At 56.2% G+C, this 227,658-nt stretch carries 201 protein-coding genes, 1 pseudogene and 1 riboswitch (1 of these 203 only partly in view); of the genes and pseudogenes, 95 read left to right on the plus strand and 107 right to left on the minus strand.

Annotated features, from left to right (window positions below):
• Positions 1-323 precede the first annotated feature (323 nt).
• The 4 genes from Q3Y58_RS06570 to glsA are packed head-to-tail and all read left to right on the plus strand — an operon-like array spanning position 324 to position 4,763.
• The gene (locus Q3Y58_RS06570; protein WP_274219215.1) at positions 324-827 is read left to right on the plus strand and encodes a DUF1269 domain-containing protein; all 504 of its coding nucleotides are present in this window, start codon (positions 324-326) and stop codon (positions 825-827) included.
• Between the two features lie 55 nt (positions 828-882).
• Positions 883-2,283 (plus strand): glutamate decarboxylase, encoded by a 1,401-nt coding sequence (locus tag Q3Y58_RS06575; RefSeq protein WP_319621577.1) that lies wholly within the window; start codon positions 883-885, stop codon positions 2,281-2,283.
• A 25-nt stretch (positions 2,284-2,308) separates the two neighbouring features.
• The gene (gene gadC, locus Q3Y58_RS06580) at positions 2,309-3,820 is read left to right on the plus strand and encodes a putative glutamine/gamma-aminobutyrate antiporter GadC (protein WP_319621578.1); all 1,512 of its coding nucleotides are present in this window, start codon (positions 2,309-2,311) and stop codon (positions 3,818-3,820) included.
• Between the two features lies 1 nt (position 3,821).
• Positions 3,822-4,763, plus strand: coding sequence for a glutaminase A (glsA, locus tag Q3Y58_RS06585; protein ID WP_319621579.1), 942 nt, complete (start codon positions 3,822-3,824; stop codon positions 4,761-4,763).
• Positions 4,764-4,787: 24 nt separating this feature from the next.
• On the opposite strand, the gene Q3Y58_RS06590 is transcribed toward glsA, so the two are convergent.
• Positions 4,788-5,000 (minus strand): DUF2061 domain-containing protein, encoded by a 213-nt coding sequence (locus Q3Y58_RS06590; RefSeq protein WP_274219211.1) that lies wholly within the window; start codon positions 4,998-5,000, stop codon positions 4,788-4,790.
• Positions 5,001-5,121: 121 nt separating this feature from the next.
• On the opposite strand from Q3Y58_RS06590, the gene Q3Y58_RS06595 reads away from it, so the two are divergent.
• A complete protein-coding gene (locus Q3Y58_RS06595; RefSeq protein ID WP_319621580.1) occupies positions 5,122-5,970 on the plus strand; it encodes a helix-turn-helix domain-containing protein in 849 nt (282 codons plus the stop codon).
• Here the strand turns inward: Q3Y58_RS06595 and Q3Y58_RS06600 are convergent.
• Positions 5,951-7,048 (minus strand): capsular polysaccharide export protein, LipB/KpsS family, encoded by a 1,098-nt coding sequence (locus Q3Y58_RS06600; RefSeq protein WP_319621581.1) that lies wholly within the window; start codon positions 7,046-7,048, stop codon positions 5,951-5,953. The genes Q3Y58_RS06595 and Q3Y58_RS06600 overlap by 20 nt on opposite strands.
• 93 nt (positions 7,049-7,141) lie before the next feature.
• The gene (locus tag Q3Y58_RS06605; protein ID WP_319621583.1) at positions 7,142-8,065 is read right to left on the minus strand and encodes a LysR substrate-binding domain-containing protein; all 924 of its coding nucleotides are present in this window, start codon (positions 8,063-8,065) and stop codon (positions 7,142-7,144) included.
• 116 nt (positions 8,066-8,181) lie between these two features.
• Between Q3Y58_RS06605 and Q3Y58_RS06610 the strand changes: the two genes are divergently transcribed.
• Positions 8,182-9,168: a TDT family transporter gene (locus tag Q3Y58_RS06610; RefSeq protein ID WP_319621584.1), complete on the plus strand. Its 987-nt coding sequence runs from the start codon at positions 8,182-8,184 to the stop codon at positions 9,166-9,168.
• A 4-nt stretch (positions 9,169-9,172) separates the two neighbouring features.
• Here Q3Y58_RS06610 and Q3Y58_RS06615 read toward each other — a convergent pair whose 3' ends face one another.
• Positions 9,173-9,994: a Cof-type HAD-IIB family hydrolase gene (locus Q3Y58_RS06615; protein WP_319621585.1), complete on the minus strand. Its 822-nt coding sequence runs from the start codon at positions 9,992-9,994 to the stop codon at positions 9,173-9,175.
• Positions 9,995-10,094: 100 nt separating this feature from the next.
• Positions 10,095-10,808 (minus strand): SDR family NAD(P)-dependent oxidoreductase, encoded by a 714-nt coding sequence (locus Q3Y58_RS06620; RefSeq protein WP_319621587.1) that lies wholly within the window; start codon positions 10,806-10,808, stop codon positions 10,095-10,097.
• Between the two features lie 180 nt (positions 10,809-10,988).
• On the opposite strand from Q3Y58_RS06620, the gene Q3Y58_RS06625 reads away from it, so the two are divergent.
• Positions 10,989-12,518, plus strand: coding sequence for a cryptochrome/photolyase family protein (locus Q3Y58_RS06625; RefSeq protein ID WP_319621589.1), 1,530 nt, complete (start codon positions 10,989-10,991; stop codon positions 12,516-12,518).
• Between the two features lie 4 nt (positions 12,519-12,522).
• Here Q3Y58_RS06625 and Q3Y58_RS06630 read toward each other — a convergent pair whose 3' ends face one another.
• The 3 genes from Q3Y58_RS06630 to Q3Y58_RS06640 all read right to left on the minus strand — a co-directional run bounded on the left by Q3Y58_RS06630 (position 12,523) and on the right by Q3Y58_RS06640 (position 15,526).
• Positions 12,523-14,046 (minus strand): cryptochrome/deoxyribodipyrimidine photo-lyase family protein, encoded by a 1,524-nt coding sequence (locus Q3Y58_RS06630; protein ID WP_319621590.1) that lies wholly within the window; start codon positions 14,044-14,046, stop codon positions 12,523-12,525.
• 218 nt (positions 14,047-14,264) lie between these two features.
• Positions 14,265-14,924, minus strand: a complete 660-nt coding sequence (locus tag Q3Y58_RS06635; RefSeq protein ID WP_319621591.1) for a ChrR family anti-sigma-E factor — start codon at positions 14,922-14,924, stop codon at positions 14,265-14,267.
• A complete protein-coding gene (locus Q3Y58_RS06640) occupies positions 14,921-15,526 on the minus strand; it encodes a sigma-70 family RNA polymerase sigma factor (protein WP_319621592.1) in 606 nt (201 codons plus the stop codon). The genes Q3Y58_RS06635 and Q3Y58_RS06640 overlap by 4 nt, the downstream gene beginning before the upstream one ends.
• A gap of 143 nt (positions 15,527-15,669) precedes the next feature.
• Here Q3Y58_RS06640 and Q3Y58_RS06645 point away from each other — a divergent pair, with 143 nt between their 5' ends.
• The 4 genes from Q3Y58_RS06645 to Q3Y58_RS06660 are packed head-to-tail and all read left to right on the plus strand — an operon-like array spanning position 15,670 to position 20,417.
• Positions 15,670-17,013, plus strand: coding sequence for an NAD(P)/FAD-dependent oxidoreductase (locus Q3Y58_RS06645; protein WP_319621593.1), 1,344 nt, complete (start codon positions 15,670-15,672; stop codon positions 17,011-17,013).
• Positions 17,014-17,018: 5 nt separating this feature from the next.
• Positions 17,019-17,852 (plus strand): DUF1365 domain-containing protein, encoded by an 834-nt coding sequence (locus Q3Y58_RS06650; RefSeq protein ID WP_319621595.1) that lies wholly within the window; start codon positions 17,019-17,021, stop codon positions 17,850-17,852.
• Entirely contained in the window at positions 17,849-19,096 is a 1,248-nt protein-coding gene (locus tag Q3Y58_RS06655; RefSeq protein ID WP_319621596.1) for a cyclopropane-fatty-acyl-phospholipid synthase family protein, read from the plus strand. Before Q3Y58_RS06650 ends, Q3Y58_RS06655 begins: the two co-directional genes overlap by 4 nt.
• Entirely contained in the window at positions 19,086-20,417 is a 1,332-nt protein-coding gene (locus Q3Y58_RS06660) for an MFS transporter (protein WP_319621597.1), read from the plus strand. The genes Q3Y58_RS06655 and Q3Y58_RS06660 overlap by 11 nt, the downstream gene beginning before the upstream one ends.
• Here the strand turns inward: Q3Y58_RS06660 and Q3Y58_RS06665 are convergent.
• From Q3Y58_RS06665 to Q3Y58_RS06685, 5 genes are all read right to left on the minus strand, one after another.
• On the minus strand, positions 20,414-20,863 hold the full coding sequence (locus Q3Y58_RS06665; RefSeq protein ID WP_274219196.1) for a nuclear transport factor 2 family protein: 450 nt from the start codon (positions 20,861-20,863) through the stop codon (positions 20,414-20,416). The genes Q3Y58_RS06660 and Q3Y58_RS06665 overlap by 4 nt on opposite strands.
• The gene (locus Q3Y58_RS06670; RefSeq protein ID WP_319621599.1) at positions 20,863-21,621 is read right to left on the minus strand and encodes an SDR family NAD(P)-dependent oxidoreductase; all 759 of its coding nucleotides are present in this window, start codon (positions 21,619-21,621) and stop codon (positions 20,863-20,865) included. The genes Q3Y58_RS06665 and Q3Y58_RS06670 overlap by 1 nt, the downstream gene beginning before the upstream one ends.
• Positions 21,622-21,623: 2 nt before the next feature.
• Entirely contained in the window at positions 21,624-22,262 is a 639-nt protein-coding gene (locus Q3Y58_RS06675; RefSeq protein WP_274219194.1) for a DUF6134 family protein, read from the minus strand.
• A gap of 260 nt (positions 22,263-22,522) precedes the next feature.
• On the minus strand, positions 22,523-25,198 hold the full coding sequence (adhE, locus tag Q3Y58_RS06680) for a bifunctional acetaldehyde-CoA/alcohol dehydrogenase (RefSeq protein WP_319621601.1): 2,676 nt from the start codon (positions 25,196-25,198) through the stop codon (positions 22,523-22,525).
• Between the two features lie 412 nt (positions 25,199-25,610).
• Positions 25,611-26,279, minus strand: coding sequence for an RluA family pseudouridine synthase (locus tag Q3Y58_RS06685; protein WP_319621602.1), 669 nt, complete (start codon positions 26,277-26,279; stop codon positions 25,611-25,613).
• Positions 26,280-26,498: 219 nt separating this feature from the next.
• Between Q3Y58_RS06685 and Q3Y58_RS06690 the strand changes: the two genes are divergently transcribed.
• Both Q3Y58_RS06690 and Q3Y58_RS06695 read left to right on the plus strand, forming a co-directional pair.
• Positions 26,499-26,780 (plus strand): SCP2 sterol-binding domain-containing protein, encoded by a 282-nt coding sequence (locus Q3Y58_RS06690; protein ID WP_319621603.1) that lies wholly within the window; start codon positions 26,499-26,501, stop codon positions 26,778-26,780.
• A gap of 2 nt (positions 26,781-26,782) precedes the next feature.
• Positions 26,783-27,223 (plus strand): MerR family transcriptional regulator, encoded by a 441-nt coding sequence (locus Q3Y58_RS06695; RefSeq protein ID WP_274219190.1) that lies wholly within the window; start codon positions 26,783-26,785, stop codon positions 27,221-27,223.
• A 15-nt stretch (positions 27,224-27,238) separates the two neighbouring features.
• Here Q3Y58_RS06695 and Q3Y58_RS06700 read toward each other — a convergent pair whose 3' ends face one another.
• Positions 27,239-27,892: a TetR/AcrR family transcriptional regulator gene (locus Q3Y58_RS06700; RefSeq protein WP_319621604.1), complete on the minus strand. Its 654-nt coding sequence runs from the start codon at positions 27,890-27,892 to the stop codon at positions 27,239-27,241.
• Between the two features lie 98 nt (positions 27,893-27,990).
• Here Q3Y58_RS06700 and Q3Y58_RS06705 point away from each other — a divergent pair, with 98 nt between their 5' ends.
• Entirely contained in the window at positions 27,991-28,794 is an 804-nt protein-coding gene (locus Q3Y58_RS06705) for a response regulator transcription factor (protein WP_319621605.1), read from the plus strand.
• A 72-nt stretch (positions 28,795-28,866) separates the two neighbouring features.
• Here the strand turns inward: Q3Y58_RS06705 and uxuA are convergent, their stop codons facing one another.
• From uxuA to Q3Y58_RS06720, 3 genes are read right to left on the minus strand one after another with little or no spacing between them, the layout of a single operon-like run.
• Entirely contained in the window at positions 28,867-30,048 is a 1,182-nt protein-coding gene (uxuA, locus tag Q3Y58_RS06710; protein ID WP_274219187.1) for a mannonate dehydratase, read from the minus strand.
• A gap of 40 nt (positions 30,049-30,088) precedes the next feature.
• Complete coding sequence (locus tag Q3Y58_RS06715) at positions 30,089-30,844, minus strand: FCD domain-containing protein (RefSeq protein WP_274219186.1); 756 nt, start codon at positions 30,842-30,844, stop codon at positions 30,089-30,091.
• A gap of 13 nt (positions 30,845-30,857) precedes the next feature.
• Positions 30,858-32,657: a glycoside hydrolase family 2 protein gene (locus Q3Y58_RS06720; RefSeq protein ID WP_319621607.1), complete on the minus strand. Its 1,800-nt coding sequence runs from the start codon at positions 32,655-32,657 to the stop codon at positions 30,858-30,860.
• Positions 32,658-33,213: 556 nt separating this feature from the next.
• Between Q3Y58_RS06720 and Q3Y58_RS06725 the strand changes: the two genes are divergently transcribed.
• Positions 33,214-33,729: a TRAP transporter small permease gene (locus Q3Y58_RS06725; RefSeq protein WP_274219184.1), complete on the plus strand. Its 516-nt coding sequence runs from the start codon at positions 33,214-33,216 to the stop codon at positions 33,727-33,729.
• Positions 33,730-33,750: 21 nt separating this feature from the next.
• On the plus strand, positions 33,751-35,058 hold the full coding sequence (locus tag Q3Y58_RS06730) for a TRAP transporter large permease (RefSeq protein ID WP_274218938.1): 1,308 nt from the start codon (positions 33,751-33,753) through the stop codon (positions 35,056-35,058).
• Positions 35,059-35,143: 85 nt separating this feature from the next.
• Here the strand turns inward: Q3Y58_RS06730 and Q3Y58_RS06735 are convergent, their stop codons facing one another.
• Positions 35,144-37,660: a TonB-dependent receptor plug domain-containing protein gene (locus Q3Y58_RS06735; protein WP_319621608.1), complete on the minus strand. Its 2,517-nt coding sequence runs from the start codon at positions 37,658-37,660 to the stop codon at positions 35,144-35,146.
• A gap of 812 nt (positions 37,661-38,472) precedes the next feature.
• Between Q3Y58_RS06735 and Q3Y58_RS06740 the strand changes: the two genes are divergently transcribed.
• The 7 genes from Q3Y58_RS06740 to Q3Y58_RS06770 all read left to right on the plus strand — a co-directional run bounded on the left by Q3Y58_RS06740 (position 38,473) and on the right by Q3Y58_RS06770 (position 47,042).
• On the plus strand, positions 38,473-39,423 hold the full coding sequence (locus Q3Y58_RS06740) for a BMP family protein (RefSeq protein WP_274219234.1): 951 nt from the start codon (positions 38,473-38,475) through the stop codon (positions 39,421-39,423).
• Between the two features lie 110 nt (positions 39,424-39,533).
• The gene (locus Q3Y58_RS06745) at positions 39,534-41,096 is read left to right on the plus strand and encodes an ABC transporter ATP-binding protein (protein ID WP_319621609.1); all 1,563 of its coding nucleotides are present in this window, start codon (positions 39,534-39,536) and stop codon (positions 41,094-41,096) included.
• A complete protein-coding gene (locus Q3Y58_RS06750) occupies positions 41,093-42,184 on the plus strand; it encodes an ABC transporter permease (protein WP_274219181.1) in 1,092 nt (363 codons plus the stop codon). The genes Q3Y58_RS06745 and Q3Y58_RS06750 overlap by 4 nt, the downstream gene beginning before the upstream one ends.
• A 1-nt stretch (position 42,185) precedes the next feature.
• Positions 42,186-43,127, plus strand: a complete 942-nt coding sequence (locus tag Q3Y58_RS06755) for an ABC transporter permease (protein ID WP_319621611.1) — start codon at positions 42,186-42,188, stop codon at positions 43,125-43,127.
• A 52-nt stretch (positions 43,128-43,179) separates the two neighbouring features.
• A complete protein-coding gene (locus Q3Y58_RS06760) occupies positions 43,180-44,472 on the plus strand; it encodes an amidohydrolase family protein (protein ID WP_319621612.1) in 1,293 nt (430 codons plus the stop codon).
• Between the two features lie 152 nt (positions 44,473-44,624).
• Positions 44,625-46,085 carry an SLC13 family permease gene (locus Q3Y58_RS06765; RefSeq protein WP_319621614.1) on the plus strand — a complete coding sequence of 487 codons (1,461 nt, stop codon included), beginning with the start codon at positions 44,625-44,627 and terminating at the stop codon, positions 46,083-46,085.
• A 48-nt stretch (positions 46,086-46,133) separates the two neighbouring features.
• A complete protein-coding gene (locus tag Q3Y58_RS06770) occupies positions 46,134-47,042 on the plus strand; it encodes a LysR family transcriptional regulator (RefSeq protein WP_319621616.1) in 909 nt (302 codons plus the stop codon).
• A gap of 26 nt (positions 47,043-47,068) precedes the next feature.
• On the opposite strand, the gene idi is transcribed toward Q3Y58_RS06770, so the two are convergent.
• The 8 genes from idi to Q3Y58_RS06810 form a co-directional block, all read right to left on the minus strand.
• Positions 47,069-47,629, minus strand: coding sequence for an isopentenyl-diphosphate Delta-isomerase (idi, locus tag Q3Y58_RS06775; protein WP_319621617.1), 561 nt, complete (start codon positions 47,627-47,629; stop codon positions 47,069-47,071).
• Positions 47,630-47,710: 81 nt separating this feature from the next.
• Complete coding sequence (locus Q3Y58_RS06780) at positions 47,711-48,364, minus strand: energy-coupling factor ABC transporter ATP-binding protein (protein WP_319621619.1); 654 nt, start codon at positions 48,362-48,364, stop codon at positions 47,711-47,713.
• On the minus strand, positions 48,348-49,139 hold the full coding sequence (cbiQ, locus tag Q3Y58_RS06785) for a cobalt ECF transporter T component CbiQ (protein WP_319621620.1): 792 nt from the start codon (positions 49,137-49,139) through the stop codon (positions 48,348-48,350). Before cbiQ ends, Q3Y58_RS06780 begins: the two co-directional genes overlap by 17 nt.
• Entirely contained in the window at positions 49,140-49,814 is a 675-nt protein-coding gene (locus Q3Y58_RS06790; protein WP_319621621.1) for a RodZ family helix-turn-helix domain-containing protein, read from the minus strand.
• On the minus strand, positions 49,811-50,431 hold the full coding sequence (gene cbiM / locus Q3Y58_RS06795) for a cobalt transporter CbiM (protein ID WP_319621622.1): 621 nt from the start codon (positions 50,429-50,431) through the stop codon (positions 49,811-49,813). The genes Q3Y58_RS06790 and cbiM overlap by 4 nt, the downstream gene beginning before the upstream one ends.
• A gap of 35 nt (positions 50,432-50,466) precedes the next feature.
• Positions 50,467-51,264, minus strand: coding sequence for a DUF4198 domain-containing protein (locus Q3Y58_RS06800; RefSeq protein WP_319621624.1), 798 nt, complete (start codon positions 51,262-51,264; stop codon positions 50,467-50,469).
• A 153-nt stretch (positions 51,265-51,417) separates the two neighbouring features.
• A riboswitch (cobalamin riboswitch) is annotated at positions 51,418-51,637 on the minus strand.
• A 59-nt stretch (positions 51,638-51,696) separates the two neighbouring features.
• Positions 51,697-53,022: an MFS transporter gene (locus Q3Y58_RS06805; protein WP_319621626.1), complete on the minus strand. Its 1,326-nt coding sequence runs from the start codon at positions 53,020-53,022 to the stop codon at positions 51,697-51,699.
• A gap of 252 nt (positions 53,023-53,274) precedes the next feature.
• Positions 53,275-53,961 (minus strand): MOSC domain-containing protein, encoded by a 687-nt coding sequence (locus Q3Y58_RS06810; protein ID WP_319621628.1) that lies wholly within the window; start codon positions 53,959-53,961, stop codon positions 53,275-53,277.
• A gap of 486 nt (positions 53,962-54,447) precedes the next feature.
• On the opposite strand from Q3Y58_RS06810, the gene Q3Y58_RS06815 reads away from it, so the two are divergent.
• Both Q3Y58_RS06815 and Q3Y58_RS06820 read left to right on the plus strand, forming a co-directional pair.
• Complete coding sequence (locus Q3Y58_RS06815; RefSeq protein WP_319621629.1) at positions 54,448-58,125, plus strand: autotransporter domain-containing protein; 3,678 nt, start codon at positions 54,448-54,450, stop codon at positions 58,123-58,125.
• A 144-nt stretch (positions 58,126-58,269) separates the two neighbouring features.
• On the plus strand, positions 58,270-59,013 hold the full coding sequence (locus Q3Y58_RS06820; RefSeq protein WP_319621630.1) for a glucosamine-6-phosphate deaminase: 744 nt from the start codon (positions 58,270-58,272) through the stop codon (positions 59,011-59,013).
• Between the two features lie 217 nt (positions 59,014-59,230).
• On the opposite strand, the gene Q3Y58_RS06825 is transcribed toward Q3Y58_RS06820, so the two are convergent.
• The gene (locus tag Q3Y58_RS06825) at positions 59,231-59,890 is read right to left on the minus strand and encodes a Crp/Fnr family transcriptional regulator (protein ID WP_319621631.1); all 660 of its coding nucleotides are present in this window, start codon (positions 59,888-59,890) and stop codon (positions 59,231-59,233) included.
• Positions 59,891-59,987: 97 nt separating this feature from the next.
• Here Q3Y58_RS06825 and deoD point away from each other — a divergent pair, with 97 nt between their 5' ends.
• Positions 59,988-60,701, plus strand: a complete 714-nt coding sequence (gene deoD / locus Q3Y58_RS06830; protein ID WP_319621632.1) for a purine-nucleoside phosphorylase — start codon at positions 59,988-59,990, stop codon at positions 60,699-60,701.
• A complete protein-coding gene (locus Q3Y58_RS06835) occupies positions 60,698-60,940 on the plus strand; it encodes a uroporphyrinogen decarboxylase (RefSeq protein WP_319621633.1) in 243 nt (80 codons plus the stop codon). Before deoD ends, Q3Y58_RS06835 begins: the two co-directional genes overlap by 4 nt.
• A 97-nt stretch (positions 60,941-61,037) precedes the next feature.
• Here the strand turns inward: Q3Y58_RS06835 and Q3Y58_RS06840 are convergent, their stop codons facing one another.
• The 8 genes from Q3Y58_RS06840 to Q3Y58_RS06875 form a co-directional block, all read right to left on the minus strand.
• A complete protein-coding gene (locus Q3Y58_RS06840) occupies positions 61,038-61,517 on the minus strand; it encodes a pyridoxamine 5'-phosphate oxidase family protein (protein ID WP_319621634.1) in 480 nt (159 codons plus the stop codon).
• A gap of 13 nt (positions 61,518-61,530) precedes the next feature.
• On the minus strand, positions 61,531-61,884 hold the full coding sequence (locus Q3Y58_RS06845) for a DUF1428 domain-containing protein (protein WP_319621635.1): 354 nt from the start codon (positions 61,882-61,884) through the stop codon (positions 61,531-61,533).
• Between the two features lie 86 nt (positions 61,885-61,970).
• The gene (locus Q3Y58_RS06850; protein WP_319621636.1) at positions 61,971-63,134 is read right to left on the minus strand and encodes a DUF1513 domain-containing protein; all 1,164 of its coding nucleotides are present in this window, start codon (positions 63,132-63,134) and stop codon (positions 61,971-61,973) included.
• Positions 63,115-64,239, minus strand: a complete 1,125-nt coding sequence (locus Q3Y58_RS06855) for an imelysin family protein (protein ID WP_319621637.1) — start codon at positions 64,237-64,239, stop codon at positions 63,115-63,117. The genes Q3Y58_RS06850 and Q3Y58_RS06855 overlap by 20 nt, the downstream gene beginning before the upstream one ends.
• Positions 64,239-65,783 (minus strand): di-heme oxidoreductase family protein, encoded by a 1,545-nt coding sequence (locus Q3Y58_RS06860; RefSeq protein ID WP_319621638.1) that lies wholly within the window; start codon positions 65,781-65,783, stop codon positions 64,239-64,241. The genes Q3Y58_RS06855 and Q3Y58_RS06860 overlap by 1 nt, the downstream gene beginning before the upstream one ends.
• Before the next feature lie 104 nt (positions 65,784-65,887).
• Positions 65,888-67,156 (minus strand): imelysin family protein, encoded by a 1,269-nt coding sequence (locus tag Q3Y58_RS06865; protein ID WP_319621639.1) that lies wholly within the window; start codon positions 67,154-67,156, stop codon positions 65,888-65,890.
• Positions 67,157-68,952: 1,796 nt separating this feature from the next.
• The gene (fghA, locus tag Q3Y58_RS06870; protein WP_319621640.1) at positions 68,953-69,792 is read right to left on the minus strand and encodes an S-formylglutathione hydrolase; all 840 of its coding nucleotides are present in this window, start codon (positions 69,790-69,792) and stop codon (positions 68,953-68,955) included.
• Between the two features lie 77 nt (positions 69,793-69,869).
• Positions 69,870-70,997, minus strand: a complete 1,128-nt coding sequence (locus tag Q3Y58_RS06875; protein ID WP_319621642.1) for an S-(hydroxymethyl)glutathione dehydrogenase/class III alcohol dehydrogenase — start codon at positions 70,995-70,997, stop codon at positions 69,870-69,872.
• A 184-nt stretch (positions 70,998-71,181) separates the two neighbouring features.
• Between Q3Y58_RS06875 and Q3Y58_RS06880 the strand changes: the two genes are divergently transcribed.
• Together Q3Y58_RS06880 and Q3Y58_RS06885 are read left to right on the plus strand one after the other, a co-directional pair.
• Positions 71,182-72,066, plus strand: a complete 885-nt coding sequence (locus Q3Y58_RS06880) for a LysR substrate-binding domain-containing protein (protein ID WP_319621643.1) — start codon at positions 71,182-71,184, stop codon at positions 72,064-72,066.
• A gap of 955 nt (positions 72,067-73,021) precedes the next feature.
• Complete coding sequence (locus Q3Y58_RS06885; protein ID WP_319621644.1) at positions 73,022-73,393, plus strand: thiol-disulfide oxidoreductase DCC family protein; 372 nt, start codon at positions 73,022-73,024, stop codon at positions 73,391-73,393.
• A gap of 96 nt (positions 73,394-73,489) precedes the next feature.
• Here the strand turns inward: Q3Y58_RS06885 and Q3Y58_RS06890 are convergent, their stop codons facing one another.
• A complete protein-coding gene (locus Q3Y58_RS06890; protein WP_319621645.1) occupies positions 73,490-76,159 on the minus strand; it encodes a beta-N-acetylhexosaminidase in 2,670 nt (889 codons plus the stop codon).
• Between the two features lie 421 nt (positions 76,160-76,580).
• Here Q3Y58_RS06890 and Q3Y58_RS06895 point away from each other — a divergent pair, with 421 nt between their 5' ends.
• Positions 76,581-77,438 (plus strand): alpha/beta family hydrolase, encoded by an 858-nt coding sequence (locus Q3Y58_RS06895; protein ID WP_319621646.1) that lies wholly within the window; start codon positions 76,581-76,583, stop codon positions 77,436-77,438.
• On the opposite strand, the gene Q3Y58_RS06900 is transcribed toward Q3Y58_RS06895, so the two are convergent.
• Positions 77,381-77,806 (minus strand): hypothetical protein, encoded by a 426-nt coding sequence (locus tag Q3Y58_RS06900; protein WP_274219151.1) that lies wholly within the window; start codon positions 77,804-77,806, stop codon positions 77,381-77,383. The two genes, Q3Y58_RS06895 and Q3Y58_RS06900, sit on opposite strands and share 58 nt — an antisense overlap.
• A gap of 242 nt (positions 77,807-78,048) precedes the next feature.
• On the opposite strand from Q3Y58_RS06900, the gene Q3Y58_RS06905 reads away from it, so the two are divergent.
• The gene (locus tag Q3Y58_RS06905; RefSeq protein ID WP_274219150.1) at positions 78,049-78,366 is read left to right on the plus strand and encodes a PilZ domain-containing protein; all 318 of its coding nucleotides are present in this window, start codon (positions 78,049-78,051) and stop codon (positions 78,364-78,366) included.
• A 162-nt stretch (positions 78,367-78,528) separates the two neighbouring features.
• Here Q3Y58_RS06905 and Q3Y58_RS06910 read toward each other — a convergent pair whose 3' ends face one another.
• Positions 78,529-79,800 carry an amino acid permease gene (locus tag Q3Y58_RS06910; protein ID WP_319621647.1) on the minus strand — a complete coding sequence of 424 codons (1,272 nt, stop codon included), beginning with the start codon at positions 79,798-79,800 and terminating at the stop codon, positions 78,529-78,531.
• Between the two features lie 223 nt (positions 79,801-80,023).
• A complete protein-coding gene (locus tag Q3Y58_RS06915; protein WP_274219148.1) occupies positions 80,024-81,400 on the minus strand; it encodes a tyrosine phenol-lyase in 1,377 nt (458 codons plus the stop codon).
• Positions 81,401-82,772: 1,372 nt separating this feature from the next.
• Here Q3Y58_RS06915 and Q3Y58_RS06920 point away from each other — a divergent pair.
• Positions 82,773-83,648, plus strand: coding sequence for a DMT family transporter (locus Q3Y58_RS06920; RefSeq protein WP_319621649.1), 876 nt, complete (start codon positions 82,773-82,775; stop codon positions 83,646-83,648).
• Between the two features lie 79 nt (positions 83,649-83,727).
• On the opposite strand, the gene Q3Y58_RS06925 is transcribed toward Q3Y58_RS06920, so the two are convergent.
• Positions 83,728-84,261, minus strand: coding sequence for a hypothetical protein (locus tag Q3Y58_RS06925; RefSeq protein ID WP_319621651.1), 534 nt, complete (start codon positions 84,259-84,261; stop codon positions 83,728-83,730).
• A gap of 162 nt (positions 84,262-84,423) precedes the next feature.
• Entirely contained in the window at positions 84,424-85,419 is a 996-nt protein-coding gene (locus Q3Y58_RS06930) for a zinc-dependent alcohol dehydrogenase family protein (RefSeq protein WP_319621653.1), read from the minus strand.
• A gap of 149 nt (positions 85,420-85,568) precedes the next feature.
• On the opposite strand from Q3Y58_RS06930, the gene Q3Y58_RS06935 reads away from it, so the two are divergent.
• From Q3Y58_RS06935 to Q3Y58_RS06945, 3 genes are all read left to right on the plus strand, one after another.
• Positions 85,569-87,191, plus strand: coding sequence for an MBL fold metallo-hydrolase (locus Q3Y58_RS06935; RefSeq protein WP_319621654.1), 1,623 nt, complete (start codon positions 85,569-85,571; stop codon positions 87,189-87,191).
• A gap of 223 nt (positions 87,192-87,414) precedes the next feature.
• Complete coding sequence (locus tag Q3Y58_RS06940) at positions 87,415-87,786, plus strand: VOC family protein (protein WP_274219143.1); 372 nt, start codon at positions 87,415-87,417, stop codon at positions 87,784-87,786.
• Positions 87,787-88,005: 219 nt separating this feature from the next.
• Entirely contained in the window at positions 88,006-89,619 is a 1,614-nt protein-coding gene (locus Q3Y58_RS06945) for a Na/Pi cotransporter family protein (protein WP_319621655.1), read from the plus strand.
• A 4-nt stretch (positions 89,620-89,623) separates the two neighbouring features.
• Here Q3Y58_RS06945 and Q3Y58_RS06950 read toward each other — a convergent pair whose 3' ends face one another.
• From Q3Y58_RS06950 to Q3Y58_RS07000, 11 genes are all read right to left on the minus strand, one after another.
• Complete coding sequence (locus tag Q3Y58_RS06950; protein ID WP_319621656.1) at positions 89,624-90,853, minus strand: efflux RND transporter periplasmic adaptor subunit; 1,230 nt, start codon at positions 90,851-90,853, stop codon at positions 89,624-89,626.
• A 4-nt stretch (positions 90,854-90,857) separates the two neighbouring features.
• Positions 90,858-93,221, minus strand: coding sequence for an ABC transporter permease (locus Q3Y58_RS06955; protein WP_319621657.1), 2,364 nt, complete (start codon positions 93,219-93,221; stop codon positions 90,858-90,860).
• 4 nt (positions 93,222-93,225) lie between these two features.
• Complete coding sequence (locus Q3Y58_RS06960) at positions 93,226-93,945, minus strand: ABC transporter ATP-binding protein (RefSeq protein ID WP_274219139.1); 720 nt, start codon at positions 93,943-93,945, stop codon at positions 93,226-93,228.
• A gap of 186 nt (positions 93,946-94,131) precedes the next feature.
• Positions 94,132-95,406, minus strand: coding sequence for a lipopolysaccharide biosynthesis protein (locus Q3Y58_RS06965; RefSeq protein ID WP_319621660.1), 1,275 nt, complete (start codon positions 95,404-95,406; stop codon positions 94,132-94,134).
• Positions 95,407-95,409: 3 nt separating this feature from the next.
• The gene (locus Q3Y58_RS06970; protein ID WP_319621661.1) at positions 95,410-96,525 is read right to left on the minus strand and encodes a lipid II:glycine glycyltransferase FemX; all 1,116 of its coding nucleotides are present in this window, start codon (positions 96,523-96,525) and stop codon (positions 95,410-95,412) included.
• Complete coding sequence (locus tag Q3Y58_RS06975; RefSeq protein ID WP_319621662.1) at positions 96,522-97,784, minus strand: ATP-binding protein; 1,263 nt, start codon at positions 97,782-97,784, stop codon at positions 96,522-96,524. The genes Q3Y58_RS06970 and Q3Y58_RS06975 overlap by 4 nt, the downstream gene beginning before the upstream one ends.
• Complete coding sequence (locus Q3Y58_RS06980) at positions 97,781-98,461, minus strand: hypothetical protein (protein WP_319621663.1); 681 nt, start codon at positions 98,459-98,461, stop codon at positions 97,781-97,783. The genes Q3Y58_RS06975 and Q3Y58_RS06980 overlap by 4 nt, the downstream gene beginning before the upstream one ends.
• Entirely contained in the window at positions 98,458-99,696 is a 1,239-nt protein-coding gene (locus Q3Y58_RS06985; protein ID WP_319621664.1) for a GNAT family N-acetyltransferase, read from the minus strand. Before Q3Y58_RS06985 ends, Q3Y58_RS06980 begins: the two co-directional genes overlap by 4 nt.
• A 304-nt stretch (positions 99,697-100,000) precedes the next feature.
• Positions 100,001-100,543, minus strand: coding sequence for a hypothetical protein (locus tag Q3Y58_RS06990; RefSeq protein WP_319621665.1), 543 nt, complete (start codon positions 100,541-100,543; stop codon positions 100,001-100,003).
• 70 nt (positions 100,544-100,613) lie between these two features.
• Positions 100,614-101,102: a hypothetical protein gene (locus Q3Y58_RS06995; protein WP_319621666.1), complete on the minus strand. Its 489-nt coding sequence runs from the start codon at positions 101,100-101,102 to the stop codon at positions 100,614-100,616.
• On the minus strand, positions 101,099-102,241 hold the full coding sequence (locus Q3Y58_RS07000; RefSeq protein WP_319621667.1) for a hypothetical protein: 1,143 nt from the start codon (positions 102,239-102,241) through the stop codon (positions 101,099-101,101). Before Q3Y58_RS07000 ends, Q3Y58_RS06995 begins: the two co-directional genes overlap by 4 nt.
• Here Q3Y58_RS07000 and Q3Y58_RS07005 point away from each other — a divergent pair.
• The gene (locus Q3Y58_RS07005; RefSeq protein WP_319621668.1) at positions 102,235-102,357 is read left to right on the plus strand and encodes a hypothetical protein; all 123 of its coding nucleotides are present in this window, start codon (positions 102,235-102,237) and stop codon (positions 102,355-102,357) included. The two genes, Q3Y58_RS07000 and Q3Y58_RS07005, sit on opposite strands and share 7 nt — an antisense overlap.
• Before the next feature lie 87 nt (positions 102,358-102,444).
• On the opposite strand, the gene Q3Y58_RS07010 is transcribed toward Q3Y58_RS07005, so the two are convergent.
• Positions 102,445-102,813: a helix-turn-helix domain-containing protein gene (locus Q3Y58_RS07010; protein ID WP_319621670.1), complete on the minus strand. Its 369-nt coding sequence runs from the start codon at positions 102,811-102,813 to the stop codon at positions 102,445-102,447.
• Positions 102,814-103,009: 196 nt separating this feature from the next.
• Here Q3Y58_RS07010 and Q3Y58_RS07015 point away from each other — a divergent pair, with 196 nt between their 5' ends.
• The 3 genes from Q3Y58_RS07015 to Q3Y58_RS19505 all read left to right on the plus strand — a co-directional run bounded on the left by Q3Y58_RS07015 (position 103,010) and on the right by Q3Y58_RS19505 (position 105,378).
• Positions 103,010-104,329, plus strand: coding sequence for a ubiquitin-like protein (locus tag Q3Y58_RS07015; protein ID WP_319621672.1), 1,320 nt, complete (start codon positions 103,010-103,012; stop codon positions 104,327-104,329).
• Positions 104,330-104,596: 267 nt separating this feature from the next.
• A complete protein-coding gene (locus Q3Y58_RS07020) occupies positions 104,597-104,947 on the plus strand; it encodes a TM2 domain-containing protein (protein WP_319621674.1) in 351 nt (116 codons plus the stop codon).
• Positions 104,944-105,378, plus strand: a complete 435-nt coding sequence (locus tag Q3Y58_RS19505) for an NINE protein (protein WP_413697795.1) — start codon at positions 104,944-104,946, stop codon at positions 105,376-105,378. Before Q3Y58_RS07020 ends, Q3Y58_RS19505 begins: the two co-directional genes overlap by 4 nt.
• Positions 105,379-105,400: 22 nt before the next feature.
• On the opposite strand, the gene Q3Y58_RS07030 is transcribed toward Q3Y58_RS19505, so the two are convergent.
• On the minus strand, positions 105,401-106,258 hold the full coding sequence (locus Q3Y58_RS07030; protein ID WP_319621677.1) for an AraC family transcriptional regulator: 858 nt from the start codon (positions 106,256-106,258) through the stop codon (positions 105,401-105,403).
• A 166-nt stretch (positions 106,259-106,424) separates the two neighbouring features.
• On the opposite strand from Q3Y58_RS07030, the gene Q3Y58_RS07035 reads away from it, so the two are divergent.
• From Q3Y58_RS07035 to Q3Y58_RS07045, 3 genes are all read left to right on the plus strand, one after another.
• A complete protein-coding gene (locus tag Q3Y58_RS07035) occupies positions 106,425-107,324 on the plus strand; it encodes a DMT family transporter (protein ID WP_319621678.1) in 900 nt (299 codons plus the stop codon).
• Positions 107,325-108,291: 967 nt separating this feature from the next.
• Positions 108,292-109,344 (plus strand): bifunctional transcriptional activator/DNA repair enzyme AdaA, encoded by a 1,053-nt coding sequence (locus Q3Y58_RS07040; RefSeq protein ID WP_319621679.1) that lies wholly within the window; start codon positions 108,292-108,294, stop codon positions 109,342-109,344.
• A gap of 19 nt (positions 109,345-109,363) precedes the next feature.
• Positions 109,364-110,125, plus strand: a complete 762-nt coding sequence (locus Q3Y58_RS07045; protein ID WP_319621680.1) for an isocitrate lyase/PEP mutase family protein — start codon at positions 109,364-109,366, stop codon at positions 110,123-110,125.
• 259 nt (positions 110,126-110,384) lie between these two features.
• Here the strand turns inward: Q3Y58_RS07045 and Q3Y58_RS07050 are convergent, their stop codons facing one another.
• Complete coding sequence (locus Q3Y58_RS07050; RefSeq protein WP_274219122.1) at positions 110,385-110,594, minus strand: cold-shock protein; 210 nt, start codon at positions 110,592-110,594, stop codon at positions 110,385-110,387.
• Positions 110,595-111,089: 495 nt separating this feature from the next.
• On the opposite strand from Q3Y58_RS07050, the gene Q3Y58_RS07055 reads away from it, so the two are divergent.
• Together Q3Y58_RS07055 and Q3Y58_RS07060 are read left to right on the plus strand one after the other, a co-directional pair.
• Positions 111,090-112,979 carry a 2-oxoacid:acceptor oxidoreductase subunit alpha gene (locus Q3Y58_RS07055; RefSeq protein ID WP_319621681.1) on the plus strand — a complete coding sequence of 630 codons (1,890 nt, stop codon included), beginning with the start codon at positions 111,090-111,092 and terminating at the stop codon, positions 112,977-112,979.
• Position 112,980: 1 nt separating this feature from the next.
• Complete coding sequence (locus Q3Y58_RS07060) at positions 112,981-113,994, plus strand: 2-oxoacid:ferredoxin oxidoreductase subunit beta (RefSeq protein WP_319621682.1); 1,014 nt, start codon at positions 112,981-112,983, stop codon at positions 113,992-113,994.
• Positions 113,995-114,231: 237 nt separating this feature from the next.
• Here Q3Y58_RS07060 and Q3Y58_RS07065 read toward each other — a convergent pair whose 3' ends face one another.
• Together Q3Y58_RS07065 and Q3Y58_RS07070 are read right to left on the minus strand one after the other, a co-directional pair.
• The gene (locus Q3Y58_RS07065) at positions 114,232-115,257 is read right to left on the minus strand and encodes a formylglycine-generating enzyme family protein (protein WP_319621684.1); all 1,026 of its coding nucleotides are present in this window, start codon (positions 115,255-115,257) and stop codon (positions 114,232-114,234) included.
• Between the two features lie 3 nt (positions 115,258-115,260).
• Positions 115,261-116,838, minus strand: a complete 1,578-nt coding sequence (locus Q3Y58_RS07070; RefSeq protein WP_274219102.1) for an arylsulfatase — start codon at positions 116,836-116,838, stop codon at positions 115,261-115,263.
• 308 nt (positions 116,839-117,146) lie between these two features.
• Here Q3Y58_RS07070 and Q3Y58_RS07075 point away from each other — a divergent pair, with 308 nt between their 5' ends.
• The 4 genes from Q3Y58_RS07075 to Q3Y58_RS07090 all read left to right on the plus strand — a co-directional run bounded on the left by Q3Y58_RS07075 (position 117,147) and on the right by Q3Y58_RS07090 (position 123,653).
• On the plus strand, positions 117,147-117,782 hold the full coding sequence (locus Q3Y58_RS07075; protein ID WP_319621685.1) for a hypothetical protein: 636 nt from the start codon (positions 117,147-117,149) through the stop codon (positions 117,780-117,782).
• Between the two features lie 569 nt (positions 117,783-118,351).
• Positions 118,352-120,922 carry a phosphoenolpyruvate--protein phosphotransferase gene (gene ptsP / locus Q3Y58_RS07080; RefSeq protein WP_319621686.1) on the plus strand — a complete coding sequence of 857 codons (2,571 nt, stop codon included), beginning with the start codon at positions 118,352-118,354 and terminating at the stop codon, positions 120,920-120,922.
• 103 nt (positions 120,923-121,025) lie between these two features.
• Positions 121,026-122,741 carry a PTS glucose transporter subunit IIBC gene (ptsG, locus tag Q3Y58_RS07085; RefSeq protein ID WP_319621687.1) on the plus strand — a complete coding sequence of 572 codons (1,716 nt, stop codon included), beginning with the start codon at positions 121,026-121,028 and terminating at the stop codon, positions 122,739-122,741.
• A 291-nt stretch (positions 122,742-123,032) separates the two neighbouring features.
• The gene (locus Q3Y58_RS07090) at positions 123,033-123,653 is read left to right on the plus strand and encodes a 2OG-Fe(II) oxygenase (RefSeq protein WP_319621688.1); all 621 of its coding nucleotides are present in this window, start codon (positions 123,033-123,035) and stop codon (positions 123,651-123,653) included.
• Positions 123,654-123,664: 11 nt separating this feature from the next.
• On the opposite strand, the gene Q3Y58_RS07095 is transcribed toward Q3Y58_RS07090, so the two are convergent.
• The 4 genes from Q3Y58_RS07095 to Q3Y58_RS07110 all read right to left on the minus strand — a co-directional run bounded on the left by Q3Y58_RS07095 (position 123,665) and on the right by Q3Y58_RS07110 (position 127,932).
• On the minus strand, positions 123,665-124,777 hold the full coding sequence (locus Q3Y58_RS07095; protein ID WP_319621689.1) for an ABC transporter ATP-binding protein: 1,113 nt from the start codon (positions 124,775-124,777) through the stop codon (positions 123,665-123,667).
• Between the two features lie 17 nt (positions 124,778-124,794).
• Entirely contained in the window at positions 124,795-125,682 is an 888-nt protein-coding gene (locus Q3Y58_RS07100) for a carbohydrate ABC transporter permease (protein WP_274219108.1), read from the minus strand.
• Entirely contained in the window at positions 125,675-126,586 is a 912-nt protein-coding gene (locus Q3Y58_RS07105) for a carbohydrate ABC transporter permease (protein WP_319621690.1), read from the minus strand. The genes Q3Y58_RS07100 and Q3Y58_RS07105 overlap by 8 nt, the downstream gene beginning before the upstream one ends.
• A gap of 74 nt (positions 126,587-126,660) precedes the next feature.
• Positions 126,661-127,932: an ABC transporter substrate-binding protein gene (locus Q3Y58_RS07110; protein ID WP_319621691.1), complete on the minus strand. Its 1,272-nt coding sequence runs from the start codon at positions 127,930-127,932 to the stop codon at positions 126,661-126,663.
• Positions 127,933-128,134: 202 nt separating this feature from the next.
• Between Q3Y58_RS07110 and Q3Y58_RS07115 the strand changes: the two genes are divergently transcribed.
• The 4 genes from Q3Y58_RS07115 to Q3Y58_RS07130 all read left to right on the plus strand — a co-directional run bounded on the left by Q3Y58_RS07115 (position 128,135) and on the right by Q3Y58_RS07130 (position 131,994).
• Entirely contained in the window at positions 128,135-128,857 is a 723-nt protein-coding gene (locus Q3Y58_RS07115; RefSeq protein WP_274219111.1) for a response regulator, read from the plus strand.
• Positions 128,858-128,893: 36 nt separating this feature from the next.
• Complete coding sequence (locus tag Q3Y58_RS07120) at positions 128,894-130,324, plus strand: sensor histidine kinase (RefSeq protein ID WP_319621693.1); 1,431 nt, start codon at positions 128,894-128,896, stop codon at positions 130,322-130,324.
• Positions 130,325-130,876 (plus strand): metallophosphoesterase, encoded by a 552-nt coding sequence (locus Q3Y58_RS07125; protein WP_319621694.1) that lies wholly within the window; start codon positions 130,325-130,327, stop codon positions 130,874-130,876.
• Between the two features lie 224 nt (positions 130,877-131,100).
• Positions 131,101-131,994, plus strand: a complete 894-nt coding sequence (locus Q3Y58_RS07130; protein WP_274219114.1) for a DMT family transporter — start codon at positions 131,101-131,103, stop codon at positions 131,992-131,994.
• 115 nt (positions 131,995-132,109) lie between these two features.
• Here Q3Y58_RS07130 and Q3Y58_RS07135 read toward each other — a convergent pair whose 3' ends face one another.
• The 3 genes from Q3Y58_RS07135 to Q3Y58_RS07145 all read right to left on the minus strand — a co-directional run bounded on the left by Q3Y58_RS07135 (position 132,110) and on the right by Q3Y58_RS07145 (position 136,532).
• A complete protein-coding gene (locus Q3Y58_RS07135; protein ID WP_319621695.1) occupies positions 132,110-133,057 on the minus strand; it encodes a flagellin N-terminal helical domain-containing protein in 948 nt (315 codons plus the stop codon).
• Positions 133,058-133,562: 505 nt separating this feature from the next.
• Positions 133,563-135,227 carry a tetratricopeptide repeat-containing sulfotransferase family protein gene (locus Q3Y58_RS07140; RefSeq protein ID WP_319621696.1) on the minus strand — a complete coding sequence of 555 codons (1,665 nt, stop codon included), beginning with the start codon at positions 135,225-135,227 and terminating at the stop codon, positions 133,563-133,565.
• A gap of 237 nt (positions 135,228-135,464) precedes the next feature.
• On the minus strand, positions 135,465-136,532 hold the full coding sequence (locus Q3Y58_RS07145; protein ID WP_319621697.1) for a flagellin N-terminal helical domain-containing protein: 1,068 nt from the start codon (positions 136,530-136,532) through the stop codon (positions 135,465-135,467).
• Positions 136,533-137,209: 677 nt separating this feature from the next.
• On the opposite strand from Q3Y58_RS07145, the gene Q3Y58_RS07150 reads away from it, so the two are divergent.
• The 3 genes from Q3Y58_RS07150 (at position 137,210) to Q3Y58_RS07160 (ending at position 139,162) form a co-directional block, all read left to right on the plus strand.
• Positions 137,210-138,181 (plus strand): ChaN family lipoprotein, encoded by a 972-nt coding sequence (locus Q3Y58_RS07150; protein WP_319621698.1) that lies wholly within the window; start codon positions 137,210-137,212, stop codon positions 138,179-138,181.
• 106 nt (positions 138,182-138,287) lie between these two features.
• Positions 138,288-138,653 (plus strand): hypothetical protein, encoded by a 366-nt coding sequence (locus Q3Y58_RS07155; protein ID WP_319621699.1) that lies wholly within the window; start codon positions 138,288-138,290, stop codon positions 138,651-138,653.
• A gap of 50 nt (positions 138,654-138,703) precedes the next feature.
• Positions 138,704-139,162, plus strand: coding sequence for a DUF411 domain-containing protein (locus Q3Y58_RS07160; RefSeq protein ID WP_319621700.1), 459 nt, complete (start codon positions 138,704-138,706; stop codon positions 139,160-139,162).
• 632 nt (positions 139,163-139,794) lie between these two features.
• Here Q3Y58_RS07160 and Q3Y58_RS07165 read toward each other — a convergent pair.
• Positions 139,795-140,031, minus strand: a complete 237-nt coding sequence (locus Q3Y58_RS07165; protein ID WP_319621703.1) for a hypothetical protein — start codon at positions 140,029-140,031, stop codon at positions 139,795-139,797.
• Between the two features lie 285 nt (positions 140,032-140,316).
• Here Q3Y58_RS07165 and yghU point away from each other — a divergent pair, with 285 nt between their 5' ends.
• Positions 140,317-141,195, plus strand: a complete 879-nt coding sequence (gene yghU / locus Q3Y58_RS07170) for a glutathione-dependent disulfide-bond oxidoreductase (protein ID WP_319621704.1) — start codon at positions 140,317-140,319, stop codon at positions 141,193-141,195.
• 42 nt (positions 141,196-141,237) lie between these two features.
• Here the strand turns inward: yghU and Q3Y58_RS07175 are convergent, their stop codons facing one another.
• The 7 genes from Q3Y58_RS07175 to Q3Y58_RS07205 form a co-directional block, all read right to left on the minus strand.
• The gene (locus Q3Y58_RS07175; RefSeq protein WP_319621706.1) at positions 141,238-141,972 is read right to left on the minus strand and encodes a DUF1062 domain-containing protein; all 735 of its coding nucleotides are present in this window, start codon (positions 141,970-141,972) and stop codon (positions 141,238-141,240) included.
• A gap of 209 nt (positions 141,973-142,181) precedes the next feature.
• Positions 142,182-143,003, minus strand: coding sequence for a M55 family metallopeptidase (locus tag Q3Y58_RS07180; RefSeq protein WP_319621707.1), 822 nt, complete (start codon positions 143,001-143,003; stop codon positions 142,182-142,184).
• A 164-nt stretch (positions 143,004-143,167) separates the two neighbouring features.
• Positions 143,168-144,922 carry a SulP family inorganic anion transporter gene (locus Q3Y58_RS07185; protein WP_319621708.1) on the minus strand — a complete coding sequence of 585 codons (1,755 nt, stop codon included), beginning with the start codon at positions 144,920-144,922 and terminating at the stop codon, positions 143,168-143,170.
• Positions 144,923-145,018: 96 nt separating this feature from the next.
• The gene (locus Q3Y58_RS07190) at positions 145,019-146,707 is read right to left on the minus strand and encodes a bifunctional protein tyrosine phosphatase family protein/NAD(P)/FAD-dependent oxidoreductase (RefSeq protein WP_274219096.1); all 1,689 of its coding nucleotides are present in this window, start codon (positions 146,705-146,707) and stop codon (positions 145,019-145,021) included.
• Between the two features lie 34 nt (positions 146,708-146,741).
• Entirely contained in the window at positions 146,742-147,623 is an 882-nt protein-coding gene (locus tag Q3Y58_RS07195; protein ID WP_319621709.1) for an MBL fold metallo-hydrolase, read from the minus strand.
• Between the two features lie 38 nt (positions 147,624-147,661).
• Positions 147,662-147,874 carry a YgaP family membrane protein gene (locus Q3Y58_RS07200; RefSeq protein WP_319621710.1) on the minus strand — a complete coding sequence of 71 codons (213 nt, stop codon included), beginning with the start codon at positions 147,872-147,874 and terminating at the stop codon, positions 147,662-147,664.
• A gap of 217 nt (positions 147,875-148,091) precedes the next feature.
• On the minus strand, positions 148,092-148,766 hold the full coding sequence (locus tag Q3Y58_RS07205; RefSeq protein WP_274219093.1) for a Crp/Fnr family transcriptional regulator: 675 nt from the start codon (positions 148,764-148,766) through the stop codon (positions 148,092-148,094).
• A gap of 104 nt (positions 148,767-148,870) precedes the next feature.
• On the opposite strand from Q3Y58_RS07205, the gene Q3Y58_RS07210 reads away from it, so the two are divergent.
• Positions 148,871-150,124: a hypothetical protein gene (locus Q3Y58_RS07210; protein ID WP_319621711.1), complete on the plus strand. Its 1,254-nt coding sequence runs from the start codon at positions 148,871-148,873 to the stop codon at positions 150,122-150,124.
• 46 nt (positions 150,125-150,170) lie between these two features.
• On the opposite strand, the gene Q3Y58_RS07215 is transcribed toward Q3Y58_RS07210, so the two are convergent.
• From Q3Y58_RS07215 to gmd, 3 genes are read right to left on the minus strand one after another with little or no spacing between them, the layout of a single operon-like run.
• The gene (locus tag Q3Y58_RS07215) at positions 150,171-151,334 is read right to left on the minus strand and encodes a DegT/DnrJ/EryC1/StrS family aminotransferase (protein ID WP_319621712.1); all 1,164 of its coding nucleotides are present in this window, start codon (positions 151,332-151,334) and stop codon (positions 150,171-150,173) included.
• Positions 151,331-152,260, minus strand: a complete 930-nt coding sequence (locus Q3Y58_RS07220) for an NAD-dependent epimerase/dehydratase family protein (protein WP_319621713.1) — start codon at positions 152,258-152,260, stop codon at positions 151,331-151,333. The genes Q3Y58_RS07215 and Q3Y58_RS07220 overlap by 4 nt, the downstream gene beginning before the upstream one ends.
• An 8-nt stretch (positions 152,261-152,268) precedes the next feature.
• Positions 152,269-153,411, minus strand: coding sequence for a GDP-mannose 4,6-dehydratase (gene gmd, locus Q3Y58_RS07225; RefSeq protein WP_319621714.1), 1,143 nt, complete (start codon positions 153,409-153,411; stop codon positions 152,269-152,271).
• 147 nt (positions 153,412-153,558) lie between these two features.
• On the opposite strand from gmd, the gene Q3Y58_RS07230 reads away from it, so the two are divergent.
• Complete coding sequence (locus Q3Y58_RS07230) at positions 153,559-154,392, plus strand: aldo/keto reductase (protein WP_319621715.1); 834 nt, start codon at positions 153,559-153,561, stop codon at positions 154,390-154,392.
• 114 nt (positions 154,393-154,506) lie between these two features.
• Entirely contained in the window at positions 154,507-154,974 is a 468-nt protein-coding gene (locus Q3Y58_RS07235; RefSeq protein ID WP_319621717.1) for a YbaK/EbsC family protein, read from the plus strand.
• Positions 154,975-155,071: 97 nt separating this feature from the next.
• On the opposite strand, the gene Q3Y58_RS07240 is transcribed toward Q3Y58_RS07235, so the two are convergent.
• Positions 155,072-155,371 carry a hypothetical protein gene (locus Q3Y58_RS07240; RefSeq protein WP_319621718.1) on the minus strand — a complete coding sequence of 100 codons (300 nt, stop codon included), beginning with the start codon at positions 155,369-155,371 and terminating at the stop codon, positions 155,072-155,074.
• Positions 155,372-155,610: 239 nt separating this feature from the next.
• Here Q3Y58_RS07240 and Q3Y58_RS07245 point away from each other — a divergent pair, with 239 nt between their 5' ends.
• Positions 155,611-156,168, plus strand: coding sequence for a sugar O-acetyltransferase (locus tag Q3Y58_RS07245; protein ID WP_413697796.1), 558 nt, complete (start codon positions 155,611-155,613; stop codon positions 156,166-156,168).
• On the opposite strand, the gene Q3Y58_RS07250 is transcribed toward Q3Y58_RS07245, so the two are convergent.
• A complete protein-coding gene (locus Q3Y58_RS07250) occupies positions 156,122-156,979 on the minus strand; it encodes a LysR family transcriptional regulator (RefSeq protein ID WP_319621720.1) in 858 nt (285 codons plus the stop codon). The genes Q3Y58_RS07245 and Q3Y58_RS07250 overlap by 47 nt on opposite strands.
• Before the next feature lie 163 nt (positions 156,980-157,142).
• Here Q3Y58_RS07250 and Q3Y58_RS07255 point away from each other — a divergent pair, with 163 nt between their 5' ends.
• Positions 157,143-157,982: an SDR family NAD(P)-dependent oxidoreductase gene (locus Q3Y58_RS07255; RefSeq protein ID WP_319621721.1), complete on the plus strand. Its 840-nt coding sequence runs from the start codon at positions 157,143-157,145 to the stop codon at positions 157,980-157,982.
• 102 nt (positions 157,983-158,084) lie between these two features.
• Here the strand turns inward: Q3Y58_RS07255 and Q3Y58_RS07260 are convergent, their stop codons facing one another.
• Together Q3Y58_RS07260 and focA are read right to left on the minus strand one after the other, a co-directional pair.
• Positions 158,085-158,672, minus strand: a complete 588-nt coding sequence (locus Q3Y58_RS07260) for a hypothetical protein (protein ID WP_319621722.1) — start codon at positions 158,670-158,672, stop codon at positions 158,085-158,087.
• A gap of 190 nt (positions 158,673-158,862) precedes the next feature.
• Positions 158,863-160,329 (minus strand): formate transporter FocA, encoded by a 1,467-nt coding sequence (gene focA / locus Q3Y58_RS07265; protein ID WP_319621724.1) that lies wholly within the window; start codon positions 160,327-160,329, stop codon positions 158,863-158,865.
• 254 nt (positions 160,330-160,583) lie between these two features.
• On the opposite strand from focA, the gene Q3Y58_RS07270 reads away from it, so the two are divergent.
• Entirely contained in the window at positions 160,584-161,489 is a 906-nt protein-coding gene (locus Q3Y58_RS07270) for a LysR substrate-binding domain-containing protein (protein WP_274219086.1), read from the plus strand.
• Positions 161,490-162,261: 772 nt separating this feature from the next.
• Here the strand turns inward: Q3Y58_RS07270 and Q3Y58_RS07275 are convergent.
• Complete coding sequence (locus Q3Y58_RS07275; RefSeq protein WP_319621725.1) at positions 162,262-163,266, minus strand: alpha/beta hydrolase family protein; 1,005 nt, start codon at positions 163,264-163,266, stop codon at positions 162,262-162,264.
• Between the two features lie 139 nt (positions 163,267-163,405).
• On the opposite strand from Q3Y58_RS07275, the gene Q3Y58_RS07280 reads away from it, so the two are divergent.
• Positions 163,406-163,672 carry a hypothetical protein gene (locus Q3Y58_RS07280; protein ID WP_319621726.1) on the plus strand — a complete coding sequence of 89 codons (267 nt, stop codon included), beginning with the start codon at positions 163,406-163,408 and terminating at the stop codon, positions 163,670-163,672.
• 153 nt (positions 163,673-163,825) lie between these two features.
• Here the strand turns inward: Q3Y58_RS07280 and Q3Y58_RS07285 are convergent, their stop codons facing one another.
• Positions 163,826-164,038: a hypothetical protein gene (locus Q3Y58_RS07285; RefSeq protein ID WP_274219083.1), complete on the minus strand. Its 213-nt coding sequence runs from the start codon at positions 164,036-164,038 to the stop codon at positions 163,826-163,828.
• A gap of 632 nt (positions 164,039-164,670) precedes the next feature.
• Positions 164,671-165,705, minus strand: coding sequence for an ABC transporter substrate-binding protein (locus Q3Y58_RS07290; RefSeq protein ID WP_274219082.1), 1,035 nt, complete (start codon positions 165,703-165,705; stop codon positions 164,671-164,673).
• A 236-nt stretch (positions 165,706-165,941) separates the two neighbouring features.
• Between Q3Y58_RS07290 and Q3Y58_RS07295 the strand changes: the two genes are divergently transcribed.
• From Q3Y58_RS07295 to Q3Y58_RS07330, 8 genes are all read left to right on the plus strand, one after another.
• Positions 165,942-166,211 carry a hypothetical protein gene (locus Q3Y58_RS07295; RefSeq protein ID WP_319621727.1) on the plus strand — a complete coding sequence of 90 codons (270 nt, stop codon included), beginning with the start codon at positions 165,942-165,944 and terminating at the stop codon, positions 166,209-166,211.
• A gap of 397 nt (positions 166,212-166,608) precedes the next feature.
• Entirely contained in the window at positions 166,609-167,289 is a 681-nt protein-coding gene (locus Q3Y58_RS07300) for a hydrolase (protein ID WP_274219081.1), read from the plus strand.
• A gap of 120 nt (positions 167,290-167,409) precedes the next feature.
• Positions 167,410-169,209 carry an amidohydrolase gene (locus Q3Y58_RS07305; protein ID WP_319621728.1) on the plus strand — a complete coding sequence of 600 codons (1,800 nt, stop codon included), beginning with the start codon at positions 167,410-167,412 and terminating at the stop codon, positions 169,207-169,209.
• Between the two features lie 155 nt (positions 169,210-169,364).
• Positions 169,365-171,230: an amidohydrolase gene (locus Q3Y58_RS07310; RefSeq protein ID WP_319621729.1), complete on the plus strand. Its 1,866-nt coding sequence runs from the start codon at positions 169,365-169,367 to the stop codon at positions 171,228-171,230.
• Between the two features lie 15 nt (positions 171,231-171,245).
• Entirely contained in the window at positions 171,246-171,533 is a 288-nt protein-coding gene (locus Q3Y58_RS07315) for a DUF1427 family protein (RefSeq protein ID WP_319621730.1), read from the plus strand.
• Between the two features lie 62 nt (positions 171,534-171,595).
• Positions 171,596-171,901 (plus strand): GNAT family N-acetyltransferase, encoded by a 306-nt coding sequence (locus Q3Y58_RS07320; protein ID WP_319621731.1) that lies wholly within the window; start codon positions 171,596-171,598, stop codon positions 171,899-171,901.
• Entirely contained in the window at positions 171,885-173,498 is a 1,614-nt protein-coding gene (locus tag Q3Y58_RS07325) for an MFS transporter (RefSeq protein ID WP_319621732.1), read from the plus strand. Before Q3Y58_RS07320 ends, Q3Y58_RS07325 begins: the two co-directional genes overlap by 17 nt.
• 317 nt (positions 173,499-173,815) lie before the next feature.
• Entirely contained in the window at positions 173,816-175,825 is a 2,010-nt protein-coding gene (locus tag Q3Y58_RS07330) for a BCCT family transporter (protein WP_319621733.1), read from the plus strand.
• Positions 175,826-176,252: 427 nt separating this feature from the next.
• Here Q3Y58_RS07330 and Q3Y58_RS07335 read toward each other — a convergent pair whose 3' ends face one another.
• Both Q3Y58_RS07335 and Q3Y58_RS07340 read right to left on the minus strand, forming a co-directional pair.
• Entirely contained in the window at positions 176,253-177,425 is a 1,173-nt protein-coding gene (locus tag Q3Y58_RS07335; RefSeq protein ID WP_319621734.1) for a helix-turn-helix transcriptional regulator, read from the minus strand.
• A 123-nt stretch (positions 177,426-177,548) separates the two neighbouring features.
• Positions 177,549-178,712, minus strand: coding sequence for a helix-turn-helix transcriptional regulator (locus Q3Y58_RS07340; protein WP_319621735.1), 1,164 nt, complete (start codon positions 178,710-178,712; stop codon positions 177,549-177,551).
• 495 nt (positions 178,713-179,207) lie between these two features.
• Here Q3Y58_RS07340 and nrdD point away from each other — a divergent pair, with 495 nt between their 5' ends.
• The 9 genes from nrdD to Q3Y58_RS07385 all read left to right on the plus strand — a co-directional run bounded on the left by nrdD (position 179,208) and on the right by Q3Y58_RS07385 (position 190,273).
• Positions 179,208-181,328, plus strand: a complete 2,121-nt coding sequence (nrdD, locus tag Q3Y58_RS07345; protein WP_319621736.1) for an anaerobic ribonucleoside-triphosphate reductase — start codon at positions 179,208-179,210, stop codon at positions 181,326-181,328.
• Between the two features lie 26 nt (positions 181,329-181,354).
• Entirely contained in the window at positions 181,355-181,912 is a 558-nt protein-coding gene (gene nrdG / locus Q3Y58_RS07350; protein ID WP_274219071.1) for an anaerobic ribonucleoside-triphosphate reductase-activating protein, read from the plus strand.
• A gap of 136 nt (positions 181,913-182,048) precedes the next feature.
• Positions 182,049-184,034: a hypothetical protein gene (locus tag Q3Y58_RS07355; protein ID WP_319621737.1), complete on the plus strand. Its 1,986-nt coding sequence runs from the start codon at positions 182,049-182,051 to the stop codon at positions 184,032-184,034.
• A gap of 122 nt (positions 184,035-184,156) precedes the next feature.
• Positions 184,157-186,148 (plus strand): NHL repeat-containing protein, encoded by a 1,992-nt coding sequence (locus tag Q3Y58_RS07360; protein WP_319621738.1) that lies wholly within the window; start codon positions 184,157-184,159, stop codon positions 186,146-186,148.
• Between the two features lie 238 nt (positions 186,149-186,386).
• Entirely contained in the window at positions 186,387-186,833 is a 447-nt protein-coding gene (locus tag Q3Y58_RS07365) for a hypothetical protein (RefSeq protein WP_319621739.1), read from the plus strand.
• A 350-nt stretch (positions 186,834-187,183) separates the two neighbouring features.
• Positions 187,184-187,927 (plus strand): amino acid ABC transporter substrate-binding protein, encoded by a 744-nt coding sequence (locus Q3Y58_RS07370; protein WP_319621740.1) that lies wholly within the window; start codon positions 187,184-187,186, stop codon positions 187,925-187,927.
• 54 nt (positions 187,928-187,981) lie between these two features.
• Positions 187,982-188,656, plus strand: coding sequence for an amino acid ABC transporter permease (locus Q3Y58_RS07375; protein WP_319621741.1), 675 nt, complete (start codon positions 187,982-187,984; stop codon positions 188,654-188,656).
• Positions 188,653-189,396, plus strand: a complete 744-nt coding sequence (locus Q3Y58_RS07380; RefSeq protein ID WP_274219065.1) for an amino acid ABC transporter ATP-binding protein — start codon at positions 188,653-188,655, stop codon at positions 189,394-189,396. The genes Q3Y58_RS07375 and Q3Y58_RS07380 overlap by 4 nt, the downstream gene beginning before the upstream one ends.
• Positions 189,397-189,502: 106 nt before the next feature.
• Positions 189,503-190,273 carry a hypothetical protein gene (locus Q3Y58_RS07385; protein WP_319621742.1) on the plus strand — a complete coding sequence of 257 codons (771 nt, stop codon included), beginning with the start codon at positions 189,503-189,505 and terminating at the stop codon, positions 190,271-190,273.
• Positions 190,274-190,318: 45 nt separating this feature from the next.
• Here the strand turns inward: Q3Y58_RS07385 and Q3Y58_RS07390 are convergent, their stop codons facing one another.
• Entirely contained in the window at positions 190,319-190,858 is a 540-nt protein-coding gene (locus tag Q3Y58_RS07390) for a cytochrome b (protein WP_319621743.1), read from the minus strand.
• Positions 190,859-190,936: 78 nt separating this feature from the next.
• On the opposite strand from Q3Y58_RS07390, the gene Q3Y58_RS07395 reads away from it, so the two are divergent.
• The 5 genes from Q3Y58_RS07395 (at position 190,937) to Q3Y58_RS07415 (ending at position 194,352) form a co-directional block, all read left to right on the plus strand.
• Entirely contained in the window at positions 190,937-191,377 is a 441-nt protein-coding gene (locus Q3Y58_RS07395) for a MarR family winged helix-turn-helix transcriptional regulator (protein ID WP_319621744.1), read from the plus strand.
• A 165-nt stretch (positions 191,378-191,542) separates the two neighbouring features.
• Entirely contained in the window at positions 191,543-192,112 is a 570-nt protein-coding gene (locus Q3Y58_RS07400; protein ID WP_319621745.1) for a VUT family protein, read from the plus strand.
• 25 nt (positions 192,113-192,137) lie between these two features.
• On the plus strand, positions 192,138-192,599 hold the full coding sequence (queF, locus tag Q3Y58_RS07405; RefSeq protein ID WP_274219060.1) for a preQ(1) synthase: 462 nt from the start codon (positions 192,138-192,140) through the stop codon (positions 192,597-192,599).
• Positions 192,600-192,742: 143 nt separating this feature from the next.
• The gene (locus tag Q3Y58_RS07410) at positions 192,743-194,233 is read left to right on the plus strand and encodes a BCCT family transporter (protein ID WP_319621746.1); all 1,491 of its coding nucleotides are present in this window, start codon (positions 192,743-192,745) and stop codon (positions 194,231-194,233) included.
• A complete protein-coding gene (locus Q3Y58_RS07415; protein ID WP_274219058.1) occupies positions 194,230-194,352 on the plus strand; it encodes a hypothetical protein in 123 nt (40 codons plus the stop codon). The genes Q3Y58_RS07410 and Q3Y58_RS07415 overlap by 4 nt, the downstream gene beginning before the upstream one ends.
• Positions 194,353-194,360: 8 nt before the next feature.
• Here Q3Y58_RS07415 and Q3Y58_RS07420 read toward each other — a convergent pair whose 3' ends face one another.
• Positions 194,361-194,687 carry a hypothetical protein gene (locus tag Q3Y58_RS07420; RefSeq protein WP_274219057.1) on the minus strand — a complete coding sequence of 109 codons (327 nt, stop codon included), beginning with the start codon at positions 194,685-194,687 and terminating at the stop codon, positions 194,361-194,363.
• A 146-nt stretch (positions 194,688-194,833) separates the two neighbouring features.
• Here Q3Y58_RS07420 and Q3Y58_RS07425 point away from each other — a divergent pair, with 146 nt between their 5' ends.
• The 5 genes from Q3Y58_RS07425 to Q3Y58_RS07445 all read left to right on the plus strand — a co-directional run bounded on the left by Q3Y58_RS07425 (position 194,834) and on the right by Q3Y58_RS07445 (position 198,796).
• Positions 194,834-196,006: a benzoate/H(+) symporter BenE family transporter gene (locus Q3Y58_RS07425; protein WP_319621747.1), complete on the plus strand. Its 1,173-nt coding sequence runs from the start codon at positions 194,834-194,836 to the stop codon at positions 196,004-196,006.
• A 133-nt stretch (positions 196,007-196,139) separates the two neighbouring features.
• Complete coding sequence (locus Q3Y58_RS07430; protein ID WP_319621748.1) at positions 196,140-196,574, plus strand: YeeE/YedE family protein; 435 nt, start codon at positions 196,140-196,142, stop codon at positions 196,572-196,574.
• 4 nt (positions 196,575-196,578) lie between these two features.
• A complete protein-coding gene (locus tag Q3Y58_RS07435) occupies positions 196,579-196,983 on the plus strand; it encodes a DUF6691 family protein (RefSeq protein WP_319621749.1) in 405 nt (134 codons plus the stop codon).
• Positions 196,984-197,120: 137 nt separating this feature from the next.
• Entirely contained in the window at positions 197,121-197,465 is a 345-nt protein-coding gene (locus tag Q3Y58_RS07440; protein WP_319621750.1) for a protein tyrosine phosphatase family protein, read from the plus strand.
• A 110-nt stretch (positions 197,466-197,575) separates the two neighbouring features.
• Positions 197,576-198,796: a serine hydrolase gene (locus Q3Y58_RS07445; RefSeq protein ID WP_319621751.1), complete on the plus strand. Its 1,221-nt coding sequence runs from the start codon at positions 197,576-197,578 to the stop codon at positions 198,794-198,796.
• 73 nt (positions 198,797-198,869) lie between these two features.
• On the opposite strand, the gene Q3Y58_RS07450 is transcribed toward Q3Y58_RS07445, so the two are convergent.
• The 11 genes and pseudogenes from Q3Y58_RS07450 to Q3Y58_RS07500 form a co-directional block, all read right to left on the minus strand.
• Positions 198,870-199,679, minus strand: coding sequence for a hypothetical protein (locus Q3Y58_RS07450; RefSeq protein WP_319621752.1), 810 nt, complete (start codon positions 199,677-199,679; stop codon positions 198,870-198,872).
• Between the two features lie 276 nt (positions 199,680-199,955).
• Positions 199,956-200,849 carry a glycosyltransferase family 2 protein gene (locus Q3Y58_RS07455; protein ID WP_319621753.1) on the minus strand — a complete coding sequence of 298 codons (894 nt, stop codon included), beginning with the start codon at positions 200,847-200,849 and terminating at the stop codon, positions 199,956-199,958.
• Positions 200,846-202,267, minus strand: coding sequence for a glycosyltransferase family 2 protein (locus Q3Y58_RS07460; protein ID WP_319621754.1), 1,422 nt, complete (start codon positions 202,265-202,267; stop codon positions 200,846-200,848). The genes Q3Y58_RS07455 and Q3Y58_RS07460 overlap by 4 nt, the downstream gene beginning before the upstream one ends.
• Before the next feature lie 133 nt (positions 202,268-202,400).
• Positions 202,401-203,540 (minus strand): non-hydrolyzing UDP-N-acetylglucosamine 2-epimerase, encoded by a 1,140-nt coding sequence (gene wecB, locus Q3Y58_RS07465; protein ID WP_319621755.1) that lies wholly within the window; start codon positions 203,538-203,540, stop codon positions 202,401-202,403.
• A gap of 54 nt (positions 203,541-203,594) precedes the next feature.
• Positions 203,595-204,356, minus strand: a pseudogene (gene rfbA, locus Q3Y58_RS07470) (glucose-1-phosphate thymidylyltransferase RfbA); the annotation flags it as partial.
• Positions 204,353-205,243 carry a dTDP-4-dehydrorhamnose reductase gene (rfbD, locus tag Q3Y58_RS07475; RefSeq protein WP_319621756.1) on the minus strand — a complete coding sequence of 297 codons (891 nt, stop codon included), beginning with the start codon at positions 205,241-205,243 and terminating at the stop codon, positions 204,353-204,355. The pseudogene rfbA and the gene rfbD, both read right to left, overlap by 4 nt.
• Positions 205,240-206,307 (minus strand): dTDP-glucose 4,6-dehydratase, encoded by a 1,068-nt coding sequence (rfbB, locus tag Q3Y58_RS07480; RefSeq protein ID WP_319621757.1) that lies wholly within the window; start codon positions 206,305-206,307, stop codon positions 205,240-205,242. The genes rfbD and rfbB overlap by 4 nt, the downstream gene beginning before the upstream one ends.
• Before the next feature lie 10 nt (positions 206,308-206,317).
• A complete protein-coding gene (rfbC, locus tag Q3Y58_RS07485) occupies positions 206,318-206,881 on the minus strand; it encodes a dTDP-4-dehydrorhamnose 3,5-epimerase (protein WP_319621758.1) in 564 nt (187 codons plus the stop codon).
• A gap of 2 nt (positions 206,882-206,883) precedes the next feature.
• Positions 206,884-207,714 (minus strand): glycosyltransferase family 2 protein, encoded by an 831-nt coding sequence (locus tag Q3Y58_RS07490; RefSeq protein WP_319621759.1) that lies wholly within the window; start codon positions 207,712-207,714, stop codon positions 206,884-206,886.
• 56 nt (positions 207,715-207,770) lie between these two features.
• Positions 207,771-208,820: a glycosyltransferase gene (locus tag Q3Y58_RS07495; protein WP_319621760.1), complete on the minus strand. Its 1,050-nt coding sequence runs from the start codon at positions 208,818-208,820 to the stop codon at positions 207,771-207,773.
• A gap of 37 nt (positions 208,821-208,857) precedes the next feature.
• A complete protein-coding gene (locus tag Q3Y58_RS07500) occupies positions 208,858-209,625 on the minus strand; it encodes a hypothetical protein (RefSeq protein WP_319621761.1) in 768 nt (255 codons plus the stop codon).
• Positions 209,626-209,720: 95 nt separating this feature from the next.
• Here Q3Y58_RS07500 and Q3Y58_RS07505 point away from each other — a divergent pair, with 95 nt between their 5' ends.
• Positions 209,721-210,581, plus strand: a complete 861-nt coding sequence (locus Q3Y58_RS07505) for a hypothetical protein (protein ID WP_319621762.1) — start codon at positions 209,721-209,723, stop codon at positions 210,579-210,581.
• Between the two features lie 117 nt (positions 210,582-210,698).
• A complete protein-coding gene (locus tag Q3Y58_RS07510; RefSeq protein ID WP_319621763.1) occupies positions 210,699-211,046 on the plus strand; it encodes a RidA family protein in 348 nt (115 codons plus the stop codon).
• Between the two features lie 48 nt (positions 211,047-211,094).
• Here the strand turns inward: Q3Y58_RS07510 and Q3Y58_RS07515 are convergent, their stop codons facing one another.
• From Q3Y58_RS07515 to Q3Y58_RS07530, 4 genes are read right to left on the minus strand one after another with little or no spacing between them, the layout of a single operon-like run.
• Positions 211,095-212,624: an acyl CoA:acetate/3-ketoacid CoA transferase gene (locus tag Q3Y58_RS07515; protein ID WP_319621764.1), complete on the minus strand. Its 1,530-nt coding sequence runs from the start codon at positions 212,622-212,624 to the stop codon at positions 211,095-211,097.
• Between the two features lie 26 nt (positions 212,625-212,650).
• The gene (locus tag Q3Y58_RS07520) at positions 212,651-213,430 is read right to left on the minus strand and encodes an enoyl-CoA hydratase/isomerase family protein (RefSeq protein WP_319621765.1); all 780 of its coding nucleotides are present in this window, start codon (positions 213,428-213,430) and stop codon (positions 212,651-212,653) included.
• A 15-nt stretch (positions 213,431-213,445) separates the two neighbouring features.
• Positions 213,446-214,297 carry a sugar phosphate isomerase/epimerase family protein gene (locus Q3Y58_RS07525; protein WP_319621766.1) on the minus strand — a complete coding sequence of 284 codons (852 nt, stop codon included), beginning with the start codon at positions 214,295-214,297 and terminating at the stop codon, positions 213,446-213,448.
• A gap of 24 nt (positions 214,298-214,321) precedes the next feature.
• Positions 214,322-215,110 carry a 3-ketoacyl-ACP reductase gene (locus Q3Y58_RS07530; RefSeq protein ID WP_319621767.1) on the minus strand — a complete coding sequence of 263 codons (789 nt, stop codon included), beginning with the start codon at positions 215,108-215,110 and terminating at the stop codon, positions 214,322-214,324.
• 263 nt (positions 215,111-215,373) lie between these two features.
• Between Q3Y58_RS07530 and Q3Y58_RS07535 the strand changes: the two genes are divergently transcribed.
• From Q3Y58_RS07535 to Q3Y58_RS07545, 3 genes are all read left to right on the plus strand, one after another.
• Positions 215,374-216,021 carry a TetR/AcrR family transcriptional regulator gene (locus tag Q3Y58_RS07535; RefSeq protein ID WP_319621768.1) on the plus strand — a complete coding sequence of 216 codons (648 nt, stop codon included), beginning with the start codon at positions 215,374-215,376 and terminating at the stop codon, positions 216,019-216,021.
• 76 nt (positions 216,022-216,097) lie between these two features.
• Complete coding sequence (locus Q3Y58_RS07540; RefSeq protein WP_319621769.1) at positions 216,098-217,330, plus strand: glycoside hydrolase family 108 protein; 1,233 nt, start codon at positions 216,098-216,100, stop codon at positions 217,328-217,330.
• A gap of 204 nt (positions 217,331-217,534) precedes the next feature.
• Entirely contained in the window at positions 217,535-218,800 is a 1,266-nt protein-coding gene (locus Q3Y58_RS07545; RefSeq protein ID WP_319621770.1) for an Hsp70 family protein, read from the plus strand.
• Here Q3Y58_RS07545 and Q3Y58_RS07550 read toward each other — a convergent pair.
• From Q3Y58_RS07550 to Q3Y58_RS07575, 6 genes are all read right to left on the minus strand, one after another.
• Positions 218,797-219,534, minus strand: coding sequence for a hypothetical protein (locus Q3Y58_RS07550; RefSeq protein WP_319621771.1), 738 nt, complete (start codon positions 219,532-219,534; stop codon positions 218,797-218,799). The genes Q3Y58_RS07545 and Q3Y58_RS07550 overlap by 4 nt on opposite strands.
• A gap of 150 nt (positions 219,535-219,684) precedes the next feature.
• On the minus strand, positions 219,685-220,068 hold the full coding sequence (gene cueR / locus Q3Y58_RS07555) for a Cu(I)-responsive transcriptional regulator (protein WP_274219036.1): 384 nt from the start codon (positions 220,066-220,068) through the stop codon (positions 219,685-219,687).
• A gap of 61 nt (positions 220,069-220,129) precedes the next feature.
• A complete protein-coding gene (locus Q3Y58_RS07560) occupies positions 220,130-222,532 on the minus strand; it encodes a heavy metal translocating P-type ATPase (RefSeq protein ID WP_319621772.1) in 2,403 nt (800 codons plus the stop codon).
• A gap of 183 nt (positions 222,533-222,715) precedes the next feature.
• Positions 222,716-224,056, minus strand: a complete 1,341-nt coding sequence (locus Q3Y58_RS07565) for an HlyD family type I secretion periplasmic adaptor subunit (protein ID WP_319621773.1) — start codon at positions 224,054-224,056, stop codon at positions 222,716-222,718.
• A complete protein-coding gene (locus Q3Y58_RS07570) occupies positions 224,053-226,089 on the minus strand; it encodes a type I secretion system permease/ATPase (protein ID WP_319621774.1) in 2,037 nt (678 codons plus the stop codon). The genes Q3Y58_RS07565 and Q3Y58_RS07570 overlap by 4 nt, the downstream gene beginning before the upstream one ends.
• Before the next feature lie 36 nt (positions 226,090-226,125).
• A protein-coding gene (locus Q3Y58_RS07575) for a hypothetical protein (RefSeq protein WP_319621775.1) crosses the window boundary here: on the minus strand, positions 226,126-227,658 show its 3' portion. 399 nt of this gene lie beyond the right edge of the window; only the last 1,533 of its 1,932 coding nucleotides appear in the window; the start codon falls outside the window, past its right edge; the stop codon is at positions 226,126-226,128.

Raw genomic sequence — 227,658 nt, forward strand, 5'->3', positions numbered from 1 at the left:
AACTCTCGAGACTGACCATCTCAAAAGCGGTCTGCTGGGGGGAGGGTTTCTTCAACATACCCCATTGAATCAAAAGTCCCCGCATAAAGCGAGGACTTTCAATCACTTTGTCAGCAGTCTGAAGCCGCCCTCATCTGAGAGCGGCTTTTTTTATCTTGCAGCTGGGAATGGAAACAACTCAGGATCGCTTAACTACACTGGCGGCACACAATTGACGCAGCGACACCAATGCCCTATCGCTAGAGCGGAGCTACAACCGCCACCCGCCATAGGTGTAGTTTCCAAGAAAAACACAAGCACTGAAAAACAGTGAGTTTCAAACAATGTCAAACCTGATTGTTATCGCCTATCCATCCCTCGAACAAGCCGAGGATGTGCGCAACAAGCTGTTCTCATTTCAAAAGGAATACCTCATTCAGATGGGCGATGCCGTGATCGCTGAGAAGAAACACGATGGCCACATAAAGCTTCACCAGATCTTCAGTACAACAGCCGCAGGGGCTGCAACCGGCAGTCTATGGGGGCTTCTAATCGGCGTTATATTCATGGTGCCCCTTGCAGGTGTTGCAGTGGGCGCGGCTTCAGGAGCACTCGCAGGCGCACTGAGCGACTTCGGTATCAATGACAAGTTCATGAAGGATGTCGCAGACAGCCTGCAGCCAGGGAACGCAGCGCTCTTTGTCCTCATCAACAAGATTACCATGGACAAGGTTCTGGCAGGGCTTGAAGGCACAGGCGGCGTCATCATGCAAACGTCCCTCGACCATTCAAAGGAAGAGGATCTGCGAAAGGCTCTGGCAGACCATATCTCTGAAAACCCGAAGTGAACGCCCAACGGTACTGCTGGTGTTATGCGCCCGAGAACAAGAAGGACGGTGGGCAATGACGGTTAACAAACGAGACGAACTACGTTACTCGCTACTGGATAGCGTTTTTGCGGGACGCGATGTCAACAAGCCATTGCCCAAATACAAGTTTCCAGAGAACGAACACAACGCCCGCGAAATTATGCAGGTAGTTCTTGATGAGCTTTATCTGGACGGCAACCCAAGGCAGAACCTTGCGACCTTTTGCCAAACCTGGGAGGAGGATGAAGTTCACCGCATCATGGACATGGCCATCGATCGCAACATGATCGACAAGAGCGAATATCCGCAAACTGCAGAGCTGGAAATGCGCTGTGTCCACATGCTGGCTGATCTCTGGAACTCTCCCGAGGCAACAGTCACCGTTGGAACCTCTACGGTCGGCTCATCAGAAGCCTGCATGCTCGGCGGCCTTGCTGCCAAATGGCGCTGGCGCGCCCGCCAGAAAAAGGCTGGAAAACCAACAGACAGGCCAAACCTTGTTTGTGGTCCGGTACAAGTTTGTTGGCACAAATTCTGTAAATACTGGGACATTGAACTGCGCGAGCTGCCCATGCAGCCGGACGCCTGTCACATGACTGCAGAAAGCATGCTTTCTGCTATTGATGAGAACACAATTTGCGTTGTCCCGACCTTCGGCGTCACCTACACCGGTCAGTATGAGTTTGTCGAGCCGCTCTCCAACGCTCTTGATGCCTATGAAAATGAAACCGGCATCAATATCGACATTCATGTGGATGCGGCCTCCGGCGGCTTTCTTGCCCCCTTCTGCGCCCCCGACATTAAGTGGGACTTCCGTTTGCCCCGGGTCAAATCCATCAGCACCTCCGGCCACAAGTACGGTCTGGCCCCACTGGGCGTAGGATGGATCATCTGGCGCGACGAAAAAGAACTCTCCGAAGACCTGATTTTTTCGGTCCCTTATCTGGGTGGACAAGTTGGAACTCTAGCCATCAACTTCTCCCGCCCCGCTGGCCAAGTCATCTCGCAGTACTATCTCCTCAACCGGCTTGGCCGAGAGGGTTATCGCCGCATTCAAATGGCTTGCTACGATACGACACAGTGGCTCGCCGAACAGATCGAACGGCTCGGCCCCTTCGAGTTCATCAATGCCGGGGATCCACAACAAGGTATTCCCGCCGCCTGCTTCAAGGTGCGCGACGGTGCCACCCTGCCCTACTCTCTCTATGACCTGAGCGCGAAGTTGTTAGAGCGCGGATGGCAGGTGCCAGCCTTCAAGCTGCCTGCAAATGTTCAAGACACCGACGTGATCCGCATCATGATCCGCCAAGGTGTCAGCCGAGATCTGGCCGCGCTGTTGCTCGAGGACATGAAACGCACGATCAAGCATTTCGAAAGCCACCCTGTAGCCGTGCCGATGACGGAGCAAGAACGCGGCGCATACAAGCACAACTAATGGCCGCGGCGAGGTAGGACCAGCCATGACGGAAGTAACAGCGAGCAAGGAGACCACCAAGAGCGTTGCTCAAACGGTTAAGCTCTCAGTGTTCACACTCGCCATAATGAACGTTGCTGCTGTTGTCAGCCTTAGAGGGCTTCCAGCCGAGGCTGAGTACGGCCTCGGATCAATCTTCTATTATTTGTTTGCCGCCGTATTTTTCCTCATACCTGTTTCTCTGGTTGCTGCAGAGCTGGCTTCAACTCTTCCGCAAAAGGGCGGCATTTTCCGCTGGGTCGGCGAAGCCTTTGGCCCGCATATCGGCTTTCTGGCAATCTGGTTGCTCTGGATCGAGAGTACCATCTGGTTTCCAACCGTGCTGACCTTTGCAGCGGTCTCATTGGCATTCATTGGACCCGACCAGACATGGGACCAAGCGTTATCCGCCAACAAGTTCTATGTGCTTGCCACCTGCCTGATCATCTACTGGGGGGCGACACTGGTGAACCTGCGCGGCGTTGCAGCTGGAGCCAAGCTCTCCAAGTACGGCGCGTTGATTGGAACGATCATACCCGGCGCTATCATTATCCTGTTCGGCATACTCTGGGTGCTTTTGGGCAAACCCATTCAGATGCCAATTAATAAGGCCGAGCTTATCCCCGACCTGACCCAACTCAACAATTTGGTTTTGGCCTCAAGCATTTTCCTGTTCTACGCAGGCATGGAAATGAATGCCGTACACGTGCGCGAGATTGACAATCCCTCTCGCAACTATCCCCGTGCAATTTTCCTCTCCTCGGCCATTACTGTAGCGCTGTTCGTCCTCGGCACCATGGCGATCGGCTTCATCATTCCCCGGAGCGAAATCAACCTCACCCAAAGCCTTCTCGTCGCTTACTTCGACTATTTTAATGCTTTTGGTCTGGGTTTTCTGGCGCCAGTCATGGCTATAGCGCTCGCCATCGGCGTGCTGGCAGGCGTCTCCACCTGGATTGGCGGACCAAGCCGCGGCCTCCTTTCCGTTGGACACGCTGGTTACCTGCCCCCGTTCATGCAGAAAACCAACAAGAACGGCATTCAGATCAACATCTTGCTCATTCAAGGCGGCGTCGTAACACTACTCGTGCTGCTGTTTGTGGTTCTTCCGAGCGTTCAGGCCGCCTACCAAATCCTCTCCCAGCTCACAATCATGCTCTATCTGATCATGTATGTGCTGATGTTCACAGCAGCCATCTACCTGCGCTTTCGCAGCCCTAATTTGCCGCGCCCATATAAAGTGCCTGGTGGCACCATTGGCATGGTGGTGATTGGAGGCATTGGCTTGGCCGGAGCGCTTCTTGCCTACGGTCTCAGCTTCCTGCCCCCCGCCCAAATAGCCGTCGGCAGCCCTGTTGCCTGGGTCGGCTTGTTGGCTTTGGGAAACATTGTTTTTGTTGCGATACCTTTCATCATTTACGCTTTGCGCAAACCAAGCTGGAAGACGGCAATCGACGAAGACACTTTAGAACCATTTACATGGCAACGCCCTGCAGAGCCGCAAGCGAAGGGCAAGTGAGATGCCCCTACCCTACACCGCAAAACAGCTGCAAGCTGCTGTTCATACCGGGTTCTCTGTGGCTTTAAAGTGTTCAGGCGGAAGCAATGCCAGCTACATCCCCTATTTGGCTTCTGTTGACCCCAACTTGATTGCCGTCACCATCGTGACAGTGGACGGGAACACCTTCGCAGCAGGAGACAGTCAATACCAGTTTGCTATCGAGTCCATATCCAAAGTCTTCACGCTCGCGCTCGTCATGGATCAAGTCGGCTCTCCAGCCCTCAGAGCCAAGGTGGGTGCGAACCCCACCGGCATGCCATTCAACTCGGTCATGGCTCTCGAACTTGCTAAGGGCAAACCCATGTCTCCTCTGGTCAATGCTGGCGCAATTTCTACTGCCAGCCTAGTCAGCGGAAAGACACCGGATGAGCGTTGGCAAAAAATTCTCGCCACGCAGTCCGCCTTTGCAGGGCGTGATCTGGTGCTATCAAGCGAGATCAACCAGTCCGAACAAACAACCAACTTCCATAACCGTGCCATCGCATGGCTGCTTTACTCCGCTGGCACATGCTATTCAGATCCGATTGAGGCGCTCGACATCTATACCCGCCAGTGCTCTACCCTGATCTCAACCACTGATCTGGCGGTGATGGGGGCTACTCTGGCCAACAAGGGGAAGAACCCAATCACAGGAAAGCAAGTGATTGGAGCTGAAAATGTGCGGCATATTTTGGCGGAGATGATGATGGAAGGCCTCTACACAGCATCGGGTGATTTCGCTTACACCGTCGGCCTGCCGGGAAAAAGCGGTGTCGGCGGAGGCATCCTGGCGGTTGCACCAGGCAAACTTGCGATTGCTGGTTTCTCTCCCCCTCTGGATGCGAATGGGAACAGCGTACGCGGGCAGGCCGCCGTCAAATCCATCGCTGAAGAGCTCAAACTTAACCTGTTTGAAGCCTGAGTACAGGCAGCTCGTACTGCTGCCTTACCCCTGATGTTCTACGCGCCCCCAATCGATCTTGGCCCAAATGCGCTCATAAATGAAGTAAATCATAAAGCCCAACCCGGCGTTCACCAGAGCCATCAGCCCCCCAGTCCAGTAAGAGCCCGTAAACAAGAACCCAACAATCATCATGACGACCAGACCCGTGATTTGCCAAAAACAGGCTTTAACAATCGTTCTAAACTGCGTGTCCATTTTTACTCCATGATTCCATAGGCTTACGCAGTCTATACACCTGAAACCCGATGTTCAGGAAGGCATTATATTATTTACAATTATTATCATATGAGCAATAAAATAAACTATGACTAATAAAATGGACAAACGTGAGAGAGCTGCTCGCTTTCGTGTGCGCCTGCTGCAAGCATTAGAAGCTGCAAAAATGAGTCAGAGTGCACTGGCACGGCAAATTGGCGTGGAGCGCTCCACAATTTCACAGGTAGTCAACAGTGAGGACGCGCGCCTTCCAAACGCTCATGTGGTTGGGGAATGTGCTGCAGCACTCAATGTTAGCGCCGATTGGCTCTTAGGTCTCACTGACAAGCCCGAACAGGCAGGCGATTTGCTCCGCACCTCGTTTTCCATGACGAGGGCCGCCAGAGCCGCCGCTGACGAGGAGATCTTCAACTGGCACCAAGAGGCGACGGGCTACAAAATCCGACATGTGCCCGCCACCCTACCGGATATGCTAAAGACCCGCGGCGTCCTGCGCTGGGAATACGCCACTCATTTCAAGGGATCTCCAAAGGAGGTCATTGCCGCCTATGAAGAACGGCTTGACCTTTTGAAAGGTCGGGGATCCGACTACGAGATTGCAGTCCCACTCCACGAGATTGAAAACTTCGCGGCGGGCCAAGGCTACTATCAGGGGCTCCCCGCCGACATTCGCCGCAAGCAACTGGAAACGATTTTGGATGTCTACGATGAGCTGTTTCCCGCACTCCGTGTATTTCTGTTCGACGCCAAGCACATCTACAGCGCCCCTATAACCGTTTTTGGTCCGCTGCTGGCAGTGGTTTACATTGGTCAGAGCTATCTGATTTTCCGCGAGAGCGAACGCGTACGCACACTCTCTCACCACTTCGACACGTTGGTGCGAGAATCCGAAATCGACGCGCGCGCTATTCCCGATTTCTTGAACGACCTCATCGCTCGGCACTTCTAACGGAGCGCGTCACCAGCGGCTTGTTGGGAAGTACCAGAAGTTTGTGCAGAAAAAAATTGAGTTCCCTTGGCATGATCTGCTGAAACCTGGGAACTTGACGCGGCATGTGTTGTCTCAGGTAGTTCATTTGGTCGGCGGCCCGGAAGAAATCGATTTTGGTGCGGCTCCATGCATCAAAATAGAATGCGTAGTCCCAATAAACCGCAGCCACCATGTCAGTTAAAGAGCATGCTAGCCGCTCTGGCATGGAGATGTGATCGTGAGTAAGTCCGCGCCCTGCGTAAAATGGTGCGCCCCAACAGTGAACTGACGCTCCAGCCATCAACGCCTCAAAACCCAACTGGCTGGAAACGCAGTGTACTTCAGTGGCGACATCAAAGAGCAGCCATGGGTTTACGCTTTCCTGCAACAGCTGCACACGCGTGTCTCGCAACAGCTTATCGGGAATACAGCCCTTCTTTCGGCCCGACATTACATCTGGATGCGTTTTGACGATGACGGGGCGACTGGGGTAGGCCTCCAGCACATATGCCAGCATTTCCGCAAAGCGGCCCTCGCTCGCTTGAGCACCCGAAATGGACATATCGCCAAAGGTTTGATCAACACACAAAACAGCGTTCTCAGTATTAAACGACAAGATAGACGCCGGATGGAGGTCCCTTTCAAAACTGTTGTACTTTGAGAGCCCCAAAGACTTCAGGGTTTCAATAACTTGAGCACCAAGTGTATCGCCGTGAGCATCTACCCTGCTCGCTATAAGCTTGTCGAGACGCGTTGCCTGCTGTGTGTCGTAGTAAATGCCCAAATCGTCATAGAACAGGGAAGCCGATGGCGATGTGGGCCCAGGGTAGATGGAACGAAGAAAGCCGTCTTCGATTGCCAGATACCTAAGACCATTATTCTTGGCATAAAGGCGCGGATCGTTGATGGCAGGCTTGTTGCCCCATCCCACTACGGCGACCACACCCGCGGGGGGTTTCTGCGTTCTGCGAAGATAGACTGGATCCAAGCCCGTGATCTGAGAAATTTCGTGGCGGTAAGCCCAGACGCCCGATCCAATTACCGCTACTTTCGCCATGATCCGCCCCCTGATTGGGGAAGGAGAGTAGGATGCCCTTGTGCTTCAGAAAATCCGCAGGTTTTCCCAGCTCAAAAGCACCGGAGTCCGGCATCAGCGAAGCAACCCCTGGATCTCAAAGGACCAATTTCGGGAAAAGTCGAGAAACAAACTCTGAAGCGAGCCCATGTACTTCTGTTGATGATACAGCAGCCAATACTGCCGATGCATTTCTCCCGGCACATGGATTTGGCCAACACGCCCCTCTTCCAGCGCATGAGACGTTGATAGCTTGGACAAGCACGCATATCCAAGATTTGCGGTGACCGCATTGATAATTGCCTCATGGCTATTCAACTCAAACGAGCAGTGCCACTTGGGCATTTTCGGCGCAAGATTTTGCAGGAAGAACTCTCGAGTTCCAGAGCCGGGTTCTCGGAGCAACCAATCTGAGGCGTTAAGTTCGCTAAAGTCTTTGATGCGCTTTGAATTGAGGGGACTATCCGGAGCACACAGCACCACCATCTCATCTTCATGCCAAGGTTCAAGAACGAGATCCGGCTCGTCAACGCGCCCCTCAACAAAAGCCAAATCCAGCTCGAACCCCAGCAACATGGTCACGATCTGAGAGGTATTGGCAATCTCCAAGGTCTGCTTTTTGTGTCCGGTTTCGGCTCTGAAATGGCCGAGCAAATACGGCAGCACGTGATTGCCGATCGTGTGACTGCCACCAATGCTCAGCGCGCCAGCCAACGGATCCACATCACTCAAAAGCCCTTCAATCTCCTCGGAACGAACGAGAAGCTCAGAGGCGAGTGGCAACAACCGACGGCCTTGCGCATTTAGGTGAAGTCTGTTGTTCAACCGATCGAACAACCTCTTGTCGAGGAGGCGCTCCATCTCCGAAAGCGCCGTACTTACCGCGGGCTTGGAGAGATGAAGCCGTTCCGCAGCAGAGGTAACAGATTGCTCCTGTGCCACGGCAAGAAAGACTTTGATTTGCTTCAAGGTCACCGTCATGGGAACAGAGTTTAACATGTTCCAATTTATCGAACAGGTGTTTTTGAAGTTTCAAATATTCAAAACAGAAAGGAAAGGATATTCATAAACCCAAGGCCCAAATGATTGGACCGCCCCTTCAGAGCCGAGCGACCATGAACAAATCCGCCCTCAAAACTAAACTGACAGCTATTCCAACCCCAATGGCCGGCCTTGCCCTCGGTATCGCAAGCCTTGGATGGTCTTGGGAGAATATGGGCGCTTTCCACGGGCAGCTTCAGCACTTGAGTGCAGCCATCGGCGGCGCCATGCTCTTGGCACTAGCTCTGAAGTTCTTGATTGTCCCAAGATCTTTGCTTGATGACCTGAAGCACCCAGTAGTTGGCAGTGTTGTCCCAACATTTGCCATGACCAGCATGATACTCTCAAAGTCGGTTGGAGATTACTCAGTCATGCTGGGCTCAGGGATTTGGCTGTTCGCCGTTGTGCTTCACCTTTGTTTTCTTGCAGGTTTCATCTTTCACCGAACAAAACAGTTCCATTTCCTGCACATGGTCCCCAGTTGGTTTGTGCCTCCGGTTGGAATTGTCGTGGCCAATGTGGCCTTTCCTGAAGTTGAGGCTCTACGCCCATTTGCCAATGCCTTACTTGTATTTGGAATGGCCAGCTATGCGGTCATGTTGCCGATCATGATGCACAGGCTGATCTTTCACTGCAAAGTACCAGACGCGGCGAAGCCAACACTGGCAATCCTGGCGGCACCAGCCAGCCTGTGCCTGGCGGGGTACCTCACCATGACCCCGGACCCTTCACCAGTGATTGTTGGTCTGCTCGGAGGCATCGCCGTGTTGATGACCATGCTCATCTACATGGCCTCAGGGCGCTTGCTGCGGCTATCCTTCTCCCCGGCCTATGCTGCCTACACCTTCCCGCTCGTGATCGGGGCAACTGCGATGTTCAAGGTAGCAAACTACATGCAATCTCAGGGCCTAAGCCTTGAGTACGTGGAGCAGGTACGATGGATTGCAACCGTCGAGCTTTATATTGCCACGCTGGTGATCATCTACGTGACAGCGCGCTATCTTTGGCACTATTCGCCGCTCCACAAGATAGGGCTAGCTGCTCAGGAACGCCAAGCTTAAGGCGCTACAGAGTTTCAATCAGCTGCTCTATGATGGCTGCAACCCCATCTTCGTCATTTGAAGGTGCCTGATACAGCGCTACTTTTGCGATGTCTTCGCGAGCATTTGCCATAGCAAACGAATAGTTCACACTTTCCAGAAGGGTGCGGTCATTTCCACTGTCCCCAAACGCGGCTGCGTGCGACCAATTTAGGCGCATGGAGTAGAGCAAGGCCTCAGCTGCCCGAGCCTTGTTCAAGCCCTTGGGAACAAACTCCAGATAGGTGTCAGTCGTTCGGAAGCAGTCAATATGCTCTGCTATTTCAGAGGGAAGCCCTGAAGCCAAAGCATTGAGAGTCTCATCACCGCCAATGGCCATAACCTTGATGGCCTCATCCAGTTGCTTAGGCACATAGCCGATCTGACGGGGCTCTTGATTTAAGAACTCCACGCGCTTTCGGGTGCGCTCGTTGTCCTCAGCCGCGCACCACCCTTTGGCATCATGAATGGTCATAAGCACGTCGTGACGACAGAGATAGTCGCAAAGCGCAAGAGCAGCTTGTTCCTCAAAACGCCCGGAAAGAGTGATTTCCCCGGTCACCGTGTCACCCCGCACACCGCCATTAAGGGCAATATACGGCCCAACCAACTCCAACTCCTCGCAGAGCGCCTCTACAACATTTGCTGGCCGACCTGTCGCCAGCACAACCGAATAACCCAAGCTTTGAGCGGTCTTGAGGGCCTCTCTACTTCGCAAGGATATCGCCCCTTCGGAGTTAACCAGCGTCCCATCAAGATCTATGAAGAAAACTCTGATATGGCGCGCAGCTGCGTGAGGCGAGAACATGTGGCGTAATCCGCGTTGATCCAATCAGAATTTTCTAAATGGTTTCGCGGTAGTTTTCCATAAGGGCAGCTGCGCAAATCGCGATATATCTGGGCAGCACTCAGGCCGGTATCTCCTTTCCATCCCAAGCAAAACACTTGCCTGTGTCTGCAGCTGTCATCTGATCAAGCACGGCCAACAGGCATTGCGCGGAGTGGTTGGCAGAAAACAGTTTGTCTTCGGGTACGTTTCCCTGAAATGGCTTCGAAAGTCCTGTATCCACGGTTCCAGGATGCAAGCCGACGACCATGCCCTCTGAGTTCTTGCGCTCGTATTCGATGCTTGCAGATTTCAAGATCATGTTCAAAGCAGCTTTTGAAGCCCTATAAGAGTACCAACCGCCGAGGTGATTATCGGATATGCTGCCAACACGTGCCGAGATTGCGGCAAACTGTGCCCTTTGCCGCCGGTGCAGCAACGGCAAAAAGTGCTTGAGAACCAATGCGGGGCCAATTGAGTTCACCGCGTAGATCTTCGCCATATTTTCTGCTGTCAGATCACGCCAACTTTTCTCAGGCATGGAATGGTCATCATGGAGCATCCCCGTGGCGACGATAACCCGATCAACGCCACCATCCGGAATTGTTTTGGCAGCCGAGATAATGGATGCCTCCTCTGTGATATCCAATTGCCCAGGGACGACGTTTGGCTGATCAATGCCGCTGGGCTGGCGAGATAACGCGATGACTTTCGCGGATGGGTAACGCCGAACACTCTCCTCCACCAAGCCCCGACCAATCCCACCTGAAGCACCGACGATGACGATCCGTTCCATGCCGTTTCCTCACTTCTTTGATTATTGACCAGTATGTTACGCCTGCCAGGAAGCGAGAGATCAACTCCGCAGGTGCCTCGTCTTGGATCGGCCTATCCTTGCCCATTGGTATTGAGCGGAAGACAAATTTCAATCCCGCCCTATCCTTGGGGTCAACGCAATCAATCAAAGGCAATGTGCATGGCTTCCACCAATCTTGTTGTTGTTCTGGGCGATCAGCTCTCGATGTCTCTGTCTAGCCTCAAGGACGTGGAACGCGCTGACACCGTTGTCCTGATGGCGGAGGTGGCCGCTGAAGCTTCCTACGTAAAGCATCACAAGAAAAAGATTGCATTCCTGTTCAGCGCGATGCGCCACCACGCGCAGGCGCTGGAAGCAGATGGCTGGCGAGTGGACTACATAGAATACGGCGCCTCGGGCAACTCAGGCACCCTGTGTTCAGAAATCGCGCGCGCTGCAAAACGTTGGAACGTGGATCGCGTTTTCATGACAGAACCTGGTGAATGGCGCCTCAAGCAAGAGTTTGAGGCTCTTAAACCTGATCTCGCCTGCCCTTTGGAAATGCTGCCCGATGACCGGTTTCTATGCAGCCACGCTGAGTTCTGGCAATGGTCCAAGGGCCGCAAGCAACTGCGTATGGAGTACTTCTATCGCGACATGCGCCGCAAGACAGGGTTGCTCATGGACGGTGATCAACCCGAGGGAGGCCAATGGAACTATGATCAGGAGAACCGCAAACCCGCGGCCGACGACCTGTTCATGCCAAACCCGCCACAGTTCGAGCCAGACAGCATCACAAAAGAAGTGCTTGCCTTATGTGAAAAAGAGTTTGCCGATCACGTTGGCGAACTCTTCCCGTTTTGGCTGGGCACGACAAGAGAGCAAGCGGAACAAGCAGCGGATTACTTCTTTGAGCAGGCCCTCCCATTCTATGGCGATTACCAAGATGCAATGTTGGTAGGACAACCCTTCCTCTATCACTCAGTCCTGTCGCCCTATATCAATTGTGGCCTCCTAGACCCGCTTCAGCTTTGCAGGAGAGCCGAGGAAGCCTACAAGAAAGGCCGAGCCCCTTTGAATGCTGTTGAAGGCTTCATTCGGCAAATCATTGGGTGGCGGGAGTTTATCAGAGGCATTTATTGGCTCAAAATGCCAGAGTATATCGAACTCAATGCCCTTGATGCGCAACGCGACCTACCGGCCTTTTATTGGACCGCCGACACGCAAATGCTGTGTCTCAAGGAAGCCATTGGCCAAACACTTCAACACGCCTACGCCCATCACATTCAACGCCTGATGCTCACGGGAAATTTCGCAATGCTAGTGGGCGTTGCACCGAAACAAATCCACGAATGGTATTTGGCAGTTTACGCAGACGCCTATGAGTGGGTTGAGCTTCCCAATACCTTGGGCATGAGCCAGTTTGCGGATGGAGGCATTTTTGCATCAAAACCGTATGCGGCGAGCGGAAACTACGTGGCAAAAATGTCCAACTACTGCGACAGCTGCACCTACAATGTGAAGAAGAAAACCGGCCCAGACGCATGCCCAATGAATGCCCTGTACTGGCACTTCCTCTCTCGCAACGAAAAGCATTTGGCCAAAAATCCACGCATCGCGCAAATCTACAGCACATGGAACAGAATGTCTGACGCCAAGCGAAAAGAATACATCGACAGCGCCGACGCTTTTCTGCAAACGCTGACGTAGCCAATCAGTCGAAGGGAAAGCTCATCTGGTTCTTCTTGGAATTGGCTGCCTTGGTAGTGCGACGGTTGATCTGTGCGATGCCGCTCCGGCGACTGCCATGTTTCTGCTGTATGGCGTTAGCCTGTGACCGGAAGGGCTCACCTTTACGGACCGCCCATAGCTTTTGCCGCGCTTCCTTTGCTGCCGTCATGTGGTCAACAATGGGCAACGGATAGGATTTATCAAGGACTTGTCCCGCGCCCTCCCACTTCCAGGGCTCCTGCAAAAAATTGTCAGGCACCTCCCGCAGTTCAGGGATCCACCTACGCACAAAGGCTCCGGAGGGATCTTGATCATAGCCCTGCTTGACGGGATTGTAGATGCGAATGGTGTTGATGCCTGTTGTGCCGGACTGCATTTGAACCTGCGGCCAATGTATGCCCGGTTCGTAATCGACAAACTGGCGGGCAAGATGGAGCCCGGGCTGCCGCCAATCCAACCACAGGTGATACGAGGCGAACGCCATAAGCATGGCACGCATTCGGAAGTTCATCCATCCTGTAACTCGCAGATAGCGCATGCATGCATCAACAAAGGGAAATCCGGTTTCACCCTTCTGCCAAGCCTTTAACAGCTCTACATTTTCCGCGGTGCGGAGGCCATTGTAGGCGCGATGTAGATTTCTTGTCTCGATCGAGGGCGCATCTTCGAGCTTCTGCATGAAATGGCAATGCCAATGCAGTCGTCCTGAGAACGAGGCAAGCGCCCCTCGCCAACCCTCAGGCGCCTGTGTCATCTGCTTTAGCTCAAGTTGGCGGTTCCATGTTGCCTGAGCGACCTCGCGCATGGATATGCAGCCGTAGGCAAGGTAAGTCGAAAGCCGAGAACAACTGTTTTCCGCGGTCAAAGGGCTGGACATGGCTTTCCTGTAAGGACCGGCGCGCTCGAACAAGAACGAGTTCAAAATGCGAAGGCCCTGCACCCTGCCCCCAATCTGCCGACCTTGGCAAGGATCGCTCACGAGCCCCAGTGACTGCGCTCTCGGCAAAGATGACCCGTCAATTGACACAGGAGCCAAGGCCTTGGGTGCTGGCGCAGCCGGCTCGCCCATAACTCGATCCCAACGCCGGGACCACCCGCTACGGTCTTTCAAACCACGGATCACACCGAACTGTGGCAGCTGATACCATGGTATGTTGCGCGCTTTGCACCATGCGGAGACCTTCTTGTCGCGCGCATAGCTCCAGCCATTCCCCGTCTCCTCGTGAGACCACAACCGTTCGAACTGATAAGTGCGTTGGAGCTTGGTGAATACCTCCACAACATCTCCGAACTGGACCAGCAACGGCTGGCCGAGATTGCGCAGAGAAGTGTCCAGGTCTTCAAGGCATTCCGTCACAAAGGCCCACTGCCGGGCTGACGCATCAGGCTGCGCCCACAGCTCCGGCTCAACAATGTAGACCGGCAAAACAGGGCCTCTTTGCGCAGCATTGAACAGAGGGGCGTGATCGTCAACACGAAGGTCGCGTTTAAACCAAACGAGTTCCATTGGTGAGCTCTTATGTTGTTTATTGGTCTACGCTTTTCATCATTAATGAGATCAAACTGGAAACGTATGCAGCAACTGAGAGCTGCGTTGCGATTTCTGCAAGAGACTTCGCCATTCTGGCAGTCTGCGGTTTTTATCGGGGGCAGGTCACCCGCGCAGGCCACGCCAACAAAAATGGGCCCGGATGTTACTCCGGGCCCACTGAAAATATACGCTCATCAAATGCCGATGAATGGCTGCAAAATGCGATTGATTACGCCCTTGAACTCCAATGGCGCGTCCGTGTAAATCAAGCAAATGCAGTCTTCGTCAGTATCTGCAATGGGCTGGTGATCGATCTCACCATCCGCTTCCTGAACATCCCCGACCTTGTAACGCCCGCTCTCATCACTGTAAGAGCCTTGCATCACCATCGTGAGCTCATAGCCGCGGTGACTGTGGGTGGGTGTTACGAACCCCGGCGAAAGCTTCAGCAGGCGGGTCTTTTCGCCCCGATTGCCGCCGACGGGCAATATGAACTGTTTGATTCCAGGAGCCACTGATTTCCAAGAAAGCTCGCTGTAATCCTTGCCAAGCAGCAACTGCAATGGCTCCGGCATATGGGAAAGGTCAGGTGTTGACGCAATCCTTTCCATCGCCGCATCGCTGCTGGGCTCATTTTCGATGCGGAGCATCAGATCATCGAAAGAACCGGAAGACATTGGCACGCCATCCAGCTCGTCAATCAAGGCTCCACCAACGGCCTCAGCCGTGAATACACGCTGGGCACACCGCTTGCACATGTGGATGTGGCTGGCCACGAAGAGACTCGCCCCTTCTGACAAGGCACCAGCCGCATAACTCATGAGCATTTCATCACTGATGTGGTGATTGATCATGTTTCAAACTCTGCCAGTTTCTTCCTTAGCCGCCCAAATGCCAGTCTCAGTCTTGATTTAACTGTCCCCAGGGGGAGCTGCAGTCGGCTTGCTATTTCCGCATGTGTTACTTCTTCATAAAATGAGAGCCTTACCAGTTCCGCTTGATTGGGCGGCAACTCAGCCAACGCTTCATTTATGATCAGAGACATCTTCGGCTGATCAACGTCCCTATCTTGGGTACCGTCATCTACGAGTTCGGCTTCAAAGAAGTGTTCTTCTTTTTGAACGAAGCGCTTCTCCCTGCGAAGACGGTCAATGCGATGATTCCTAGCGATCGTGAAGATCCAGGTAGATGCAGCGGACCGGGATGGATCGTAGAGGTGAGATTTGCGCCAAACAAGCACAAACGTCTCTTGAACCATTTCCTCAGCCATCGCTTCATCAGTTCCGGAACGCATGTAAAACTGCTTCAACCGTGGGGCGAAATAGTCATACAGCTCGCGAAACGAACCCCGATCTTGCGTCGCACTCATCGTTGCGAGCAATTGGCTTAACCTGTTGGGCGGCACAGAAGTCCCCCCGCTGGGTGACGCAACAATTTCCCGTTGTTGATAGGGCACAGACTCATCCTATGATGCTCGACACTTTCTACTTACGTGTGACAGAGCCCACTGGATCACTAAACAAGACTGAAGCGTCCATGTGATCCAATACGCGTTAACCCACATACGAATAACAGATTGAAATCAGGGAACAAGTCTTAATGAAGATTGCGGTTATCGGGTCTGGTATTTCGGGTCTATCAGCAGCGTGGCTACTCTCCAAAGCCCATCACGTCACTCTTTACGAGAAGGATGACCGTTTGGGCGGGCACTCCAATACGCAAAGTGTGTCGGTCGATGGCGAGAGAGTGGACGTCGATACTGGGTTCATCGTGTACAATGAACGGACCTACCCCAACCTAACAGCCTTCTTTGACCACATGGGGGTAGCAACCGACGCTTCTGACATGTCCTTCGCTATTTCCGCACAGCAAGGCGCCTATGAGTATTCCGGCTGCGGTTTTAATGGACTGTTTGCGCAACGGAAAAACCTCTTCAGTCTCCGTTTCTGGAGCATGTTGAAAGACATCAAGCGCTTCTATGACAACGCAGCAGCGGATGCAGAAAGGCTGCCACCGGACTACACCCTTCGATCTTATTTGAATGAGCAGCGCTACTCCGAAGGGTTTATCCATGATCACCTCATTCCAATGGGGGCGGCCATATGGTCCATGCCAGCGGAACGGATGATGGCGTTCCCGTTTCAAAGCTTCATCGGTTTTTGTCAAAACCATGGATTGATCCAGTTCCGCGATCGCCCGAAGTGGCGAACGGTAGCCGGAGGCTCGAAAAATTACGTCTCAAAGATTGCCGAAGAGATTTCAGGTTCCATCGAACTGAATACGGCAATCACTCAGCTGAACAGATTGCCCGGTTTCGTTGAGATCGTTGACCGCAACGGGGACAGTCAGCGCTATGATCATGTTGTCATAGCGGCGCATTCAGACCAGGCCCTTCGCATCCTCGAAAGCGGAAGCCTTGGCGCCAGTGACCAAGAACGCGCGCTGCTGGGCTCGATCCACTACCAGAAGAATATTGCGCTGCTGCACACTGATAAGAGCCTGATGCCGAAAACACGCAAAGCTTGGGCAAGCTGGAACTACCTCAAGACAGAGGAGGAAGGCGAGACCAGCCTCTGCGTTACCTACTGGATGAATCGGTTGCAGAACCTAAACGTGAGCAAGGACCTTTTCGTTACGCTGAACCCTACTCACCAGCCCGCTGAAGGCACTATCTTGCGCAGCATGGTCTACAGCCACCCCGTGTTTGACAGCAACGCGCTCAAAGCTCAATCTAGCCTTTGGGAACTGCAGGGCCACAACCGCACATGGTTCTGCGGAGCTTATTTTGGACATGGGTTCCACGAAGACGGGTTGCAGTCAGGATTGGCTGTGGCTGAGGCGTTGGGGAACGTACGCCGTCCGTGGAATGTTGAAAACGAGTCTGGCCGCATCCCACTGTTGCAAGCAGGGGTATCTGCAACGGATCGGCAGGCGGCGGAGTAAGATCGATGGCAGCTTTCACAGCGGCAGCAGCTGCGCCGACAACAGAGCCAGCAGCGTTCTATCTGGGTGATGTCGTGCATACCCGCCACCAAGACACGAACCATAGCCTGAATTACAAAGTGTTCTCTCTGCTTACAGATGTAGACCGCCTGGAGGAGCTAAATCAGGTAAGCCGTCTTTTTTCGGTCAACAGGTGGAACATTTTCAGCTTCTGCGAGCGCGATCACATGGAGGCTGGTGAGACGTCGATACGTGGCTTCGTTGAGAAACTCCTGATCGAAAACGGCCTTCATTTCCAGGCCGGCCGGATTGATCTGCTAGCCTATCCGCGCTTCCTTGGCCATGCCTTCAATCCGCTATCGATCTTCTATTGTCACGACGTCGATGGAAAGTTGCGGGCCATTTTGTATCAAGTCCGGAACACCTTCGGAGAGTGGCATCACTACCTCACCGAGGTGGAGCAGGATCAGGTGGCCTACGACCACTCCTGCGACAAGAACTTCTATGTATCACCCTTCATTCATATGGAGTGCACCTATCACTTCAAGGTGCGCAAACCAGATGAAAGCGTTTCCGTGGTAATCCGTCAGACCGACAGAAACGGTCCCATGCTGACAGCTGCCTTCAGAGGTCAGAGACAAAAGCTGACTTCAGGCACACTGCTATGGTTCGCCCTACGATATTTCCAGGGTGGCTTCAAAATACTGGCTGGCATTCATTGGGAGGCTCTCAAGATGTGGACAAAGGGAGCAAAACTTCAGCCAAGGCCCAAACCGCCGGCTCATCTTGTAACTAAAATGTCATCAGAAACAGTAACATACGGCAAGGAAGTCCAATGAGCATTGATGAGAACCGTGTCGTCGTAACCTCCGCTGAAACAAAGAATTCTCACGGCCGCCTCCCAACAATGAACCTCTGGCGTCGGATGATCGTTGCAGTGCTTCGGCACCTGGAGCAAGGCCACCTCACACTCGTTTTTCCTGAAGGAAACCGCGCCGAGTTTGGTGTGAAGAGCACCAATGCTCCCAGTGTTGAGGTCCGCATTCACAACGAGCGTACCTTCCGCCGCCTAGCCCTTGGTGGGCACCTTGCGTTGGCTGAATGCTATATGGAAGGAGATTGGAGCTGCTCTGACCTGACACACCTATTTGAGCTCTTCCTGATCAACACCAAGAGCTTCCGTGGCATCCACCTCAAGGGAACCACTACGCGATGGCTCAACCGCATCATGCACTGGATGAACTCCAACACAAAGCGCGGCAGCAAGCGAAACATCGCGTTCCACTATGACCTCGGAAATGCCTTTTATGAACAATGGCTGGATCCGAGCATGACCTACTCCTCTGCCTACAACTACGATGGACAGATGCCCCTTGAAGTTGCCCAGAGACAAAAAAACGACCGGGTTCTGGATCTGGCAGGTGCAACGACGGGGCATCGCATTCTTGAGATTGGTTGCGGTTGGGGTGGCTTTGCCGAAACTGCAGCGCAGCGTGGAGCTCACGTTCACGGTATCACGCTTTCAAATGAGCAGCTGAATTACGCCCGACAGCGAAGCCTGTCTAAGGGGTTTTCCGACAATGCGAAATTCGAGCTTCGGGACTACCGAGACACCGAAGGAAGCTATGACCACATCGTTTCGATCGAGATGATTGAGGCAGTCGGAAAAGACAACTGGGACCACTACTTTTCCATCATCCGCGATCGTCTCAGCGAAAAAGGTTCGGCGGTCATTCAGGCGATCGTAATCGAAGATGCCCGCTACGAGCAGTACAGCAAGAGCGTTGACTTCATCCAGAAGTACATTTTCCCAGGAGGCATGCTTCCCAGCCCATCGATCCTGAAGAACATCATCAGCCGATGTGGCCTGAAATTGGTCCATGAGGAGTATTTTGGGCACGACTATGCCCGTACCCTCGCCAAATGGAACGAAAGCTTTATGGCGGCTTGGCCGCGTATTTCCTCAATGGATTTCGATGAGCGCTTCAAACGGATGTGGCAATACTACCTTGCCTACTGCGAGGCCGGTTTCAAGGCGAAGTCGATTGATGTCGGCTTCTACAAGGTGGTCCGTGCGTTCTAGGCGAGATCTTACCCTCTATGCATTGCCGGGGTTGGCCACCGCGCTGCCAACCCTCCCGGTGCTTGTCCTTCTTCCGCAATACTATGCGACCGCAACAACATTGAGTTTGGCGAGCATTGGCCTCGCCCTTCTCATTGCCCGTTTGCTGGACATGGCAACAGACCCTGCTGTGGGCTGGCTGATGGACACAGTCCCCACACGCTGGGGCCGTAGAAAACCATGGATGTTGCTCGGCGGTCTTTTTGCTGCACCAGCGCTTATCGTTTTATCGCTTCCGTCTGCGGATACCACACTCTTCCAACTCGCCTTGTTCCTATGTGCGCTATATGTGGGGTGGACGTTTTTCTCCATCCCCTACAATGCACTGGGCGCGGAGCTTGCCCGGGATGCATATGAACGAACCCGCTTTGCCTCAGCTCGCGAAGCGGCAACTCTGGCAGGCATTGTTCTTGCCAGCGCGTTACCAGTCGTTCTCAAGGCTGCGGGTGTTGTAACCGAGGATCAGTTCTTTGCCATAGCCATCATCACAATTGTGACCGGCGCTATAACAATAACCATGCTGCTTGCAGTGGTCCAAGAGGACGAACATGTTCCGCCCGCTCCTGTCCATCAGACGGAGGCGCAATGGCGTGGTTTCTTCGCCAGTTTGAAAGGCAACACCCCGTTCGTGGTCATTTTGTCTGCGTGGTTCTTTAATGGCCTGGCGAACGGAACAGGGACGGTTTTGTTTCCGTTTTTCCTGTCAGATGCGCTCAAGACCACGGAGCAGCAAAAAAACCTGCTGATTTTTCTCTATTTCTTTTGCGCGATCGCAGGGCTGCCGATCTGGCTGGTGCTAAGCAAGCACTTTGACAAAGCAAGGCTATGGCTGTGCTCAATCATTATTGTGTCCGTGACCTTCACCACTGTGCCATTTCTGCCAGAAGGTGCAGTGCTGGAGTTCGGAATTATCTGCGTGATTACTGGGGTGTGCCTTGGAGCTGACCTTGCTTTGCCCGCCTCCCTGTTCGCCGACGTGACAGATTGGGACGAGCTACAAACAAAGCGCAAACGTCGGGGCATCCTCTATTCGTCGTGGACGCTGGTCGCGAAACTTTCGCTGGCACTGGCAGCGGGCTTTTGCCTACCTCTTGTTGGCGCTCTGGGCTTTACGCCGGGCGCTGATAACACCCCAGAAGCGTTGACAGCACTGGCTGTGATCTACGCATTGTTGCCTGTATCATTGAAAATGGGAGTATTGTGGCTGATGTGGAGGTTCCCGATCACGACGAAAGCGCACCGGTCCATACAGCGTCGGCTGGAAGTCAGAGAACGCGCCTAACTGATGGATGCGCGTTTCTTGACCCAACGTATCATGCTGCCGATTACCGGGATGCGGGTATAAAAGTGGGTGCTCGCATCCCAATAATCATAGTGGGCAGAGATACGCCCCTGCGCATCAAAGTGTAGCTCGGTCATGCCGCGCACACCCCAATCACCCAGACGCTTCTGGTGGCACGTGAAATCCCAACGCATGAAACAAAGCCCATTGGACCATGCTAGATCGAGGATCTGAAACTTCGGTTGTTGGACATCATGGAACATCCGATGCAGGATCTTTTCGACCATGTCCCGGCCACGAACATCATTGAACGGGTCAATGAAATGAACGTCGTCGGAGATCATCCCGTGAACCGCATCTATGTTTTCTGGCGAGACCGTTTCGAAGAATTTTGCGTATGCGAGAGCCGTTTCCTCTGCACTTTGTAGTTCCTCAGTGCGTGCCATTAGCGCAGTAGTCTCCTCATCATGCGGAAGTAAAGTGAATATGGAAGGTGCCTTAGCACACGCAGGATCAGCGCCATTTGCCATGGGAATGCAACGTCAAACGTGCCTTTGCGCATGCCTTTGATGATGTACGAACCGGCCTCATCAGGCTCTATGATAAACGGCATCTCAAACTCGTTCTTGTCAGTTAGCGGAGTTCGAACGAAACCGGGGTTGATGACGGACAGCTGGATGCCAACCGCATCAAGTTCGGGTTTCAACGTTTCACACAGGCTGATCAGAGCAGCTTTTGTCGGACCATAGACCGACGCATTCGGTAGGCCTGCGTACCCGGTCAAGGATGAGACGATGCCGATTGCACCGCTGCCGCGCTCCGTCATCGCGGGAAGCACGGCTTGCAGCGTGCGAACAGCGCCACCGTAGTTCACGTCCATATGTCGCATGGCCTCACCGGCTGTGAGAACGCTCAATCCACCGGGGGTATAGACCGCCGCGCAATAGATTATCAGCTCAGGCACACCAACTTCGCGGCACACTTTGTCGAAGGAAGCTCGGACACTATCTTCATCGGTGACATCTACCGGTACAGAAACGAGCCCTTGAACTTCCTCCGCCAACTGATCAAGAGCTGCTACACTCCGCGCGCTGACCGCGACTTTGACACCAGCACGGCCCAATTGCTGTGCAACTGCCGCACCAATGCCGGAGCTCGCTCCCAGCACCCAGGCTGATTGCCAAGGTAGAACCCGTTCAGCCATTCCTATCCCTTACACCTGAAGAAGATAGTAGAACCGTCTTGCGCCTTGAATCTAAGCCCGACCCAGCGCCCTCGGCTATCGTACCACGCCTCGGTATCGATTTGCCCAGTGTACTGATAACGAGTTGCATTGATGGTTCGATTTTCGCACTGAAGCTGCTCCGTGCCACGGTTGCGAATGCTGACGTTACTGATCTTACCGGTCAAAGTATTGAGTACACGCCGCTGCTGGAGCACGCCGGGGTTCCAGTGGTTGGATGGGAATATGTTACCAGACACACTCCGGTTCTCCCCATTGGCAGTCCACACGAACTTGTTGCCCTGTCGCTTGCCAGCCAGGTCCTTTTTTTCACCATTGTTGTTCAGGTCGACTTCCAACGCTTGCAAGGTGCCGTTACTCCAGCGTTCGTTTGCACTGTAGTTGAAACGATAAACAGGGATACCAAGGAAGCGGGCGCGCAAGCGCATGTCGACACTCACGTTCAGATTAGCCTCGGAACCAGAAAACCGCGTTGTGTACGTTCCAATAGGCTTGCCGTCGCGCTCGACTGTGAAGTTGATGTTTGATGGGGCCGCGAGCGCCTCAGCACTTAAAGCACCGGCAAAAAGAGCACCTATCAGAGCAGATCTGTAGCTGGGCATGATTGCATTCCCTCTGTTTTTGTTGTTCTCGCTACGCGTCAAAACATCGCAAGGATCACCCTATTCCGTCAACAAATCCAAGCATTCCTGCATATCCGGGAGGAAAACAGGTGTTGGAGACACTTAAATGGATCCATGGCGTCAGAACACAACAACAGAAGAAACCTATGACCTCTCACTTGTTACGCTGCCAATAGCGCAAAGAAAAAGGCCCGGAAGCGATTGCTTCCGGGCCTTCTCACTATGTTTGGTACTTTTGATTATTCAGCTGCAGTTGCAGCCTTTTCCTTCTTTGCCTTTTCAGTGGCAAGATCGGTTACATCGTCGGTGCGGCCTTCAACAAAGGTGCGACCGTAGTAGGCATCGAGCAGAAGCTGCTTGATTTCGGAGATCAGTGGGAAGCGCGGGTTTGCACCGGTGCACTGGTCATCGAATGCTTCAACAGCAACTTCGTCGAACTTGGCGTTGAACTGATCTTCCGTGATGCCGAGGTCCTTCAGGCCTGCTGGAATGTCCAGAGCCTTCTTGACGCTTTCAATCCACGCGATCAGCTTTTCAACCTTCTGGTCGTTGGAGTCACCAGCAGCGGTCAGCTTCAGGTGATCAGCAATTTCAGCGTAACGGCACTTCGCAGTTGGGCGTGCATACTGTGAGAATGCAGTCTGCTTAACTGGGTTGTCGTTCGCGTTGTAGCGGATCACGTTGGAGATCAGCATTGCGTTTGCCAGACCGTGAGGAACGTGGAAAGCAGAGCCGATCTTGTGCGCGATGGAGTGACAGACGCCCAAGAAGGAGTTAGCGAAAGCAACACCAGCGATTGTTGCGCCGTTGTGTACCTTTTCGCGTGCGATTGGAGACTCCGCACCCTTTTCGTAGGATTCTACCAAGTTCTCCTTGAGCAGCTTCAGAGCCTGAAGAGCCTGGCCGTCGGAGTACTCGTTAGCCAGAACAGAGACGTATGCCTCGGTTGCGTGGGTGATCGCATCGATACCACCAAACGCGGTCAGGGACTTTGGCATGTTCATGACCAGATTCGCATCAACGATAGCCATGTTTGGCGTCAGTTCGTAGTCGGCGATTGGGTACTTGATGCCAGTTTCGTCATCGGTGACAACCGCGAACGGAGTAACTTCAGAACCGGTACCAGAAGTGGTTGGGATCGCGACCATCTTGGCCTTAACGCCCATCTTCGGGAACTTGTAAATACGCTTGCGGATATCCATGAAGCGCAGAGCAAGATCGGCGAAGTCAACATCTGGGTGTTCGTACATGACCCACATGATCTTCGCGGCATCCATTGGTGAACCACCGCCAATTGCGACGATCACGTCTGGCTTGAAGGAGTGACAAAGTTCAGCACCCTTGCGCACGATAGACAGTGTTGGGTCGGCTTCGACGTCATAGAACACGTCAGTTTCCATACCCAGCTTCTTCAAGGTCTTTACGGTTTCATCGGTGTAACCGCTCTTGAAGAGGAAGCCATCGGTTACGATCAGCGCACGCTTGGCACCCTTCAGATCTTCCAGCGCGATTGGCAAGGAGCCGCGGCGGAAGTAGATGGATTCTGGAAGTTTGTGCCACAGCATGTTTTCAGCTCTCTTTGCAACGGTCTTTTTGTTGATCAAGTGCTTCGGACCAACGTTTTCGGAGATGGAGTTACCACCCCAAGAGCCGCAGCCCAGCGTCAGTGACGGAGCAAGAGAGAAGTTGTAGAGGTCACCAATACCGCCGTGAGAAGCAGGAGAGTTGATCAGGATACGGGCCGTTTTCATGCGGTTACCGAATTCCTTGACGCGATCGCTGCAACGGTCCTGGTCGGTGTAATAAACGGAAGTATGACCAATACCACCCAGTGCGACCAGCGCCTCAGCCTTGGTGAAGGCTTCGTCGTAGTCCTTGGCGCGGTACATCGCCAATGTTGGAGACAGCTTCTCGTGTGCAAATGGCTCTGCATCGGAAGTGTCTGACACTTCACAGATAAGGATTTTGGTGTCCGCAGGAACCTTCACGCCTGCCATCTCAGCGATCTTAGGAGCTGGCTGGCCAACAATAGCGGCGTTCAGGGAACCGTTCTTCATCAGAACGTCCTTAACGGCCTTAACTTCCTTGCCCTTCAGAATGTAGCCCTTGTGGGAGGAGAAGCGCTCTTTAACCTGCTCGTAGATCGCATCAACAACGATGACCGACTGCTCAGAAGCACAGATCACGCCGTTGTCGAAGGTCTTTGACATCAGTACAGAGGCGACCATGCGCTTGATGTCGGCGAACTCATCAACAACCACAGGGGTGTTACCAGCACCAACACCGATAGCAGGCTTACCGGAGGAGTAAGCAGCCTTCACCATGCCTGGGCCACCAGTTGCAAGGATCAGGTTGATATCGTCGTGGGTCATGAGTGCGTTGGACAGCTCAACAGAAGGAGTATCGATCCAGCCGATGATGTCCTTCGGAGCGCCAGCTTTGATAGCTGCTTCAAGCACGATGCGAGCTGCTTCGTTGGTGGCGTTCTTTGCACGTGGGTGTGGGCTGAAGATAATGCCGTTGCGGGTCTTCAAGCTGATCAGCGCCTTGAAGATCGCGGTGGAGGTTGGGTTCGTGGTTGGAACGATACCGCAGATCAGACCGGTTGGCTCAGCAATGGTGATTGTGCCAAAGGTTTCGTCTTCTTCAAGAATGCCGCAGGTCTTTTCGTCCTTGTACTTGTTGTAGATGTACTCGGAAGCGAACTGGTTCTTGATAACCTTGTCTTCCATCACACCCATGCCGCTTTCTTCAGCAGCCATGCGTGAGAGTGGAATACGATTGTCAGCTGCTGCAAGAGCGGCCGCACGGAAGATCCCATCTACCTGTTCCTGAGTGTACTCAGAGTAGATTTTCTGTGCTTTTTTTACGCGCGCGACGAGGGCGTCGAGTTCTTCGCGATTACTGACCGGCATGTTGATCCTCCAATAGCCCAGTGATTGGTCACAGGGCCGATTACAGAACATGCTTGTCACATAATCCTGTAATCGAACGCCAAGCCCGGCGTTAACCCCGTAGTGACTAGGACATTAGTGTAACAAAATGGCAGGAGTCAGGATGATCTAGATCAAACATTTGAGATATATGAGGAGTTGATCTGAAATTTTTTGGTAGATTTGTAAATAATCGCTCAAACCCGGACATGGGATGATGAATTGACACAAATTGGTAACATATTGAAACATTAAAAAATACGCGTTTTTGCGCACTTTCTACGTTCAATTACGCAGGAACTTTAAATTTTCTCTAAGTAACCTAGTCCATAGATGTATACAATTTCATGACAACTACCTCTCTCGCAGAGGTGATTCTCGCTCTGGCTGTAGCTTAAAAAGGTACGGGAGCCTCAAACCAGAGAAACTCACCATTTGCCGGATGATGTAGCCCAAGCTTGTGGGCGTGCAAACAAAGCCGGTTAGATGCAGCCAGCGCCTCCGCTCCCGCATAAAAGCGATCTCCAAGTATGGGATGCCCCAAACTGAGCATATGCACTCTAAGCTGATGTGAGCGTCCCGTTATCGGGCTAAGACGTACGAGCGCACAGGCTTCTTCACGCGCCAACACTTCCCATTTGGTTTGTGCGGATCGCCCCAACTGGTGATCCACCATCTGGCGAGGTCTGTTGGGCCAGTCGCACCGCAAAGGCAAGTCAACAAGCCCCTCATTCTTTTCAGGCTGGCCCCAGATGCGTGCAATATAGGTTTTCCTGGTCTTGCGACGCTCAAACTGCAGCCCAAGATGCCGATGCGCCTGCGAGTTCATCGCCATCACAATCACTCCGGACGTATCCATATCCAGACGATGAACGATCCGGGCGTCGCCAAATTTGCCCTGAGCGCGCCGCTCCAGACAGTCCTTAAGATGATCCGCCTTGCCAGGCACGCTTAGCAAACCACTGGGCTTGTTCAAGACAAGGATGTCATTGTCCTGATGCAACACATCCAAAAACGGCTCTGTGGGCGGATTGTAAATGAATGAGGGATTTGGATCAGCCATGCTGCGCTTATACCCACGTTCAACGGCAGGTCAATCCCACACCACGTAGCGCTCGGCCCCTCAGGTTAACCTGCCTAATATTGGTTCTTTAGTTGGAAATTTATGAGGATCAGAAAAAGGCATCTTTACTGATCACGTAAGCAGCACTAGCTTCCACTATACGTCAACAATCAACCACTCGAATATGGGTAAACATCCCACCGCAACGGAGGAAAATCGATGAGTGTTGAAGCAATTGCTGCTGGCATCAAAGACAAGGTCGCTTCCAGTGGCTTTGACAGCTCAATCAAGTTCGACTGTGGCGACGACGGCATTCTCGTCATCGACGGCACAGAGGTTTCTACAAGCGACAAAGACGCCGATTGCACAATCGCTGTAGCTCTCGAAGACCTGCAGGCAATCATCGACGGCGATCTCAACCCAACCGCCGCATTCATGCAGGGTAAAGTTAAGGTTGATGGCGACATGAGCGTTGCCATGAAGCTTGGCGAAATCATCTAAAAATGGCAGATAGCGCGAGTACCAACACAGACTACTTGAAGGTTGCAGCAGAGACCGATCAAGAACTATTTGGAATTTCCGAGCTAGCCTTGGAATTCAATGTGTCCACTCGCGCTATCCGCTTCTATGAAAACAAAGGCCTTCTGTCCCCTCGACGCGTAAACGGTCACCGCATTTTCACCAAACGCGACCGCGCCCGCTTGGCCTTGATTTTGCGGGCAAGATCTATCGGCTACTCTCTCGGCGAAATTTCTCACTACCTTGACCTCTACGGTCACTCTGGTAGCGGCCAGCAGGAGCAGCTCAAATACCTGATCGAACGCACAGCCGAGACCATCGCGGATCTTGAGAACCGCAAAGCCATGATCGAGCAGACTCTATCTGAACTAAAGGCAATTAACGCCGAAGCAAGACGCTGCATCAAAGAGCAACGCAGCGCCTGAGCACGGTCATGTAGTTTAGTTTGGCAGCTTATCTGCCGGATTATCAGCAATCAGGTCCAGCATGGTTGCCCACTTGTTGATATAGAGCTGGATTTCCTCATCAGTCCGGAACATGGCGTCCAGCATTACGAAGCCCGACATCATGCTTCTTGAGGCGGTAAGAATGAGATCAATCGACACGATGCTGGTGTTGCAAACCTTTAGATAGTCCGAAATTACCTCTTCTGTTCGCTCGGCGTAAACGTCGATTGAGGGCGCAATCTTGCTCCTCAAACTCTCCTCTGTCCTAGCGGCAACCAGGATCTCGAGCATCGCGATGAACTCAGGCGAGTGCATTTGATTCGCCCACCAATCCCGCATCAATTCTGAAATCTTGAGCGGACGCCCCGTGTTTTCACTTATCCACTCCAGCGTCAGTCGGAGAGATTTGTCGAGAACCCGTTCCGCAACGAAGACCATCAGGTCTTCTTTTGTTTTGAAATGATGCTGCAGTGCGCCCTGCGAGAACGAACTGGCCTCGGCGATTTTCTTAATGGATGCACTATGATAGCCCTTTTCATGCAAACATTTGATTGCCGCCAGCACAATATCGCGCTTCATACGGTCGCTTTTCTGCGCCTGATGCGACTTCTGCCCCTCGTCTGCCACCATGATTCCGTGCTTATTCATTTTTCCCCTCAAAGTGTCTTGTAAAAAAACCATATGTATGTATTTTTTTCAAGAGCTAGGTTTAATCACTTAAACAGCGTTCTTTGGGAGGAGAAACTATGTATAGGGATAACCAGACCGTTATGAGCACCGCCGGGTTGAAGAGTACTGGCACCACCGTGGTAATCGGCGACCCTCATCCTGCGTATGCCGCAGCGTTGGCAGGCATCTATGCATCGGCTCATCCGGGCGTTTCAATCTTCACCACAACATGCTTCAATGAGCTCGCCTCTCAAGCTGCAGCAAATCCGGGTGCCATCGTTCTTGTAAATCCCAAGATGGACAACGCCCCAGGGCTGAGCACCACTGTCACGCTGCGCGAGACCTGCGACATCTCCCGGCTTGTTGTCCTCATCGATCAGGACAATGCGGGTCTGGGCGCTTACTTCATGACCCGCGGCGCACAAGCGGCCGTGTCAAAGTCAGCAGAATTCACAGCGCTTCAGGACATTCTCCTGCGCGGCGCTCAAGACGTTTCTTTGGACAAAGCGAATGACGATGAGCCAGAGACCTTCACGCTGGACTTTTATGAAGGCCTCGCCAACCTGACAAAGCGTCAGGCAACAATTTTGAACTATCTGAAGCAAGGCAAGCTGAACAAGCAGATTGCTCATGAGCTTGGCATCTCCGAAGCAACCGTCAAGCACCATGTGTCCGCACTTCTGAGCGCACTGGGCTTTTATTCGCGCAGTCAGCTTGTAGCGATGATCAACGAGCTTGGCATCAACGTAGACTATCGTCCGCGCAGCCGTGCGCGTTCAAACCTGCGCAACCTGCAGGACTATCGCGGCAAACCCGGAATGGTGAACGGGAATGCTGTAAATACTGTTGCCCCTAGCACACTGGCAGCAGTTCACGCCTGAAAAAGGCTTTCCTCCTAAGAAACTGCGAAAGGCCGGCTGCTCGAGCCGGCCTCTTTTTGCACTCTAGGACGATTAGCTTTGGCGAAGCGTGCGAACAGCGCGCTCAACACCGCGCAGCTCAGCCAAGCCGCGAAGACGGCCAACAGCCGGGTAACCCGGAGCGGACTTCATCTTCAGGTCGGTCAGCATCGCATGGCCGTGATCCGGGCGGAACGGAATAAGATCAGCCCACCCTTCAGCCTTGCGGCGCTCTTCTTCATCAACCAAAGCACCGATTACGCCAACCATATCTACGTCCCCGTCAAGATGATCCGCCTCATGGAAAGAGGAAGGATTCTCTTCACGCTTGGTTGCGCGCAGGTGAACGAAATGAATCCGGTCTCCCCAACGCTTCGCCATGCCGACCAGGTCATTGTCCGGACGAACACCAAGCGAGCCTGTACAGAACGTAAAGCCGTTTGCAGGATCGTCTACGGCCTTGGAAATATACTCATAGTCACTCTCGGTCGAGCAAACGCGCGGCAGACCCAGAAGCGGACGAGGAGGATCGTCAGGGTGGATCGCCATGACCGCGCCCTCTTCGATGCAAACCGGCACGACTTCTTTCAGGAACAATGCCAGATGCTCGCGCAGCTTGTCCGCATCAATACCATCATAAGCGCTTAGATGCTGACGCAGCTGTTCAACGGTATAGCTCTCTTCGGAACCTGGAAGCCCAGCGATGATTGTCTTTACCAGCTTGTCTCTGGCGGCCTCATCCATGGCGTCAAAGGCAGCCTTTGCGCGTGCGACTTCATCAGCAGTGTACTCATCTTCAGCACCCTTGCGTTCAAGGATGTAAAGATCAAAAGCTGCAAACACATCCGCATCAAAACGCAGGCACGTCGCACCCGTTGGCAACTCAAAGGTCAGATCTGTACGCGTCCAGTCCAGAACCGGCATGAAGTTGTAGCAAATCTTTGTAATGCCGCAGGTCACAAGGTTGCGGATCGACTGCTTGTAGGCGTCAATGTGCTTTTGAAAATCGCCTGTGCGCGTCTTGATATCTTCATGGACCGGGATGCTTTCGACCACAGACCAAACCAGACCAGCAGCTTCAATTTCATCTTTGCGCTTCTGGATTTCTTCAACTGGCCAAACAATCCCATTAGGAATGTGATGCAAGGCCGACACGATACCTGTTGCACCTGCCTGACGAATGTCAGCAAGGGTTACAGGATCATTTGGACCATACCAGCGCCATGTCTGTTCCATGTGCTTTCTCTTTTTGGTTCAGAGGGCATCTTGCCCTGGTTTAAGCTTCGCGCACTGCCGCCAGAGGGTCAGCATCAAACAGGTACGCATCAAATGCAGGATCATCGACATCCGAGAGTTCCAGCAGGGTCAGGCGAACATTTTCCAGATGCTGCCACATGGCCTGACGTGCCATCTGCGGATCACGACATTGCAGGGCTGTCAGAATAGACTGGTGATCCTCCAACCATTTCTGCCGATAGCCACTGTCAAACACCCGGTCATGAAGTCTCTCCCACATGCGAGACCGGTTTCGCATGCCCCAAAGGTTATCGACGGACGCCACAAGAACGGAGTTCTGACTGGCAATAGCAATTTGGCGATGAAACAACTCATCTGCGTGGTAGGCATCTCCACCTGCTTCCAACTCAGCGCGTTCCTGATCAAGAAGCTCTCGCATCCGGATGATATCCGCTTTGGTCACCATGGCTGCTGCAAAACCAGCGATGTTGCTTTCCAACAGCTGACGTGCCTGCAACAACTCGAAAGGTCCGATATCGTCCGCCTTGTCCGCATCACCCTCACCGCCTGGCAAACGAGTGACATAAATGCCGGAACCCTTCCGGACATCAACAAGCCCTTCAACTTCAAGCATGATCATTGCATCACGTACCAGCGAGCGGCTCACTCCGAGTTCCTCTGAGATCTGCCGTTCGGTACGAAGCCGATCACCAATGGCATACTTGCCCTGCGCAAGCTCTTCGCGCAAAGAAGCAGCAACATCCTGATATCGACGCTTGTTGACGTCCAGTGTCATCTTCGGTGTCCTATCAACGCTCGTCTTTCAATGTGGCGTAGAAGTCTGAAAGCAGCTTGAATGCTTCTTTCTTGGTCTTCTTGTCAGAAGCGATAAGACCCTTACGGTTCCAGCCACGCTGATACATGTTCTGACGGCGCTCCACGCGGAAGTCGTAGAGGATCCAAGGAGAAATCCCCTTTACAAATTCACGCTCTTTCAAAGTCGCAATCTGCTTGCGGTAGACTTCCGCCATGTAGGCCTCACTGAAGAACCCTTTCTCCAGCTTGCCTTCACCAATGTAGCCATCTGCGCCGGTTTCAGAGATAACGACAGGCTTTCCTGGGTCCGAGTTGTCGAGGAACTCAATCAGGTCATCGAAGTTCTCTTCGTACCAACCGTAATACTCGTTGATGCCGATCACATTGATGTACTGCGCGAGGCGGTCTTCAATGCGGTTCTTGGTGTGGTTGACCAGACAAGCCGCAGAAGTAAGACGGGTACCATCCATGGAGTTGGCTGTATCGACCAGCCCCTTCATGAAGGCAAGACGCTCATCCGTATCCGGATTTTCATTTCCCACCGACCAGATGATAACCGAAGCACGGTTACGGTCCCGCTTGATGAGCTCGCGCAACTGGTTATCCGCATCCTTGAAGGTTGCAGGGTTCTTGAAATCGATCGCCCAATAAACCGGAATTTCTTCCCACAGCATGAAGCCCAGCTCATCAGCCAACTTGGCTGCACGCTCATCATGCGGATAGTGTGCAAGCCGCAGGAAGTTACAGTTCAGCTCCTTGGCATGCTCGAACCGCTGCCGCAGATCCTCATCGGTCACAACCTTACCCTTGAACTCGTCATCCTCATGAACTGAGATGCCCCGCAAGAACACGGATTTACCGTTGAGGAAAAGCTCCTCGCCAATCTGTTTGATCTGACGGAAACCCACACGATCGGTCACACGGTCACCGCAGAAGGTGGCAACTACATCATAAAGACGAGGCGTTTCTGGAGACCAAAGCTCAGGCTTGGCCTCAACAACAAGGCTACCCTTACCGTCTGCATCCACTGCGATCTCGGCGGAAATACCCAGCTCCTCAATGGAAACAGCAACAGAACCAGACGCCACACCATCTACAGCTACATCAATAGCAATGTTGGAGTAGGCATCGTCCGGCAGCATGCGAACGAACAGGTCCTTGATGAAGGCTTTCGGAACCCGATAGAGGTCCACATCGCGGTAGATGCCACCGTAGTTGAACCAATCGGTGTTGCGCATAGGAACGCGATCCAGCGTACGGGTGTTGTTCACCACGAGCATCAGCCAGTTCTGGCCCTGCTTTACGCGATCAGTCAGTTCCACATTAAACGGGGTCGAACCACCATAGTGGTTTCCCAAAAACTCACCATTCAGGAAGACTTTACAATCGTATTGAGCCGCCCCGACGCGCAAGAAAAGGCGTTCATCGGTTGGCAACTCGGCAAAGTCGATGGAGCGGGTGTACCAAGCACTACCTTCAAAGAAATACCACTTTTCCTTGAGCATGGACCAGCAGGATGGGACGGGAACCGTCTCACCTACATAGGGATCATAATCATATGGCTCAATTTTCTCTTCAGCAGGCTCTGGCTTGAGGGAGAACCACTTCTGGCGAAGCCCGGTGTCGAGAAGATCGACGCAGAAGTTCCAATCGCCATTCAGCGATTCACCTTCGCGACCACCGACGAAGATCAGACCTTCATAATTGAGGTTCTGCTTGTTGAACGGAACATCATAGTCTTCGTCGTGCAGACAGGCCAACGCGTTGTCGGCACCTTCCATGCGCTCTAGCATCGTCTTCTTACTACCTCAGTTTGGCGGCTCACCCTTTTCAAGAAAACCGCTTCGAAACACTCTTTGATCAACCAGTGCCGCCCGAATTGGTGGCGTCACATCTGTTCGCCCACCCAAATCAACCATTCAGAGAATATGGTTGACCTCTTGCTGAGGTTTTCGGCCCTCAGCCCACCCGCCCGGAGGAAAGCGGGTAAGCTGAGGCCCTACTTTATCAAAGCTCACGATGGGACTGAGCGTGCAGTGATCATTTCACTTTTTGGTTTGCCAACACATCCAGAATCTGACGCGCCGACCCTCATACATTTCTATAAACGGCCCTCATTGTCAAACCATTTTATTATATTGGTTGACCAATATCGAAAAATGAGCGAATAAGAATACACAGAGCTAATTCGGCAGATTCTTGCGGACTATGGGTTAATGCTTACTCTTCCGTAATCATCGGATTGGCCCTCAAGATTAGGCCTGACATCGCCTGATCGCTTAATTGGTCGCCCAACGTAAATGATGAGCGTCCGGCGACCCGGCGCAAGTCCATCATCAGGGAAGAGAAATGAAGGCGCTGACCCGTTTCGTAAATAGTTTACTCAGCACAGTTACGGTTTTCGTTTTTGCTGTGCTTGTTGTTTGTGTTGTGTGGCAGGTTGTGTCGCGCTTTATCCTTGGTCAGCCCAGCACGGTGACCGATGAGATGGCGCGGTTCATGTTCATGTGGATTGGTTTGATTGGTGCGGCGTATACGCTTGGCCAGCGCCGCCACCTTGCCATTGACCTTTTGACCGGCTCTCTTGTCGGGCGCACCAAGCTGCTGTCCGACCTGTTCATCACCCTGGCCATTGCCGTGTTCGCCATCACCATCATGCTGTATGGCGGCTCCAATCTGGTCACAAAGACCCTCGCCACCGGCCAGCTGTCTCCGGCCCTGCGCATCCCCATGGGCTACATCTACGCAGCCATTCCGTTCTCCGGAGCCGTGATCCTGTTTTACTGCGTGGAATTCGCAATCGGTCTGATCAACGGCACCGGCACCGGGCCAAACGATCAACCCGTCGAAGACGCCGCTGAATAGCAGAGAGTTAGAGAGATCCCCATGGAACTGCAAAGCGCACTTATCCTGTTTGGCGTATTCGCCGTGCTGGTGACCTTCGGCGTGCCGATTTCCTTTGCCATCGGCTTGGCAACCGTCACCTGCATCACCGTTCTCATGTCCTTCGACCAAGCCGTGTTCGTGGTGGCACAGCGCATGGCCACCGGTCTGGACAGCTTCACCCTTCTGGCCATTCCGTTCTTCATTCTGGCTGGCAACGTCATGAACCGGGGCGGCATCGCAGCCCGCATGATCGAGCTTGCCAAGGTTCTGGGCGGCCGCCTGCCGGGCGCACTGGCCCACTGTAACGTGCTGGCCAACATGCTGTTTGGCGCCATCTCCGGTTCGGCCGTGGCATCGGCTGCTGCGGTCGGCGGCATCATGTCCCCGCTGCAGAAAAAGGAAGGCTACGACCCGGCTTATTCCGCAGCCGTCAACGCCGCTTCTTGCCCAACCGGCATGCTCATTCCGCCATCCTCCACCTTGATCGTCTACTCCCTGATCTCAGGCGGCACCTCTGTGGCCACCCTGTTTGTGGCGGGCTACATTCCCGGCATTCTCATGGGGCTTGGCGTGATGGTCGTGGCCGGCATCATTGCCGCCAAACGCGGCTATCCCATCATCCCCATGCCGCCCATGAAGGAAGTGCTCTACAAGACCCTCGACGCCATCTTGCCCCTGATGCTCATTGTCATCATCATGGGCGGCATCATCGGCGGCATCTTCACCGCAACGGAAGCCTCCGCGGTGGCCGTGGTCTACTCGCTCGTACTTGCGGTGTTCATCTACCGGGAAGTGAAAATCACCGATCTGCCAAGCGTGATCCTGGAATCGGCCATCACCTCTTCCATCGTGCTGCTGCTGATCGGCTGTTCCATCGGCATGTCCTGGGCCATGGCGTTCTCCGACATTCCTTACGCCATCGCCGATGCGCTGGCCAATGTCTCCCAGAACCCGCTGATCATCATGCTGGTCATCAACCTGTGCCTGCTGGTCATCGGCACCTTCATGGACATGACCCCAGCACTCTTGATCTTCACGCCAATCTTCCTGCCGGTGGCAACCGAGCTCGGCATGGACCCGGTCCACTTCGGCATCATGATGACCTACAACCTGTGTATCGGCATCATCACGCCGCCGGTGGGCAGCGCCCTGTTCATCTCATGCTCCGTGGGCAAGGTCGCCATCAAGGACATCATCAAGCCGATGCTCCCGTTCTACGTGGCCGTGATTTCAATCCTCATGCTCGTCACATTCGTCCCGGAAATCAGCCTGTTCCTGCCACGGGTAATCCTAGGATACGGAGGGTAACCTCCCTCAGTTCTAAAGAAAAACAAGAAAAGGCCTGCTTTTTGCGGGCCTTTTTTGCATTGAAACGAAATGAACCACTCCGAGCTCAGAACGAGGCTTTCAGGCCAAACCAGAACTGCCGCCCTGTCTTGTAGGGATACTTATCGTCCGCGGTCGCATTGCCCGTGTCATCGAGAAGATTATCAATACGCGCCGTGACAACAGTCTTGCCCCATTTGTTTTCCGAGAGCGTAAACGCTGCGCCTGCATTGACGAACACGGTTGGATCGTAGTCATGGTCTACATAGACGTCATGCCTGATGGTTTCCCCATCGATCTCCAGCTCGATGTTCTCATTGCTGTCTTTTACGCCCTCGTAGCCCAGTTGCCATGCTGCAGCTGTCCAAAGGCTGAGCCGGTTTTCAAAGAACCCGCCTTGCAACCGCACTGATCCGCGGACTGGTATATCCATGTTACCGGTGACCTCATCAAAGCCGGGACGGGTGTATGAGCTCCCCTTGTAGTAGATGTAATCGTCGTACTCGATTTCGTCGTAGTACCCCCCGCCAGTCTTGTGCGAGTCTGACCAAGTTGCCGTAGCGCTCAAGCCCAGGCTTTCCAATGGTCCCCAGCTCAAATCATTCCATCCACGGGCGTATTCAACAGAGACACTGCGGTACCGGCTTTTGCCATCGTTGGTGGGATAGGTATGTTCCTTGGACGAATCCTGACTTTTGACGATCTGGTCTGCCCCCCAGCGTTGGACATAGTTTGCCCGAAGTTTACCGCCGAGCCATGGCAGATCATCATAGGTGAAGCCAAAAGCAAATTCGTCGTTGTAGGGCGTACTCAGACCAAATTGGTCGTAATTGGTATTGGCGAAGTTTTTGAAATGCTGCCAGCCGTCACCACCGTCTTCATTGCTGACGACACCGCCCTCGATTGTACGCCTGTAACCCCTAGTGTCCGGTATTTTGGCGTTTAGCGCATAGCTCAACATCGCATTGTCGTAGTAGCGGTTAAAACCAGTTGTGATGGTCAGATTATCAGTGGCGAACCAACTGGCGCGCAAACGCGGCGCAACAGTCAGGTTTTCCAGATAGTCTTCATAGTCAAAACGCACACCCGGCCGGACCTCGAAGTCCCCAAAGGTGAGGTCCAGCTCGCTCCAAAAATCAAGTTTGGTGAGACCCACTGTGACGTCATAGGGATCTCTGACCTGCTTGTATGACAGATACCCCTTGTCGTCGTAGCAGAAGGGGTCGTTTGGATCGGAACAGGTAAAGCTGCCGGTGCGTTGACTGGTATAAGTTGTTACGGTCTCCGGGCGCTCTCGCCGCAAGATTGTGCGAGAAAAGCCACCACCGAAGTGCAAACTTTGGTTCAGAATGCGCGTTGAGACATCAAAAGACCCTCCGCCGCCATACTCATCCTGATAAAGATCCCCGCCGCCGCCGTAACCGCACTTGACGGTGGTCTCACTTGGCACGTCCTGACACACGTCAGACAGTTCATCCAGCACAACACCTTTGTAGCGATAGCGCGCGTCGTAATAAGTGCTTTCTTCCTCGTCCCGCCCTTTGCGCGAAGTGTTGAAGAACAGCTTTGTATTGAATGTGGTTTCTGAGAAGGCCCCAATGTCATCCAACTCCTTTGTAAAGCTGAGAGAGTTGGTCGTGCTGTCGCCCTTCAGAACCACGCCGTTGTAGTAGGTGTTGTGGGACTCAAACTCCTGATCATAGAAATTGATCATGCTGGAGACATTGATGGTGCCGAAGTCCCGTTCAAGTTCCAGCTTGTTCAGAACACTGGTGGAGAACGTTTGTGTTTCGGCGATCTCGTCAACGTATTCGGGCTGGCGATCTCTTGTCGTCTGCGCGCTGCGTACGGAGACAGAGGACAGGAAGTTGAAGCCTTCCAGAATGGGGCCTGAAATCGCCAGAGCGCCGTTGTACTTGCGAAAATCAATCGGATCTATATCGCGAGGGTTTTCACCGTCCTCCGTTGCCAGCTTGTAGTTGGTCAAAGGACTGCCGGAGCCCTCCGTCTCTAGAAACCCGGTCCATGTATCTGATGGAGCGAGTGTTTCCAAAGAGACAACACCCCCTTGAAAGTCGCCATACCGTGCAGAGATGTTGCTGTCTTCAACGGTAATCGATTCAACCAGCGACTGAGGCACATAAACCGTTTGAGAGTGCAGGGAGTACAGCTGATCAGGCAGAGGCGCGTGTGAATCGTCAATCAAGCGATTGTTGGCTTCAGAATGCCCGCCCATACTGTTGATGCCGACCCCGTCCAACACGAAATTGTTCTGATCAACGCCAGCTCCTGAAATGGAAAACTGCTCAGGCCGAAGGTCCTGCAGTGTACTCGCGCTTTCCCCTGAATCTTCCGAGGTGTCATCAACCCACTGCACATTGGGAAGCATGCGCAGCACGGAGTTAACGTCGCCGGAGCCATCCCCACTTGTTTTGATTTGCTCTCGTGTGAGAACAGTCTTGCCCTGAGCTGCGTCATCTCCACCACCAAGAATGCCTTCAACGGCCCCGGCACCTGTTGGCTGTGACACCACGATTTCTTCAAGAACGGTTTCTTCTGCTTCCTGTGCCAATACTGGTGTCACCAGGGTGAGCGCCGACGTGCACAGGAGCGCTCTGATAAAGCGCCTCTGAGTTGTTGCCAACAAAATTGCCCCCGCAATATTTTGTTTGATTTTCGGATGTGGGCTGGGTGGGGGCAGCGTGCAATCACACGCAAGAGCTGCCTCTGCCTGGCTAGTTGCAACTCACTATTAATTTTAAGTAATGGATTGCAACTAAAACCTGACCTAAATCGTCATGTATTACTCAATGGAACCAGATTGGTGGAAAACTGCGGTTTTGTGCCGCTGCGACACCCCGATTCCGACTTTGGGCGCTAAGCATTTACACGCACCCGATCGCTGCAAGCAGGCGAAATTGATGAGAATCGCGCAACTCTTTGACAACGCTAGGCACCATGACAGCTTTGTAAATTATTTTACACACCGCAATAAAATTCAGTATTGAGAGCGTGCTGAAATATTGGCCAGCAATTTTCGCCGGACCTCACAGTGCAATCCATTCCTTTTCAGCAAGGACGGGCAAGCAAAAATGCAGCAATGCAATGGGAATTTACTAAGGAAATCCCATCAAATTCCGCGCATACAAGTAAGGGTGGCGTGCCCTTATTTTGTCTCAGTGGCTAGTCAAGCCTGAATTGTTCTCGTATAAAGCCGTTTTTAATGCCTTTATGAAGTGCAATTGCGCTTTCATCATTCCCGCGATGAAGGGCAGGACACAGCTTCCACGCGTGGAGCTGTGGTGATCCGGTTCCAAATTCAATCAGGGGGTGTTTATGTTTGTAGAGCAAACAACCGGCTGGACGAGACGCGCTGTCTTCTCTGCTGTTATCGCCATGGCCGCGATGGTTTCCTTATTCTGTACTTCCACCGTAAAGGCTGCTGACCCGCTCAAAGTGGCTGCGATCTACACAGTTCCCGTGGAACAACAATGGGTTGGGCGCATTCACCAAGCGCTCAAGGCCGCGCAAGAGCGCGGCGACATTACCTACGTTTACTCTGAAAACACCGCCAATACAGACTACGAGCGCGTGATGCGTGAGTATGCTGAAGCAGGCAACCAGCTCATTGTTGGAGAGGCCTTTGCCGTGGAGCGCGCCGCCCGGGCGGTTGCAGCGGAATACCCGGAGGTTGCCTTCCTCATGGGGTCATCGTTCCCGGCGGCAGAGCCAAACTTTGCCGTGTTTGATAACTTCATCCATGAACCAAGCTATCTCACCGGTATGATTGCAGGAGCCGCCTCCAAGTCCAACAAGATCGGCATGGTCGGCGGCTTTGCCATTCCTGAGGTGAACCGCCTCATGCATGCCTTCATGGCTGGCGCGCGGGAAACCAACCCCGACGTTGAGTTCATGGTGACCTTCATCAACTCCTGGTACGATCCGCCAAAGGCCAAGGAAACCGCCTATGCCATGATCGAAAACGGCGCGGATGTCCTTTACGCCGAGCGGTTTGGCGTATCCGACGCTGCCAAGGAGAAGGGCATCTTCGCCATCGGCAACGTGATTGACACTGCCGCCGACTACCCTGGCACCATTCTGGCCTCTGCCATCTGGCACATGGAACCGACCATCGACAAGGCCATCGCTGCGGTTAAGGACGGCTCCTTTACCGGTGAAGACTATGGCGTTTATTCCTTCATGGAATTTGGTGGCGGCAGCTTGATTGCCGACGAAACCCTTGTCGATGCCGAGACTCTTGAAGCTGTGAAGGCAAAAGAAGCGGCCATTCTCGACAAGTCGTTCACCGTCGAGATCGACGACACCGAGCCCAAGTCCACCATGTAACCGGGCCTTTCGGACTTCCAAGAGAGATGGTCGGGCGGTCTTGCCCGACTGTTTTCCGGTTCGGCTCTCCGGTTCTAGAAAGAGCCATGTTCAGGTCAGGTGAGGGCATAATGGCGCAAGAAGATCACGAAAGGGAGATGAGTCAGAACCTGCTTCTGGCTTTGGACTCCATTACCAAGCGCTTTGGAGGCCTCATTGCCAACAAGGATGTTTCGCTGGACTTGCACGCCGGTGAAATTGTGGCGCTTCTGGGCGAAAATGGTGCAGGCAAGACCACGCTCATGAACATCTTGTTCGGGCACTATGTGGCAGAGGAGGGCGCTGTTCGGGTGCGCGGATGGAACGGCGACATGCACGTTCTGGAGCCCGGTGCTCCCCACGCCGCGCTGGACGCTGGCATCGGCATGGTGCACCAACATTTTACATTGGCTGAGAACCTCAGTGGCCTTGAGAACATCGTTTTGGGGACTGAAAGCCTGTGGGCCACGCGCTTTTCCCGCTCAAAGGCCCGTGCCAAGCTGGAAAGCCTGATGGAGGCCTCTGGTCTGGAGGTTGATCTGGATGTGAGGGTCTCCCGCCTTGCTGTTGGCGAGCGTCAGCGGGTTGAGATCCTGAAGGCGCTTTATCGCGACGCCCGCATTCTTGTGCTCGACGAACCAACCGCAGTGCTCACGCCGCAGGAATCCGAGAGCCTGTTCGCCACCCTCAAGAAGCTGTCTTCACAGGGCCTCGGCATCATCTTCATCTCCCACAAGATGGCAGAGGTGCTGGGCCACTCAGACCGGGTTGCTGTACTGCGCAGCGGCGAAATCGTTGCAGATCTTGCCACTTCGATATGCGACAGGCAAATGCTGGCGGACCTGATGGTGGGCCACAGCGTTGAGGCCGTCCAGCGCACTCCGGGCAACCCGGGCAAGCCGCTATTGGTGCTCGACAAGGTGAGCGCGGGTGAGGGGCGCGAGGCGCTGGACCACGTCTCCCTAACGTTACGCCGCGGCGAAATCATTGGCCTGGCGGGTGTTTCCGGAAATGGCCAGTCCACCTTGCAGCAGCTTATCTCCGGCCTGATACCGACCACCAGCGGCACATTGAAATTGGAAGGCAAGCCGTTGCCGGCCAAAGCAAGCGCTGCCATCAGGCAGGGCGTTGCACGCATTCCTGAAGATCGCCACCACGATGGCATCGTGGGCTCCATGTCCGTCGCCAGCAATCTGGTGATTGAAGAAATCCGCCGCCCCGCTTATCAGCGCTTTGGGCTGCTCCGATACGGAGCCATCAAGCGCCGGGCAGAAGCCGCCATCAAGGCCTATGGCATTCGTTGTCCGGGGCCCAAAGCCCGCGCACGCCTGCTTTCAGGCGGCAACATTCAGAAAATCGTTCTGGCCCGGACGCTGGACCAGCATCCCGCCCTGGTGCTCGCAGCACAGCCGTCTCGCGGGCTTGATGTGGGGGCAACCGCAGAAGTTCACCGCCGCTTGCTGGAAGCGCGCGATCGAGGGGCTGGTGTCTTGCTCATCTCCGAAGATCTCGACGAACTGTTCCAGCTTTCCGATCGCATTGCGGTCATTCACCGTGGCCATCTTTCCGAGCCCATCCGCACGGAAGAGCTGGATAAGAGCTCCGTGGGTCTGATGATGGCAGGCCATGAGCTGAAGAAGGAGGAAGCGGCATGATCCGGTTCGAACCGCGCGAGCACGTTTCTTCCACCTATGCTTTTCTCGTGCCTGTCATTGCGGGCATCGCCGCTCTGGCCTTGGCCGCAATCCCCATTTCTGCGGCGGGGGCGGATGTTCAAGGGGCTTTCATTGCCATGGCAAAAGGCGCATTCGGCTCGCCCTTCGCCATTTCCGAGCTGCTCGCCCGCGCCACGCCCTTGATCCTCACAGGCCTTGCCGCTTCCATCGCCTTCAAGGCCAAACTCTGGAACATCGGGGCCGAGGGCCAGCTTTATGTGGGGGCTCTGGCCGCTGTCGCTGTGGGCTCAGGTGCCATCGCGGCGCCACCCTACATCATGATCCCGCTCATCATCGCTGCTGGCATGATGGCGGGCGGCACCTTGATGCTGGTGCCGACCCTTTTGAAGACCAAGCTTGGGGCTGATGAGGTGGTCACCACGCTGCTGTTGAACTTCGTTGTGCTGCTGTTTGTGCAGATGATGCTGGAGGGGCCGATGAAAGACCCCATGGGCATGGGCTGGCCTCAGTCTGAGCCCATTTCTGCAGCGGCCACTTTGCCCAAGATGTTCCCGCGTCTGCGCGTTCATTGGGGCCTGGTCATCGCTCTGGTATCGGCGCTCATCGTTTTCATCATCATGACCCGAAGCGTCTGGGGTTTTGAAATCCGTGCGACGGGAGAGAACGTCTCCGCCGCCCGGCACGCAGGCATCCCCGTCACAGCGACCTACGTCAAGGTGGGGCTTCTTTCCGGGGCCTTAGCTGGCCTTGCCGGTGTCTCGGAAGTGGCGGGCCTAAAGGGCTACCTGACCGCGGATCTGTCGCCCGGATTTGGCTATACCGGGATCGTGGTTGCCATGCTGGCGGGCCTGTCGCCCCTCGGAGTTGTGGCTGCTGCCATCTTCATCGCCGCCGTTTTTGTCGGGGCGGACAGCATGAGCCGCGCCATGGGCGTTTCCAATTACATCGCAGATCTTATCGTGGCGCTGTCGCTGCTCTGTGTGCTGGTCTCGGGGCTGTTCGTGCGGTTCAAGGTGCGGTTCGTCAGGCCCAAGCTGCCAAAGAAAAAAGAAGCCGAGGAGTTCTGAGATGGAATACGTTGACATTCTGACCTCCGCCAGTTTCTGGGCCGCTGCCATTCGCATTGCCACACCGCTTATCTTCGGCGTTCTGGGAGCGCTCATTTGCGAGCGCGCTGGAGTGCTGAACCTTGGCATTGAGGGCATTTTCGTTGTCGGGGCCATGACCGGCTGGATGGCGGTCTGGCTTGGGGCCGACCTTTGGACCGGCGTTGCTGTTGCGGCCGGGTGCGGAGCCGTGTTTGGCCTGCTTCACGGCATTCTCACCGTGCCCCTTGGGCTGTCACAGCACGTCTCCGGCCTTGGTATCACCCTGTTTGCCACCGCCGTGAGCTACTTCACCTATCGCACGGCCTTGCCCAACGTGTCCTCACCGCCGCGCATTGAGGCCTTCCAGCCGCTGGATGTGCCGTGGCTGTCGGACCTGCCGTTCATTGGCCCGGCGCTGTTTCAGCAAACGCCCATGACTTTCCTGGCACTGGCTCTCGTGCTGGTGGTTGGTTTTGTGCTTTATCGCACGCCGCTTGGGCTGGCGATCCGCGCCGTAGGAGACAGCCCCGCTGCAGTGGAAGCCCAAGGGCTCTCCGTTTATGGCCTTCGCATTGGCGCTGTCATGGTGGGTTCCGCGCTTATGGCTCTGGGCGGAGCGTTCCTCACCATGTCCGCGTTTGATGCCTTCTTCTTCGGCATGATCAATGGACGCGGCTGGATCTGCATCGCGCTGGTGGTGTTTGCGTCATGGCGGCCGGGCAAGGCACTACTTGGAGCGGTGCTGTTTGGTGCCTTTGACGCCTTTCAAATCCGCCTGCAAAACGAGGTTGGCGGGGCCATTCCCTCGCAGATCTTCCTTATGATCCCCTATGTGCTCTCCATCGTGGCGCTGGTGATCGTTGCCCGCAAGGCAGACTACCCGAGAGCGCTTTTGCAACCTTACTTCCGGGGGCAGCGCTAGCCCCAAGGCGCGCCCCATTATTCAAGATTACTCGTGACGACAGGCAGACCTCATGTCTCTGGACCTACTGGTTAAAAACGCAACACTCACCACCGGTGAAACCGGCGTGGACATCGCCGTCAGTGGCGGCAAGATCACCGCCATCGAGCGCGGCATAACGGCAGAAGCCGGTGAGGTGCTGGACGCACAGGGCTATCTGGTTAGCCCGCCTTTTGTGGACAGCCACTTCCATATGGACGCAACGCTTTCCCTCGGCCTGCCACGCATGAACGAAAGCGGCACCTTGCTCGAAGGCATCAGCTTGTGGGCTGAACTGAAGCCGCTTCTCACCGTGGACGCAGTTGTCGAGCGAGCGTTGAAGTACTGCGATCTTGCGGTGTCTCAAGGCCTTTTGGCCATCCGCAGCCACGTGGACATTTGCGATGATCGGCTTCTGGGCGTGGAAGCGCTTCTTGAGGTGAAAAAGAAAGTCGCCCCCTACATCGATCTCCAACTGGTCGCGTTCCCTCAGGACGGCTACTACCGCTTCCCCACTTCCCAAGAAAACATGAAGCGCGCGCTGGATCGGGGCGTGGATGTGGTCGGCGGCATCCCGCACTTTGAGCGGACCATGGAAGATGGCAAGCGTTCGGTTCGGGCGCTGTGCGAGCTGGCAGCAGACCGGGGCCTGATGGTGGACATGCACTGCGACGAGACCGATGATCCCCTGTCCCGTCACGTGGAAGCACTGGCCTATGAGACCCAAAGACTGGGCCTTCAGGGCAGAGTGGCAGGGTCGCACCTCACTTCCATGCACTCAATGGACAACTACTACGTCTCCAAGCTGCTACCGCTCATGGCAGAAGCGGGGGTCTCTGCCATTGCCAACCCGCTCATCAACATTGTGCTGCAGGGGCGTCACGACACGTACCCCAAGCGCCGGGGCCAGACCCGTGTGCCGGAACTGCGCGCGCACCACATCAACGTGGCGTTCGGCCATGACTGCGTGATGGACCCTTGGTATTCCCTCGGCAATGCGGACATGTTGGAAGTGGCCAGCATGGGGCTGCATGTGGCTCAGCTCACCAGCCGTAATGACATGCGCTACTGCTTCGATGCGGTCACCAAAAACCCGGCCGGGATCATGCAGCTGGAAGGATACGGTGTCGAGCGCGGCTGCAATGCGGACTTCGTGCTGCTGCAGGCACGGGACACCATCGAGGCCCTGCGTCTCAAAGCAGCCCGTTTGGCCGTTGTCCGCCGAGGCAAGGTCATTGCCAGAAGCGAACCACGCACCACACATCTTTCAATCGAGGGCCGCCCCGCAATCGTGAACCCTGCGGACTACCAGCCCAAAGACGCATGACGCACTGAGAGCAGCCCTCCCACCGGACCAGGTCTCGGCTTGAAAGCTGAGGCCGGGTGAGGCGGGGGGCTGACCGGTCCTCACAAAAGGTGAGGGGTATGCTCAGAATATACAATTGGACCTTGTGGGACTAAGCGGGCATGGTCCTGCCCATGACAGATACAACGCTTTCCCCAAAGAGCGATGCTTCGCCAGCCAGCCGCAGCAATGCCCCAGCCACCCAGGTCGCTCTCTCCACCTTTTCCGCAGCACAAAAGGTGCAGCTTTCCATCATTCTTGCAGCGAGTGCAGGCGTCGGGTTGTTGACCGCCTCTGCTTTGACCCCCTCCATGGCGGCGGCTTGCGCACTGGTCGTGTTCTGCATTGGCATGTGGGCGACTGCTGTCGTCCCTCTGCACTGGACGTCCCTGCTGTTCTTCCTGATTGTGGTTGTGTTTCAGATTGCCCCGGCACAGACGGTGTTCTCCGGTTTCGGCTCTTCAACATTCTGGCTGCTGTTTGCCAGCCTGGTTCTGAATGCCTCCATCCGCTTTACCGGACTCGATCAACGCGCAGCAGTGCTGATTGCACGGCTCATGGGAAGCTCCTATCGCGGCGTTTTAGGCGGCGTCATCGTGTTTGCCTTGGCGCTCAGTTTTGTCATTCCGTCCGCCATTGGCCGCATCGTCATCATGGTGCCCATCATCATCACGCTGGCTGGGCGCATGGGATATGGCGAAGGCTCTAACGGGCGCACGGGCATGGTGCTCGCAGCTTCCTTTGCCACCTTCATGCCAGCACTCACCATTTTGCCTGCAAACGTGCCGAACCTCATCCTGTCCAGCATGGCGGAGACGCTCTACGGCCACCAGATTTCCTATGCAGACTATCTGCTGCTACACTTCCCCATTCTTGGGGCGCTGAAAGCTGTTCTCATGCTTTTTGTGATTGCCTGGCTGTTTCCGGATCAAGACCCAACCCACAGCGCCAAAACCGATGGCCCGGCCGCGCCGCTTTCCGGTCACGAACGCCACCTATTGGCCGTTCTTGCTCTTTGCCTTGGGCTATGGCTGACGGACAGCATTCACCATATTTCACCGGGCTGGGTTGCCATGGGCGCTGCAATCTACTGCCTGCTGCCCCAAACAAACCTTGCCGCCAAAGACTGCTTTGAAAAGCTGAACTATGCCTCCCTGTTCTTTGTTGTAGGGTTCATCGGCCTTGGCTCTGTTATCTCCGAAACGGGACTGGGGGAGGTCTTCGTACACTCCATCTCAGCCTACGCTTCGTTTGACCAAAGCGCACCACTTTGGAATGTGGGCGTGCTCACGGGCATCTCGTCGCTTGTCGCCCTTGTCACCAACCTGCCGGGCGTTCCTGCTGTCATGACACCCATGGCGCAAGACCTTGCGGCCCTGACCGGACTTCCCCTCTCCACCGTACTGATGACGCAGGTCCTGGCGTTCTCCAATGTGTTCTTGCCCTATCAGGCACCACCACTGGTAGCCGCCATGCAGATCGGCAACCTGACCATTGGGGCCGTTACCAAGGTGTGTCTCACCCTGTTCTTTATTGGGGCCTTTGTCCTCTGGCCGCTTGATCTGCTCTGGTGGCATCTGCTTGGCTTGGTCTAAACTTCAAGGCAACCATCCAGAGCGCGATGGCAACCGGAAAGATCTCTGATGGAAATCTATCAGCTGAAGACATTTGTGAGTGTGGCGCGGGAGGGCAGCATCACCCGCGCCTCAGAAAAGCTCAACCTGAGCCAACCTGCCGTCAGCGCGCACATCAAGGCCATTGAAGAAACACTGGGCCTTGAGGTCTTTGAACGCACCGCCCGCGGGATGGTGCTCACCAACGCGGGCGCACGTCTTCTCATCAAGGCCGAAGCCACTTTGAGTGTCCATCAGGATCTCATCGCAGAAGCCTCCCGCATCAAGGGAAGCATCACCGGCAAGCTCCGCATCGGAGCAGGGGATGTGTCCAACGCCGAGGCGGTTGGCCGCTTGCTGACCCAGTTGGCGCAGCGCTGCCCCGAAGTTGAAGTGGAGCTGCAACACGGCTTTGGTCCTTCGGTGCTGAATGGGATCAAGGATGGGTCGCTGGATGCAGGCATCTTCAACCGCTCCCACGCCGATGATCCTGACCTGACCACCGTGGAAATGTCCCACTTCAATGTGTATCTTGCCGCGCCTAAGGGGTCGGGTTTCACACCGGGCAAGCCTGATTGGGCCCGTCTTGCAGACATGCAGTGGATCTGCCCGGCCAGCAACACCTGCTGTGGCCGCACGGCGGAAAACCTGTTTGCCGCCCATAACATCCAGCCCAAACGCATCATCAGCATTGACCGGGAAAGCGTAACCCGAACCCTTGTTGCAGGCGGGGTCGGCGTGGGGCTCTTGCATGCCGACACGGCCAAAGAAGCCGAGGAAAATGGCGAAGTGGAGCTTGTCTATCAAACCCCAACCCACGTTCGGGTCCTGTTCGCCCATCTCAAGAGCCGTCATAACGATCCGCTCCTCCAGATTGCACGGGGTTTGGCGCAAGACAGTGCCCACGCGCCCGCTGCTGGAAAAGCAGAGCCTTACTGAAAAGCCTCTTTGCAGCCGTTCAATGCTTAGAGTTTGTTGATCTCGCGCTGCAGGTCGTCAAAGTGCTCATCAAGGTAAAACTGGAACCACACCGCGAACTCATCGCGAGAACTGGCCAGCTCTTGCCGAACTTGTGCGAGGGACACACTGCGGACCCTTTCCACCTCGGAAGGAACAGGCGAAGGGGCCTCATCGGTCTTGCAAAAGAACACATGCACCAGCTCGTGTTCAGTCAAACCGTTCCCGCAATCGGCTTTGTACAGCGTTGAAAATCCATGGGTAAGCGGGGCTTCAAACCCCAGCTCTGCCCGCATGCGCCGGCGAGCGGCCGCTTCCAACGGTTCGCCGGGGCGCGGATGTCCGCACGCCGTGTTCGCCCATTTTCCGGCGCTATGGTATTTGGCAGCAGCGCGCTTTTGGATAATCAGCTCACCCGCGCTGGTTACTGCAAACACAGAAACGGCCCTGTGCAGCCTTGCATCCAGATGCACCTCCAGCTTGCCTGCCGTGCCGATTGCCTCGTCGTTTTCGTCAACGAGAATAACCGTCTCCTTGTCATCAGGCAGGGTGTCTGGGTGCATGGTCATTTTTGTCTTTCATGGCGTGATCTGTTGCGGTCGTAAACCACGGAATCGTCCAGAAACGCAAGCCTTACCTTCCGGCGGCCCTCATGCATCCTTCAAGATGCCGTCCTTCAGGTGCATCCGACGGGTTGCCAGCTGGTCACGAAAGCCAGCGTTGTGGGAGATAACGATCATGGCCTGCGGCAACCCCAGCAGGATCTCAAGGAGCCTCGCCTCGTTGGCCTCATCTAGGTCATTGGTGGGCTCATCAAGCAGCAGCACCTCCGGTTTCATGGCAAGAACGGAGGCAAGGGCAACCAATCGCTTCTCACCGCCGGAGAGCTTGTAGGTGATGGCATCCCGCAAGTGCGACAGGTGCAGGTTGCTGAGGATTTCTTCCGCAATGGCAACGGCTTCAGCCTTGGACGCCCCAAGGTTCAGCGGGCCAAAGGCAATGTCTTCCAGAACGGTGGGGCAGAATAACTGGTCGTCCGGGTCTTGAAACATGTAGCCCGCCTTGCGGCGCACCTCATGAAAATCTGCCTCCTCCCGTCGCTCCCGTCCAAAGGCAGTTATGGTGCCGCCCTGCGGATGGTGCAGCCCCACAAGGAGCCGCAAAAGGGTGCTTTTTCCCGCCCCGTTGGCCCCGATGAGCGCCAGCCTTTCGCCGGGTGCCAGCGTCAGGCTGGTGCCATTGAGTACAGGTGCGCGGCCGGAATAGGCAAACCGCAGGTCTTTCAGATCAAACAGCAGAGCCACTGAAAACCTCCAGACCAATCAACACCACAAGAGCGCCGGAAAAAACGAGAGCAAAGGTGAAGTCGGCCTTGGAGTAGCGCAGATCATCCAAAAGGTAGAGCCTGCCATCAAACCCTCGGCACTTCATGGCATCAAGGATACGCTCCGAGCGATCAACGGCCCGCACCAGCAACATGCCCACCAGATACCCGAATGACCGGTAGGTGTGCAGAGTGTTTTTGGGCGTGAAGCCGCGCATCTTCATGGCAGCGCGCAGCCGGGTGTATTCCTCCTGCAATACGCTGATGTAGCGCACGGTGAAAAGCATGAGATGTACAAGTGTTTCCGGCGCTTTGAGCCGCGCGAGTGCATGGCCAAGCTGCCCCGGCTCCAGTGTCCCGACAAGCACCAATACCATGAGAATGATGGCGTTTGCCGTCAGGCCGATCTCAACCGCCTTCCAGATGCCGGTCGTGGACGCGTCGAACCCGAACAGGGTGAAGGCCGCCGGTCCCGCAGTGGTGAACGGCAGCAGCACCAGCATGAAGATGATGAAACCATCCATAGCGGCCATGCGGCGCAAGGTCTTGCCAATGAGCAGCCCCTGCACCAGCATGAACGCGGCGGGCACGGCCAGAGCGACGGCAAGTGCCAGCGGGCTGGAAAGCGCCACAACACAAACAGCAAACACCAGAACACAGATCACCCGTGTACGCGGATCAAGCCGCTGCAGAAGACGCGTTTCAGCGGTCGCGGTGTTCAACGTTGCCCGTTCGCTGCCAGCCAGATGGCCCATTCAGATTGTCTCCTTCAGCTTCCGCCGGGCGGCGATGTAAAAGCCCACGCCAAAAATCCCGAGGATGTAGCCAATGCCGCCCAGAACGGTCTGGAGGTCGGTCTTTTCCTTGTAGGCGATCAACTCCCGCTGCAATGGGCGCACTTCCTTGCGCACCTCCTCTGCTATCATTTTGCGCTGTGCCGCTTCAAAAGCGGCCAGATCAAACGAAGGCTGAGCTGCAGGCGCGGTTTGTTCCGCCGAAGGGCTTGCAGCAGGGGCAACTTCCGCACCTGAAGGAGCGGCCGTTGTATCACTGGCCAGCCCTGGCTTTTCGGCCCAGGAGAGCGCATTGGAGCCGCCCCCGTCAAAGGGCACGTCGTCTGCCGATAGCTCCGCCTGCGCAACATGGCCCTGTCCGAGATTTGCCTTGAAGATGTGAGGCACCTTGGCGGTTGGCACATAGGTGAAGAAACCTTCCTCATCCGTTGTGGTTTCGCCAAGCTTCGTGCCGTTGTCGTCAAAGACTTCCACCAGCGCTCCAGCGGCCATATCGCCATTTGAAAAACCCACTTCCCCTTCAATGGCCGAGCCGCTGACGAAAACGGAAGTGATGACCTTGTGCGCATGAGCGGGCGTTGAATGCCAACTCAGGCAGGCGAACAGCACGAAGACTGCGGTTGCAAAGTGTTTCATATTGCCTTTCCCGGTGTCAGAGCGCCGAAAAGCTCCGGCTTCACCTTGGTTGCAAGATACACCGCCATGCCCGTCAGAACAGCTTCCACGGCAATCACCGGGATGTGGGCGAAGAACACCAGCTTTGCCGCTGGAATGAACGCCTCTCCCGAAAGGGCCAGAGACGCCCCAACCAGCACGGTAGTGAATGCAATGGCAAGCCCCCCCGCCAGCCCGCCCCAAAGCGATGCGACGAAAGGCGAGCCGCGCACCACGCCCGGTCGGCAGATGACGCCAGCCAGCACCGCGGCAAGGGCGATGTTGGTGGTGTTGACGCCCAATACGGTGAGCCCGCCAAAGCCAAAAAACACGGCCTGCAACAGGAGCCCAACGAACAGGGCGGGAAATGCCGCCCAGCCCAGAACAAGCCCGGCGAGGCCGTTCAGGATCAGGTGCACACTGGTGGGTCCCAGAGGGACATGAATGAGCGAGGCGACAAAGAAGCAGGCGGACAGAACACCCGCTGCGGGTATCCGTTCCAGCGGAAGTTTCTTGAGGCCCAAGGCCACGCCGCCAGCGGCGATCAGTGCCCCGCCGATGACGACGGGGCTGGAGAGGGCACCATCAACGATGTGCATGGGCCGTTTCCTTGAACAGGTTGAGTGCGTTGGGTTCAATCCATGGCATAGGCACGCACCCAGATCACCGCATCCTGCGAAAGCTCTTTGCCCTCATGCACTTTGTCCGGACCAGTACCGAGCGCGGCGAAGCCCCAGAACCCGGCCTTTGGCACACCAAAGGTAAAGGTGCCATTGGCATCGGTCACCGCCACCAGAGAGCCCCCCGGCAAAGGAGAAGCCGTTGCCTCCAAAGCGCGGTTGTTCTCCATGTCGGGCTCTGCGGCCATGTACTCAATCTCGATTTCGGCACCGGCCAACGGCTTGCCATCAGACAGCACCTTGCCGCTGAAAGTGGAGCCCGCCACGATGTTGGTGGGCCGGTTCAGCGGAATGATCTCCGTTTTCAGCCCTTGCGGTTCCATCCAATCGGTCGGCACCTCGCTGCGGTTGAAGTAAGACTTGGTGATCTGCTGAATGAAGATGTCTTCGCTGGCTTCAAAGTAGGGGGCAGGTTCCACCACCACCACATAGTCGCCAGAGCGCTTGACCGGCAGCGTTGCCTCAAAGGCCGCACCGGCATTTTCTGAACCTTGAAACGAAATGGGCTTCAAGCTGCCCATCAGGTCAATCTTTTTGCCACGGTTGATGGCATAGACCGCTTGCGGCGTTTCCATATCCATCACATGACCGTTTTCGAAGGGATGCCAGAACACCAGCTTCAGCGGCAGGTCCCCTGACTGCTGCAGATTCACTTCAGGCGAATAGGCCAGCTGAAAGTGGGCCTGTGCGGGCAGGGAAGCCAAAATGGCGGTTGCAGCAAGGGCGGAAAGCCCAAGTTTTTTAAAAGACATAGGTATCGTCTCTCCATAAGTCCGGCAGCGCCGGGTGCTAGGAAAGGACGAAGGGGGAACGGCAAAGAAAGAGAATACGGCTCAAATCTTTGGGCCTGCAGCTCATTTCCGCGCCAGACGCTCACCCCGGCGTCCGGTTGGATCCAAGGGCTTGCCCCTTGGCGATCAACGGCAGGTCTCCTGGCTTGCGGGTCGTTGCGAATTGGCTTTCCTTCCCGGAAGAAACTCCTTCCAGTGGATCTCTCAAGCCTCGCTCGCCGCTTACAGTTGCGGGGGCAGCCACGGATTTGGTCCCTGATGGGTACGCCGCACCGTGTTCCCTTTTAATCCCAGTAACGCATGTTCCTGAGAACCAATTGACGGGCGCAAAGGTGCCCTGACTTCAACTCAAAAGTCAATCGCTTCTAACGTGGGGGCGTGAGCAGGCGCACCTCACATCCTATGTGGCCAATGCGGGTGCAGGTCATCAATTACATAGGCATGGCGGTGGGTACGCCCAAATCGGCGATCGCCCTGCGAAAGGTGCGGATCATCCCTCGACATTTCCGGGTGCGAATGCACCAGAGCTTCGCGGTCGGAAGCAGGCCAGAGCCACAGGCTCAAAATCAGCCCCAGCCAACACAGCGCCGCCAGAACAACGAATGTCGGCCCCAAGCCCATGCCAGCGCCCAACCACCCGGCAAGCGGATAGGTCAACAGCCAACAGGCGTGGCTCAGGGCAAATTGCGCGGCAAACAGTGCGGGGCGGTCTGCACTGTGAGAAGACCGCTTCAAAACCCGGCCCGACGGTGTTTGTGCCGCGCCATATCCAAGCCCCATCAACGCCCAAAGCACCAGAAGTGTCTCATAGCCGGTTGAGAAGGTGCCCACAGACATGAGCACCGCCATGAGCGCAGCGCCCGCCTGCATGACAACACGGTCTGGCACCTGCTCCAGTACAGCTGGCAACACCAACGCTGCCACCATGGAGCCACCGCCAAAGCAGGCCAGCGCGATGGCTACATCACCCGGTTGCAGGCCGTAGGTGCCTTGAACCAACACCACCGTATTGACGATCACCATCGCCCCGCCTGCTGCAACGCTCAGATAAATCGCCAGCATTCCGCGCAGCCGCGGTGTGCGCAGATAAATGTTGAGGCCAGATGTGAGCCGCTTGCTGAAGGGCGCAGCGCCCTTGGCCTTGGGTGAAGGCAATACGACGCTGAGCACCAACAACGCAGAGGCAAGGAAGCCAATTGAAGTGCCCCAGAACAGGCTCTGGTAACTGGTCACCAGCAAGATAACAGCGGCAACAGAGGGCGTCAGAAGGTTCTCAAGGTCGTAGGCCAGTCGGGACAGGGACAGCGCGTTGGTGTAGGTCTTTTCGTCCGGCAGAACCTCTGGAATGGTGGCCTGAAAGGTGGGCGTGAACGCAGCAGAAGCGGCTTGCATGATGAAAATCAGCAGGTAGATCTGCCAGATCTCCGTCACAAATGGCAGCAGCAACGCCACACTTGCGCGCACCAGCCCAAGCGCTACCAACACCGCCCGTCGGGGCAGGCGTTCGGTAAACACAGCACTCAGTGGCGCAAGCCCCACATACGCCACCATCTTGATGGTGAAGGCCGTTCCCAACACCAGCCCAGCCTCTTCTCCCGCCAGATCGAACGCGAGCAACGACAACGCGACCGTGGCAAGGCCAGTGCCAAACAGCGCGATCACTTGAGCCGCGAAAAGATACCGGTAACGCCGGTCAGCAAGAGGTAGGAGAAGCTCCATCGGGTGCCTTTTTGCGCCTGTGCTCTTCACAGGACGCAGGAAGCATATCCCATTACGGGCAGATCGAAATGACACAAAGGTTCAACTGAATTTCAGAGGACACCCTGCTGCACGGCACAAACGGCACAAAAAGAAACGGCTTGCCAGCAGAGGAGGAGCGCGCAGGCAAGCCGTCTATGGGAGGTTGGATGATCTGAAGATGGGGGGCACACATCCCGATTTTTAGTAGGGAGTGTTGCTTAACCGACCCATTTAGCCATTTAGACGCTTGCTGGTGTCTTCTTTGAAGCCCGCATTGGATTTCTTCAAAAAGGCTTTGCGCCAACTCTCGCTGAGAACAGCGGTGTCTGCAAGCTTCTGTGCCAAGGCTGGGTCGAGACGTGGATTGAACCGGGCAGCAATCACATCCGCCAGCACCAGATCCTCATGAGGACGGTCCAAGAGGCTCATGGTATCGCCCGCGCGCACGCTGCCGCCTTCAAGAACGCGGTAGTACCACCCCGTAAATCCGGTCTTTTGAAATCGCATGGCCATGGAGGCAATACCCGTGTGTGAGACCAGCTTCCAGCAGGGCTGGCGCCCCTGGCAAATCTGCACCCTTGCGCTGCCCAAAGAGAAAACATCACCAAGGCACAAATTGCTTTCGGTCAGGCCCGTTGTGGAGATGTTCTCGCCGACTGCACCGGGTTTGAACAGGGCCGCATGCTCTGGAAACTCCTCTGCCCACCGCGCGTAATGTTCGGCAGCATAGTGATGCAGCGCCTTTTCCGGCCCGCCATGAACCTCCAGATCCGCTTGCTCATCTTCCAAGAACCCGAGCGCGTTCAATTCCAACAGACCGTCTTGACGGATCTTGCGGATTGCGGAGGCTGCCTTTTCTGGCCACAACTTCTCCGCTTTACCAACGTAGAGCCCGATGATCTCACCCGACACCCTCATGCCAACGTCCTTCCCGGCCAAAGCCAAACTCTTCCAAGCGAGAGGTTGTATCGGAAACCAGACCAAGGAGCCAGTGTTGCCCCCTCGTTTTCAATGGGGCGATGTTCTATGAGGCGGCGGTCTCTCGCCTGGGATTTAATTAGCTTTACTCAACGTTAGCCCCGCATAGCGATTGGCGTTTGAACCCACCAACACCCATTCATTCATTCTGCATTTATTAATAATTTTAACTAAATCACTGAAAATATACGGGAATAGCACCAAAAAATCGATTCACTTAGTGCAATTGCATCATGCGCAAAAGTTACAACCATGGCATTTCAAGGGCAAATAACTCTCATTTGGCTCGTTTTGAGCCTAAGTTCAAAAGGCCCTGAAATGAAAAGCTGCAGCACTCGCGCACCGAAATATTCAACTCTTTCGCTTCGACCTTTTTTGTTGGCAACCACAGCAATAACAATTCTGTGTGTGCCGAGTGCCAAGGGCATGGCTGCTAATCTTGATCTGTCAAATGAGTCCCGAACGATCTCGGATGAGCAAACGTTCAACAGTGTGATTGTGCGCGACGACGCGTCACTAACTATTGATAGTTCAGGTAAGCTGATCGCTCAGAATGGACCGTCCGGATACGGAAGGGTCGATCTTGGGGGCAGTTACGCAGACAAGACAACTGTGCTGTTCGTTAACGGAGGCACTTTAGAGGCGGAGAGTTCGCTCCATGTGAGCGGCGCAAATGTGGTCGCAGAGTTCTTGAATGGAGCCTCCGCGAGCTTTGATCAAGTTTGGGTATCTGACACGTTTTACCAAGATACAACAGCCTACATGCGTATTGATGGTGTAGGAACAGAAGTAGAGTTCAGCGGCAGGTCATTCGTCGGCCAACGTGACACAGGGTATCTGGAACTGAGCAATTCCGCGAAACTCTCCACACAGGGAGATTTCTGGTTGGGGCACCTCAACGGTACGGCCAATATTTCCATCTCATCGGGCGCAGTTTTGAGCAGCAAGAACCTTGAAGCTCAGTCGGGCGGTGCGGTTGCTGTTAATGTGGACGGCGGGACCATACAAGCACTTGAAGACAATGCCTCTTTTATCTCAGGCTTTGACTCTAACGATACATTTACATTGTCCGGTTCTGGGCTGACTTTGGACACTCAGGCCTTCAACGTGGGAGTACAAGCCGATCTTTCTGGCGATGGGGGCCTGACCAAGACCGGTACCGGCACGCTCATATTGACCGGTACCAATACATATTCGGGAATTACTTGGCTCAACGAGGGTACTCTACAAGGTACGGCAGATAGCCTCCAAGGGTATATTTCGTCCTCTACAGGAACAACTCTCACATTTGATCAGGCAACGAGCGGCACTTCTTCTGTAAGGTACGTCGGGGATGGCCGCCTCGTAAAAACGGGTACCGGCACTGTCACACTGACAGGGACCAATAGCCATACGGGCGGCACTGTTGTTGAACAAGGGACACTATCTGGCCGAACGTCCAATCTGATTGGTGACATTTCCGTTGCAAATGGCGCAACTTTGGAGGTGAACCCTCCATCGGGCTCTACTGCGGATACCAGTTTTACAGCAAACGTTTCGGGTGAAGGGCGCCTTGTGAAGACCGGGCCAGAATCGCTTGTGCTAGAGGGGCAGTACACCCATACCGGCGGCACCCGCATTGAGGGCGGATCTCTGGTCGTAAAGTCAAGCAACCTGCAGGGCGATATTGATATCTCAGATGAGGGCTGGCTGAGATTTTATCAAGAAACCAGTGGCACTCACACTGGCAACATCACTGGTGGCGGCAAAATCGACAAATACGGGTCCGGCACTCTCATACTGACTGGCATGAATACCTATACTGGCGGAACGACAGTCAGCAAAGGCACTCTGGCGGGCAATACCGACAGCCTACAGGGGCAGTTTGCGCTCTATTACAACTCCAATATCCGTTTCGATCAGGATACCGATGGCACTTTCAACGGTGACATCCGGGGTAATGGAACGGTCACAAAACGCGGTACGGGCACGCTCACTTTAACCGATGAGATCAATGTTTTCAATGGGGTCACCATTGAAGAAGGTCGGCTTGTTGGCACCACTGAGAATTTGAAAAGCAGTGTCGACGTTGAGAGTGGGGCTGAGTTCGAACTGGATCAGAATGATGACGGCACTTTTTACGGTGTCATCAGTGGTGAAGGCAAGCTGATCAAGTCTGGCGATGGCGACATCACTCTTACGGCCGCTAACACCTATTCCGGCGGCACCTTGATCAATGACGGCGTTCTTACAGTCTCTCACATCAATCAGCTCGGTACCGGTGCAATTTCTTTGAATGGGGGTACCTTCCGCACGACCGGCACAGAGGCAATTGAGCTCGACAACTTCGATCTGGATGACTCTGACGGGGAGCTGGATGTTTCCGGCAACACCCTGTCGCTCACCGGCGCAGTGACCACCGCAGGCCGTCTTGAGAAAACCGGTCTAGGCGACCTCAACCTTGATGCCGCCAACAACGTTGTTGGTGGCACGACAATCGTCAGAGACGGCAAGCTGGTGGTTGGCTCTTCTTCTGACAAGAACACGGCAAGCCTGCAAAGTAACGTTGAAGTCGAAGGCACGGGTGTTCTGGGTGGTCATGGCTCCATTATTGGAAATGTCACGAACAACAACGGCCGCATCGCGCCGGGCAACTCCATTGGCGTGACGACCATTAACGGCAACTACTCTGGCATTGGCGTGCTGGAAATCGAGGTCGAAGGCAACGTCGATGCTTCTCTTGCCAAGGCTGATCAGCTGGTTGTCACAGGTGATGTGGACATCAGCGGCACCACGCTTGAGTTGGTGATGACACCAAATGACTCCACCCAGTGGGACGTTGCCCCAACCGGTCCGTTCATCATCCTTGATAATCAGGGCACAAACGCCATCACCGGCACTTTTACTGAAGTGAAGGACATCAACGACCTGTTGTTCCTTGATGAGACGCTTGACTATGCATCGGGCGATGGCAACGACATCTCCCTGACCTTGACCCGCAACGATGTAACCTTTGAAATCGACGGTGGCTCTGTCAACCAGACAGCTGTCGGCGCCGTTATTGGCTCCATGGACACATCCAATGCGGTCTACAACGCCGTTGTGATGAGCACCTCCTCTGAAGCAGAGGCCGCCGCCGCCTATGACAGTTTGTCCGGCGAAATCAACGCTTCCGCACGCGGTGCGCTCATTGAAGACAGCCGCTTTGCCCGCACAGCGGCTGCCGATCGCCTCTATGAGGCCTCCGCCGGCGATGCCGCCCGTGTCGGGTCTGACCTGAGCACCGAAAAACTCGGCAGCCTTGCGCTGTGGAGCCAGGCTTTCGGCAGCTGGGGCCAGTCTGATGCAGATGGCAATGCCGCTGAAATGGACCGCTCAACCGGCGGCGTCATGTTCGGCGCGGACGCGCTTGCCTTCGGCACCGCCCGCGTGGGCGTGATGGGCGGCTACAGCACCTCCAACATGGATGTGGATGACCGCCAGTCTTCCATGGACAGCGACAACTACACCATCGGCGCTTACATCGGCTCGCAGTTTGACCAGTTCAAAGTGCGCGGCGGCATGGCAGCCACCTGGCACCAGATGGATGGCAAGCGCGCTGTGTCCTTGGGCGGCGGTACGTTTACCGACAGCGTGACCTCCGATCAGGATGCCATGACCTATCAGGCCTTCGGTGAACTGGGCTACGGCTATGATGTTTCTGGTGTTTATCTGGAGCCATTTGCAGGCCTTGCCTATGTCAACCTGGAAAGTGACGGCTTCACCGAGGAAGGCGGCAACGCAGTTCTGACAGCAGATGACCAGAGCGATGACGTGCTGTTCACCACCCTGGGTCTGCGCGTTGCGTCCACCTTCATGCTTGGCGACACCGCCATCACCGCACGCGGCATGGCTGGCTGGCAGCATGCATCTGAGGAAACCATTGATTTCACTCAGAGCTTTGCATCCGGCGGCAACAGCTTCACCGTGGAAGGAACGCCAATTGCACAGGATGTTGGCCTTGTGGAAGCAGGCTTTGCAGCAGCCCTCAGCGATCGCGCCAGCGTGGGCGTGACCTACTCCGGTCAGATCGCTTCGGATGCCCAGAACCACGGCCTCAACGCCCGTTTTAACCTGCAATTCTAAGGGCTTATTCACCAACCCGGCGTCTTCAGAAATCCATTGGGTTTCTGAAGACGCGGAAAACAGCTAGTATTTTCAAAGGGAAACTTTTGATAGTCTAGGCTGGCTACCTGAGGTGAATTCACCGGTCTGGGTTGGGAGAAACGCATGCAGGTCATAATTGCCGACGACAAGACGGATTTGGACGCCCGGGCCGCTGAGCTGGGCGTTCAGCTTATCAAGAAGGCCATCTCAGAGCATGGCCACGCCAACATCATTCTGGCCACAGGCACAAGCCAGATCGGAATGCTGGAAGACCTGGTGAAACCTGAGCACGACGTGCCTTGGGACAAGGTCACCGCGTTCCATCTGGACGAGTTCGTGGGCATTGCAGACGACCATCCCGCCAGCTTTCGCAAGTATCTTCTGGAGCGCTTTGTCGCCCATGCGCCGGGCGTGGAATTTGTGCCCGTGGAAGCAGACGCCGAGGATATGGTGGCAGAACTGACGCGGCTCACAGATCGTCTGGACCAAACCCGCCTCGATCTATGTTATTGCGGTATTGGGGAAAATTGCCATCTGGCCTTCAATGAACCACCCGCCAACTTTGAAAGCGGCAGCGCCTTCATAGGGGTACAACTTGATGATGTCTCCCGCGTCCAACAGGTAAAGGAAGGCTGGTTTTCCGACCTGGACGCCGTGCCGCGCACCGCGATCACCATGACCATTCCGCAGATGATGAAAGCAGAGCAAATCATATGCGTTGCCCCAGATGAGCGCAAGGCGGAAGCCGTGAAACACGCCATCAGCGGGCCGGTGGACCCGATGTACCCCGCCTCCATTTTGCAGACCCACCAGAACGCGGTTGTGTATCTGGATCCTCAGTCCGCCGGTTTGCTGGAGACAGCGTAGGATCTGACCCAACTAGATGAGGGCTAGGTGAGCCTTGGGGACCACCCCCAAGGCATGCAGGTTATCCCCGCGCTCGTCCTCTTGCGGTGAAAAGTTATGCCCGCTCGACCCAATGACCGAAAGGTCAGGGGGTGGGCTTCCCTGTCGCAGCGAACGTCATGAGGCGGTGCGCCTTGCACAACATTGGGAGTGGATACACCCGATCCATGCGCGCCTCTCAGCGTTCTTCTTCCTCCAGATAGCGTTTCAGGCGTTCGATGTCGGTAATCCGCAGCAGGGAATTGGTTTTTTCCACCAACTCAAGATCAATGAGCTGATTTACGGCACGCCGATACACCCGCTCGGAACAGCCAAACCGCTCGGCCTCCCGAAACACCTTGTCAAACTGCACCGCTGGCCGGTTGCCCAGCTCCCGTTCCAACAGGTCTTTGGCAATGCTGTAGGCGAGGGGGAACATGAACTGGTTCGTGAGATGCTGGGTAACATGGTGGTAGGTTTCCGCCATGCACTGCGCCAACCAGATGATTACATTTGGCTGTTCCTGCATGACAGTCGCCAGCGCGGCGGGCGGAATGACGACCACCTCCGCATCCTCATCGCAGCAAATGTCGAACTGAACGGGCCGCCCGTTCAGGAACTCGATCTCGCCGTAAAGGCGGTCACCGGGCCCAAATCGGCCATGGCTATATCTGCGCCCGTTCGCCGCAGTGTAATTCACCGTACATGTGCCCTTGGAGAGCCAGTAGAGCTGGTCGATCTGCTGCCCTTGCCGCAGCACAAAGTCCCCTTTTTTCAGGGTTTTACGGAGGAAGCCTGACTTGGATATCCACTCGGTCAAATAGGCCAGCCCCGCATCAGCCTGCTGCTTTACGCACATTTTCCTCTGGCAACTCCCACTGAGGCGGACAAATGTCCTGTTTTGAATCCCTAGCGTTATTTACCGTCCCTTGTGAGGAATGCACAGGGAGAAAATGATGACCGCCCACATTAACGCGGAGATTGGCGATTTCGCCGAAACCGTTCTTATGCCAGGCGATCCATTGCGGGCCAAATTCATCGCCGACACATACCTGCAAGATGTGCGCGAAGTAACCAACGTGCGCAATATGCTGGGCTTTACAGGCACTTACAAAGGAATGCCACTCTCCGTGATGGGACACGGAATGGGCATGCCTTCCATTTCCATTTACGCTCATGAGCTGATCCACGAATACGGCGTCAAGAACTTGATGCGCATTGGCAGCTGCGGTGCGGTTTGCGAAGAGTTGAAGCTGCTGGACCTTGTTGTTGCAACAGGGGCAAGCTGCTCCTCCTCCATTAACCGGGAGCGGTTCTCAGGTTATGACTTTGCAGCCGTACCAGATTTTGCGCTGCTGAAGGCCTGCGCCGACACTGCAGAGAAACTGAAGCTTTCGCCCGCTTTCGGCAACATCTTGTCGGACGATCTGTTTTACGGGTCGAGCCCGGCGCTGCTTCCAGCCATGCAGAAGATGAACATTCTGGCGGTTGAGATGGAAGCGGCAGCGTTGTTTGCCATTGCGGCCGAAGCGCGTGTTCAGGCGCTGTGCATGCTCACCGTGTCAGACCACCTGATCACTTCTGAACAAGCCACCTCGGAACAACGCCAGACCAGCTTTAACCAGATGATGGAACTGGCACTCGAAACCGCCTTTGAGGTCTCCAAATGATAATTGAAGCAATGGGCTATCTGGCCTCGATCACGATCATGATTTCCCTTTTGATGGGCAATGTGGTTTGGCTGCGCGTGCTGAACATGGTTGGCTGCATTTTCTTTACCGCCTATGGCCTCGCCATCGAAGCATGGCCCGTGGTGTTCTTGAATGGCACCTGCGTGTTCATCAACCTTTACCACTTGTGGAAGCTGAAGAAGGACGACCTGCGGCCTTTGAAAGTGGTGAAGGCTTAGAGCTTTTCAGCGTCAAGATAAGAAGAACAGCGACCAAGATCAGACTATGCCGGAGGGATGAGCACACCTCCGGCATTTTTGTTTGGCGGAAGACGTATCAAGAGCCATCGTCTTCGGTAAGCGGACGCACGCCATACAAGGTGTAGGCTTCGCGCATCAGTTGCTCTTCTCCCTTGTCCGGAAAGAGATTGTAGCTGGGTGCCCAGATGCGCTGAACTTTTTCCACGTGAACGCAGATGATGTTGCGGATCGGATAATCCGGCCCCGCCTTTTCCAGAAGTGGGTAGGCGATTTCCTGAAAGCCCGGATCTCCCAATGGAATGACCTTGGCTACACCCTTGACTTTAAATCCCTTTTGCCGAAATACGTCGACGAAACTCACGCACACCTTGTTGTAGGTGTTCAGGTTTCGAATACTGCCACGCGAGGCAATGTCGGCAATGATGAGGCGATCACTGCCATAGGCGCAGAACATTTCCTTGGGGCTTACGGTTGGAAATCCATCCGCGTCCACGGTCGCCAACCAGCACAAAACAGAACGATTAATGTCGTCGCGCACGGCGTCATTAAGGTGCATTGCCAGTATCCGATCAAATTTGGGAAAAGACAGAAAAACCGCCGAAAATCATGCGCTTGCCATCAAAGGGCATGTCCATGTCGGGATCTGAAAAAACGGGATCTTGCCAGACCTTGGCCGAGCCTTCCTCCCGCGCTTCCTTGGAGGGCCATACCACCCAGCCAACAGCCACCGTTTCATCTGGCTTGCAGGCAACCGCTTTCAAGAACGAGGTGACCTCGCCCTCCGGCACATCCGCGCCCCAGGCATCCAACACCTCTGTGGCGCCACACATTTTGAAAACCCGTTGTATTTCAACACATTTTTCTTGATAGGCGGCTTTGTTTGCAGTCGGAACTGCAGCCACAAACACGTCCACATAGGCCATTGTCTTTCCCTCGCACTGTTCGGTTGCCGCAAAGGAAAGAGTGCCCGAGATCCAGCCCGGGCACAAGGACCTTATTCCTGTAAATGCTAAAGGGAAATCAGATGGTTATCCCAAGAGGTTCCGGGAACTTGCGCTGTCAGCTCCAGATACTCGGAGGTGCCTTCGGCAAAACGCAGGCCGCCGGACCCGTCGGAGATGAGAAAGAACTCCTGATCGAGCGGGGCAACACCGCACCCGTCTGCAACCGCCTGCGCTCCGATGTAATCCCCGGAGGATGCGTTCCAGAACAAAATCTTACCCCCTCTCGGGCAGGAGGTGACGATGACTTCGCCGTCGCCGCTGGCGGTAACGCTGCCGACGTAGTTGCTCAGCTGCGCTTTAATTTGCTGTGGCATTTCATGGATGCGGGGCGTGCCATCCAACGTGAAGCTGGCGATGAGCGGGGGTAATTCTGACTTATCCCCCTGATACTGCCCGCCAACCCAGACCCGGCCGTGCCCATCCATGGCCATATGGCGCAGGGATAACTGGTGCAAACTTGGATCAAGCTCATGACGCGCGCGGATCTCCCCGGTTTGCGGGTGGAGGAAGGCAACGCTTGGCAACATGCTGTCGATATTAAGCTTTTCCCGATCACGATCAGGGCGGGTATGGATGCCGCCATTGGCAATGACCAATGATCCGCAGGTGGGCGAGAGGAGAATATCGTGAGGCCCAATCCCGCCGGTGTCCATTTCCCCAATTCGGTGCGGGCGCGCTCCTGTCATATCATAAAGCCCAAGGACACCGCGCTTGTGCACCCAGTCGTTCTCCGGGGCATAGAGCACCTTGCCGTCTTGGGAGAACACGCCGTGGCCGTAAAAGTGGCGGTCTTCCGGTGCGGTGAACATGACCGGCCCATCCCCAGCCATACCATTGACATACATGGCAAAATTCCCCGGCCTGCGGGCAAAGGCCACCAGCTTCGCCGTTTCCCGGTGCCACGCGGCAGAGTGCCCTCTGTCAGGAAGGGGCGCTTCGAAAACCGATGAACCATCTTCACGCATTACACGGAAAGCAAAGCTGCCATCCGCCTTTCGAAACGCGCTGGCAAACAGCGGTTCTTCTGCGTTGGTTTGAAACAATCGCGTATTTTTTGCGTTGGCCAACGCAACGCCGCCGGGAACGAGCGTGGTCACAGCCAACCCGGCGAGCCCTTGCAGCAAACTGCGCCGGGAAAGGGGGAGCGCCCTAGTCACCATCGAGCGCATTGAAGCCTCCGCTCAGCGCGAGATAGCCGGCGACATTGTTGGCCAGTGTGTCCTTCAACCCATCAATGACCAGTGTCAGGTAGACCAGCTTCTTGCGCTCCTCAATGTCCTTGCCGATGACCCGGATCGGGCCGCCGAGTTCTTCAATGACGCGCTCCCCATTTTGGAACTCGAAGTTGAGGCTGTCCGCTGCCCATGCGCCGTCTTCCGGCAAGGCATCCATGTAGCCTGCCGCGATCAGCGCTTGGTTGATGCCCTCAAGCGAGGAGGCCATGTAGAGCGCCCCATTATGACTGCGCGAGAACGGTGCGCGGTACGGCTTGGCCTTCTCCACCGATGGCCCAATGACTGGCAGCAGGATTTGATCCTTGATCAGCACCAGCCCGGTAACCATGGAGTTGAACATGAGTTCCGCCGCTTCCTTGTGGGTCTGCACAAGGGCGTGGTCGCTGGCGGGGGCGCTCAAGGTTTGGGAAAAGCCTTCAGGGTCGGCCCACGCCGCCTCCAGCTCCTGCGCCGTGCCCACCAGATTGCGGGTGAGGGCAACCGCATAGGCGCATGCGAAGCTTTCATGGTCGCCGCGGGCGAGCTGCAATGTGCCGTCGGTGGCAAAGCCGAAATGCTCCAGCGCGGTGAGACCTTGAAGCGCAACGGACTTGCCCGCAAGGCTTTCGGCAGTGGTGACGCTTGGGTCTTCAGTGGCCATGATCTTGTTCAGCTGGCGCGCGATCACGCCGCGCCGGTCTGGCAAGAAGGCAAGACGCTGCGCGCGGTTGTTCTCTGCCAGCGGGCCGAAGCGCAAAAAATCCACCCGAGCCAATTGGGCGATGCTGCCGGAGAGCGCCTGACGGAAGGAATTTTCGCTCTCTGCCGACTGCCCTGAACGGCACAGAGCCTCTGTGGCTTGCTCCAGTCTCTTCAGCTTCTCGGTGAGCGCTGAGGTCTCGGGCCGAATGTATCCCTCAATCAGAGCAGGGGCAAAACGGCTGTAGTCTGTTGCGTACGTCTGTGGCCGTTCAACGGCGGCCTCCTGGGCCCAAACGGCCAAGCCCCCACCAAGGGTGAGGGCGGCTGAAAGCGCGATGGTTGCCAGTGTCTTGCGCATCACAGGGACTCCAGAAACTTGATGAGCGCTTCGCGGTCCTGCCGCTCCATGGCGACCACCGACTGCTTGGCGGCTTCTGCCTCTCCACCATGCCATAGCACAGCTTCCAGCAGATTGCGCGCCCTGCCATCATGCAGGAAGTAGGTGTGATCGCTGACGGTTTTGGTCAGGCCAATGCCCCAGAGCGGCGGCGTTTTCCACTCCCGGCCCGAAGCTGAGCCAATGGGCCGGTCATCCGCAAGGCCTTCGCCCATGTCGTGGAGCAGAAGGTCAGTGTAGGGCCATATGAGCTGGAACCGGTGGGCCTTGGTGGGCGCATCGCGGCGGGTCACGTATTTTGGCGTGTGGCAGCTGGTGCAACCGGAGGCGTAAAACAGCTCCTTGCCGCGCAGCACTTCCGGATCATCCACGTCGCGGCGGGCCGGAACCGCCAGATTTTGCGAGTAGAAGGTAACGAGATCCAGCACCGGATCAGGTGCTTCCGTATCCCCCAAACGTTCCTGAACGCCGGAGGGTTGGGCATAGCAGCTTTCCTGTGCCTCGGTGCAATCGCCGTAAGGGTTCGGGGCGTCCGGGGTGGAGATGCCGATGTCGCCATTGAAAGCGCCTGCGGACTGGGCGCGCACCGTGGCGTTGGCCCCTTTCCAGCCAAAGCGCCCGAGGATCATGGCGTCTTTGTCTGCGTCATACACCCAGCTGGCGCGGCCAGAAATGCCGTCGCCGTCCTCATCCTCCGGGTCCACCTTGGCCAGAATGTCACCCTCATGCACTTGTTCAAGCAGCCCGAGGCCAATCATCTGCGGTGCAACCCGAGGGGAAATCATGGTGTCGGGCCCAAACGCCCCATAGCCCGGATTGTCGATGCCATAGGTTGGCTTGCGCAGCTGCACCACGGTGCCGTCTGCAAGTTCCACCGGCACGTCCTCATAGGAAATGGTCATCTGGCCTTCGCCGGGAAGACCGGGCACGGCAAAGGCCTGAAGCTGCCCGCCGTAAATGGGGTGGGGAATGGACGCGGCCATGCCGCTCTCCAGAAGGGCCTTCTGCTCTTCTGTTTGCGGCTTGACGGAAAGACGCAGGAACATGGATACCGCGCGCTCACCCGGTTCCGGCGGGCGGCCACGGCCATCCTTCAGGTGGCAGCCTTGGCAGGAGCGGGCATTGTAAAGCGGACCGAGGCCATCTGAGGCCTGCGTGGAAGAGGGCGAGGACACCCACAGCTTCTTGAAGAGGCCGTTGCCGACCTTGAAGTCCTGCTCTTCCTCAAAGGTGATGTTCTGGGTTGGGTGGGAAAAAGCATCCCGGTTGACCATCTTGCGCGAGGTGCCCGCGCCGCCTTGCATCAGCTCGTAAGCTTCTGCAGCTGAGAAGTCTTCGGCGGGCGCAAGCACCGCCTGAATGCGGGCGCGGTCTTTTTCGGAAAGATCATCCCGGTGCGCAAAAACACCTTCAGCGCCGGACGGGGCGCTGAGCGAAAAAAGCAGTGAACCGGTGATGGCTAACGCGGCAGTTGAAAGAAGCGCGGCTTTACCGACCTGTGGCATGATGGGGCCTTAAATTTTTGAAAACGTGCAGCAATTCGGAAAGAGAACAAGGCGGGCAGGAAAGAACAGCCCCGGACTGACGCGTCCGGGGCTTTCACTGGCTCTTATTGGAAAACAGCGGATGGGTTATCCAGAGAGTCAGAGCCTTCAAAGGCGATGTCTTCCAGCTCAAGCACCTTTACGGCACGCTGGATGGAAGCCGTCTGGTCGATCAGCGCGTCGATGGCCGCCTGTACAACCGCGTTGCCTTCTGCGTTGCCTTCGCCGATCATCTGATCGTAGGCCTCAACCGTTTCGGCGCGGGTGTTGACCGCTTCAAACGCCGCAAGCGAAGCCGCCAGCTTTGCTTCCAGCTCCTCGGCAACAGCCGGGTCTTTCGCAGCAATCAGCTCCTTCAAGGATGCGCCGGAAACTTCCGTGCCATCGATGCGGGTGTAGCCGCCGTGGAACACGTTGTTGATGCCAACCACATCGTAATAGTGGGACATGTGCGTGTTGTCGGAGAAGCAGTCATGCTCTTCCTCCGGGTCGTTCAGCATCAGGCCCAGCTTCATGCGCTCACCCGCCAGCTCGCCGTAGGACAGAGAGCCCATGCCGGTGAGAATGGTGGCAACCCCGCCAGCTTCACCCTTGTCTGCCAGTTCCTTGCGTGCGTCGCCGCCGTCTTTCCAGTTGGCAACCATGTCTTCCAGATCGGAGATCAGCAGGTCTGTCGCCGCCTGAAGGTACTGAATGCGGCGCTCACAATTGCCGCCGGTGCAGTTTGCCGGATCAAAGTCCGTTGCCGGGCGCGTGCCTGCGCCTGCGTCAGTGCCGTTCAGATCCTGCCCCCAAAGCAAGAACTCGATGGCGTGATACCCGGTCGCAACGTTTGCTTCAACTTCACCGGCTTCCTGCAGCTGGTCTGCCAGAAGCTCTGCGGTGATAACCGTTGCATCAATGGTTTCGCCCGCAGCGGTGAAGGTCGGGTTGGCGATGACATTGGCGGCGTAGTAGGGGTTTTCTTCGGATTCGACGCCGTAAGAGGCATCGGTGTAGTCGATCATGCCCTCGTCAAGCGGCCATGCGTTCACCTTGCCTTCCCAATCGTCAACGATGGCGTTGCCAAAGCGGTAAACTTCGCTCTGCTGATACGGGTTGCGGGAAGCCAGCCACGCTTGGCGGGCAGCGGCCAGTGTTTCCTCAGAAGGGTTGGCCACAAGGCCATCGATGGCGCTCTTCAGGTCCTTGGCGCTGGCCAGGGAGTCTTCATAGATCGCCAGTGCGATGTCGCCGTAATTGTCCAGAACGTCGGCGGAAGTGGCTGCGCCCGCTGCGGTGCTGGCCATGATAACGGCGGATGCGGAAAGCAGTGCTGACTTGATCAGTCGCATGTGGTGTCCCCTGTTGCTTGCGCTGGTCGTTGCTTCTTCCGCGAATATTCGAAGGGTCCTTGAGCGACTTTGCCGGGTCAAAAAACCTGCGAATAATTCGCAAAAACTCGTCTATGGGTTGGGACTATTCCTGCCTCACTCCGGCAAAGTCAACAAAACCTTTGATTTTTCAATAGTTTAGAATTGTTATAATATAAAAGTGACGGTCAAGCCCTTGAAAACATGCGAATTATAATCAATAGCATTTCAAGGTGGGCGGTGGATAACTTGATTGTAAGAGTGAAGTTTTGATTCTGACCACCTTGCAAGCGCGCACTACAACCTAGGGGATACTATGTAGGTCTCGCCATCACCCCAAACCACCACCGTCATGCCGGACAAGGAGAGCGCAGCGAGCCGCCGATCCGGTATCCAAAACCGCGCGCACTGAGGTTTGGGCGAGGCCGGGGTGGATCCCGCATCAAGTGCGGGATGACAGCAGTGGGGAGGGGTGACGCCCTAGGGATGGCCGAGGGGGGGAGGAAGCGTGAAGGCGGAAAGCAGTGGGAAGGAAAGGAAAGGGGCAAACAATGAGCAGTTGCCCAAAGCACTCAAGGCAGTGATACGAGGAAAGGGGCTCCTCATCACGCAACATTTTACCACCGCTGTGCTCGTGCCCCACCGCGCTGCCCAAACCGCCACCGTCATACTGGACAAGATGAGCGCGACCCAACCCACCACCGTCATACCGGACAAGGCGAGCGCCGCGAGGCGGAGATCCGGTATCCAGAGCCCCACGCACTGAGGTTTGGGCGAGGCCGGGCTGGATCCCGCATCAAGTGCGGGATGACGGCAGTGGGGAGGGGTGACGCCCTAGGGATGGCCGAGGGGGTGAGGAAGTGTGGAGGAGGAAAGCAGTGGGAGGTGACGCTCGGAGAATGGCACGGGAAGCGCTACCCAAACCACCACCGTCATACCGGACAAGGCGAGCGCAGCGAGGCGTAGATCCGGTATCCAGCGCAAAACTTGCGGCAAAGCCGCTACCACCGCTGTTCCCATTCCCCACCGCGCTGCCCAAACCACCCCTGTCATGCCGGAGAAGCGAACGCGCCATCCGGTATCCAGAGCCGCACGCACAGATCTGGGGCAGAGGCCGGGCTGGATCCCGCATCAAGTGCGGGATGACGCAAGGCGGGAGGGGTGACGTCCTAAGGATGACCGAGGGGGTGAGGAATCGTGAAGGCGGAAAGCAGAGGGTGGGAAAGGAAAGGGGCAAACAATGAGCAGTTGCCCAAAGCACTCAAGGCAGTGATACGAGGAAAGGGGCTCCTCATCACGCAACATTTTACCACCGCTTTGCTCGTGCCCCACCGCGCAACCCATACCACCACCGTCATACCGGACAAGGTGAGCGCAGCGAGCCGCCGATCCGGTATCCAGCGCAAAACTTGCGGCAAAGCCGCTACCACCGCTGTTCCCATTCCCCACCGCGCTACACAACCAACCACCGTCATACCTCAGAAGCGAACGCGCCATCCGGTATCCAGAGCCGCACGCACAGAGCGGGGGGAGAGGCCGGGCTGGATCCCGCATCAAGTGCGGGATGACTGCGGGGGGAGAGGTGAGCGTGCGGGATGACGCAAGGTGGAGGGTGACCCGTAGGGATGACAGCGGAGAGGGGGCTAGCCGTGGAGATGACGGCGGAGGGAAGTGATGTCCTAGGGGTTGCCGAGGGGGTGAGGAAGCGTGGAGGAGAACGGAGGCAACGCCCTCGGCATGCCCCGGTGAGGCAGAGAGGACGTTACCTTCCAGAGGGGTTAGTCCCTCAGATGCGCGGCGTGGAAGCGAAGGTGATCCTCGATGAACGAGGCGATGAAGTAGTAGCTGTGGTCGTACCCTTCTCGCATGTTGAGCGTGAGCGGGTAGTTCTTTTCCTGCGCGGCGGCCAGAAGGGTTTCCGGCATGAGCTGTTCTGAAAGGAACTGGTCGGCATCCCCCTGATCCACCAGTACCGGGATCTGAACATCTGCATTGCGCATCAACTTGCTGGCATCATACTGGGCCCATTGGTCCCGGTCCGGCCCCAAATAGGCCCCCAGCGCCTTTTCGCCCCATGGGCAGTTCACCGGGTTGCTGATGGGCGCAAAAGCGGAAATGGAGGTGTAGACCTCCGGGTTGCGCAGGCCCAGAACGAGCGCGCCATGGCCGCCCATGGAGTGTCCGGAAATGGCGCGTTTGCGCGAAACGGGGAACATCTCCTCGATCAGCTTTGGCAGTTCCAAATACACATAGTCGTACATCTGGTAGTGCCGGTTCCATGGTGCCTGTGTGGCGTTTACATAAAAACCTGCACCGGTGCCAAGATCATACCCCGGATCGTCGGCAACGGCTTCACCGCGCGGGCTGGTATCCGGTGCCACAATGGCCAGCCCGAGTTCCGCCGCCACCCGGTGCGCCCCCGCCTTTTGCATGAAGTTTTCATCCGTGCAGGTGAGGCCGGAAAGCCAGTAAAGCACCGGCACCTTTGCACCTTGAAAGGCTTGCGGCGGCAGGAAGATGGCAAAACGCATTTGGCAGTTGAGCGCGCTGGACTGGTGCGTGAACTGCTTGTGCCAGCCGCCAAAGGACTTTGAGCTGGAGATGTTTTCGAACGACATGGTGCACCTGAGAACAAGAATTTTATTTCAAAGGGGAGAGCCGCGCAGTTTGCCCGCCGCTCCCCATCATGAGCGGGTTATTGGGCGTAGTGAATGACAGAACGAATGCTCTTGCCTTCGTGCATCAGGTCAAACGCTTCGTTGATCTCCTCCAGCGGCATGGTGTGTGTGATGAAGTCATTCAGCTTGAACTCACCGCGCATATATTGCTCCACAATACCCGGCAGTTCAGAGCGGCCCTTGACACCCCCAAAGGCGGAGCCCTTCCACACGCGGCCGGTGACCAGCTGGAATGGACGGGTGGAGATTTCCTCTCCCGCTCCGGCCACGCCAATGATGACGGACTCGCCCCACCCCTTGTGGCAGCATTCCAGCGCCGAACGCATGACGTTGACATTGCCGATGCACTCGAAGGAGTAATCCACGCCGCCGTCGGTCATGTCGATGATGACCTCCTGAATGGGCTTGTCGAACTTTTTCGGGTTAATGCAGTCGGTCGCGCCAAGCTTTTTGGCAAGTTCAAACTTGCTCTCGTTGATGTCGATGGCAATTATGCGGCCCGCCTTTGCCATGGTGGCGCCAATGATGGCTGAAAGACCAATGCCCCCCAAACCGAAGATGGCGACGGTTGCCCCTTCTTCCACACTGGCCGTGTTCATGACAGCGCCGATGCCGGTGGTAACACCGCAGCCAAGCAGGCAGACCTCCTCAAGCGGTGCGGCCTTGTTCACCTTGGCGATGGCGATTTCAGGCAGCACGGTATACTCGGCAAATGTGGAGCAGCCCATGTAGTGATAGATTGGCTTGCCGTTCTGGCTGAAGCGGGTGGTGCCGTCGGGCATCAAACCCTTGCCCTGCGTGGCACGGATTTTTTGACAGAGGTTGGTTTTGCCTGACATGCAGAATTTGCACTCGCCGCACTCGGGCGTGTAGAGCGGGATCACATGGTCGCCAACAGCCACAGAGGTGACACCCTCGCCAACGGACTCCACAATGCCACCGCCTTCATGACCGAGGATGGAGGGGAACACGCCTTCCGGATCGGCCCCGGACAGGGTGTAAGCGTCCGTGTGGCATACACCACTGGCAACCACCTTGATGCGCACTTCGCCCGCTTGCGGCGGCATCACGTCAACTTCCTCAATGGAAAGAGGCTGCTTTGGGCCCCAGGCAATGGCGGCTTTGCACTTGAGTGTTTCAGGCATGTGGATCCTCATCGGTTGATGCGACGCTGCCGGGCCGGACAGCAGGCAGGCGCAAGCGCCTACGGGTTGTTACGTTAGCGGCAGTATAACTGATGCTCTCCTTGTGATAATCGGGATAAAATGCAAATTACTTTTACCAGCGGGTAACAATCTCCCGCACACCGGTGCAGAACAAGGATGACGCATGCAAATCTGGGAAGGCGTGAGCGAGTTTGTTGCAGTGGCAGAAACGAGCAGTTTTACCGCCGCGGCCAAACGGCTGGGCATTTCCACCGCCCAAGTAAGCCGACAGGTGAGCGCTTTGGAGCACCGGCTTGGCATCAAGCTGTTTTATCGCACAACGCGAAAGGTCTCCATGACGGAGGCCGGGCAGCTTTACTTCCAGCAATGCCGCCGGTCGCTGGATGGGTTGGAGGAAGCGGAGCGCGCCATCACCAACCTGCAGCTGACCCCGCGCGGCCTGCTGCGGCTGACTGCGCCTGTCACCTATGGCGAGCGAACCATTGCCCCGATCCTGAATGATTACCTGCACCGCTATCGGGACGTAGAAGCGCAACTGCACCTGACCAACCAGATGGTGGACCTGGTGGCGGATGGCTATGACCTTGCCATTCGGCTGGGCAAGCTGGAGGATTCAACGCTGATGGCGCGGCGACTGACATCGCGCACGTTCTATGTGTGTGCCTCCCCGGACTATCTGGCCCGACACGGCGAGCCCCACGCGCTATCCGAGCTGGACCAGCATCGCTGCCTTCTGGGAACGCAGGATACATGGCGGTTTCAGGAGCAAGGCCGCGCCCGTTCCGTGCGGGTGAAAGGCAAGCTGCGCTGCAACAGCGGGTGGGCTCTGGTGGACGCTGCGCTGAAGGGCATGGGGCTGATCCAACTGCCAGACTACTATGTGAAAGACTACATCGAGGCCGGGGCGCTGGTCTCGCTTCTGGAACCCTATCAGGAGCGGGAGGATGGCATTTGGGGCGTCTACCCCCACAACCGGCACTTGTCGCCGAAGGTAAGCTTCTTTCTGGACCACCTGACAGAGGCCTTGAAGGGGCAAGAGGCGGACTGACAGGAGCTCGTTACACGGCGGGGAAGGAACCCAACCCACCACCGTCATACCAGAGAAGCGAAAGTGCGCATTTCGGTATCCAGAACCGCGAGCACTGAGCTGGGGAGAGGCTGAGCTGGATCCCGCATCAAGTGCGGGATGACGCAAGGGGGGAGGTGAGCGCGGGGGACGACGGCGGGGGAGGCGACGCCCTGAGAATTAGACGGGAGACGCTAACCAAACCACCACTGTCATACCCGACAGGATGAGCGATGCCCACACCACCACTGTCATACCGGACAAGGCGAGCGCAGCGAGGCTGCAGATCCGGTATCCAGCGCAAAACTTGCGGCAAAGCCGCTACCACCGCTGTTCCCATTCCCCACCGCGCCGCACACCACACACAGCCGTCATGCCGGAGAAGGCGAGCGCAGCGAGGCGTAGATCCGGTATCCAGCGAAAAACAGACAGCAAAATCGTCACCACCGCTGATCCCATTCCCCACCGCGCTACCCAACCAACCACCGTCATACTTGAGAAGCGAACGCGCGCATTCGGTATCCAGGACCGCGAGCACTGGGCTGAGGGAGAGGCTGGGCTGGATCCCGCATCAAGTGCGGGATGACGCAAGGGGGGAGGTGACGGCCTGAGGATGGCCGAGGGGGTGAGGGCGAGCGAAGAGGATGACGATGAGTGGTGTGACGCCCTGAGAATGAGACGGGAGACGCTGCCCACACCACCACCGTCATACCGGACAAGGCGAGCGCCGCGAGCCGCCGATCCGGTATCCAGAACCGCGAGCACTGAGCTGAGGGAGAGGTCGGGCTGGATCCCGCATCAAGTGCGGGATGACGCAAGGGGGGAGGTGAGCGCGGGGGACGACGGCGGGGGAGGCGACGCCCTAGAGATGGCCGAGGAAGGAAGAGTGAACCGCGGCGCGGGTATGGCTCTATAACCTCAGGAAAGGCATAGGGTCATGATCACAGTATTTTACGACGGGAAATGCGGATTGTGCGCGCGGGAGATCAACCACTATCGCAAGATTGCGCCGGAAGGTCGGATCACCTTCGCGGACGTGGCCACCTATCCCCAGCGGCTGGATGGGACAGGACTGAACCAGGCGGATGCGCTGCGCTACCTGCACGCAGTTGATGCGGCGGGGCAGGTCCACAAGGGGGCCTCAGCCTTCACCTTGATCTGGAGCGAAATCGACGGGTGGCGCTGGCTGGTGCCGGTGGTGCGGGCGCCCATCATCAAGCAGCTCGTCGACGTGGCCTACGCCGCATTTGCCCACTTGCGGTTCAAAATGTACCGGCACTGCCGCGTTGCGGAGCTGACAGAACGCTAGCTGACAGGCAAACAGGAAAGGCCGCTGAGAAAAACCAGCGGCCTTTTGTTGTGTCCCAATACACCCCACCTGTGGTGGTGGTTTTTGACCTTGGCGTTATTGGAGAATCTCAACCCGGCTGGTGCGCGTGCCATCTGGAGAGGTGGTGCGCAGGTGTACCGGCGTTGCGACTGCAGGCGGGGTGGCTGCATCATAGGTCTGCCACGTGCTGCCGCCATCCAACGAATACTCGATGGTCAGACCCGGAAGCGCCGCATTTGCCTGCAGTTTGCCATCTGCCACTGTGGCACCCGGCACAGGCAGGCGGTAGGAAACGCCGCCCCGATCAAGGCGCGCCAACTCGCGCTGACCCAAGAGGTTGGCAAACCGGTTCCAGTCAGCGCGCAGCGCGTCGTGGTCCACATGGTTGGTTTCCCCGCCAACATATTCGCGGCCCGGCTCATAGTCTTGTTCCCATGCCGCCCGGTGCCACGCCCGTTCTGCCACAGACAGAAGACGCGGGAAGATCATGCTGTCCATCTGTGCGTCGGTGCGCACCGTCTCGCTCCACAGCTGAGCTGAAAGGCCTGTTGCACCCGGCCATTGCTTGTCGCTCTTGGCGGTGAAGTGGTTGCCATCCCGGTCAACGGACGTTTCTGCGTTTTGTGGCAGGTTGTCCGGCGCAAAGCTGAAGACCTTGGCCTCATCACTGAAGCGTGTGGCCCAGTAATACCCGCGCTCTGCCGGGTTCACCTCGTACGGCATGTCCAGGTAGACATAATCAGGGTTGGAGAGGATCACCTCAAAGCCCTTGTTGGCCCAATCCTGCGCACTGTCAAAGCCACCCCAGAACAGCGTGTCCCAGAAGTTGACCCGCACCGTGTCACTGGCAAAATCCGCAGCGGAGCTGGCGTGCTTCAGACCATCCTGCCATGCTTGCATGGTGGAAATGCCGTTGTCTTTCAGGATCTTGCTCACCTCAACAGCGAAGTAGCTGGCAAGCTCGTCCACATCCCCAATGGTACCGGCATCGATCATGGCCTGACAGGCCTGCGACTTGCCCCAAGGCTTGTCCTGAACGCTCTTGTCGATGGTCCCCTTCCATGGCACCAGCTCGTCGTTGAGGTCCTGATAGCCCCCACCAAGGTAGATGTTCTTGGCTTCATCGCCGCCAAAGTGCCATGTGGTCAGCGGCACGCCTGCCTCTGCATGCATGGCGGCAATTTCACTCACCACTTTGGTAACAAAGCGCTTGGACGAGTCCAGACACGGGTTCAGGTAGCTTTTGCGATCATAAAACTGAACGGAAGTGGTGTTGGAAGTGTCGGTTGGATCGACAAGGCGAAACTCGTTGGCCGCAGCCTCGTTGCCTTCCGACATGTAGCGCTGGTAACGCGCTTCCATGGAAACCACAGCAGCACGCGCGTGGGCGGGCATGTCAATCTCCGGGATCACCTCGATGTGGCGGGCCTTGGCATAGGCCAGGATCTCCAGATAGTCCGGGCGCGTGAAGTGACCAGAACCGAAGTTGTCACTGTTCGGACCAGAACCGAGCTGTGGCAGCAGACAAGTGGTTTCGGAGGGATCGTGACAGCGCTTGCTGCCCACTTCGGTCAGTTCTGGCAGACCGGGCACCTCAATACGCCAGCCTTCATCATCGCTCAGGTGGAAGTGGAACTTGTTGAGCTTGTAGGCGGCCATCTGATCGAGCAGACGCAACACGGCCTGCTTGGAATGGAAGTTGCGGGCCACATCCAGAAACGCTCCGCGATAGGCAAGGCGCGGCGCATCTTCCACGCTGAGGTGGGGCAGGGTCAGGCTGCCGTCCGCAGGCAGCACGGAGAGCATGGACTGAAGGCCATAAAACAGGCCCGCTTCATCGAAGCCGACCACATCAACCCCCTCGGGCGTAATGTTGAGGCGGTAGGCGCCGCTCTTGGCAAGGTCGTCGTTAAACCCATCAGCGTCAACACGGCCCATGACCGGGGCCCCTTCGCCGCTGAAGTTCAAACCGGCACCGGCCATCTGCTCGCGCACAACGCTGAGCGATGCCTCAGAAAGACCCGAAAGAGACAGGTCAAGACCATTGGCAATATCAAGGTCTGCCGCGCCAACCTCTAGCTTCATGGGGCTTGGAATGATCTGCCCCCGCAGCGCGGTCGCATCGAGCGGAGAAACGTGCTGATTTTTCTCGAAACGGCTTTGCGCGGTCATCAGGACATTGTTGTCCTTGGCGGTGCGCTTCCAGTTATCGCCGCTGATTGGTGCCAAAAACGCGCTTAGGTCTTCCGTGTCCGTGGCCGCCAGAACCTTGGGCTCGGCTCCCTCGGCAACGGCATACCAGCGCGGCATGAAGTCCGTTTCAAACAGCTGCCAGTATTCCCCGATGTAAGGCAGCGTGATGGACGCGCCCGCGGCAAGACCGGTGAACTTGTCTGTTGGTTCGAGCTTGTGCAAGTCGCCCGTAACGTGGGTGATCGTGAACTGATCGCTGTCCAGCTTCAGGATTTGGCGAATGCTATGGAAATATAGCGCCCAGCCGGTGCCTTCGATGGCGGTATCACCATTGGTCAGGGTCAGATTGACGGTGTTGCATGACCCCCAATCAGCGCCCAAAGATGAACAATCAACGCCATCTTCAGCAGCCTGGTTGTCGAGGACCTGAAACTTGACGGAGATTTCGCTCAAGGCATCCACCAGCTGATGTGGTGTTTGATCGGCCTGAGCCGTAGAAAGGCCCAGCAGCAAGGGAACCATCGCTGCCAAAGGTCCTGAAAGATTTCGCATTCGCCACCCCACGAGTTGCAGTGAGCCTTGCCGACGCCGGTCACCCGAAAGGGTTTCGGCGGAAGATTCACCAAACCATTAAGTCCTAAGGAACACCGCAGGTTCGGTTGACGACGCGTCCTCCCATTCAGGCCTTGCCGTCTCCTCCCATCATCTGCGGATCTCAGGAATTTAGCATATCCACCTGAAATATATCGCCGTTTCTCAACTAAAGGTGGTGGTCTGTGGAAGACCGAACCCACTGGCTCCCCTAGGTTATGAGGGTGTTGGAAGGTTTATTCTTGATGGGTCAGTCTGTTAGAGCAATCCTAAACAACAGTAGGTTTACGTAGTGTCATGAGGAAGGGTTTACCAGGCCACTCGGTGAGCGGCGCTTTGTTCTCAAAACTTCGAGATGAAGATCTAACGGTCGGGCATATCCATGGAGAGATTGGTTGTCTCGCGGGGCGGCGAATGCCAAATCCGGTTGATTGCCGGCAAGGAGGATGCCTCCCGGCCTGTTTTGGTGTTGGGCCGCAGCAATCGATCTTTTCGGTCCATTCAAATCGACCGGCTGAACGCGCAGCTGCGGGATTGGGGCCTTGCGATTTGGCGTCTGGAGCCACGACCGACACCGCCCACGCAGAACGCCACTGAACCGGCTCACAGCTCTGCCGCGAAATCTCGCAGGGGCGGATTGAGGGCGATGACACGCGCCATGAGCAGCGCCCTGCCCAAAGTTTTTGGCGGCTATCCGGGTTGGACGGACTATTTTTCCCCCAGCTTTGCGCAGGCCGCCGATCGCAGGGATGAGGTCCGCTCCATGCTCGACCAATTCCCAGTTTCTGCTCGGTTTTTACTGCTTGGACATTCCATGGGCGCACGGGTTGGCACCTATCTGGACCGCCATGCTCGGGTTTCAGGCCATATCGCGTTCGGTTACCCCTTCCAGAACCCGGAGGAAGGCCCCGCCCTGTCACGGGTTCATCACCTGCGCAAGCTGAAGGTGCCGACCTTGATCATTCAGGGCCGAAGCGATGCCTATGGCGGCGAGGAGGTAGCAACCAAATACCGGTTCAGCCCCTCGATCTCATTTCTGTTTGTCGAAGACGATCACAGCTACAATTCTGCGTGCCAGACACTGACACGGCACATAACGTCCCGCGTCAGGGCCTTCATTTTGGAAACGCAAGACGGCCTGCCAAGTGCGCTGATGGCAGGCCGCGAGAGCAGTCAATCCGATCAACTGGACGGAAAAGCAGGGAAGTTGAAGTCTTCACGCACCTTGACGCTGTCATAGATGATGGTGACGTCCGTGATCTTGTCCAGCTCCGGCGTAAAGCAGAACAGGTCAACCACATCGATGGTGCGCGGCAGCGCGCCGGTCACCTGACGGTTGTAGCGCGCATGCAAGGCAGCGCGGGTTGGGTTTTCCGGACTCACCATTACCGATTGCACCCGAATGGATCGATTGGAGATCTCGGTCAGGATGAAGGTATAGAATTCCTTTGCCCGCTGCTCTTCGAAGATGGGTGAGCGCACACGGGCATCACTGGTAAACAGCTCCAGCAGGTAGTTCAGATCATTACCTTCCAGACGCCGGGCATATTCACGGCACATTGCTTCTGCTTTGGCGGTCCGTTCCGCGTTCTGTTCAGCGGCGATCATGTGGTTTCCTCCTGTGGTGCTCATCTGTTTTGCGCCGAGTATAGGCAGCGTTTTTCAGAATCGAAAGCACCGGATTTTTCCTGAGGCGCGTAGAGCACGTGTAGCGGACCGGAAAAAAGCCATGGAGTCCGAAGAGGTTATTAGCCGTTAAAACTCCCTCAAGAAATGCCCTGCTACTACAAAGGAGCATTTTCATTTGAGCATTCAAATCAATTATTTCCGGCTTTTCTTACGAGTAAAACATGCTTCCAAAGCCCAAGCTGATCGAGATGGAAAACAGGGCGCATCCACGTCGGGCCTGCCGCTGGCGCGCCGTTTTGTTGGTGGAGCCTTTTAACCGCGCGTGCGTGGTGGAAGACATCGGCGAGGGCGGATGCCGGATATCGGTCAATCCCAGAGATCTGACAATCGGGTCCCATGTGGTGATCAACGTTGTGTCCAAAGGCACGCGGTTTGAAGGGATCATCCGCTGGATACAAGGCGATGAGGTGGGCATTGCCTTTGAAGGCGCGCACGCCGGGGTCGCACCGGCCCTTGTCTCTACCGGGCACCAACCCTAAGGACCACAGGCCGGGACGCCGCTGTGGCACCTCGCCTGAATCATAAAAAAATCCCCGCCGTGATCGACCAAATCGCGGCGAGGACTTCTTTTGTCACTACGAAGTTGCGGGCCCTTTTCAGGGATAGCGGGGGGCTATCCCTGTGAGAACCTATGGTGCAACTTAGGCTCCGAAGATCGGCAGGAGACCTGCGATTTCCAGGAAGGCAACGATGAAGATCAGTATGCCAAAGCCGAACACCAGAGCCATGCGCGGCATGCCACCTGCAACCTGATACACGTTCGGGTTACGCTTGCGGCAAATCATCACCATGACGATTGGGGAGAGAAGGCTGAAGATGACCAGTACAACGCCTGCGTAGCCAATCGCGGTGATGAATCCGTCTGGATACAAGATAGCCAGAACCACAGTAGGAAGGAATGCAATTGCACTTGCCTTCAGCTTGCCGTCCCAAGTGTGCTTATCGAAGTTGCACAGGTCACAAATGTAGTCGAACAGGGAGAGAGACACACCCAGGAAGGAGGTCGCAACTGCCATGTTGCCGAACACCTGCAGAGCAGTAGAAATGTTCGCGCTTACACCTGTTTCAGCCAGTGCAGCAAGGATGTTACCAATGTTACCACCATCTGCAATAATCTGTGGGAACTGCTCGCGTGGAACGTTTCCAAATACTGCCAGCATCCAGCAGAAGTAGAAACCACCTGCGATCATCATCGCATAGATCAGTGCACGACTCGTCCGCTTAGGGTCGAGACCGAGATAGTTGGTAATGGTAGGCACCGTGATCTGGAAGCCGAAGCTGGCTACCATGAAGCTAATTGTATAGAAGACGTAAGGTAGTTGATCGCCAAGATTGACCTGAGGGAACAGGATTTCCGTTGAAGAGTTGGAAATCAGTCCACCAAGGCTCATGACGAACGTAATGACCATACCACCGATAAGAACGGTGTTCACACGGTCCACTGCAGTCGCACCCAACATCACGATGGAGATGAGCACCGCCGCGAAGATGAAGCTGGCCATGCCGGAGGACAGGGCAAAGCCATCGCCAAGCAACGACAGGGAATATGTGATTACCGAGCTACCGCCGGAAATGTAGGCATAAGTGAGAACGTAGCACAAGAAAGCAACGGACAAGCCATTGATCAAGCGACCGAAATTGCCGAGCGTGCCTTTTGCGATACTGTCGTAGTTCGAGTCCTTAGGGAAGTGCAGTGTTGCTTCCATGATATACATAGACGCGCTATGCATGATGTACGCAACGGCTGCCATGACCACCAAGGCGATGGTGAACCACACACCACTGTTTGCCACGGGTAGAGAGAAAATGCCTGCACCCACACCTGTGCCCGCTGCAATAACAGCAGCGCCCAGAACAGTGCCTTGCGGCGAGGCCTTTTCTTTGGTTTGAGATTTTGCAGTTACATCAGTCATTAAGAGCCTCCCAACTCCGAAAAATTCGAGATCTGACGTGAAGGTTCAAATAGTTGCTTCGTCAAAAGCTGCTGAGTTGGGGTTCCCATAATTCCTGGCCCAAGAGCTGATGGTTAGTCAGCTTAGTCTTCCCGGTACAAATGACTTGAGGGGAGCCTGTGGCCCCCCTCTGTCACATAAGGCCTTATAGGTCGCTGGTATTCAGCAGTTTAACGTAAGGACCTTAGATTTCGCTAAAGCGACCGGTGAAGAAGCGCAGTACCTTTGGTTCGTATTCGAACTTCAGGCCACGGATGCTATCGCGGTTCTTGTAGAGCTCGATACATGCGTCTGCGACGTAGTCCATGTGAGCGTAGGTGTATACGCGGCGTGGGATCGTCAGACGAACGGTTTCGAGCTTTGGACGGTGATGGTCGCCAGTTTCGATGTTACGGCCAGCGGAAACGATACCGCGTTCCATGGTACGAACGCCGGAAGTGCGGTAGATCGCAGCTGCCAGAGCCTGTGCTGGGAACTGGTCCTGCTCAAGGTGAGGCAGGAATGCACGTGCGTCGAGGAAGATCGCGTGACCACCGTATGGCTTAACCATTGGTACGCCAGCTGCATCGAGACGCTCACCCAGGTAACGGATCTGGTTTACGCGGTGTGCGATGTAGTCGTACTCAACGGATTCCTTGATGCCGATCGCCATGGCTTCCATGTCACGGCCAGCAAGACCACCGTAAGAAGGCATACCTTCGAACTGTACAACCATTGCCTTAGCTTCGAGGAACAGATCGTCGTCGTTCAGGCAGAGGAAGCCACCGTTGTTGGTCAGACAGTCCTTCTTACCGGACATGGTACAACCATCGCCGTAAGAGAACATTTCGAAGAGGATTTCCTTGATGGACTTGTCTTCGAAGCCTGCTTCACGCTCCTTGATGAAGTACGCGTTTTCTACGCAACGGGTTGCGTCGTACATCACCTTGATGCCGTGCTTCTTACAAAGTTCGCTAACAGCCTTGATGTTTGCCATGGAAACAGGCTGACCACCAGCCAGGTTCACGGTTACAGCAAGACAGATGTAAGGGATCTTGTCTGCGCCAACTTCGTCGATCAGCTTCTGCAGCTTTTCGAGAGAAACGTTACCCTTGAATGGAACGCCGTCCATGTCTGGGTTGTGAGCTTCGTCGCAGATTACGTCTACGAACTTCGCACCGTTACGCTCCTGGTGGAAACGAGTGGTGGTGAAGTACATGTTGCCTGGTACGTAGTCGCCTGGCTTAATTGTCAGAGAAGACAGGATGTTTTCAGCGCCACGACCCTGGTGGGTTGGAACCAGGTGCTTGAAGCCGAAGTATTCACGAACAACTTCTTCAAGGTGGTAGAAGTTTTCGGAACCAGCGTAAGCTTCGTCACCAATCATCAGACCGGCCCACTGCTTGTCGGACATCGCGGAAGTACCGGAGTCAGTCAGCAAGTCAATGTAGCAGTCTTTGGACTTGATCAAGAAGGTGTTGAAGCCAGCGTCCTGGATAGCCTTTTCACGACGTTCCGGGTCAATGAAGTACATTGGCTCTACGGATTTGATCTTGAACGGCTCCGGCATGAACTTTTTCATTGCATCTTCCTTTTCGTACAAGTTTGATCTTAAGCAGGCCCATCTGCTTAAGAATGATGGATTGCCTGATAGTTTTTAAGTAATTCTGGAATCATTGCATGAACAAACTCCCATTTGTTCATGTAATGCAGATGCGACATCTTTAGCTTCGGCTTTGTGTTGCATGTGAATTACATGAGCTATACTGAACAGAAGTTTCAGAGTTTCTCAAGTAAGATCTAATGCTTATTTCACCTCGTTTATTCTTCGCTGTGGAAAATATAGTTTGTCTATTTTCACATATATACAGGCGCATAGCCCCATTCACGTAAGTATAGATATAGGCATCGCCTACATTTTATTACGCGTTCACTTGATTATCGATTTGTTGGACGGTGCCATGCAGGACACAAAACGGACGGCGACTGACTGCCAGACAAGACTTACCCGCATCCTCAACTGTTTACTTCAGAGAGGATCAAGTATTTCCATCTACTCAAGAAACCCAGAACAGCAACTTTGAACCAAAACTGCGACGCCGGGAATGTTGAGACCCATTTTGTTTGGAGGAAGTTTTCTGGCTTGGCCTTGGAAGACTTGATCCCGTCAATTCTTCTTGGCAGCGCAGAAGCAGCAACCTCACGTCCAGAGGAACAGGCGCGCCCCGCCTATTCCCAGGCACGGTGGTTACCGAGCAGGAAAGTCGTAGGCAACGGTCACATCATCGATGTGCCAGAGGAGTTTAGAACTCTTTATTTGGGTGCAATACTGCTGGTGCCAGCGCATATGTCAACCTGCGATATAACTATGAATTTTCTTCACGTTTTGGATTTTGTCATCAAATATATTTTAGTCAAGGGAAACCGGGGAGGCTACGTGATCATGCCTAGCTGCGAACTGTTAGCAACTAGACGGACTCTTAGATAAATCGGCTGAAATCTGCGATTCTTCCGTGATACTGCGAGAATTTGGGGGATTTTGAAGAAGTTTTTCCTCAATGGAAAGAATTTCACCTGAAAAACCGCAGTATTTCGGGCAAATCTCTGATATTTAAGCCTTATTCCGCAATTCACACGAGCAACCTGTCTGTGAGCGCCTCCATGGAGAGTGATTCACTTTCTGTGGAATCATGTGCTTCCGTTTTCGTAATTGTTGGAATCATCCGCCCCATTTTTTGGATATCAGGCAACCATTAACCCATTCGCGGGATGAGTGTTGATACGTAGTTTAAATCATCATGTTTTCACGTAAAGGTGCCGCCCGGCGCGGACCTTGGGCGTAATTCTCTAGGTTTAATCGCCGCCATTGCTGCAACTCAATAATCTAACAGCTCAGGTGCCGTAGCGGAGACGCAGGTTCATGTGGGCCGCGCATAGGCGCAGGAAATTAAGTGATGACCACTTTGCACACCACTGTGCGCGCGGATGCGTCCGCGGCTCAGGGCATGGCGCTCATGACGCTCAGCATGCTGTTGTTCGTCAGCGTCGACACCATGGCCAGATACCTGACACAGGACTACCCCGTCTTGATGGTGGTCTGGGCTCGGTTCTTCGTACATTTGGCGTTGATGCTCGTCTTTATCTTGCCGCGCATGCCTGCCATCGTCCGGCCAAAGAACCCCACTGTCATCTATGCCCGCGCGTTGCTGGTGTTCATCACCACCGCGCTGGCGGTCGCCGCATTTCAGCTGATGCCCGTGGCAGACTTTCACGCAATCAGCCTGATCTCCCCCATGGTCGTGACCGCCCTTTGCGCCCCCATGCTGGGAGAACGGGTTGGCCGGACCGCGTGGGGCTGCATCGCGGTGGCGTGCATAGGCGCTGCGCTTGTGGTCAAACCGGGCCTGTCCACATTGGGCCTGGGCACCTTGTTTGCCCTTGGCTCTGTGGGGACGTTCGCCCTTGGTGCCATCTTCACCCGCATCGCCAACCGCCATGACACGCCCATGACCGTGTTGTTCCATACCGCGCTGTTGTGCGGCGTGCTGTCCTGCGCGGTGCTGCCGTTTGTCTGGGTCACTCCCGATCTGAATGGCTGGGTGATGATTTTTGCCATCGGGCTGGTCTCGAGCCTGGCCCAATACTGCTCGGTGAAAGCCTTTGCAGCCGGGCCCGCCGCCCTGATCATGCCCTTCAACTATACCGGTCTGTTGTGGGCCACTCTGGCGGGTCTATTGATCTTCGGGGAATATCCTGACCACCTGACCATTTTGGGTGCCATGATCATTGCCGCCTGTGCGGCCTATATGTACGTGCGCGAGGGCCGCTGAACATTTATGCGCGTGTCAGGTGCCGGTTCCACGAAAAGGGCAACCGGCTGGTTCGAATGTACCAGCCGGCCAAGGCACCTTAACGGGCTTGATAGGAAACAATGACGCCAGCGCGCCCCCCGGTTTGCATGAAGCCGGACTTTGCGTATTGAACGAACACCGAAGTCAACTCTGTGCCGTTAATTTGCATGTCTTCGATTGGACCAGACATGGCTTCCTTGTCAGCCCAGATCTCCCCACGGTAGCCGGTAGAGCTGGACGGGTTGTCATAGTTCACACCGCGCACGCCGAAATTGTCGACCAGATCAGCATGAATGGCTTCATAGTCCTGAACGCTTGCCTCCGGCGCGTTGATGTCGCACATGGGCGCACCAAAACGTTCGCCAAGGTCAATGCGCACATCAACCCCGGTCAATTTGCCTTCATAAGCCGCAGTCATAAACGGCACTTCAGTTGCTTCAGCCGAGGGGGTGAAGCCCATTTCTTCGATGGAGGCGCCTTCAATGATGCTGAGGCACAGCTCGTTGGCGTCCGCAAGAAATGCGCTTTGTGCAGATGCTGCGCTTGAAATCATGGCAGCGCCCACAAACGCTACGGTCAATGTCTTTTTCATGTGTTTGAGTCCATTTTCAATATTGGCTTAAACCGCCGGAAAATATGCGCTCTACATCATTTTTGTCGGCAATCTCAAGCTGTAACTGACAGTAACTTGCAAGCAATGTGAGGAATCGGCGCTTCAAGTGCAGTCGGGTTGCCGCGAGAGTTCATCGCCGAACTAAGAACCCATTGGGGGAACAAGAACCGCTGCACCGGATATGCGGCCCTGCCTTAAATCATCAAGCGCTTGATTGGCGGCTTGGAGCGGATAGGTGACCCAATGAGTTTTAACGCCTGCTTTCCTCGCAATGGGAAAGAACTCCTCCCCATCTTCACGGGTAAGATTGGCAACGGACAGCAGCTCCCGCTCCTCCCAGAGCAACGCGTAGGGCATGGCTGGAATGTCGCTCATGTGAATGCCGCCACACACCACGCGGCCGCCTTTGCGTACGGCTTTGAGGGCCAACGGAACGAGATCGCCAACCGGGGCGAAAATCAAGGCCGCATCAAGCCCCACTGGCGGCAGCGCCGTTGAGGAGCCGGCCCACGTGGCCCCCAAGGAGCGGGCAAATGCCTGCGCTTGATCATCCCCCTCACGGGTGAATGCGTAAACTTCCCGGCCTTGCCACAGGCAAACCTGTGTGACGATGTGGGCTGCGGCACCAAACCCATAAATCCCGACCCGCTTGGCTTCTCCCGCCTTCTTCAAGCTCCGCCATCCAATAAGGCCCGCGCACAAAAGCGGTGCCAGATCAACGGCATTTGCCTCCTCGTCCAACGGGAACGCATAGGCGCGATCGGCAATGGTGTGGGTGGCAAAGCCACCGTCCCGGGTGTAGCCGGTAAACAAGGGGGCATCACAGAGATTCTCCTGATGCCGCGCGCAATAGGAACAGCACCCGCAGGTATGCCCGAGCCACGGAATGCCGACCCGCGTCCCCAGTGCCAGATCGCGCACCCCGTCACCAAGCAGGTCGACCCGGCCCACAATCTCATGCCCCGGTATCAGCGGCAGCTTCGGGTGGTCCAGATCACCATCCACCACATGCAGGTCGGTCCGACACACAGCGCAGGCTTCCACCTTGATCCGGATTTCGCCGGGGCCCGGGACAGGGTCTGGCCAGCTCTCCAAGGTAAGGGGCTCTCCCTTGCGGTGAAACACCATTGCTTTCATGGCAGTCTCCTTGAATGGGCGTTAGCCGCTTGGCCAAGTGGTGGAAGGCGGCGGGGAGGTGGTAGTCTCCACCCACGTTCCTTCGCGGGCTGTAGTCTTCCTGACCTTAAGGCAACGCAGTGCGCGGCGGCAAGTGGAGGCACCTGACAATGGCACACCCCCAAACGACCCAGCCCTCCGGTCCCGTCAGCCTTTACTTTTATGGCGCGGCTCAAACCGTCACCGGATCGTGCATTCTGGTGGTGACGGAACGGGCGAAAGTGCTGGTGGATTGCGGCATGTTTCAAGGCTCGAAGACGGAGCGGGAACTGAACTACCGCGCCTTCCCATTCGACCCCGGTGCCGTGGATGCCGTCATTCTGACCCATGCCCATATCGACCATTCCGGCCTGCTGCCAAAGCTGGTGAAGGCGGGCTTTGGCGGACCGATCCACGCCACGGAGGCGACGCGAGACCTGTGTTCTGTCATGCTGCCGGACTCCGGCCACATTCAGGAAATGGAAGTTCAGCACCTTAACAAGCGCAACAGTTGGCGCGGGCGCCGCCGTGTCGAGCCGATCTACACCGCTGCCGATGCCATGCGGACGCTGCACCAGTTCGTCTCCCAGCCCTATGAAACATGGGTACCGGTGGCCCACGGCATCCGCATACGGTTTTGGAACGCGGGCCACCTGCTGGGCTCCGCCTCCATTGAAATGGAGCTGGTAGAAAGCGAGCGACGGGTGCGCCTGCTGTTTTCTGGGGACATTGGCCCCGGCCACAAGCTGCTGCAGTATGATCCGGAAGCCCCATCCGGTTGGGACTACGTGATTTGCGAGAGCACCTATGGCGATGAAGATCGGCTGGGAATCTCTGAGAGCCAGCGCCGCGGCATGTTGCGCGCCATCGTCAAGGAAGCTTACAAGCCAGATGGCGCGCTGATCATCCCGTCGTTCGCCGTGGAACGCACGCAGGAACTTCTGGCCGATCTGGTCTGGTTGATGGACAACGGCAAGGTTCCGCAAGCCCCCATCATCATCGACTCGCCGCTGGCGACCCGGGCCTCTGCCATCTTCCACGACCACTCCAACGAACTTGAGCACGGCGATGTGATCCACCGAGCCATGACAGCACACCACGTTCGCTTTACCGAAACGGTGGAGCAATCCAAAGCCCTTGATCACATGCACGGGTTCCACATCGTGATCTCCGCCAGCGGCATGTGCGAGGCCGGGCGCATTCGTCATCGCTTGAAAAACTGGCTGTGGCGGGAAGAGGGCACCATCTTGCTGGTGGGCTATCAGGCGGCAGGCACCTTGGGCCGCGTGTTGGAAGACGGGGCAAGCACCGTGCGCATTCAGGGCCAGGAGCTGGCCGTGCGCGCTCATATCAAAAAGCTGGACCTTTACTCCGGCCACGCTGATGCGCCCGAACTGGAGGCGTGGATCAAGGCACGGTTGCCGATCCGAAGTGGCCTGTTTCTGGTTCATGGGGAGGATCAGGCAATCAAAGCCCTGCACCAACGGGTCGGCCGGTTCCTGCCGGAGGGGCGGGTGATCGTGCCAACCCTTGATGTGGCCTACGATTTGACGCCAGAGGGACCAGAACTGAAGCTGAATGAACTGCCGCCACCACGCCTTGCCCCAATGCATCTTGGACACGGGGATTGGAACAACGATTTTCAAGAGCTGCTGCTGGACATGCAGGATGAACTGCGCAATGCGCCAGACGACAAAGCGCGGCGCGTGTTGCTGCGCCGCATCCGGCGAGCGCTCGAAGAGCATCGGCCCTGAGCCCCATTTTGCGCCTTGATGTCCTGTCATTTCGCCCACCAGCCCTAAGCCCGCAGATATCAATATGTTCTCTATTTGTTCACAGTTTAATACAGCCAGCCGCTTTCACAATCCGTGGCTTCTGGTAGGTTTGAAACCGAGGGCAAGAGCGCCTACAGCACCTGCCTCCTACCTTTAATTGAACTTCTTTTATTCATGTAAAACAAAGACTTGGAGGCCTGAAATGGCAACAACGGTCAAAGCGAACCTTCAATTGATCTATGTGTCTGACATTGAACGCTCGACAGCATTTTACAAGGCCCTGCTGAACGACGAGCCGGTCATGGAAGTGCCCCGTTACGTGGCCTTTGGCGTGGAAGGCAAGGCGCTGTTTGCGCTCTGGTCAGGCGCAGAAGCACCGCAGCCCGGCGCACCCGCTCATGGCGAGATCGGCATCATGATGCCAACGGGAGATGACGTGGACCGGCTTTATGCCGAGTGGCAGGAGCGCCTTGATCTGGACGTTGTTCTTGAACCAGTCACGGAGGTTTTTGGCCGCACATTCATGGTGCGCGATCCGGACGGTCACATGATCCGCGTCAGCCCTCTGGACTAGAGCCTGAGGCGAGCGCCACAGACGAGATCTGGGGCGCCAGGTTTTATTAGCCTGCTAATACCATTGGGCAATATTCTGGAAAGGGAATGGGCATAGACTGAGAGCCGTGTTTGGGCCTTCCGGCGAAGGCCCTTGATGGATCGTTACGCCGCGGCGGCTTGCTGCCCCTGACCATGCCAGCCTTCCGTGGCAACGCCGAAACCAAGGCGGTGATCAGTCATGGTGCTCAGTTTTCTGTCGGCTCTCGGGGGTATCGGCTTGTTTCTGGTGGGCATGCACCTGCTCACCAGTGGCACCCGTTTATTGGCAGGCACCAGCATTCGGTCCGCGCTTGCCCGGTTCACCTCAACCCCGCTTTCTGGCGCGGTCACCGGCGCTGTAACGACCGCCACCATCCAGTCTTCCAGCGCCACAACGGTGGCTGCGGTCGGGTTTGTCGCTTCAGGGCTGCTCACCTTTCCTCAAGCGCTTGGCATCATCTTCGGGGCCAACATCGGTACCACGTTCACTGGCTGGATTGTCGCCGTTCTTGGCTTCAAACTGGACCTTGGCGAGGTGGTGCTGCCGCTTGTCTTCGTCGGTGCCCTGATGATGCTGATGGGCAAGGGCCGGCTTGCGAGCTTTGGCAAGGCACTGGCCGGTTTCAGCCTGCTGTTTATCGGCATCGACAGCATGAAGGATGGCCTTGATGCTTTTCAGGGCATCGTGACGCCAACGGATTTTCCGCAGGATACGCTGTTCGGCCGCCTTCAACTGATCATCATCGGCATTGTCATAACACTCGTTACCCAGTCTTCAAGCGCTGGGGTCGCGACCGCCTTGGCGGCGCTGGGGGCAGGAGCGATCAACTTCCCGCAAGCGGCGGCCTTGGTCATTGGCATGGATGTGGGCACCACGTTTACCGCCGCCCTTGCCACCTTGGGGGGCGGCACCATGGCGCGCCGCACCGGCTTTGCCCATGTCATTTACAACGTGCTCACCGGTGTCATGGCGTTCTTCCTGCTGGTGCCATACGCCAAAGGAGTTGAGCAGATCGTGGCAGATGGCAACGGGCAGATCGCCCTTGTTGCCTTTCACAGCATCTTCAATGTTCTCGGCGTCGTGCTCATTCTGCCGTTCGCAAAACCGTTCGCCCGGCTGGTGGAGTGGCTGGTGCCCGAAAAGGGCGAGAGCCTGACAAAAGCGCTGGACCCGCTCTTGCTGCGAGAGCCCAAGACGGCGGCGGATCAGGCGGGCGCTGCGCTGACCCAGCTTACGCAAGCGGTGGCGGACCATCTTGCCGCGGCCCTTGAGGAAGAGCGGACCGGCCCGACCTATAGCCGCGAGAGTTTGCTGAGCGCGCTCGATGAAATACGCGGGTATCTGGACCGGATCAACGTGCCCCCGCAAGATCCGGTTCTGGCTGGCCAAACCAACACCCAGTTTCATGCCCTCGATCATCTGGCGCGGCTGTTATACCGCTGTGACCAACGAGAGCGCATCAAGGCTCTTGATGAAGATCCACGGCTTCACCGGTTGAAAGGGCTTGTGGCCAAGGGCGCCAGCTTGTTGGCGGCGCCGGACGAAGATCGCCGCGGTGCCGATGAACTGAACCACTTGAGAAGCCTTTTGAGGCACCAGCGAAAAACACAGCGAGACAACATCATCGCACGGGCCGTCAGCGGCGAAATCAGTGACGAAGATGCAGCGCGCCACCTTGACGGACTGCGCTGGCTCCACCGCGTCAGCTATCACCTCTGGCGCATCAAGGTTCATCTCAATGGACTTTCCAGCCCCGCCTTGCTTGCCCCTTCTGCCTCACGAGAAGCCGAGCTGGAGGTGGAGGCCGACTAGCGCTTCACTCTCCCATATGCCGGGGGCTGACCTTGAGGCCATCTTCAATGCCGGAGGCGGGATATTGGATCAGCGTATTGCCCTCTTCAAGGCCGCTGAGGATTTGAGCATGGATGCCGTTGTTCTGGCCCACTTCCACGGTCTTCAGCCGGGCGATGCCGTCTTCCACGGCGAACACCGCCCAGTTGGTGCCATCACGAAACAGGGCGTTGGACGGGATCTTCAAGGCGTTATCGTTCTCCCACACCACGATTTGCGCCTCGATGCGGTAGCCGTGGCCAAGGCTCTGCCGCGTCTCGGCCGGGTCGGTAAAGTGGACCACCGCGTTGACCCGCTGCTCCTCCACCCCAAGAGCGGAAAACTTGGTAAAGCCCCATGGGTCAACCCGGTCCACTACGCCGTTCAGCGGTTCATCCCCGCCCCAGGCATCAATGATGACCCGGTCCCCTGCGGAGACCTGAACCGCGTCCGTTGACAATAGCTCCACCACAATTTCCAAATCACTGGTCACATCCCCAATTTCCATGATGGGTGTGCCAACAGGCAGGGTGGTTTCGCTCTTTTGCATCACTTGCAGAATGCGCCCGGTTGTCGGGGCGAACAGCGGTATGCCTTCCATGGCATCAACCTGCGCGGCATGAGCCGGATCGTTGAAGCTGATGAGCCGGGCACGGGTGTTGGCCAGCTCCGCCTCGCGCATGGAAATGGCCGCCTCCGCCGTATCCATTGTGGCCTGAGCAAGCCGCGCTTCCCGCAGGGCGCGCTCATAGACCACCTGACTGACAGTGCCCGAGTCGATGAGTTTCTTTACCCGGTTCAGGTCGCTTTCGCGCAGCTCCATGTCGGCAATGGCTTTGTTCAGGTCCGCACGGGCCACGCGCAGCGCCGCCTCAGCCGCCGTTACAGCCGCGCGGGCCTGCTCACGGGTGCGCACATCCAGGGCAGAAGGGTTGGTGGGCAGCATTTGCGCCACCACCGTTTCGCCGCGCACCACCGGGTCTCCCGGCAACACCCCGACACGCAGCAGACGCCCCGTGACCGGCGTCGACACTACATACGCATCATGCACACGGGTTCGGCCCTCTTCGGTAATGGTCACCACCATGGGGCCGCGTTCGGCCACGCCCATGTCCACCGGTGTCGGCTGCGGCCAGAACGAATAGGTCAGCGCGGCGCCCAGCAAAACCAGAGCCCCAGTGGTCAGAATGAGCCGTGAACGTTTCTTCTTCGCCACGCTGCTACTCCCTTGTCTTCAAAGCAGTTATGATGTCTGCCCGGTCCACGTCGCGTTTCACCAGCCAGCCAGAAAAGGCCGCAGCAACCAGCACGGCCAACGCTGCACCGCCATAGCTATTTGGCGCAAAAACGACAGGTATTTGATAGATATCGGTGCTGAAACCCGCCGCAACACCGTATGTCAGAAAATAGCCCAACACCGCGCCAAGGGGCAGAGCCATCAAGGTGACAACCGCCAGCTCGCCCAAAAGCACAAAGCTGGCTTCGCCCTTGGTAAAGCCAATGACCCGCAAGCTGGCAAGGTCGCGCCCCCGTTCAGCCTGCGCAATGCGCGCAGCGTTGTAAACAATGCCAAAGGTGATCACCCCGGCAATGGCCGCCATGATGAACCGCATGGAGCCTGCGCCGGTGTTCATCACACGAATGAAGGCCTGCCGGGCATCTTCCTTCAGGCTTACACCGGCCACGGAGGGCATGTCTTTCAAAGCCCGATAGACAAACCCGGCTTCAGCTGCATCAATACGCAGGTAGGCACCGGACACGCGGCCCGGCTCGCGCATGGCCTCGTTCAGGGCAGAGAGCTCCATATAGGCAGGCGCGCCAAGCAAGCTTTCGGTGATGCCAACCACCGGCACGGACAGGATTGGCCTGCGGCCCTCATGCACATCCACCTGAATGGTGTCGCCAACGGCGGCCCGAATTTCCCCGGCCAAAGACTTGGAAAGCACAATGCCGTCGCTCGGCATGGTCAGCGCGCCTTCGTTCTTGTCAACGGCGCGGTTCAGACGCGGCTGTGTGACCAGCCCGTTGACGCCGCCGCGATAGCTCTCCACACCGTTGCGAAGGGTTGCCGAGACACTTCGGGTTGGTTCCACCTCAATCACGTGGGGCATGCGCTGCAGCTCGTAAATCACCGTATCCGACAGGGGATCGGTGAAGGTGACGGTCACATCGCTGCGGTCCAGAACGTTGAAGGTCAGATCCAACGTCTTTTCAAAGCTTGAGAACAGCGAGATCATGGCAACAGCCAGCGCCATGCCCGCAGCAATGCCGAGCGTGGAGCCCAGCATGCGGCCCGGCTGCCGTGTCAGTCGGCGCAGCACCATTCGGCTTGGCTGGTCCAACAGGCGGCTAAGGGAAGCGCCAATCCGGCCAGAACGGCTGTAGTCTGCCGGGGCAGGGGGGCGCATGGCCACCGCTGGGGTCAGCGTAAAGACACCCCGCAGCACAATGAAACCGCCCGCCGAGGCGGCCAGGACGCTGGAGAGCACACCAATCAGGAACGAGGCAGGTTCCACCCGAAACACCAGCAGGGGAAACTTGTAGTACTCAAGGTAGATGTCCACCATGCCGCGCCCGGCCATTGTGCCGAGCACGCAGCCCATCGCCGCCCCACCTGCCGAAATGATCAGGATCAGCTTGAAGTAATGCAGTGCCACCTCAAAGCTGGTGTAGCCAAAGGCCTTGAGCAGGCCAATCTGCTCCCGTTCGGCCTGCACCATGCGCGAGATGACGATGTAAAGCAGAAACGCCGCCACGGCCATGAACAGCGGCGGCACTGTCTGGCTGGTGGAGCGCATGCTGTAGATCTCCTCCATCACGAAGCGGTTGGAGGTGTGGTCCTTGACCAGATACGCGCCCCGGCTGCCATAGGGCTCCAGAATACGGTCGACTGCGTTGAGTACCGCCGTTTCATTGGCGGAGCGCGACAGGGTCAGCAGGGCTTCGTTAAAGGCGCCTTTCATGTCATAGGCGGCTGCGAGGGCGGTTTCGTTCATCCACAGCGCCCCAAACCGGCTATCATCGGACACCAGCTCACCGGGCGCAACGGTGTAGAGAAACTCGGGCGAGTGCACCAGACCAACAATGTGAAAGGTGCGCCGCGCGCCGTTCATGGTGGCAGACAAAGTGTCCCCGGGTTCAAGCCCGTGGGCTCTTGCAAAGCTGTTCAACAGCAGGATCTCGTCGGCCCGGTTGCGGGCCAGCCAGCGCCCGGCGGTCAGGTCCGGCAGGTTCAGCCGAGGCGGCCCCGCGTCTGGCACGGACAGCGCCTGAGCCCGGATGGGCAAGTCCAGCCCCTTGATGTCTACCAGAGCCGACCCGTTGACCCGGCCTTCCACCGCAGAAACGCCAGGCACTTCTGCGAGGTTGCGCAGCATGTGCAGCGGGGCACGCACCACCGGCGCAAACACGTTGGCAAGCCGGTTGCGCTCATAGTAGGCAAGGCGCGTCTGGTCCAGCGAAGTCACGATGCCGGACATCATCACCAGCAGCAATACACCCGTGGCTATCACGGCGCTGATGGCAAGGGCCTGTCCCTTCATGCGCCACAGGTCGCGTCCCAGTTTCTTGTTGAGCGGGCTCATGGCATCACCACTCAATCTGGTCGGGTGTCAGTTTGTGGGTGTTCTTGGTCACTTCACGAATGGCCCCATCAGCAAAGTGGATCACCCGGTCCGCCATGGCGGCAGTGTTGGCCGCGTGGGTTACAATCAGCACCGTGGCCCCCAGCTTCTCGTTGACCTCCTTGAGCACCTCCAGCACCGTGCGCCCTGTGGTGCTGTCCAGCGCACCGGTCGGTTCATCGCAAAACAACACGCGTGGGTTTTTGGCAATCGCCCGCGCAATGGCGACACGCTGCTGCTCGCCGCCGGAAAGTTGGGCCGGGAAGTGGTCGACCCGTTCCTTGAGGCCCACCAGTGCCAACGCGTCCTCTGGCGCCATGGGATCATCGGCAATCTCGGTAACCAGCTCCACATTCTCATAGGCGGTCAGGCTGGGCATGAGGTTGTAGAACTGAAACACAAAGCCCACGTGCTCGCGGCGATAGGCGGTCAGTTCCGCATCGCTCATGGCCGTTAGCTCATCGTTTTCGAAATAGGCTGTGCCATCGCTGGCGCGGTCCAGCCCGCCGATGATGTTGAGAAGGGTCGATTTTCCGCTGCCAGAGGCCCCAAGCAGAACAACGATCTCGCCGCTGGGGATCTCCAGATCCACCCCGCGCAGCGCGTGTACGGCGGCCTCGCCCTCCCCATAAACCTTGGTAAGCCCCGTGGTTCGGAAGGCAAGAGGAACGGCGTTCTGCGGCATTGCGATGGTTCCGGATCTGTTAGACCGACGTCTCGGGCGGCGGGTAACTCGTCATTTATGACCAGATGGTCATCTAAGCATCCGAGTTGACGATTCGGTCAAGTAGAATCGATTCTGCTCGGGCACGCAAACAGCACGGACAAGGGTTTTGCAGCCTGCATCCAACGCGCCGCGCAAGTTCACTGCTCACGAGGCCTTGGCGGTTTCTGTCTTTGGCTGCATCAAAAGCAAACCATAAAGCACGGCGGTGCCAAGCGCACTCCAGAAGGTGTAGCCGAGGGCAATGCCCATCATGCCCAAGTGGTTCACGGCAAACGGCGCGGAGGCCGCTGACCCCACAAGGCACATCACCATGACCACCGATGGAAGCCGATGTTGTCCGTGCATGGCCAGAAGCGCTGAGGCCGGACCGAACACCCCACGGAAGAAGATGACAGCGCATACCACAAGAAGCACCGGCAGAGCCTCTTCAAACGCGGGACCGAACAGCCCGAGCACCCACTCGCCCAACAGCATGCACCCCGCAAGGACGGCCAATCCGTAAAGCGCGCCAAGGCCCTGCAGCTGCAAGATGCCTTTGGTTGTGCTCATCCCCTTGGCGTGCTGTTCATAAACCCGCGGCAGCAAAAGCATGTAAAGCGCACGCATTCCAAAGCCCGCCAGAGAACGCAAGCGAAAACAGACATGCAGCATGGCCACCTGTTTTGCGGGCAAGAGCAACAGCCCAGCCAACAGGATTTGCACCTCAATGAAAAAGTCCCAGACCAGCGTGGTCACCACCCATGGAGGGGCGGATCGGCGCCATTCTGGCCGCTCGGTGGTGTCTGGCGGGCCGCTTCCAAGGGGCACAAAGCGGCGCACGAAAGTCTGGCTCAGCAACAGCGCAGCCACATTGGCAACAGCAAACAGGAGAAACAGGCCCGCAGCGTTTTGCGGCCAGGAAAGGGCACTGGCTCCAAGGAGCGCGCCCGCAAACAACAGGGGCCGAAAGGCAACTTCCGGCAAGGCCGCGCGGACCTGCTGGTCAAACGCCACCAATACCGCGCCGAAAAACGACAGAGAGGCGATGGCGTAGGCAGACAGCGCCAACACGGCGGCTGTTGCCCACAAACCCATGCCGGACAGGGGCGTTGCCCACGTCAGATAGGCCGCGCCGAGGGGCAGCACGAGCACAGTTACCAGCGCCCGAAGCTGGCCCGTATCCCGGCACAGGCCGCGCAGTTTTGCCAGTTGATCCGTTGCCTTGAAACGAGAGGCAAGCACCGTGGCGATGGAAGAAAAGCCAAGCCCGATCAGCTGCGCCATCACCGCGTTTGCCGCAAGCAGCAAGGAAAACAGCCCCAACACCTCGCCAGACCACATCCGGGCAATCAAAAGGTTCGCGCCAAACATGAGCACCGCCCCAAACAGGCGCAGGGCAAAGAGCGAGGTAAACCTTTGCAGCAAGGTGGAAATCTTCATGGCCTAGCGCCCAATGCGTGCTTTGAGCGCAGACAGGAGACGATCGGTCTGCTGCTTGGCCCGGCGCAGGAAAAAAGCGGCGCGCGCAACGAGTGCCGCCTTGAGGCTGGCGCTGACATGATAGTCCTCGGGGCATTCCATCTGCACGCCGGTCTTGCCAAGAAAACCGCTCTTGAACTGATGCAGACCGGCGTCAAGGTCATTGCCCCCAAGGTCATACCACTTGATGGCTGGGTCCGCGCACAGCCGTTCTGCCACCGCCCAGTGCAGGGCATAGCCCGCCCGTAGGGTCAGCGCGTCATCGCTGGTTGCGCCATAAAGGTAAGCGGCGGTGTCACCGCACCGATGAATAACCGCTGAGGCACATAACCTGCCGCTGTGTTCTACATGCACAAAGATTGGTTGCAAGGCCGCCGGTGCGCTTTGGCAAAATGCTGGCAAGGTCGCAATGGCGGAATGGTCGGAAAAGCCCTTGCGCGCCAGCATCTCCTCATAAAGCGCCATGAAAGGAGCAAGCCCCTCATCGGCGTCGGTCAAGCGCACCGAGAAGGCGTTCTTCTCCGCTTTCTTCAGGTTGTATCGCCATTTTTGCGAGAGCGATTGGCGCAGGCCGCTCAAGGGCTGGTCCACATTTACAAAGTAACGAGCGGGCGCGGGCAGTTTTGCCCCGCGGCGGAAACCCAGCCGCTCCAACGCCTCAACGGCCGCGCCCGGCCACGAAGGCTCGGCCCGCGGCATCACGGTGAGATGCAACCGCCGACGCCCGTAAAGTTCCGCCTTTAAAGCTGAAAGAACTTTCTCAAGCCGCGCCGGGTCAGCTGGCTCACCCGCTTTGCGCCAAACAGGGCCCCATTTGACGATGGCAAGGCCGCCGCCGATCACGGGCACCTTCAACAGAACAACGCCCGCACCGCCAAGGACTTGTCCGCCTTGGCTCACCTTGAAAAAGGCACAGCGATGCGCACCCCATCGCGCCTGCAAGAACGCGGCGGATTGCTCATGGAGCGCATCGTCAAATCCGCCCAAAAACCCGTCCCAGTCAGCAGGGGAAAGCGTTGTCAGCTCCACGGCTGCGGTCTGCGAACATGCTGTTGGCCGGGCCAGAGAAAGTGTGTTCACGGGCTCACCTGCCTGTCTTTCTCCCGGCTTTCCTCTTGCTTGAAAAACAGCTTCTTCAAACGACGCTTAACACCGGAAAGCGACGGCATCAGCCGCCACAGTGTCACCAGCGCGGGCAGGGGGTCTTTCCAACTCCACACCATGTGAAGGTCGGCACGGAACGCACTGCCAAGCGCCACGCCAAAGCGCTTGACCATTGTGGCAAAGCCGATTTCGCCTTTCATCTGCGCAACAATTGCCGCCAGCAGCTCGCCTGAAACCCAGACATAACGCATGCCGGTACGCCCCTCTGTCAAAGAAGCGGCGGGGTGGGCGGTTGCCTGCACCCCAAGCGCCTTGTTCACCAGCAAAGGCCCCAGAGCCAGGCCCGCAGCTTCTGGCACATTCAGGTTGCCAGCAATACGCGCGTTGATTTCCAGAAAGCTGATCGCGCCCGTGCGCTCCTCCACCAGATACTGGGCACAGCCGATGCCGTCATACTCAAGATCCGCAATCAAGCGCATGGTATAGGTGCGCAGCGGCTCCAGCGGGGGGATTGTCTCTCCCTCCACCGCAAGACCAGAGCCGTCCGGACTGTCCGTGCGCAAAATGACGGCCTGCACATGGCGGGTCAGAACACCCTTTTCCGCTGCAAAATAAAGGTTGTAGCGCCGCCCACTGAAGTGCTGTTGCAGCACCAGGGCAGAGCTGCGGTTGTGCCACAGTGCCACAAGAGTGCCCACGTCCTGCGCCGTGTGCAGCGTCACCGCTTTCTTGCCGCCAAGCCGCTGGGTGGACAGTTCCGGGCGCACCACCAGCGGAAAACCGAGTGTATCGCAGGCAGCTTGCAACTCCTCCGCCGAGCGGGCCAGCGCAAACGGCGCACACGGCACCTGAAGACGGACACATCTTTGCATCATGCCCACCTTGTCCAGACAGGCAGAGACCAGCTCCGGCTCCATCATGGCGACAGGGGCAAGGGCTTCCACCCGCTGCCGGTGGCGCACGAAGCAGGTCACAAACTCTTCTGAAACCGGAAACAGCAGCGTAATCTGATTGCGCGCTACATAGGCCTCCAAGGCTGTCAGGAATGCGTCTTCGTCCTTCAGCAGGCTGGGGTGGTCCCATGTGGCGTTGGCATGGCGGCTGAACTCTGCCCCGCCGTCGCTGCCTTCCAGCCCCACGGTCAGGTGGTGCCCGGCAGCACCAAGCGTGCGCACCAAGGTCAGCGTGGGACGATAGTTGCCAAGCAGCAGAATGCGATGTCGATCAGCGGTCATGAACGCGCTCCTTGCCGGTCTGTCAAAAGCTCGGTGAGCAGCAGAAAAACGGTCATCAGGTGAAAACCGGCCCAGCACACGATGCCGAAGAACTTGGCACTGTCTTCCAGATAGACCAGAACCGGCGACAGACTGTGAAACACCTGATCCACCGCAACGGACATGGCAAGGCCGCCCACCCCGAGGGCGAGCACCCACCACTCCTGACAGAGGATCAAACGCCAGTTCAAGGCCACATAAAGCAGCGCCAACCCGGCAGTAACGCCAAGCACTAGCGCTTGCGGCAGGCCAAGGGAGGGCAGCACCAGTTCATGCAGAAGAAATGCATCATCAAGCGCGAGCCATCCGGTGAAAACACTGGCACACACGGCAAAGCGCAGCGCCGGGGCCGAGGCCTTGGCAGCATAAAGACAACAAGCCGCGATCAGGCATGCTGCCGCCGTACCGGACCACAACATGATGCCAAGATTGGAGATAGAGCCGTAGTAAACGTGGCAGCAATCGCCTGAAAGCTCCGCCGCTGTCAGCGCATCCAGAAACATCCACTTGGGCTCGGCCCATGGCTGAATGAACACCGCGCCAAGAAGCAGGCCAGTAAACCCGACAAGAACCCCTGCCAGCGCTGCCTTGGCCTTGCCGGTCAACGGGCCAAACAAGAAGGGGGCACGTGTTCTCATGCTTCTTTTTCCCGGCCCAGCAGCGCCCGTTGCATATGGCGGCTGGCTCTGTTTGCTGCATACAGAAAAGCCATGACACGGGGGCGTTTCAGCGCCGCGCGCTTGGCGCGTTGTGTCACCTTGTGCAGCAGCGCAAGCCCTTGACCGCGCAAGGTTATCGGCAGCATGCTGTCAATCAGGATGGTATGATCTCTTGCCCATTCGCGCTTGTAGGCCTCATCGCCGCGCATCAGGTCATAGTGTGTCATGCCCGCGCGCGCTGCCAGCTCCATGGTCTGGATCAGGAGCAGTTGTCCCGGTGAGTGCTCGGGATAGGCGTCCTTGTTGAACGCGTTGATGAGCACGGAAAGGCGTTTGTTCTCGGCAAAGCACAGAAAGCCTGCAATCATCTGCTCTCCCACAAACAAACCATAGACCCGCATGGTGCCAAGGGCTTCCGGCTGGTTCACTGCGGCTTGCAGGTGCTCGGTCAGCTTGGTTGGCGCGCCGCACGCGGTGCGAAACGGGTTCCGGCTCCCGCGCTCGTCCAGTTGGTCGGCTTTCCAACGCAGCATCAGGGCCAGGGCAGCTGCCCGGTCACACGCCCGGCGTAAACCCCGAAGATGAACTGGCCCGTTGGTCTTCAGTTTGCGGTGTTTCTGCGAAAGCCGTCGGCGCGTGTTCTTGCCCCGCAGTCCGGCGTAGCACCGGGGCCACGGCCGCTCAACGGCCAGATGGTGGGCAATGCCCGTCTGTTGATGGCTGCCAAGCTGGGCAAAAGGGTTGGTCCGCCCGCTCAAAACGGCAGGCTGGCTTCGCAGCAACACCCCGTGAACGCCGCCCACATGGCTGGCAACCCGTTGCAGCACCTGTTCCCAGTCCTGCGCGGTCATGGCCTCAAACAAGCGCGGCGCGACAAGGGGCGTGCAGTAATCATTGACATCATCGCCCTGCCAAGCCAGCACCTTGTGGCCCGCAAACCGGCGTTCATGAAGCGGCACCATGCCCAAAAGCTCTGGCCCGTCGTGAACCATCACGAACAGGAGCGGGGCGTGGTGATGGGAGGCAGTCAGCTCGCACCAAGCCGCCATCCAACCGCTTTCTTGAAACGGACAGGTTTGCGCCACCGCCAGCAGGGCCTGCCAGTCCGCGCGCACCTCTTGCCAGTGCTTCCGAATGGACACGCGAAAACCCTTCACGGTTCCCAGCGAAACCGCGCTGCCCTGCACCAAGTCAGGCTGTTTTTGGGCACTCATGCCCGTCTCCAGCGCCAACACACTCAATGATTGCCCCGAGTCGATAGAAGTCGTTGTTTTAACCTAATAATTATTTCAGTGATGAAATTACTAAGAAGTTGTCAGGGCTCCTGTTTCAAAGGGTTATCAGCTGAAGTTGGCGGGCATGGTTAAGGAAGCCTTTCGGTGTGCAACTCGCACGCGTGCGAGAAGGCTAACAGGTTCACAACCAACGGCTTTTGTCAGGTGGCGGAAAGACACCGCCCACCGCACACCCGGCAACCGCGCACCCAGCGGCTGCGATGAGGCCGGGTGCGGGCCAAGGTCACGCTGCCTTGTGCTGGGTGCCGCCACCAAGGAAGCTTTCAATCTCGCCAAGCACGGGCAAGTTGCTCAGGTCCTTCTGCAAGGCGGGCTCTTGCAAGAGCTGAGCAACCCCTTCCAAGACGCCAACCAGCACCGCCTGCAGGTAGGGTGAGACATTCATCTTGCCAATCAACAGCCCCGCCAGCTTGCCCAGAAGCGGAAGAGCAAAGTTCAGGATCATATTGCTGGATTTCACGTTGGCGAGGGCCCCGGAGATGAGGGTGTCGATATCGTCGCTCTGCTTTGTCCGGCCCATGAGCGTTTTTGCAAGCTCCTGATCCACGCTGGTGCAAATGTCGCGCAGCGCAAACAACACCGCCATGGTAATCTCACGGGCTTCACCAGCGGGCACCAGATTGGGCACAACGGTCGCGGCCTCATCCAGAATGCCTTTGGCCAGATCGAGATCGTTCTTGATGGACCGCCATTCGGTCGCATCTGGCGCAGCAGGCCCTGCGGCTTTCGGCGGTTGCGGCGGTTGCGGCGGTTGTGGCTTCGGCATGGGGTGCGCCGCGGCGGGGGTGTGGTTCTGGCTGTGCGGAGCCGTGTGGTTCTGGGGTTGTGCGTGCATGTCAGACCTCTGGTTTTGTTGGTTTGCTTTGAGGTTGTGAAAAGCCACCCCTGACAGGTGGCAGGAGGCCGCGCGCAAGTGTGCGGGCAGCAAAAAGGGGTGTGATCTGACGCTCAAGCCCCTGCATCAAGGCCTCCTGCGTCACGGGCACCGCAGCTTCAAACGGCGTTCTTACCAACAGGCTCAGGCCAAGGTGGCCAGCTGCCTTGGGGCCCAGCCCCCGCGCCATTGCGTGGGCCAGCCCATGGGCCCTTTGGCCGTGGGCCTGCAGAGTTTCAAGGATCGGGGTACAGCCATTGGCGCCCTTCAGCGCGGGGTGGGCCAAAAGCACGTCGCGCTCCGTCCGTAGCTCCAACACGGTCAACGGCGCAGAAATGTGATAGGCGCCAGACAGAAACGCCAAGCGGATCAACCCATTGTAATAACTGCGAAGAACCAAGGACGCTGTGCGGGCCTCACATTGGCGGAGGGCAGCTCGAGGCGCGCTCATGAGGCGGCCCCTTCCTGGTGCCGCTGTTGCGGCCCAGCCGGCACAGGGCCGGAGATCACCGACTTCAGCAGGCCTGCCGCCACCTGTTCGATTGATTGCGTGGCAGGGTTGAGGTTCGCCTGATGAAACGCCCCTTCAATACCTTGCCATTGAGATTTGGCCTGGTTTGCCTGATCGGGGGTAACGTCCTTCTGGCGCGCTTGAAGGTCAGATACACCAATGGCGGTCAGCGCGTCTTCCAGCGGCTTCAGGTTCAGCCAGTTCAGAACATCGTTCTCAATGGGCCCAAACACCTCTTTCTTCAGCGAGGAAGGGATCAACGCACCAATCTTGTCGGTCAACCAGCTGATGCCGTCGCCAATCCAGTTCGTCAGCGCCGACCCGCCGGGAATGGCGTTTTCCAAGGTGCGCAGCGGCGAGGTCACGTCCTCCAGCTTGCTCAGCACGCTGTCCAGATCCCCCTTGACGCTGTCGAGGGCAGGCTGAACGCTGTTCAGATCAGCGCTCAGGCTTTTGTTCAACGGTTTCAAGGCCTGGGAGAAGCGGCCAAGGGCCAGTGCCAGTGGCACCAAATCCGTGTTGGTCACCTTTAGGGCCGTGCCAAGGGCGCTTTCCAGGTCACGCGCGGGGGCGGGCAACGCATCTGGCCCCACCACAGAGGCAATGTCGTGCAGCACCGTCTCCGCAAGCCCCACCAAGCCATAGACCTTGGCGAAATCACCGGAAAAGTCAGCGGCATCACCCACGAACTCTTTCAGGATGTCGAGTGCCACGGACAGCTCACTGAGCACCGCACCAAGCGTTGTCACGATTGGTTCAATGGTTTCGTTCATCGTGCCAGTAAGGCCGTCGAGGGCCTCGGTAATCTCCGGCATCACCGTCTGAAGCGCCGCAGTGGCTTCGCCCACAATGGGCACCTCATCCACGGCAGTCAGCAGCCCTTCGATGGTGGTGACTTCAGCCGCAATCTGTTGAAGCTGTGTGGTTATGCCCTTGGTGTCAGAAAGGATGCCGCTGAAGCTCGCCACGGTCTTGGAGAGCGGCTCCAGAAGGTCGAGCAGGGGCTGCAAATCTTCAGGCAGGCTCTGAAACGCCTGATAGACCTCGGTCTCGAAAAGGGCAGGAGGGGGTGATGGCAAGCCAGGTGTCCTTATCGTGGTTTTTTGCCATGACACCAGTTCAGGTGGTATTTTTGAAGCTGCAACCGGTTGCGTTTCATGCAAAAGCCTTGCGTGAAGCACCCATCAAAATTTAGAGCCTTCGGGAACAGCTTGGTAACCGGATGCGGAACGCGAAGGGAGCCATGAGAGAAGCAGGCGTGCTTTCGTCTTGTGACATGCAGCTATTGCGGGTCATAGGGGGCTTGGTCAGTTCGGTCACCTGTTGGGGTGCCGCGCCCCAGAAGCAGCCAATCCAGCGAAACATTCAGGAGTTCAGAGAGGGCGATCAAGTGTTCAACAGAAACCTTGCCGCCCCGAAGCCAGCGCGACACCGTGCTCACATCCACATTCAGCGCACTGGCCAATGACAGTTGCTTGGTCCACCCCTGCGCATGGGAAATGGCCTGCAAGCGCTCGCCCCAATGAGCCGCTTCCCTTTTGTCAATCAGGTCCGCCATTTGGGGGCGTGCCTTGGGGCCAACCAGAGAAACGGGGCGTTCGCGGGCCTTTCGGGCTTGTGCATTCGCAGTGGGCGCTGGCAATGGTCTCATGCGTCTTTCTCCACCCGCATCCATCTAGAGCATGAAGGAAAGACGCAGAAACTGGCCTTTGGTGAAGGGCCCATACTGCGCTTTTTCAATCAAACACTGGACCGGTCCGGCAAATATTGGTGAATTTTACTAATCTTTTCTAAGGGAATTGCAGGTAGTGCTCGAACCATAACCTTGACCAAATCATGGCAGAGCAATGCGTTATCCTGTTAGTATCCTGCGCCTGAGTGTGTTCATGTTCTTCATCTTCGGTGGCATCGCGTCAGCCCATGCCATGCAGATATTCGCAAGTCTTCCCGGCGGCAAGATCATCACGCTTGATGTGGAATCCTCAGATTCCATCGAAGACGTGAAAACGAAAATCAGCGACATGGAGGACATCGACCCCGAGGACCAAATCCTCAGCTTCGGCGGGACAGAACTAGAGGATGGCCGGACACTCTCCGACTATAACATCAAGAAAGAAGCCGTCCTCGTTCTGACCGTAAAAGCAACGCCTGGGGAAGAAGGGAGCCTGGACAGCGAAAGCAAATCCGCTGTCACTCTCATCGAGAACGAGCTTGGGGCCGACCTGCGCTACCAGATGGGCGAAAGCAAGACCATGCTTCAAGGGGCGTCAACACGGCTATTGTCCGGGGCCTTGCAGCCAAACAAGGGCCTTTACCTGACAAACTTCTTTGCCAGTAACAATGGCAGTGCAGCCCACGCGTTCGCCAACTTCTTTGCCGCAGACGCGGGCGACCTCTACCACACGATTGTCAGCGGAGACTTCGAAATCGAGGGCAACTCGGAAGGCACGTTTACCGGGCGTTTCGACATGCGCGCCGCAATAGAACGGCATTTTTCCGAGCGCTCCGCCCTGGCGCTTTATATGAGCGTGGATGGCAGCCAGTCGCACATCGACGGCACCTATAAAGGCCACGCAACGCGGGTTGGCGGCGGCCTCGGCATTTATGGCGTGTCACGGCTGACGCAGAAAATCACCATCGGGGCCTTTGGTTCCGTAGGGCTGGATTACAACCGCTTCGATTTGAAAGCCGACAGCATTGCCATTGAAACGGAGGAAGTCAGCGCTCGTTATCTGGCTGGTGCCACGCTCTCTGGTCGGGGCAATTGGGATGGCTTCAGCATCATTCCGCAGCTTTCTGTGGTGAGTGGCACCTCGGATCTGGACAAAGTTCCTTTTGATACGCTTGATGGCAGCACAACAGGCAAGATAGACGTCAGCGGCGTAACACTGACACGGATTGCTCTGGAGCCGGAGATGCGTTTTGCCATGCCATGGGGAGAGCGGGATGAAACGCTCAATGCCAAATACGGCTTTGTCGGCGCGCGGGCAATCTGCGAGATGACCCATGAAGGCTCGGGCAGCTCAGATTGCGGTGCAGGCGCAAATGTAGGCATCAAGTACAATTTCGCCAATGGTGCGGGCCTTGTTGCGGCAAAAGTGGCCTACGAGTTCGTCGGCGATCTTGAACGCACCTCCGCGACCTTGTCTCTGGCCCGGCGGTTCTAAGGCACCTAGCCGGCCAAAGCTCCCTAACAGAGCGCCGCGCCCATCCCTTCCCGTGATGTATTGGCATGAATTGGCTCACCATTACGGAATGATCAAATGATGCGTTTTAATACTTTTGTTCATGATATCTTAACGAACGACCAGAGTTTCAACTGAAAATTACCAAACTCGGATGAATTAGGGCTTTGGTGGTAAAACAACGTGTGTTAGCAGCACGTGTCCCGGCGCTCACTGGGACCAACACTAGTACGAATAAGGGGCTCCCTCATGACCACCGAAACTGAAGCGCTTGCTGCAGCACCAGCTGCTGGCGCGCATATGATCTATTGTAACACTTGCGGTCAGAGCATGGCTCAGACAGCACCGAACTGCCCAAAATGTGGTGCACCAAATGCCTTGGCTGGTCCAGAAACCTCCAACAAGTCATTTGTTGCAGCGCTGCTGCTCTGCCTGTTCTTTGGCATATTCGGCATTCACCGCTTCTATGTTGGCAAAATCGGCACCGGCATTTTGCAGCTCATCACTTTGGGTGGGCTAGGCATCTGGTCTTTCATTGACCTGATCATGATCATTGTTGGGTCCTTCAAGGACAAGCAGGGTCGGCCGCTCAAACGATGAGCAGTGTTCCTCAGGCTCCACTCCATAACGGGTGGAGCTTTTGCACCTATTGCGGGCAAAAAATCGCCTTTGCTGCCCCAACCTGCCCGAAATGTGGCGCCCCCCAGCCAAAACGCACCTTGGCGGGCAGTGCCGACATCAGCCCAAAGAGCTACGGCGTGTCCGTTACCTTGTGCGGCGTGTTTGGCATGATTGGCATCCATCATTTCTACATGGGCAACATTGTTCATGGTCTCGTCGACCTTGGACTGTTTCTGGGCTGGCTCGTGCTGCTTTTCGTCAGCAGCAACCCGAGCGACGTAGAACTGCTGTTCGGATTTGCGTTTTTTATCGCAGATTTCATTCACACCTCCTGGGTGTTCATTTTGCTGATCTGCGGCAAAGCCAAGGATGGCAAGGGACGCCTCGTAGCCATTCCCAGTTCCCGCTAGGAGTTCTCTCCTAGCGGCATCCTCAAAGACGCCTTAGAAAATCCTTGGGGCTCGCCCCCGTCGCCCGCTTGAAACTGCGGGAAAAATGGCTCTGATTGGCAAAGCCGCAGGCTTCGCTGATTTGCGCCATGGGTTCACCTGCGCGCAGCATCTCTTTGGCCCGTTCAATCCGTCGGCGCACCATCCAGCCTGCCGGAGACACGCCGGTTGAGGCCCGAAAGCTGCGCTGGGTATGGAACTCGCTCATGTCCACCTCTGCCGCCAGTTCGCGCAAGGTTACGGGCCGGTCCAGATGCGCGTCCATGAACTCCCGCAGCAGAGAGAGCTTGCGCGGCGACAAACCGCCACTGAGCTGTTTTTTGTGTTCGCTCAGCGCGCGCCCGTCGGAAAACAAAGCGTGCACGATTTCGCTGATCGCCTCATCCGCGTGGCCTGCCGCCCCATGCACAGAGGCCAGGTGCAGAGCCCGAAAACCCTGCGACAGCGCTGGGGTTTCGAAATAGGTCAGGTCCGTCAAATTCATGAGCCGCGCGTCCTTGTCGAACGTCTCGAAGTAGAGGCGGCGGAGTTCCTCATCGCTCAAGTAAAGATGAATGAACTCGAACGGCGTCGTGATCTCCCATTCAGAAGTGCAGCCCTCCGGCAGCACCACAACAGCACCTTCCCAACCGCGCGCCGACACGCTGTCAACGCGGCGCGTGCCCGTTCCGTTTTGCAGGTAGAAGCTGAACGTGTGCCCCTTCGGTGCCGTGTAGAGCATATGGTCGTCTTGATTGCGCCAAATCGCCGTTGAACGGTCAGCACCCAGGTCCATCGCACCCACAAGGCGGGCGCACGGCGAGCTGGACAAGAAACGGGAGACGGGCTGAGGGGCGCGCATGGCTGGACTTCAAGATGCTTTCTTCATGACTGGGCAAAAAACTATAGAGCACCGCCATTGCAGCGCAAACCGACATGTGCACACGCTTTGGTCGAATACCGCAAGATCATGCAAAACTGCTGCACTGGATGTGGCTATGTGGAAGCAGTCATTTACTGGAGTAAGCATGAACGCGCTGTTATTCGCTGTCACCGTGCTGATCTGGGGTTCCACCTGGATTGCCATTTCCTTGCAGGTCGGGCCGGTCCCGGTCCTTGTTTCTGTGTTTTATCGTTTTGCCCTTGCCGGACTTGTGTTCCTGATTGGCCTTGTCCTCATGGGGCGTTTGAAACTGCCTCAACGCAGCGAGCAACCCTGGATCTTGATGCAGGCCCTGTGCCTGTTTTCCTTCAATTTCATCATGTTCTACATGGCGGCAGAACATGTACCATCCGGTGTCATCTCCGTTGTATTTTCGTTCGCCACGGTTTTCAACGCGCTCAATGCCCGCCTGTTTTTTGGCGACCGCATAACCGGCAAGACCGTTTTTGCTGGCAGTTTGGGCGTGCTCGGCTTGACGCTGCTGTTTGCGCAGGAACTGACGATTTCTGCCAGCACCGAAACCCTCATCGGCATTGCCTGCGCCCTTGCCGGAACACTTTTGTTTTCCCTCGGCAACATGGTGTCACGGCGCAACTCGTCCAAAGGCCTCACGCCTGTGCAGGCCAACGCCTGGGGCATGCCCTATGGCGCGGCGGTGTTGCTGGCGCTCATCTGGATCAGCGGCACGGAGATCGTCGCGCCGCCCACGATCACTTACTTGGGGGCGCTGGTCTATCTGGCGGTTTTCGGATCGGTTGTTGGCTTCACGACCTATCTGATGATGGTTGCGCGGCTCGGTTCTGCCAAGGCAGCCTATGCGACCGTGCTGTTTCCCATCATCGCGCTGGCGCTGTCCACCGTGTTCGAGGGCTACACCTGGAGCTGGATCAACGGTCTAGGCTTGTGTCTGGCTTTGCTCGGCAATGTGGTCATGTTCTCGCCACAGGGGCTGTTCTCCCGCCGCCGCCTTGCTCCAGCGGAGTAAGGGCAGGGGCCAGAACAGAGGGATGGGGGCTCTTCTATGCTTTGCACTCAAAGCAAAGAGCCCCTTCGCCGACGCACCGCGCTTCTCCGGCCCCTCCCGCCACTCACTCTCTATTGCTCCGACACTCGCCCACCCACTGACGTCAGCCACGTGCGCGCCACCCACCAACGTCTTCCACGCTTGCCCAACCTCCAACGCCATCCCGCGCTTGACGCGGGATCCAGCCCGTTAGGCGGTAGACCTTACCACTCCAGCGTCATCCCGCACTTGATGCGGGATCCAATAGAGCGTCTCACCATCCGCTGGTGCGTGTGGCTCTGGATACCGGATGTACGCTGCGCTTCTCCGGTATGACGGCGGCGGTGTGGAATAAGTGCGACTCTGGATATCGGATCGGCGGCTCGCTCTGCTCGCCTTGTCCGGTATGACGGTCATGGTGTGTTGGGTGGGCGTTGCGGGCAAGGAGATGATCGGCAGAAGGGATCGACGCTCCTAAAGCGTATGCCTCATGCAGATGACTCATAATCTCCGAGAGAGTTTCATCGGGCCTCGCTTTTATGGCCATCAGTAGATCGTCATCCGCCATGCGCTGAAGGTTCTTGGATCGGGCATGGCAAACGGTACGCTGAACCGTGAAAGCTGTTCTCGAAAGGGCCTGTGACCACCGGGGGTTCCTCGTATCTCACTCTGTTGGAACGCTTATCCCGCAAGAAGGCCGCGAGTTGATATCGCCGCGAAGCCTTTGAAGAGCTCTATGAAAGGCGTTTGCGCTCTCTGCTGCATCAACATCGACCTGTTGTGCTAACAAGACCGGGTATCCCTCAATTATCCGGGCCAACTCGCGCTGGCAAGGCCGATTTTGCGGATGCTGCGCAGTGGGAGAATGCCAGTTTCCGTTTTTAGGCTCTTAATGAATACATGCCTGATTTTCGGCGGTGCCGTACTTTAAGCATGCTACAAACGCCGCATGCTATTTGACCTTCCAGACCACGATACTCTGTATCAGTCCCTTTTGGACCGCAACGCCGCATTTGACGGGCGGGTTTATGTATGTGTTTCATCGACCGGTGTGTTTTGCCGTTTGACTTGTCCGGCCCGCAAGCCAAAGCAGGAAAACTGCACATTCTTTGGCACGGTCGGGGAGTGTATCGAAGCGGGCTATCGCGCCTGCAAACGCTGTCATCCGTTGCAGCCCATGGCTTTGGCGGACCCTGCGATTGCAGCATTGTTGGCCGCGCTGGACGAGCGCCCCAATTACCGCTGGCGCGAGGGGGATGTCGCGCGGATGGGGTTCGATCTGTCCACGGTTCGCCGCAGCTTCAAGCGCCAATTCGGCATGACATTTCTGGAGATGGCGCGTCAGAGGCGGCTTCGAGACGGGTTTGAAACACTAGCTGAAGGCGGCGCGGTCATCGAAGGCCAGCTTGATGCAGGTTTCGATTCTCCCAGTGCGTTCCGGGCGGCGTTCTTGAAGCTGATGGGAAAGGCACCGGGCAATCTGTCCTCGGACCCTTTGCTGTTCGCCGAGTGGATCCCGACACCGCTTGGCGACATGATCACCGTTTGCAGCAAATCGCAACTTCATCTTCTTGAGTTTTTTGATCGCAAGGCACTGCCGAAGGAGCTGGAGCGGCTTGATACCTTCGTCAAAGGCCGACTGGGCGTCGGACGAACAGACCCGTCGGAGCAGATCAAGGCCGAACTCGCCGCTTTCTTTGAGGGCTCGTCGTCAGACTTTCAAACCCCGCTCGCCTATCACGGATCGGATTTCAGCGGTGCCGTCTGGGATGCGCTCAGGCAAATCCCAGCGGGGCAAACTCGCAGTTACTCTCATATCGCCGCAAGCATCGGTCGCCCCTCAGCGGTTCGCGCGGTCGCCCGTGCAAACGGGGCCAATCAGATCGCTCTGGTCATTCCTTGCCACCGTGTCGTTGGCGCTGATGGTGCGCTGACTGGCTATGGCGGCGGCCTGTGGCGCAAACAGAAGCTCCTCGAAATCGAACGGCAATATCTGCCATAAAAAACAAAAGGACCCCCTCATGTCGCAAGCTGAAAAGGCATCTCGCTTCGCGGACCTGCACCAAAAGGGCAACCCGGTTGTGCTTTACAACATCTGGGATGCAGGAGGCGCGCAAGCTCTGGCGAAGGCCGGTGCCCCTGCCGTGGCCACCGGAAGCTGGTCCATGGCCGCAGCCCATGGCTACGGCGATGGAGAGGCCCTGCCATTGGACTTCTTCTTGAACATCGTCGAGCGAATTTGTGCTTCCGTTGACCTGCCTGTGACCGTGGATTTCGAGGGCGGATATGCGACCGAACCTGCCGAGGTTGCCCAAAACGCCCGCAAGATGATCCGCGCCGGGGCCATTGGGATCAATTTCGAAGACAGAATCGTCAAGGGCGAAGGGCTTCATTCCATAGAAGCACAGGCTGCACGTATCAGGGCAATCAAAGCGGCGGCCGCTGACGAAGGAGTTCCCCTGTTTCTGAATGCCAGAACGGACCTGTTTCTCGGGACAGACCCATCCACCCACGAAAGCAGTCTGGCAGAAGCGCAGGAACGCGAAGCCGCCTATGCAGAGGCAGGTGCGGACTGCTTTTTCATACCGGGGTTGACGGAGACAGCGTTGATCTCACGTGTTGTTGATGCGGCAACATTGCCTGTCAATGTCATGATGATTGGCGATCTGACGTCAGTCAAAGACGTGGCCGCCTTGGGCGTCTCCCGAGCGAGCTTCGGGCCTGCGCCGTTTATCCAGTTTCTTGCCGACTTCAAGAAGGCCTACGCTGGCGTCGTCAGCTAGAGCTTGTGCCGAGCGCCCATGTGGAAGCGCCCATGTGGAAGCGCCAATGTGGAGGCGCCGATGTGGAGGCGGCCTCGGTGCCGGGTCGTCAGGTTCCATGGAAATTTGAGATCCAGGTTTCGCTACCCCGGCGGAGGCACTTCGGAAAATGCTCCCGTTTGCTACTGAAGACGTTTGCTGGAGCATAACAAAAAAGGCAGAGCGTTTGCCCTGCCTTTTTCAAACTCAGTGCAGTCTCTCTTGATGAGAGCTGAAAGCCTTAGAGAGCTTCCAGGTTACCTGCGGAAGACTTGCCAGAGCGGCGGTCCTGAACGATTTCGTAGGAAACCTTCTGACCGTCAGAAAGCTCACGCATGCCTGCGCGCTCAACTGCGGAGATGTGTACGAAAACGTCGTTTCCGCCTTCGTCTGGCTGAATGAAGCCGTAACCTTTGGTGGCATTAAACCACTTAACTGTACCTGTTGCCATATCGCGAATCCTTTATAGTGCGCGTGTTGACGGTGACCAAACCGGGTCACTTTCCGATCGAATTCTGGAAAATAGCTTCGTCAGCTAGCGCACTTGGGCGCGAGGCATATAAACAGCAATGCCAAAAAATCGATGCCCCTCATGTAGCGATAAAAGATGTCGATATCAAGAACAACTTTTCGGTGACTTTACGGGCATACCCCCTAAAACACTGGTTGAAATGGCTGTGCCGACACTTTTCCATTCCTGAAACGGCGTAGCTTCTCGCGCTCTCACAGGCAGAATTGTTTTCTGCTAAGCTGCAAAACCAGAGCAAGCCCCTTGGGCAGTTTGCCGCAAAGCGAAGGACAGCGCAGGGCTGGAGAACCGCCTGCAAAAGCGCGTGAGTAGGGAGAAACCCGACTAGATTTATCGCCGCGCACCCAAGAAATGTAGGGGTAACACTCGCGTTTGTTAGAACGCGCTAAAACAACGACAAAACATGCGGAGCGCCAGATGCCAGAGACAGCGCAGGAAGCCCCAAACCTTCGGGAACTTCCCGTTTCACAGACCCCGGAAGTAGATTTTGTCCGCATCAGAATCGCTGGAGATTCCGGTGATGGCATCCAGCTCACAGGCACACGGCTGGCAGAAAGTGCCGCCCGGTTCGGCAACGACATTGCGACATTTCCGGATTTTCCGGCGGATATCCGCGCGCCATCGGGCACGGTTTATGGCGTTTCCGCCTATTCCCTGAACATCGGCGAAACGGAAGTGCTCACGTTTGGCGATGAGTCTGATGCGTTGGTGGCGCTCAACCCGGCGGCCTTGAAAAAATACATGGGCGAGTTGAAAAAGGGTGGCCTGCTCATTTTCGACAGTGGCAGCTTTACGGCCCGCGCCCTAGAAAAAGCAGGCTATGAAAGTGATCCGCGGGAAGATGGCACCTTGAGTCATTTTCGCCTGCTGCCGATCGACATCACCGAGCTCACCACGTCGGCGCTTCAAGAGAGCGGTGTCAGCGCAAAGGACGCAAAGCGCTGCAAGAACATGTGGACCCTTGGCCTGATCCACTGGTTGTTTGAGCGCGAGATTGACGCCCTTGAGAGCTGGCTGAGGGAAAAGTTCGCCAACAAGCCGGAGATTGCCGAGGCCAACCTGCTGGCCCTGCGCGCCGGGCATCTTTATGGGGAAATTGCCGAGCTGCCCGCCGACATTTCTCAGTATCACATTGCCCCAGCTCCCTTGCGTGCCGGTGAATACCGAACAATCAATGGCAATGAGGCCATGGCCTATGGCCTTTATGCTGGCGCCACGCTTGCGGACCTTGAGGCGTTTTATGGCTCTTATCCCATCACGCCAGCTTCGCCGCTGCTGCACACCTTCGCCAAGCTGAAAGAGCTGGGGGCGCTCTCCTTTCAGGCAGAGGACGAAATTGCCGCCATCGGATCGGCCATCGGTGCGTCCTATGCCGGCCATCTGGGCATTACCGGCTCCTCCGGGCCGGGTATTGCCCTGAAGACGGAAGCGCTCGGCCTGGCTGTGGCAACGGAACTGCCACTGGTTGTGGTCAACGTTCAGCGCGGCGGCCCTTCCACCGGGTTGCCTACGAAAACCGAGCAGTCTGACCTGTTTCAGTCTGTTTTCGGGCGCAACGGCGACACGCCCATTCCGGTGATTGCGGCCTCACACCCGGGCGACTGTTTCGAGGTTGCCGTGGAAGCGGTGAAGATTGCCACCAAACACATGACGCCAATTTTCGTGCTGTCTGATGGCTACATTGCCAACGCTGCCGCTCCTTGGCGTTTACCCGATCTTGGTGAAGGTGATTTCGCGCCGTTTCCGGTGACAAAGGCCACCGACCCGGATGATTTTCAGCCGTTCAAGCACGACCCGGAAACCTTGGCCCGGCCGTGGGCAGTGCCCGGTACACCGGGCCTCATGCATCGCATCGGCGGGCTGGAGCGCGAGGAAGGGCGCGGCAACATCTCTTATGACGGCGACAACCATCAGCGCATGACGGAGATTCGCGCAGCCAAGCTGCAGGCCATCGCCAAAGACCTGCCACCGCAAACGGTCGAATCCGGTGCCCCTTCCGGCAAGTTGGCGCTGGTGGGCTGGGGCTCCTCTTGGGGCCCAATCCGTGTGGCAACACGCCGGGCGGTGCTTCAAGGCAAATCTGTATCGCACATTCATCTGCGCCACATCTGGCCGCTGCCCCCCAACTTGAAAGAGCTGTTGGCGGGCTTTGAGGAAATCGTGGTGCCGGAAATGAACAATGGCCAGCTTGCCACCTTGTTGCGTGCCGAGCTGGGCCGCCCGATCCGCAGTGTTTCCTGCGTGAAGGGCCGCCCGTTCCTGGTGCGCGAAATCACCGAGATCATCAACAACGTGGTCGGAGGCTGACATGACCAAACTGACGGTAAAAGACTTCGCTTCTGATCTGGACGTGCGCTGGTGCCCGGGCTGTGGTGACTATGCAGTGCTCAAAGCCCTGCAAAAAACGCTGGCAGACGGCGGCTCCACGCTGGAAGACACGCTTGTGGTCTCTGGCATTGGCTGTTCCTCTCGCTTGCCTTACTACATGGCGACCTATGGCTTCCACTCCATTCACGGGCGCGCCCCAACGCTGGCCACAGGGGCCAAGCTGTCCAATCCGGATCTGGACGTCTGGGTGGTGACCGGTGACGGGGATGGGCTGTCCATCGGCGGCAATCATTTGCTGCATGTGCTGCGCCGAAATGTGGACCTGCAGGTGGTGCTGTTCAACAATCAGATTTACGGTCTCACAAAGGGCCAGTTTTCTCCCACTTCCAGGCAGGGGACCAAGAGCCCAAGCTCGCCAACAGGCTCCATCGAAACGGGCCTGAACCCTTGCGTGTTTGCCCTTGGGGCGGGCGGCCAGTTCGTTGCCCGTTGCATCGATACGCAGGCCAAGGTGTTGCAGCCGGTGCTGGAAGCGGCCAAGGCGTTCAAAGGCACCGGTTTTGTAGAGGTGCTGCAAAACTGTGTCATTTACAATGACGGCATCTTTGATGGCTTGAAGGACAAGAAAACCGGACCGGATCACACCCTGCATGTGGAACACGGCCAGCCCATGGTCTTTGGGGTAAACCAGGACAAGGGCCTGCGCGTGGCAAAGGGCGGTTTTGGGCTGGAAGTGGTGCGGCTTGAAGGCGGGATCACACAAGAGGATCTTCTGGTCCACGATGAGACCAACATTCATCTGGCTCAGGCATTGGCAGCTCTTGGCGAGAATGAGGGTGAGCCAGTGGTCATCGGCGTGCTCTACCGCCATGAAAAGCAGGAGTTCGTGGAAGGCGCCAGGCACGGCTTGCCGGAAGCACCTCTTTCGCGCGCGGAAAAGCTGAAACGCCTAGGTGCCACCTTGCGCAAGGCCGAAACCTGGCAGGTGAGCTAGGCTCTTGCACTTTGGTTTTCTGCGTACTCAGAGGTCATACCCCATACCACTACTGTCATGCCGGAGAAGCGCAGCGTACATCCGGTATCCAGAGTGGCACGCACGGCAGGCGGTGAGACGCCCGGCTGAGTCCCGCATGAAGTTCGGGAGGACGCCTTTGGGTAGGCGAGCGTCGGGGATGATAGGGCAGGGCTCGAGAAGCGCGGGATCACAAAAGAGGACCGCCTCAAGCGCGCGTCAATGTTCCTCGCCAACATCTTTCACGATGCGGAACCCGATGTGGTTAGAACCTAAACTGCGTTCGGCACTTTGGCGGGCGGCGGGACGGTAGCGCAGGCAGTAGGATGGGGCGCAGAGCCATGAGCCACCCTTGACCACATGCATGGGGCCTACAGCTTGATTGGCAAAACTGGCGGCAATTGCTTCTGGTGGTCCTTGCGGGTCAATCTCTTCTCGCGCCGGATGACCGGGCACCCACCAGTCCGCCACGTGTTCCCAAACGTTTCCTGCCATGTCATAGAGCCCGTAGCCATTTGCCGGAAAGGAGCCCACGGGCGCGGTGCCATGGTGGCCATCTTCCGCCAGATCCACATTGGGAAACAGCCCTTGCCAGGTGTTTGCTTTCCAACCCTCAGACGGGTCATAGCTATCGCCCCAAGTGTAGGTCGCACCGTCAAGCCCGCCACGGGCGGCGAACTCCCATTCCGCTTCACTGGGCAAGCGTCCACCTGCCCATTTGGCATAGGCGCGGGCGTCTTCCGGTGACACGTGAACAACCGGATGATCTTCCTTGCCTTGAATGGAGCTGCCCGGGCCAGAAGGAGCCCGCCAGTTTGCTCCCGGCACATAGCGCCACCATTGACGGAAATCCTGAAGATTTTGCTTCTCAGCGGGCTCGGCAAACACCATGGAGCCGGCTTTGAGCAGGTCTGGCGGAACATCGGGATAGTCTGCCGGGTCAAGTGCTTGTTCGGCTGTTGTCACATAGCCTGTTGCCTCAACAAAGGCATGAAACTCGGCATTCGTGACTTCAGTTGCCTTGATCAAGAACGACCCGACGGTCACCTGCCGGGTGGCAGCTTCTTCCCGGTAGTGCGCCTCAGACCCCATGGTGAACGTGCCGCCGTCAAGAGGGATGAACCCCTCCGCTTCAGAGGCGAGGGCAGTCGTGGCTGTGAGCAGGGTGCAAAGACAAAGCGCCCACACGATGTTGCCCGGACGACGAGCGCCGCCCGGACATGGAGGTTTTAATGAAACATGCATCGCCTAATTGCCCAATCCTTCACGCAGTTTCTGTTCAATGGTGGAGAGGTTGAAGGAGCCCGGCTCTTGTGTTGGGGGGTAATCCTGCATGCTTTGCAGGAACTCCGCAGCCAGTGCCTGAATGGGAACAATCACGTAAGGGCGATCCAGAAACCAATCCTCATAGGTGTTGGAGTTGTGCTGTGCCTTCTCGAAAGGATCGCGGCGTAGGTGAAACAAAAGGGGGACGCGAAGCTCCACAAACGGCTCCCGCCAAACACCAAACCGCTGCCCCCGGTTTTCCAAAAAAACAACTTTCCAATCGTCAAAGCGCGCGGCCACGATTTGTCCATCGTCGTTCACATACCAGAACTCGCGGCGAGGGGAGGTGTCCACTTCGCCCTTCAGATAGGGCAACTGGTCATAGCCATCGATGTGGTTGCGGTAGGTGCGGCCATTCAGCTCCACGCCTTCAAGCAATTGTTCTTTGATGTCTGAAGCCCCGGCAATGCCTGCGAAGGTGGGCAGCCAGTCTTCATGGGCCACGATGCCGTTCAGTGTGGTGTCCTCAGGCAAAACGCCGGGCCAGCGCACAAAGGCCGGTACGCGGTAAGCGCCTTCCCAGTTGGAGTTCTTCTCGCTGCGGAACGGGGTCGTCGCGGCATCGGGCCATGTGTTGTAGTGCGGGCCGTTGTCGGTGGAGTAGAGCACAACGGTGTTGTTGGCGATCCCCAGCTCGTCCAGAAGATCCAGAAGCTGGCCCACATGCATGTCGTGTTCAACCATACCGTCATGGTAGTTGTTGCCACTTGGGCCCGACAGGCCCTGATGCTCTTCCTTCACATGCGTGCGGAAGTGCATGCGTGTCCCATTCCACCACACGAAGAACGGCATACCGGCTTCGTGGGCCTCGCGGATGAAGCGCATGGCCTCAGCAACGGTCTCATCATCGACCGTTTCCATGCGCTTTTTGGTAAGGGGCCCGGTATCTTCAATTCTCTGGGTGCCGTCTTCATTGGCCCAGGAATGGATCACCCCGCGCGGGCCGAACTGTTCCAGAAAGGTCTTGCCATTCTTGAGAACCATGTCTCTTGGGTAATCGCGGTTTTCTGGCTCTTCCTCCGCATTCAGGTGGTAAAGGTTGCCGAAGAACTCATCAAAGCCATGGTTGGTTGGCAGGTGTTCATCCAGATCACCCTGGTGGTTCTTGCCGAACTGGCCTGTCGCATAACCCTGCGACTTGAGGATGGTTGCCATGGTGACATCCACTTCCTGCCATCCTTGCTCAGCACCCGGCAGGCCCACCTTGGTCATGCCACTGCGCACGGGCACACTACCGCCAATGAAAGCGGCACGCCCGGCGGTGCAGCTTTGCTGCGCGTAGTAATCGGTAAACGAGACGCCTTCCTTGGCGATGCGGTCAATATTGGGCGTTTCGAAGCCCATCATACCCCGGTTGTTGTGGCTGATGTTCCAAGTGCCAATATCATCGCCCCAGATCACGAGAATGTTGGGCTTGTCCTGTTCTTGAGCGGCGGCAGAAACCACCAGAGACGCCGCAAAGGCACCTGCCGCCAGAAGGCGGATCAATCTTGTTCGCATCTTAGAGAGACCTCCGGATCTTATTGTTGTTTTCCCGGTTTCACTTCATCGAAAGCGGCGGATCATGACGACCTGAAATGAGCTGCTATAGAACCTGCTTATCTGTTTGCGCGGCCCAGCAGGCGCGCGGCAGGGACAATAGCACGTGTTACCCTAACGGAATATTGTGTCCGAGCAAGGATTGATGCTCATAACGGTTACCAAATGCGAGCAACCCATAATGCGCATTATGGAACCTTGGCTTGCATCTTCACAAAGCATGGACGCAGGCGTCATCTCACGGCCCCTACAACCGTGGAGTGATAACCATGCGAATAAACAGCTTGAAAACAAAGCTCATGCTAACAGCCACTGCGCTAACCCTGACTGCACTGGCCGCGGGCCCTGCAGCCGCGCAACAACGCCCCAACTATCCGTGGCAAGCGAATGTTCCCTATGCCCTGCAGGCCAATCAGTCTCGGCATCACATCATTCCATGGCAGGAACTCATCAGCTATGGCGTGGGTGAATACGTAACGCTTGCGGAAGTTCAAGGTTTTTTGGACACCTATAATCTCATTGGTCAGGCAAACATCGGCAGTTTTGCCAATACCAACGACCTGGCTGCCGCCTATGTCGATGAAGATAATGGAGACCATAACGAAGCCAATGAAGTGATGTTCTCCTTGTTCGCGTGGATGCAAGGCAACTTGGTGGTTGGCCCCAACAATGCCAATCGCCCGCACGGCGATCCAGGAGATGCTTTTGATCAGCGCGCCTATGACTGCAAGATGCACTATGCCGACGCCGGTGTGCGGAACCAGTTCCAGAACTTGCAAGCTCGATGGAACGGAACGCCAAACCAAGAGCGCGTGGTTTTCGATACGCTTTCACAAGACGCCATGGCTCCCATTGCCACCGCAACTGATCAAGCTGCGCCCCCGGCTCCCGCCTGCGCGTGGTAAGCAAGGGCAAAGCCAAGCCAGAGGAGCGCGGGATCGGCCGTGCTCCGTTTTATCTTCGCCTCGTCTGCGATGTTCGCTAATGTCATTTTTTGGAGGCAATGGCGCGATAGACTTGCTGAAGTGTCCATTTCGGGCTGGTTTCGAATCCTGTTCTCTCATCTTCATGGCCCACTAACCGGATCTGCTTTATCTTTTTGACCATGAACGGCCAGTGTGATGTATTAGGCTGTTGTTACTGTGATGCTCGGTACGCGGATGCCCCAAGCACGGCCAAGGAAGCAATGAAGAAGTAAAGCTGGTCGTTGTTTGGAAATAAAAATGCGCCTATTGAAGAATGATAAAGAATATATGGCGCGCTTAACATAACTTTCACAAATGACACAAAACAGAAACGAAGGTTTCCGTTTGTAACAAAACGTAACAACGCGTAACAATCGGCAAAATGCGTATTGTTGTGCGCCCCCCTCGTACCGATCATCTCCCCAACTAGTAGTGAGACCCGTTCTAAATTCGGAAGCATAACCGGGCCTCCATAATCTAGGCACTACCTAGAAACCGGGAGAAAAACGGTGAGGGACCAAACCAACACATTTTCAATTCTGCTGCCAATGAAAGGCCTGGTTCAGCCGATTACTGAGCTGCCTGACCCGGTGTTTGCAGAAAAGATGATGGGTGATGGTGTCGCGATTGATCCGCTTGACACCGTGCTCTACGCCCCCTTCGCAGGCAAGATCACACAGATCCACCCATCTCATCACGCTGTAACCATCCAACAGGGTGATGTTGAACTTCTCATGCACATCGGTCTGGATACCGTGGCGCTGAAGGGCCGAGGCTTCGAGCTCAAGGCACAGGAAGGCGACAGTGTTCAGGCTGGCCAGCCACTCATTCAGTTCGATGCTGATGTCATCGCTCGCGAATGTGTCTCCGTACAGTCCGCGATCGTCATAACCAGCGGTCAGGAGATCAACATCGCGGTGCCTTATAACAGCGCGCAGACCGATCTGTCTCAGCCGCTGTTTACCGTTGCAAGCGGCAACGATCCGGCCGATGCGCCAGCGCCGTCAACACGCCCTTCTGCGTCAACCGATGCACCAGCAAAGCCAAGCGGGCCGAAGGCGACCGGCGCCGTGCAGATACCGAATGCAACCGGCCTGCATGCGCGTCCGGCGGCCCGTCTGGCTGTTGTTGCGCGTGAGGCTGACGCTGATGTGACCCTGACCGTCAACGGCAACAGCTGCAGCGGCGCCAGTGTTACCGGCATCATGTCCTTGAAGACCAAGCTTGGGGACACGCTGGAAATCGAGGCGGTGGGTGCAGGTGCTGAAAAGGCAGTTGCCGACATCGTAGCCGCGGTGAAAAGTGGCTTGGGCGAAGAAATCTCCGAGATTCCAACCGCTCCAAAGGCAGAAGTGGTCAAGGAAACCCCTCTTCTTCAGGTCAAATCTGGCGAAGAAGGCGTTCTGCTTGGTTTCACAGCATCTCCCGGCCGTGCCATCGGCAAGCTGGTGAAGCACAGCAAGGCCCTTCCAGAAGTAACCCGCGAAAGCATGGGTGCGGCTGAAGAACGTGCGGCCTTCAAGGCCTCCGTCAAAGCAAGCATGGAAGACCTGCAGAACGTGATTGCGCGGTTGAATGCAAACGGCCAGGAAGAGCTGGCTGAGGTGTTTAACGCCCACATTCAGCTACTGGCAGATCCGGAACTCTCTGAAAAGCCACTGGCAGACATTGCCTCTGGTCAGAGCGCTGCATGGAGCTGGAAGCTGGCCTATGAAGCGCAGGCTGAGACGCTTGCCAAGATGGACGATCCTCTGTTGGCTGGCCGTGCAACCGACGTTCGTGACGTTGGCCTGCGTGTCCTGAAGAAGCTGATGGGTGTTGATGAAGGCAATGAAATTCTTGAGGAAGGCACCGTCCTTTTGCAGGAAGACATCACCCCTTCAGAAATTGTGGCGCTTGACCTGACCAAGATCGTGGGCCTGTGCACCACTCATGGCGGTGCGTCCTCCCACGCAGCCATCATCGCACGCTCCAACAACCTGCCGTACTTGGTCAATGTTGAAGAAGACATGATGGATCTGGAAGACGGCACAGTGCTGCTTCTGGACGCCAAGCGCGGCAAGGTGAAGGTTGCCCCTTCTGATGAAGAACAGGCAGCGTTCAACCAGAAGATCGCGGATGCAGTAAAGCTGGCTGAAGAGTACCAGCGTGACGCTCACAAGCCTGCGGTGACAACAGACGGCGTACGCATCGAGATTGCGGCCAATATCGGCAGTCTTGAAGACGCGGAAAAAGCTGTTGCGGCCGGGGCCGAAGGTGTTGGCCTGCTGCGCTCCGAGTTCCTCTATCTGGAGCGCCTGACCGAGCCGACTGAAGAAGAGCAGGCTGAAAAGGTTGGCAGCATTCTGGAAGTGATGGGCAAGGACCGTCCTGTCATCATTCGTACGCTGGATGTGGGCGGTGACAAGCCTCTGCCTTACCTGCCAATGCCACAGGAGGAAAACCCGTTCCTTGGTGTGCGCGGCATCCGCATCGGCATTGAGCGTCCCAGCATCCTGCGCCGTCAGGTACGCGCCATCCTGTCTCAGGCGAACAAGGGGCATGCACGCATCATGTTCCCAATGATCGCAGCACTGGACGAGCTGGTGGCTGTGAAGGCCTTGGTGCGAGAAGAACAAGCCAATCTGGGCATCGAGAACGTGGAAATCGGCATCATGATCGAAGTGCCGTCCGCAGCCCTGATGGCAGACAAACTGGCAGAAGAAGTTGACTTCTTCTCCATCGGCACAAACGACCTCACACAATACGTCATGGCGATTGACCGTGGCCACCCTGGTCTGGCTTCCCGCGCGGATGCCCTGCACCCGGCTGTGCTGCGCATGATCGACATGACCGTGAAGGCTGCTGACAAGGCAGGCAAATGGGTCGGCGTCTGCGGTGGCCTGGCAAGTCAGGTCGAAGCAGTATCCGTTCTTATCGGCCTTGGCGTGAAAGAACTTTCCGTTTCAGTGCCAGCCCTTCCTGAGGTCAAACACAAGGTTCGCTCAGTATCCATGGAGGAATCCAAGAAGCTTGCTGAGGCAGCTCTTGATTGCGCGGATACGAGTGATGTTAAGGAGCTCCTAAAGTCACAAAAGTGATTGCGGAGTATTCGTGGGAGCAAGTCGTTCCACTTGGAATTACTTGTAATTTATCAGAGGGATCGGCGCCAACAACGCGCCATCCATCTCTGGGGGACAAAAAATGAGCATTTTTGCAAACAGCTTTGGAGCCTTGCAGAAGGTTGGTAAGTCCTTGATGCTGCCAGTATCAGTTCTTCCAGCTGCAGGTATCCTTCTTGGGGTTGGTGCTGCTGACCTATTCTTCATTCCGGACATCGTGAACCACCTGATGGAACAGGCCGGTGGCTCGATCTTCGGCAACCTGCCGATCATCTTTGCCGTTGCCGTGGCGCTCGGCTTCACCAATAACGACGGTGTTGCTGGTCTTGCTGCTGTGGTTGGCTACGGTGTTCTGCTTGCGACCATGGGTGTGATCGCAGCCGAAATCGGCGTTGAAACCAAGCAAATCATGGGCATTCAGTCCATCGACACAGGTGTGTTCGGTGGCATCCTGATCGGCGGCGTGGCCGCGTCCATGTTCAACAGGTTCTACCGCATCAAGTTGCCCGATTATCTCGGCTTCTTTGCTGGCAAGCGCTTTGTTCCCATTATTACCGCGTTCTCTGCAATCGCTCTTGGTGTGGTTCTGGCATTCATCTGGCCTCCAATTGGCGGCGCAATCAATGCGTTCTCCAACTGGGCTGCCAACGAGAACCCGGAAACCGCTTTCTTCATCTATGGTATCGTAGAGCGTTCTCTGATCCCATTCGGTCTGCACCACATCTGGAACGTGCCATTCTTCTTTGAAGCTGGTTCCTACGTTGATCCGGCAACCGGTCAGACTGTAACCGGTGAAATCCAGCGCTACCTGGCTGGCGATCCAACCGCTGGTAACATGGCTGGTGGCTACCTGTTCAAGATGTGGGGTCTGCCTGCAGCAGCTCTTGCGATCTGGCACTGCGCGAAGCCTGAAAACCGCACCATGGTTGGCGGTATCATGATCTCCGCAGCTCTGACTTCCTTCCTGACCGGTATTACAGAGCCAATCGAGTTCGCATTCCTGTTTGTTGCTCCACTGCTGTACGTTGTACACGCTCTGATGGCTGGTATCGGCTACGCGCTGATGATCATCCTCGGCATCAAGCACGGCATGACCTTCTCTCACGGCTTCATCGACTACGTCCTGCTGTATCCGCTGTCCACTCAGGGCTGGATGCTGGTCGTCTTCGGTCTGGGCTATGCAGCGCTGTACTATGTGGTGTTCCGCGTGCTCATCACCACCTTCAACCTGAAGACCCCTGGTCGTGAAGACGCGATTGAAGGCGCAGCTGCTGGCGTACCTGGCAGCGAAGACGAAATGTCTGCCGCTCTGGTCAAGGCCTTTGGCGGTGCAGACAACATCACGAACCTTGACGCCTGTATCACCCGCTTGCGCATCAGCACAGCGGACGTGTCCAAGGTGGATGATGAAGCTCTGAAAAAGCTCGGCGCACGTGGTGTGGTCCGTGTAGGTAACGGCGCTCAGGCGATCTTCGGTACTGCCTCCGAAAACCTGAAAACCGACATGGAAATCTACCTGCGCAACATGGGTAGCCAAGCCGCAGACGCTCCAGTTCCAGCAAGTGTCTTCGATGCAGACAGCATCCTGTCACAGCTGGGCGGCAAGGCGAACCTCGTTGCAGCCGAGCCTGTTGCTCACACCCGTGTTCGTGTCGAAGTACGCGACATTGCCAAGGTCTCCGTCGGCGAACTGTCGAAGGCTGGCGTCCAGGTAATGCAGGCGGGTGACAAAGCACTGCACCTCGTTGTTGGTGATAGCCATGACAAGCTCGCCAATGACCTGACTGCTCTGATCTAATCAGAGCCTCCCGAAGGGCGTCGCTGGAGTTTCAAGCTCTCTCCCCTTTGTCTCCGGCGATGCCCATCGAGATTTAACCTCCCAGTCAGCCTCGAGATTAACGTCTCGGGGCTGATGGCGTTTCAGGCCGGGAAAACACCCTCAGCGCGGCCAACTGGAAGCGGTGCCCTTTAAAAACCAATCCCGGAATTTGTGCCGCCATAACTGCGAATTTTGGGCGGTTTTCGGGCGTGGTATATCTTGCAGCCTGTCAATACAGGGACATAAAGCGCCTCAGGGGGAAGCCAGAAAATGCTGAATTTTGACGCTCTTAGAGCCTCTAGTACACGCACGACTCCCTACCGCTATCTTGTGGGTGAAGGGGTTCTGACGAAAGAGCAGGCCGCGGATATTCGCCGCGACTATCCCGATATCAACGAGCCGGGCTATCTCCCCCTTTCCAAGCTTGAAGCTTCCGGTGCTTTCAAGCAGTTGATAGAGGATCTGCGCAAGCCTGAACTGGCAGACATCCTCTCGGAAAAGCTGGATCTGGACCTGAAGGACAAGCCCCGGATGATCACGGTACGCCGCCTTTCAAAGCATGGCGACGGTCGCATTCATCGAGATTCAAAGTCGAAAATCTGCACCATGCTGATCTACCTAAACGAAGATTGGGAGGATGCGCAGGGCGGAGCAATCCGTGCGCTCAACAACGAGCGTGACATGGAGGATTATGTTGAGGAAGTATCGCCGCTTGCCGGCAATGTGTTTGCGTTCAAACGCGCGGACAACAGCTGGCACGGTCACCCCTCCTACAAGGGCGAGCGGTATGTGGTGCAAACCACCTTTCTGATTTCTCAGGCAGAGCTGGACCGCAAGGAGCAGCGCGGCGGTTTTCAGACCAAACTGAAGCGGCTGTTGCGGATTGCTTAGCCGAGCTCAAATCAGGCGATCAGGTCGCGCGTGTCAGGGTCAAACAGGCAGATGCGGGAGGTGTCAACGGCCAGCTCGATCATTTCTCCGGGCTGCGGTGCAAGCATGGGCGAAACACGGGCCTTGGCGGCCTGCCCGGCCAGTTCGATAACGCAGAGCGTGTCTGCGCCGGTGGGTTCCAGCAGCTCGACGTCGCAGCTTATGATCGGTTGAGTGGCGGCGGCCCAAGAGGCGTGCAGGATCATCTCCGGCCGGATGCCGATGACCACAGGCTGGCCAATGCGTCCCTTCAACCGCTCCGGATTGGGCAGTGGGATGAAGTGTTTGACGATCTCTCCAACGCATTTGACCGGCAACACCACGCCAAGGTCGCCCGCCTGTTCGGCCACTTCCACACTCAGAAAATTCATGGCGGGCGCGCCCACAAACCCGGCGACATACATGTTGGCGGGCTGGTTGTAGATCTGCGCGGGGGTGCCGACCTGCTGAATGCGGCCGTCTTTGAGGATGGCAATGCGATCGGCCAGCGCCATGGCTTCGATCTGGTCGTGGGTGACATAGACCATGGTTGCCTTGAGCGACTGGTGGAGCTTTTTGATCTCCGTGCGCATTTCAACGCGCAGCTTGGCATCGAGGTTGGATAGGGGCTCGTCGAACAGGAAAATCCTGGGGCGGCGCACCAAAGCGCGGCCCATGGCGACCCGCTGGCGCTGTCCGCCGGAAAGCTGGGAGGGTTTGCGGTCCAGAAGATGCTCGATCTGGAGCATCTCCGCCACTTCCCTCACCGCTGCCTTGCGCTCTGCCTTGCCCACGCCGCGCATTTCCAAGCCGAAGCCGATGTTCTTTTCAACGGTCATGTTGGGATAGAGCGCATAGCTTTGAAACACCATGGCCGTATCGCGGTTTTTGGGGTGGATGTCGTTGACCACCTCCCCGCCGATGCGGATCAGGCCGGATGTGACGTGTTCAAGCCCGGCAATCATATTCAGCAACGTGGACTTTCCGCAGCCCGAGGAGCCGAGCAGCACGAGAAACTCGCCATCTTCCATGCTCAGGGAGATATCCTTGAGCACTTGCGTGTCACCAAAGGCCTTCGAGACTTGTTCGATGGATAGCGTCGCCATTTGTGTTCTTGTTGTCCCTAGCCCTTGACGGCCCCTGCGGTAAGGCCGCGTACAAAGTAGCGCCCCGCGATGATATAGACCAGCAATGTTGGACTTGCTGCGATGAGTGCTGCGGCCATGTCCACATTGTATTGTTTCACGCTGGTGGTGGTGTTGATGAGATTGTTCAGCGCAACAGTGACGGGTTGCGCACCGCCGCTGGTAAAGCTTGCACCGAGCAGGAACTCGTTCCAGATCTGGGTGAATTGCCAAATGATGGCGACCACTACAATGGGTTGAGACAGCGGCAACATGATGCGCCAGAAGATGCGAAAGAACCCGGCACCGTCAATGGTGGCCGCTTTCACCAGATCATCTGGGATGGTCACGTAAAAGTTGCGGAAGAACAGGGTTGTGAAGCTGATGCCGTAAATGGTGTGCACCAGGATCAGGCCGCTGATAGAATTGGCGATACCCAAAAATCCCAAGGTCTGCGCCATGGGCAGAATGACGATCTGCAACGGGATAAAGCAGCCGAACAGCATCAACGAGAAGATGGCGTTGGCGCCTTTGAAACGAAACTTGGAAAGCGCAAAGCCGCTGAGCGCGCCAAGCACCGTGGAGATGATCACCGCCGGAATGGACATGAGCAGCGAGTTCAGGAAATACGGCTTGAGCCCTTCACAGCGCACGCCGATACAGGCCTCGGACCAAGCGGCCTGCCATGCGGCGAAGTTCAGCTCGTGCGGAAGATCGAGCAGCGCACCGGCCCGTATCTCTGCCAGATCCTTGAGTGATGTGGCCAGCACAACATAAAGCGGGGCCAGATAGACCAGTGCTGCAAACAGCAGCAACGACCAGATGAAAAGGCGGCCAAACAAACGGCGCTTTCCGGTTGCTCCGGGCAGTCGTTCTGCTCTAGCCATGCCGCTTCCCTCTCAGTTCCGAATAGAGGTAGGGCACCATGATTGCCGCCACGGTGAGCAGCATCATCACGGCGGAGGCGGCACCGAGACCGATCTGGTTCCGGCGAAAGGTCATCTCGTACATGAAGTTTGCTGGCAGCGTAGAGGCATAGCCCGGCCCCCCGCCCGTCAGCGCCACCACCAGGTCAAAGCTCTTGATGGCCAGATGCGCAAGGATCACGAAAGCCGAAAGAAACACGGGCCGCAGCGAGGGCAGCAAAATGCCGAGATAAATGCGGGTCGTGCTGGCACCATCCAGATACGCCGCTTTGATGATCTCCTGATCCACCGAGCGCAATGCCGACAGAAACAGCGCCATGACGAAGCCGGAGGCCTGCCAGACGGCGGCAATCACAACCACATAGATCGCCATGTCCTTGTCAACGATCCAGTCAAACCGAAAGCTCTCCCATCCAAGGCCGCGAATGTAGCTCTCAATGCCGAGAGACGGGTTCAGCATCCACTTCCAGGCCGTGCCAGTGACGATGAAGCTTACCGCCATGGGGTAGAGGTAGATTGTCCGCAGCGTTCCTTCCACCCGGATGCGTTGGTCCAGCAGAACGGCCAGAAGACACCCGATGACAATGGAAAGGGAGATATAAAAACCGCCGAAGATCAGCAGGTTGTTAAAGGCCACATCCCACCGGTCCATGGCGAACAGGCGCAGGTACTGGCGAAAGCCCTCCAGCTCATAGCTGGGCAGCATGCGCGAGTTGGTAAAGGAGATGTAGCCCGTCCAGATGATGAAACCATAGACGAAGAACAAAATGAGCAAGAACGACGGTGCCACCACCAATTGGGGTAGAACAGTTGAGAGTCTGTCGAGCACAGACGGACGCTTGTTCCCGGCGGGCCGGTCGGACATAGGTTCTCTCTCTGGATAGGGCATGAGCAGAGCTTGATTATGGCTTATCCCTGCCCGCGTATCCCAGCGTTGGGTCAGCGTGCAAGCATTACTGTTTCTGCTAGCAAGTTGACAGCCTCTTGAGAAGACATATCCGTGTTGAAATGTTCAGTGATCACATCAAGAAAGGCGCCGCGCACCGCCCCGTCCTGCACAATTTCATGGGCAAGGGAGTTGACGAGCGCGTCACTCTCTTCTGCGCTGGCCAAGGCCTCCATGGATTGCAGGGCGCAAGGGTCAAACCCTTCCGAGCTTACACCCTTTCGGGCCGGGATGGAGCCCTTGAGAAGATTGAAGGCCCGCTGCAGCTCCTCATCAAGTACCAGTGAGGCCATCAGTTTCTGCCCTTCGGCAACATCCTCGCCGGGCACGCGGAACATGGCAAAACTGTCGGAGTTCAAAATGAAGCCGTTGTTGGAAGGCGTCGGCGTGCAGATGAAGTCTTCGCCGGGAACCTCGCCTGCTGCCAGAAACTCCGCTTTCGCCCAGTCCCCCATGATCTGCATGGCCGCTTCGCCGCGCATCACCATGGCGGTGGCCAAATTCCATTCGCGGCCCGGAAAGCCCGGGTCCACGTAGGTGCTGAGTTTGCGCATCTGGTCAAACACCTTGACCATGGTGTCAGAACGCAGTGCGTCCTCGTTCAGCTCTTCCAACGCGTCCTTGTAAAAGTCCGCCCCGCCGATGCCGAGCACAACCACTTCGAACAAGGTCGCATCCTGCCAAGGCTGTCCACCATGGGCGAGCGGAATAAAGCCCGCCGCCTTCAGCTTCTCCGCGGTTGCGTTGAATTCTTCCCAAGTTCTCGGCGGCTCGGCGTTTACTCGCGCCAGCACCTCAGGATTGGACCAGATCCAGTCCACGCGATGAATGTTGATCGGCACGGCAACGTAACTGCCCTCATACTTGACCACGCGCTTCAAGACTTCCGGGATCAAGGCGTCCCAGTTTCCCGCTTCAGCTTCGTCATCCAGTGTTTTCAGCGTGCCTGCCGCCGCCCATTCATGGATGTTCTGGCCCTTGATCTGCACGGTTGAAGGGGGATCACCTGACAGCACACGGGCGCGCAAAACCGCTGCTTGCGCGTCTCCGCCGCCACCGGCAACGGGTGCGTCAATCCAGCGCCCGCCATTGGCCTCAAAAGCTTCCTTTAGCACCTTGACGGCTTCCGCCTCTCCGCCGGACGTCCAGTAGTGAAGCACCTCGGAGGTTGGCTGGGCACGTGCCGTGGTGGGGCTTGCCAAAGAGGCGCACAAGGGTGCAAGTGCGAGCACGAGTTTGGCACCCCTAAGAAGCGATTGGACCATGGTTTTCCTCCCAGATTAAAGCTCTAAGAGATTCGACGTTGTTTGGTAATCTAGCTACAAGTACGTAGAGATCGCGCATTTGCGCAAAATTAGTCGTGTGAGGTGTCGCAAAGGGCAGCGTATACACTCGCACTAGAGACAAGTTTTGCTATATAAATCAAGTGTTGGGCTCCCCTGAGCTGTAAAACAGGCACCCCCGGGTATGATGACCTCAAACAAGACACTTCTCATAGTTGATGATGATGAAGAAATCGCAAGCCTGACGGCGGAGTTTCTTCAAGATCGTGGCTACACCGTTTTGACCGCCAATTCTGCGGAGGAAGCTCATGGTGTGCTGGAAGCCAATGAAGTGGACCTGATGGTTCTCGACATCATGCTGCCGGGTGAAAGCGGCCTGGCCCTGTGCCAGCGGGTGCGCAAAAGCTCAAAGTTGCCAATCATCATCATCTCTGCGATCACTGGCGATACGGAGCGGATTGTGGGGCTAGAACTTGGGGCCGACGACTACTTGGAAAAGCCGTTCAATCCCCGCGAGCTGCAGGCCCGCATCTTCGCCATTTTCCGCAGGACGGAAGACCCGAACGCCCCCAAGGCTGTGCCCAAGGTGAAGCGCTACGAATTCAGCGGCTGGGTGTTGGATGAGGCCACGCGCCATCTCAAGGCACCTGACGGGGTGCTGGTGCACCTCAGTTCATCCGAGTTTGATGCCCTGCTGACGCTGGTCAAGTCGCCGCAAAAGCCGGTCTCCCGTGATGCACTGGGCAAGGTGCTGCGCGGCGCGGCGGTTGAGAGCCATGATCGCAGCATCGACATTCTCATTAGTCGCCTGCGCAAGAAGCTGGCGCAAACGGAACCCGGCAAGGATTTCATCAGCACTGTGCGCCATCAGGGCTATCTGTTTTCCCAGCCCGTGCAGCAGGTATAACAAAACAGGCGAAAGCGCCGCAGAAAGACCTCAACCTTGTTTGAACTCTCACTGGACCTGATGCCGAAGAAACTGGAGCAGCGGCTGGCCGGTTTGCTGATCGCAACCGCCATCGCCATCTGTTTTGTCATCGGCATGGCCGTGAATGCGTTCAACCAACGGGAGATTGCACTGGCAGCCTCGTTTCAGGTGGGTTCCGAGCTGGGTCAATACCTTGAAAACCTTGAGCGGGGCCGCCCCCTGCCCGCACCCTTTGCTACCGAAAAATTGCAGATAACTGCCGGGGATGTTGCAATCAGCCCGGCAAACAGCCGTCAACTGCCTGTGGTGATGGCCAGAGGCGATCGAACGCTCAAACTGTTCGTTCTGTTTGACGATGAACCGCGCCGACCCGACCTTATCAGCGCCCACTATGATCTGAACCAGTACCCGGCGCGGCAGCTCGGCGATTTCGTGCGCGCCATCTCCCGGCAGGACTTGCGAGCCGTGCTCTATCTGCCCGCTCTGGATGGCACATCTGCCGGACGGTTGATCACCGCGCCCCTCGTCTGGAAAGACCGGATGACGGAGCCGGTGGTGGTCATTCTGTCTTGCCTCGCTGTCATTCTGGTGCTTGTGGTTGGGCGCATGCTCGCCCATTACGTGGCCGTGCCGTTTCGTGCGCTGGCGGAAGACGACCGGGCGGACCTGAAACCCTGGGACACGGAAGAAGCCGTGGTCTTGCAGGACAAGATCTTGCTGCAACAGGACGCCCGTGCCGAGATGCTTTCCGAGCAGACCCGTATGCTGGCCTCCATCAGCCATGACCTTCGCACACCGGCCACGCGCCTGCGCTTGAGGTTGGAGCAGATCGACTCCGCAGCGCTGCGCAATCGCATGCTGCATGATGTGGAGGAAATGACCCAGCTGATTACCGCATCTCTGGACTTTTTGCGCTTTGATGTGCGCATGGAAGAGCCCCAACAACTCTCGCTCGGGGCGCTTTTGCAATCCTTGTGTGATGACTACACAGATACCGGGAGCCGGGTCGCCTTTATCCCCGAGCGGCAAGCTCGGGCCGATCAGGCCCACAGCATTTTTGGCGGCGGCGGCGAGGTGCAGCTTGCGGTGGAAGGCCGGGCCGTGATGAACGGACGCCCAACGGCCCTGCGCCGGGCGTTTACCAACCTCATTGACAACGCTCTGAAGTATGGCGGCGCGGCAACCGTGCGCCTGCAAAGCCATATGCATGACAAGCTCACCATCATTGTCAGCGATCCGGGCCCCGGCATACCATCACATCTGCATGAGCGCGTGTTTGAACCGTTTTTCCGCAACGACAGCAATGAGCGCACTCGTTCTTCCAGCGTTGGCCTTGGCCTGTCCATTGTCCATCAGGTTGTAAAGGCGCATGGCGGCGCCATCTTTCTGGGTGAAACAGATGAAGGCCAGTTTTGCATCACCGTTGAACTGCCCCGCGAAGCATAAATGACAAGGCTGCCCATGTACTTCTTCAGTTCCGACCATCACTTCGGGCATGAGCGCATCATCGAGTTGTGTAACCGCCCCTTCAAGGACCGCGCGCACCAGACAGAGCAACTAATAAAGCGTTGGAACGCTGCGGTTGGGCCGGACGATCATGTATTCGTGTTGGGCGACTTCGCACACCGGGCAACCGAAGGGGAAGCGCGCGCCGCTTTTGACGCTCTCAATGGCACCAAGAGCCTTGTTGTTGGCAACCACGACGGAGACGCCGTGAAGGCACTGCCGTGGCAATCTCACGACCCCAAGGCACCCGAGCTGGCGGTTACCGAGATGCTGCGCTTTTCTCATGAGGCGCAGGAATACTTCATGTGCCACTACGCTTGGCGCACCTGGCCCAATGACAACAAGGGCACAATTCACCTGTTCGGCCATTCACATGGTGCGCTGCCTGACCTTGGCCGTTCCTGCGATGTGGGGGTGGATCGATGGGACTTCACGCCTGTCAGTACCCACCAGCTCATGGCCCGGTTTCAGTCCGTCCCTCCCCACGCCTGACACCGCAAGAGCTTACAGTATCCCCATCGGACAGTGCGCAAAGGCGCGTTTTTCTCCGCTACACCGCCCCTTTATTTGCCTGATCAGGTTGCGCCTTGCAAAGACGCACCGTGTCGGTTATGCGTTTAACCTTCACGTTTACTGCGACCCGACAATTTCCCGCCGGGTACTATCATTCCCCCTCTGCCCGCCCTATTCTGGGCTTTTCGTAAATGGATGTGCCCATGGCGCTCGTTCTTCCCACCCGTGTGCTCGGCATCAGCTGTGCCATAGCGGCAACCTTCATCTTCTCCCTTCAAGACGCCATCACCAAACAATTGGTGGAGACCCACTCGGTCTGGTTCATCTTGATGGTGCGTTTCTGGGTGCATCTTGTGGTGGCGGTTCTGTGGGCCGCCTCCACGACCAAGGGCCTTAAAGCAACTGTTCGAACCGGGAACATGAAGCTTCAGCTCATGCGCGGTGTGCTGCTCTTTGCAGAAATCGCGTTGATCACCATATCCTTCAGCCTGTTGGGGCTTGCGGAAGTGACCGCCGTGATGATGGCGCATCCGCTGATCGCCACAGCGCTTGCGGCGCTTTTCCTTGGAGAAACAGTGGGTTGGCGCCGTGTTTCGGCCCTGTGCGTTGGGCTGATCGGGCTGTTGATCATCGTGCAGCCGGGCGGTGAAATCTGGGGGCCGGCGGCTCTGGTGGTGCTCGCTGCTGCGTTCAGTTTCGCGACCTATCAGCTCTTCACCCGAATGGCGAGCGCTTATGATGGCGCGGTCACACACTTCTTTTACGTGGGCGCTGTGGGAGCCGTGCTGAGCACCTACATGGGCGTGCAACACCTTCCCGCACTGGCGGACATCGAATGGCTCTTGCTGGGTGCCATTTGCATCTCCAGCATTTGTGGGCATTTCAGCCTTATGAAAGCGCTGTCTCTCACCCTTGCCAGTGACATTCAGCCCTTTGCCTATTTGCAGCTGGTTTGGGCCATTCCCGTGGGTTTCATCGTTTTTGGCGACCTGCCAACCGGCGCGACCGTTTTCGGTGCGGCCCTCATTGTGGGGGCTGGGTTGTTCTCCCTCATGCGTCAGCGCAAACTTCAAGAAGCCCGCAGCGAGAGCAAGTAGCGCGCGAAGAAACGCCAGTCAGGCACCAATCGGGCACCCGACAACAAAAAACGGCCGCCTCCTTTCGGAGACGGCCGCATTAAGGCAACCGGGTTCAGTCGGCCTGCCTGTCCGATTAACGGAACAGAGACAGGATGTTCTGAGAACCGGAGTTTGCGATGGACAGAGCCTGAATGCCGAGCTGCTGCTGGGTCTGAAGAGCCTGCAGGCGGGTGGATTCAGCGTTCATGTCTGCATCAACCAGCTGGCCGATACCACGGTCAACAGCGTCAGACAGGTTCTTGGTGAACTCAACCTGCATGTCAACACGCTTCTTTGCGGAACCAAGAGCAGTCGCGGAATCAGTCATGGACGACAGGACACTGTCTACAGATGCAATCAGCTCATTAAGAGTGGTTGTGTCTGCAGCATCGTTGCTAAGACCGCTGATGTCAAAGGTGTGCACAGAAGTGCCCGCACCACCAATGTTGGTCAGGTCTGTCAGACCAACCAACTCTTTGTCCAAAAGACCGGCTGGCGTACCACCGGCAGGGTCAAACAGCTTGGTTGCGTTCTTATCAACGGAGATGGATTGCAGAGTTACCGCGCCTGCACTGTTACGGGTAAAGCCACCGGTGATAGAAGCCGTAGCATTGTAGTCAGCTGCATTAGAATCAACGGAAAGCCAGTTTTCGCCGTTGAACACGGCTGAGTCAGCAATCGTCTTCAACTGACCCTGAAGTTCCTTGATGTCAGACTGGATCTTGGCCTTGTCTGCACCGTCATCAGTGGCAGTTACAAGCTTAGCCTTGATTTCGCTCACAACGTCAACTGCGGAGTCCATAGCCGTAAAGGCAACGTCAACGGTTGCAGCGCCAAGACCCAGAGCATCCTGAACAGCAGACAAGGCTTCGTTGTCAGAACGCATGGTGGTTGCGATGGACCAGTAAGCAGCGTTGTCAGAAGCGTCAGCAACGCGCATGCCGGTGGAGATGCGGTTCTGAGTGTCAGCCAGGTCGTTGTTGATACCACGCAGAGTGGTAAGTGCGACCATAGCGGAGGTGTTCGTCAGAAGAGAAGACATAGTGTTTCGTCCCATAAAGAAGAGAAATCGGGACATTCCGGCCTAACTGCCGGTGGCAACGGGTTAAGAGCATCATGCACTGCTAGGTTGTGTAGCAGCCCGTTACGCAACCAATGTCGCCTACCAAACCTTGCGCGAGGCTTAACAAAACCCCTCAAGGTTGCATTTATTGAAAGATCGGCTGGCGAGGTTGTAGCCGCAGGCGCGTTCCGCCGCTGCCTAGCAATGATATATAGGTTATTGGAATTAAACGGTAATATCGATCGCCGCATCCAAGGATTGCATTACTAATCATCACTGCAATTTAAGAGGGAATTTTTCGATCCGTGTTGTGGATCAAGGCGTGCCCTAAGGCACAAAACGCGGCTATTTCAGGTTGCATTGTCTGAATCAGTGCGAATCTGGTTGCAAGAGCAGTGCTGCCCGCGCTTGCCTCATCCTATAAAAACAAAACACCGGCCTACATGAAGAGGTCGGTGCTGTATTGCCGCGGTGGAATCGGGGATTAAAGGCCTAGGAGTGGTGCCAGAGCAGTGTTTTCATATCTGCGCCATGGCTCCAAGCTGCTCCGGTATAATTTCTGCCGTACCTGACTTGACGACGCCGTAACAGCTTCGCGTTCGTTCCTGTGAAAATCGACAACTCCTTCTTCCCAGTCTAAATCTAGGTATTCGAGTAGTCTACGAGCTTCTGGCTCGATGTTTTCGACCACATTCTCATAGTCAATGTGTAGAATTCGGCCCGGAAAACGCGTCTCCCAAAATTCCATCATTTGTTCATATTGAGCGCGATGCCAGTTTAGATCGTCAATAGAGCTACCGTAGGGAACATTGTTACTAAAAAATATCTTTAAAATGGATAGGTTGCTTGCCCGGGCGTCGCGTCGAACATGAATGATTTTTGCATTCGGCAGACTGGTCAGAATAAAGCCGATATGACGCCAGTTTTCGAGGTTTTTGTCCGTAAACCTCTCCTTGAATTCAAAGCCCCGCTTCACCAAACTGAGGTATTGTGCCCCTAAAGCAGCTCTCTCAGTTGCACTGGTTTTAGCATATTCTTCATAGAACGGCAGAACCCCCATGTCAGTAGTGAGTCTTGGCAGGTGTAGCAACTCACCCGCTCCCTCAACGCGGGAATGCATATCCAGAATTTGCTCAATCATCGTCGAGCCGGATCGAGGCATGCCGACAATGAAAATTGGAGCACATGATTGCACGCTGCCCTGAGCGTTTAACGAGAACTCGCGAGTAAATGTTGTTTTTATGGCGTTCAAACTGCGCTCAGTGGCTTCTCTCGAATAGAGATGCAACTTTCGATGGTTCTCATTGCCAGCAAGGTAGTATTCAGCTGAGCGTTGGTAGTCGCCTGCTGCATCGTAGACATTCGCCAATCCGAACAACAGTAGGGTGCGTAAACCGTCGTTGTGAGGGTAGTCATTCAGGGCCGACTGCGCGGCGTATAGTATGGGATCGTCCAGCGCGACCTTCTTCAGCAGTGCAAGGCCATAGAAGGCGCCGGGCATTAACTCCTTGCGCAACAGGTCTCGATAGATTTGCTCGGCACTCTCAAGATCGCCAAGTTGGCGTAGAAAATCCGCGTAGGCGAGTTTATATGTCTTGTTTCTTGGATCCAGTTCCATTGCTTTGGATAGGGCCGCGGCTGCGTTTTTGATCCGCTGGCTATCCTGATAGCTTTTAGCCAACTTTACCCAGGACAAGTGGTTATCTGGTTGAAGCTTGATTGCTTGAAGACACACTTGTTGGGCCTCTTCATGCCAGACGCATTTGGTGTAAACGTCAATAAGCAGGTTGTGGTATCTCAAATCAGCTTGATGTTGAACGAAACCTTTTTTCGCAAGTTCAAGAGCACGCGCGCGCGGACCACACTCGCTTAGTGCTGCGCACAACAATTTCAATACATCGAAATGTTCGGGGAGCGCGCTATACAGAGCCTCAAGAATTGGCACGGCTGCAGCAAACTGCCGAAGACTCATTAGGTTCAGAGCTTTCAGAAAATGCAGATCTCCGTTTTCTGGATTTTCTTTTAGAAGAGCATCTGCCTGTTTTAGAGAAGTTTCATAGGAGCCTTCGCGATGCAGGATCAACATGTTCTGTATGGCGTTGACCAAGTCCATATCGGTTTTACTGGACTGTGCTGCATCTTTGCTCATTCTAGATCTCCTGTTAGCTCATAACTCGATGACGATATCAGGAAAAGCTGGCGCGGGGATTGCCACTCATTGAAAAGCAAGAGTCCAACCCCATGCGAAATCCTCTCGCTTCTGCTTCGAGCGAGAGGCGCCTATTGATGATCAGTGGAACCATCATCGCTGCAAAGAAAAACGGCCACCTCCGTAAAAGAGATGGCCGCTCGAAGTCCACCAGTTTCAGGTGTCCAGTCTTTCCGATTAACGGAACAGAGACAGGATGTTCTGAGAACCGGAGTTTGCGATGGACAGAGCCTGAATACCGAGCTGCTGCTGGGTCTGAAGAGCCTGCAGGCGGGTAGATTCAGCGTTCATGTCTGCGTCGACCAGCTGGCCAACACCACGATCAACAGCGTCAGACAGGTTCTTCACGAACTCAGTTTGCATGTCGATACGGGACTTAGCTGAACCCAGAGAAGTTGCAGAGTCGGTCATGGTCTGCAACTTGGCGTCGACAACCTGAATGACAGCTTCAAGGATAGCTTTGTCATTGTCGGAACCGGTCAAATTGGAGATGTCCAAGTTGAGGAAAGACAGTTCACCACCCGCTGCTGCAGGGGTTGCAGTGCCTGTCAGGTTGGTAAAGTCTGCGGTGCCGCCCACGGCTGCATCGGCTAGTGCCTTAATGCCTGTGGCTGCGGTCATCATCATGTCACCGGTCAGGATACCGGAGTTTACAGATGCGGTAGCTTCAGAGGAGTCAGTTACAGCGTTGTAGTCAAACAGGATGACGTTGGACGTGTCAATAGCAATGTTCTGTAGAGAAGCGTTACCGTTGTTGTCACGGGTGAAGCCACCAACAACATCACGGTTTGGGTTGTCTACCGGAGGTGTAGTTGCGATGTTGGCAGTGGTGGTGTCCTGAGCGAGCCAGTTTTCGCCGTTGAAAGTTGCAGACTTTGCAATGGTTTCCAGCTGAGACTGCAGCTCGCTGATGTCTGACTGGATCTTGGACTTGTCAACGCCGTCCTTTGTTGCGGCTACAAGCTTGGACTTGATCTGGTCAACAACGTCAACAGCAGAGTCCATAGCTGTAAAGGCTACGTCGACGGTAGCAGCGCCGAGGCCGAGAGCATCTTCAACAGCAGACAAGGCGTTGTTATCAGAGCGCATGGTGGTTGCGATGGACCAGTAAGCAGCGTTGTCAGAAGCGTCAGACACGCGCATGCCGGTGGAGATGCGGTTCTGAGTGTCAGCCAGGTCGTTGTTGATGTTGCGAAGGGTGGACAGTGCCACCATTGCGGAGGTGTTCGTCAGAAGAGAAGACATTGATTTCAGTCCCTAGAAAAAGTTCATTTGGGACATGCCGGGATCTAACCGGCCCACGAAAGAATGCATCATGCAATGCGGCAAAGCACAGGTTCGGCAGTTCAGTAGGAGCCGGGGGCCGCATTCCGTGGAACGCCTTCAAGGTGAAGACACCCCTCATCGATGTAAAGCCAAAGAACTATCTTTCATCATAAAGCGCAATATGTGCGCCTAATGCGGTGGATACTTTCAAATAAAATCTACAAAACTAAATCACAGGTAGTTATGTAGAGAATAAGTACAACCTATAATATTCATTATCATGTAATACGAGTAATAAGACTCAATAGAAAGAATTTTATATAAATTGTTGCACTATAAATACTATAAATAGCATAAAATATGCAATTCAATCAAAGGTTGCGTTTTGCTGAGATAATCCCGCAGTCCAGGCGATTGGGGGCGGCACCCTTGAACATTGTTCTTGCCGCGCTCTAAAGGATGCCCACTTTGTTAAAGAGTAATAACGGCCAAATAACTTGAGTAATGAACTCATGTATTATAGAGAGGGGATATCCAGCCAGACGGCCCATCATGTTGGTGTCCTTGTCCCGCCACTTCATCCGAAAACAGAAAAACTCCATGACGTTATGATGAGCCAGCTCTAACGTCATGTGGCCAGTGCATTGGAGAGAGAGATGAAGCGCTTTGCTGCCCTTGCAATGACTTTCATTTTAAACATCGCGGCTTTTGCAGGTGAGGCTCTGCCGGGTGCGGAAGAGCTTCTGCTCAACTCCCACCCTCTTGCCGAAACAATCTGGGATGTTGCTGCAGGGGAACAAATTTCCCGTGAAGAGTTGATGTCCCGCGTCCTTTCCAAGGACCACGTGCTTCTCGGAGAGCGCCACGACAGCCCGCGTCACCATCGCATTCAGGCCGAGGTGATGGCGGCATTGGGAGAAGCCGGCAGTCGCCGGACAGTGGTGTTCGAAATGGCGGAACCTGAGCACCGCGAGGACTTGGCTGCGGCGGAAAAGGCCACCGTTGATGAGCTGGGCACGGCGCTCCGCTGGAGTGAGCGCGGTTGGCCCGACTGGGCAATCTATCAGGTCATTGCGGAAGTCGCCCTCACCTACGACTTTGACATGGTGCCGGGTGGTCCGTCCCGAGATCTGCTTAAAGCGGTTGGCCAAGGCTCTGATCTTCCAAAGGAAATGGCAGATGAACTGCGCTGGCAGCAAGACTACCGGCCGGACCAGCTTCAGAGTTTGGAGCAAGAACTGGAGGATGCGCATTGCGGCATCTTGGGGCGTGAGAGCGTTGCGCCGCTTGTTCCCATGCAGCGGCTGAAGGATGCCTCCATGGGCATGTTGATGCGCCGCGCCGTTGATGACGGCCAGGGGTCTGTTCTGATCGCAGGAAATGGTCACATTCGTCTTGACCGCGGGGTTCCCTACTATCTGGATGACACCAGCAGCCGCATGGCGATTGCGCCGGTGGAGGTTCAGCGCGATCTCGAATATTCGCAGGATTACGCCAGTTTCGACCCGAAGGTTTACGACTACATCTGGTTCACGGGACGGGTGGACGAGGTTGACCCCTGCGTGAAATTCAAGGATCAACTTGAGCGGATGAAGCAGAGCCACGGCACCGCCACGACATCTGAGTAAAGCTGCGCAGGTGCTGTTCCGGCCTTCTCAAGGCAGTGCTTGACTATGACGAAAATTTAATAGTTCCTTGTTTGAACTGGCAAAATCTTCTTGATAGTGTTGGCGCATGCTCCGATTTCTCGTCGCCTTGCTCATACTTCTGTTCCCGCTGACGCACAGCTTTGCTGGCGGCTTCATGGCATCTGGCGGCATGCCTGCACCGGCAACGCAACATGCCGCCGCCCAGTCTGTGGAAGGGCATGAGCTGGGCAGCAAGAGCCAACACAGTGGCCCCATGAGCGCGATGGAATGTTGCGACCACGGGCAAGAAAACGGCAGTTCGCCCATGGGCGACTGCATGGCGTTTTGCAGCTTTATCCCCGCCGCCGCAGGGCTGAGCTTCCAGATTGGGACGCCCGTATTTGCGCGCGTTGCCCAGCCAGAACTTGCGAGCTACAGCCGTTTTTTCCTGCTGCGCCCTCCGATTGCCTGAGTTTCAGACCCTCTAACACCCTGAAACCTATTGGTAATCGAGATAGATACATGACAATTAAAGTTTCTGCCGCAGCTCTGGCTGTCGGCCTCTTCATCCTGCCTGCCTCCCACGCGGTTGCTCAGTCCCTTGGTGAAGTCCACATGCATAAATCCCCCTATTGCGGGTGCTGCACAGATTGGGCGGATGCGCTGAGCGCAGCTGGCTACACTGTAAAAACCACCAGTGTGGAGAACCTCGACCCGATCAAGCAGCAGGCGGGGATACCGGATGACCTGATGAGCTGCCACACGGCAACTCTCAACGGGTATGTGCTTGAGGGCCATGTGCCGCTGGAGGCGATCGCCAAGCTGCTCGAAGAAAAGCCCGAGATCCGTGGGCTGTCCGTTCCCGGCATGCCACTGGGCTCTCTTGGCATGGGCGAGCCTGATGCTGAAACGCGCTACACCGTTTACGCCTACGGCGGCAAGGCCAAGGTGCCAACACCTTATTTAGAGGTCGGTAAGTAACCTTTCCCTGAGTTTGCGTTGAAGATGCGTCGGTTTGAATGAAACCGGCGCATTTTGCATCAGTTTCTGAAGATGCGGCTCAAGCGCAGACACGAGACTGAAAAAGAGGTGTGCGCGGCAACAATCTTGACCACACATTTCTGTGGCTCCCGATACCGCACACCGCCGAGCGGCCCACCGGGGCCGAACTCGTCTTTTATGGTGCATGCGGCATGCACTTCATATGCTATTGGTGCCCTTCGCTTTCTCGCGGGTTTTAAAACTATAGTCGTTGACCTCTCTCGGCATAAGATTAGAAGCGCATAGGGATGATGTCACCGCTGAAGATTGGCAGCTGCCAAGTTTCAACTTGGCAGAAAAGGTTAACGCCGTCATTGCAATGCGTGGGCGCCGCCCTACCCACTTGCGTCATCCCGCACTTGATGCGGGACCCAGCGTGCGGGGCAGCAATGCTTTACCCCTCCAACGTCATCTAGAACTTGATGCGGGATCCAGTCCGTTCTCTCCAGCACCCGCTAGTGCGTACAGCCCGGGATACCGGATCAGCGTCTCACTGCGCTCACCTTGTCCGGCATGACGGTGGTGATGTGTGGTAGCGCAAGAGACCTAGCCAGCGTACCGCGCATATACAGTCACGTTGCAATGCTGGCGTTCCTTGGACAACTATCCTCTCGGTTGTCGCACTGAGCTGCGCGCAACCCATCGTCCTCCACCATGCTCGTCCCAACCACCGGCGTCATCCCGCACGCTCGCCCTACACCCGCGTCATCCCGCACTTGATGCGGGATCCAGTAGAGCGTCTCACCACCTGCCGTGCGTGCCGCTCTGGATACCGGATGTACGCTTTGCTTCTCCGGTATGACAGTCATGGTATGCTGGGAGGGCGGAGGCTCAGCAAACGAGCTGCGTTTTCACCAAACTGTGATGGCGAAACCAACCATTGCGCGGTTGCGGCGTTGACGTGCCGGGGCACCCTGCCCATCTCATTGCTAATGCGCCTAGGCAAGCCATCGCTGGTTGCGCAAGCGCATGGGGTCAACTAAGTATTGTGCCTCGCCTTTTTTGGGAAACACCTGCTGTTTTTATGGTTGGTTGGCTTTGGAAGCGACCAACGCAAGGAATTAGCAAGAAGAGCAAAAGGAGATCGGCCGCTCATGACCGATAACAACGCGTATCAGCCACCAAAGGTTTGGGTTTGGGAAAAAGGTGAAGGCACCTGGGCAAGCATCAATCGCCCGATCGCCGGCGCAACCCACGAGAAGGAGCTGCCAGTGGGCAAGCACCCGCTCCAGCTTTACTCTCTTGGCACCCCAAACGGCCAGAAGGTGACGATCCTGTTGGAAGAGCTGCTGGCTCTGGGCGAAACTGGCGCCGAGTATGATGCATGGCTCATCAAGATTGGTGAAGGCGATCAGTTTGGCTCCGGCTTTGTGAGCGCAAACCCCAATTCCAAGATCCCTGCGCTGATGGACCACTCCGGCGATACGCCGATCCGGGTGTTTGAGTCCGGTCACATTCTGCTCTATCTGGCGGAAAAGTTCGGCAAGTTCCTGCCAACCGACCACGCCAAGCGCACAGAAGTAATGAACTGGCTGTTCTGGCTTCAAGGCTCCGCGCCTTACCTCGGCGGTGGCTTTGGCCATTTCTACCACTACGCCCCTGAAAAAATTGAGTACGCCATCAACCGCTTCACCATGGAAACCAAGCGCCAGCTTGACGTTCTGGACCGCCACCTTGCTGAAAACCGCTATTTCGGCGGCGACGCGTACACCATCGCCGACATGGCGATCTGGCCTTGGTACGGCAATCTCGCCCTTGGCAAGCAATACGGCGCTGGCGAGTTCCTCGAGGTTGAGAGCTACAAGAACGTTCAGCGTTGGACCAAGGAAATTCTTGAGCGCCCTGCCGTTCAGCGTGGCCGTATCGTCAATCGTTCCTTCGGTGAGCTGCATGAGCAGCTTCACGAGCGTCATGACGCCTCCGACTTCGAGCTGCGCACGCAAGACAAGATCGGCGAAAAAGAAGAGAACTAATCACTCAGATGGAAGGCCCCACTTCGGGGCCTTCCCCTTTTTTCAGGCGGGCAGCGCGGCTTCCTGCGCAAGCCGACCCCGCACCTCCTCCGGCATCTGCCAAAGCATAATGGTCTGGCCATCCCGTGCGGGACGGCTCAGCACTTTCCGCGTATCAGGCCAGACCTCCAGTCTGCCCTCCCGTATATAACCCTGCAACGCGCTGCGGGGCACCCCGAGTGCCGCGCCCAGAAGCCGGTCGAGCCGTACATGGCACCCGCTCGTGTTTACAAGGCTCAGCTCCGCATCCTCGCAAAAACGAGCGTTCTGAAGCACTTGGCTTACAATGCGCACCCCCTCTGGCGGGTCGATACGGGCCGAATGTTGACGCAGCCGTACGGCATCACAGGCAAGCGCCATCAAGGGAGCCGAGTGGTTTGCCTCCATGGCCTCCAGGAGAGCGGGCGGCACGCTTTTTACCGGCGACCTTTCAAAAACCGGCAAATTCCAGGTGGCATTGCAACTGGTGCATTTGTAAATCAGCCAGGCATCCAACCGCTGACTGTTGGCATTCAGCCGGGCTTTGCCGCTGAATGTAAATGCCCGTGCCCGGCCGCATCCGCCACACATGTGCCAGGGGCGCGGCGCGGACTTAGGCGTAAGGGTCCAACGGACCTTGAGATGTAAAGACATACCGTCTTGGCCTTCCAAAGAACGGAAGTCCACCAGACGGGCACCAAGAACGGCGTGGCCGGTTGAAGGAAAGCGGCAGACAGCGGTCTGCCAAAATGGCTTCATAAAAAGCGCAGCAGGTGTTGCCAAGCCGGTCTCAACTGCCACGCGGTGAACGGACAAAAGGGAGCAGCGCCCAAAGGCACTCTCCGGTTCACGAGGTGTTCAAATTGAGACCAGCTTTACAAAGGCAAGATTGCAACCTCTCCGCGCGTATGAAGCGAACCGTTCCTAGCACAGCCCACCAGCGCAGAGAAGTTTTTTACGCAGGGAAATCAGGCCAGTGAAGAAGAAATCATGGAGAGAATGGTCAAGGTGCCAATCAGTTCCTCATGATTGGCGCTGGTAAAGCGCACTGCGCGCGCGCCCGCTCGTTCCACTGTTGGCACCATCACCGCGGCATCTGCAAAGATCTGCTTGTTGAAGTGCACAGTCACATTCAGCGGCGTGATGCCTGGGGCCTCTGGCTTTGCCGTTCCGGCATTTTTCAGAGCGGCGGTTACCTCTGCTTCAATGAGTTCGCGGGCGGCTTTTGGCGACAGGCTGTTGGCCACGCTGCCCCCCAGCGCTTCCTTCACAACAATGCGCCGACTGGATGGAAACTGACCCGCGATCTCCTTGGCCAGCTGATCATCCCCGCTGACCGCCAGCAACGGCACGCCAAGCTCTGCAGCAAACCCGCCGAAAATCGTTGGTTCTCCGGCTTGCACGCCATTGATCTCAATGCGGGCAAAGGCAAGGCCATTGATGGTGTGCGCCAAAACGCCCTGATGGTCAGCAGAAGCATGGTAACCAATGAAGATCGCCCCGTCGCAAGAGGCATCCAGCCCCTGCCCCATGGAGTGCGGGCGCGGACGACCAGACACAACGCGGGCCCGAGGGTCCAGATCCTCGACCATCATATTGCGAAGAGGCCCGTGGGAATCTGCCACGATCACCTCGGTTGCACCTCCGGCAAACGCGCCGCGAATGGCCGCATTGGCTTCCTCTGTCATCAAACGGCGGGCAGTTTCGTATTCCGCGTTGCCTCGTGTGCCTTGAAGGGCTTCGGTCACACCGGCCACGCCTTCGATATCTACGGAAATGAAAATTCGCATTCTCTTTGTCTCGTCTCTGGAAGAAAGCGCGGGGGTCCGGGCTTGGGCTGCGCCAGCACCGGTTGGGCCGCACTCAGTTAGGAAAGCAATGGAACCAGCCTAGGCGATCTGGAAGGAGAGTGCACCATGGGGCGCGGCCTCATGCACCGAAGAATGTGCAGGTTTCAGACCGCAAGAGAACGAATGGCATCCTGACCATTTGAAACCGGGGCCAGTGTTTCCTGCGCATTGAACTGGGAGAGGAAGACCTTGCCCGTGAGCTCCTCGAGAAAATGAGAGCGTTTCAGCCGGTCCATCACCGGGCCCTTCACCTCTGAAAGATGCAATTGAATGCCCATGTCCTGCAGGCGGTGGTTGATCGCCTCAAGGCTCTCCAACGCGCTCATATCCACCTCATTGACCGCAGAGCACATCAGCACCACATGCTTCAGCCGGTCTTCGCCCACAACGCGCTCGTAGATGTAGTCCTCAAGGAACCGAGCATTTGCAAAGTAAAGGCTCTCATCAATCCGGATCGTCACCAGCTCCGGCGAGGTCAACACGCTGTGCCGATTGATGTTGCGAAAGTGCTCCGTGCCCGGCACCAACCCCACCTCCGCGACGTGCGGCCGAGAGGTCTTGTAAAGAAACAGCAGAATGGAGATGGCAACGCCCGCAGAAACGCCCAGTTCCACGCCAAACCCGAGGGTGAGCAAGATTGTGGCGGCAACGGCAGAAAAGTCTTTCTTAGAGTAGCCCCAGGTGCGGGTCAAAATGCTGAAATCCACCAGGGACAACACCGCCACGATGATGGTTGCCGCAAGAGTGGCTTTGGGAAGGAAGAAAATCAGGGGCGTCAGGGCAACGGCCGCAATCGCAAGGCCAATTGCGGTGTAGGCACCGGCAGCGGGCGTCTCCGCCCCTGCGTCAAAGTTCACCACGGATCGGGCAAAACCGCCTGTCACCGGATAGCCTCCGGTGAATGCGGCGCCCAGATTGGCAGCCCCCAAGCCGATCAGTTCCTGATCCGGGTCGATGCGCTGACGCTTTTTGGCCGCCAGCGTTTGTGCCACGGAAACGGACTCCACAAACCCGATTATGGAGATGAGCAGGGCTGGCACTGCGAGGGTCAACAGCAGGTCTGGCGAAAACGAGGGCACCGTGAGCGGCGGTAGGCTTTGTGGGACCTCGCCCACAATGGCAACACCCTTTTGCGCCAGACCAAATGCCCAGACGGTCAGGGTGGTCGCGACCACAGCAGCGACGGGTCCGGCTTTGGTGATGACATCGGCAAGCCGGGGCTTGACCCCAAGACGGCGCAATAGGGGCTTCAACCCCTTGCGAACCCAAAACAAAAACGCGGTTGCAGCCCCCCCTATGGCAAGTGTGATCAGGTTTGTTTCCGGCACGTGCACCGCCAGTGACCAGAGCATTTCAAAGAGCGTGTGCCCATGGGCGTTCACGCCCAAAATATGCTTGAGCTGGCTTGCCGCAATCAACACTCCAGAGGCCGTGATGAACCCGGCAATAACCGGATGCGAGAGGAAGTTCGCCAGAAAACCCAGCTTGAACACGCCCATAAGCAGCAAGATGGCCCCGGAAAGCATGGCCAGTGTGAGCGCGGCAACGGCGTAGCCCATGCTGCCTGCTTCTGCCACATTGCCAATGGCCGCCGCCGTCATCAGCGACACCACGGCCACCGGACCAACCGCAAGGGCGCGACTGGTGCCAAAGATCGCATAGAGCACGATGGGAAGGATGGAGGCATAAAGCCCCATTTCAGGTGACAGGCCAGCGAGCAGCGCGTATGCAAGCGACTGCGGAATGAGCATGATCGTAACAATGATTGCTGCAATCATGTCATTGGAGAACTGGTGTTTGTTGTAGGTGCGCCCCCACTCGAACACGGGGATTTTCCGGCGCAGCGCATTCCAAAACATCAAACTGCCTTTACCTAAAGAACTTTGGGAAAAAGTCTGGCAAGTACAACAACTTGCCAGACAAGGTGCTAGCGAGATCCAAATCTGGGGAGGGTGTTAGTGACCGGAGTTGGTTGCCACTTTCACCTTCTCAGGCTTTGCCAGCCATTCTTTCCCGCGCAGCATGGCCTTCCAGTAGATCGGCGGCAGGATCTGCTCTTTCAAAAGCCATGCAAGTCGGGAGGGTTTCTTGCCGTTCACCAGCCATACGGGGAAGCTGGGGAGCAGCGTGCCGCCATAACCAAACTCGGCCAGCACAATCTTGCCGCGCTCTACCGTGAGCGGACAGGAACCGTAGCCATCGTATTGGGCAACAGGGGACCGGCCCTTGATGTCGGCGATGATGTTTTCTGCCACCACAGGGGCTTGCTTGCGCGCCGCAGCAGCGGTCTTGGCGTTGGGCGCGTTCATCACATCACCAAGGGACCAAATGTTTTCAAAGGTCTTGTGGCGCAAAGTGGCCTGATCCACATCCACCCATCCGGCTTCATCGGCCAGTGGAGAGACGCGAATGAAGTCTGGTGCCGTTTGCGGGGGGCATACATGGATCATGTCAAAGGACAGCTCCACTTTTTCAACGGGCTGGTCTGGCTTCTTCACCTCAAACCAGGCCTTCTTGGCCGGGCCGTCAATGGCCACAAGGTTATGGAAAAACTTGAGATTTGAGCCGTAAAGCTCGATGTATTCTTCGAGCGCCGGCACATAATCCTTGACGCCAAAGAGCACTCCGCCCGCATTGCAGAAGTCGATCTCGATGTCCTTCAGCACGCCTTGCTTGAGCCAATGGTCCGCCGAAAGATACATGGCCTTCTGAGGCGCACCGGCGCATTTGATCGGCATCGGCGGCTGGGTGAAGATCGCCCTTCCCTTCTTCAGGCCTTGCACCAACTGCCATGTGTAGGGCGCAAGGTCATAGCGGTAGTTGGAGGTGACGCCGTACTTGCCAAGCGTTTCCACCAGTCCATCGACCTTGTGCCAATCCAGTTTGAGGCCCGGACAAACCACCAGCCGGTCATATTTGACCACCCGGCAGCCATCCAGAACCACGGCATTGTCCTTGGGTTCAAAAGCCGCAACGGCGGATTTCAGCCAATGCACGCCCTTTGGAATGAGAGACCCCATGGTCTTGGCGGTGCTGGCGGCGTTGAAGATGCCCCCGCCCACCATGGTCCATCCCGGTTGGTAGTAGTGGATGTCCGCCGGGTCGATCACCGCAATCTCCAGATCGGGCGCACGGCTCTTCAAGGAGGCGGCCACGGCAATGCCCGCAGCACCACCGCCCACAATCAGCACATCATAGGAGGCATCTGGCCGGTCCGTCGGCGTTTTGCCGCCATTGGCGATGCGACGCACCACCCCGGCCATATCGTAGCCAGCGGACTTCGTTGCGGCTAGTATGTCTGCAACACTCATGTTTTCAGCTTGACTGAGAGACCAGAGCGTGGCGCAGCGGGTGCCTGTTCGGCAATAAGCAAAGGCGGGCTTGGGCACCTCGCGCATGATCTTGCCGAACGCTACTGCGTCCTCGTCCATCACCTTGCCCGAGACCACGGGCTGGTAGCGCACTTCAAGTCCTAACGCTCTGGCAACATTGGCAATTTCATCGAACACAGGCTGGTCGGCACCCTCCCCGTCCGGACGGTTGCAGATGATGCTGCGAAAGCCGAGATCAGCGATTTTTTGCACATCACTTGCCGTGATCTGCGGGCTTACCGACAGCTTGGCCGAGATGGTTTTCACGTCCATGTGGTTTCCTCCCCATTTGTTCAGCCTTCTGATGTCAGATCGCGTTGACCGGCACCTTCAGCATTGGTTTTCCATCCCGATCGGTGGGCACTTCTCCGGCGCGCATGTTCACTTGCAGGGATGGAATGATGAGCTTGGGCATGTCGAGCTGCGCATCGCGCTCGCGGCGGAACTTGATGAACTCCTCGCGGGAGCGTCCACCGCCGACGTGAATGTTGTTGGCCTTCTCTTCGGCAACAGTCGTCTCCCACTGAATGTCGCGTCCGTTGGGGCCATAATCGTGGCACATGAAAAGCCGCATCTCATCGGGTAGAGACAGAACTTTCATAATGGAATCATAGAGTTCACCAGCATCGCCGCCGGGAAAATCTGCCCGCGCCGAACCTCCGTCCGGCATGAACAGGGTGTCGCCGACGAAGGCCGCATTCCCCATCACATGCACCATGCAGGCGGGCGTATGCCCCGGTGTGTGCAGGGCAAAGGCTGTCATCTCGCCAATCTTGTAGGTATCGCCGTCCTTGAAAAGCTTGTCGAACTGGCTGCCGTCCCGCTGGAATTCGGTGCCTTCGTTGAACACCTTGCCGAAAGTGTCCTGAACCACCGTGATGTTCTCACCAATTCCGATCTTTCCGCCCAGTTTTTGCTGGATGTACGGCGCGCCAGATAGGTGATCTGCATGCACATGGGTTTCGATAAGCCATTCAAGTTTCAAGTCATTCTCTTGAATGTAGGCAATCAGCGCATCGGCATTCTCATAGGAAATCCGTCCTGCGGCATAGTCGATGTCCATCACCGCATCCACCACCGCGCAGGCATTCGAGGCCGGGTCCTTCACCACATAGCTGATGGTGTTGGTTGCCGGATCAAAGAATGCTTTGACCGCGGGTGTTTCTTGCATGTTCACTGCGTATGCCATCCTGCTTCCCTCCCAGAAAATCTATTATTTTCAGCGCGTTAAGCCCTGCAGGTCTTAAAGCCGAACAGCGAGTAGAGTGGGCAGAAGCCCGTTGCCGAGACCACAAGCATCACGCAGCCCACCACCAACGCGCCGTAGAAGAACAGCGGCGAGGCAAACAAGGCCAGATTGGAAAGGAAAGGTGCCAGGATCAGCGCAACACCAAGGGCGAAGCGGATTAGGCGATCGGTTTTACCAACATTGAGTGTCATCTGAAGTATCCTCCGACTACGGTTTCTCACCGATATCCCGTCGGAAGGCAGGCTTCAGTGACTTGATCACCAAACTTCAATATCCATTAGTCGGGGTAGGAGATGAACCAGCTGATTGAAAAGGAGTGGTCGAACGCGCGGCCGCGAAGGCCCGAGCGGAGCCGTGCGTTGAAAATGCGTTGGTTTGAATGAAACCGGTGTTTTGTGCGTCAAGCCCTCAGACTTCGGTGGCCGCCAATTTTTCAAGCGCTGCCCGGTCGGTGATCTGGATCGATCCACGGGACTGGGTGATCCACTCCCGCCGCTGGAACTCCCGAAGCTGCCGGGAGATCACCTCGCGGGCTGTGCCCAGCTCGGCTGCCATCTGCTGATGGGTGGCGCTGATGGCATCTCCCGCGCCCGCCAGTTCCACCAGCTTATGTGCAAGGCGAATATCAATGCGCTGGAACGCGAGTTCCTCAATCACCATGAACAGGTCGGTGATCCGCCGTGAGTATGCAGAAAACACAAATCTGCGGAATGTTTCCGACTGGGCGATCAGATCATCGAAAACCGAACGCGGGATGGCGACGGCCTCAACCTCGGTCTCGGCAATGCCCTCTGCCGAATAGTCCTCATAGGCCAGCAAGCACGCGGTTGTCAGCACACAGCTCTCTCCGGCATGAACCCGGTAGAGGATGATCTCACGCCCGCCCTCGGAAAGCTGCTGAACCCGAACCACGCCGCTCAAGAGGAGGAGAAGATTGTCTGGCGCTTTGCCCGGCCCGAAGATGACGGTGTCCTTTGGAACTGAGACAATTGTGCTGCGCCCCACCAAAAGATCCCGAATGGGCTTCTCAAGTTGAGAAAGACCTTGAAACCGATCAATCCAATTCATGGTTTCCGTTGTCATGTGCTGACATCCTCCTGCTACGAAACAATAAAACGCTGGTGCTTGAAATCCAGAGGAAAAGGCGTCAAATGTGCCCAGAATGAGTCGGAAAACCTTGGTGATTAATGGGACAAAAAAATAGAATTGACAAACTGCTGATTGTTGAATGGGGGATTGGGATAAAAAACGGGCATTTCCAAACGACGCCCATTGAAACTCAATTAGCTTATCGTCCTAATGAGTGTCACCTACTTCTAGATGACGAGATAGACAACCTATCCCCCGGAACCTTTACATCGTTTACGAAGATTGGGAAGAATGTAAGATTTTTTGACGAATATCGTGGGTACTGGGCCGACGAGCATCCCACTCTAAAAAAAATTAAGAAATTTATACGGTATAAATACAATTACCTTTTGGGAAGATATAAAGATTTTTCAGAAGTATTATATGAATTAATTAGAAAGAACAATTTCCAGAACTCAGATGTTGTGGTATTCCCAAGCTTGTCTCCAGCGTTTTTGCCTTACATCATCCAAATCATATCAGAATTAGATACAAAATATTCTCCCGTTTTTATAGTGAGACTTCTCGCTGGCTTCTCCTATCAAGACTATCATCGCGTGTACGGCGTCACACTTGTCAATCAGTTGGTCGCAGAGAAAAAAATTATCCTATGTTGTGACTCTGAAACTGTTACTGAGGTAGCAAAAACGGAATATGGGTACCAGATGGCCGATCCTTGGATTTTGCCGCTTAATATATCGCCCTTTAGACCTGAAACCATCCGAGCCGTTCGTCGGTGGAAAGCTGGGGAAGTCTTTCGGATAGGGGTGTACGGTGGCCCACGCCAAGACAAAGGTAGCGACAGGATCGCATCCATTGCTCAAGCTTTAAGGTACGCAAACTCAAAAGCCCCCGAGAACGCCGTCAAATTTGAATTTTTGGTGCAAGCAGATCTAACCCCCGGCGAGACAGATCCGCTCTACGAGAGCTTGGCGGCGCTTCCAACAGACCTCGATGGTGTAAGAATTACGCCTCTGGGTCCATCTTTGTCAGGGACTGAGTTCATCGACGCCTTCATGGCGTGTGATGTCGTATTGCTCCCTTACTCCCAAAGTAAAAAAAGACTAGTTGGCTCTGGAATTGTTGTAGATGCAGTCTTCGCAAGAAAGCCATTGATATACACGACTGGAATGTCGATGATACCATTTATGGTGCATGGAAATGCACTTCAGGCCGACAGCGACGATGAGATAGCAAACGCGATAGTCGAAATTTCCGACAATTATCAAGAGTTCGCAATGGGGGCAGACAAAGCCTTTGAATTCGCAAAGCTCAAAGTCGAAAATCCACCCTTACCTAATGCGCATTACTGAATGCTTCAAATAAGTGGTTGGCAGCCCTCAAGCTGGGCTGCCTGTTCTACATCCCGCTAAGAACTTTGTGAGCACATTCGAGTTGACGCTCAATCGGATAGTGGTGATTGCCGAGAAAAAACCCATCTAGATCAATTTTTTCTGCCGCACCAACAGAACTGCCGAAACTATGTTTTAAGTGTTTTATAACCGGATTGGCTGTGAAGTTCCCAGCAACAATGGGACGGGTTTCGATGCCCTGAGCGGCCAGCGCCTTTACCACCTCATCTCGACGGCCCGCCAACTTATTTCCCAGTATCATTGAGAACCCAAACCATGAACTCTCGCCGTGCTCTTTTTGAATAATAAGATCTTCGTTAGCCCCAAAGATCTGTTGAAAGAGTTGGGCGTTGTTACGGCGCTCTTGAACAAAATTGGATAGTTTATCCAGCTGTTTGAGCCCAATGGCACCGGACATTTCGAGCGGGCGCAAGTTGTAGCCAGGAAGCACAAAACGGAATTGGCGTGAGAAGGGGTCACAATCAAAGTTCAGGTGACTGTCTTCGTTTTGTTCACGCAGCCAACCATGTGCTCTCATACTGACACATATGTCGCGCAATTTGCGATCATTCGTCAATATGAGCCCCCCTTCCATGGTAGATATGTGATGTGAGAAAAACATACTCAGGGTACCACAGAGGCCAAAAGTTCCTGCCATCTGATTCTTTAATTTAGCTCCCATCGACTCGCAGTTGTCCTCGATAAGAACAAGATTGTTCCGGTCACAGATTTCTTTCAGACGAATGAGATCCGCCGGGTTCCCTAGGAGGTTTACAGCAAAAATTGCCTTTGTGTGCTCGTCAATGGCATTTTCAATGAGGTTGCAATCTATATTGAGTGTATGGAGATCTACATCCACAAACCTTAACTCTAACCCGTACTGCGATACCGGAAAGAACGTGGTACTCCACGATACGCTCGGTACAATAACGTTATCGCCGGGGTTGATATTGTAATCCGGATGATAACAGAGACCGGCTACTGCCAACAGATTGGCCGATGAGCCAGAATTGACCATCACCGCGTAGTTGGTTCCAAAGAACTGAGCAGCTCTCTCCTCAAAAGCCTTGACCATCGGCCCCATGGAAAAGCGACCGGAGTCAATGACTTGCTGGATGGCGTTGATTTCGTCATCGTTCCACGTTTCAGTCGCAAGCGGATAGTATGTCATGAGGCGATACTTTTCTGATAGTGTTCTATTGTTTTTTTGAGACCTTCAACCAAGGTGGTTCTCGGTTTGTAGCCCAACGCATATGCCAAGCTGCTGTCCATTAGCTTTTGTTTCATCCCAGCTGGCTTTGCCAGATCATGACAGAATTCCCCTGAATATCCCATAATATCTGAAACAATTTGATAGTATTCATTCACAGAGTGGTCAATACCTGCGCCAAAGTTCATGTATACTGGAATATCCTTCAAATTACCAAAGGCATTCAAACATACAAAGGCCAAATCATCTGCAAACAAAAACTCTCTTCGGGCAAGACCATCACCCCAAATATTAATCTTCCTCTGATTACTGTTCTTAGCTTCAATGACTTTCCTGATAACTGAGGCCACTAGATGGGATTTGCTTTCAGAGAAATCGTCACCTATGCCATAGAGGTTACTAGGAATGATCGTTCTGTAGGCATAATTGGTCTTCTGGCTGATGTACTCACACTGCTTTGCCCCAACTATCTTTGAAAGTGCATACCCCTCGTTAGTTGCCTCCAAAGGCGCTTGCAGCAGGTACTCCTCCTTCAATGGATTGCGGTAATCCTTTGGATACATGCAGGAACTACCAATAAAAAGAAACTCACCAACCCCATTTGAGCGCGCGGCTGAAATTACATTCGTGTTTATCCTAAGGTTGGATGCAAGAAAAACTTCAGGTTCATCAATGTTGGCCTGAATACCACCAACCACTGCAGCCGCGTGAATCACCCCATCGACTTTTTCTTTTTCAAACAGATGCTGGACCTGTTGCTGATCTTCAAGATCGCACTCTGCTCTGGTGATCGGTACCAATTCTAGGTCTGGGCTAACATCTCTTGATAGTCTCAATATGGCAGATCCGAGCATTCCACCCGCGCCAGTGAGTAGGACCCTACGCATAATCTCGCCTACCCCGCACCTTCAAGTTCAGCCAAATCTGATTTGACCATTTCCGCGACCATGTCGCTGAGCGAGATTTTGGGGGTCCAGCCAAGAAGATTGTTTGCTTTACTCGGGTCGCCAATCAAAAGGTCAACTTCAGTTGGACGGAAGTATCGTGGGTCAACCTTGACGACCGCTTTCCCACTGTCTCTCTCGTAGCCAACTTCTTCGGCACCACTACCTTCCCAAAAAATGGATAGACCTACTTGGCTGAACGCAAGCTCAACGAAAGTGCGTACACTGTGCGTTTCTCCAGTGGCAAGCACAAAATCATCAGGTTTGGCATGCTGAAGAATGCGCCACATACCCTCTACGTAATCTCGTGCATGGCCCCAGTCACGCTTGGCATCTAGGTTTCCTAGATACAAGCATTCTTGCTGCCCAAGATAGATAGCGGCAGCGGCTCTGGTGATTTTTCGGGTAACAAAAGTTTCACCTCGCGTGGGGCCTTCGTGGTTGAACAGGATTCCATTGCTAGCATAGATTCCATAGGCCTCACGATAGTTTACCGTAATCCAGTAGGCATAGAGTTTCGCCGCAGCATATGGGCTTCTGGGATAGAACGGTGTCTTTTCTGTTTGGGGAACCTCTTGAACTTTACCATAAAGCTCGGAGGTAGATGCTTGATAGAAGCGAACCTTTTCTTCCATATGTAGGATTCTAATTGCTTCCAATATTCTCAGCGTTCCCAAAGCATCTGAATTCGCTGTGTATTCAGGGGTTTCAAAGCTAACTTGAACGTGACTTTGAGCTGCCAGATTGTAGATCTCGTCTGGCTGAACTTCCTGAATAATGCGTATTAGATTGGTGGCATCTGTCATGTCACCATAATGTAAAAAAAACCGCTGATTTTCGATGTGCGGGTCTTCATAGAAATGGTCGATGCGCTTTGTGTTGAAAGACGAAGATCTGCGCTTTATACCGTGAACAGTATATCCTTTTGCAAGCAATAGTTCTGCTAGGTACGCCCCATCCTGTCCTGTGACGCCTGTGATCAGTGCAATTTTTGCCAACGCATAACCCTTCTTTGGCAGAATTCGGCAAATGCCGAAGAATTTTGCTGAGGTTTTATCAAATTCAGCAGTTCCTTTAAAACAGCTTTTTGTCATTTTCCTGCTTGGTGGATATCTTAATGTTCGCAAGAAAATCGAACGTGTTCGAAAATTTCGCATTTTGCGGGTTTTTCCCAATTGGCCCGCGGGATTTTGGCGGGTTACGCAGAAGATCAGCTCATATGCACGGGGAAGGAGAGCAGGATGCGCAAGATCAAGTTTGGCAGCGAGCGGGAAGTGCCTGTGCTTGGCATGGGGACCTGGATGATTGCCGAAGGCCGTTCAGACCGCCGGGATGAGATCGCCGTTCTGCGCGAGGGCCTTGAGCGCGGGCTGGAAGTGATCGACACCGCCGAAATGTATGGCGATGGCCGCTCTGAGGAGCTGATTGGCGAAGCGATTGAAGGCCAGCGCGACAAGGCATTCCTCGTCTCCAAGGTTTACCCCTACAACGCCACATTTGATGGGGTTCTGGCGGCTTGTGAACGCACGCTGCGCCGCCTGAAGACCGAGTACCTTGACATGTACCTGCTGCACTGGCCGGGAAGTGTGCCACTGCAGGAGACGATTGATGCCTTCAAGTGGCTGCAAGAACGCGGCTTCATTCGCGATTGGGGCGTCAGCAACTTCGACCCCATGGACATGGAGGAGGTCTGGGCCTGTGATGGCGGGCAGGACTGTGCGACCAACCAGATCCTTTATAACCTGACCCGGCGCGGCCCGGAATTCGACCTGCTGCCGCTCATGGAGGAAAACAACACGCCGGTCATGGCGTATTCCCCTATTGAGCAGGGCCGACTGCTGCGTGATCACAGCTTTAACGCCGTTGCCAAGGAAGCTGGCATGACGCCCGCGCAACTGGGCCTTACCTGGGTACTGCGCCGCGCCAACATGCTCGCCATTCCAAAAGCCAGTCATGTGCTGCGCCTGCGCGAAAACAGGGCCGCTCTGGACATCCAGCTTGGCGACGATGTTCTGGCGCAACTGGATGCCCTCTATCCGGCCCCGACACGGCCCGTTTCGCTGGAAATGCTGTAGGCTCGTTCCCAAGCCCGCCTCAAACTGGAGTTAAACTCAAGCGTGTGCGGGCTTGCGAACGCGGCCCCATGTGGCTATTCCAAACCTCTGTTGAATCCATTACTTGAGGTGGGCATGGCGAAGAAAAGCAGCATGGAGCGGGTAGCAGAGGCGGCGGAAGCAGCTGGGCTTGAGATCACGATCTTGACCATGCCGGACAGCACCCGCACCGCAGAAGAAGCCGCGAATGCGTGCAAGTGCGAAGTGGGGCAGATCGTCAAATCCTTGATTTTCCAGCGGGAAGACACGGAAGAGTTCGTGCTGCTTCTTGTTGCAGGTGACCGACAGGCGGACCTGGAGGCCGCAGCGACCGTTGTTGGTGGACCGCTGACACGGGCAGATGCCAAGCGCGTGCGCAAGGAAACCGGCTTTGCCATTGGCGGTGTTGCCCCGATTGGCCACATGTGCCCGGTCGCCGTTTACATGGACCCTGCCCTGCTGAACCACGAGGTTGTTTGGGCGGCTGCAGGCGCACCCAACGCCGTTTTCTCCGTGTGCCCTGCCAAGCTCAAGGCCGCCGTTGGCGCGGCAGTGCTGGCCTAGAGCGCGCGCACCCCTTCATGGACGGGTGCAGGCGTGCCGTTGTCAAAGGTTGTGCCATGAGGGGCATGGGGGGCAAGGGAACACAAGGGCCGCCGGTTCAGCCCCAAATGGCCAGAATGAAGGGGCTGACTCCATAGGCGAAAATGGCAAAGCCAAACATTGCTGCAATTCGCCAGAGCCAGGAGGCTTTGCGCCAAAAATCCATGACCAGGACAAAACAATAGCACGCCAGCGACACCGTAAGGGGGAGCGTCGCGATGCTGAAAGCAATAATGAACTGGGTCCGGGTCCATCCAAAATAGACCCCGAGAAAGCCGGCGACGGCTGGCGGGCACCAAAACAGCAGGGCCCAAACGGCATGCATGTTGTCGCCTTCCGGATCTTCTTTCTCTGCCATGATGCCCCCTAAAAACTGCGCCCAGCATAACTCAACGAGACAACGAGTAAACACGACAAAGCAACCTAAAGCTTTGGTGCCAACAGTCCGGTTGAAGCTTACATGAGTCAAACGGGCGAGAGGTGGCTTGACCAAACGATGGGAGCCGCCATTGAACGGTACATGCGTGCCATTGTCCTCTTGCCTTTTTATGGGGAGCCCTCGACACTTTGCGGTGATCGTCTGCAAGGGGGCAATTGATGCATAGTGAACGGCAGAAAATGGCGGCTGGTGAGTGGTATTGCTGCCTTGATGACGAGCTTGATGGGCTGCGCCGCAGGGCCCATGAAGCAGTGCATGAGCACTGCACCCTCCCCCCACAAGAGCGGGGCTTTATCAGCCCAAAGCTGCGGGCGCTTTTGGGCTCGTCCACCGACAGCACCCTCATCGAAAGCCCGTTTCACTGCTCCTATGGCTTTAACATCCATTTGGGCGCGCAGGTTTATCTGAATGCTGGCTGCACAATTCTGGACAGCGCGCCAGTGCGCATCGGGGACCAGACCATGCTGGGGCCAAACGTGCAGATCTACTGCGCGCAGCACCACAAAGACCCGGAAAAGCGGGTGGCAGGGCTGGAAATCGCCAAGCCTGTGACCATCGGATCTCGTGTCTGGATCGGCGGCGCGGCCGTGATCATGCCGGGCGTGTCGATTGGCGATGAGGCAATCGTGGGCGCAGGCGCTGTGGTGACAAAGGACGTTGCTGAAGGTGCTACGGTTGTGGGGAACCCTGCCCGCCCTCTGACATGTGCTCAATGAGGGCCCGCACCCGAGCTGGCAACAAACGTCGGCTGGGATAGACGGCATACATCGCGCGTTCAAGCGGCTGGGTCTGGGCCACGTCCAGCACGACGGCCTCCTTTTCCAGCATGTCCTCAGGCAACATCGCGACCCCCATTCCCAGAACCATGGCCTGATGAACAAGGTTAAGATCGTCGAAGAGGTGGGTAATGTTGGTGGGCTTCAGCACCTCGCCATTTTGCAAGGTCCAAGACTGCCGGGCCAAAATGGCGGGCACGGCAAGCAACCGCTCGCGAGAAATCGGGCCAAGTAGCCCATGCTGTTCAGCGAAGCCACGCCCTGCGCAAAAGGCATAGGGCACGTGCCAAAGCTTGCGCGCGACCAGCGTCGAGTCCGAGAGCGGCCCGAGGCGGAAAGCCAAGTCAATGTTATCCCGCACGAAATCCAGTTCAGCCGTGGTGGTCGTAAGATCAACCTGCAGCTCCGGATGACGGGCGGCAAAGGCAAGCAACCTCGGCCCAATAGTGGTGCGGGCTGCCAACGGCGGCGCCGTGAGGCGAAGTATGGGCCGGGCGCCCTCCGAGAACACGCCAGCCACGTCTTGCAGCTGTTCAAACGGCGTTTGGCACCGGTCCAGCAAGCGGCGGCCCTCTTCAGTCAACCGAACCATGCGGGTTGTGCGTTCGAACAGTTTCACCCCCAAGTGCGCTTCCAGCTCGGCAATTCGGCGGCTGACGCGGCTTGCTGGAATGGCCGTGCGTTGCGCGACTTTGGTGAAGTTCAGCTCCTGCGCCAACACTACAAACAGCGCCAAATTGTTATAGATCATTATTCTATCATTGCATCAATACATTCTATTTTGCACCATTATCATTATTTCGCACAGATGTCATGTTGAGGGCACCACAGGGCGCGCTTCGAACGGAAAAACACGGCAAAAGACTGCGGTTCCGGACGCTGCGCTTTCCTGACCCATCGCGAAAGGAAAAAGCATGACACGAGTTGCACTTGTCACCGGGGCCAATCAGGGCCTTGGCCTCGCTCTCGCCCGCGGTTTAGCGCGCCGACTTGAAAAGAATGATATTGTTTATCTATGCGCGCGAAACGAAGACCGCGGCTTAGCCGCTGTGGCGTCACTCGGCGAAACACGCGCCGCTGTTAAGCTGGGCCTTCTGGATGTTACCAAACCGGAGAGCATTGCCAATTTCGCTGCGAAGCTCCAAGCGGACCATGGCGGCATTGACATTGTGGTGTCCAACGCCGCCGCACGCATGGTGAAAGACCGCCCCCAAGAAGAACAAGTGCGCCAGCTCATTGCTACCAACAATCACGGTTCGCGCGCACTGCTGGGTGCGTTGTGGCCGCTTTTGAACCCCAAGGCCCGCTATGTGATGGTTGCCAGCGGGTTTGGCCGTCTATCCCTGCTGCCTTGCACTTTGCGCCCGCTGTTCGATACGAACACGCTTTCCTTTGATGACATTGAAGGCACTATGGACGCCTATGTGGCTGCCGCGGAAGCGGGAACGGCAAAAGCCGAAGGCTGGCCAGAGTGGATCAACGTGCCCTCTAAAATCGGGCAGGTAGCTACGGCACGCATCGCTGCGCGGAAAATTGCACAGGAGCGCCCAGAAGCCAACATCATGTTCAACGCGGTCTGTCCGGGGCTGGTGGACACGGACGCCTCCCGTCCATGGTTTGACAACATGGATGAGGCACAGAACCCGGATGACGCGGCACGTGCCATACTGGATCTGGTGCTTGCATCACCTGAGCAGGACTTGCCGAAGGGCGAGCTGGTTCAGTTTGGCAAGGTTTTGCCGTGGCTTGACTGACCGGCCCCCGCGCTGCTGCATTAAACCCAAAAGACAGGCCACCAACCGGGGCCTGTCTTGCCGTTTGAGGAGAGTTTGGAGCGCGAGGTGCGCGGCCAATGGCTAACTCAAGCGCCAGCCCTTGTTCTTGAAGCCTTGTGCGGAGTTGGTTTGCATGGTTTCAACATCGATGATGTAACCCGGCAGCTTCAGTGTGCCGCCAGTGGTGGTTTCAAACTCCAGATCCATGTCAAAAACACCGCCGAGCTTCTTGATGAGGGCTTGGCCGCCGCCTTCAACACTGCCGGAGGAGATGAAAATCCTTGTGACCTTTGGGTCCTGCTCCAGCGCACGGGTCGCGGCGACAAAGCACAGCATATAGCCCAGCCCTTCCCCCGTCGGGTTGGTGGTCATGTAACCGAATTGGGCCCACATATCGGCGGGCAGTTGGGCCTTGGCATCATCAAAGTCGATTGTGGTGGTAAAGGACACCGAGGATTGGTTGTCGGTATCGCCGTTGAAAACCCCAACCAGCCAGTCCCCATCCTGACTGACCTTGAAGGTGTTTTCTTCACTTTCGAAATTCCACGGCATGGCACGAACCCCGTCTTCGGCATAATGGCTGTTACAGCCCTTGACGCCAGCACAGACGGCTTGTGAAGCGGACCAGCGGCGAGGCGGGGGCTGCAAAGCTGCTTCATCCAGCCGCATTGCCCAAAATTCAACTTGTGATAGGTGGCGGCGTCATTGCGTGTGCGTAATGCTCACGCCCCAATGCAAATAACCCCCCGGACCTTCCAGCCGGGGGGTTAGACCAATCCACGGCCCTTCCAAAACCGTGGACATGGTACCTCTGGTTCCTTAAGTGGAGACTTGGGCAGTAGGAACCAGAGGATCTCTCTTAGCTGGCAATGGCTTCCTTCTTGATGCCGTCCAGCACGTTGATCTTTTCGCCGTATACCGGGCGCAGGGCCTTGACCACATCCATCCGGGTTACCAGACCAATCACCGTATCGCCCTTCATCACAGGGTACTGGTGTGGGCGGCTGACGATGGCTTCCTTGGCCCGTTCTGCCAGTGGCTGGGTGGCAAGGCGTGTGGCATACCCCATGCCGGTGGTTGGGTAGAGGGTTTCCTTGTCGATGCTGAGGTATTCGGCCAGTTGAAGGACGCTGTCGCCTGCTTCAACCGTTTCCACTTCCCGGCGCATCAAGTGCTGCACCTGACGGTCGGTGTCGGGCATGTAGTCCTGCACCCACAGTTCAACCAGGACATCTTGAACAGAGAAGAAACCGAGAAGCTGCTTGTCCTTGTCGACAACAGGAGCACCATTGATGTCGTTGTCGAGCAGAGTGTCGAGGGCGGTGCGCACGGGGAGATCAGGTGCCAGAGTGATCGGTTCAGCGTGCATGATGTTTTCGATGAGCAGGTTGTCTTTAAGCATTTTGATCTCTCCTATCGTGGCCGCCTTCTTGTCGAACAAGCGCGTGATTTGGACCTCAGGTTGTTTCGGTTTGGCGAACTGGTAAATCCGCCAATTGCTGAGGCCGACAAGCACGGCGCCCCCAACGATGTTGCCCAGTGTCACGGGGATCAGGTTCGCGACAATGAAGTTGTAAAGCGTCAGATCACTGTATTGGCCGGGCGTGGCCCCTACGGACTGCCAGAACTCTGGTCCCGCGAAGTTCTGGATCGTGATACCCAGCGGCACCATGAACATGTTGGCGACGCTGTGCTCAAAGCCGGTGCTGACGAACATGGCCACTGGCAGAACAACCATCATGGCTTTTGTCAGCATCTGCGTGGAACTGAATGTCATCCAGATTGCCAGACAAACCAGCATGTTACACAAGATGCCGAGGGCGAATGCCTGGGCCGGCGTGTGGTGCAGTTTGTGCTGGGAAATGTTGAGTGCATTTAAGCCCCACTGCCCGTGGTCCAGTTGGTAAAGGCCTGCCATGGCAACCAGCAGAAGAAGCAACATGGCCCCGAAGAAGTTGCCGACATATACCTTGGCCCACCCTTTCAGCATCTGAAACGAGGTGATCTGCCGGTTGGCTCTGGCAATTGCAGAGAGAACCGAACTGGTGAACAGTTCCCCCCCGCAGATGACCACCAGAATGAGGCCCATGCTGAACGCAAGCCCCCCGGCCACCCGGGTCAGTCCCCACCCCAGGGCCTCACTGCCCGTGGTGATGGTGATGTAGAAGACGAACGCGAGGCCAATGAACACTCCGGCCATGACAGCCAATCCAAGGGTCATGGCGGTCGGTTTTGAGGTTTTGGAGGAAGCGTAGTGTTCTGCCTGCTGCATCATCTCCGATGGACTGAACTGGGAAAGTTCAACCACTTTCAAGTCAGATGCCATACAGGTCTCCTTCGTTTTTTAGAGAGCCTGTGCGACGCTTGGACTTTTGAAAAGCTGCGTACATAACTCTTTGATCTCCTTCGGTTTTGAGCCCCATTTGCGTTTGGGATGACCTCAGTTAGCCGGATGTGACCTGCCGAGTAAAATTGATTGTTTTTCGGAGTGGATTCAGTAAAATTGATGTGCTGTTCAATCCCCTCACCGAGCGTCCCGCCCTATGCGGAAGCCATTCGGGCAACTAGGAAAATCAAGAAATGCGCTATTCGTTGAAGCAGCTGGCTGTGTTTGACGCCGTTGCAAGCAGCGGCAGCGTCAGTCAGGCAGCTGATAAGCTGGCGTTGACACAGTCAGCGGCCAGCATGGCGTTGTCACAATTGGAAAAAACACTGGGCCGCCCCCTGTTCGAACGACAGGGGCGTCGGTTGGTACTCACTCACTGGGGTCTGTGGCTGCGCCCCCGCGCAAAGCAGCTTCTGTTCGATGCCAAGGAAATTGAACTTGGCTTTTACGATCAACACCTTATCAGCGGTGAGATCTCCGTTGGGGCCAGTCAGACCGGCGCCGAACACCTGGTACCGGACCTTATCAGTAATCTTGATAGGGAGTTCCCTGAGTTACGTATCAATCTGGAGGTGCGAAATACGGAACGTGTGACCCAAGGGGTACGCGAGTTCCGCTATGATCTGGGCATCATCGAGGGGCGCTGTGATGACAGCCGCCTGCAGCAGGAGGTCTGGTGTCACGACCACCTGGTGATTGTGGCTTCAAAGCACCATCCTTATGCGGCTAACGAAAGAGTAAGCCTGACCCAGCTGGAACAGGCCAAATGGGTGCTGCGCGAACCCGGCTCTGGTACACGTGCCATCTTCGATGCAGCGCTGTTTGGCGTGCTGGATGATCTGGACGTCTGGCGTGAATATGAGCACGTGCCAGTGCTGCGGGCGTTGATCTCCAACGGCCCTTACATCAGCTGCCTGCCCTATATGGATGTGATCCAGTACATCGAAAGCGGCGAGTTCGTGATGCTCAATGTGCCGGAGATCAAAATCGAGCGGATGTTGTCCTTCGTCTGGCGGACAAATGCCGAAGAAAACCCGCTGAAAGACGTGATTTTGCGCGAGGCGAAGCGCATGATTAAGCAAAATCCCATCAAGATGTAACAGCGGCAGATTATATCAGGATAACTGATAGTGATCACGCGCAACTATTTGATATATCAATACAAGTTCTCTGAAGGACAGAAAAACCTAATTATCTATTTGATTTAAATGAACTATTTGCCGCTGAAGCCGGGCTGTTTCAGCGGCTTTGTTTTGCGGCATCTGTGAAGTGAAGCCGCAAAAGCATCGTATTTCCTGCGCTCCACCGGCAGGCATCAGAGATCAGCAAGGCACCTATCTAATTGACTATAATGGTGGTTTTTTTGAGTCTTAAGCAAGTGACGCAGCGCCACCCCCTAACTGGGCGCGGCTTCCAGTTTTGTATCAGTTTTCCTGATTTGAACTTCCACCTTTAGAGATATTTCACAGTACGCTAACCCGTTGAATCCTCGTGTTTTTTCTACGGGAAATCGACTAGTTTTGGCCCGGCGCTGCAACACGCATGACGTGTATAAACCGAAGAAAAGCGCATGAAATCGGCGAGGCTCGTCTATCAGGAAAATAGATAGATCCATAAAGATCCGTTATCTATCTGACAGATATAGAGGATTCGGCGCATGGCATGACAGCAAAACACCCATGCCCGCCTGTTTGGAACCAATAGAAAAAAACGCAGCGGCTCGGGCCACTGCGTTCTGCATTTCATCAGGTTTTTTGAAAGTCACCTTCAAGGGTGCTGCTAGATTACCCTACGAAAGTTGAGAGGTCTTCCAAAAGGGGGAATTATCTCGCCCAAACAAACGGTTTTATGGGAAGTTCCGCCTGAGAGCGCTTAAAGGTGCTGCTTGAGATAGGCCGCGACCTCTGCCTCAATCTGCCGATGCAGCGCCGCCCGGTCCACCTCTGGCGCGTCCTGGCAGATCAGGGCTGCTTCTGCGGCAATGGCAGGTGGGCATGGGTCAATGAAAACGAAGTGCCTGCCGGGCACGGTATGCGCCGTGGCCAGATCGCCAAGACTGGAGGACACCAGCTCCGCGTTGACTTGCGCGGGCATCAGGCTGTCGTTCTCAGGGCGATAGAGCAGTACCGGAGCCTGAACCCTTGCCAGACCAGAGCCGTCGAACATCATGGCATGAGGATCAAACAACACCACGGCCTTCAGACGCGGGTCTGCGATGGGCTGCCATGTCTCCAAGGCGCGTTGCGCATCGGCGCTCATCAGCCAGCCATCAGATCCGCACGAGCCCACGTCGGCCGTGCCTTCCCCCGCACAATAGGCCGCCGCAGCGGCAAAGTTGGGGCTGGCCCCAGCAAGCACCAGAGCAGTGTACCCACCCGCCGAGTAGCCAATCATGCCGACGCGCTCGGGATCAATGGACGGTGCGAAGCGCTCATCCGCCAACATACTGCTGATGACGCTTCTCGCCTCCTCAGGCCGTTGACGGAACACTTCCGAAAGGGGCTGAGGGGGCATGCCAAAAGCATCGCCCTTGTGGGTTGGCGCCACAACTACAAACCCGTTGCGAGCCAGACTGGCTGCAAGCTGCCGGTGGGCCAACGGGTCCGATTGTCGTCCGTGGGAGATGACCACCAGCGGAAAGGCCTCGCGCGTTGATACCGCGCTGTCGCGTACCGCAGCAATCTGGAACGGCCCCAAAGACCACGGCTCCCCATGCTCTTCGGTTGGGTACCACACCAACGCGGTCAGCGGCTCGTTGTCGGTCTGCACCATGATGCGCGTGACGCCGGCGTTGAAATTCCCCTCCTGCGCGCCCGCCAATTCAGGCGCGACAATCAGGGAGAACAGAAACGGGAAAATGCTCAGAAACTTGGGCACGGGTTCACTCCAGTTCACTGCGCGCCGCCAAACGAGGTGCCGCGGTGAAACTTAAAAACTAAAGAAACGCTTAGGTGTCGGAGGGGTCTGCGTCCGACGCGCTGATATGTTCCAGTAGTTTTGCCAGAAGCCCACCCAATTGTCTCTGCTCTTTTTCGGAAAGCCCGGCAAGCCCACGCTTTTCGTTTTCAATGTGCCGCGGCAAGACCCGCTCCATCCTCTCAACCTCTTCCTGGGTTCAGCGCAGGATGAGCCTGCGGCAGACCTTGGGGCTGGCCGGCGTGAGTTCGCACGGAGCGCGGGTGCCTCGGCGGCGAATGTACACTTTGTGGAACTGGAAGGGTCTGCGCATGCGTCCAATATGGGCGGCGCCGTGGCCTTCACCTGCGCGCTGATGCAGTTTTAAAGGCCTGAAACTAGAAAAACCTCCGCTTCCGGGGAGGCTCACATGGGCCAAACAGGGAAGCTGAGGTTTTTTTGTCGGAAGGAAGCTGTCTGTTTCAAAGGGCCCTGATCGGGCAGACACTTTTCCTTCTTATAAGCTCTGAGACGAAGGCGATTAGCCCAGTTCAGAGAGTTCGCGCTTCAGAGCAGCACGGGAGCGGCCCATAGCAGCCAGAGTAACATCATCCATCTTCAGCAGGGTCTGTGCGACCTGACGCTGAGCCTGCATTTCGCGAGCACGGATTACACGAGCTACAAAGCGGGACAGACCAGACTTATTTTCAACGTCGGAGCTCAGAGCGCCATCAAATACAGCAGTAATAGACATTTCGTATCCTTTCGTTTCCCTCTCGGGTGGGGGAGCTTGGCGCTTTTCTTGGGAGCGCCTTTTCGCTACACCCTGAATATGGACGAATGGCTTACGGATAAAAACAGACCGAAACGCAGTTCCGTCATGCGTTTCACGCATAGTTAACCTAAAATACCACCAATCTCGAGCACGTCGATGCATAGCTCACGCTAGCGGAATACGGATATTATCATTTATTTTCAGTAGGATAGGCCATAAACCCGTTGTCATGGGCACTTCATAATCGATTATCAGGAACCCTATGAGGCGTGAGGGGCGCTGACGGGAAAGGCGCAAAACCAGCATGCCCTGCATGAAACGCAGCTCTACCCTCCACCCAACGCAGAGCTGAACCCGTGATATTGCCCGAAAAACAGCCAAAAACGATGACCTACGCCCAAGTGGGGCGCACGCGCTGAGCGCTCCGGCCACGCTCCCGGCACGCCGCCGACAGACTCACCCCACAACATCGCGGCTCAGCCCCCCCTTTGAACAGACACAAAAAAGGCCCGCGCCCTCATGGAGGCGCGGGCCTGTTTGTCTCTTCAAAGCTCTCACAGGGTGCTCAAGCGGCACACGTTTGAACCACGCCCGTGGGAGAGCCTCTGAGCTTAGCTTGCGTTCAGAGCAGCTTCTACGCGCTCTTTAACGTCCGCTGGAACCCAAGATGCCCATGCATCGCGGTTGTTCTTCAAGAACTCGACTGCCGCCTCATCCGTGGACGCACCAGTGTCCTGCATGTAAGCAAGAGCCTTGGAGATGTCCGCGCTGGTGGTTTCGTAGTTCTTCAGGAACTCAACGATCTGTGGTGCACTCTCAGCAAACTCGGTGTTTGCGTAGGTGTAGATCTCGGTCAGTGGCGTTTCCACCGCAGCCTTTACCTGAGTTGGATCGCTTTCTGCGTTCATGGCGTCGAAGATTTCCTGATCGAACTCAGGCTCTTCGAGCTGTACCAGCTGATCCTGTACCTTACCCAGAACCCAGGTTGGGCCCCAGTAGTAGAATACGATCGGCTTCTTGCGCAGGATGCTGGATTCGATGGCTGCTGCCATGGATGCACCGGTACCTGGGCGGAAGTTCACGAAGTCATCCGTCAGACCGTAAGCGTGCATCTTTTTGGTGTTGACCACCTCACAGCCCCAGCCTGGTACGCAGTTGTAAAAGCGGCCCATGCCTGGCTCTTCAGGATCGGCAAAAACTTCCTTGTACTTAGGCAGATCGTAAACAGACGTCAGACCCTTTGCTGGCGCATCTTCGCCCTCAACAAGGTACTTCGGAATAAACCATGCCTGAAGCGCATCCGGGAAGTTCACGCCCAGATTCACAACCTTGCCGGCTTCTTCAACTGGTGGCAGGGCATCGCCAAGCACGCTCTTCCAAACTTCCATGGTGACGTCAATGTCACCACGCACCATGCCGTTCAGCATTGGAATGGTGGAGCCTGGAATTGAGTCCGTCTGACAGCCGTAGCCGTTTTCAAGGATGAACTGCGCAACGGAGTTGTGGAACGCGTTAGAGTCCCAGTCCAAGCCAGCAAAAACAACCGGACGATCGATCTCACACTGAGCCTCGGCAGCGCCTGCGGGAGCAACTGCGAAGGCAGCAGACAGGGCAATACCCGCGGCAGCTAACTGAATGGATCTCATGTAATAACCTCTTTCGTGTCCAATGAAAAACAAGTGCCTTATACTCGAAACAAGTAATTTTGTAAAACAGCAGTGATACATCATGGGATTTGAGAGAAATAAAAACCTATTCAAAACAGCCCCATAATTCAAATAGTTCGAAGCATCTTTCAAGTATATAACTATAAATTTAATCGATTTTATTATCATCTCACGGAATGATGCGCATGATCATGTATTACATTGGATTTTCTCGAATGTTTCTTTACGTTTTACGGCGCAAGCACTTGTTTCTGCAAGAAAACGTCAAGCAAAAAAAAATTCCAAAAAAAGTGCCTGCCGCACCGGATAACGAAGGGTCACCTGCGCGATTCTCTACCCATTTTTATGAGGTTCCGCCACCTGAGGATGGCCTCCTGAAGGAGGTGCATCTGGTGCGCGCATTCAGAATGAGAAATTCAAACCGCGCATGGAAGCAACGAAATTCCCTTTATTTTTCTGAAGGATCGCTTCCAGCATATGCATAGGTAAGCCGCCTCCCGAGCACGGAAGGTGAGGAACGCACACCCAACAAATACTTGCCCCATCGTCAACAATGACTTGGCTATCATGGCTCTCCGCGAGCCAACAGATGAAAACTACTGTGCAATCGCCAGAGACCCGACGTCAGCTACGCAAAGCTACGATCTCTGCATTGTGTACATTCCCATTTGCACCCCCTTATCGTTCATTAAAAGTGAACAGTGTGGCCATTCTTTACCTGATTGTCTTGGCGCCAAATCCGCAGATATTAGGGTCATCACGCAGGGAACAACTGACCACCGGGCGCTTCAATCCAGCCTGGACCGTCAACCAAACAGGGCTCTGCCACAGACACACATGCTTAGATCCACCGCCTGAAAGCGGCACACAAGGAGACCGGAAATGTCCAATAAACTGGAACTGCTGACCCCTGAAAATTCCCAGATCATTTTCATCGATCACCAGCCTCAGATGGCATTCGGCGTTCAGTCCATCGACCGCCAGACCCTGAAGAACAACACAGTTGGTCTCGCCAAGGCCGCGAAGATTTTCGACCTGCCAGCGACCATCACCACGGTTGAGACCGAAAGCTTCTCTGGCCACACCTATCCAGAGCTGCTCTCTGTGTTCCCTGATGCGCCGCTGCTGGAGCGGACCTCCATGAACTCTTGGGATGACCAGAAGGTGCGCGACGCGCTGGCCAAGAACGGTCGCAAGAAGGTGATTGTTTCCGGTTTGTGGACCGAGGTCTGCAACCTGATGTTCTCTCTCGATGCGATCCGCGAAGGCGGCTACGAGATCTACATGGTCGCAGACGCTTCCGGTGGCACCACCAAGGAAGCACACGACTACGCCATGGAGCGCATGGTGCAGGCGGGTGTCATTCCAGTCACATGGCAGCAGGTTCTGCTTGAGCTGCAGCGCGACTGGGCCCGCAAGGACACCTATGATCAGGTCATCGGCCTTGTTCAGGAACACTCCGGCGCCTACGGCATGGGCGTAGATTACGCCTACACCATGGTTCACAAGGCCCCAGAACGCGCTGAGCACGGCCCCAAGCTCGACCCAGTTCCAGCCAAGTAAGGCTGAACAAACAGGACAGACCGGCCCCCAAAAACAAAAACAGCCGGTCTGCCCACCCCGAACTCCTGACAATAGAAGCAATCACAACTGACCGCACCGCGTGCGGCTGGAGCCTTTGCTATGCCTATTCAACGCCGCCAGTTTCTTGCGGGCACCGCTGCCCTTCTGGGCTCTGCCCCTCTTCATTCAGCCGTTGGCCAAACGACCGACGCCTATGCTGACCTCGTTGTGCTTGATGGCCGCATCACCACAATGGACCCCAACCGCCCGGAAGCCACGGCACTTGCCGCCCGTGATGGTAAGTTCATCAAGATTGGTGACGAGGCGGATGTCACGCCCTTGATTGGCCCGTTCACGCAGGTGGTGCGCGCCAACAAGAAGCGCATCATTCCCGGCCTGATCGACAGCCACACCCACTCCATTCGGGGTGGCGTAAACTACAATCTGGAAGTTCGCTGGGACCATGCAGACAGTCTGGAAGAAGCGCTGCACCTGTTGCGCATTCAGGCAGAGCGCACGCCGGAAGGTCAGTTCATCCGCGTTGCTGGTGGCTTCTCAGAGTTCCAGTTCAAGGAAAAGCGGTTGCCAACCGTGGCGGAGCTGGACAGCGTTGCGCCGAACCATCCGGTCTTGATCCACTACCTTTACAAGATGACGCTGCTGAACAGCCGCGCGATCTCATACTTCGGCTATGACAAGGAAGGCCACCCAACCTACCCGGGCGGCGTTATCGAAAAGGATGCGAACGGCGATCCGACCGGCCGTCTCATTTCCGCACCGTCCGGCCTGCTCATGTACAAGACCCTGAGCCAGGCCCCGAAGCTGTCGATCCGCGACCAGATCAACTCCTCCATGCAATACATGGACGAGCTGAACTCCATGGGCATCACCTCCGTGTCTGACGCCGGTGGCGGCGGCATGGAATTCCCGGATGCGGACCCATATCAGGTCATCAACCACATGCACCGCGAGGGTCTGCTGACCACGCGCATCGGCTACCACACCTTCCCGCAGGTGAAAGGCCGCGAGTTCGAACACTACCAAGACTGGACCGACCGTTTCACGCCGGGTGAAGGCGATGACATGCTGCGCCTCATCGGTGCAGGTGAGAACCTGTCATGGGCTTCCTACGACTTTGAGATCTTCGGCGAAGAGCGTCCGGACATTGACCGGAACGCGGAAGAGATCCAGCACAAGATCATGACCTTGCTGGGTGAAAAGGGCTGGGCGTTCCGCCAGCACATCACCTACGACGAGACCGGCGATCGCCTGTTGAAGGTCTATGAAGATGTCAAACGCGGCGCGGGCCTCGTGGATGGCTGGTTCGTTGACCACGTGGAAACCTTCTCTGAGCGCAACCTTGAGCGCATTGCAGAGCTGGGCGGCGGTGTGGCGTTGCAGAACCGCTTGCAGTTCCAGGCAGAGGACTTCGTCAAGACCTATGGCATGGAGAAGCTGAAGAAGACGCCAAACTTCCGCTTTATCATGGACCTTGGCATCCCAATGGGCGGCGGCACGGACGCAACCCGCGTGACCTCCTATAACCCATGGTACTCCATCCAGTGGATGGCCACAGGCCTGTCGCGCGGCGGCATGCGCATGTACGACGATGACAACCTGCTGACCCGTGAAGAGGCGCTGCGCGTCTGGACCGTTGGTTCTTCCTGGTTCACCGGAGATTCCGGCAAGAAGGGCGCCATCACCGAAGGCCAGCTTGCAGACTTTGCCATTCTGGATCGCGACTATTTCGCGGTCACAGACGCGGAAATCGCACGCATCACCTCTGCCCTGACCGCAGTTGGTGGCCGTGTGGTCTACGCCAAGGATGAGTTTGCCACGCATGACCTCAGCCATGTGCCACCCGTGAGCCCGAACTGGTCACCGGTGGTCACCTTTGGCGACAGTCGCGACGCCAAGTAACCCGGATGACGGCACCTTTCAAAGCTGGTGCCGTCGCCCCCTCTCTTTCATGAGCGAGTAGACTACGAACATTGACGGTAGCCCGTGTTGGGGAATGCAGGCCACCGCTTTTCCTCGGCGCTCCTGAGAGCCGACAGAACAACGGAAGGAATAGCATGGCCGACGTAGACCTAATCCTCATGAACGGCAAGGTGACCACACTGGATCCGCAGCAACCTGCGGCGCAGGCACTTGCTATCAAAGACGGCCTGATTGACGCTGTCGGTACAAACGAACAGATCATGCGCCTTGCCCGTGAGACCACCAAAGTGATCGACCTTCAGGGACAGCGCGTCATTCCGGGCCTCAACGACAGCCATACCCACCTCATTCGCGGCGGCCTTAACTACAACATGGAGCTGCGCTGGGAAAACGTGCCCTCTGTTGCCGATGCCCTGCGCCTCTTGAAAGAGCAAGCCGACCGGACACCTGCCCCGCAATGGGTGCGTGTTGTGGGCGGCTGGTCGGAGTTTCAGTTCGCCGAGCGGCGCATGCCAACGCTGGATGAAATCAACGCAGCGGCTCCAGACACGCCGGTTTTCATTCTTCATCTCTATGGGCGCGCCCTGCTGAACAAAGCGGCGCTGAACGCGCTTGGCATCACCTCTGACAGCCAGAACCCTCCCGGTGGCCTGATCGAAAAAGACAGCCATGGCCGCCCAACAGGCATGCTGATTGCCAAACCGTCCGCACTCATTCTCTATTCAACGCTGGCTCAGGGCCCAAAACTCCCGCTTGAAGACCAGATCAACTCCACACGCCACTTCATGCGTGAACTTAACCGCCTCGGGGTAACCTCCGTGATTGATGCGGGCGGCGGCGGCCAGAACTACCCTGATGACTATGAGGTTATTGAGCGCCTTCGCAACGACGACCAGCTGACCCTGCGAATTGCCTACAATCTGTTCGCGCAGAAGGCGGGCGAGGAGCTGAGCGATTACGAACGCTGGGTGGCCATGACAGAACCGGGCGCTGGTGATGCGTATCTGCGCATGAATGGTGCCGGTGAGAACCTCACCTGGTCTGCCGCCGACTTCGAGAACTTCCTTGAGCCACGGCCGGATGTGGCCCCGCACATGGAACAAGAGCTTGAACCCATTGTTGAGTTGCTGGCAACCAACAAATGGCCGTTCCGCATCCATGCCACCTATGACGAAACCATTGACCGGTTCTTGAGCGTCTTTGAACGCGTCAATGGCCGCACTCCATTTGAAACGCGGTTCATTATCGACCACGCAGAAACGGTGTCCGAGCGCAACATTGAACGCATCAAGGCTCTGGGCGGCGGCATCGCCATTCAGCACCGCATGGCGTATCAAGGCGAGTACTTTGTTCACCGCTATGGCGAGCGCGCAGCAGAGGCAACACCGCCTGTCACCAAGATGCTGGAGATGGGCGTGCCGGTCGGTGCGGGCACGGATGCGACCCGCGTCGCCTCCTATGACCCTTGGGTGGCGCTCTACTGGCTCACCACCGGCAAGACCCTTGGCGGCATGCGCCTTTACCCGGAAGCCAACACGCTGGACCGCGAGACCGCCTTGCGCCTCTGGACCAACGGCTCGGCGTGGTTCTCTGGCGAGGCGGAGCAAAAGGGCACTCTGAGCGCAGGCAAATACGCCGACCTTGCGGTTCTTTCTGCGGACTATCTCACGGTTCCTGCGGAGGAGATCAAGCAGATCAGCGCTGAATTGACCGTTGTGGGCGGTCGCATTGTTTATGCCAGCGGCGCGTTTGCGAGCTACGATCCGCCGCTTCCGCCAGCCAGCCCTTCATGGTCTCCGGTGCTACATCTGTCTTCGCCGGCACAGCGCGAGGGTGTCTATGCACCGCCGCAAGCAATGGAACGGGCGTGTCATGATGGCTGCTCGCACGGCTGCGGCCTCCATGGCCACCAGCACCAGATCGCTTGGGCCACCCCTATTCCAACCAAAGACCTCAAGAGCTTCTGGGGCGCGCTTGGCTGTTCGTGCTTTGCGGTCTGATAAGGAGAGCCGGAAATGAACGCGACCCCCTATCTGGTATCGCTCGGCATCGGGCTTGGTGTTGGTGCGCTTTATGCCTTGCTTGGCACACGATCCCCGGCGCCGCCGGTGATCGCGCTGCTGGGCCTTCTGGGCATGTTGGTTGGAGAAACAGCGGTCTCGTGGGCGCGAGACCAATTGACTGTCGATCAAGCTGCGGCCGAATGCCTGCACGCAAAGAGCTATGCCACCGGTTGCAAGCCTGCAGCACCGGCATCTCCGCAGCAGCTCTCCGCGACCGATCAAGGTTCGAAGGAAAGCTGATCCGGCCCTATGGTCTTGAAGTCAATGGCGGCTTTATCCGCTCCCGCCACAAGGAAACCGCAATGTCCACCACAACACCCGTTCATATCACCCGCGAAACCACCGAGACCAAGGGGCAGTACATCGCCCGGGTTGATGGGATTGCCGAACCCGCCGAATTGACGTTCTCAATTGCCAGCGAAAAGCTGGTCATCGCCGATCATACCGACGTGCCTGACAGCATGCGCGGCATGGGCGTTGGCCTTCAGCTTGTTGAGCGCCTCGTGGCCGATGCTCGCGAAGGAAACTACAAGATCCTGCCACTGTGCCCCTTTGTGAACGCGCAGCGCAAAAAGCACCCGGAGTGGGCCGATGTCTTCCAAGGCTGACCCCGTCACCCCTGCGCCGAAACCGGGCGCTTGGGCCCCTTTCTCCCACAGTGCGTTTGCCGTGCTGTGGGGGGCAACCGTCATCTCCAACGTGGGCACATGGATGCATGAGGTGGGCGCGGCCTGGCTCATGACCACCTTGAGCCCAAGCCCGCTGATGGTCGCATTGGTGCAAGCAGCAACCACATTGCCGGTGTTTCTGTTTGCGTTGATTGCCGGGGCCCTTGCAGATCTGGTGGACCGGCGCAAGATCCTGCTTCTGGTCAACATGCTCATGGGCGGCACCGCCGCCCTGTTTGCGGTGCTGGTGGCTCTGGGCGCGATGACGACGAGCCTGTTGCTCATCTTCACCTTTCTGTTCGGCACCGGCGCGGCCTTCATGGCCCCAGCGTGGCAGGCCATCGTGCCTCAGCTGATCCCCAAAGAGCAGCTTTCCTCCGCCGTGGCACTGAACTCCATGGGCATCAACATCAGCCGCGCGATTGGCCCGGCGCTCGCCGGTCTCCTGATCTCGCTGGTGGGCCTTGCCGCCCCGTTTGCGTTGAACGCCTTGAGCTTTATCGCCATCATCGGCGCTTTGCTCTACTGGCGGCCCGAAAACAAGGCCGAGAAAACCCGTGTCATCAAGGAGCCTTTCATTCCGGCAATCCTGACCGGCCTGCGCTATGCCTTCAACAGTGTGGCCCTTACCTCCACGCTGGTGCGGGCAGTGGCGTTCTTCCTGTTCGCCAGTGCCTACTGGGCCATGCTGCCGTTGATCTCCAAGGACGTTCTGCAAGGCGGCCCAGATCTTTACGGCGTGCTCATGGGTTTGGTGGGCGCAGGTGCGGTGATGGGCGCGCTGTTGCTGCCCTCCATACGCGCGCGGCTGGACGCAGACCAAACGGTGATGGCCGGTTCCCTCGGCACCGCTGCCGTGCTGATCGCCTTCGCCTTCATCCCATCGGTGTGGGCCGCTTATGCGGGCGCTCTGCTGGGTGGCCTGTTCTGGATCTCCGTGCTTTCCAGCCTCAACGTATCGGCACAATCTTCCTTGCCGGAGTGGGTAAGGGCCCGCGGCCTTTCCGTTTTTCTCACCGTGTTCTTCGGGTCCATGGCCTTGGGCAGCGTGGTCTGGGGGCAGGTCGCCTCAAGTTTCAGCATTCCTGCTGCGCTCGCAGTTGCGGCATTGGGCCTTGCGTCCTGTGTGTTCCTGACGCGCAAGTGGCACCTGACCGCAGCAGGCGACCTCAACCTCGCCCCCTCCCTGCACTGGCCGGCGCCCGTTGTTGAGAGCGACGTGGAACATGATCGCGGACCGGTGATGGTCACGCTGGAATACACCGTGGCCGAGGGCGATCAGCCCGCATTTCTGGACGCAATCCAGCAGCTCGCCAAAGTCCGCCGCAGAGACGGCGCGCTGGATTGGAACATCCTGCAGGATGCAGAAGACACGCAAACCTGGGTGGAGTACTTCATAGTGCCAAGTTGGCGGGCGCACCTGTTGCAGCACGACCGAGTGACGCATGATGACCGGGCCATTCAAGACGCGGTGAACGCCCTGAACCGGGGCCGCGGCGGGCCCAAGGTCCGCCACCTTCTCGCTGCTGATCTATAACCTGAAACGCCCCGCCTTGTCTCAAAGCGGGGCGTTTTGCGATTGCTGAGCGCTGAGTTTTAGCCACAAGCATAAAAAAAACCGCTGAATCTACGCGGTACTGCCTAATCTACACTATTGAAATTCATGGAAATTCTGACAGGCTCTGGCTCAAAGTACGAATCTGTCAGCTAGACTAAGTAGAGCTACACATATCGCAAGCCTAAGAAAAACATTATCTACGCCAGTCTTCCAGGGCATGAAGACTGAAGACTTAGGCATTACATGTCCCTTCCAAACAAGCTGCAAGAATATGCAGCATTTATTGGTGTATTCCGATGAAGTTCCACTACAAATTTAGTCCACCCGTCTTTGGCGGTTCTGTGGCTATGATTGCATTGCTTGTGCTGACCGGGGCCGCGTGGCCCACTGAATCGCAACAGTTTTACTCCGCCATCCAGTCGTGGATCGAAACCCATGTGGGTTGGCTGTATATTCTGGGCGTTGCAATCTTTCTCATTTTCATTGTGTTCGTGATGGCCAGCCGCTACGGCGACATCAAGCTCGGCCCGGATCACGCAGAACCCGACTACAGCTATGGCAGCTGGTTCTCCATGCTGTTTTCTGCTGGCATGGGCATTGGTCTGGTGTTCTTTGGCGTTGGCGAGCCGGTCATGCACTTTCTGGCCCCGCCCGATGTTTCGCCTGAAACCATCGAAGCTGCCCGCGAAGCGCTCAAGATCACCATGTTCCACTGGGGTCTGCACGCTTGGGCAATCTATGCTGTTGTGGCGTTGTCGCTGGCCTACTTCACCTATCGCCACCAGTTGCCGCTGCTGCCGCGCTCTGCGCTCTATCCGCTCATTGGCGAGCGCATCTATGGCCCGATCGGCCACGCGGTCGACACCTTCGCCGTTATCGGCACGCTGATTGGTGTGGCGACCTCCCTCGGCTATGGCTCCATGCAGGTGAACGCAGGCCTGAACTATCTGTTTGGCGTGCCTGTCTCCACCAACATTCAGATCCTTCTGATCGTTGTGATCTCGCTGATGGCGACAGCCTCTGTGTTCTCCGGCCTTGACCGCGGCGTGAAAAAGCTCAGTGAGCTGAACCTCATGCTGGCTTTCAGCCTGTTGGTGCTGATCCTGATCGTCGGCCCAACAGTGACGCTGCTGCAGACCTTGGTGCAGAACGCCGGTTCTTACCTCGGTGACTTGGTGAACAAGACATTCAACCTCTATGCCTACGATCGCAAGGACGCCTGGCTGGGGGGGTGGACCCTGCTCTACTGGGGCTGGTGGATTTCCTGGTCACCATTTGTTGGCACGTTTATCGCCCGCGTTTCCCGTGGCCGAACCATTCGCGAGTTCCTCGTCGGCATCTTGTTTGTGCCAACCGGTGTTGCGCTGATCTGGTTCACCATCTTCGGCAACAGCGGCATTGACCTTATCATGAATGGCGGGGCCACCGATCTGGCGGAAGCGGTCAACACGGACGTGTCCGTGGCGCTCTTCAAGTTCTTTGAATACATGCCTTTGACAGAAATCCTGTCCGGCATTGCCATCATTCTGGTTGTCGTGTTCTTCGTGACCTCTTCGGACTCCGGCTCACTGGTCATCGACAGCCTCACCTCTGACGGCGTTACCGATGCCCCGGTATGGCAGCGCATTTTCTGGGCTCTGCTTCAGGGTGTTGTGGCCATTGTGTTGTTGTGGGCGGGCGGTCTGGCTGCTTTGCAAACGGCAACCATCGTCAGCGCGCTGCCATTCGTTCTGGTCATGCTGGCCATGTGCTTTGGCCTTTACAAGGCGCTTCAGGATGATGCGCTGCGCATGCGCAACCTGCAAAACCACCACACCACGGTGCAATACACCAAAACGACGGTGGATTGGCAAAGCCGCATCCGCAGCCTGAACTCTCGTCCGACCCGGCGCGACGCCAACCATTTCTTGCGCACCGTTGCAAGACCTGCGTTGGAAAACGTCCGTTCCGAGTTTGATGAGCAGGGCTTCCGGGTCAAGTTGACCGGCATCACGAACCTGCGTCTTGAAATCCAGCAGGCGGACGAGAACGTCTTCGTCTATGCCCTGCGCAAACGCTACTTCACCACGGCCCTCGCAATGGGTCCGGGTGAGCTGGTGATGGATGAAGACACCGAAGAAGCCGAGGACAGCCGCGCAGAAGAAGATGACGGCACCTTCTACTACCGTGTGGAAGTGTTCCTTGAGCAAGGCGGTCAGGAGTACGACGTGATGGGCTACACCGAAGAGCAGATCATTGCTGATGTGGTGACCCAGTACGAACGCTACCTGCAATACCTGCACTTGTCTCACGCCGAGCTGGTGTAACCAACGCCAAGGCACCTTGTCTTTGAAAAAGAAAAAGCCCGGATCGTGGCAGATCCGGGCTTTGTTTTGTGGGGGTGGCGCTCCCCACAAAAAGCATGCGTCTTCTGTGGCGGAAGACGGATGCAAAGTACAGGGTTCGTCAGTCGGAAAGCTCTGATCGAACCTGTGTCAAAGGCTAGTCAATATAAATGTGCACACTTCCGTGGGCTGGGCTGGAAATTGAATGCCCGTTTAATATGGAGACAACATAAATCGGCGGCGCACTGCTTCGCATGATGCAATTGCACTATGCAGGTCGAAAAAATGCACTCTATCCATTATTCTTTTGGTCTAGTTCGCGCTGAAAAACACCCGTTCCTACGATCACTGGGTAAGTGATGTTCGCTTATTGAGAGCATAGCGCAGCACCAACCGGCCGCAGGAATCGTCAGGCTTTATCTTGGCCCCAAGAAAATCGGCCCGAATGCGCTGAGATGGTCCCGACAAGGCGCACAAGCTCCGTTTGCGAGTTGACGCCAACCCGGCCCGTGGCATTTTGCATGTGATTGCGCGCCGTGTTGTAGGACATGCCCAGGCTGTCCGCTGTCTCCCGTAGGGTCGCCCCATTGGCAAGGCCCAGCACCAACTGGCTTTGTTTGTGGGTCAGGCCCAACAGGCGCTGGATCAACTCCTCATCGGCCTGTGGCAGGTCTCTCGGATCAAACAGGGTTATCAGTGCAAGGTCTCCCTCCACCATGAAGAACCGATGATAATCCGGCGCATCGTAGAGCGAGTGGAGCGGCAGGCCGGAGAGCATGATGCCGGGCGCGAAGGCATTGGTCAGCATGATTGGCCCTGCGGGCAAGCGCTTGGTCAACGTTTGCACCAAAAGGCTTTCAAGCAGCAGATGATCCTCACTGCGGATGGCAACAAGTTGTTTGCTGCGCGAAAGCTGAAGAAGAGGCGAGGTGCGAAGGTACTGCTCTGCGCTCTTGTTCATCACCTTCACCACACCGCCTTTTGCCACAATGAAGGAGGGCGTTGGCAACTGATTGAGCCAGAACGTTTCGGCTTTCATCAGCGCCTCTTCGGCCCGTCGCGCATTCATTTCCAAGGACAGCTGATAGGCAGACTGCGCAAAAGGCATCAGGCGCTCTAAAGTACCCTCAAGGTCAAAGAGAGCACTGCCATTAAATCCTCGTGGGAAATTGACATTGATCTGCGCGGTGTTCACGCCCTCGCGCTTCAATATGATGGCGCTGGAGTTCTCAATGTTGTTGTGCCTGCGCAAAAATTCATGGTTGTACTCGGTGTTCTCAAGCTGGGAGAACTGCGCGTATCGGTTGAGCCGCATCAGCTCTCCGAGTGGCGCTTTTAGCAGCGCTGCGCTGTTGGGGTTGCCATGGGCTACCCTTGCGAAATCCTGAAGGAATGTGGGCGCGGCATTCAAGGTTTCAACATAGGGGTATTCTTGCCCATTACCGCCTTGATTCTGAAGCCGAAAAACAAAAATCACCTCATCGTAGCGTTTGGCAAGCGGGCGCAACGCATCTGTGAGATGCCCGCCGGTCATGACGGCACCGTACATGCCCTGTACGATTTGAGAGGTGAGTTCATCCATTCCAATTTGCCCCAGCGTATTGCGCTACAAACCGTGTGCAATCCCACAGTTTTGTCACAATTCATAAATGGCACAAGTGGAACGATGAAGTTACATCTGTTGTCCACATTAGCTTGGAGAAAACTACTTTTTGGAAGAAAATTGCCCAGCATGAGCTGAAATCGCACTGACCACCCGAACCAGCTCGGTTTGAGAGTTCAATCCTGCCCGTCCTGCCGCATTTTGAATGTGATTGCGGGCTGTATTGTAAGAAATGCCAAGGCTGTCTGCGCTCTCTCGCAGCCCCCGCCCCTTTGCCAGTTCAAGGATCAGTTTCGTCTGTTTGTCGGTGGTGCCCAAAATGCCGCCAACCAACTCCTCCGGTGCTTGTTGAACATCGGCAGGATCAAACAGTGTCAGCAGCATGTGTGTGCTGTCCGCCATGAAGAAGCGGTGGTAATCCGGTGCCTCATAGAGCCCATGCAATGGCAGGGCTTGCGCCATCACACCCAGCCCCTTGGGATGGTTCAGCACCATCGGGCCAACCGGCACATGCTGTGTCAGGCAGGTAGCGACCATATCCTGCAAGTTCTGCTCATGGTCCGTGAGGGAGGCATTCAACATGTTGTGCCTGTCCAACCACAACATCGGGGAAGCCTTCAAGAAGCGTGTTGCCGCCTCGTTGAACGCCTTCACCTTGCCGCCTTTGCCAAGAATGAAGGCCGGCGTGGGAATCTGCTCAAGCCAAAACCGACCGCAAACGTCAATCGCCTGCTCTTGCTGGCGCAAGTGCATTTCATGGGCATAGGAATAGGCAGAGCGCAAAACGGGCACAATGCGCTGCATGGTGCTGCGCAGCTCATCATAGGAGTTGCCGTTATAGGCCTTCGGAATGTTGGCGACCACTTGGGCGGTCTTGGTGCCCTCGCGGCGCAAGATCACCCCAACGGCTTTGGAAATCCCGTTATGCCTGATCAGGAACTCGCGATTGTAGGGCGTCTCCTCCAGCTCGCGGAAATCCTTGTAGGCGTTGAAATCCACCAGTTCATCAACCGGAGCCTTCATCAAGATCGGTGCCAGCGGATTTTGATGCGCGACACGGATGAAGTCGTCCATATAGGCCTGTGTGCCGTTGACGATGAAGGCATTCATATTAGCGTTTTGCGGTACCGTGTGGTCTTGCAACCGACCGGTAAACACGACCTCATCATGCTGGGACGTAAACGGCCGCAGTGCTTCCGCCAACGGACGCCCAGTCAGCATGGCATCATAGATCTGATGCATGAGCACGGTGTCTAGAGCTGTCATTTCAGCGCTTCTACCCCAAGTGAATGCCTTGCAATTTAATCAAATTGCCTGCTTATCCTGTGCCGAAACTGACCACGCTCAGCTGCGGCCCCGGTCCGCCCCTGCCCGCATCATGGTAAAGCACAACCCAGCGACAGCATAGTTCAATATGCTGATTTGCATACTGGCGATATGGGAAAAAGCGTAGGCAAATCACCCCATAGGGGGAGTCGGGACAAAGGAATCGTGGTTTCGCTTTTTATTTCAACCTATAAGCGCCAAGCGTCTGTCACAGACAGCTGCTAAAACAGGGTTAATAAAGCGTTTCAAATGACCCGCCGAAAGGCGGCCTAGCGTCAACCCTTTTTTTGACCAAATCCAAATCCACGACAAATTTCCGCCGCAATCCCTCAGAGATGTTGGGTTTTCCTGAGTTAGTATCTACTACATATTGTTTTCCAGAGGCTATTGGGGGGATGAAGAGGCCGTTCGAATTTCACCCCATTGGAGCCACCCGTGAAACCTCAAGTCATCAAGCGTGACGGCTGTCGTGTGCCGTTTGACCCTGTCCGCATCAAAGACGCCGTGCTAAGCGCAGCACCTGCATCTGAAGGTATGGGCGAGGCTTATGCACAAGATGTAGCGCAGGCGGTGACCGAGCAGCTCAATGCTGCTGATGAGGTGAACATCGACGCGATCCAGAACGCGGTTGAAGACATCCTGATGGCCGGTCCGCACAAGGCCGCAGCCCGTGCGTACATCGAGTACCGTCACGACCGGGATATCGCCCGCGAGCGCTACAGCAAGCTGAACGAGGAAATTCGCGGGCTCATTGACCAGAGCAACGCGGAAGTGCTCAACGAAAACGCCAACAAGGACGGCAAGGTCATCCCGACCCAGCGCGACCTGTTGGCGGGCATTGTCGCCAAGCATTATGCCAAGCGCTACATCTTGCCCCGCGACATTGCCAAGGCGCACGAGACCGGCGAGATCCACTATCACGACATGGACTACGCCCCGTTCTTTCCCATGTTCAACTGCATGTTGATTGATCTGGAAGGCATGCTGACCGGCGGCTTCAAGATGGGCAATGCGGAAATCGGCACGCCCAAGTCCATCTCCACCGCCACCGCTGTCACGGCCCAGATCATCGCGCAGGTTGCCAGCCACATCTATGGCGGCACCACCATCAACCGCATTGATGAAGTGCTGGCCCCCTATGTATCGGCTAGCTTTGAAAAGCACCTGGAAGTGGCTGAAAAGTGGGAGGTCAAGAACCCGCGCGCCTATGCGGAAGACCGCACGGAGAAGGAATGCTACGACGCGTTCCAGTCGCTGGAGTACGAAGTCAACACGCTGCACACGGCCAACGGCCAGACCCCGTTCGTCACCTTGGGCTTTGGCCTTGGCACCTCCTGGCAGTCCCGTCTCATCCAGAAATCCATCCTGCGCAACCGCATGGCGGGACTTGGCATCAACGCCAAGACAGCGATCTTCCCGAAGCTGGTGTTCACCATCAAGGATGGCCTGAACCTGCGCAAGAACGACCCGAACTACGACATCAAGCAGATGGCGCTGGAATGTGCGTCCAAGCGCATGTACCCGGACATCCTGAACTACGACAAGGTTGTGGAGGTTACCGGCTCCTTCAAGGCACCCATGGGCTGCCGCTCGTTCCTCAATCCCTATGAGGAAGAGGGCAAGGAAATGCATGATGGCCGCAACAACCTGGGCGTGGTCAGCCTCAATCTGCCGCGTATCGCGCTGGAAGCCTACGGCAAGGAAGAGCGGTTCTTCCAGCTCCTCGATGAGCGGCTGAAGCTGGCGCGCCGGGCCCTCGACACCCGCATCGAGCGCCTGAAGGGTGTGAAAGCGCGTGTTGCGCCAATCCTTTACATGGAAGGCGCGTGCGGCGTTCGCCTCAAGGCTGACGACGACATCTCCGAGATTTTCAAGAATGGGCGCGCCTCCATTTCTCTCGGCTACATCGGCCTGCATGAGACCATCAACGCGCTTTATGGGGGGCAAGGACACATCTACGACAGCGAGGCGCTTCAGGAAAAGGGTCTTGAAATCGTTCGCCGTCTCAAGGCCGCCGTTGATCAGTGGAAGGAAGAGACAGGCTACGCCTTCAGCCTCTATTCCACCCCATCAGAGAACCTGTGCAGCCGCTTCTGTGCGCTGGACACCAAGGCGTTCGGCATGCTCGACGGCGTCACCGACAAGGGCTACTACACCAACTCGTTCCATCTGGACGTGGAGAAGAAAGTTTCGCCCTACCACAAGATCGAGTTTGAACAACCCTACCCGGAAATCGCGTCCGGTGGTTTCATCTGCTACGGCGAGTTTCCAAACATGCAGCGCAACATCGAAGCACTGGAAGATGTCTGGGATTTCTCCTATGACCGCGTGCCCTACTACGGCACCAACACGCCCATCGACGAGTGCTACGACTGCGGCTACACCGGCGAGTTTACCTGCACCAGCAAGGGCTTCCAGTGCCCAAGCTGCGGCAACCGCAACCCCGGCCGCGTTTCCGTGATCCGCCGTGTCTGCGGCTATCTGGGCAACCCGGATGCACGCCCTTTCAACTTCGGCAAGCAGGAAGAAGTGAAGCGGCGCGTCAAGCACCTCTGAACGCCGTTTGACACCTAGAGGTTCCGATGAATTTCCATCAGTATTATCCAATTGATGTGGTCAATGGTCCCGGCACGCGCTGCACCCTGTTCGTCTCTGGGTGCGCACACAAGTGTCCGGGGTGCTATAACGCGCGCACCTGGAAGCCGGAGAGCGGCGCACCATTCACCAGCGCGGTTGAAGACCAGATCATCGCGGACCTGACCGACACCCGCATCAAGCGGCGGGGTCTGTCCCTGTCCGGTGGCGACCCGCTGTTCCCGAGCAACGTGGAAGCCATCGCCAATCTGGTGGCCCGTGTGCGCCGGGAAGCGCCGGGCAAGGACATCTGGATGTGGACCGGCTACACGCTGGAAAGCATGACCAGTGCACAGCGCGAGGTGCTGCACGACATCGACGTGCTGATCGACGGCAAATTCATTCAAGCGTTGCACGATCCACGCTTGAAATGGCGCGGCAGCGCAAACCAACGCATTATCGACGTACAGGATCAAGGCGTTGAGGATTGCACGTTTGTCCCGTCGCGCGACGCCCTTTTCTCGCTGTCTGTTCCCCCATGCCCGCAGGCCGTTGCGGCGGAGTAATCCCCGCCGGATGGGGGCATAACTCAACACGGCTTTAAGCATTTAAAAACGCTAGGGCTAATTTGTTCCGGTGTTTTATCGTGGATTCACCTCTGAACTCCTAATCTTGCGCAACAACAAGAACAGGAGTTCAGAGATGAAAACCCTGCTGGCAGGAACATTCGCGTTCCTTGCGCTGTTTATTGTCCAGACTTCAGCGCAGGCGCAGTCTTTGGAAGGCAGCGTCTCGGTTGGCCACGCCCCGCTACCGGATGCCAATGTAACCCTTTGGCAAACAAACGGTTTGAACGGGCCAGAACAGCTCAACGTGACCACCACCAAGGCGGATGGCAGCTTTTCCTTCAAGCAATTTGATGCAATCTCGGCACAGGGCAGCTTCTATCTTCTGGTCACAGCACAAGAGAACAAGAACCTTCTTCTCCTGTCGGTTCTGGGCACAGAGTTTCCAGAGAAGGCGGTGGTGAATGAGCTGACAACCGTTGCCAGCGTTTTCACCCACGCCCAGTTCCTCAAGGACCACAAGCTGGTCGGTACACCGCTTGGCCTTTCGATCGCAGCGCGCAACACCCCCAATCTTGTAGACCCCGCCACAGGAACGTGGGGTGATGCGCTGCTCGATCCGCTCAACAGCACGCAGAGCACCACACTGGCCAAGCTGAACACCATGGCGTCCCTGCTGACAGCCTATGCCCTTTCCAAGGATTTGGACTGGACAGGAACCTATCAAGATCAGGTAGACGCCACACCGGCTGATAAAACCGCCGCCCGCACCACACTGGATGTGGCGGTAACGCTGGCACGGGCACCTTGGCAAAATGCAGAGCAGATTTTCAAGCTGTTTGAGACTGCCTACCCCATGAAAGAGGGCCTGCTTCGGCGGCCTGCGCCGTTCCAGCCCTATCTCCAGTATGCGCCCGACGACTTTGCGTTGGTGCTGCGCTTTGCCGGGGGCGGAACTTACGCGCCGGGGCGTCTGGCCATTGATGCGCAAGGCAATGTGTGGAGCGGTCAGAACTGGATGCCCGGTTCCCAGTCCAGCGTCGTGCACAACATTGGCGGCGGCTTGACCAAACTGGCACCCGATGGAACGGCCCTTTCACCGCCCATCACGGGCTTTACTGGCCAGCGCGTGGATGGCGTGGGCTGGGGCACGGGTGTTGACCAGACCGGCATCTGGGTGGCAGCCCTGAACAGCACCATCAGCAAGTTCGACTTTGACGGCAACCTGATTGGCACTGAAAAGGACGCAGACCTTACCGGCCAACTGGGGGAACTGATGGGGGTCGCAACCGCGCCCAATGGCGATGTTTGGATTGCCGATGGCTCCAAGGACCAGCTGGTCCATTTTCCGGGAGGAGACACCAAACAGGGAAAGCTGGTTCAAGTTGAAGGCCTGAAGTCGCCCTTTGGCATCGCTGTTGACGCGGAAAACCGGGTCTGGGTGAGCAACTCTCAGTCCAACACCGTGCTGCGCTTTCCTGCCGATGATCCCAGCGCCGTTGAAAGCTACAGCGTGGGCACCGGTGTGCGCGGGGTGGCGCTGGATTCCTCCGGCAACCTGTGGGTCGCCAGTCTGCTGGATGTGGGGGCGGAGCCGCCCGCCATTCCCGCTGGAACGCCCATCATGAAGCAGTTCGAGCTGCTGGCAAAGTCCATGGAAAAACAGCTTGTTGGCGGTGAAAGCTCCGGCGTTGTCAGTTTGATCAGCCCGTCTGGTGAACAGGTTCATCCAAAGGGCTTTAACGGCGATGGCAAGATCAACGTCCCGTGGGGCGTTTCCGTGGATGGCCACGATGATGTCTGGCTCGGCAATTTTGGTGGACGCGGCGTCGCGCTTCTGGCGGGCGTCAAACGCAGCGATGAAATGCTGGATGTTGATCCGGGCGATGTGGTTCACATTTTCCAAAGCGGAAGCATTCAGATGGTAACGGATGTTGCCATCGACCCGGCAGGCAACGTCTGGCTTGCCAACAACTGGAACGATGCCGAGGTTGTGGTGAGTGACGACCCCAGCCGCCCTTCCTCCACCTGGGCTGGCGGCACCGGCATCGCCGTGATTTACGGCGCGGCCAAGCCGGTCGAGACCCCGGTGATGGGGCCCGTAACCGTTCCCGTTCAATAAGTTAGCCGGGTACATCTTTTCGATCTCACGCGGCGAGCGCACGCGCCGCGTAAACCCTAGTTCAAACAGCTTGGTGCTTTTTGCCGTTTAAGCGCTATAGTTTTTCGCAAAAAGGCCGGAGAATGCCGATGATAACCGCTGTGCGCCAACTGATTGGCGCTCTAGCACTACTTGCCCTTGTCCCCGTACCGAGTTGGGCCGCCCAGCTTCAAGGCGTCGCCACGCTTGGCGGCGAACCTCTGGTGGCGTCCCCGGTGATCCTCTGGCAAACCGATGGCGAGGCAGGGGCCGACCAGCTTGGGGCCGCTGTGACCGATGAGAACGGCAGCTTCACCTTTTCCCGGCTCGACGGGGCTAATGAGGACGGGCTGTTTTACCTGACAGCCGCCCACGTGGAGAACAATCAGGTGATGTTGATGTCGGCCATTGGGCCGCGCTTGCAGGAGCAGGTTTTCATCAACGAGCTGACCACCATTGCCACCATCTTCACCCATGCCCAGTTTATGAACGGGGTGGACATTCGCGGCAACCAGCGGGGCCTTCTCATTGCCGCTGCCAACATGCCCAATCTGGTGGACCCACTCACCGGCACGTGGGGTGAGGCCGTGCTGAGCCCGCTGAACGCTAGAGAAAACAACAGTCTTGCCAAGCTCAACACCCTTGCCAGCCTGATCACGGCCTATTACCGCACTGAGGATGAGGTCTGGGCCGATGCCTTTGAGCGTCTGGCCTTGCCCGTTCAGCAGGACCGCTCTGTGCACCCCACCACCATTGATGTGATTGCAGCCATTGCCCAGCAGCCATGGATTGGGGCACCAGACATCTATGACCTGTTTGACCGGGCCTTTCCGGTGCCCGAAGGCGGCCAGCGCCGGGAGGCCCCGTTCGTGCCTTACCTTGATTTCCGACCACGCGACTTTGCCATGATCCTCGCTTTTGCCGGAGGCGGCATCAACGCGCCTGCGCGGCTGGCCGTAGACCGCTGGGGCAATGTGTGGAGCGGCCAAGTGTGGATGCAAGGCTCCCTGTCCTCTCCGGGGCAAAACATTGGCGGCGGCCTTGCCAAGCTCGGCCCCAATGGTGAGCCCAAATCCCCCGCGCCAACAGGATGGACCGCTGGCGATCTCAACGGGGTGGATTGGGGCGTGGCCAACGCCTACGACGCCATTTGGGTGGGGTCATTGAACGGCGAGATTTCGAAATTCAATTTCGCCGGAGACCTCATCGGCACCTCTGAAGATTCCAAGCTGAATGGCGAGATACAGCAGATTACGGGCGTTTCCGGCGCAGCAAGTGAAGACGTCTGGGCCGCTGACGCCCAAGGCAATCAGCTGATCTACTTTCGAAATGGCAACACGGAGAACGGCAAGATCATCGTTGTCGATGGGCTCGACCGTCCCTTTGGCGTGGTGGTGGATGACGAGGACCGCGTTTGGGTTGGCAACGGCGGCAGCGATACGGTGCTGCGTTTCAATGCGGGCGACCCTTCCAAGGCAAAGAGCATCAAGGTGCCCAATGCGCCGCGCGGCCTTGCCATAGACTCCCTTGGCAACATCTGGGTGGCCAGCGCTTTGTCGCCTGACACGCCGCTGCCTGAGCCTCGGGAAGGCGAGCCTGCCCTTTCAACGTTTGACCGGATCATTGAGCAGTTCCTTGCGGAAAAAGACAGCCATGCCCCGCAGGGACGCATTTATGCCATTCGGCCCGATGGTGAACTGATCACGGCAGAGGGATTTGCCGGTGATGGCGCGCTGGACATGCCATGGAGTGTGAGCGTTGACGGCAACGACGATATCTGGATCGCCAGCCTCTGGAACCGCAGCGTTGTGCTGATGGCAGGCGTCACCCGCGGCGAGACCTCCCTCAACACCCAAGTTGGCACCGTGCTGCACAGCTTCCAGAGCGGCAGCATAAAAGGCGTGACCGACGTGGCCACGGACACCGCCGGGAACCTTTGGATCGCCAACACCTGGGATGACTTCTCGCAGGCCCCGGAAACCTCCAATCTGGTGGGCCCGCGCAAGATTTGGCGCGGTGGCGGTACGCTGGCCGTTATCTACGGTGTGGCAACACCTGTTCACACGCCCATCATTGGCCAGACACGGCGTCCTTGACCCCTCTGTCTGCCGTTCCTGCAAAGCGCGGGCGCCCGCCCGCAGTCCTTGGCTTGCTGTCTTCGGCCCCAGCTTGTCCCTGCGCCCTGTGCCCCGCACCTCAGCGCAGCGGGGATAGCTTTTTTCAATGCCCGGAAAGCATTCGGAAACCACGTTTGAAACAGGTCTGGTTATCCCCTTCACACCAAGCAAAACGGCGGGTCTTCGCCTCTTGGATAGCTGGGAAGGAGAACAACAAATGCCCTATCCCCTCACCATGGCGGCCAACCCAGAAGCGCTGGCACCGGGTCAAATCGCCTTTTCGGAGACCTCCATTCAAACCACGCCAATGGCTTCAAGCCTCGGCATTGCCTGCAGGTGCGGATACTGGATGGCCGTGGCGCACCTGCCCCTTGTCATCACCTACGCCGCAGAAGGTGCCTTGGTGGCGGAAGTCTTTGATCGCACCGCAGCCCCTGAGATCTTTAAAGGTTTCCAGATGTTCGCCCGGATGAGGGCGGACCAGCGCTTTGATGAAACGGTTTTCTTCGGCAGCGTTTCCGGCTGGGGCTGTCAGGCGGTCGGCTATACGGAGCTGCGCGGTTTCTTCGAAGGGGCCTCGACCCGTTTTGCCCTTCAAGACGAGGAAGACGGCACGTACAAGGTGCAGATCACAGAGAACGCCCTGTCAGTTATGCCCCTTTGAAAGGGGGAGAAACGAAAGCCCCGCCTGAACAAGCCCGGAGCTGCCAAACCCGGCAGCTCTGATATACCAAAAACGGGGTACTAACCAAAAATCATTCTCATATTAGCGTCTTCACGAGAAAGTTGAACGCGACAGCGCAAGCCCGCTAGAACAACTTCCCTTCACCAATACCCCGTATGGAATGAGATTGTAGAAATTGCGTAGCAATAGAATGCATTTCCAACATTTTTCTCTGAACTAGGTTTTACTGCTTTTCTTATTACCCCTTACGGCCTCCTATGGGAATTTTATTCCAAAGCCGCTATATAGAGCCCAACGCACTTCATCACTCAAGCAATCAAGGTTTAATCATGCGTGCTCTTGTTGTAGCAGCGGCTCTTTTGACCGCGATCCCGGCAGCTCAGGCTGACACCATCCGCGTTGGCATGTCCGGCGGCTATTTCCCATTCACCTTTGTTCAGCAGGACAAACTTCAGGGTTTTGAGGTGGATGTCATGAACGCTGTTGGCGAAGTCACCGGCGACGACATCGAGTTTGTGACCATGAGCTTTTCCGGTCTGGTTGGGGCGCTTGAAGCTGGCCGCATCGACACCATTGCCAACCAGATCACCATAACGCCAGAGCGCGAAGCCAAGTTCACCTTTACCCAGCCCTACGTTTATGACGGTGCGCAGGTCGTGGTGAAGGACGGCAACCAGGACGAAGTAACCGGCGTTGAGGCCCTGAAAGGGCGCTCCGTTGCGGTGAACCTGGGCTCCAACTTCGAGCAGCTTCTGCGCGAACTGCCCTATGCAGACGAGATCGACATCAAGACATACGAGAGCAATCTGGCACAGGAAACCGCTCTGGGCCGTGTTGATGCCTTCGTCATGGACCGTGTGAGCGCTGCACAGTTGATCAAGGAAACACCGCTGCCGCTGGCCCTTGCTGGCGAGCCCTTCTCCGAGATCCGCAACGCGCTGCCATTCCGCTCTGACGATGAGAGCAAGGCGCTGGCAGAAAAAGTGGACGCCGCCCTCACCACGCTGAAGGAAAACGGCAAGCTCGCCGAAATCTCCCAGAAGTGGTTCGAAGCGGACATCACCAAGAACTAAGAGGGCCTCTGCTTCCTCCCAAGCAGCAAGCCCCCAAGCGTAGAGAGTATCCTGATGCGAGCGCTCGACTTTGAGTACATGCTCGGGCTGGTGCCCGTGCTCCTGAAATACGTGCCCCTCACCCTTGGCATGGCCTCGGTATCGATGGCACTGGCGCTCGCATTGGCCTCTCTGCTTGCGATTATCCGCGTGGCGCGCATTCCGGTTCTGGATGGCATCACGCGGGTGTTCATCTCCTTCTTTCGCGGCACACCGCTCTTGGTTCAGCTGTTCCTGTTCTATTACGGCTTGCCACAGCTGCTGCCGATCCTGACAGCACTGGACGGCGTAAGCGCCGCGATCATCGGCCTGACCCTGCACTTTGCCGCTTACATGGCAGAAAGCATTCGCGCCGCCATCCTTGGCGTGGACCGCAGCCAGTGGGAAGCCTCCAAGGCCATAGGCATGTCCATGGCGCAGATGATGCGCCGGATCATCCTGCCTCAGGCCTCCCGCGTGGCCGCACCAACGCTGGTCAACTACTTCATCGACCTGATCAAGGGCACCTCGCTGGCGTTCACCCTTGGGGTGACCGAGTTGATGGGGGCAGCCCAGAAGGAAGCGGCGGGCAGCTTCCTCTACTTTGAAACCTTCATCGTGGTCGCCGTGTTCTATTGGGTGATCGTTGAAGTGCTCTCCCTCTTCCAGCAGCGCCTGGAAGGCAGACTGTCGAAGGCATTTGTACGATGATCAAGATCCGCGGCCTCACCAAGATTTATAATGGCACGCCTGTGCTGAACGGCATCGATCTGGATATCGAAAAGGGCGAACGCATTGTCATCATTGGCCCTTCAGGCACAGGCAAGTCGACGCTGCTGCGCTGCCTGAACTTTCTCGACACGCCGGATGGCGGAGAAATCATCTTCGATGATGAAACCATCGACGTGACCAAGGCCAGCCCGAAGGACATTCAACGCCTGCGCCTGCGCACCAGCTTCGTGTTTCAGAACTACGCCCTGTTTGCCAACAAGACCGCCCGCGAGAACATTGCCGAAGGTCTTTATACCGTGCGCAAGTGGGGCCGTGAGGAGGCACTGAACAGAGCGGATGAGATCCTTGCCACCATTGGCCTCGCAGACAAGGCGGACGCCTATCCTGCCGCGCTTTCGGGTGGTCAGCAGCAGCGCGTTGGCATTGGACGCGCCATGTCTGTTGATACGGACCTGATGCTGGTGGACGAGCCGACCTCCGCACTCGACCCGGAATGGGTGGAGGAAGTGCTGCAGCTCATGAAACGGGTCGCCGACCAGCACCGCACCATGCTGATCGTTACCCACGAGATGAGCTTTGCCAAAGACATCGCTGATCGGGTGATCTTCATGGAAGGCGGCCGGATCGTCGAGCAAGGCCCACCCTCAAAGATCTTCTCTGCACCGGAGGATGATCGGACCAAGGCATTCCTGCGCAAAGTGTTGCCAAGCGCTTCCTGACGTTACGTAGTTTTGTATTTCTTAGGTGTTGTTAAGGCGCTCAACTCAACTAGTATTAGAATAAATTCCATTTTCGGGTTTATTCTTGGATTGAGTTGGGTGCCCAATGAATATTGATCGCATTTCTTCTGTTGGCGCGACTGTAATCGCACTTGTTGCGTTGTTTGCAAGCCAGTTTCCGCCGCTCTACACCTACTTTCAGCAGGGTGAGATTGAAGAGAGCGAACTTGCCGATTTTGCGCTTCGCTGCGGAAAGTGGGGTGTGTTTGCCACGGCCAAAATCCCCTATCAGAACGTGGGAGATGGCTATGCGACCGTGCTTTCCATGCGATTGGCCATTGCCGACAGCAGCGGCAAAGTTGTGGCCGCTTTTCAAGACCCCGGCGTTCAGTCCGAAACCAAAGTGGATATGCTTGCCCGGCCCGTGTTTGAACCCTTTGTCAGCCGCGGTATAGCGCCGACGGAACAATGGGTTGCCAGTGCCGTCTATCAGCCAGACTGGTCGAGCCAGAACATTGAAACCTTCCGCATTTTGTTTCAGCGGCTGGAGAGTGCCATCGAGTACGCTGATCTCTCGTTGGATTCAGAGCCCGCCTACGATGTCGACCCGGAGATCACCGAGAATCTGAGCAAGGCTTATGAGCCCATGATCACGTGGGCTCAAAAAGGCGAGTACAGCATTGTGCTTGAAACGATCTGGAACGATGAGGATGGCGAGCGCCATACCATTCAAAGCACTACATCTTTTTCATTGGATGCCAACGAAGCAGCAGCACTCCAACGCTACTACACTGCGGACAATCTGAACCAAAACCCAGATTTCTTTAACTCCTGCAGGATTGCGCCGGACCTGAAAAGAATAAGCTACTCCTCTTAGCGCCTGGCAAGACACGAGGCGCGGTGTACCGCGCCTTTCGCCTTGCTATCCTTTGTCGTCCACGTACCACATGCGGGACAACGACTGATCCTTGCGCAAGAAGTGGTGATAAAGCGCCGCCACAACATGAAGCGCCAGAAGGCCCATCAGCAAACGCACGCCGAGGCCATGACCCGCCCGGGGGCCAACTTCAGTAAAGTCTGGCAGAGGCCCAGCCGTGACATCAAACAGCACATCCGCGGCGCCGGTAAGTGCCATCATGCCAATGCCACTGATGCACACGAACAGGATCAGGACGTAAGTTAGCGTGTGAACAATCCGCGCCAACCGGTTTTGCAAAGCGTTACCCTCTTGCGCAGGCGCTGGCTTGCGGTCCGCCACCAGCCACCAACCAATACGCAGCACAGTGAGCACCAGAATGCCGAGCCCCATGGGCACATGAGCGGCCAAAATGGTCTTGCGCGCCACTTCGGAGGACGCATAGCCCGACAAGAAGCCGGAGGTGAGCAATGCAACGATCACCGCAGCGCTCAGCCAATGCAGAGTAACAGCAACAGTGCCGTACTGGTTCGGGGTGCTTTTCATGTCCGTCCTCATTTATTTATATAGTATGCTATATATCATAAACATAGCATGCTATGCAACTCTGTGTTAGACAGAGCCATGGAGTTTTCTAAAAACCGATCTGCCGGATACTTGGCCAACCTCATGGCGCGTCTGTTTGCCGAAGGCCTTTACGAGCGCATTCGCCCGCTTGGCATTTCGCCCGGCCAGTTCCCTGCCCTTCTTGAACTCTGGGAGCGGGGCAGCTGCACACAAGCCGATCTCGTTCGGGCCACAGACGTGGAGCAAGCCACCATGGCTGCCACCTTGAAGCGCATGGAACGCGATGGCCTCATTCATCGCAAACCCCACCCGGATGATTCCCGCGCGCGTGTCATTTTCCTCAGTGAGAAAGGCAAGGCAATTCGGGAGGCTGCCTATGAGGCGGCCAAAGCACAAAATAAAGCCGCCCTTGCGGGCTTGAGCGATGAAGAGGTGGAGCAGTTCATCGACCTGATGCTGAAGGTGATCGCCACCATGCGCAGCGAAAAAGAGCCCTAAACCCACAGCTCCAGCGGTTTTCCTTCACAAAAACACTGGTGATTTACGCAGGAACCATTAGAAGGCTGCGGATGCGCCCAGGCTGCTTCGCCTGTCAGCGCGTGAACCCGAAAAAGAAACGAATGCGCCCAGGTCTATTCCGCCTGTAAGCGCAAGGAGTTCCCTATGACACCCAATCAGATCTCAAGGCAGCGCCTTGAGGGCTTGTTCTTTCTCGCCCTGTTTGCGGCGTGTATTCCCACTTCCAACTGGATGCTTGCAAACGTTGGCACCGTGTGCCCGTCCAACGGCCCGTGCCTGATCCCTGTCGGCTTTGGCTTGATGGCACCAAGCGGCGTTGTTGTTGTCGGTGCGGCGCTTTTGCTCCGTGACCTGGTGCAGCGCCGCCTCGGCCTCAACTGGGCCATTGTGGCCATTGCCGTTGGTGCGCTGCTGTCGTGGATGGTGGCCCCACCTGCCCTTGTAATTGCCTCCGTTGTGGCGTTCCTGCTGTCGGAATTTGCCGATCTTGCCATTTTCACGCCGCTGCAACGACGCGGTTTGGTGCGCGCCGTGGTGCTGTCCTCGTTGGTGGGACTGGTGCTGGACAGCGTGATCTTTCTTCAGCTCGCGTTCGGCAATCTGGATTTTCTTCTGGAACAGATTGTCGGCAAGGCATGGGTCGTGTTTGCCAACATCCCATTGGTGGCGCTGATCCGTCGCTATGACGCCCGCCGTGGCCTGCAACCCGCTTGATCCCCCAATATACAGAGGCGAGACAATGACCCATTCCGAACAGGGCCTTGGCCAACTTGGCGTTTCCACCCCATTGCCACAGAGCCCGGAAGAAGCCGTGCTGGAGCGCGTGCCCAACCCACACGAAGACACGAACTATGTGACCCGCTTCACCATGCCGGAGTTCACTTCCATTTGCCCGGTAACCAGCCAACCGGACTTTGCCCACCTGGTGCTGGACTTTGTGGCTGACAAATGGCTGGTGGAGAGCAAGAGCCTGAAGCTCTATCTCCTGTCCTTCCGCAACCATGGCGCGTTTCACGAAGACTGCACAGTGGCGATTGGCAAGCGCATTGTAAAGCTGATCGAGCCGCGCTGGCTGCGCATTGGCGGTTACTGGTACCCGCGCGGTGGAATGCCCATTGATGTGTTCTGGCAGCATGGGGAAATCCCTGCTGGCACGTGGGTGCCAGATCAGGGTGTTCAGCCCTATCGCGGACGCGGATAACCAACCATATGGCTGCAAAACACGCTGCGCCGGTTTTCAGGAAGCCGGCGCACGCGCGCCCTTTACCCTAACGACAGCTTCAGTTTTTAGTTGTAGTGTTGCGCGCAACCTTGGGCTGATTTGGCCCCGACCAAGGAGCGTGCATGTTTGCCAAGCCGAAACTCCTCATTGCCCTTGCGCTTACTGCCTTCATCGCCGGATGGGGCCTTTATGATGTTGCCAGCCTTGCCGCCATCGCCACCGAGTTGGTGACCGTTCAGTTCACCTCTCGCGGATGGTTCATCATGCTTACGGTGAGCTTCCTGCTCCTCATCAGCTTTGCCATTGCGGTGAGCCGCTATGGCAACATCAAGCTGGGCGCGGATGACGACGAACCTGAGTTCGACGTGGTTTCCTGGCTGACCATGCTGTTTTCCGCTGGTATGGGGGTGGGCCTGCTGTACTGGGCAACCGCCGAGCCCGTAACCCATTTTCTGACCCTGACAGAGCAAACAGAAGAATCCTTTGCCGCAGACAAGGCGCTGTTTCTGACCAACTTTCATTGGGGCCTGCACGCTTGGGCCATCTACGCCATGACAGGGCTGGTGATTGCGTATTTTGGCTTTCGCAAGGGCGAGCCAAGCGTCATCGGGGCCCCCATTCGCCATGGCTTTGGTGATCATGTGCTCGTACGGGCCGTGGCCTGGCTGAGTGACCTGCTGGCGATCTTTGCCATTGCAATCGGCCTTGGCGGCTCAGTTGCCATGGGTGTGTTTCAAGTGCAGGAAGGGCTGAACATCATGTTTGGCCTGGAGGGTTCCGGCATGACCCTTACCGTCCTCGTGTTTGCAGCCTTGTGCCTGTGCTACTTTCCCGCGCTCGTGGTGGATCTGGGCAAAGGCATGTCGCTGTTGGCAAACCTTGCCATGGGCATAGCCATTTTGCTGCTTGTGTTCCTGCTGCTGGCAGGTCCAACCCACTACATCATGGGCGGGCTGGTGCAATCCATCGGCGAATACCTCTCCAGCGTGGTACCCCATGGCTTCCGAACGTTCACCTTCCTTGACGAGACGGTCAATGACTGGTTCCAAGCCTGGACGCTGAACTACATGGTATGGTGGCTGGCGTGGGCTCCGTTTGTGGGCGTGTTCATTGCGCGCATTTCCAAGGGCCGCACAATCCGCGAGTTCTTGTGCGGCGTGATTTTGGTGCCAACGGCGTTTTCTGTCATCTGGTTCGGAGTGTTTGGCGGCGTGGGCTTTCATGCTGCGCTGGTGGACACGGTACCCATTCTGGAAGTGACACGCACCAATCTGGATGCAGTGACTTACTACGTGCTCGACATGTTCCCCTTGCCGACCCTGACCAGCATCGCAGTAATCATCGCCACCTTCCTTTTCATTGTAACCAGTGTGGTGAGTGCCGCTTTCGTTCTTTCCATGTTTTCCTGCGAGGGGGATGTTAATCCGCCGTCGCGGGTCAAACTGGTCTGGGGCGTGATTTTGGGTGGGCTGGGCTTTGTGATGATCCTGACCGGAGACGTGGCCACGGTGAAAACAATCATCGCCCTTGGCGCACTGCCGTTTGTCTTTATCGTTTGCCTGCTGGTGGTCGCCTTCTTGAAAACCCTTAAGGCAGAGGAGAGTGTCAAATGAGCGAGTGGCTCGATACGATCATGAACATCGAGGTCTTCGCGTTCATCGCGCTTCTCGTGTGGCTGTACTTCGCCCCGATCGGAGTAGACAGCAAGGACCGCAAGGACAAACCGGACTGAAAAGCCATTCAGAACAACAGCGGTATCAACGTAAGCGCGTTGAACACTGAAAGCATGCTCAAGAGCACGAGACTGGCGGTGTTGAGGATCATCAACAAAACGATGAACCAGCGCTGCCAGCCCTGAAGCAGCAAGGCCAGATACATGTTGCAGAGTGTTAAGATCATGAAGAGCGCGAGCCCCGTGCTGCCGGGCAGCTGCGCGGCAAACACCGAATTGGGCAGCTCGAACAGCGAGTGCTGGGCCACCATGTAAAGGCCCGGCACAGCCACATTGATGAACACGGCATAGATTTGCCAGTTGTCGCGGACCTTGTTCTGCCCTGCCTTTTTCATCAGCGTCGTGCCCCCCACCAATGCTGCCTCTCCCCTTAATGTTTAGCGCCATTCAGCCAGCACCTACACATCGGGTATTTACTTAACACTTGAGACCGTTACCCTGCGCGGTCTTGCCGCATATACCTATCGAGTCGGGCCCCGCCATGTTCAAAAGCATTTCATCAACGGCAGTCTTCGCCGGTTTCCTTGCCGCATTTGTTGGCTTTGCCAGCTCCTTTGCGGTGATCATCCAAGGGCTGCGCCAGGTTGGAGCGACACCGGAACAGGCGGCTTCCGGTCTCATGGTCCTGTCCATCCTCATGGGCGCCCTTGCCATCCTTTTAAGCCTGAAAACGAAGATGCCCATCAGCATCGCATGGTCAACGCCCGGTGCCGCCCTGCTTGCCTCGTCCGCGCCTCTTGAAGGCGGCTTCGCGCTCGCGACCGGCGCTTTTGTGGTGGCAGGGCTTCTGGTGGTTGTGACCGCCTATTTTCGGCCTTTGGAGCGGCTGATTTCTGCCATTCCGACGAGCATTGCGCAGGCCATGCTGGCAGGCGTGTTGATGGTGTTGTGTCTGGCCCCCGTCAAAGCCGTGGCAAGCCTGCCGCTGGTCGCTCTGCCCATCGTGCTGACATGGCTTATCGTTGGCCGCATGAACAGGATCGCCGCTGTGCCGGCGGCTGTTGTTGCCACCGCCATTGCCATTTCCTTGACCAACGACCTTTCCGGCATGGCCACGGCCACACTGGTCGCAACGCCAATTCTTGTGTTTCCGGAGTTCAGTTGGGCCGCACTTGTGGGCATTGCCGTGCCGCTTTACATCGTAACCATGGCCTCACAGAACATCCCCGGCATGGCCATCCTGAACAGCTTTGGCTACAAGCCCCGCTCCGGCCCAACCATTGGGGCAACGGGGATTGCAACCATGATCGGCGGCCCTTTTGGGGCGCTGTCTGTCAACATGGCAGCCATTACCGCCGCCATGTGCGCGGGCGAGGAGGTTCACCCAGACCCTGCAAGGCGCTACTGGTCTGCCGTCTTCGGCGGTGTTCTTTACATTTTTCTCGGCATTTTTGCAGCGGCCGCGGTGGCGTTCATCTCACTCTCGCCGCCAATCCTGATCGAAGCGGTGGCTGGTCTCGCTCTCATCGGTGCGCTCACCGCTTCCATGAGCGGCGCGCTTAAAGACACCGAAAACCGCGAGGCAGCCATGGTCACATTCCTCATTGCCACATCCGGCGTTTCCGCGCTCGGCATTGGCAGCGCGTTCTGGGCGCTTCTGTTCGGCTGTGCAATGGTGGCACTGAACCGGGTCCGACACCGGAACCCCGCCTGAGCCGGGCCGGAATGCCCGCCGAATGTGCGCTTCGCCCCCTGTTGACCCTTGGCGCAAATCTCTATATTAGAATTATCTAATATTTAGAGCATCACGCAACAGCGCGAACGCGCCGTGCAAAGTGGACAGGGACATGGAAACGAGCTTTACCCCCCTCGCCTCGCTAGCGGGCGGCATCTTGATTGGTCTTTCGGCCGTGCTTCTTTATGCCGGTCTTGGCCGGATTGCGGGCATCAGTGGCATTGTGAGCCGCCTTCTGCCGCCATCCGGCAGTGCAAATGAACGCGGCTGGGAGGTGACCTTTATCATCGGCCTCATAGCCGCACCGGTGCTCTTTCAACTGCTGAGTGGCGGCCCAATCCAGCAGACCTTTACCGCAGGCTTGCCCCTGCTCGCCATTGCCGGAGTGCTGGTGGGCTTTGGCTCCGTTTATGGCAACGGCTGCACCAGCGGCCATGGGGTCTGTGGCATCTCCCGTTTGTCTGTGCGCTCCATTGCAGCAACGCTCACCTTCATGGCGACCGGTTTCATCACCGTGTTCGTTCTGCGCCATCTTGTTGGAGGCTGATCCCATGGCACGACTTTTTCTCGGCCTTGCAGCAGGCCTGATCTTCGGTTTCGGTCTGGCGCTTTCGGGCATGGACAACCCGGCCAAGGTGCAAAACTTCCTCGACCTTGCTGGCACGTGGGACCCAAGCCTCGCTTTTGTGATGGGCGGGGCAATCGCGGTGGCCATGCCTGCGTTTTTCTTCTTCAACAAGTTGGAAAAGCCATTGCTGGACAACAGCTTTCACCTGCCGCTCAAGGCCGCAGTGGACAAGCGCCTTCTGGCTGGCGCTGGCATTTTTGGCATTGGCTGGGGTTTGGGGGGCCTCTGTCCAGGACCTGCCCTGTCATCTGCCGGACTTGCAACGACAAGCGCACTTGTTTTTGTCGCCGCCATGATCATCGGCATGGCAGTGGCCCGCCGCGTTTAAAACGCCCCACTTCACCGGATGTCCTGCCGGGTTCGCCTCTTCTTCGTGGGAGGAGCGGGCCCCGGCCCTTGTGAAAGCCTGCGCAGATGATTAAGTATTTCTCCCAGTTACTCACTCAGCTGACTGGAGAAAAACGCGTGTCCATACGCCAGCTCACCCCTGACTTTTTTGTTGCCGGTCAGATTACGCCGGAAGATGTGCCTGCCCTTAAGGAGCACGGGTTCAACGCGCTGATCTGCAACCGCCCGGACGGGGAGGATTTTGGCCAACCCACCGTGGCCGAAGTGAACAAGGCCGCCGAAGAAGCCGGCATGGAATTGGTGTTTATACCCGTTGACCAAAGCTCTGACCTGATGACCGCCGCGCTTGAAATGGCTGAGGCAATCGACCGCCTGCCCGCGCCCGTGCTTGCCTACTGTCGCAGTGGCGCCCGGTGCACAACATTGTTTCAAGCAGCCCAATCCCTGCCCAAAGCAGGCTGAGCCGTGAACAAGCTGTTTCTCAGTTGAATTCCAAACTGGATTGCCCCCTGAAACCGCGCTAAACGGGTGAATGTGTTTCACCCAAGCGCCGGAACAGGAGCTCCCACAGTATGCGTCTTCTTCAGGAAATGGTCCAAGGCCTCAAGAACATACAGGCTGGCCTGCAGAAGCTGTCTCCGGCAAAACGCCTTACGCCAGAGGCCATGGCTTTACGCGCCATGACGCCTGAAGACTTGATCTTCCGCATCTGGGCGGCAGAGCCTGAGGACTTATCCATGTTTTCCTCTGGCTTTCTTCAGGTTGTCGCGCCCGATGCCCTTAAGGCGTCGCTGCAGCAGGCGCGCAGCGTCTATGGCCCTGCGGTGGAGGTCGCCCGCGACCCCAAAGGGCCTGGCTATCTGGTGACCACGCAGGACTTTGTTTTGCCAGTGCTTTTGGACCGCACGCGCGCAGGCCACGCCTCTGGCTTTTTCATCAAGTCACCGCGCAGCAGGTTGACCAACATTCAGGACATTCTGCAGGCGATGCGTGAGCTTGCACCTCGCCATAGCCACCTGCTGATCAAGGATGGCCGCGTAGAAGCTCAGTACAACGCGCAGGAGCGCCTCGCCATTGGCTCCTCCTTCAAGATGTGGGTGCTGGACGCACTGCGCGCCAAGTTGAAGGCTGGCAACCTGAAGGCAACACAAAAGCTGCGCTTGTCAGAGGAGTTCGCCTCCCTGCCCGGCGGGCTTGTCAGTGGAAAGAACATTGGCGGCCTTCAGAGCGTGAAAGCGGTCACCCAGCAAATGATTGCCAACTCAGATAATTCTGCGGCAGATCTCATCATCAACCTGGTGGGTGCGCGCACTCTGGACGGCGCAGACGGACGGACGCCTTTTCTGACCACACGTCAGTTCTTTCAGCTCAAGGCCGACCCGGCCCTTGCGGACCGCTATGCAGCTTCAAGCATTAACCAGCGCCTTGCCATTTTGGCCGAGCTGACGGACCGCCCGCTGCCAGCACCGGATGCTGCCGCCCTTCCCTACAAAGAAGGCCTGCAGTGGTATGCAAGTGCAGAAGAACTCTGCGAGATCATCGAGAAAGTGGGCGATGACCCCGCCATGAAAATCTTCCTCGGCGCGGCGGAAAAAGCCGACTGGCACCATGTGGCCTATAAAGGCGGCAGCGAAATTGGCGTGCTGAACTTCACCTATCAATTGGAAACAAAAGGCGGTACAAAATACCGCCTCTCCGCGACCTGGAATGACCCATCGGCCCCCATCAACGAACCCAAAGCCCTGGCGCTGATGGCAAGTTTGTTGGGGGGGTTAAATGTAAACGTGGCTTAATTTTTGGGCTTGCGCTGATCAACTATTGCTTGCTCGCCGGCCTTACAAAGGCCGAGAAGGAAACGAAACGCCCCTAGTTATGTACGGCGATTTTTTCTTCTGAAAACAACCCCTCGAAACTAACCCTTGGCAGCGAATTTAGATTTCCACCCGGCGTAGCATTCGCAATTAGAACACCTCGCTTCATTGCTTCACGAGCAATTCTGTCGAATGCTAAATTAGTTTTTTTTACCATGGCGGATCGATCACTCTTCCTCATATTGGGGCTAGCAGCAATCTTGTCATATGAATACATAACGTCCCCACTGTAATTCAAATCACAACCGAGGATATAAACATTCTTATATCCTAGATTTACCGCCACTTGTGCAGCAGAAATGAGCACTGTGCTACCGCCCGGGAGACTTACCCATGGAGTTTTAGTGAGGCCCCGAGAAATGCTACCACCACTTGCTGACCTGCACCAAAATATGGACGACTTAGATATAAAATTCTCTGATAATCCAGGACATAAACTTTCATCTATAAAGTAGTTTTGTGCTTTAAGATGTATTTCTCCGCCACTTAATCCCTTCACTACGAACGGATCCGTGGCGATATAGTATGGGTGTACTATGTCACGTGTCCACTTCATGCGTTCAGCGTGATTGCAAAGAAAATAGTCTTCGCCTTTGAGTAAGTTCATATCATGCTGGTTTAATGAAGGACCATTTCCTAAAATAAACACCCGATCTTTGGAGCCAATCTTACTTGCAATACCTTTGAATCTTACTTTCTTATCGTTACGAGAAAGTACGTAAGCCAGAAACTCACGTAAACCAAGTAGCTTGTGACGCTCGTTAAAGATATTCTTCAATAACTTCATCTCAATTACAATTCTCAAATCAACTACCTATCTCTCGAAAAGCCATAAAAAACGGATACGCTGCGCTTTTGAGAGGGATGATGTGAACGTATATGCTCTTTTTAAGAGCGAAAATCATATAACGCAACTATTGTATAGAAAAGAGCAATCGTGCACTAGACACGTACCGGTAAAGAAAAGTCGGTAGGTTAGTTTCCGAAAACTGATGGGTATTGGGCAGGGCCATGGAAGGCAAGGCTGCCATAGGGTATGCAGCTCCAAATCCCACTAGACGTAAACACCTAAAAAAGTGCTCTAGTACGACTTTCGAGAAAAGAACTTCGGCCGGGCTTCAAGACTCAATTCATACTCTGCTTCAATTGAGTATCTATCGTGTTTTTGCCGGATCTTAGGATGCAAGCCAAGTGTTAAATAGTTCAAAATTGAGTATATTCTGTGTTTCCCAAGCAACACGGGGTTTGGCTCGCTATTATACAATTTGGGATGATTTCTTTTTATCTGAACATGCATCAAGGTCAAACGGCGTGCATTTTCCGCAAGGTCCGCGTTTCGGCTACCTTGCTTTCTCTCATGTTGCCGATAGAAAAATAGCTTTTCTGGAATACGGTGAAACGTCTTTTCATCCTCGACAAAATTCAGCCAGAAATCCCAATCTTCTAAACCATATTTCATGTTCTCATTGTAGCCACCATACCGTTGCCAATCAGATTTTCTAAACATTCCAGTTACCGGCACCAAGTTCCTCCGGCGCATAATATTAGGGCAATAGTCTGGAAGCACAAACTCGTCGCAACGAGCTCCCATAAACTGAGTTTTGGAATAAACTACATCGACCTCAGATCCGCGCTTACGGAAAACATCAATGCCCTTTTGAATGAAAGACGGATGGAGCACATCATCAGCATCTAGAGGAACGATAAACTGGCCCGAAGCCAGTTCAATTGCATGATTACGGGCAATGCATACACCCGAATTCACATCAAGTTTTTTGACCACAGAAACATCAAGATCTTCCATCGCCTCAGACGCAGCTTTAAAAGATCTATCTTCCGAACAATCATCTACCACGACTATCTCAACATGCTCATAGGCCTGGTCTAAAACGGATTGAATGGTAGACGCTATGTATTGTTCGCCATTAAATACCGGTATTACCACTGATACTAACGGGCACTCGTCTTTCATCATGCTTTCTTTGATCTCCACTTGCGATATATTTTGAAGAACAGTGCATGCAACTGAGTGCGCATAACAAGCCTGAAACCATTTTTCTTTGCTTGCTCTAGATATTTCCCCATTGGCGAGAAGCCTTCCTCGGACATGCTGATGGCAACGGCATCTCTACCTTTTTCTTTAGCGCTTTCAGGAAGTGAGCCGAACATTTCAATATCATAGGGCGGATGTGGCGGCACATATGTCTTCAATTTTAAGTACTTTTGAAGCATATGAGCAAAATGTATATCTTCACCGACTATGCGCCATTGGTGAAAATCGTCGGAGTCCCGCCAGAACGCAGACAGCCATTGACGTTCAAAAAACCATGAATGCCCGACGATATCAACTCGCCGCACTTTTTTGTCCGGATTCGCCCAACCATACTGCTCCAAGTGCTTGTATGAATACTTTGGATGGAATAGAAGCCCGTTTGTACCCAACAAACCCCGATGTGTTTTTATTGTTTCCAAGCAGTTCTGAAGCCATTTGCTCCCGGGGACAGTATCATCATCAAAAACGCACACATATTTTGTTTTTGCGTGAAGAGCGGCTGCAAACCTCCCCCAAACACCCGTATTTCTTGAAATAGTAATCAGCGTCGCACGATCGTGGAAACCTTCGAAAAATCTAAAATCAAAGTCGTCTTTATGATCCTTAAATACTATTATTTCTGCAGGCCTAAGTGTTTGTTGCTCTATAGCCTCTATTTGCTCTTTCAGGTAGGTAGGACGGCCATAGACGCCAACTACTACAGTTACTTGTCTCTGCAAGTCTGCGCAGTCCGGTAGTTCACAGCGCATTGCGGCATGTTTCGTGTCTTGACTGTGGTACGGCCGAGTTTTTCTTTGGTGAGTAAACTCGTCTATAGATGACCCAACGTCCAAATAGACGTTATTAGGTGCAATGTCCCATAGCTGCATAATAATCGGCGCGGCCATCGGGCCGGCAGACACAAGGAAAAGAGCACCTTCAACTTCGCCGACTTGGGCAACAATGCTGTTTAGTATCTCGGCGGAGTGGCTCTCCCATTCGACAACACCGTTTGACGGCACATAGATTGTCTTTAACGGTGCGCGCCCACCAATGACAACCGAATTATTAGAAGCGCTCTCGTCAGCGATAACTACAAATGGCTTTGAAGAGGTCTCAATCCAGTTTCGGAACTCTTGATATTGTGCGTTTACAAACAGGTTCGCGAACGTAATGCGCGCATCTTCAGCAGCGCGCGTTGCAAACCAATAATGACTTGCCTTGTCACAACAAGGACATGATATACCGTGGACGACATTCTCATGCTGAACAGCAAAACATCTATTCAGATCTTGGCCGAGTTTCGTGAGATATCCGGGCGCTTCCCAGCCCTCTTGGGCTTTTACGGGTTTTCCGGCCATGATTAGTCGCTCTCCGTCTCCGTATCTAAGAAGACAGAAGCTCCTCTTACTTTCGATTTCAGCGAGAATACGTTGCAACTCCTCACCAGACCGCAGTGTGGTCTGGTCGCCGCCAGAGCGAAACTTCTCCGAATTACTCATCATTCAAATATTCACTCAAAAATCTAGCAATTCTTGAACTTGCCTGACCGTCCCCATAAGGGTTCTTTGAAGCAGCCATGCTTTGGTAGAACTCTTGATTAGTCAGCAATTCGACAATGCTTTTTTCAATCAAATCCTGGTCGGTTCCAACCAATTTTGCACACCCAGCCTCAATCCCCTCAGGCCTCTCGGTTTCGTTTCTTGTAACCAAAATAGGCTTAACAAGGCTCGGAGCCTCTTCCTGAACACCTCCTGAGTCAGTGACGATTATGGAGCTAAGGTCCATCAAGTGAACGAACTGACTGTAATCTACAGGTGGTATCAGTGTAATATTCTCACAGCCTTTCAGCAAATCCTCCACAACACCTTGTACGTTGGGATTCGGATGGACACACATCAGAAAACCAACTTCTGGAACACGCCGTGCGGCACTTCTAATTCCAGCACAGATACTGCGGATACCTACGCCAAAATTTTCTCTTCTGTGCGCCGTGATCAAACAAAACCTCGGATATGACGCCAGAAACAGGCTTACATTGCCTGGCAATGAGACGCCAACTTTTCTCGCATCCAGCGCCGTTGATAATAGCGTGTCGATTCCGGTGTTACCGGTCTCCATCAAATCATCTGAGTTTTTACCTTCAGCTTTTAGGTTCTCAAGAGCCTTGGGCGTTGGGGCAAAGTGCACAGAAGCCAGAATACCAATGAGTTGCCTGTTCATCTCCTCAGGAAATGGAGAATTCAAATTGTAACTTCTCAAGCCAGCCTCAATGTGCCCAACAGGGATCTTCTGGTAGAACCCTATCATTGCTCCCACCATGGAAGACGTTGTATCACCCTGAACCAATATCATGTCAGGTTTGATTTCCTCTAGAGCACTGCCCAACTGTTCAAAAAGCCGACCCGTCAGACTGGACAACGACTGCCCTGGCACCATCGTCTTCAACTTCACATCTGGTGAGAACTTGAGATCTGAAAAAGTATGCTCCAAGATATCAGTATGCTGACCGGTTGAGACAACAATGCACTCAAAATTCTCGTTTTTTTGCAGCGCCCGTGCTACGGGCGCCACTTTGATGCACTCGGGCCTGGTGCCAATTATACAACAAATCTTTTGCTTTCTGACGGTCATAGTTGGATATCTTTTTGAGTTTTCTAATGTGAATTAGCCGGAAGTTTTTAGGTATACCTCATTCGGATCGCCGATTTTGACGCCCTGCCGAACCTGCAGTGTTTGCACAAAGCTGGAAGCCTGGAGGAGGGAGTCGTGGGTTCCCGTATCCAACCATGCATACCCACGGCCCATTACTTCTACATGGAGCTTGCCTGCAGCGAGATAGGCTTTGTTGACATCGGTGATTTCCAGCTCACCTCGCGCAGATGGTTTCAGGCTCTCGGCAATTTTAACGACGTCGTTGTCGTAGAAATAAAGGCCCGTGACGGCGTAGTTAGACTTTGGCACCTTGGGTTTTTCCTCGATGTCCAGGGCGACACCACCTTCATCAAAAGAGACAACACCATAGCGCTCAGGATCCGTCACGTGATAGGCGAATACGGACCCGCCGGTCTGACGAGACGCAGCGGACTTCAATAGATCGGTAAGGCCATGTCCATAGAACACGTTATCGCCCAAGATGAGAGCGACACTATCGTTACCAATAAACTCCTTGCCGATGATAAAGGCCTGCGCAATGCCATCAGGGCTAGGCTGCTCAGCATAGCTTAGGCGCAGCCCCCATTGTGAACCGTCGCCTAATAGCCGCTCAAATCCGGGCAAATCTCGGGGAGTTGAAATTACCAGAATCTCCTTTATGCCTGCTAACATCAAGACCGACAAGGGATAATAAATCATCGGCTTGTCATAGATAGGCAAGAGCTGCTTGGAGATCGCTAGTGTTACCGGATGAAGACGTGTACCTGAGCCTCCAGCGAGGATGATGCCCTTCATAGCGCTGATACCTTTGCGATTTTGAGATTTGTGAGCGTGCGCGCAACACCAAGTCGCCAGCCAGGAAGGGCCAAACCGATAGACCTCAGCTTTGCACAATCCAAAACTGAGTTCTTGGGGCGGCGTGCCTTCTGCGGATACTCAGAGGAAGATATACGGTTGACGGTTATTGAAGAACTCAACAAGCCTCGGAGGGTTGATTGATGAAAAATCTCCTGCGCCAAGTCCGCCCAGCTGGCATTTCCAGATGCCGCGGCATGGACTAGGCCAGTCAGTTCGCCATCAACAATTTGCGGTAAACTCGTTACAATCAAGTCAGCCAAGTCCTGAGCCGAGGTAGGACAACCCATTTGATCATCAACTATGTTCAGCTCGCTACGGCTATCTGCCAACTGAAGCATCGTCTTCGCAAAGTTTCGGCCATAGGGGCTATGGACCCAAGAGCACCGCAAAATTAGTGCCTCAGGTAGAGCATCCGATACCCCCATTTCACCGGCCAGCTTTGTCGCACCATAGGCATTGATAGGTGAAGGCGTGTCCGTTTCGGTGTAGGCGAGTTTGTTTGCCCCATCAAAAACGTAGTCTGTCGAGATGTGCACCATCCGGCAATCATTCTTTGAACACCACTGCGCCATAGCTATCGGTGCCTGGGCGTTTACAAGATGGGCGAGGCCTTGTTGTTCCTCGGCCAAGTCCACGGCAGTGAAAGCGGCGGAATTGATCAAAACAGAAGGGGCAAGTGCGTCAAGGACAGGCATGATATGGTCAACACACGCCAAATCCAGCTGACTTCGGCCGATGAATTGGACATCATAGTTCAACTGCTCAAACGCCTGATACAGCGATTGGGCGACTTGGCCTGACTTACCTACAACGGCGATCTTCATTTGTCTTTGTTCTCAGCAGATGACGAAAGTCCAAGGCGCTTCCCATCAGCAATTCCAGACCACCAATCTTCTTGGTCAAGATACCACGCAACGGTTTTTTCTAAACCACTTTCAAAGCTCTGTTGCGGTGCCCAGTTCAACTCTTTCTTAATGTGATCAATACTGACAGCATAACGCAGATCATGCCCAGGGCGATCAGCGACAAAAGTGATTAGCCTATCATGTGGACCGCCACCTGGACGCAACCTGTCCATGATTTTGCAAATCTCACGCACTACATCAATGTTGCGGCGCTCGGAAAGCCCCCCAATGTTGTAAGTCCCTCCCGCTCTTCCATGCTCCAACACTTCAAGAAGCGCTCCTGCATGATCTTCAACAAAGAGCCAATCGCGAACATTCTCCCCTTTCCCATAAACCGGGATGGGTTCGTTTCGCAGCGCTTTGACAATCACAGTTGGAATGAGTTTCTCTGGGTGTTGCCACGGTCCATAATTGTTTGAGCAGTTAGACACAACTGTAGGCAGCCCATACGTCTCAAACCATGCACGCACAAAGTGATCTGAACTCGCTTTGCTGGCGGAGTAAGGGGAGTTGGGGGAGTATGCGGTTTCCTCGGTAAACTCCGGATCGCTCATAGATAGAGATCCGAACACTTCATCAGTTGATATGTGATGAAACAGGAACGACTTTTTACCGCTCTCATCAAGTGAGGTCCAATAACCGAGCGCCGCCTGCAACATATTGAATGTTCCAAGGACATTCGTTTCAACAAACGCTCCAGGCCCATCAATAGAACGATCTACATGGCTCTCTGCCGCCAAGTGCATTATGCGATCTGGAGTGAAATCGTGTACAATACGTGCAACACGGTCCTTATCCCTGATATCCGCCTGGACAAAAGCATACCGCTCAGACGACGCGCACTCCTCAATTGCTTCCGGCGTGGCGGCATACGTAAGCGCATCAAGATTTAAGACTGAATGTTCAGTGTTTCGAATTATTTCGCGTACGACAGCTGAACCGATAAAGCCCGATCCGCCCGTAACGAGGATTTTTAGTGGCACTGTTTTTTCCTCAGCAAGAAAAAGGCGTTGCAACTTCAGAAAGCCTTGGTAAAGCCCGGTCTTTGGTCGACAGTATTGGATCACATTCAGGCCATGCTATGCCGAGTTGCTCATCATTCCACATGACACCTGCATCGTGCTCCGCCGAATAGTAGTTATCAACCTTGTAACTAACTTCTGTGTCTTCTTGTAGCGTGACAAAGCCATGTAAAAAGCCGCGGGGTACAAAAATCTGTTGTCCCTTTGCAGCGTCCAGGATCGCGCTGACCCAGCGACCAAAAGTAGGGGAGCCTTTCCTAAAATCGACGGCGACATCAAAGATCGCTCCGCGGTTTACACTCACGAGCTTTGCTTGATCATAGGGAGGAAGCTGAAAATGAAGACCTCGCAGGGTTCCCTTCTCTGACGAGTAAGAACAGTTATCCTGGACAAAATCAATTTCGAGGCCAGACAAGGCCTCAAAACGCTGTTTGTTATAGGTCTCGGTAAAGAAACCTCGAGCATCTCCAAATCTCTTTGGTGTTATCAGGAACACATCGGAGATATCGAGTCTCTCGAAGCCTGAAGTCTGCATCGTCATCCCCTTGCTTCGACTAGGGCTTCGAGTCGGCCCCAATTTCGTGCAACTCTCTTGAAATCAAGCAAAAGAACCGCCCTAAGCAGGCGCTTTCTAGCCTGAGTGATTTGTTTAGGTACGGAGTAGGCGATGTCATGCTTCTTGGCAGCATAGATTTTCGATCGCTCTGCTTCGAGTGCCTTGAATTTCTCCAACTTTAGGCTACTGCCGCTAGATTGACCATGAAGATGCACCGCAGAAACCCTGCGATCAGCAACAAGCTTGTAGCCTAGAAGACGGACGCGATAGGATAGGTCATCATCTTCCATAAACAAAAAGATGTTCTCATCAAATCCGCCTACCTCTTCGAAAACACTGCGCTTACAAAGCAGAACACTGCCTGATTGCACATACACCTCACCTACACCGTCATCTATCTTCGGTGCACCCAATTCTGGTTCAAAGAACGACATTCCTCGGAAAAACTCTGACCCATCACTGTAGCAGATCTTAGGTGCAATCATGCCCCACTCACTGTGTTCCTCTAGCTGACACATGAGATGGGCGAGCGCCTCTGGATCAATCTGAGCGTCCGGATTCAGGAAAAGGATGAATGGTGCCGAACCAATTTCGGCGCCGCGGTTGCAAGCAGTCCCAAAACCATAATTCCGCTCAAGAGAAATCAAACGTGCATTGGTCTCAAACAACGCATTCGCGATATCATCTGAACTGTTGTTATCGACTACAATTACTTGAGCCCATTTCGGAAGATTTTCTATAGCTTTTCTTATAATACCAGAACTATTATAGCTCACTATAACCACATCTACACGAAATTCTTGTTTTTGCATCCAGCCGACCTGCTTTTATTGTTAGAACTGTCAGAAAATGTGGTATCTGCCCCTAATCAATTACCAGCAAACCATTGCCGCTTCATTTCGTGTGGAGATAGTGTTTGTGAAACAATGTAGCGCGCAACTTCTTCGACCCCCGTTATATCTCGAGCAATTTGTTGGCCAACTTGGCCGATCTTACGGCGCATTTCGTCGTCAGTTTTTAGGCGTGCCATGCATTCCACAAGTTCTTCTCGGCTTGCGTACTCAACTACGCCCTCGCCATACAAATCGCTGAGGCCGGCAGCCTTCGGAACCAACGTTGTTACGCCTTGCCCCAAGAGTTGCGCAATACGATCAGAGGAATAAAGATAAGGCATGAGGCTTGGATCAGTGTCGTCCAGTGGCAAATTCGGACTCACCGGGGCATCCGTGAGGCACTCAAGGAAATCCATGCCCTCAATGCGATCGGAACCAAAAGCTCGCCCACCCGACCTAAAGCGATAGTCATTAGGCAGTTCACTGGAGATGAAGTTCAGTTGTTCTTCACGTTTTCCAATTCCCGTACCCAGAAACTGTCCATCCCATTCGAACTCATCTAGAGGACGGTCAAATACCCGGGCCGTTTCGACGGAAGGATCAACCGGGTTGGGCATGAAGTGAAGTTTGTCTAAAGGGATGCCGAGCTTGGCAAGCTGCGCTTTATCTGCGGTTGTGATGAAAGCCGCATCGCAATGCGCTGCCCGTCGTGCAAAGCTTTCCATTGTTTTTGTTCGGAACACCGCATCAACGCAAAAAGTCGCCAATCGAACGTCCGGTAACAACTCTTTCATCCGCAAATACAGCTCATCGCCGAAAAGATCACAGTGCCCGAACAAAACCAGATGTGGCTTGTAGTTTTTGGCTATTTCCAAAAGCTTTTCGGCCATTTTTTTCTTGCCAAGTTTCTGGCTTCCAAAAACCGTCGCCTCACGTGCGTGATCCCGGTCGGAAAAGCAAACAACATTATGACCATTGCGAATAAAGCCATTCGCAAGCTTGTGGTCAATGTTGTAAAAGCAGCGAAAGGCAGATTTGCGGCCAAAGTTTCCAACGCACAAAATGCGCAAAGAATAGGTGGTCACTACATGCCCCTTTTCCGTGATTGGCGCCTCGCGCGCATTACTCATGCCAATAGTTCGAAATCCAGGTTGCAGGACGAAGGCGTTTATACCAGGCACCGGGCCAATGCCCCTTTAGTGCATCGTCGGGATTAGGATTTCCATGGAATACACAGACGCTAGCTGTCTCCGGCAGCTTGGAAGGCAATACCCAGTTCAACAGAATACCGGGAAATTTCCACCCCCCAGGTAGGCAGCTCGCTTTAAAAGACACGCACCACTCAGCGGGCCAATAGGAGAGCTTACCTTGTTTATCTAATTCAAAAGACAAATAGGTCTGCTCAATTCTGTACTTTTCGAACCAGAACTGGGTCGGCTTGCTCTGAAACAACTCATATAGATCCGCGTGAGCACCGACGTTAAAGCGAAAAACACTTGTATTTCCAACAATACGCTTTGGTTGTGTCCAGTTGTGAATGACTACGTAGTCTCCCGGATGCTCAAAGAAGCGATCTAAGGGCCCTGTGATCACCAAGTCGAGGTCAAAGAAAAGGGTTGGTCCGGTAAGGTCTCCAAGCTCTGGATGATAGAGCGCCAACTTCCGCCACGGCGTGTTTTCAAAAGGCGCGTCAATTTTAATTGGAGGGATCTCCATTACCTCGATCTCAGGTCGAAGTCCTCGGTGGTCATCCGTAAAGCAAACGAACCGGAAAGGCCGCTTCAGGTTGCGAGCTGTCATCGCATAAAGACGGTTTGCATATTCAGGCCCATAAAGGGTTCCCCATTTCATGCAGACCACATTGACCGGGGCGCTTTCCGTGCTGGACATGATTTTCCCGAGGGTTGTTTATCCTTGATTTAGAGGGGCTAATAACTGATAGGGTGTGGTAAGGCAATAAGCAGCAGACCTAAGAGATATCAAGCATGAGCGCAAGCAGCACCTTTCCACCCAATCCCACTATTGGCGCGGCCATACTCACGTGGAAGGCGCATCAAACGCTTAGGCTGTCATTAGAATCCCACAAGGACAGCGGGTTGCTCTCAGTAGTTGATGATGCGGTTGTTTTCTTTCAGGAATTTGACCAACACATCGAACAACCACTCGTGGAAGAGTTTGGCTGGAGGGCTGCTGGCTCACCCAAAAACATTGGCATACACCGTGGTATGGAAGAAGCTGTAAAAGCTCTTGATACCGACTTGGTGATTTATCTGGAAAACGATTGCCAATCGATCGCAACGCCCGCTGCTATGAAAGCAGCGATTGACGCTGCCGTTTCTGACTTGCGAGATGGTGTCGATACAGTGCAGCTCAGTGATCGCAGAAACCCAGGCGAGCCGTTTGTAGGGGTTCAGAAGTACATGAACTACTTTAAGCTAAAAGCTCCCTTGGATACTGCGTTGCCATATACACCACCAGCAGATTGGAAGATTAATCTCAAACGCATCATAAAAGGCAAGCGCAAGGCAGATTTTCAGATTGGTCGTGCCGTTTATGCTGAGGCTGATCCGGTCGCAGCACAACCAGACGCGTTTTCTCGGACCAGAACGGGTAGCTGGCAGACGAACTCCTATTATTTTCAGTGGTGTAACCGGCCCTTGCTGGCGCGAAGGGATTTCCTTCTCGATGTGATCTTTAAACGTGTGCACACGCATCCGAGCTCACGCCAGTCCCCCGATTTCCAGACTGTTGAAACGGCGCTCAGCTGCGATTGGTGGCGGGAACAAGATTTTAGATTCTCCTTCCCGGAGCATGGCCCCTTCACCCACAATCGGGTCGATCGCTAACCTGCGGCGATTTATCTGTGTGGGGATCATGAGCTGTGGCGGAATGCCCTTTGGCATGGCATCGCAGCGCCTATAGGGTCGCGTCTCAGAAAAAACCTCTAAACACCGGAGCGAAAAATGGCCGAAATCGAGCGCATGGAAATCAAACAGCGCATGAGCAAGATCGTGAAGCACAATGGCACGGTTTATCTCTGCGGACAGGTGGGAAACCGCGGCGACAGCGTTGAAGAGCAGACCAAGGAGTGCTTGCGCCGCATTGACGCGCTTTTGGAGCAAGCCGGTTCCGATCGCACACGTATTCTCCAGGCAATTGTCTGGCTTTCCGACATGGCCGACTTCGCTGCCATGAACAACGTTTGGGATGCTTGGGTGCCAGAAGGCCACGCCCCTGCCCGCGCTTGCGGCGAAGCCAAGCTCGCTTCCCCAGAGCTGAAAGTGGAAATCATCATCACAGCTGCCTGCTAAGGCACTGCGGAGATTGAACAAAGGCGGGACCAGCTCCCGCCTTTTTCTTTAGAGAAAACACCCTTCGGGCATGGTCCGCTGCAAATTGAGCCCGGGCCGGAAGTCCATGAATGGAAAAATGTCCCGCTCAGGCTCGATGCCCGGCGCCAGCTCGATGATCTCTAGCCCTTCATCGCTCAAGCGGAACACCGCGCGCTCGGTTATGTAAAGCACCTCCTGCCCGGACTGCCGGGCAAAGGCGCCAGAAAAGGTGATCGCCGCCACCTTTTGGGTGAACTTGCGCACCTTTCCCGGTTGGACCACCGCGAGCTTGCCGCCTTCAAAAGCGACCTTGGCCCCTGCCGCATCAAACGTGCCGCAGAACACCACCTTCTTGGCGTTTTGGGCAATTTCGATAAAGCCACCCGGACCAATCAAATTGCCGCCCAGATGGGACACATTCACGTTGCCGTGCCGGTCCGCTTCGCCCATGCCCAAAAAGGTCACGTCAATTCCGCCGCCTGAGTAGTAGTCGAACTGCTCGATGGAAGGGATGATGGCGTCGGTGTTGCTCGCAGCCCCGAACAAGGCATCGTCCAGCATGCGGCCATTATGAATGCCCTGCTCAAGGCTCATCCAGAGCCTATCGCCAATACCCTGTTCTGCAACAACGCCAAAAATGCCACCGGGAATGCCGAACCCGAAGTTGAGCGAAGCATTCCCCTTCAGCTCTAGTGCGGCGCGGCGGGCGATGATGCGGCGCTCCAGCTTGGCGGGAATATCTGCCGTCGCCTCCCCAAGATAGGCCCGTTTGGCGCCCGAAACGGTAAGGTCGTAGGAGCGCCCATAAAACTGAGGTTGCTCGGGTGCCGCAACCACACCATTCACCATGATGCCCGGAATGCGCACGTGCCGGGCGTGCAGGGCACCTTGCGTCACCACCTGACGCACCTGCGCCAGCACCAGCCCACCACAGTTGTGGGCGGCAAGAGCCATGGAGTGAATGTCCATGTCGATGCTCTCTTCCTCCGGGCTGATGTTGCCCTTGGTGTCGGCATAGGTGCCGCGCACAATGGCCACATCCACCTTGAACGGCTTGTAGCGAAGGATCTCCTTGCCATCCACCTCCATCAGCTCCACCAGATCTTCGGTGGTACGGGCATTGCACTTACCCCCCTGCTGACGAGGGTCAACAAAAGTGCCGAGGCCCGAATGGGTGAACAGGCCCGGACGGCCCGCGCCGATTTCCCGCAGGAGATGCTGCACTACACCGCCGGGGAAGCAATAGGCCTCCACTTTTTCGTCGCGCACAAGCTGCTGCATCTTGGGCGACCATGTGAAATGAGCGGCAATGACCCGCTTCACCATGCCCTCATGGGCAAAGCGGTTGGTGCCCATTCGGTCGCGATCACCCAGCCCGAGAGAATGAACAAGCGTCAGATCCCGCGGATGGCCGGTCTCCAAAAACCGCGTTTCGATGGCCTCCAAAATCTCCTCAGCGGAGATCATCCCTGCGCCATTGCCGGATATGGCAATGGTATCGCCATCCTTGATCAGGGCGGCCGCGTCTTGGGCGCTCAAAAACTCTGCTTTTGCCATGGGTTCAGTCCAGTCGATGGTTCGCTCTAGCGGTTGGTATAGGTGGGTCTGCGCTTTTCAAGGAAAGCTTGAACGCCTTCCCTGCAATCTTCCGTTCCGGCGGCCTGCGCCACCGCGCTGGCGTGGTGCTGCGCCATATCCTCGTGCATGGTGTCGAGCAGCCCCTTCACCAGAGCCATGGCCGAAGGGCCGTTGCCGGAAAGCTGCGCCAACCACTCTGCAGTTCTGGTTTGCAAGGCCTCCTGATCCTCACAGACAGCCGTGACCAGCCCCCAGCTCTCGGCTGTTTGGGCAGAAATCGGCGCCCCCAAGAGGGTGAGATGACGCGCGCGTGAAACCCCGGCGATCTCCGCCAGACGGCGCACGCCCATCCAGCCGGGGATCATGCCCAGCGTGACTTCCGGCGTGCCGAACTTGGCGCGTGCCGTACACAGGCGCAGGTCTGCGGCCATGGCCAGCTCCAGCCCGCCGCCAAGGCAATGACCGTTGATGGCCGCAATGATCGGCTGGGGCAACTTGCGCAAGCGCTCAAACACCTCAATGCCAAACAGTATCCAGTCACGCCCCATATCGTGCGGCGTCAGGCTGCCCCATGCCTCGATGTCTCCGCCGGTGCAAAAGAACCGGTCGCCTTCCCCGCGCAGGACAATGGCCCGAAGGTCTCGGTCCCTCCGTGCTTCCTCACAGATCTTGTCAAGGTCTTCCAGCATGGCATAGGTCAGCGCGTTGCCCTTTTCCGGGCGGTTGAGGACGATCTCGCCATGGGCTTCATGGCGCACCCATCTTGTCTGCTCACTTAACTTCATGTCATCCCCACTGGGTCAGCAAACGGTGGTCATGCGGTCGATGCAGGTTGAAAGCACATCATCTTCATTCTGCAGCCACCAGTTGTTTTTTGAGAATATTTCCACCTCGACAGGCCCTGCGTACCCTGCCGCCTCCACCCAACGCCGAATTTGGCGCAGGTCCACAACGCCATCGCCCATCATGCCCCTGTCCTGAACCAGATCGGTGGTGGGCACCAGCCAGTCAGACACATGGAAGCCCAAAATGCGGTTCTGCTTGCCGGCACGGGCAATGTCGCGCTCCAGATACTCGTCCCACCACAGGTGGTAGACGTCCAACGCAACGCCGAGATCCCCGCTGTTGTGTGGGTCGAGCGCCTCACACCAGTCCAGCGCCTGCCCCAACGTGTTGAGGCAAGACCGGTCCCCGGCTGTCATGGGGTGCAACGGCTCCAGCGCCAGAGGCACCCGAAGCTCTCGGGCGGTTTCCATCAGCTCGGCGACACCGTCCTTAACTTGACGGCGCGCGCTCGCAAGATCCCTGGAGCCTGCAGGCAAGCTTCCCACCACAAGGATGTAGCAGTCCGCACCCAGCAGCGCTGCGGTCTCAAGCGCTCGCTTGTTGTCCTCAAGGGCCGCCCGGCGCGTTTGCTCTGTTTCCTGCGGAAAGTAAGTGGAGCGGCACAGCCCATTGACCTTCAGCCCTGCGTCCTTGATCTGGCGGGCGACCGCATGCACCTCGCAGCCTTCAAGATCGCGGCGCCACGGCACGATGCTGCCAAAGCCATGACGGGCGGCGCGCTCAATCACTTCAGAAATCGGACTGCGATGCCCCAAGCTAGCGGTATTGAGGCTTAAAAGCGGGCTGTTCTTTTCCAATACACGCATGGGAACTCAACAATCTCCCCGCCGTCAGAAATTCGGGATGGTGAGGCCACCATCAACCAAGACAGCCTGTCCAATGGAGTAGGGCATCTGGCCTTCCGCCATGCTCACCACGTATTTGGCAATGTCTTCTGGCTGGCCCCAGCGCTTCATGGGCACAAGGCCTTCCGCAATCAGCTTGTCGTATTTCGCCTTGGAGGGGCGCGTCATTTCCGTCTCTATGATGCCCGGCTGGATTTCGTAGACCCCAATTCCTTCTTCCGCCAAACGCAGGGAGAACAGCTTGGTGGTCATGCTGGACGCCGCCTTGGAGACACAATACTCACCGCGGTTCAATGCCAAAGCCACTACGTTGCAGGAGGTTACGTTGATGATGGCGCGGTGCTGGTCGCCAATCTGGCCCTGTGCCAGCATGTATTTCGCCGCCCGCTGGGTGAGAAAGAACACGGCACGGGTATTGACCGAGAGGTTGTAGTCGTAGCTGTCCACCTCAACATCCAGAATGTCACCTCGGCTTTTCACCGAGACACCAGCGTTGTTCATCACAACGTCAAGACGGCCCCACTTGTCGAGCGCGGCGGCAAACAGCACGCAATGAAGGTCCAGATCCGCAACATCACAGGCAAAAATTTCGGCATCTCCCCCCAAGGCCTGGATGTCCCGCGCTGCGCTTTGCAGCAAAGCGATATCCTCTGCGCCGTCGCGGTCGTTAAGCAGAACATTGAAGCCCGCCTTTGCCAGCGCCACGGCACAGCCTCTGCCAATGCCTCTGGCAGCACCGGTGATAAGGGCGACGGGGCGTTCGGAAACAGTCATCTGTGATACTCCACGGTTGTCTGTTGCCATTAATTAACTATCCAGTTAGTTAGTACAAGCAGTGATTTTACCAACAACGCACTCGCAGCACCGTGGTGTGACTGGGAAAGATCACTGGAATCAATAGGCTCAAGGTAACGTGAACGGAATGAATTATTGTTGCATTGTTCAAGTTGCCCCGAGAAAAACAGCGTAAGCCGTGGCAGCAACAGGGATGATGGGCAGCAACACAGGGCGCGTGTCCATCCCTTCAGAAAGACATGATGACAGAAACCGAAAAGCCTAACCCCATGAAGCAGCGTCGCAACGCAAAGGAGACACGCCGCAAGATTTTGGAGGCCGCGCGGGATGAATTTGCCTCCGCCGGATTTGAAGGCGCGCGCGTGGACCGGATTGCAGAAAGTGCGGGCGTGAACAAGAACATGCTCTACCACTATTTCGGCAACAAGGATGCTTTGTTCTCAGTGGTTCTCGACGAGGCTTATCGCGACATTCGCCAGCAGGAAGCTGCCTTGGAACTGGACCCCTTGTCCCCTCTGGAAGCGATCAAGGCTCTCGTTACCTTTTCATGGACCTACTACCTCAAGAATCCGGAGTTCATACGGCTGCTCAACGCGGAAAACCAGTTGCAAGGCCGCCACGTCAAAGCCTCTGCCGACACGAGGCAAATCAACCAGACCCATCTGGTGCGCATGAAAGAAATCCTGCAGCGCGGGCGAGAAGATGGCTCATTGCGCGATGATATTGATCCCATACAGCTCAACATCTCCATTGCCGCCCTCGGTTTTTTTTACCTGATAAACCAGCACACACTCTCGACCGTGTACCAACGCGACCTGATGAGCAATGAAGAGCTGGATGAGCGCCTGCGGGTGATGCAGGACACGATCTTGTGCTGGGTTCGTCGCTAGGCGCGGCACTTATCCCCCGCCTTGGCAGCGGCACTTAGACTGAAGCCCTCTTGCTTTCATGAGGAATGACCGCGCCATGAACCCGTTCTTATCCATCGCCCTTTCCCTTCTGCCCGATCTGGTATCCGCCCTTGAGCCGGATGAGGAGAGCGTTTCCACCCGCCGCATCAGCCGCGTGATCAAAAGCGTTACGGGTGCAACGGATCCGGAAAAGATCCGCGCGGCCCTGGAGCACGACAGGGAACTGGAGGTGCAACTCACCCTCGCCCTTGCCAAATTGAATGCCGATCTTCAGGCCAAACGCCTCAATGCCTCAGTCAAGCAGGCGGAAAATGCGCGTCAGGATGCGCTGGCGCGGCTCGACCGGCATTTGGCAGACCAGCGCGAAGCGCGTTCCGCGTTTTCGACACTGGCAAGCAGTGCAAATCCGTTTGCTTGGGGGCCTGTAGCGGTCTCCATGGTTGTCACTCTCGGCTTCTTCGGCATTTTGGCTGGCTTGCTGGTGCTGTGGCAAGCGCCGGTTGAGGCGAGCAACCGAGAAGCGTTTCAGCTGCTCAACATTGCCATTGGCGCTCTGACTGCGGGCTTTGCCACCGTCATCAGTTTTTGGCTAGGCTCCTCGCAGGGGTCCCGCGCAAAAGACGCTGCCCTTGCCACCCCGGTGCGCCAACCGTTTTCTTCCCCCTCACCGCAGCTCACACCCCTGCAGCTCACACCCCTGCAGCATTCACCCCAGCAGCTTTCGCCCCAGCAGCTTTCGCCCCAGCCCGCCTCTTTCACACCCCCCGCAACACAAGAGCGTTTCGAGGCGTGCGTCGAGATTGTCCTCTCTCATGAGGGCGGCTATGTGGACCACCCGCAAGATCCGGGCGGCGCGACCAACTTCGGCATCACGCTTGCCACTCTGCGCGACTGGCGCGGCGATCTCGCCTTGTCCGCCGAGGATGTGAAGGCTCTGTCTCGCACGGAAGCCAAGCAGATTTACCGGGCGCGCTACTGGCAGGCCCTTTCATGTGATCAGCTTCCTGCTGGCCTTGATCTGATGCTGTTTGATTTTGGCGTCAATGCCGGACCGGGCCGGGCGGCCAGACTGCTGCAACGCTTGGTGGGGGCCGAGGAAGACGGTGTGATTGGCCCCCGCACCCTTGCCGCAACTACCGAGTTAGCGACCCGTCGCTTGATCAACGCCTATGCGGACGCCCGGCTTGCCTACTACCGCGGGCTGTCGCATTTCAGCAGCTTTGGCCGCGGCTGGACAAACCGGACAGAGGCTGTTCGCAGCGCCTCCCTTGGCATGGTGATTGACTGACCTGCGCTCTGCCCCCTGCGCCTTGTGCCTTGTGCTTTGGCCCCTAAAAACCAAGTGAGGCGCGTTCGCCTCACTTGTCCCCGCAGTTAGGGAAAGCAGCTCTTCCCTGCTGCGAAAACTCACGTGAGCACTGGACGTTTCTCCTCCCATCGTGTAGGCACGCTCTCCCCCTTCTTACCGAGAGACCATTCAGGCGAGGCGAGCATGACCCCTACTTGCGCAGGCATTGATTTTGGCACGTCCAATTCCACCCTCGGGGTTTTCACCGGCAACGGACCGAAGCTCGTCCCCGTGGAAGGCGAAGCAACCGACATTCCCACCGCGATCTTCTTCAATTTTGAAGAGCAAGAGACCGTGTTTGGCCGTCAAGCGCGAGCAGACTATATGGACGGTTTTGAAGGCCGCCTTATGCGCTCCTTGAAAAGCGTGCTCGGCTCTGCCCTAATTGAAGAAAAGACCCCTATCCTCGCGCAGTCCGTCCCCTTCAAGGAAATCATCGGCATCTTTCTCGGACACTTGAAGGACAAGCTCACGCATTTTGCGGGCGGTGACGTCTCACAGGTGGTCATGGGCCGTCCCGTGCATTTCGTCGATGATGATGCAGAGGCCGACCGTGCCGCTCAGAACACGCTGGAAGAAATGACACGGGCACAGGGTTTCAGCTCGGTTGCCTTCCAATATGAGCCCATTGCCGCCGCGCTTGCTTATGAGCAGCAGGCCACCCGCGAAGAAGTGGTTCTTGTGATTGATATCGGCGGCGGCACTGCCGACTTCTCCGTGGTCCGTGTCTCACCGGAACGCGCAAAAGCAGCCGACCGGCTGGATGATATTCTCGCAAATACCGGCGTTCACATTGGCGGCACTGACTTCGACCAGCTGCTCTCCATGGCGCAAGTCATGCCTCATATGGGCTACAAGAGCTTGAGCCGTGACGGCAAGCGGCCCCTGCCGTCAAAGTACTACTTTGAACTCGCCACCTGGCACTCCATCAACCGCATGTACGACCCAAAGATCCTCAGAGAACTGCGTGAAGTGCGCCGCGAAGCTGCCGAACCCCTTCGGGTCGACCGGATAATAGACGTGGTGACACATCGGCAGGGCCATGCGCTGGCAGGCCTTTGCGAGCAGGCGAAGATTGACTTGTCCGACGCAGCGGAAGTGACCGTTTCCTTGCCCCTGAAAGAAAGCGCGCTGTCGCTGTCGCTGTCGCTCACCAAGGCAGAGTTTGACGCGGCCATAAATCCCTCCGCTGAAAGGCTTTCCGAAGAGATCGACACAGCCCTTTCCATGGCCGGCGTGACCGCGCCGACCATCGACTGCGTGTTCCTGACCGGCGGCACCACCCGTGTGCCCCTGCTGCAATCCATGTTCCGCGCCAAGTTTCCAGAGGCACAAATCGTGGAAGGGGATGTGTTCGGCGCTGTGGGCATGGGCTTGGCGCTGGACGCGCACCGCAAGTTCGGCAGCTAGAACCAAACGCGCAGGCCTACTGTTCCGTAGTGCGCACCGCCGTCCGTATCGCTAATGAAGCCATAGGCCCCCGAGCGGTGATGGAAGCGGAACATGAGCTGAATATGCTCATACTCCGGCAGGGCAAAGGTGATTTCCGGAGCGAGGTAGTGCAGAAGGCGGTCGCCGCCTGCCTTCCCGCCCCGCGCTTCTTCCACGGGGGTGATCTTGTCCGCGTAGTTGATGCCCGTTGAAACGGCAACGGAGGTGTAAAGATACTCGCGCCATGGAAACCCGTCGAAACGCAAGTACGCGGCCAGCCACACTTCCGTTACATGTTGCTGCCCATAACGGCGCGCGATCCCCACTTCCGGTTCAACGTGCACCATGTCCCAGAGCGAAAGAATGCGCTTGGACGCCGCGCCAGCCACAATGAAGTCATTGTCGTAATCCCATGTGTGCGGCGGATGCGCCTCCGTGAAAATCTGATACATGCCGTCTTTCACATAGGAACCGTTATAGATGGACACCGCGCAGCGGCCTTCGCAAGGCGTAAACAAGCCATACCAGCGAAACGCAAAATCGTCCTGCGTCAGCGCATCGGCATTGCCTGCCGCCTGCTCCGGCGGATCAGCGGCATAAACACCATTTGAAACATTGAGAATTGCTGCAAGCAACAGCGCGCCAAGGATGCGCGATAAACGCCAAAAAAACCGGCGCAGTTCTGCGCCCCCGGTTTTGACAGGGCTGAGCACTGACCAACGTCACTCCGCTTGCACCGTCGAAGGCGGGTAAGGCCTTCGAGTCGGATAGGATCCTTCAGACCCTAGTGCTAGCAGGTTCGCGCACCGCCATAGCCCCCAACTTCTTTGAGTTTCCAGAGGCGAAAACGGGCAGTCTGGGGTTCAGTTGCTCAACTCGTTGATAATCGGGCAGTCAGGATCCTCACTGCCCGGGCAGTCCTCAGCCAACTCGTGCAAGGTTCGCTTGAGATGTTGCAAGGAGCGGATCTTTTCATCCACTTCACAAATTTTTTCCAGCGTCATTGCCTTGACGCTGGAGCTCGTTCGTTCTTCGTCTTCATAGAGCGAGAGCAGCGATCGGCACTCCTCGATGGAAAAGCCAAGGTTGCGCGCTCGTTGCAGGAACTGCAGCCGTTGCACGTCTTTTTCGGAGTAGTCGCGGTAGCCATTCTCGGCACGGGCCGGACGGATCAGGTCAATCTCCTCGTAGTACCTTATGGTCTTTGCCGCCAAGTCAGAGCGGCGAGCTGCTGCACCAATATTCATGGGTCCAACCTCCAGAGGGAATCGCCTGAAGGCCCCGGAAAGCCCGGAGCCTTTAGCCAGTTTACAACTTAAGCTTACGTAACCGCAACGCGTTTGATATCACCGAAACAGATGACAAGCTCATTGCCGCTGCCGCAAGCATGGGCGAGAGCAATGTACCCGTGAGAGGGTACAACAGACCGGCGGCAATCGGTACCCCACCTGCATTGTAGACAAAGGCGAAGAACAGGTTCTGCTTGATGTTACTCAAGGTACCTTGCGCCAGCACACGCGCCTTGGACACCCCGTTCAGGTCTCCTGAAAGCAAGGTTATGCCCGCGCTTTCAACGGCGACATCTGCCCCTGTGCCCATGGCAATGCCCACATCCGCCGCTGCCAGCGCCGGTGCGTCATTCACGCCATCTCCGGCCATGGCGACCTTTCGGCCCTGCGCGTGCAACTCGTCAATCAGCTGTTGTTTTTCCTCTGGCCGCACGCCTGCGCGCACTTCATCAAGGTTCAGCTCCCGCGCCACGGCCTTTGCCGTACGTTCATTGTCTCCTGTTGCCATGACAACCCGCAGGCCCTCGGCCCGCAGCCGTGAAATGGCCTCTCGGCTGGTTTCCTTGATGGGATCGGCAACCGCAAGCAGACCAGCCACTTCACCGTTGACCGCAATGATCATTACGGTCTTTCCCGCGTCCCGCAGATCATCCGCCACGTTGGCAAAGGAGTCCGTTCCGATGGTGTTGGCGCTCATTAGGGCTGCATTGCCGAGCAGCACCTTCTTGCCTGCCACAACACCAGAAACGCCCTGCCCTACATGCGCATGAAACTGGTCGACAGAGTAAAGGGCCACACCCCGTTCTGCCGCACCTGCAACAATGGCATCCGCCAGCGGGTGTTCAGAGGCTTTTTCCAGCGAAGCCGCCAACCCGAGGAGTTCGTTTTCGCCCGAAAATGAGAGCACCACCACATCCATTAGCGTCGGTTTTCCTTCGGTAATGGTGCCGGTCTTGTCCAGCACCAGCGTATCGACCCGCGCCATGCGCTCCAGCGCTTCTGCGTCCTTGATCAAGACCCCGGCCTGTGCCCCCCGCCCGGTCGCGGTCATGATGGACATGGGCGTTGCCAGCCCAAGCGCACAAGGGCACGCAATGATGAGCACAGAAACGGCAGCGACGATGGCATGCGCAAGAGCTGGAGAGGGACCAAACAGCGCCCAGATGCCGAACGCAACCACCGCCACCAGAACGACAGTGGGCACAAACCACCCGGCAACGCGATCTGCCAGCCCTTGAATGGGGGCCCGAGAACGCTGCGCGTTGGCAACCATGCCCACAATCTGAGAAAGCACGGTGTCTGAACCAACGGAAGCCGCTTCAATCACGAGCGTGCCGGATTTGTTCAAGGTGCCGCCGGTTACGCGATCACCCCTTTGCTTTTCCTGGGGCACAGGTTCACCGGTAATCAGGCTCTCGTCAACGGAGGACATGCCTTCGATAACGATGGCGTCTGTTGGCACGGCCTCACCCGGACGCACGCGCAAAAGATCTCCGGCAACGATGTTTTCCAGCGGAGCATCATATTCTTCCCCATCCGGGAGAACCCGCCGCGCCGTCTTTGGCGCCAAGTCCATCAACGCCCGTATGGCGTCACCCGTGCGTTCACGAGCCCGAAGCTCCAACACCTGACCGACAAACACCAAAGCAACAATAACAACGGCCGCCTCAAAGTAGACCGGCACGTGCCCGGCCTCGGTCTTGAGCGTATCCGGGAAAATTTGCGGGAACAGCACGGCAACAACGCTGTAAGCAAATGCAGCGCCCACCCCAAGCATGATCAAGGTCCACATGTTGAAGTGCCGTGTTTTCAAGGAGGTCCACCCACGGGCAAAGAACGGCGCTGCCGCCCAGCCAACGACGGGCAGAGCGAGTATCAACTCCAAATAGAGCGATAGGGTTTCGCCAATCCACGAGCGAATGGGCAGCCCCACCATGGGCCCCATTGTGATGACCAGCAGCGGAATGGCCGCGCCGACACTCACCCACAAGCGACGGGTAAAATCGATCAGCTCGTGGTTCGGCTCATCGGATACACCGTCCATCGGCTCCAACGCCATGCCGCATATCGGACATGTGCCAGGCCCTTCCTGTACAATCTCCGGGTCCATGGGGCAGGTAAAAAGAGCGGACTTGTCCTGCGCCTTCGCGGCTTTTTCCTTGTTGCCAGAAAGATAAAAGTATGGATCAGCATCGAACCGGTCATGGCATTTGGGATTGCAGAAATGGTAGTCCTCCCCCTTGTACCGCAACGAGGGTTTTCCGGCACCAAGAGTGACGGACATCCCGCAGACCGGATCAATGGCGGTATTGTTTTCATCCCCTGCAAGCCCCACGGGGGCGTGGCCGCCAGCTCCATGGCTGCCACAACATGCGGCATGGGAAGCCCCCTCATGGGAGGGGGAAGACTGTTGATTGCTCATGGCACACCTTCTTTTTCAACTTGTTATGGCGAGCCTAAAGGTTCCAGTGACTGGAAGGTCAAGCAGTCTATTTCGCGTTTTTTAGAAGAGCCAGCTCAAAAGCAGAGCATGCTTTTTCAAAGCCTAATGGCCCCCCAAAGGATGCGCCCACTTTGCCGCAGTCTCCCAGATGAGGCTGCGGCACTAAGGCTCGCGGAACGCCCGCGCCATGCTGTCTTGCAAGGGCTCAAGCAGGTAATCAATGAAGGTGCGGTCCCGCGTGGTAATATAGACCTCCGCTGGCATGCCAGGCGTTGCCTGAAAGTCGATCACGTCGGCTATGGCTTGCGGGTCCAGCTTCACACGGGCCACATAAACATCCGAGGCCGTGAACGAGCGGCGTTCATCTGGCAAGGCATCAGCGGAAACATAAATCACCTGCGCTGGCAGCATGGGGGTCGTTCTCTGGTTCAGCGCATTCATCCGCACCATGGCCTTCTGGCCCTTGCGCACATTGTCGATATCCGCTGGGTGAATGTTGGCCTCAATCACCAGATCATCCTGCAACGGCAGAATTTCCATCAAGTCCTTGCCGCTTTCTACAACCCCGCCAGCTGTGTGATAGCGCATACGAATGACCGCCCCCCGCACCGGCGCTTTGATCTCGATGCGCTTCAACACGTCTTTTGCCGCAAAGATCTGCTCACGCACATCATCTAGGTCCGCATTGATGGCCTGCAGTTCATCAACTGCAAACTGCGAGGCCTCATGACGTGCTTTGGCGATCTGGGCGCGGGTGCGGGCAATGCGCTCCGTTGCATCTCCAATTTCCGCTGTAATGCGTCCAACCTCGCCGCGCAGGTTCGCCATGGCCCGCTCCAACCCCAGCACCTCCGACTTGCGGATCAAGCCGGACTTCAGCATTTCCCGTTTCGTCTCAAGCTCTTCTGCAAACAGCGCCATCTGCTCTTTCACGGCCACCCGCTGCGTCTTGCCGCCTGTCACTTTTTCTTCCAGCGCATCAATGCTCTGTTGCAGGATGTCAATTTCACTCTGCAACCTTTTGGAGCGCGCCTGAAAAGTCAGTGCCTGATTGAGCAGGATGGCGTGTATCCGCGGGTCATCGCGGTGCGCTTCCAACCCTTCTGGCCAAGAGATCTGCGTGATGCCGCGCCCCTCATGAACGAGGCGCGTCTGAACCGCCTCAAGACGCGCTTGCCGGATTTGCAAGCGGGCCAGGTTGGCCTGCGGGGCAGTGGGATCGAGGCGCAAGAGCACGTCGCCCTCTTCCACGATGTCCCCTTCCCGCACCAGTATCTCTTCGATGATCCCGCCTTCAAGGTGCTGAATGATCTTGTTTTGGCCCGTTGCAACAAAGCTGCCGGTTGCAACAACGGCCCCGGCCATGGGGGCTGTTGACGCCCAAACACCAAAGCCAACAAAGGTCACCAGTACGACCACGAGACTGGCCAGAATTGGAAATGTGGTACTGCGCGGCACATCTTCGTACCAACTGCTATCGAGAATGAGGCTGCGCGTGGTCATGATGTCGGCTCCAGCTGGGTCCGGGGCGTTGCGGCGGTCTGATCAAGGGTCGGGGTCGCATTGGCCACTGGCGCCGGGCGCCGGCCTGTTACCAGCGGCAACACGTCATCGCGCACCCCGAAGGCCTGCACGGTTCCGTCTTTCAACATCAGGATCTTGTCGGCACAGCGCAGCAGCTGGGGCCGCTGGGTGATCGCCACCACCGTAATGCCTTCCGCCTTGGCGCGCCCCATGGCCTCGCTGAGCGCCTGCTCTCCCGTGGCATCCAGATTGGAGTTCGGCTCATCCAACACCACCAGCCGCGGCTTGCCGAAGAAGGCGCGGGCAAGACCAATGCGCTGCTTTTGCCCCCCGGAGAGGGGCGAGCCATCCATCGCCACTTCTGTCTCATAGCCCTGCGGAAAATGTGAGACCATCTCGTGAATATTGGCCATTTGCGCAGCGTGGAACACCTCGGCGTCCGAAGCGCTTTCTCTCATGCGCGCGATGTTGGCCTTGATGGAACCGGGAAACAGCTGCACATCCTGCGGCAGATAGCCGACATTTTCGCCAAGCTGACGCGGATCCCAGTTGCGCAGGTCCATGTTGTCAAGACGCACGTTTCCAGCAGTGGGCGCAATGGACCCCACCAGCATCTTGCCCAGTGTAGACTTCCCGGAGCCTGAGGCCCCCACAATCGCCAAGGCTTCACCCGGTGTCAGGTCAAACGACACCCCATTCAGAATGACGCGCTTGTTTGGCGGCGGCACATAAAGAACCCGCTCCACCGCCAGCGCGCCTTTTGGTTCCGGCAAGCGCAGGCGGCGCACATTGAGTTGGGAGGTTTGCAGCAAAGTTCGGATGCGCCCGAATGCGGCACGCGCGGCGATGAAGCTCTTCCAGCCTTCGATGGTGCCTTCCACCGGAGCCAAAGCCCGCCCGCCAATGATGGAGGCGGCAATAATCATGCCGCCAGTGATCTCGTTGTTCAGCGCCAGCCACGCCCCCCATCCCAGCATGGTGATCTGGGTGCACAAGCGGATGAACTTGGAGATCCCCGCCATCACCACATTTCGGTCTTGCCCAACCACTTGAGACTTCAGCGAGTTCGCCGTTTCGCGCCCCCACAGTCTCACACTCTCCGGTATCATGCCCATGGCATTGATGACCTGCGCATTCCGCGCCATGGCATCGGCTTGCAAATTGGCGCGGGCGCTGAACGCCCCGGCCTGACTGAACGGTATTGCCGTCAGTCGCTGGTTGATCCGCGCCACGATCAGCAAGATCACAATTGTGCCAGTAACGATCAGCCCCAGATGCGGATGCACCAGAAAAACTGCCAGCAGGTAGATTGGCGCAACTGGCGCATCCAGCATGGTCAAGAGCACAGAGCCCGTCAGGAAGCTGCGCAACTGCTGCAAGTCCCCAAGCGCCTGAAATTCCCGGCTTGATCCGTTGTGGGAGGCTTTGGCTGCGGCGCTCAGCACGGGTGCGCCGAGCCGCGTCTCCAGGTCCACGGCAACGCGCATCAACATGTATCGCCGAAACATATCAAGCAGCACATGGGCAAGGATCAGCCCTACCACGATGACAGTCAGCATCACCAACGTATCCACGCTGCGACTGGTCAGCACCCGGTCTGAAATCTGGAAGAGGTAGATCGGCAGTGCCAGCACGAGAATACTGGATGCAAACGAGAAAAGACCCACAACAAGGAGGTGCATTTTTGCCCGAACCAGAACGGAATGCAGCACCTGCCGAAAATCAAGGTCGGTCTCCTCCTGCTTTTTCTTCGGGTTCAAAGGCGGCTTTGCATAGGGACGCAGGAGAGGCCCGTGCAAGCCCGCAAGCAACCGCCCCTTCCCTTGCCCCTTCGAAGCCACCGCCCCCGCAGCAGAAAGCCCGCCGAACACAGGTGCAATGGCATTCTTCACGCGCCGCAGGCCCAAACGCACCTGCACTTTCCTCAATCGCCAAAACCTGCCTTTGGTTTCCGCGCGATCACGCGCCGTGCCCCACGCTGCAAAAGTCACATCAACATTGCTCAGTGTCATAAAGACCTACTTCTGGATTAAATGCCTTGTAAAAATCTAGGTAAGGAGATCAGAAAACAGATCTCCCGCGTTGAGTGAGGCAAATGCATAGCCCCCCTCGTCCGTCGGCCCGCTGTTCTCCCCTCCTGTGAAAGCAATAACTTCATTCACAAGGTCTCCTGCCGACTTGAGCTGAGAAGGAGCGGAGGCGCTGTCCTCCACCGAGATGTTGACCTGAATGAGCAGGTCTTCCTCGGAGTAGGCGCCGCCCAGATACTGAAACCCGGACTGGCTGTCGTAATCGATGATTTCCGCCTTGTTACGCGCAAGGTTTGCGCTGCCGCTGCCGTAGTTTGGTGTATCAAACTCCCCAGTCGCAGCGCCCTCACCGATGATACGGCCCGTGTCCATATCGGAAAGGACATTCACCTGCTCGATGACATTCAGGTGATAGCTGTTTCCAGTGACGAACAGCACCTTGAAATCAGTGGAGCCGATCTGAGGAAAGCCGAACTCGAAGCCGGCAGGCTTGTAGGTCAAAGAACTTTCGTGTTGTGCTATCCCGCTAAAAAACGCCGATGCCTCGGAGTCCATCGGTTTGAACAGCGAGCCGCCGCCAATCGTCTTTATCTTGGCATCGTTGATAAGGCGGTTGCCTTGCCCCGCATCGGTCAAGCCAGAAGCTTCCCAGGACACCCGGTCGGCATCCAGCAGCACATTGCGCTGCGAGATGTAGTTGAGATCAAAATAATCGCCTGCGGTAATGATCATGTCGTAGGCGGACACATCCTTGATCACCTGGGCCGCATTGACCTGCGTGTTATCGCCAAGCGACACGTAGCTGCCGCCCGAGTTCAGCTCGTACTGGATGTGATCATTGTCAGAGAGAAAATTGTACTGCTGCACAACGCTGACGTTGTAGAGGTTCCCCACCGCCACATCCACATCGAACGAATAAAGCGCTGATGCTCCAGATACATAGGAAGAAATCAACGTCTCCCCCGAGCTGCTGATCTCGCTGGCGTTGAACAGGGTGGGTTCACCGGTGCTGGCCGCCTGCTGTGTTGTTTGTCCAGCCCCCACATAGACGTTGCTTTGAACAATGGCGTTGGTGGCGTAGTAATCCCCCATGACCACCACCGATGTTTTTGCCTCAATCAAATCGGCAATCACGGCAACATTGGTTGCTTCGTTGTCGCCCAAGGCGACACTGTGTTCCGGCGCTTCGGGCTCTTTTTGGCTGACGGGGGCTGTTTCTGCCTCCCCGTCTTTTTGTGCCTCAAATTCTGTTGGGTCATAGGTGCCGGTGTTCTCACCGATCTTCACGGTGACGTCTTTGAACCCGTTTTCAGCACGGGTGACCTGCCCTTGCGCGGCCTCTTTTGCTAGCTCAGGTTCGGGTTGTGCCAGCTCAGCGAGCAGTCCGGGCACCACCGCCGCCTCGGAGGCTTCTACTGCGCTCTGAAGCACTGCCTCTGCAGATGGAAGCTCGCTTGCTGGAGCCCAGACCACATGGTCCTGAACCAGAACATCGTCATCCTGCAGCGCGTTTTCCTGCTCAATACCAACATACGTACCCGGTGCGCTGAA

It is taken from the genome of Nesiotobacter zosterae, assembly GCF_033843645.1.
GTDB lineage: Bacteria > Pseudomonadota > Alphaproteobacteria > Rhizobiales > Stappiaceae > Pseudovibrio > Pseudovibrio zosterae.

What these genes read in the sequence shown, in the direction of transcription:
- Q3Y58_RS06570 (WP_274219215.1), top strand. Translation starts at nt 324, where the DNA reads ATGTCAAACCTGATTGTTATCGCCTATCCATCCCTCGAACAAGCCGAG.
- Q3Y58_RS06575 (WP_319621577.1), top strand. Translation starts at nt 883, where the DNA reads ATGACGGTTAACAAACGAGACGAACTACGTTACTCGCTACTGGATAGC.
- gadC (WP_319621578.1), top strand. Translation starts at nt 2,309, where the DNA reads ATGACGGAAGTAACAGCGAGCAAGGAGACCACCAAGAGCGTTGCTCAA.
- glsA (WP_319621579.1), top strand. Translation starts at nt 3,822, where the DNA reads ATGCCCCTACCCTACACCGCAAAACAGCTGCAAGCTGCTGTTCATACC.
- Q3Y58_RS06590 (WP_274219211.1), bottom strand. Translation starts at nt 5,000, where the DNA reads ATGGACACGCAGTTTAGAACGATTGTTAAAGCCTGTTTTTGGCAAATC.
- Q3Y58_RS06595 (WP_319621580.1), top strand. Translation starts at nt 5,122, where the DNA reads ATGGACAAACGTGAGAGAGCTGCTCGCTTTCGTGTGCGCCTGCTGCAA.
- Q3Y58_RS06600 (WP_319621581.1), bottom strand. Translation starts at nt 7,048, where the DNA reads ATGGCGAAAGTAGCGGTAATTGGATCGGGCGTCTGGGCTTACCGCCAC.
- Q3Y58_RS06605 (WP_319621583.1), bottom strand. Translation starts at nt 8,065, where the DNA reads ATGTTAAACTCTGTTCCCATGACGGTGACCTTGAAGCAAATCAAAGTC.
- Q3Y58_RS06610 (WP_319621584.1), top strand. Translation starts at nt 8,182, where the DNA reads ATGAACAAATCCGCCCTCAAAACTAAACTGACAGCTATTCCAACCCCA.
- Q3Y58_RS06615 (WP_319621585.1), bottom strand. Translation starts at nt 9,994, where the DNA reads ATGTTCTCGCCTCACGCAGCTGCGCGCCATATCAGAGTTTTCTTCATA.
- Q3Y58_RS06620 (WP_319621587.1), bottom strand. Translation starts at nt 10,808, where the DNA reads ATGGAACGGATCGTCATCGTCGGTGCTTCAGGTGGGATTGGTCGGGGC.
- Q3Y58_RS06625 (WP_319621589.1), top strand. Translation starts at nt 10,989, where the DNA reads ATGGCTTCCACCAATCTTGTTGTTGTTCTGGGCGATCAGCTCTCGATG.
- Q3Y58_RS06630 (WP_319621590.1), bottom strand. Translation starts at nt 14,046, where the DNA reads ATGGAACTCGTTTGGTTTAAACGCGACCTTCGTGTTGACGATCACGCC.
- Q3Y58_RS06635 (WP_319621591.1), bottom strand. Translation starts at nt 14,924, where the DNA reads ATGATCAATCACCACATCAGTGATGAAATGCTCATGAGTTATGCGGCT.
- Q3Y58_RS06645 (WP_319621593.1), top strand. Translation starts at nt 15,670, where the DNA reads ATGAAGATTGCGGTTATCGGGTCTGGTATTTCGGGTCTATCAGCAGCG.
- Q3Y58_RS06650 (WP_319621595.1), top strand. Translation starts at nt 17,019, where the DNA reads ATGGCAGCTTTCACAGCGGCAGCAGCTGCGCCGACAACAGAGCCAGCA.
- Q3Y58_RS06655 (WP_319621596.1), top strand. Translation starts at nt 17,849, where the DNA reads ATGAGCATTGATGAGAACCGTGTCGTCGTAACCTCCGCTGAAACAAAG.
- Q3Y58_RS06665 (WP_274219196.1), bottom strand. Translation starts at nt 20,863, where the DNA reads ATGGCACGCACTGAGGAACTACAAAGTGCAGAGGAAACGGCTCTCGCA.
- Q3Y58_RS06670 (WP_319621599.1), bottom strand. Translation starts at nt 21,621, where the DNA reads ATGGCTGAACGGGTTCTACCTTGGCAATCAGCCTGGGTGCTGGGAGCG.
- Q3Y58_RS06675 (WP_274219194.1), bottom strand. Translation starts at nt 22,262, where the DNA reads ATGCCCAGCTACAGATCTGCTCTGATAGGTGCTCTTTTTGCCGGTGCT.
- adhE (WP_319621601.1), bottom strand. Translation starts at nt 25,198, where the DNA reads ATGCCGGTCAGTAATCGCGAAGAACTCGACGCCCTCGTCGCGCGCGTA.
- Q3Y58_RS06685 (WP_319621602.1), bottom strand. Translation starts at nt 26,279, where the DNA reads ATGGCTGATCCAAATCCCTCATTCATTTACAATCCGCCCACAGAGCCG.
- Q3Y58_RS06690 (WP_319621603.1), top strand. Translation starts at nt 26,499, where the DNA reads ATGAGTGTTGAAGCAATTGCTGCTGGCATCAAAGACAAGGTCGCTTCC.
- Q3Y58_RS06695 (WP_274219190.1), top strand. Translation starts at nt 26,783, where the DNA reads ATGGCAGATAGCGCGAGTACCAACACAGACTACTTGAAGGTTGCAGCA.
- Q3Y58_RS06700 (WP_319621604.1), bottom strand. Translation starts at nt 27,892, where the DNA reads ATGAATAAGCACGGAATCATGGTGGCAGACGAGGGGCAGAAGTCGCAT.
- Q3Y58_RS06705 (WP_319621605.1), top strand. Translation starts at nt 27,991, where the DNA reads ATGTATAGGGATAACCAGACCGTTATGAGCACCGCCGGGTTGAAGAGT.
- uxuA (WP_274219187.1), bottom strand. Translation starts at nt 30,048, where the DNA reads ATGGAACAGACATGGCGCTGGTATGGTCCAAATGATCCTGTAACCCTT.
- Q3Y58_RS06715 (WP_274219186.1), bottom strand. Translation starts at nt 30,844, where the DNA reads ATGACACTGGACGTCAACAAGCGTCGATATCAGGATGTTGCTGCTTCT.
- Q3Y58_RS06720 (WP_319621607.1), bottom strand. Translation starts at nt 32,657, where the DNA reads ATGCTAGAGCGCATGGAAGGTGCCGACAACGCGTTGGCCTGTCTGCAC.
- Q3Y58_RS06725 (WP_274219184.1), top strand. Translation starts at nt 33,214, where the DNA reads ATGAAGGCGCTGACCCGTTTCGTAAATAGTTTACTCAGCACAGTTACG.
- Q3Y58_RS06730 (WP_274218938.1), top strand. Translation starts at nt 33,751, where the DNA reads ATGGAACTGCAAAGCGCACTTATCCTGTTTGGCGTATTCGCCGTGCTG.
- Q3Y58_RS06740 (WP_274219234.1), top strand. Translation starts at nt 38,473, where the DNA reads ATGGCCGCGATGGTTTCCTTATTCTGTACTTCCACCGTAAAGGCTGCT.
- Q3Y58_RS06745 (WP_319621609.1), top strand. Translation starts at nt 39,534, where the DNA reads ATGGCGCAAGAAGATCACGAAAGGGAGATGAGTCAGAACCTGCTTCTG.
- Q3Y58_RS06750 (WP_274219181.1), top strand. Translation starts at nt 41,093, where the DNA reads ATGATCCGGTTCGAACCGCGCGAGCACGTTTCTTCCACCTATGCTTTT.
- Q3Y58_RS06755 (WP_319621611.1), top strand. Translation starts at nt 42,186, where the DNA reads ATGGAATACGTTGACATTCTGACCTCCGCCAGTTTCTGGGCCGCTGCC.
- Q3Y58_RS06760 (WP_319621612.1), top strand. Translation starts at nt 43,180, where the DNA reads ATGTCTCTGGACCTACTGGTTAAAAACGCAACACTCACCACCGGTGAA.
- Q3Y58_RS06765 (WP_319621614.1), top strand. Translation starts at nt 44,625, where the DNA reads ATGACAGATACAACGCTTTCCCCAAAGAGCGATGCTTCGCCAGCCAGC.
- Q3Y58_RS06770 (WP_319621616.1), top strand. Translation starts at nt 46,134, where the DNA reads ATGGAAATCTATCAGCTGAAGACATTTGTGAGTGTGGCGCGGGAGGGC.
- idi (WP_319621617.1), bottom strand. Translation starts at nt 47,629, where the DNA reads ATGACCATGCACCCAGACACCCTGCCTGATGACAAGGAGACGGTTATT.
- cbiQ (WP_319621620.1), bottom strand. Translation starts at nt 49,139, where the DNA reads ATGGGCCATCTGGCTGGCAGCGAACGGGCAACGTTGAACACCGCGACC.
- Q3Y58_RS06790 (WP_319621621.1), bottom strand. Translation starts at nt 49,814, where the DNA reads ATGAAACACTTTGCAACCGCAGTCTTCGTGCTGTTCGCCTGCCTGAGT.
- cbiM (WP_319621622.1), bottom strand. Translation starts at nt 50,431, where the DNA reads ATGCACATCGTTGATGGTGCCCTCTCCAGCCCCGTCGTCATCGGCGGG.
- Q3Y58_RS06800 (WP_319621624.1), bottom strand. Translation starts at nt 51,264, where the DNA reads ATGTCTTTTAAAAAACTTGGGCTTTCCGCCCTTGCTGCAACCGCCATT.
- Q3Y58_RS06805 (WP_319621626.1), bottom strand. Translation starts at nt 53,022, where the DNA reads ATGGAGCTTCTCCTACCTCTTGCTGACCGGCGTTACCGGTATCTTTTC.
- Q3Y58_RS06810 (WP_319621628.1), bottom strand. Translation starts at nt 53,961, where the DNA reads ATGAGGGTGTCGGGTGAGATCATCGGGCTCTACGTTGGTAAAGCGGAG.
- Q3Y58_RS06815 (WP_319621629.1), top strand. Translation starts at nt 54,448, where the DNA reads ATGGCTGCTAATCTTGATCTGTCAAATGAGTCCCGAACGATCTCGGAT.
- Q3Y58_RS06820 (WP_319621630.1), top strand. Translation starts at nt 58,270, where the DNA reads ATGCAGGTCATAATTGCCGACGACAAGACGGATTTGGACGCCCGGGCC.
- Q3Y58_RS06825 (WP_319621631.1), bottom strand. Translation starts at nt 59,890, where the DNA reads ATGTGCGTAAAGCAGCAGGCTGATGCGGGGCTGGCCTATTTGACCGAG.
- deoD (WP_319621632.1), top strand. Translation starts at nt 59,988, where the DNA reads ATGACCGCCCACATTAACGCGGAGATTGGCGATTTCGCCGAAACCGTT.
- Q3Y58_RS06835 (WP_319621633.1), top strand. Translation starts at nt 60,698, where the DNA reads ATGATAATTGAAGCAATGGGCTATCTGGCCTCGATCACGATCATGATT.
- Q3Y58_RS06840 (WP_319621634.1), bottom strand. Translation starts at nt 61,517, where the DNA reads ATGCACCTTAATGACGCCGTGCGCGACGACATTAATCGTTCTGTTTTG.
- Q3Y58_RS06845 (WP_319621635.1), bottom strand. Translation starts at nt 61,884, where the DNA reads ATGGCCTATGTGGACGTGTTTGTGGCTGCAGTTCCGACTGCAAACAAA.
- Q3Y58_RS06850 (WP_319621636.1), bottom strand. Translation starts at nt 63,134, where the DNA reads ATGCGCTCGATGGTGACTAGGGCGCTCCCCCTTTCCCGGCGCAGTTTG.
- Q3Y58_RS06855 (WP_319621637.1), bottom strand. Translation starts at nt 64,239, where the DNA reads ATGCGCAAGACACTGGCAACCATCGCGCTTTCAGCCGCCCTCACCCTT.
- Q3Y58_RS06860 (WP_319621638.1), bottom strand. Translation starts at nt 65,783, where the DNA reads ATGCCACAGGTCGGTAAAGCCGCGCTTCTTTCAACTGCCGCGTTAGCC.
- Q3Y58_RS06865 (WP_319621639.1), bottom strand. Translation starts at nt 67,156, where the DNA reads ATGCGACTGATCAAGTCAGCACTGCTTTCCGCATCCGCCGTTATCATG.
- fghA (WP_319621640.1), bottom strand. Translation starts at nt 69,792, where the DNA reads ATGTCGTTCGAAAACATCTCCAGCTCAAAGTCCTTTGGCGGCTGGCAC.
- Q3Y58_RS06875 (WP_319621642.1), bottom strand. Translation starts at nt 70,997, where the DNA reads ATGCCTGAAACACTCAAGTGCAAAGCCGCCATTGCCTGGGGCCCAAAG.
- Q3Y58_RS06880 (WP_319621643.1), top strand. Translation starts at nt 71,182, where the DNA reads ATGCAAATCTGGGAAGGCGTGAGCGAGTTTGTTGCAGTGGCAGAAACG.
- Q3Y58_RS06885 (WP_319621644.1), top strand. Translation starts at nt 73,022, where the DNA reads ATGATCACAGTATTTTACGACGGGAAATGCGGATTGTGCGCGCGGGAG.
- Q3Y58_RS06890 (WP_319621645.1), bottom strand. Translation starts at nt 76,159, where the DNA reads ATGCGAAATCTTTCAGGACCTTTGGCAGCGATGGTTCCCTTGCTGCTG.
- Q3Y58_RS06895 (WP_319621646.1), top strand. Translation starts at nt 76,581, where the DNA reads ATGGAGAGATTGGTTGTCTCGCGGGGCGGCGAATGCCAAATCCGGTTG.
- Q3Y58_RS06900 (WP_274219151.1), bottom strand. Translation starts at nt 77,806, where the DNA reads ATGATCGCCGCTGAACAGAACGCGGAACGGACCGCCAAAGCAGAAGCA.
- Q3Y58_RS06905 (WP_274219150.1), top strand. Translation starts at nt 78,049, where the DNA reads ATGCTTCCAAAGCCCAAGCTGATCGAGATGGAAAACAGGGCGCATCCA.
- Q3Y58_RS06910 (WP_319621647.1), bottom strand. Translation starts at nt 79,800, where the DNA reads ATGACTGATGTAACTGCAAAATCTCAAACCAAAGAAAAGGCCTCGCCG.
- Q3Y58_RS06915 (WP_274219148.1), bottom strand. Translation starts at nt 81,400, where the DNA reads ATGAAAAAGTTCATGCCGGAGCCGTTCAAGATCAAATCCGTAGAGCCA.
- Q3Y58_RS06920 (WP_319621649.1), top strand. Translation starts at nt 82,773, where the DNA reads ATGACCACTTTGCACACCACTGTGCGCGCGGATGCGTCCGCGGCTCAG.
- Q3Y58_RS06925 (WP_319621651.1), bottom strand. Translation starts at nt 84,261, where the DNA reads ATGAAAAAGACATTGACCGTAGCGTTTGTGGGCGCTGCCATGATTTCA.
- Q3Y58_RS06930 (WP_319621653.1), bottom strand. Translation starts at nt 85,419, where the DNA reads ATGAAAGCAATGGTGTTTCACCGCAAGGGAGAGCCCCTTACCTTGGAG.
- Q3Y58_RS06935 (WP_319621654.1), top strand. Translation starts at nt 85,569, where the DNA reads ATGGCACACCCCCAAACGACCCAGCCCTCCGGTCCCGTCAGCCTTTAC.
- Q3Y58_RS06940 (WP_274219143.1), top strand. Translation starts at nt 87,415, where the DNA reads ATGGCAACAACGGTCAAAGCGAACCTTCAATTGATCTATGTGTCTGAC.
- Q3Y58_RS06945 (WP_319621655.1), top strand. Translation starts at nt 88,006, where the DNA reads ATGGTGCTCAGTTTTCTGTCGGCTCTCGGGGGTATCGGCTTGTTTCTG.
- Q3Y58_RS06955 (WP_319621657.1), bottom strand. Translation starts at nt 93,221, where the DNA reads ATGAGCCCGCTCAACAAGAAACTGGGACGCGACCTGTGGCGCATGAAG.
- Q3Y58_RS06960 (WP_274219139.1), bottom strand. Translation starts at nt 93,945, where the DNA reads ATGCCGCAGAACGCCGTTCCTCTTGCCTTCCGAACCACGGGGCTTACC.
- Q3Y58_RS06965 (WP_319621660.1), bottom strand. Translation starts at nt 95,406, where the DNA reads ATGAAGATTTCCACCTTGCTGCAAAGGTTTACCTCGCTCTTTGCCCTG.
- Q3Y58_RS06975 (WP_319621662.1), bottom strand. Translation starts at nt 97,784, where the DNA reads ATGACCGCTGATCGACATCGCATTCTGCTGCTTGGCAACTATCGTCCC.
- Q3Y58_RS06980 (WP_319621663.1), bottom strand. Translation starts at nt 98,461, where the DNA reads ATGAGAACACGTGCCCCCTTCTTGTTTGGCCCGTTGACCGGCAAGGCC.
- Q3Y58_RS06985 (WP_319621664.1), bottom strand. Translation starts at nt 99,696, where the DNA reads ATGAGTGCCCAAAAACAGCCTGACTTGGTGCAGGGCAGCGCGGTTTCG.
- Q3Y58_RS06990 (WP_319621665.1), bottom strand. Translation starts at nt 100,543, where the DNA reads ATGCCGAAGCCACAACCGCCGCAACCGCCGCAACCGCCGAAAGCCGCA.
- Q3Y58_RS06995 (WP_319621666.1), bottom strand. Translation starts at nt 101,102, where the DNA reads ATGAGCGCGCCTCGAGCTGCCCTCCGCCAATGTGAGGCCCGCACAGCG.
- Q3Y58_RS07005 (WP_319621668.1), top strand. Translation starts at nt 102,235, where the DNA reads ATGGCAAGCCAGGTGTCCTTATCGTGGTTTTTTGCCATGACACCAGTT.
- Q3Y58_RS07010 (WP_319621670.1), bottom strand. Translation starts at nt 102,813, where the DNA reads ATGAGACCATTGCCAGCGCCCACTGCGAATGCACAAGCCCGAAAGGCC.
- Q3Y58_RS07015 (WP_319621672.1), top strand. Translation starts at nt 103,010, where the DNA reads ATGCGTTATCCTGTTAGTATCCTGCGCCTGAGTGTGTTCATGTTCTTC.
- Q3Y58_RS07020 (WP_319621674.1), top strand. Translation starts at nt 104,597, where the DNA reads ATGACCACCGAAACTGAAGCGCTTGCTGCAGCACCAGCTGCTGGCGCG.
- Q3Y58_RS19505 (WP_413697795.1), top strand. Translation starts at nt 104,944, where the DNA reads ATGAGCAGTGTTCCTCAGGCTCCACTCCATAACGGGTGGAGCTTTTGC.
- Q3Y58_RS07030 (WP_319621677.1), bottom strand. Translation starts at nt 106,258, where the DNA reads ATGCGCGCCCCTCAGCCCGTCTCCCGTTTCTTGTCCAGCTCGCCGTGC.
- Q3Y58_RS07035 (WP_319621678.1), top strand. Translation starts at nt 106,425, where the DNA reads ATGAACGCGCTGTTATTCGCTGTCACCGTGCTGATCTGGGGTTCCACC.
- Q3Y58_RS07040 (WP_319621679.1), top strand. Translation starts at nt 108,292, where the DNA reads ATGCTATTTGACCTTCCAGACCACGATACTCTGTATCAGTCCCTTTTG.
- Q3Y58_RS07045 (WP_319621680.1), top strand. Translation starts at nt 109,364, where the DNA reads ATGTCGCAAGCTGAAAAGGCATCTCGCTTCGCGGACCTGCACCAAAAG.
- Q3Y58_RS07050 (WP_274219122.1), bottom strand. Translation starts at nt 110,594, where the DNA reads ATGGCAACAGGTACAGTTAAGTGGTTTAATGCCACCAAAGGTTACGGC.
- Q3Y58_RS07055 (WP_319621681.1), top strand. Translation starts at nt 111,090, where the DNA reads ATGCCAGAGACAGCGCAGGAAGCCCCAAACCTTCGGGAACTTCCCGTT.
- Q3Y58_RS07060 (WP_319621682.1), top strand. Translation starts at nt 112,981, where the DNA reads ATGACCAAACTGACGGTAAAAGACTTCGCTTCTGATCTGGACGTGCGC.
- Q3Y58_RS07065 (WP_319621684.1), bottom strand. Translation starts at nt 115,257, where the DNA reads ATGCATGTTTCATTAAAACCTCCATGTCCGGGCGGCGCTCGTCGTCCG.
- Q3Y58_RS07070 (WP_274219102.1), bottom strand. Translation starts at nt 116,838, where the DNA reads ATGCGAACAAGATTGATCCGCCTTCTGGCGGCAGGTGCCTTTGCGGCG.
- Q3Y58_RS07075 (WP_319621685.1), top strand. Translation starts at nt 117,147, where the DNA reads ATGCGAATAAACAGCTTGAAAACAAAGCTCATGCTAACAGCCACTGCG.
- ptsG (WP_319621687.1), top strand. Translation starts at nt 121,026, where the DNA reads ATGAGCATTTTTGCAAACAGCTTTGGAGCCTTGCAGAAGGTTGGTAAG.
- Q3Y58_RS07090 (WP_319621688.1), top strand. Translation starts at nt 123,033, where the DNA reads ATGCTGAATTTTGACGCTCTTAGAGCCTCTAGTACACGCACGACTCCC.
- Q3Y58_RS07095 (WP_319621689.1), bottom strand. Translation starts at nt 124,777, where the DNA reads ATGGCGACGCTATCCATCGAACAAGTCTCGAAGGCCTTTGGTGACACG.
- Q3Y58_RS07100 (WP_274219108.1), bottom strand. Translation starts at nt 125,682, where the DNA reads ATGGCTAGAGCAGAACGACTGCCCGGAGCAACCGGAAAGCGCCGTTTG.
- Q3Y58_RS07105 (WP_319621690.1), bottom strand. Translation starts at nt 126,586, where the DNA reads ATGTCCGACCGGCCCGCCGGGAACAAGCGTCCGTCTGTGCTCGACAGA.
- Q3Y58_RS07110 (WP_319621691.1), bottom strand. Translation starts at nt 127,932, where the DNA reads ATGGTCCAATCGCTTCTTAGGGGTGCCAAACTCGTGCTCGCACTTGCA.
- Q3Y58_RS07115 (WP_274219111.1), top strand. Translation starts at nt 128,135, where the DNA reads ATGATGACCTCAAACAAGACACTTCTCATAGTTGATGATGATGAAGAA.
- Q3Y58_RS07125 (WP_319621694.1), top strand. Translation starts at nt 130,325, where the DNA reads ATGACAAGGCTGCCCATGTACTTCTTCAGTTCCGACCATCACTTCGGG.
- Q3Y58_RS07130 (WP_274219114.1), top strand. Translation starts at nt 131,101, where the DNA reads ATGGCGCTCGTTCTTCCCACCCGTGTGCTCGGCATCAGCTGTGCCATA.
- Q3Y58_RS07135 (WP_319621695.1), bottom strand. Translation starts at nt 133,057, where the DNA reads ATGTCTTCTCTTCTGACGAACACCTCCGCTATGGTCGCACTTACCACT.
- Q3Y58_RS07140 (WP_319621696.1), bottom strand. Translation starts at nt 135,227, where the DNA reads ATGAGCAAAGATGCAGCACAGTCCAGTAAAACCGATATGGACTTGGTC.
- Q3Y58_RS07145 (WP_319621697.1), bottom strand. Translation starts at nt 136,532, where the DNA reads ATGTCTTCTCTTCTGACGAACACCTCCGCAATGGTGGCACTGTCCACC.
- Q3Y58_RS07150 (WP_319621698.1), top strand. Translation starts at nt 137,210, where the DNA reads ATGAAGCGCTTTGCTGCCCTTGCAATGACTTTCATTTTAAACATCGCG.
- Q3Y58_RS07155 (WP_319621699.1), top strand. Translation starts at nt 138,288, where the DNA reads ATGCTCCGATTTCTCGTCGCCTTGCTCATACTTCTGTTCCCGCTGACG.
- Q3Y58_RS07160 (WP_319621700.1), top strand. Translation starts at nt 138,704, where the DNA reads ATGACAATTAAAGTTTCTGCCGCAGCTCTGGCTGTCGGCCTCTTCATC.
- Q3Y58_RS07165 (WP_319621703.1), bottom strand. Translation starts at nt 140,031, where the DNA reads ATGACTGTCATACCGGAGAAGCAAAGCGTACATCCGGTATCCAGAGCG.
- yghU (WP_319621704.1), top strand. Translation starts at nt 140,317, where the DNA reads ATGACCGATAACAACGCGTATCAGCCACCAAAGGTTTGGGTTTGGGAA.
- Q3Y58_RS07175 (WP_319621706.1), bottom strand. Translation starts at nt 141,972, where the DNA reads ATGAAGCCATTTTGGCAGACCGCTGTCTGCCGCTTTCCTTCAACCGGC.
- Q3Y58_RS07180 (WP_319621707.1), bottom strand. Translation starts at nt 143,003, where the DNA reads ATGCGAATTTTCATTTCCGTAGATATCGAAGGCGTGGCCGGTGTGACC.
- Q3Y58_RS07185 (WP_319621708.1), bottom strand. Translation starts at nt 144,922, where the DNA reads ATGTTTTGGAATGCGCTGCGCCGGAAAATCCCCGTGTTCGAGTGGGGG.
- Q3Y58_RS07190 (WP_274219096.1), bottom strand. Translation starts at nt 146,707, where the DNA reads ATGGACGTGAAAACCATCTCGGCCAAGCTGTCGGTAAGCCCGCAGATC.
- Q3Y58_RS07195 (WP_319621709.1), bottom strand. Translation starts at nt 147,623, where the DNA reads ATGGCATACGCAGTGAACATGCAAGAAACACCCGCGGTCAAAGCATTC.
- Q3Y58_RS07200 (WP_319621710.1), bottom strand. Translation starts at nt 147,874, where the DNA reads ATGACACTCAATGTTGGTAAAACCGATCGCCTAATCCGCTTCGCCCTT.
- Q3Y58_RS07205 (WP_274219093.1), bottom strand. Translation starts at nt 148,766, where the DNA reads ATGACAACGGAAACCATGAATTGGATTGATCGGTTTCAAGGTCTTTCT.
- Q3Y58_RS07210 (WP_319621711.1), top strand. Translation starts at nt 148,871, where the DNA reads ATGGGACAAAAAAATAGAATTGACAAACTGCTGATTGTTGAATGGGGG.
- Q3Y58_RS07215 (WP_319621712.1), bottom strand. Translation starts at nt 151,334, where the DNA reads ATGACATACTATCCGCTTGCGACTGAAACGTGGAACGATGACGAAATC.
- Q3Y58_RS07220 (WP_319621713.1), bottom strand. Translation starts at nt 152,260, where the DNA reads ATGCGTAGGGTCCTACTCACTGGCGCGGGTGGAATGCTCGGATCTGCC.
- gmd (WP_319621714.1), bottom strand. Translation starts at nt 153,411, where the DNA reads ATGACAAAAAGCTGTTTTAAAGGAACTGCTGAATTTGATAAAACCTCA.
- Q3Y58_RS07230 (WP_319621715.1), top strand. Translation starts at nt 153,559, where the DNA reads ATGCGCAAGATCAAGTTTGGCAGCGAGCGGGAAGTGCCTGTGCTTGGC.
- Q3Y58_RS07235 (WP_319621717.1), top strand. Translation starts at nt 154,507, where the DNA reads ATGGCGAAGAAAAGCAGCATGGAGCGGGTAGCAGAGGCGGCGGAAGCA.
- Q3Y58_RS07240 (WP_319621718.1), bottom strand. Translation starts at nt 155,371, where the DNA reads ATGGCAGAGAAAGAAGATCCGGAAGGCGACAACATGCATGCCGTTTGG.
- Q3Y58_RS07245 (WP_413697796.1), top strand. Translation starts at nt 155,611, where the DNA reads ATGCATAGTGAACGGCAGAAAATGGCGGCTGGTGAGTGGTATTGCTGC.
- Q3Y58_RS07250 (WP_319621720.1), bottom strand. Translation starts at nt 156,979, where the DNA reads ATGATCTATAACAATTTGGCGCTGTTTGTAGTGTTGGCGCAGGAGCTG.
- Q3Y58_RS07255 (WP_319621721.1), top strand. Translation starts at nt 157,143, where the DNA reads ATGACACGAGTTGCACTTGTCACCGGGGCCAATCAGGGCCTTGGCCTC.
- Q3Y58_RS07260 (WP_319621722.1), bottom strand. Translation starts at nt 158,672, where the DNA reads ATGCGGCTGGATGAAGCAGCTTTGCAGCCCCCGCCTCGCCGCTGGTCC.
- focA (WP_319621724.1), bottom strand. Translation starts at nt 160,329, where the DNA reads ATGGCATCTGACTTGAAAGTGGTTGAACTTTCCCAGTTCAGTCCATCG.
- Q3Y58_RS07270 (WP_274219086.1), top strand. Translation starts at nt 160,584, where the DNA reads ATGCGCTATTCGTTGAAGCAGCTGGCTGTGTTTGACGCCGTTGCAAGC.
- Q3Y58_RS07285 (WP_274219083.1), bottom strand. Translation starts at nt 164,038, where the DNA reads ATGTCTATTACTGCTGTATTTGATGGCGCTCTGAGCTCCGACGTTGAA.
- Q3Y58_RS07290 (WP_274219082.1), bottom strand. Translation starts at nt 165,705, where the DNA reads ATGAGATCCATTCAGTTAGCTGCCGCGGGTATTGCCCTGTCTGCTGCC.
- Q3Y58_RS07295 (WP_319621727.1), top strand. Translation starts at nt 165,942, where the DNA reads ATGTTTCTTTACGTTTTACGGCGCAAGCACTTGTTTCTGCAAGAAAAC.
- Q3Y58_RS07300 (WP_274219081.1), top strand. Translation starts at nt 166,609, where the DNA reads ATGTCCAATAAACTGGAACTGCTGACCCCTGAAAATTCCCAGATCATT.
- Q3Y58_RS07305 (WP_319621728.1), top strand. Translation starts at nt 167,410, where the DNA reads ATGCCTATTCAACGCCGCCAGTTTCTTGCGGGCACCGCTGCCCTTCTG.
- Q3Y58_RS07310 (WP_319621729.1), top strand. Translation starts at nt 169,365, where the DNA reads ATGGCCGACGTAGACCTAATCCTCATGAACGGCAAGGTGACCACACTG.
- Q3Y58_RS07315 (WP_319621730.1), top strand. Translation starts at nt 171,246, where the DNA reads ATGAACGCGACCCCCTATCTGGTATCGCTCGGCATCGGGCTTGGTGTT.
- Q3Y58_RS07320 (WP_319621731.1), top strand. Translation starts at nt 171,596, where the DNA reads ATGTCCACCACAACACCCGTTCATATCACCCGCGAAACCACCGAGACC.
- Q3Y58_RS07325 (WP_319621732.1), top strand. Translation starts at nt 171,885, where the DNA reads ATGTCTTCCAAGGCTGACCCCGTCACCCCTGCGCCGAAACCGGGCGCT.
- Q3Y58_RS07330 (WP_319621733.1), top strand. Translation starts at nt 173,816, where the DNA reads ATGAAGTTCCACTACAAATTTAGTCCACCCGTCTTTGGCGGTTCTGTG.
- Q3Y58_RS07335 (WP_319621734.1), bottom strand. Translation starts at nt 177,425, where the DNA reads ATGGATGAACTCACCTCTCAAATCGTACAGGGCATGTACGGTGCCGTC.
- Q3Y58_RS07340 (WP_319621735.1), bottom strand. Translation starts at nt 178,712, where the DNA reads ATGACAGCTCTAGACACCGTGCTCATGCATCAGATCTATGATGCCATG.
- nrdG (WP_274219071.1), top strand. Translation starts at nt 181,355, where the DNA reads ATGAATTTCCATCAGTATTATCCAATTGATGTGGTCAATGGTCCCGGC.
- Q3Y58_RS07355 (WP_319621737.1), top strand. Translation starts at nt 182,049, where the DNA reads ATGAAAACCCTGCTGGCAGGAACATTCGCGTTCCTTGCGCTGTTTATT.
- Q3Y58_RS07360 (WP_319621738.1), top strand. Translation starts at nt 184,157, where the DNA reads ATGCCGATGATAACCGCTGTGCGCCAACTGATTGGCGCTCTAGCACTA.
- Q3Y58_RS07365 (WP_319621739.1), top strand. Translation starts at nt 186,387, where the DNA reads ATGCCCTATCCCCTCACCATGGCGGCCAACCCAGAAGCGCTGGCACCG.
- Q3Y58_RS07370 (WP_319621740.1), top strand. Translation starts at nt 187,184, where the DNA reads ATGCGTGCTCTTGTTGTAGCAGCGGCTCTTTTGACCGCGATCCCGGCA.
- Q3Y58_RS07375 (WP_319621741.1), top strand. Translation starts at nt 187,982, where the DNA reads ATGCGAGCGCTCGACTTTGAGTACATGCTCGGGCTGGTGCCCGTGCTC.
- Q3Y58_RS07380 (WP_274219065.1), top strand. Translation starts at nt 188,653, where the DNA reads ATGATCAAGATCCGCGGCCTCACCAAGATTTATAATGGCACGCCTGTG.
- Q3Y58_RS07385 (WP_319621742.1), top strand. Translation starts at nt 189,503, where the DNA reads ATGAATATTGATCGCATTTCTTCTGTTGGCGCGACTGTAATCGCACTT.
- Q3Y58_RS07390 (WP_319621743.1), bottom strand. Translation starts at nt 190,858, where the DNA reads ATGAAAAGCACCCCGAACCAGTACGGCACTGTTGCTGTTACTCTGCAT.
- Q3Y58_RS07395 (WP_319621744.1), top strand. Translation starts at nt 190,937, where the DNA reads ATGGAGTTTTCTAAAAACCGATCTGCCGGATACTTGGCCAACCTCATG.
- Q3Y58_RS07400 (WP_319621745.1), top strand. Translation starts at nt 191,543, where the DNA reads ATGACACCCAATCAGATCTCAAGGCAGCGCCTTGAGGGCTTGTTCTTT.
- queF (WP_274219060.1), top strand. Translation starts at nt 192,138, where the DNA reads ATGACCCATTCCGAACAGGGCCTTGGCCAACTTGGCGTTTCCACCCCA.
- Q3Y58_RS07410 (WP_319621746.1), top strand. Translation starts at nt 192,743, where the DNA reads ATGTTTGCCAAGCCGAAACTCCTCATTGCCCTTGCGCTTACTGCCTTC.
- Q3Y58_RS07415 (WP_274219058.1), top strand. Translation starts at nt 194,230, where the DNA reads ATGAGCGAGTGGCTCGATACGATCATGAACATCGAGGTCTTCGCGTTC.
- Q3Y58_RS07420 (WP_274219057.1), bottom strand. Translation starts at nt 194,687, where the DNA reads ATGAAAAAGGCAGGGCAGAACAAGGTCCGCGACAACTGGCAAATCTAT.
- Q3Y58_RS07425 (WP_319621747.1), top strand. Translation starts at nt 194,834, where the DNA reads ATGTTCAAAAGCATTTCATCAACGGCAGTCTTCGCCGGTTTCCTTGCC.
- Q3Y58_RS07430 (WP_319621748.1), top strand. Translation starts at nt 196,140, where the DNA reads ATGGAAACGAGCTTTACCCCCCTCGCCTCGCTAGCGGGCGGCATCTTG.
- Q3Y58_RS07435 (WP_319621749.1), top strand. Translation starts at nt 196,579, where the DNA reads ATGGCACGACTTTTTCTCGGCCTTGCAGCAGGCCTGATCTTCGGTTTC.
- Q3Y58_RS07445 (WP_319621751.1), top strand. Translation starts at nt 197,576, where the DNA reads ATGCGTCTTCTTCAGGAAATGGTCCAAGGCCTCAAGAACATACAGGCT.
- Q3Y58_RS07455 (WP_319621753.1), bottom strand. Translation starts at nt 200,849, where the DNA reads ATGATGAAAGACGAGTGCCCGTTAGTATCAGTGGTAATACCGGTATTT.
- Q3Y58_RS07460 (WP_319621754.1), bottom strand. Translation starts at nt 202,267, where the DNA reads ATGGCCGGAAAACCCGTAAAAGCCCAAGAGGGCTGGGAAGCGCCCGGA.
- wecB (WP_319621755.1), bottom strand. Translation starts at nt 203,540, where the DNA reads ATGACCGTCAGAAAGCAAAAGATTTGTTGTATAATTGGCACCAGGCCC.
- rfbD (WP_319621756.1), bottom strand. Translation starts at nt 205,243, where the DNA reads ATGAAGATCGCCGTTGTAGGTAAGTCAGGCCAAGTCGCCCAATCGCTG.
- rfbC (WP_319621758.1), bottom strand. Translation starts at nt 206,881, where the DNA reads ATGCAGACTTCAGGCTTCGAGAGACTCGATATCTCCGATGTGTTCCTG.
- Q3Y58_RS07490 (WP_319621759.1), bottom strand. Translation starts at nt 207,714, where the DNA reads ATGCAAAAACAAGAATTTCGTGTAGATGTGGTTATAGTGAGCTATAAT.
- Q3Y58_RS07500 (WP_319621761.1), bottom strand. Translation starts at nt 209,625, where the DNA reads ATGTCCAGCACGGAAAGCGCCCCGGTCAATGTGGTCTGCATGAAATGG.
- Q3Y58_RS07505 (WP_319621762.1), top strand. Translation starts at nt 209,721, where the DNA reads ATGAGCGCAAGCAGCACCTTTCCACCCAATCCCACTATTGGCGCGGCC.
- Q3Y58_RS07510 (WP_319621763.1), top strand. Translation starts at nt 210,699, where the DNA reads ATGGCCGAAATCGAGCGCATGGAAATCAAACAGCGCATGAGCAAGATC.
- Q3Y58_RS07515 (WP_319621764.1), bottom strand. Translation starts at nt 212,624, where the DNA reads ATGGCAAAAGCAGAGTTTTTGAGCGCCCAAGACGCGGCCGCCCTGATC.
- Q3Y58_RS07520 (WP_319621765.1), bottom strand. Translation starts at nt 213,430, where the DNA reads ATGAAGTTAAGTGAGCAGACAAGATGGGTGCGCCATGAAGCCCATGGC.
- Q3Y58_RS07525 (WP_319621766.1), bottom strand. Translation starts at nt 214,297, where the DNA reads ATGCGTGTATTGGAAAAGAACAGCCCGCTTTTAAGCCTCAATACCGCT.
- Q3Y58_RS07530 (WP_319621767.1), bottom strand. Translation starts at nt 215,110, where the DNA reads ATGACTGTTTCCGAACGCCCCGTCGCCCTTATCACCGGTGCTGCCAGA.
- Q3Y58_RS07535 (WP_319621768.1), top strand. Translation starts at nt 215,374, where the DNA reads ATGACAGAAACCGAAAAGCCTAACCCCATGAAGCAGCGTCGCAACGCA.
- Q3Y58_RS07540 (WP_319621769.1), top strand. Translation starts at nt 216,098, where the DNA reads ATGAACCCGTTCTTATCCATCGCCCTTTCCCTTCTGCCCGATCTGGTA.
- Q3Y58_RS07545 (WP_319621770.1), top strand. Translation starts at nt 217,535, where the DNA reads ATGACCCCTACTTGCGCAGGCATTGATTTTGGCACGTCCAATTCCACC.
- cueR (WP_274219036.1), bottom strand. Translation starts at nt 220,068, where the DNA reads ATGAATATTGGTGCAGCAGCTCGCCGCTCTGACTTGGCGGCAAAGACC.
- Q3Y58_RS07560 (WP_319621772.1), bottom strand. Translation starts at nt 222,532, where the DNA reads ATGAGCAATCAACAGTCTTCCCCCTCCCATGAGGGGGCTTCCCATGCC.
- Q3Y58_RS07565 (WP_319621773.1), bottom strand. Translation starts at nt 224,056, where the DNA reads ATGACCACGCGCAGCCTCATTCTCGATAGCAGTTGGTACGAAGATGTG.
- Q3Y58_RS07570 (WP_319621774.1), bottom strand. Translation starts at nt 226,089, where the DNA reads ATGACACTGAGCAATGTTGATGTGACTTTTGCAGCGTGGGGCACGGCG.